The 178027-nt window shown below is 72.8% G+C and carries 142 protein-coding genes, 5 tRNA genes and 3 pseudogenes; 61 read left to right on the top strand and 89 right to left on the bottom strand.

The window, feature by feature from the left end:
- The 7 genes from ABEA15_RS09560 to dhaM all read right to left on the bottom strand — a co-directional run.
- Window positions 1–211 (bottom strand): hypothetical protein (locus tag ABEA15_RS09560; protein ID WP_345556334.1); only part of this gene is annotated, 211 nt, incomplete at its 3' end.
- A 139-nt stretch (window positions 212–350) separates the two neighbouring features.
- Window positions 351–959 carry an energy-coupling factor transporter transmembrane component T family protein gene (locus ABEA15_RS09555; RefSeq protein ID WP_344143361.1) on the bottom strand — a complete coding sequence of 203 codons (609 nt, stop codon included), beginning with the start codon at window positions 957–959 and terminating at the stop codon, window positions 351–353.
- Complete coding sequence (locus tag ABEA15_RS09550; RefSeq protein ID WP_345556333.1) at window positions 956–1729, bottom strand: energy-coupling factor ABC transporter ATP-binding protein; 774 nt, start codon at window positions 1727–1729, stop codon at window positions 956–958. The genes ABEA15_RS09555 and ABEA15_RS09550 overlap by 4 nt, the downstream gene beginning before the upstream one ends.
- Window positions 1726–2406 (bottom strand): biotin transporter BioY, encoded by a 681-nt coding sequence (locus ABEA15_RS09545; RefSeq protein WP_345556332.1) that lies wholly within the window; start codon window positions 2404–2406, stop codon window positions 1726–1728. The genes ABEA15_RS09550 and ABEA15_RS09545 overlap by 4 nt, the downstream gene beginning before the upstream one ends.
- Window positions 2407–2499: 93 nt before the next feature.
- Window positions 2500–3567 (bottom strand): lactonase family protein, encoded by a 1068-nt coding sequence (locus tag ABEA15_RS09540; protein ID WP_345556331.1) that lies wholly within the window; start codon window positions 3565–3567, stop codon window positions 2500–2502.
- 190 nt (window positions 3568–3757) lie between these two features.
- Entirely contained in the window at window positions 3758–7711 is a 3954-nt protein-coding gene (hrpA, locus tag ABEA15_RS09535) for an ATP-dependent RNA helicase HrpA (RefSeq protein ID WP_345556330.1), read from the bottom strand.
- 132 nt (window positions 7712–7843) lie between these two features.
- Window positions 7844–8251 carry a dihydroxyacetone kinase phosphoryl donor subunit DhaM gene (gene dhaM / locus ABEA15_RS09530; RefSeq protein WP_344143366.1) on the bottom strand — a complete coding sequence of 136 codons (408 nt, stop codon included), beginning with the start codon at window positions 8249–8251 and terminating at the stop codon, window positions 7844–7846.
- A gap of 74 nt (window positions 8252–8325) precedes the next feature.
- On the opposite strand from dhaM, the gene dhaK reads away from it, so the two are divergent.
- The gene (dhaK, locus tag ABEA15_RS09525; protein WP_345556329.1) at window positions 8326–9324 is read left to right on the top strand and encodes a dihydroxyacetone kinase subunit DhaK; all 999 of its coding nucleotides are present in this window, start codon (window positions 8326–8328) and stop codon (window positions 9322–9324) included.
- 190 nt (window positions 9325–9514) lie between these two features.
- Entirely contained in the window at window positions 9515–10138 is a 624-nt protein-coding gene (gene dhaL, locus ABEA15_RS09520; RefSeq protein WP_344143368.1) for a dihydroxyacetone kinase subunit DhaL, read from the top strand.
- A 75-nt stretch (window positions 10139–10213) separates the two neighbouring features.
- Here dhaL and ABEA15_RS09515 read toward each other — a convergent pair whose 3' ends face one another.
- From ABEA15_RS09515 to ABEA15_RS09505, 3 genes are all read right to left on the bottom strand, one after another.
- Window positions 10214–11230: an LCP family protein gene (locus tag ABEA15_RS09515; protein WP_345556328.1), complete on the bottom strand. Its 1017-nt coding sequence runs from the start codon at window positions 11228–11230 to the stop codon at window positions 10214–10216.
- A 241-nt stretch (window positions 11231–11471) separates the two neighbouring features.
- Window positions 11472–11798: a hypothetical protein gene (locus tag ABEA15_RS09510; protein ID WP_345556327.1), complete on the bottom strand. Its 327-nt coding sequence runs from the start codon at window positions 11796–11798 to the stop codon at window positions 11472–11474.
- 135 nt (window positions 11799–11933) lie between these two features.
- Window positions 11934–12359, bottom strand: coding sequence for an Hsp20/alpha crystallin family protein (locus tag ABEA15_RS09505; RefSeq protein WP_344143552.1), 426 nt, complete (start codon window positions 12357–12359; stop codon window positions 11934–11936).
- A gap of 119 nt (window positions 12360–12478) precedes the next feature.
- Between ABEA15_RS09505 and ABEA15_RS09500 the strand changes: the two genes are divergently transcribed.
- Window positions 12479–13279 (top strand): DnaJ C-terminal domain-containing protein, encoded by an 801-nt coding sequence (locus ABEA15_RS09500; RefSeq protein WP_345556326.1) that lies wholly within the window; start codon window positions 12479–12481, stop codon window positions 13277–13279.
- Window positions 13276–13566 (top strand): MerR family transcriptional regulator, encoded by a 291-nt coding sequence (locus tag ABEA15_RS09495; RefSeq protein ID WP_344143373.1) that lies wholly within the window; start codon window positions 13276–13278, stop codon window positions 13564–13566. Before ABEA15_RS09500 ends, ABEA15_RS09495 begins: the two co-directional genes overlap by 4 nt.
- Before the next feature lie 12 nt (window positions 13567–13578).
- Here ABEA15_RS09495 and ABEA15_RS09490 read toward each other — a convergent pair whose 3' ends face one another.
- A complete protein-coding gene (locus ABEA15_RS09490) occupies window positions 13579–14115 on the bottom strand; it encodes an NUDIX hydrolase family protein (protein WP_344143374.1) in 537 nt (178 codons plus the stop codon).
- Window positions 14116–14436: 321 nt separating this feature from the next.
- Here ABEA15_RS09490 and ABEA15_RS09485 point away from each other — a divergent pair, with 321 nt between their 5' ends.
- A complete protein-coding gene (locus tag ABEA15_RS09485) occupies window positions 14437–15522 on the top strand; it encodes an S-(hydroxymethyl)mycothiol dehydrogenase (protein ID WP_344143376.1) in 1086 nt (361 codons plus the stop codon).
- 58 nt (window positions 15523–15580) lie between these two features.
- Here the strand turns inward: ABEA15_RS09485 and ABEA15_RS09480 are convergent, their stop codons facing one another.
- The 5 genes from ABEA15_RS09480 to ABEA15_RS09460 all read right to left on the bottom strand — a co-directional run bounded on the left by ABEA15_RS09480 (window position 15581) and on the right by ABEA15_RS09460 (window position 21278).
- Window positions 15581–16765: a MalY/PatB family protein gene (locus tag ABEA15_RS09480; protein WP_345556325.1), complete on the bottom strand. Its 1185-nt coding sequence runs from the start codon at window positions 16763–16765 to the stop codon at window positions 15581–15583.
- Window positions 16766–16969: 204 nt separating this feature from the next.
- Window positions 16970–18172: a glycosyltransferase family 4 protein gene (locus ABEA15_RS09475; RefSeq protein WP_344143378.1), complete on the bottom strand. Its 1203-nt coding sequence runs from the start codon at window positions 18170–18172 to the stop codon at window positions 16970–16972.
- On the bottom strand, window positions 18169–18651 hold the full coding sequence (locus ABEA15_RS09470) for a hypothetical protein (protein WP_345556324.1): 483 nt from the start codon (window positions 18649–18651) through the stop codon (window positions 18169–18171). Before ABEA15_RS09470 ends, ABEA15_RS09475 begins: the two co-directional genes overlap by 4 nt.
- Window positions 18648–19610, bottom strand: a complete 963-nt coding sequence (locus ABEA15_RS09465) for a sulfotransferase family protein (RefSeq protein ID WP_345556323.1) — start codon at window positions 19608–19610, stop codon at window positions 18648–18650. The genes ABEA15_RS09470 and ABEA15_RS09465 overlap by 4 nt, the downstream gene beginning before the upstream one ends.
- Before the next feature lie 741 nt (window positions 19611–20351).
- On the bottom strand, window positions 20352–21278 hold the full coding sequence (locus ABEA15_RS09460; RefSeq protein ID WP_345556322.1) for a LysR family transcriptional regulator: 927 nt from the start codon (window positions 21276–21278) through the stop codon (window positions 20352–20354).
- A gap of 126 nt (window positions 21279–21404) precedes the next feature.
- Here ABEA15_RS09460 and ABEA15_RS09455 point away from each other — a divergent pair, with 126 nt between their 5' ends.
- The 4 genes from ABEA15_RS09455 (at window position 21405) to ABEA15_RS09440 (ending at window position 25479) form a co-directional block, all read left to right on the top strand.
- Window positions 21405–22811 (top strand): CitMHS family transporter, encoded by a 1407-nt coding sequence (locus ABEA15_RS09455; protein ID WP_345556321.1) that lies wholly within the window; start codon window positions 21405–21407, stop codon window positions 22809–22811.
- 46 nt (window positions 22812–22857) lie between these two features.
- Complete coding sequence (locus ABEA15_RS09450) at window positions 22858–24189, top strand: acyclic terpene utilization AtuA family protein (protein ID WP_345556320.1); 1332 nt, start codon at window positions 22858–22860, stop codon at window positions 24187–24189.
- Window positions 24186–24506 (top strand): AtuA-related protein, encoded by a 321-nt coding sequence (locus tag ABEA15_RS09445; RefSeq protein ID WP_344143387.1) that lies wholly within the window; start codon window positions 24186–24188, stop codon window positions 24504–24506. The genes ABEA15_RS09450 and ABEA15_RS09445 overlap by 4 nt, the downstream gene beginning before the upstream one ends.
- 133 nt (window positions 24507–24639) lie before the next feature.
- Window positions 24640–25479, top strand: a complete 840-nt coding sequence (locus ABEA15_RS09440; RefSeq protein WP_344143388.1) for an oxygenase MpaB family protein — start codon at window positions 24640–24642, stop codon at window positions 25477–25479.
- 64 nt (window positions 25480–25543) lie between these two features.
- Here ABEA15_RS09440 and ABEA15_RS09435 read toward each other — a convergent pair whose 3' ends face one another.
- The gene (locus ABEA15_RS09435; protein ID WP_345556319.1) at window positions 25544–26476 is read right to left on the bottom strand and encodes an oxygenase MpaB family protein; all 933 of its coding nucleotides are present in this window, start codon (window positions 26474–26476) and stop codon (window positions 25544–25546) included.
- A gap of 622 nt (window positions 26477–27098) precedes the next feature.
- On the opposite strand from ABEA15_RS09435, the gene ABEA15_RS09430 reads away from it, so the two are divergent.
- Entirely contained in the window at window positions 27099–28343 is a 1245-nt protein-coding gene (locus ABEA15_RS09430) for a cytochrome P450 (protein WP_345556318.1), read from the top strand.
- Between the two features lie 119 nt (window positions 28344–28462).
- On the opposite strand, the gene ABEA15_RS09425 is transcribed toward ABEA15_RS09430, so the two are convergent.
- The 8 genes from ABEA15_RS09425 to ABEA15_RS09390 all read right to left on the bottom strand — a co-directional run bounded on the left by ABEA15_RS09425 (window position 28463) and on the right by ABEA15_RS09390 (window position 36126).
- Complete coding sequence (locus ABEA15_RS09425) at window positions 28463–29749, bottom strand: cytochrome P450 (protein WP_386699271.1); 1287 nt, start codon at window positions 29747–29749, stop codon at window positions 28463–28465.
- Window positions 29746–30369 (bottom strand): GTP-binding protein, encoded by a 624-nt coding sequence (locus tag ABEA15_RS09420; protein ID WP_345556317.1) that lies wholly within the window; start codon window positions 30367–30369, stop codon window positions 29746–29748. The genes ABEA15_RS09425 and ABEA15_RS09420 overlap by 4 nt, the downstream gene beginning before the upstream one ends.
- A complete protein-coding gene (locus ABEA15_RS09415; RefSeq protein WP_344143393.1) occupies window positions 30350–30715 on the bottom strand; it encodes a DUF742 domain-containing protein in 366 nt (121 codons plus the stop codon). Before ABEA15_RS09415 ends, ABEA15_RS09420 begins: the two co-directional genes overlap by 20 nt.
- A complete protein-coding gene (locus ABEA15_RS09410; protein ID WP_344143394.1) occupies window positions 30712–31134 on the bottom strand; it encodes a roadblock/LC7 domain-containing protein in 423 nt (140 codons plus the stop codon). Before ABEA15_RS09410 ends, ABEA15_RS09415 begins: the two co-directional genes overlap by 4 nt.
- A 118-nt stretch (window positions 31135–31252) precedes the next feature.
- The gene (locus ABEA15_RS09405) at window positions 31253–32689 is read right to left on the bottom strand and encodes a sensor histidine kinase (RefSeq protein WP_344143395.1); all 1437 of its coding nucleotides are present in this window, start codon (window positions 32687–32689) and stop codon (window positions 31253–31255) included.
- Window positions 32690–34405: 1716 nt separating this feature from the next.
- Complete coding sequence (locus tag ABEA15_RS09400) at window positions 34406–34813, bottom strand: VOC family protein (RefSeq protein WP_345556341.1); 408 nt, start codon at window positions 34811–34813, stop codon at window positions 34406–34408.
- A 130-nt stretch (window positions 34814–34943) separates the two neighbouring features.
- Complete coding sequence (locus ABEA15_RS09395; protein WP_345556316.1) at window positions 34944–35873, bottom strand: NAD(P)H-binding protein; 930 nt, start codon at window positions 35871–35873, stop codon at window positions 34944–34946.
- A gap of 82 nt (window positions 35874–35955) precedes the next feature.
- Window positions 35956–36126: a hypothetical protein gene (locus ABEA15_RS09390; protein WP_344143398.1), complete on the bottom strand. Its 171-nt coding sequence runs from the start codon at window positions 36124–36126 to the stop codon at window positions 35956–35958.
- Between the two features lie 327 nt (window positions 36127–36453).
- Here ABEA15_RS09390 and ABEA15_RS09385 point away from each other — a divergent pair, with 327 nt between their 5' ends.
- A complete protein-coding gene (locus ABEA15_RS09385) occupies window positions 36454–37347 on the top strand; it encodes a LysR family transcriptional regulator (RefSeq protein WP_344143400.1) in 894 nt (297 codons plus the stop codon).
- A 228-nt stretch (window positions 37348–37575) separates the two neighbouring features.
- On the opposite strand, the gene ABEA15_RS09380 is transcribed toward ABEA15_RS09385, so the two are convergent.
- Complete coding sequence (locus tag ABEA15_RS09380; RefSeq protein WP_345556315.1) at window positions 37576–37827, bottom strand: hypothetical protein; 252 nt, start codon at window positions 37825–37827, stop codon at window positions 37576–37578.
- 541 nt (window positions 37828–38368) lie between these two features.
- Here ABEA15_RS09380 and ABEA15_RS09375 point away from each other — a divergent pair.
- From ABEA15_RS09375 to ABEA15_RS09330, 10 genes are all read left to right on the top strand, one after another.
- Window positions 38369–39439 carry a tartrate dehydrogenase gene (locus ABEA15_RS09375; RefSeq protein WP_345556314.1) on the top strand — a complete coding sequence of 357 codons (1071 nt, stop codon included), beginning with the start codon at window positions 38369–38371 and terminating at the stop codon, window positions 39437–39439.
- Window positions 39440–39619: 180 nt separating this feature from the next.
- Window positions 39620–40705: a tartrate dehydrogenase gene (locus tag ABEA15_RS09370; RefSeq protein ID WP_345556340.1), complete on the top strand. Its 1086-nt coding sequence runs from the start codon at window positions 39620–39622 to the stop codon at window positions 40703–40705.
- Window positions 40706–40739: 34 nt separating this feature from the next.
- Complete coding sequence (locus ABEA15_RS09365) at window positions 40740–41906, top strand: enolase C-terminal domain-like protein (RefSeq protein WP_345556313.1); 1167 nt, start codon at window positions 40740–40742, stop codon at window positions 41904–41906.
- 151 nt (window positions 41907–42057) lie between these two features.
- Window positions 42058–43059: a tripartite tricarboxylate transporter substrate binding protein gene (locus ABEA15_RS09360; protein WP_345556312.1), complete on the top strand. Its 1002-nt coding sequence runs from the start codon at window positions 42058–42060 to the stop codon at window positions 43057–43059.
- A 137-nt stretch (window positions 43060–43196) separates the two neighbouring features.
- The gene (locus tag ABEA15_RS09355; RefSeq protein ID WP_344143406.1) at window positions 43197–44780 is read left to right on the top strand and encodes a tripartite tricarboxylate transporter permease; all 1584 of its coding nucleotides are present in this window, start codon (window positions 43197–43199) and stop codon (window positions 44778–44780) included.
- On the top strand, window positions 44777–45466 hold the full coding sequence (locus ABEA15_RS09350; RefSeq protein WP_345556311.1) for a tripartite tricarboxylate transporter TctB family protein: 690 nt from the start codon (window positions 44777–44779) through the stop codon (window positions 45464–45466). The genes ABEA15_RS09355 and ABEA15_RS09350 overlap by 4 nt, the downstream gene beginning before the upstream one ends.
- Before the next feature lie 1235 nt (window positions 45467–46701).
- Entirely contained in the window at window positions 46702–48033 is a 1332-nt protein-coding gene (locus tag ABEA15_RS09345) for a cytochrome P450 family protein (RefSeq protein WP_345556310.1), read from the top strand.
- Window positions 48006–49145: a cytochrome P450 gene (locus ABEA15_RS09340; RefSeq protein WP_345556308.1), complete on the top strand. Its 1140-nt coding sequence runs from the start codon at window positions 48006–48008 to the stop codon at window positions 49143–49145. Before ABEA15_RS09345 ends, ABEA15_RS09340 begins: the two co-directional genes overlap by 28 nt.
- A 153-nt stretch (window positions 49146–49298) precedes the next feature.
- Window positions 49299–49832: a sugar O-acetyltransferase gene (locus tag ABEA15_RS09335; RefSeq protein ID WP_345556339.1), complete on the top strand. Its 534-nt coding sequence runs from the start codon at window positions 49299–49301 to the stop codon at window positions 49830–49832.
- A 400-nt stretch (window positions 49833–50232) separates the two neighbouring features.
- Window positions 50233–50940, top strand: coding sequence for a hypothetical protein (locus ABEA15_RS09330; RefSeq protein ID WP_345556307.1), 708 nt, complete (start codon window positions 50233–50235; stop codon window positions 50938–50940).
- A 30-nt stretch (window positions 50941–50970) separates the two neighbouring features.
- Here the strand turns inward: ABEA15_RS09330 and ABEA15_RS25630 are convergent.
- The 3 genes and pseudogenes from ABEA15_RS25630 to ABEA15_RS09320 form a co-directional block, all read right to left on the bottom strand.
- A pseudogene (locus ABEA15_RS25630) lies at window positions 50971–51139 on the bottom strand (IS982 family transposase); the annotation flags it as partial.
- Between the two features lie 196 nt (window positions 51140–51335).
- Window positions 51336–51788: a hypothetical protein gene (locus tag ABEA15_RS09325; protein ID WP_345556306.1), complete on the bottom strand. Its 453-nt coding sequence runs from the start codon at window positions 51786–51788 to the stop codon at window positions 51336–51338.
- 161 nt (window positions 51789–51949) lie between these two features.
- Entirely contained in the window at window positions 51950–53095 is a 1146-nt protein-coding gene (locus ABEA15_RS09320) for a UDP-N-acetylglucosamine--N-acetylmuramyl-(pentapeptide) pyrophosphoryl-undecaprenol N-acetylglucosamine transferase (RefSeq protein ID WP_345556337.1), read from the bottom strand.
- Between the two features lie 240 nt (window positions 53096–53335).
- Between ABEA15_RS09320 and ABEA15_RS09315 the strand changes: the two genes are divergently transcribed.
- The 4 genes from ABEA15_RS09315 to ABEA15_RS09300 all read left to right on the top strand — a co-directional run bounded on the left by ABEA15_RS09315 (window position 53336) and on the right by ABEA15_RS09300 (window position 55611).
- Window positions 53336–53605, top strand: coding sequence for a hypothetical protein (locus ABEA15_RS09315; protein WP_345556305.1), 270 nt, complete (start codon window positions 53336–53338; stop codon window positions 53603–53605).
- A complete protein-coding gene (locus tag ABEA15_RS09310; protein WP_345556304.1) occupies window positions 53598–54230 on the top strand; it encodes a DUF6879 family protein in 633 nt (210 codons plus the stop codon). Before ABEA15_RS09315 ends, ABEA15_RS09310 begins: the two co-directional genes overlap by 8 nt.
- Before the next feature lie 14 nt (window positions 54231–54244).
- Entirely contained in the window at window positions 54245–54988 is a 744-nt protein-coding gene (locus ABEA15_RS09305) for a DUF6082 family protein (protein WP_345556303.1), read from the top strand.
- A gap of 158 nt (window positions 54989–55146) precedes the next feature.
- A complete protein-coding gene (locus tag ABEA15_RS09300; RefSeq protein ID WP_345556302.1) occupies window positions 55147–55611 on the top strand; it encodes a hypothetical protein in 465 nt (154 codons plus the stop codon).
- A 218-nt stretch (window positions 55612–55829) separates the two neighbouring features.
- On the opposite strand, the pseudogene ABEA15_RS09295 reads toward ABEA15_RS09300, so the two are convergent.
- Window positions 55830–55982, bottom strand: a pseudogene (locus ABEA15_RS09295) (ABC transporter ATP-binding protein); the annotation flags it as partial.
- Between the two features lie 1360 nt (window positions 55983–57342).
- Here ABEA15_RS09295 and ABEA15_RS09290 point away from each other — a divergent pair.
- On the top strand, window positions 57343–57918 hold the full coding sequence (locus tag ABEA15_RS09290) for a GNAT family N-acetyltransferase (protein WP_345556301.1): 576 nt from the start codon (window positions 57343–57345) through the stop codon (window positions 57916–57918).
- A gap of 867 nt (window positions 57919–58785) precedes the next feature.
- Here ABEA15_RS09290 and ABEA15_RS09285 read toward each other — a convergent pair.
- On the bottom strand, window positions 58786–59148 hold the full coding sequence (locus ABEA15_RS09285; protein ID WP_345556300.1) for a hypothetical protein: 363 nt from the start codon (window positions 59146–59148) through the stop codon (window positions 58786–58788).
- Window positions 59149–59619: 471 nt separating this feature from the next.
- Here ABEA15_RS09285 and ABEA15_RS09280 point away from each other — a divergent pair, with 471 nt between their 5' ends.
- From ABEA15_RS09280 to ABEA15_RS09235, 11 genes are all read left to right on the top strand, one after another.
- A complete protein-coding gene (locus ABEA15_RS09280; protein WP_344143419.1) occupies window positions 59620–60867 on the top strand; it encodes an Nramp family divalent metal transporter in 1248 nt (415 codons plus the stop codon).
- Window positions 60868–61201: 334 nt separating this feature from the next.
- Window positions 61202–61426 carry a hypothetical protein gene (locus ABEA15_RS09275; protein ID WP_344143420.1) on the top strand — a complete coding sequence of 75 codons (225 nt, stop codon included), beginning with the start codon at window positions 61202–61204 and terminating at the stop codon, window positions 61424–61426.
- Between the two features lie 192 nt (window positions 61427–61618).
- On the top strand, window positions 61619–62179 hold the full coding sequence (locus ABEA15_RS09270) for a MauE/DoxX family redox-associated membrane protein (RefSeq protein ID WP_345556299.1): 561 nt from the start codon (window positions 61619–61621) through the stop codon (window positions 62177–62179).
- Between the two features lie 25 nt (window positions 62180–62204).
- A complete protein-coding gene (locus ABEA15_RS09265; protein WP_344143423.1) occupies window positions 62205–62747 on the top strand; it encodes a TlpA family protein disulfide reductase in 543 nt (180 codons plus the stop codon).
- On the top strand, window positions 62747–64657 hold the full coding sequence (locus ABEA15_RS09260; RefSeq protein WP_345556298.1) for an ABC transporter ATP-binding protein: 1911 nt from the start codon (window positions 62747–62749) through the stop codon (window positions 64655–64657). Before ABEA15_RS09265 ends, ABEA15_RS09260 begins: the two co-directional genes overlap by 1 nt.
- A 14-nt stretch (window positions 64658–64671) precedes the next feature.
- Window positions 64672–65217, top strand: a complete 546-nt coding sequence (locus ABEA15_RS09255; RefSeq protein ID WP_345556297.1) for a S26 family signal peptidase — start codon at window positions 64672–64674, stop codon at window positions 65215–65217.
- Between the two features lie 10 nt (window positions 65218–65227).
- Window positions 65228–66796: a helix-turn-helix domain-containing protein gene (locus tag ABEA15_RS09250; protein ID WP_345556296.1), complete on the top strand. Its 1569-nt coding sequence runs from the start codon at window positions 65228–65230 to the stop codon at window positions 66794–66796.
- Window positions 66797–67320: 524 nt separating this feature from the next.
- Entirely contained in the window at window positions 67321–68196 is an 876-nt protein-coding gene (locus ABEA15_RS09245) for a GlxA family transcriptional regulator (RefSeq protein ID WP_345556295.1), read from the top strand.
- Window positions 68100–68342: a helix-turn-helix domain-containing protein gene (locus tag ABEA15_RS25625; RefSeq protein ID WP_425579375.1), complete on the top strand. Its 243-nt coding sequence runs from the start codon at window positions 68100–68102 to the stop codon at window positions 68340–68342. Before ABEA15_RS09245 ends, ABEA15_RS25625 begins: the two co-directional genes overlap by 97 nt.
- Before the next feature lie 63 nt (window positions 68343–68405).
- The gene (locus ABEA15_RS09240) at window positions 68406–69284 is read left to right on the top strand and encodes an aldo/keto reductase (protein WP_345556294.1); all 879 of its coding nucleotides are present in this window, start codon (window positions 68406–68408) and stop codon (window positions 69282–69284) included.
- A gap of 1058 nt (window positions 69285–70342) precedes the next feature.
- A complete protein-coding gene (locus tag ABEA15_RS09235; protein ID WP_345556293.1) occupies window positions 70343–71818 on the top strand; it encodes an amidohydrolase family protein in 1476 nt (491 codons plus the stop codon).
- A gap of 551 nt (window positions 71819–72369) precedes the next feature.
- Here ABEA15_RS09235 and ABEA15_RS09230 read toward each other — a convergent pair.
- The gene (locus ABEA15_RS09230; RefSeq protein ID WP_345556292.1) at window positions 72370–73200 is read right to left on the bottom strand and encodes a helix-turn-helix transcriptional regulator; all 831 of its coding nucleotides are present in this window, start codon (window positions 73198–73200) and stop codon (window positions 72370–72372) included.
- A gap of 471 nt (window positions 73201–73671) precedes the next feature.
- On the opposite strand from ABEA15_RS09230, the gene ABEA15_RS09225 reads away from it, so the two are divergent.
- From ABEA15_RS09225 to ABEA15_RS09215, 3 genes are all read left to right on the top strand, one after another.
- Complete coding sequence (locus tag ABEA15_RS09225) at window positions 73672–74451, top strand: SDR family NAD(P)-dependent oxidoreductase (protein WP_345556291.1); 780 nt, start codon at window positions 73672–73674, stop codon at window positions 74449–74451.
- 408 nt (window positions 74452–74859) lie between these two features.
- Window positions 74860–75078 (top strand): hypothetical protein, encoded by a 219-nt coding sequence (locus tag ABEA15_RS09220; RefSeq protein WP_345556290.1) that lies wholly within the window; start codon window positions 74860–74862, stop codon window positions 75076–75078.
- Entirely contained in the window at window positions 75078–75302 is a 225-nt protein-coding gene (locus tag ABEA15_RS09215) for a hypothetical protein (RefSeq protein ID WP_345556289.1), read from the top strand. The genes ABEA15_RS09220 and ABEA15_RS09215 overlap by 1 nt, the downstream gene beginning before the upstream one ends.
- A gap of 191 nt (window positions 75303–75493) precedes the next feature.
- On the opposite strand, the gene ABEA15_RS09210 is transcribed toward ABEA15_RS09215, so the two are convergent.
- On the bottom strand, window positions 75494–76477 hold the full coding sequence (locus tag ABEA15_RS09210) for a LysR family transcriptional regulator (RefSeq protein WP_345556288.1): 984 nt from the start codon (window positions 76475–76477) through the stop codon (window positions 75494–75496).
- A gap of 100 nt (window positions 76478–76577) precedes the next feature.
- Here ABEA15_RS09210 and ABEA15_RS09205 point away from each other — a divergent pair, with 100 nt between their 5' ends.
- Window positions 76578–77441, top strand: coding sequence for an alpha/beta hydrolase (locus ABEA15_RS09205; RefSeq protein WP_345556287.1), 864 nt, complete (start codon window positions 76578–76580; stop codon window positions 77439–77441).
- Window positions 77438–78883: an MFS transporter gene (locus ABEA15_RS09200; RefSeq protein WP_345556285.1), complete on the top strand. Its 1446-nt coding sequence runs from the start codon at window positions 77438–77440 to the stop codon at window positions 78881–78883. The genes ABEA15_RS09205 and ABEA15_RS09200 overlap by 4 nt, the downstream gene beginning before the upstream one ends.
- Before the next feature lie 438 nt (window positions 78884–79321).
- On the opposite strand, the gene ABEA15_RS09195 is transcribed toward ABEA15_RS09200, so the two are convergent.
- The gene (locus tag ABEA15_RS09195; protein WP_345556335.1) at window positions 79322–80746 is read right to left on the bottom strand and encodes a non-reducing end alpha-L-arabinofuranosidase family hydrolase; all 1425 of its coding nucleotides are present in this window, start codon (window positions 80744–80746) and stop codon (window positions 79322–79324) included.
- A gap of 1072 nt (window positions 80747–81818) precedes the next feature.
- Here ABEA15_RS09195 and ABEA15_RS09190 point away from each other — a divergent pair.
- A complete protein-coding gene (locus ABEA15_RS09190; protein WP_345556284.1) occupies window positions 81819–82112 on the top strand; it encodes a hypothetical protein in 294 nt (97 codons plus the stop codon).
- A gap of 33 nt (window positions 82113–82145) precedes the next feature.
- On the opposite strand, the gene ABEA15_RS09185 is transcribed toward ABEA15_RS09190, so the two are convergent.
- From ABEA15_RS09185 to ABEA15_RS09140, 10 genes are all read right to left on the bottom strand, one after another.
- Window positions 82146–82218: transfer RNA gene (locus ABEA15_RS09185), tRNA-Lys, on the bottom strand.
- Between the two features lie 296 nt (window positions 82219–82514).
- Entirely contained in the window at window positions 82515–85697 is a 3183-nt protein-coding gene (locus tag ABEA15_RS09180; protein ID WP_345556283.1) for an AfsR/SARP family transcriptional regulator, read from the bottom strand.
- A 1219-nt stretch (window positions 85698–86916) separates the two neighbouring features.
- A complete protein-coding gene (locus tag ABEA15_RS09175) occupies window positions 86917–87714 on the bottom strand; it encodes a cupin domain-containing protein (RefSeq protein ID WP_345556282.1) in 798 nt (265 codons plus the stop codon).
- The gene (locus tag ABEA15_RS09170; RefSeq protein ID WP_344143445.1) at window positions 87711–88790 is read right to left on the bottom strand and encodes a DUF6807 domain-containing protein; all 1080 of its coding nucleotides are present in this window, start codon (window positions 88788–88790) and stop codon (window positions 87711–87713) included. Before ABEA15_RS09170 ends, ABEA15_RS09175 begins: the two co-directional genes overlap by 4 nt.
- Before the next feature lie 149 nt (window positions 88791–88939).
- Window positions 88940–90904 (bottom strand): ABC transporter substrate-binding protein, encoded by a 1965-nt coding sequence (locus ABEA15_RS09165; RefSeq protein ID WP_345556281.1) that lies wholly within the window; start codon window positions 90902–90904, stop codon window positions 88940–88942.
- A 52-nt stretch (window positions 90905–90956) separates the two neighbouring features.
- Window positions 90957–92036: an ABC transporter ATP-binding protein gene (locus ABEA15_RS09160; RefSeq protein WP_345556280.1), complete on the bottom strand. Its 1080-nt coding sequence runs from the start codon at window positions 92034–92036 to the stop codon at window positions 90957–90959.
- On the bottom strand, window positions 92020–93153 hold the full coding sequence (locus ABEA15_RS09155) for an ABC transporter ATP-binding protein (RefSeq protein ID WP_345556279.1): 1134 nt from the start codon (window positions 93151–93153) through the stop codon (window positions 92020–92022). The genes ABEA15_RS09160 and ABEA15_RS09155 overlap by 17 nt, the downstream gene beginning before the upstream one ends.
- A 13-nt stretch (window positions 93154–93166) precedes the next feature.
- Window positions 93167–94327: an ABC transporter permease gene (locus tag ABEA15_RS09150; protein ID WP_344143449.1), complete on the bottom strand. Its 1161-nt coding sequence runs from the start codon at window positions 94325–94327 to the stop codon at window positions 93167–93169.
- A gap of 3 nt (window positions 94328–94330) precedes the next feature.
- Window positions 94331–95332, bottom strand: a complete 1002-nt coding sequence (locus tag ABEA15_RS09145; protein WP_344143450.1) for an ABC transporter permease — start codon at window positions 95330–95332, stop codon at window positions 94331–94333.
- Between the two features lie 169 nt (window positions 95333–95501).
- A complete protein-coding gene (locus ABEA15_RS09140; protein ID WP_344143452.1) occupies window positions 95502–96620 on the bottom strand; it encodes a Gfo/Idh/MocA family protein in 1119 nt (372 codons plus the stop codon).
- Between the two features lie 1267 nt (window positions 96621–97887).
- Between ABEA15_RS09140 and ABEA15_RS09135 the strand changes: the two genes are divergently transcribed.
- From ABEA15_RS09135 to ABEA15_RS09120, 4 genes are read left to right on the top strand one after another with little or no spacing between them, the layout of a single operon-like run.
- A complete protein-coding gene (locus tag ABEA15_RS09135) occupies window positions 97888–98805 on the top strand; it encodes an ABC transporter ATP-binding protein (protein WP_345556278.1) in 918 nt (305 codons plus the stop codon).
- Between the two features lie 55 nt (window positions 98806–98860).
- Window positions 98861–99562, top strand: a complete 702-nt coding sequence (locus ABEA15_RS09130; RefSeq protein ID WP_345556277.1) for an ABC transporter permease — start codon at window positions 98861–98863, stop codon at window positions 99560–99562.
- A gap of 2 nt (window positions 99563–99564) precedes the next feature.
- Window positions 99565–100923 (top strand): sensor histidine kinase, encoded by a 1359-nt coding sequence (locus ABEA15_RS09125; protein WP_345556276.1) that lies wholly within the window; start codon window positions 99565–99567, stop codon window positions 100921–100923.
- Window positions 100916–101557, top strand: a complete 642-nt coding sequence (locus ABEA15_RS09120) for a response regulator (protein WP_344143457.1) — start codon at window positions 100916–100918, stop codon at window positions 101555–101557. The genes ABEA15_RS09125 and ABEA15_RS09120 overlap by 8 nt, the downstream gene beginning before the upstream one ends.
- 847 nt (window positions 101558–102404) lie before the next feature.
- Here the strand turns inward: ABEA15_RS09120 and ABEA15_RS09115 are convergent.
- The 3 genes from ABEA15_RS09115 to ABEA15_RS09105 all read right to left on the bottom strand — a co-directional run bounded on the left by ABEA15_RS09115 (window position 102405) and on the right by ABEA15_RS09105 (window position 103925).
- Window positions 102405–102477: transfer RNA gene (locus tag ABEA15_RS09115), tRNA-Lys, on the bottom strand.
- Window positions 102478–102650: 173 nt separating this feature from the next.
- Window positions 102651–102839 (bottom strand): hypothetical protein, encoded by a 189-nt coding sequence (locus tag ABEA15_RS09110; protein ID WP_344143458.1) that lies wholly within the window; start codon window positions 102837–102839, stop codon window positions 102651–102653.
- A gap of 138 nt (window positions 102840–102977) precedes the next feature.
- A complete protein-coding gene (locus ABEA15_RS09105; RefSeq protein ID WP_345556274.1) occupies window positions 102978–103925 on the bottom strand; it encodes a BadF/BadG/BcrA/BcrD ATPase family protein in 948 nt (315 codons plus the stop codon).
- A gap of 797 nt (window positions 103926–104722) precedes the next feature.
- Here ABEA15_RS09105 and ABEA15_RS09100 point away from each other — a divergent pair.
- From ABEA15_RS09100 to ABEA15_RS09090, 3 genes are all read left to right on the top strand, one after another.
- Window positions 104723–105781 (top strand): MurR/RpiR family transcriptional regulator, encoded by a 1059-nt coding sequence (locus ABEA15_RS09100; RefSeq protein WP_345556273.1) that lies wholly within the window; start codon window positions 104723–104725, stop codon window positions 105779–105781.
- Complete coding sequence (locus ABEA15_RS09095; protein ID WP_344143461.1) at window positions 105778–106746, top strand: N-acetylmuramic acid 6-phosphate etherase; 969 nt, start codon at window positions 105778–105780, stop codon at window positions 106744–106746. Before ABEA15_RS09100 ends, ABEA15_RS09095 begins: the two co-directional genes overlap by 4 nt.
- Window positions 106747–106919: 173 nt before the next feature.
- Entirely contained in the window at window positions 106920–107753 is an 834-nt protein-coding gene (locus tag ABEA15_RS09090) for a SanA/YdcF family protein (RefSeq protein ID WP_345556272.1), read from the top strand.
- A gap of 278 nt (window positions 107754–108031) precedes the next feature.
- Here ABEA15_RS09090 and ABEA15_RS09085 read toward each other — a convergent pair whose 3' ends face one another.
- The 3 genes from ABEA15_RS09085 to ABEA15_RS09075 all read right to left on the bottom strand — a co-directional run bounded on the left by ABEA15_RS09085 (window position 108032) and on the right by ABEA15_RS09075 (window position 114141).
- Complete coding sequence (locus tag ABEA15_RS09085; RefSeq protein WP_345556271.1) at window positions 108032–109483, bottom strand: hypothetical protein; 1452 nt, start codon at window positions 109481–109483, stop codon at window positions 108032–108034.
- Window positions 109484–109561: 78 nt separating this feature from the next.
- On the bottom strand, window positions 109562–110200 hold the full coding sequence (locus ABEA15_RS09080) for a SanA/YdcF family protein (RefSeq protein WP_344143464.1): 639 nt from the start codon (window positions 110198–110200) through the stop codon (window positions 109562–109564).
- A gap of 221 nt (window positions 110201–110421) precedes the next feature.
- The gene (locus ABEA15_RS09075; RefSeq protein WP_345556270.1) at window positions 110422–114141 is read right to left on the bottom strand and encodes an NB-ARC domain-containing protein; all 3720 of its coding nucleotides are present in this window, start codon (window positions 114139–114141) and stop codon (window positions 110422–110424) included.
- Window positions 114142–114560: 419 nt separating this feature from the next.
- On the opposite strand from ABEA15_RS09075, the gene ABEA15_RS09070 reads away from it, so the two are divergent.
- Window positions 114561–116822, top strand: coding sequence for a UvrD-helicase domain-containing protein (locus ABEA15_RS09070; RefSeq protein WP_345556269.1), 2262 nt, complete (start codon window positions 114561–114563; stop codon window positions 116820–116822).
- A gap of 127 nt (window positions 116823–116949) precedes the next feature.
- Here the strand turns inward: ABEA15_RS09070 and ABEA15_RS09065 are convergent, their stop codons facing one another.
- Both ABEA15_RS09065 and ABEA15_RS09060 read right to left on the bottom strand, forming a co-directional pair.
- Window positions 116950–117906: a type IV toxin-antitoxin system AbiEi family antitoxin domain-containing protein gene (locus ABEA15_RS09065; RefSeq protein WP_345556268.1), complete on the bottom strand. Its 957-nt coding sequence runs from the start codon at window positions 117904–117906 to the stop codon at window positions 116950–116952.
- A 424-nt stretch (window positions 117907–118330) separates the two neighbouring features.
- A complete protein-coding gene (locus tag ABEA15_RS09060; protein ID WP_345556267.1) occupies window positions 118331–118927 on the bottom strand; it encodes a YdeI/OmpD-associated family protein in 597 nt (198 codons plus the stop codon).
- 367 nt (window positions 118928–119294) lie between these two features.
- Here ABEA15_RS09060 and ABEA15_RS09055 point away from each other — a divergent pair, with 367 nt between their 5' ends.
- The 3 genes from ABEA15_RS09055 to ABEA15_RS09045 all read left to right on the top strand — a co-directional run bounded on the left by ABEA15_RS09055 (window position 119295) and on the right by ABEA15_RS09045 (window position 124293).
- Window positions 119295–121061 carry a hypothetical protein gene (locus ABEA15_RS09055; RefSeq protein WP_345556265.1) on the top strand — a complete coding sequence of 589 codons (1767 nt, stop codon included), beginning with the start codon at window positions 119295–119297 and terminating at the stop codon, window positions 121059–121061.
- 611 nt (window positions 121062–121672) lie between these two features.
- Window positions 121673–122563, top strand: a complete 891-nt coding sequence (locus ABEA15_RS09050) for an EI24 domain-containing protein (RefSeq protein WP_345556264.1) — start codon at window positions 121673–121675, stop codon at window positions 122561–122563.
- A gap of 416 nt (window positions 122564–122979) precedes the next feature.
- The gene (locus ABEA15_RS09045; RefSeq protein ID WP_345556262.1) at window positions 122980–124293 is read left to right on the top strand and encodes a lytic polysaccharide monooxygenase; all 1314 of its coding nucleotides are present in this window, start codon (window positions 122980–122982) and stop codon (window positions 124291–124293) included.
- Window positions 124294–124498: 205 nt separating this feature from the next.
- On the opposite strand, the gene ABEA15_RS09040 is transcribed toward ABEA15_RS09045, so the two are convergent.
- From ABEA15_RS09040 to ABEA15_RS09025, 4 genes are all read right to left on the bottom strand, one after another.
- Window positions 124499–125611, bottom strand: a complete 1113-nt coding sequence (locus ABEA15_RS09040; protein WP_345556261.1) for a D-alanine--D-alanine ligase family protein — start codon at window positions 125609–125611, stop codon at window positions 124499–124501.
- A gap of 126 nt (window positions 125612–125737) precedes the next feature.
- A complete protein-coding gene (locus ABEA15_RS09035) occupies window positions 125738–126946 on the bottom strand; it encodes a trans-sulfuration enzyme family protein (RefSeq protein ID WP_345556260.1) in 1209 nt (402 codons plus the stop codon).
- Window positions 126947–127057: 111 nt separating this feature from the next.
- Window positions 127058–128068 carry an NAD(P)H-dependent glycerol-3-phosphate dehydrogenase gene (locus tag ABEA15_RS09030; protein ID WP_345556259.1) on the bottom strand — a complete coding sequence of 337 codons (1011 nt, stop codon included), beginning with the start codon at window positions 128066–128068 and terminating at the stop codon, window positions 127058–127060.
- 31 nt (window positions 128069–128099) lie between these two features.
- On the bottom strand, window positions 128100–128999 hold the full coding sequence (locus ABEA15_RS09025) for a lysophospholipid acyltransferase family protein (RefSeq protein ID WP_345556258.1): 900 nt from the start codon (window positions 128997–128999) through the stop codon (window positions 128100–128102).
- Window positions 129000–129293: 294 nt separating this feature from the next.
- Here ABEA15_RS09025 and cofC point away from each other — a divergent pair, with 294 nt between their 5' ends.
- A complete protein-coding gene (gene cofC / locus ABEA15_RS09020; RefSeq protein WP_344143478.1) occupies window positions 129294–129941 on the top strand; it encodes a 2-phospho-L-lactate guanylyltransferase in 648 nt (215 codons plus the stop codon).
- Window positions 129942–130065: 124 nt separating this feature from the next.
- Here the strand turns inward: cofC and ABEA15_RS09015 are convergent, their stop codons facing one another.
- The 4 genes from ABEA15_RS09015 to leuC all read right to left on the bottom strand — a co-directional run bounded on the left by ABEA15_RS09015 (window position 130066) and on the right by leuC (window position 132668).
- Window positions 130066–130344 (bottom strand): HU family DNA-binding protein, encoded by a 279-nt coding sequence (locus tag ABEA15_RS09015; RefSeq protein WP_311544908.1) that lies wholly within the window; start codon window positions 130342–130344, stop codon window positions 130066–130068.
- A gap of 78 nt (window positions 130345–130422) precedes the next feature.
- Window positions 130423–130662: an SCO5555 family protein gene (locus ABEA15_RS25765; RefSeq protein ID WP_486387882.1), complete on the bottom strand. Its 240-nt coding sequence runs from the start codon at window positions 130660–130662 to the stop codon at window positions 130423–130425.
- Complete coding sequence (leuD, locus tag ABEA15_RS09010; protein WP_345556257.1) at window positions 130641–131231, bottom strand: 3-isopropylmalate dehydratase small subunit; 591 nt, start codon at window positions 131229–131231, stop codon at window positions 130641–130643. The genes ABEA15_RS25765 and leuD overlap by 22 nt, the downstream gene beginning before the upstream one ends.
- A gap of 39 nt (window positions 131232–131270) precedes the next feature.
- Window positions 131271–132668: a 3-isopropylmalate dehydratase large subunit gene (leuC, locus tag ABEA15_RS09005; RefSeq protein WP_344143480.1), complete on the bottom strand. Its 1398-nt coding sequence runs from the start codon at window positions 132666–132668 to the stop codon at window positions 131271–131273.
- Window positions 132669–132884: 216 nt separating this feature from the next.
- Between leuC and ABEA15_RS09000 the strand changes: the two genes are divergently transcribed.
- A complete protein-coding gene (locus tag ABEA15_RS09000; RefSeq protein WP_386699334.1) occupies window positions 132885–133574 on the top strand; it encodes an IclR family transcriptional regulator in 690 nt (229 codons plus the stop codon).
- A gap of 67 nt (window positions 133575–133641) precedes the next feature.
- On the opposite strand, the gene ABEA15_RS08995 is transcribed toward ABEA15_RS09000, so the two are convergent.
- From ABEA15_RS08995 to ABEA15_RS08985, 3 genes are all read right to left on the bottom strand, one after another.
- The gene (locus ABEA15_RS08995) at window positions 133642–134820 is read right to left on the bottom strand and encodes a PQQ-dependent sugar dehydrogenase (RefSeq protein WP_345556256.1); all 1179 of its coding nucleotides are present in this window, start codon (window positions 134818–134820) and stop codon (window positions 133642–133644) included.
- A gap of 91 nt (window positions 134821–134911) precedes the next feature.
- On the bottom strand, window positions 134912–135469 hold the full coding sequence (locus ABEA15_RS08990; RefSeq protein ID WP_344143485.1) for a DUF4188 domain-containing protein: 558 nt from the start codon (window positions 135467–135469) through the stop codon (window positions 134912–134914).
- Between the two features lie 3 nt (window positions 135470–135472).
- Window positions 135473–136540, bottom strand: coding sequence for a redoxin domain-containing protein (locus tag ABEA15_RS08985; protein WP_345556255.1), 1068 nt, complete (start codon window positions 136538–136540; stop codon window positions 135473–135475).
- A gap of 94 nt (window positions 136541–136634) precedes the next feature.
- On the opposite strand from ABEA15_RS08985, the gene ABEA15_RS08980 reads away from it, so the two are divergent.
- Complete coding sequence (locus ABEA15_RS08980) at window positions 136635–137261, top strand: MerR family transcriptional regulator (RefSeq protein ID WP_345556254.1); 627 nt, start codon at window positions 136635–136637, stop codon at window positions 137259–137261.
- A gap of 97 nt (window positions 137262–137358) precedes the next feature.
- On the opposite strand, the gene ABEA15_RS08975 is transcribed toward ABEA15_RS08980, so the two are convergent.
- From ABEA15_RS08975 to ABEA15_RS08950, 6 genes are all read right to left on the bottom strand, one after another.
- Window positions 137359–137434, bottom strand: a tRNA-Glu gene (locus ABEA15_RS08975).
- A 94-nt stretch (window positions 137435–137528) separates the two neighbouring features.
- Window positions 137529–137601: transfer RNA gene (locus ABEA15_RS08970), tRNA-Glu, on the bottom strand.
- A 64-nt stretch (window positions 137602–137665) separates the two neighbouring features.
- A tRNA-Gln gene (locus ABEA15_RS08965) sits at window positions 137666–137740 on the bottom strand.
- A gap of 275 nt (window positions 137741–138015) precedes the next feature.
- Window positions 138016–139515 carry a glutamate--tRNA ligase gene (gltX, locus tag ABEA15_RS08960; RefSeq protein WP_345556253.1) on the bottom strand — a complete coding sequence of 500 codons (1500 nt, stop codon included), beginning with the start codon at window positions 139513–139515 and terminating at the stop codon, window positions 138016–138018.
- 142 nt (window positions 139516–139657) lie between these two features.
- Complete coding sequence (locus ABEA15_RS08955; RefSeq protein ID WP_345556252.1) at window positions 139658–140185, bottom strand: hypothetical protein; 528 nt, start codon at window positions 140183–140185, stop codon at window positions 139658–139660.
- Window positions 140186–140573: 388 nt separating this feature from the next.
- Complete coding sequence (locus ABEA15_RS08950; RefSeq protein WP_344143490.1) at window positions 140574–141374, bottom strand: fumarylacetoacetate hydrolase family protein; 801 nt, start codon at window positions 141372–141374, stop codon at window positions 140574–140576.
- A gap of 269 nt (window positions 141375–141643) precedes the next feature.
- Between ABEA15_RS08950 and ABEA15_RS08945 the strand changes: the two genes are divergently transcribed.
- Window positions 141644–142576, top strand: a complete 933-nt coding sequence (locus tag ABEA15_RS08945) for a DUF3152 domain-containing protein (RefSeq protein ID WP_345556251.1) — start codon at window positions 141644–141646, stop codon at window positions 142574–142576.
- 43 nt (window positions 142577–142619) lie between these two features.
- Here the strand turns inward: ABEA15_RS08945 and cimA are convergent, their stop codons facing one another.
- From cimA to gatB, 9 genes are all read right to left on the bottom strand, one after another.
- Window positions 142620–144212: a citramalate synthase gene (gene cimA, locus ABEA15_RS08940; RefSeq protein ID WP_344143492.1), complete on the bottom strand. Its 1593-nt coding sequence runs from the start codon at window positions 144210–144212 to the stop codon at window positions 142620–142622.
- 291 nt (window positions 144213–144503) lie between these two features.
- Window positions 144504–145622: a branched-chain amino acid aminotransferase gene (locus ABEA15_RS08935; protein WP_344143493.1), complete on the bottom strand. Its 1119-nt coding sequence runs from the start codon at window positions 145620–145622 to the stop codon at window positions 144504–144506.
- Window positions 145623–145899: 277 nt separating this feature from the next.
- Entirely contained in the window at window positions 145900–146967 is a 1068-nt protein-coding gene (locus ABEA15_RS08930) for a 3-isopropylmalate dehydrogenase (RefSeq protein WP_344143495.1), read from the bottom strand.
- 689 nt (window positions 146968–147656) lie between these two features.
- Window positions 147657–149246, bottom strand: a complete 1590-nt coding sequence (gene serA, locus ABEA15_RS08925) for a phosphoglycerate dehydrogenase (RefSeq protein WP_344143497.1) — start codon at window positions 149244–149246, stop codon at window positions 147657–147659.
- A 361-nt stretch (window positions 149247–149607) separates the two neighbouring features.
- Window positions 149608–150603: a ketol-acid reductoisomerase gene (gene ilvC / locus ABEA15_RS08920; protein WP_344143498.1), complete on the bottom strand. Its 996-nt coding sequence runs from the start codon at window positions 150601–150603 to the stop codon at window positions 149608–149610.
- A gap of 130 nt (window positions 150604–150733) precedes the next feature.
- Window positions 150734–151258 carry an acetolactate synthase small subunit gene (ilvN, locus tag ABEA15_RS08915; protein WP_345556250.1) on the bottom strand — a complete coding sequence of 175 codons (525 nt, stop codon included), beginning with the start codon at window positions 151256–151258 and terminating at the stop codon, window positions 150734–150736.
- Window positions 151259–151299: 41 nt separating this feature from the next.
- Complete coding sequence (locus tag ABEA15_RS08910) at window positions 151300–153150, bottom strand: acetolactate synthase large subunit (RefSeq protein ID WP_344143561.1); 1851 nt, start codon at window positions 153148–153150, stop codon at window positions 151300–151302.
- Between the two features lie 370 nt (window positions 153151–153520).
- On the bottom strand, window positions 153521–156223 hold the full coding sequence (locus ABEA15_RS08905) for a putative bifunctional diguanylate cyclase/phosphodiesterase (RefSeq protein ID WP_344143500.1): 2703 nt from the start codon (window positions 156221–156223) through the stop codon (window positions 153521–153523).
- 958 nt (window positions 156224–157181) lie between these two features.
- On the bottom strand, window positions 157182–158732 hold the full coding sequence (gene gatB, locus ABEA15_RS08900; protein WP_345556249.1) for an Asp-tRNA(Asn)/Glu-tRNA(Gln) amidotransferase subunit GatB: 1551 nt from the start codon (window positions 158730–158732) through the stop codon (window positions 157182–157184).
- Window positions 158733–159213: 481 nt separating this feature from the next.
- On the opposite strand from gatB, the gene ABEA15_RS08895 reads away from it, so the two are divergent.
- Together ABEA15_RS08895 and ABEA15_RS08890 are read left to right on the top strand one after the other, a co-directional pair.
- Entirely contained in the window at window positions 159214–160416 is a 1203-nt protein-coding gene (locus ABEA15_RS08895; protein WP_345556248.1) for a thioester domain-containing protein, read from the top strand.
- A gap of 488 nt (window positions 160417–160904) precedes the next feature.
- Window positions 160905–162122, top strand: coding sequence for a thioester domain-containing protein (locus ABEA15_RS08890; protein WP_345556247.1), 1218 nt, complete (start codon window positions 160905–160907; stop codon window positions 162120–162122).
- 334 nt (window positions 162123–162456) lie between these two features.
- Here the strand turns inward: ABEA15_RS08890 and gatA are convergent, their stop codons facing one another.
- The 7 genes from gatA to mnmA all read right to left on the bottom strand — a co-directional run bounded on the left by gatA (window position 162457) and on the right by mnmA (window position 172232).
- Entirely contained in the window at window positions 162457–163959 is a 1503-nt protein-coding gene (gene gatA / locus ABEA15_RS08885; RefSeq protein WP_344143504.1) for an Asp-tRNA(Asn)/Glu-tRNA(Gln) amidotransferase subunit GatA, read from the bottom strand.
- Window positions 163956–164255 (bottom strand): Asp-tRNA(Asn)/Glu-tRNA(Gln) amidotransferase subunit GatC, encoded by a 300-nt coding sequence (gatC, locus tag ABEA15_RS08880; protein WP_344143505.1) that lies wholly within the window; start codon window positions 164253–164255, stop codon window positions 163956–163958. Before gatC ends, gatA begins: the two co-directional genes overlap by 4 nt.
- Window positions 164256–164434: 179 nt before the next feature.
- Entirely contained in the window at window positions 164435–166516 is a 2082-nt protein-coding gene (locus tag ABEA15_RS08875) for a putative bifunctional diguanylate cyclase/phosphodiesterase (RefSeq protein WP_345556246.1), read from the bottom strand.
- A 358-nt stretch (window positions 166517–166874) separates the two neighbouring features.
- The gene (ligA, locus tag ABEA15_RS08870; protein WP_344143507.1) at window positions 166875–169052 is read right to left on the bottom strand and encodes an NAD-dependent DNA ligase LigA; all 2178 of its coding nucleotides are present in this window, start codon (window positions 169050–169052) and stop codon (window positions 166875–166877) included.
- 21 nt (window positions 169053–169073) lie between these two features.
- Complete coding sequence (locus ABEA15_RS08865; protein WP_345556245.1) at window positions 169074–170096, bottom strand: methionine synthase; 1023 nt, start codon at window positions 170094–170096, stop codon at window positions 169074–169076.
- A gap of 329 nt (window positions 170097–170425) precedes the next feature.
- The gene (locus ABEA15_RS08860) at window positions 170426–170983 is read right to left on the bottom strand and encodes a DedA family protein (protein ID WP_345556244.1); all 558 of its coding nucleotides are present in this window, start codon (window positions 170981–170983) and stop codon (window positions 170426–170428) included.
- Between the two features lie 163 nt (window positions 170984–171146).
- Window positions 171147–172232, bottom strand: a complete 1086-nt coding sequence (mnmA, locus tag ABEA15_RS08855; protein WP_345556243.1) for a tRNA 2-thiouridine(34) synthase MnmA — start codon at window positions 172230–172232, stop codon at window positions 171147–171149.
- Window positions 172233–172368: 136 nt separating this feature from the next.
- On the opposite strand from mnmA, the gene ABEA15_RS08850 reads away from it, so the two are divergent.
- Window positions 172369–173553 carry a DUF695 domain-containing protein gene (locus ABEA15_RS08850; RefSeq protein WP_345556242.1) on the top strand — a complete coding sequence of 395 codons (1185 nt, stop codon included), beginning with the start codon at window positions 172369–172371 and terminating at the stop codon, window positions 173551–173553.
- A 45-nt stretch (window positions 173554–173598) separates the two neighbouring features.
- On the opposite strand, the gene ABEA15_RS08845 is transcribed toward ABEA15_RS08850, so the two are convergent.
- From ABEA15_RS08845 to ABEA15_RS08830, 4 genes and pseudogenes are all read right to left on the bottom strand, one after another.
- On the bottom strand, window positions 173599–174774 hold the full coding sequence (locus ABEA15_RS08845; RefSeq protein ID WP_344143512.1) for a cysteine desulfurase family protein: 1176 nt from the start codon (window positions 174772–174774) through the stop codon (window positions 173599–173601).
- A 133-nt stretch (window positions 174775–174907) separates the two neighbouring features.
- Window positions 174908–175852, bottom strand: coding sequence for an electron transfer flavoprotein subunit alpha/FixB family protein (locus ABEA15_RS08840; protein WP_345556241.1), 945 nt, complete (start codon window positions 175850–175852; stop codon window positions 174908–174910).
- Window positions 175853–175882: 30 nt separating this feature from the next.
- Entirely contained in the window at window positions 175883–176662 is a 780-nt protein-coding gene (locus tag ABEA15_RS08835) for an electron transfer flavoprotein subunit beta/FixA family protein (RefSeq protein ID WP_344143515.1), read from the bottom strand.
- Window positions 176663–176928: 266 nt separating this feature from the next.
- Window positions 176929–178027, bottom strand: a pseudogene (locus tag ABEA15_RS08830) (hypothetical protein); the annotation flags it as partial.

The raw sequence follows: 178027 nt of genomic DNA, 5'->3' as shown, positions 1-178027 counted from the left end.
GTGCCCCGCCCCGGAGCGCGGCGGGCGGCGCGGCGCCGTCCGGCTCGTCGGCGGGCGCGAGGACGCGGGTGCGGCGCCGCGGGAACGCGAGCTGCGGCAGCGCCCATGGAGTCGGCCGCCGCCCTACGGTGCCGCGCTCCGGCGGGTCGCCCGGCTCGCGCGGGACACGGGGCGGCATATGGGGCCGGCCGCCGGTCGGCTGCCGTCGCACCGCTCGTCCTCCACCGTCGCACAGGCGCCTGGCGCACCGGAGCGCCCGCGGTGGACACGGGCCTATCGCGGAGGAAGCCGCTCCGGCCGCCTGGGATGCACCGAATATGCCATTCGGGGCGGCTTCGCGCCAGGGCGGTTCAGTCGATTCCGCGAGCGGTGAGTGCTTCGCCCAGCGCGTCCGCGGAGCGCAGCAGGCCCACGATGACCGGGACCACCATCACGTGGGGGCGGCCGCGCAGGCCGCGGGCGACGTAGGCCTCGCGGGAGGTCCGCCAGGCCGAGGCGACCAGCGGGATGCAGCGGACGGTCAGCGCGAGCACCAGCGCCACCCGCCGGGGGTTGGCGCCGAAGCGGGCCAGCGGGCGCGCCAGGCGCTCGAACAGGTCGAGCATCTCGCTGACCCGCGTCGAGGCGGTCACCAGGCCCGCGAGCAGCGCCGCCGCGACCAGTTGACCGCACACCCGCGCCGCCGACGGCCAGTCCCCCGCCAGCCACTGGAACAGCGCGATCGCGGCCAGGAAGGGCGCCAGGGCGCGCAGGGTGCGCAGTGCCGGGCGCACGCCCACCCCGCACAGCGGGTGCAGCAGGGCGGCGGACGCGGCCGCCGCCAGCGCGACGGCGGCGTTCGCGGCGGCCACCACGGCGCCCACGGCCAGCACCAGGCCGAGCAGCTTGGCGCCGGCCGGCAGCCGGTGCAGCACCGCCCGGCGCGAGCGCGGCGGGACGTAGAGCCCGGCCGTGCTCATCGCCGGAGCCCGCCTCCCGGAGCCGGCGGAGGCGTGCCCGCGCCTCCCTCGGCGCCCGCAGCGCCGTCCCCGGGGCGGCTGCCGCGGGCCTCCGGCCGCATCAGCGAGGTGTAGTGGGCCACGGCCTCGGCCGGGGCGCCGTCGAACACCACGCGCCCCTCGTCCATCACCAGCACCCGGTCGAACCCGGCCAGGCTGTCGAGGTTGTGGGTGAGCAGCACGACCTGCTGCGGCAGAGCGCCGAGCGTCTCCTCGATGACCGCCGTGTTGCGCAGGTCCAGCAGCGTGGTCGGCTCGTCGCACACCAGCACCTGCGGCTCGGTGACCAGCACCGACGCGAGTGCGAGCATCTGGCGTTGGCCGCCGGAGAGCAGGTGCGCGGGGTGGTCGCGGTGGCCGGCCAGGCCGTGGCGCTGCAGGACCGCCTCCACCCGCGCGCTGCGCTCGGCCGCGCTCAGCCCGCTGCGGCGCAGGCCGATGGCGACGTCCTCGGCCACCGTGGGCATGACGATCTGCGCGGAGGCGTCGGAGAAGACGAAGCCCACCCGGCGCCGGATCTCGCGGGCGTGGCGGCGGGTGTCCAGCCCGTCGACCAGCACGCGGCCGGAGTCGGGCAGCACCAAGCCGTTGAGCGTGCGGGCCAGGGTCGACTTCCCGGAGCCGTTGGCGCCGATGACGCCGATCCGGTGCTCGCTCAGCTCCAGGTCGACGCCGCGCAGCACCGCGCGCCCGTCGTAGGCGTGGGAGACCCGCTCCAGCCGCAGTGTCATTCCGCGCGGTCCCGCGGGTCGCCGGAGTCGGGGGCGGCGGAGTCGGAGGCGTCCGCGCCACTCGCATCGGCGTCCTCGCCGGCGCCGGCCGTGACCGGCCGTCCGGCCGGCGGCACCGGGTAGGCCCGGTGCACGGCCGCGGCGATGCCCGCCGCCAGCGCGGCCTTGGCCAGGTCCCCGGGCAGGAACACGCCCGCTCCCGTGATCAGCCCCAGCAGCTCGTCGCCGAGGGCGACCGCGCTCCAGGGCACGCCGACCAGGTAGACCACGCCGATACCGCCGACGATGTTGATGCCCAGGCCGCGCCAGAACCGGTAGCGCGGCAGCATCAGGTTCACCAGCAGGCCGATGACCAGGGCGCCGAACACCCAGCCGAGCATGTAGCCGCCCGTGGGGCCCAGGAACGGCGCCGGCCCGCCGCGCCCGCCGGGCAGCAGCGGCAGCCCGGCCACGACCAGGGCCAGGAAGGTCAGCACCACCAGCGTCCCGCGCTTGGCGCCGAGCAGGCTGGGGGCGAGCATCACCCCGAGCGTCTGCAGCGTGATCGGCACCGGGCCGACCGGAATGGCCACGGGCATGCTGAGCACGGCCAGCAGCGCCGCGAACACGCCGATGAGGGCGATGTCGCGCGCGGTCAGACCGCGGTGGCGGACCCGGTTCTTCGGGGCCTCGGACATGGGGGTCCCGTCCTCTCGTGCGTGTTGGCGGGGAGCTGCCCTCCCCATTGTCGGTTATGCCGAACGATGCACGCCGCTCCGCCCGGCCCCTGGCTAGGCCGGCAGCACGCAGGCCGGGTCGCTGACGGTGAGGCGGTGGCCGGTGTCCGCCGGGATGCCCCGGGCGTCGAGGCGCAGTGTCGACAGCTCGGCCGACTTCTGGTTGGCGACGACGATGTGGCCGTCGGTGATCGCGAAGTGCCGCGGCCAGGCACCGCCGCACGGCGTCTCGGCGATGCGGCGCAGGCCCGTACCGCCCCCGGTGATCTCGAAGGTCGCGATGGTGTCGGCGCCGCGGTTGGACACGTAGACCAGTCGGCCGTCGCCCGACAGCGCGACCTCGCCCGGGTGGTTGGGGCCGTCGTGGCCGCTGGCGGCGGCGTCGGCGACGGGCACCGCCCGCGCCCGCTCCGGGTCCCAGGACAGGACGTGCACGCGCGAGTCCAGCTCCCCGGCCACGTACAGGTGCCCGTTGGGGTGGACGGCCATGTGGCGCGGCCCCGCTCCCGGCACGAGGCGGGCGGCCACCGTCAGCGGGCCCACCGGATCGGCCGCCCGCGGGTCGAAGGCGTAGCAGCGCAGCTCGTCGGTGCCGAGGTCGGCGACCAGCAGGTGCCGGCCTCCGGGCGCGATCGCCGCGGAGTGGGCGTGCGGCTGCTCCTGGCGCGCGGGGTTGGGGCCGTGTCCGGTGTGCTCCAGCACCGCGACGGCCGCCCGGGGCGCCCCCTCCTCGTCCAGCGGATGGACGCTGACGCGCCCGTCGGCGTAGTTGGCGGCCACGACGTGGCGCCCCTCGGGGTGGACCAGGACGTGGCAGGGCGAGGCCCCGCCCGTCGAGACGCTTGCGATCCCGGTCAGCGCGGGAGCGCCGCCGGTGCCGGCTTGCCCGCCGACGGCGAACGCGCCGACCGCGCCCCGGTCGCACTCGCTGACGGCGTAGAGCACGCCGCCGCCGGGGTGCGCGGCAAGGAAGGAGGGCCCGGTGGTGCGGACGGCCGCCTCGCCTCCGCTCAGCGCACCGGTGGCGGGGTCCAGCCGGGCGCGGTGGATGCCGGCCCCGGCGGCCTCGGGATCGGCGTCGGGGGTGTAGGTCCCGATCCACAGCAGGCGGGATGCGGTCATGGATGCCCTTTCGGTCGGTTCGGATGCCGGTGCGGGTCGCCGGAGGGGCGACCGGTGCGGGCGGCCGGGCTCCGGCACCCCGGTGCACGCCCGGCCGGCGCCCGCCTGGCCTTCCGCCCGATTATCCGGTTTCCACCGTCTCGGCCGAGCGCGGAGGCGCGCCGCCGGCGGCCGGAGCGCGCCCTCTCCGTCAGCTCCGGGCCGCCTCGATCGCCTTGAGGATCCGCTTCTCCGACACCGGGTAGGCGGCGCCCACCTCCTGCGCGAAGAGACTCACCCGGAACTCCTCCAGCATCCAGCCGATCTCGCGGACGTCGGCGTCCTGGCCGCGGCCCGGCGGGAGCTCGCCGAGCAGCTTGTCGCGGGCCTGGCGCATCTGCTCGACCTTGGACATGTTGACCTGGTCGCGGCGCGGGTTCTCGGGCATCTTCGCCAGCCGGTACTCGACGGCCTTGAGGTAGCGGTGCACGTGCGGCAGCCGCGCCAGCCCGGCCTCGGTGACGAAGCCGGGGCGTACGAGCCCGGCGATCTGGCCCTGGATGTCGTTCAGCGACGGCAGCACGGCCAGGCTGGTGGTGCCCTTGAGCCTGCGCCCGAGGTCGTGCGCGGTCTGCAGCACTCGCGCCGCGCCCGACACCGCTTCGTCGAGGGTGTCGGCGAGCTCGGCGCGCACGTACTCGCGCAGGGCGGCGAAGGCCGCGGGGTCCCATTCGCCGCCGTCCGCGGAGGTGAGCGCCTCCAGCCCGCCGCGGGCGGCCATCAGCGCGTCGGCCGCGCACTCCAGGCAGTCCGCGAACAGGGCGGGCACGCCGCCGTGCGGGTTGTGGCTGAGGGCCAGCTTGGTGCGGTTGTCCAGGCCGCGCTGGACCACCGCCGCCGGCGAGGGCACCTGCAGGAGGAGCAGCCGCCGCACGCCGCGCCACATGGCCTGGCGCTGCTCGGCCGCCGAGTCCAACAGGCGGACGGCGACGGTCTCGCCCTCGTCCACCAGCGCGGGATACCCCTTGACGGTGGGACCGGCCGAGCGGCGCTCGAACACCCGCTGCAGCGGGCCGAAGTCCCAGTCGTCCAGGCCGGAGCGCTCGATGTCGCGCGCCTCGGCCGAGATGGCCTTCTGCAGCCGGGGCTTGAGCCGTGCCCGCAGCGCCGCCAGGTCCTTCTCCTCGGCCAGGGTCTGCTGGCCCTCGCCGACGGCGCGGAAGGTGATGCGCAGGTGGTCGGGCACCTTCTCCCAGTCGAAGTCGCCGGGGCCGATCCGCTCGCCGCTCATCGTGCTCAGCTCGCGGGCCAGCGCCTGCGCGAGCGGCTCGGAGTAGGGCGTCAGCCGGCCCAGCACCGCGCGTGCGGTGTCGGGCACGGGCACGAAGTTGCGCCGCAGCGGCTTGGGCAGCGACCGGATCAGCGCGGTGACGAGGTCCTCGCGCAGGCCGGGGATCTGCCAGTCGAAGCCCTCCTCGGCCACCTGGTTGAGCACGGTCAGCGGCACGACCGCGGTGACGCCGTCGGCGTCGGTGCCGGGCTCGAACTGGTAGCCGAGCTCGAACGCGAGCTCGCCCTGGCGCCACCGGTCGGGGTAGTCCTGTTCGCTGACCCGGGCGGTGCCCTCGTTGATCAGCATCGACTTCTCGAAGTTGAGCAGGTCGGGCTGCCGTCGCCGGACGCGCTTCCACCAGGTGTCGAAGTGGGCGGCCGAAACGGCCTCGGCGCCCACCCGCTCGTCGTAGAACTGGAACAGCGTCTCGTCGTCGACCAGGATGTCGCGCCGGCGGGCGCGGTGCTCCAGGTCCTCGACCTCCTCCAGCAGCTTCCGGTTCTGGTGGAAGAAGCCGTGCTGGGTGTTCCAGTCGCCCTCGACCAGCGCGTTGCGGATGAACAGCTCGCGCGAGACTCCGGGGTCGATCGAGCCGTAGGCGACCTTGCGCTGGGCCACCAGCGGCACCCCGTAGAGGGTGACCCGCTCGTAGGCCATGACCGCGCCGCGGTTCTTCTCCCAGTGCGGCTCGCTGTAGCTGCGTTTGACCAGGTGGGAGCCGAGCCGCTCGGCCCACTCGGGCTCGATGCGCGCGACCATGCGCGCCCACAGCCGCGAGGTCTCGACCAGCTCGGCCGCCATGACGTAGCGGGGCTGCTTCTTGAACAGCGAGGAGCCGGGGAAGATCGCGAAGCGGGCGCCGCGCCCGCCCAGGTACTCGTGCTTGTCGGGGTCCTTGAGGCCGACGTGGGACAGCAGCCCCGCCAGCAGCGACACGTGGATCTCGCGCGGCGCGGGAGCGGAGGTGTTCAGCGTGGCGCCGTCGGCCTTGACGACCTGCTTGAGCTGGCTGTAGATGTCCTGCCATTCGCGGACGCGCAGGTAGTTCAGGTACTCGTCGCGGCACATGCGCCGGAACCGGTTGCCCGACAGCACGCGCTGCTGCTCCTGCAGGTAGTCCCACAGGTTCACGAAGGCCAGGAAGTCCGACTCCTTGTCGGCGAAGCGGGCGTGCTGCTCGTCGGCGGCCTGCTGCTTGTCGGCGGGGCGCTCGCGCGGGTCCTGGATCGACAGCGCCGCCGCGATGATCATGACCTCGCGCAGGCAGCCGTTGTCCTCGGCCTCCAGCACCATGCGGCCCAGCCGGGGGTCGACCGGCAGCTGGGAGAGGCGGCGCCCGATCGGGGTGAGGCTCTTGCCGGGGTCGGGCTCGCCGGGGTCGAGTGCGCCCAGCTCCTGCAGCAGGTGCACGCCGTCCTTGATCTGGCGGCGGTCGGGGCCGTCGACGAACGGGAAGGCGGCGACGTCGCCCAGGCCCAGCGCGGCCATCTGCAGGATGACCGAGGCGAGGTTGGTGCGCAGGATCTCGGGGTCGGTGAACTCCGGCCGGGCGAGGAAGTCGTCCTCGGAGTAGAGCCGGATGCAGATGCCCTCGGCGACGCGGCCGCAGCGGCCCTTGCGCTGGTTCGCCGAGGCCTGGGAGACCGGTTCGATCGGCAGCCGCTGCACCTTGGTGCGGTGGCTGTAGCGCGAGATGCGGGCGGTGCCCGGATCGATGACGTAGCGGATGCCCGGCACCGTCAGCGAGGTCTCGGCGACGTTGGTGGCCAGGACGATGCGGCGCCCGCTGTGCGGGGCGAAGACCCGGTGCTGCTCGGCGGCGGAGAGGCGGGCGAACAGGGGCACGATCTCGGTGTCGCGCAGCCTCCGCTTGTGCAGCGCGTCGGCGGTGTCGCGGATCTCGCGCTCGCCGCTGAGGAACACGAGGACGTCGCCGGGCCCCTCGGCCTGCAGCTCGTCGACCGCAGAGCAGATCGCCTGGGTCTGGTCCTCCTGCTCGGACTCCTCCTCGACGGGGTTGTAGCGGACCTCGACGGGATAGGTGCGCCCGGACACCTCGACGATCGGGGCGTCGCCGAAGTGGCGCGAGAAGCGCTCGGGGTCGATGGTCGCCGAGGTGATGATCACCTTCAGCTCGGGGCGGCGCGGCAGCAGCTGCTTGATGTAGCCGAGGAGGAAGTCGATGTTCAGGCTGCGCTCGTGCGCCTCGTCGATGATCAGCGTGTCGTAGCGGCGCAGCATCCGGTCCTGCTGGATCTCGGCCAGCAGGATGCCGTCGGTCATCAGCTTGACCAGCGTGTCGTCGCCGGAACGGTCGGTGAAGCGCACCTTGTAGCCCACGGCCTCGCCGAGCCGGGTGTCGAGCTCCTCGGCGATCCGCTCGGCGACGGTGCGCGCGGCCAGCCGGCGCGGCTGGGTGTGGCCGATGGCGCCGTGCACGCCGCGCCCCAGCTCCATGCAGATCTTGGGCAGCTGGGTGGTCTTTCCGGAGCCGGTCTCGCCGGCGACGATGACGACCTGGTTGTCGCGCACGGCCGCCGCGATGTCGTCGCGGCGCGCGCTGACCGGCAGCGCCTCGGGGTAGTCGATCGCGGGCACGGCGGAGGCGCGGCGGTCGACACGGGCCTGGGCGGAGTCGATCTCGGCCGCGATCTCGGCGGCGATGCCGGCGCGCTTGCTCTCGGTGCGAACCTTCTGCAGCCCGTCGATACGGCGGCGCAGGCGGTGCCGGTCGGCGAGCATCAGCGGGGCCAGGCGCCGGCGGAGATCGCGGAGCTCAGGGTGGTCGATGCCGGAACGGGAGCCGGAGGGAGCCGCAGACGACGTTTTCATACCGCAGTCCAGGATAAGCGGCCGCGCAAAAGGTTTTCCCGCCTCGCGGCCGCAGCCTGCACCGCGGCCCCTCCGCAGGCCCCCGCGCCGCCCCGGCGGCGCCCGCAGACGCGGGGCCGCCCTCCGCGGGCCTCAGGCCGGGAACTTCGCCTGCCCGCGGGCCTCGCGTGCCGCATCGGCGACCGCGGACAGCTCGCCGCCCGTCGCCGCGGTCACCGCCGCGGAGACCGCGCCTTCGACGAAGGGGGCGTCCACGACCACCACGTCCTCGCGCGGCTCGTCCTCCAGCACCAGCCGCGCCGTGAGCACGGCGCTGCCGATGTCGGGCAGCACCACCACGCCCGCGCCCGAGTCGGCCTCGGCGATGGCCGCGCTCACCCGCTCGTAGGAGGTTCCGAGCCCTCCCTCGTCCGTGCCGCCGGCGCAGAAGACACGCCCGCCCGCCGAGCCGAGCTGGTCGATCAGCTCGCGCAGTCCTTCGGCGAGTTTCCCGCTGTGCGACACGAGCACGATCCCGACAGTGGAGCCGCTGTTTTCCATGGGGATCTAGGCTACTCATCTGGAAGCGCGCTGCGGCGCATATCACCGCCGAGGCCATCGCGGGAGCGAGTCGTATGAAGAAGTTCCTCAACACCGCCGACACCTACCTGACCGACGCGCTGGCCGGATTCGCGGCCGCCCACCCCGACCTGTCCGTGAACCTGGAGTCCCGCGTGGTCACACGCGCCCGCGGCGCGGTGCCGGGCAAGGTCGGCCTCGTCTCGGGCGGGGGCTCCGGCCACGAGCCGCTGCACACCGGCTTCGTCGGCGAGGGCATGCTGGACGCCGCATGTCCCGGGGAGATCTTCACCTCACCGGTTCCCGACCAGGTCGTCGAGGCGGTGCGCGCCGCCGACAGCGGCGAGGGCACCGTGCTGATCGTCAAGAACTACACCGGCGACGTGATGAACTTCGAGATGGCCGCGGAACTGGCCGGCGAGGAGGGCCGGCGGGTCGAGACCGTGCTGGTCGACGACGACGTGGCGGTGGAGGACTCCACCTTCACCGCGGGCCGGCGCGGCACGGGGGCCACGCTGCTGGTGGAGAAGATCGCCGGAGCGGCGGCGGCGCGCGGGGACGCCCTGGAGGAGGTGGCCGCGATCGGCCGCCGCGTCGATGCCGCGTCGCGCTCCTTCGCGGTGGCGCTGACCGCCTGCACCACGCCCTCGGCGGGCCGCCCGGGCTTCGACCTGCCCGAGGACGAGGTCGAGGTGGGCGTGGGCATCCACGGTGAGCCGGGCCGGCGCCGCGAGAAGCTGCGCTCGGCGAGCGAGATCGTCTCGGACATGGTCGACGCGGTCCTCGACGACCGCCCGCTGGAGTCGGGCGCGGAGGCGATCGTCGTGGTCAACGGGATGGGCGGCACGCCGCTCAGCGAGCTGTACCTGGTCTACGGCGAGGTCGCGGCGCTGCTGGAGGAACGCGGGGTCTCCATCGTCCGCAACGCCGTCGGCGACTACGTGACCAGCCTGGACATGGCCGGCTGCTCCATCACGGTGTGCGAGGCCGAGGAGGGCTTCACGGACCTGTGGGACGCCCCCGTGAGCACACCGGGGCTGCGGTGGGGGATCTGAGGGGCCTCTCGCCGAACGCGGACGCCCCGGGCGGCGCAGGCGCGGGCCGCCGCCCGGAGTGCGCCGAGGCCCGGCCGGGGCGCGCTCCGGCGCCGCGGCCTGCGACGCCCGGCGGGTGGCACCGCCGCCGCGGCGGGGCATGCTGTGTGGGGTAGGCGACGACACACATGACGAGGGTTGGGAGACGCCGGTGGACATCGAACTCGCGCGCGCCTGGGTGCGGGCGATCGGGGCGGCCGTCGAGCGCGACCGGGAGCGGCTGGGCGAACTGGACGCCGCCATCGGGGACGGCGACCACGGGGCGAACATGCAGCGCGGCTTCGCGGCGGCCGTCGACGCCGTGGGCGCCATGAGCCCCGAGTCGGTCGGCGCCGTGCTGACCAAGACCGGCACCACCCTGGTATCGAAGGTCGGCGGCGCCTCGGGGCCGCTGTACGGCTCGGCCTTCCGCGCCGCGGGCAAGCGGCTGGCCGCCGAGCGCGCCGAAACCGAGGAGGTCGGCGCCGCGCTGTCGGCCGCACTCGAGGAGGTGCGCCGGCTGGGCGGCGCGCAGGCCGGCGACAAGACGATGGTCGACGCGTTCGCGCCGGCCGTGGACGCGTTCACGCGGGTCGCAGGCTCCGGCGGCCGGCTGGACGAGGCCGCCCGGGCGGCGGCGGACGCGGCCGACGAGGGCCTGCGCGCGACCGAGCCCCTGCAGGCGCGCAAGGGCCGCGCGTCCTACCTCGGCGAGCGCAGCGTCGGCCATCTGGACCCGGGTGCGGCCTCCACTGCACTGGTCTTCCGCGCCCTGGCCGAGGCGGCCGGGGCCTGAGCGGGGGCGCAGGCGCCTCCGTCGGGTTCCGGCGCGCTCCCGCCGGTCCCGCCCGGGCCGGGCGCGCCGCCGGTCTCAGCCCAGCCGCTCGGCGTCGTTGGCCAGGCCGTGCTTGTCGATGTAGGCCTGCAGCCGGTCCTCCTCCAGCGCTTCGAAGAGCCCGTCGTTGACGGATTCGTCCAGGCGCAGCACGTTCCGGCCGTCGATCCACGCGGGCTCGGTGACCGCCAGGGTCGCGAAGGTCATCCGCTCGGGCCCGGTGTCGAGCAGCCGCAGCGCGGCGGCCCGCAGCGTCGCGGCGTCGGCCTGGTCGTCGACGGCCATGGACTCGCTGGCGGCCGTCAGCAGGCGGTCGAGCCGCTGCGGGTCGGAGGCCAGGTCGGACTCCGCGGCCTTCTCGGCCATCGCGTTGAGGAACACCTGCTGGCGCTCGACACGGTCGATGTCGCTGCCGGAGAGGCCCTTGCGCTCGCGGACGAAGCGCAGCGCCTCCTCGCCGTCCATGTGGTTCTCGCCCGCCGGCCAGTGCCAGCCGTTGGTGGGGTCGTGGATCGCGTGCGGCAGGTCCAGCGTGACACCGCCGAGCGCGTCGACCATCCGCTCGAACCCGTGGAAGTCCAGGGCGGCGAAGTGGTCGATCGCGACGCCGCTGAGCTCCTCGACCGTGCGCACGAGCAGTCGGGGACCGCCCTGCCGATAGGCGTCGTTGATCTTGGCATTGCCGTGGCCGGGCACCTCGACCCACGCGTCGCGCGGAAAGGAGACGGCGAAGGCGCGCTCGGAGTCCTCGGGCATGTGCAGCAGGATGATCACGTCGGAGCCCGACTCGCCGCTGCGCCACTTGCCGACCGTCGCATCGCCGCGCAGGTCCGAGCCCACCAGCAGCCAGTTCTCACCGGGGTCGGCCTCGGCCGAGGCGCGGTTCGACGGCAGGGCGCCGACGATGCGCTCGATGTTGTCGTCGTAGGTCTCCGTGCGCCACAGCGCCACTCCGCCGGTGGCCGCCACCAGAACGACCACGGCCGCGAGCGCGGAGAGCGCTACACTGCGCGCGCGGTGCCGCCTGCGGTGCCTGCTGCGGGACTCGCCCATACCGCCGCCTCGATCGGATCGCTACGCAGGACCTCGATTGGCCTCGGTTGTCAGCATTCCCGGTGTTGTGCGGCTCTCACCCGATTTCACCCGTTTCAGGGGCGAGCCGGATTGCGACTTTGCGGACCGCCACTTCAGCGCTCCACCGCGCTCGCCCCGGCGCCTCGGGTGCGCCGCACCGCGCGCTCCGCGGCGGCGGCCGCGGCCGCCGCCGCGGAGCGCCAGCGCGGCCCGCACCGCTTCAGCTCGCCAATCGGGCCGGCTCGCGTCCCAGGCGGCCCCACAGGACGCGGGAGAGGTTCTCGTCGAGTTCGCGGACGGTCGCGGCGGCCGGGGCATCGACCGGTCCCCGGACGCGCGAGTCGGCCGCCACCCGGGCCACGGCGGTGCGCAGGCGCTCCAGCCGGGGGGCGATCCCGGCCGGGTCGCCGCCGAGGGCCTCCTCGTAGCCCTTCAGCGCGTGCAGCAGGTCGAGCAGCCGCAGGTGGGCGGCATCGGTCGTGGCGCCGCGCAGCGCGTACTCGACGGCGGCGCGGGTCTTTCGAAGCGTGTTCGTCGTCGCGGACACGGGTCTCCTTTCGTCGCGGCGGCACTCTTGCCGCTGCCGGAAAGCTCTCGGACGCCGCTCGGCCGGCGCGGACGCGTCAGGCGGGACCGGTCGGGCGAACCTCCGGCCCCGCCTTCGCGGTCTGCCCCGCGGGTGTCAGGCGCTGATCCGGCGCGCCTGGTCGCCTCCGCTGACGTTGATCTTGCGGGGCTTCGCCTGTTCGGCGACGGGGACGCGCAGCGTGAGCACACCGTCCGCGTAGTCGGCGGCGATGTTGTCCGCGTCCAGGGTCTCCCCGAGGAACAGCTGCCGGGAGAAGGTGCCCGACGGCCGCTCGGCCGCGACCATCTCCCGTCCCTGCTGTGCGGTGTCGGCCCGTTCGGCCCTGACGGTCAGCACGTTGCGCTCGATCTCCAGGTCGATCGAGTCGGGCCGGACTCCGGGAAGGTCGAAGTGGATCACGAAGTGGTCGCCGTCCCGGTAGGCGTCCATGGGCATCGCCGCCGGACGGGCGGTGTCGCCGAGCAGGCGCTGGGTGATGCGGTCGAAGTCGCGGAAGGGGTCCGTACGCATCAGCATCATGGTCACCTCCACTGTCGAATGCATAACCTGATGCGAAGAGACGCAGGTTTTATACCACGGCTGGTGGAGAATAAACACCTCGAACGCAAAAGAGAGTTCAACTCGGGGAGGGAAGGAACATGTCCTCTTCGGAGGACCCCTACACGGTTCTGGGGGTGGACCGCACGGCGAGCCGGGAGGAGATCTCCCGCGCCTTCCGCGCGCTGGCCCGGAGCCGCCACCCCGACTCCCCGACCGGCGACCGCGACTCCTACGCCCGTATCCGCGACGCCTACGAGGCGCTGTCCCGGGGCCGCGCGGACGCAGACGGCGAGGCCGGCGCAGGACCGGAGCGGGGCGTGTCGATCCCGGTGCGGGTGCGCCGGCCCCGTCCCCGGCGCGGGCGCGACGCACACGCCGAACTGCGCGTCGAGCTGGCGCAGGCCGTCTACGGCGGTACGGCCTCCCTGCACGCGGCCGGCGGCGCCCGCCTGGAGGTCGCCGTGCCGCCCGGCACCGGCGACGGCGCGCGACTGCGGCTGCGCGGTCGCGGATCGGCCGGCGCGCACGGCGGGCCGCCCGGCGACCTGGTGGCGACCGTGCGGGTGGCCGCGCACCCCGTGTTCCGCCGCGACGGCGACGACCTGCGTGCGCCCTTGGTGCTCGGCTACGCCGAGATGGTGCTCGGCACCGAGGCGCGGGTTGCGGCGCTGGACGGATCGGAGATCACCGTGGCCGTGTGCCCGGGTACGATGCCGGGCAGCACCGTGCGCGTACCCGGCCGGGGTGTGCCCGCCCGCGCCCCCGGCGCCTCGGCCGGCGCCCTGCTGCTGGAGGTGACCCTGGACGTGCCCGCCGGGCCCCTGACCGGTGACCAGCGTGCCGCGCTCCACCGGCTCAGCGGTCTGCTCCCCCCACCGCGAAAGGCCCCCCGCCGATGACCGCCGACGGCCGCCCCGGTCCCGACCGGGCCCTCTACACCATCTCGGTCGCCGCCGACCTCGCCGGGATCGCTCCCCAGTCGCTGCGGCTGTACGAGCAGCGCGGACTGCTCTCCCCCGCGCGCACCGACGGAGGCACGCGCCTGTACAGCGACAACGACATCGCCCGGCTCCGCCGCATCGCCGAACTGGCCGAGGAGGGGGTCAACCTCGCCGGCATCGCCCGCATCCTCGACCTGCAGGAGGAGAACACCCGCCTGCGCGGCGCCGGCGGCGGAGCCGGCTGAGCGCGCCCGCCCTCAGGGGACCAGGCCGACGTGGGCCAGCGCCTGGCGCAGCAGCACGCCCTGCCCCCCGCTCATCTCCTGCTGCACGCCCTCGCCGGCCGCCTCCTCCGGCGAGAACCACACCAGGTCGAGCGCGTCCTGGCGCGGCCGGCAGTCCCCGGTGACCGGCACGACGTAGGCGAGTGAGACCGCGTGCTGCCGGGGGTCGTGGAAGGGGGTGATACCCGGGGTGGGGAAGTACTCGGCCACGGTGAACGGCTGCGGCGAGGCGGGCACGTGCGGCAGCGCCACCGGCCCGAGGTCCTTCTCCAGGTGGCGCAGCAGGGCGTCTCTGAGCCGCTCGTGGTAGAGCACCCGGCCCGAGACCAGAGCGCGGCTGATGGAACCGTCGGGCGCTACTCCCAGGAGGAGGCCGACGCTCGCCACCGAACCGGACTCGTCGACGCGGACGGGCACCGCGTTGACGTAGACGATGGGCAGCCGTCCGCGCGCATCCTCGATATCGGTGCGGGAGAGCCAACCGGGCGAGGTGTCCGTCGTTTCTGTCATGGCAACCTTCCTACCCTGTCGGCCCCGCGGGCACCGACGGGTGCCCCGGCTCACACCCGCACCGTGGCTCCCGCCTGCAACCGGCCGGCGGGCCGCGCCCTCGGCGCGGCCGGGCGCGGCCGGCCGGAAGTCGGCGCCGGCCGGGAAAACGGACCGGGGGCGCGGATCTCCTCCTCCGCACGGGTGGTAGACGCGGTGGCGCCGACTGGCCACCATGGCCTCAGGGAGGTGCGGGGCGCGGGGTCCCGCAGCGCTCGCCCGCTGCCTCGGCGGCGAAGCACGGCATCAGGGCAAGGCGGCAACGAAAGAGGGCATGGCCGGATGACGCAGGAAGTGCGCGGAGTCGTCGCGCGGACCAAGGACGCACCCGTCGAGATGGAGACCATCCTCGTTCCCGATCCCGGCCCCGGAGAGGCCGTGGTACGCGTGCAGGCGTGCGGGGTGTGCCACACCGACCTGCACTACAAGCTGGGCGGCATCAGCGACGAGTTCCCCTTCCTGCTCGGCCACGAGGCCGCGGGCCTGGTGGAGGCGGTCGGCGACGGGGTCACCGAGGTCGCGCCGGGCGACTTCGTGGTGCTCAACTGGCGCGCGGTCTGCGGGCAGTGCCGTGCCTGCAAGCGCGGCCGCCCCTGGTACTGCTTCGACACCCACAACGCCGCCCAGCCGATGACGCTGACCGACGGTACGCCCCTCTCCCCCGCCCTCGGCATCGGCGCCTTCTGCGACAAGACGCTGGTGGCCGCGGGCCAGTGCACCAAGGTCGACCCCGAGGCCCCGCCCGGCGTCGCCGGGCTGCTCGGGTGCGGGGTGATGGCCGGCATCGGAGCGGCGATCAACACCGGTGCCGTGGGACGCGGCGACAGCGTCGCCGTCATCGGGTGCGGCGGTGTCGGCGCGGCGGCGGTCGCCGGAGCCCGCCTGGCCGGTGCCGCCCGCATCATCGCCGTCGACCTCGACCGGCGCAAGCTGGAGTCCGCCGCCGGACTCGGCGCCACCCACACCGTGGACGCCGGCGAGCAGGACCCCGTCGAGACGGTGCGCAAGCTGACCGGCGGGTTCGGCGCCGACGTGGTCATCGAGGCCGTAGGCCGCCCCGAGACCTACCGGCAGGCGTTCTACGCCCGCGACCTGGCCGGCACCCTGGTCCTGGTGGGAGTGCCCACGCCGGACATGACGCTGGAGCTGCCGATGCTGGACGTGTTCGGCCGCGGCGGCTCCCTGAAGTCGTCCTGGTACGGCGACTGCCTTCCCAGCCGCGACTTCCCGATGCTGATCGACCTCTACCTGCAGGGCCGGCTCGACCTGGACGCGTTCGTCTCCGAGACCATCCCGCTGGAGGGCGTCGAGGACGCCTTCACCCGCATGCACCACGGCGACGTGCTGCGCTCGGTCGTCCAGCTCTGAGGCGGTGCCGCGCCCCCGTCCGCGCGGGGGCGCGGCAGCGCCGCGCGGGCCCGGGCGCTCAGCCGGAGCGTTCGGCGCCCGGGCCCGCGACCGCGGCGATTTCGGACACCAGCCGACGCAGGATGGGCCGGGGCGTGGCGAAGTTGAGCCGGGCGAACCCGCGCCCGGGCGCACCGCAGTCGGGGCCGTCGACCAGTACGACCCCGGCGCGCTCGTGCAGGACGCGGCCCGGGTGGTCGCCCAGCCCGAGCCCGCGGAAGTCCAGCCAGGCCAGGTAGGTGCCCTCCGGCGGGGTGTAGTCCACCCCGGGCAGGTGCTCGGCCAGCAGATCGGCCAGTTCGCGCCGGTTTCCGTCGAGGTAGTCCACCACCCCCTCCAGCCACGGCCCGCCCGCGGTGTAAGCGGCGGTGGCGGCGGCCACGCCGAAGTTGCCCGCGCCGTGGGCGAGCACGGGTCCGATCTCCGCCATGACAGCGGCGTCGCCGGGGTTGCTCACGATCAGCTGCGCGCACTTGAGACCGGGCACGTTCCAGGCCTTGGATGCGGAGGTCGCGGTCAGCGCGTGCCGGGCGGCCGCCGGCGAGACCGACGCGTAGGGCACGTGGCGGTGCCCGGGGTAGGTCAGCGGCGCGTGGATCTCGTCGGCGAAGACGCGGCCGCCGTGCCGTTCGACGACCTCGGCCACCTCCGCGAGCTCTTCGGCGGTGAAGACCCGGCCGAGGGGGTTGTAGGGGTTGCACAGGGTGAGCAGGTGGCCGCCCGCGCGGAAGGCGCGGTCGATCGCGTCGAGGTCGAAGACGTGGCGGCGGCCGTCATGGGCCATGGGGACCTCGATGATCTCGCGGCCCAGGCTCTGCGGAACGGTGAGGAACGGCATGTAGGCCGGGGTGGGCAGGATGACGGGGCTGCCCGGGCGGGAGAACCGCTCGACGGCGGTCTCGAAGCCCTTGACCACGTCGGCGGTCGGGTGCACGTCGGCGGGGTCGACGCTCCAGCCGTAGCGGTCGTGCTGCCAGTCGGCACAGGCGGCGCGCATGGCCGCCACGGCGCGCGGCGGCAGGTAGCCGAACTCCATGCGCTCGACCGCGGCGTGCAGCGCCTCGGTGATCGGCGGCGCGGTGCCGAAGTCCATCTCGGCGATGAACGCGCCGAGCGTGTCCTCGCCGTGCAGCGTCCACTTGATGCCGCCGCGGGAGCGGAGGCCGTCGACCGTCACCGCGTCGAACTCGCTCGCCAGGGTCACAAGGCGTCCTTTCCGGCCGGGGGCTGCCCGCGGACGCCGGGGGGCGGACCCGCGAGGAGGCGGACACGGCAGAGGGCGGCCCTCAACGAGTGCCGCCCGTCGCCTCGGCCCACTGTAGGCCGCCCCAACCGAGCCGTCGCGGGCCGGTCCCGTGCCGTCTGCGCCATCCCGGTTCAGCGCAGGCGGAGCGGAGCCGCTCCGCGGTCACGCCGCGGGGGTGGCGCCCTTCCCGGAGGTGCGCACCAGGTCGGTGAACAGCTCCTCCCACATCGTGTGCACCGACTCCGGCGCGTAGTTCTGCGCCGTCTTGAGCGCCTCAGCGCCCATGCTCGCCCGCAGGTCCCGGTCGTCCATCATCTTCGAGATCGCATCGGCCAGCGCGTCGACGTCCTTGGGCGGCACGAGGATGCCGTCCTTGCCGTCGGTGATGACGTCGGCGGGGCCGGTGGGGCAGTCGAAGCTGACGACCGGCAGCGCGTGGGTCATCGCCTCGATGACCACCATCGGCAGGCCCTCGAACCGCGAACTGAGGATGTAGAACGCCGACTTGGTGAGCTCGCCCTCCATGTCGTCGGTGTGGCCCATCAGCAGGACGTGGTTGTACAGGTGGTGCTCGTCGATGAGCTCCCGCAGCTCGGCCTTCTTCTTGCCCGTGCCGAAGATCCGCAGCTGCCAGTCGGGGTGGCGTTCGGTGACCTTCTTGAACGCCGGGATCAGCATGTCGAAGCCCTTCTGCGGCGCCAGGCGGCCCGCGGCGAGGGCGATCTTGTTGCTGTGGTCGGAGAGCTCCTGATCCATCGAGTGCACCGCGTTGGGTATCCGCACGAGCCGGGTGCCCGGCATGAGCTTCTCGTAGTCCTCGCGGTCGCGGTGGGTGAGTACCGCGACGGCGTCGAAGCGCGGATAGTACTTCTTGATGGCCCGCTGCACGTCCTTGCGGTGCGTGGCCAGGTTCATGTGCTCCTGGGCGACGCGGATCAGGTTCGGGTCGGCGAACTGCGCGGAGAGAATGTTCAGCGCGGGCCGGGTGGTCACCAGAATGCCGTCGTGCACGCCCTTGATGTAGCGGACGATCTCGCGCTCGACGTAGCGGGTGAACGTGTCGGCGGCGAACTCGCCCGCGGGGACGTGCACCGCGCGGAGCCGCTTCAGGCGTTCGCGCTCCCATGCGCGAAAGCGCGCGACGGGGCCCGGCTTGGGCTCGTCCTCCTTCGCGGGGCGCTGGTCGATGATGGCGCTCAGCTTCACCCGCTCGTCGAGGTCGAAGTGCGGGTCGTCCCGGTGCCGGATGACACTGACGATCTCGACAGTGTGGCCCAGCCCGGCCATCGTTTTGGCCTGCGTGAACACGGTGCGGATGGTTCCGCCGGTGCCGTACGCGTTGAGCAGGAGGTACCGGATCCTCATGGGTTTTCCTTGTCGGAAGGGCCGGGCAGGCATTCGACCGAGAGATTGTTGTAGAGCGTGTAGAAGGGCCGCACCGACACCCCGGTCCCGCTTTCGGCGGACGTCTGGGCGGGAAAGACCATCACCTTCTTCTTGTCGGCGATGTCGTCGAGGTGGCGGCCGAGGCGCAGCCACTTCTCGGCCGGCTCCTCCAACCGGTCCTCGGGTGCGCAGTAGAGGTCCCACTTCACCCCTTCTTGGGGCAGACCGTCGCCGGCGTTACCGAACTCCTCCACGGGAACCGAGACGTCGAAGCGCCCGTCCTCCACGCGGAGCTCGTAGGACCTGCGGGTGTCGGTGTCGCGCAGCACGGCCTGCAGGAACCAGCGTCCGGAATCGGGGGCGGCGCCTCCGAGGAGGTCGCCGACGATGCGGACGGCTCCGTCACGCGGCCAGATCTCGGCGACCTCCGCCTGGGGGGTCTCGGTCTTGGCGTTCACGAGGCCGCTACCCCTTCGCGCTCGTCGGTGCCCGACTCGTCGGCGCCGCCGGACTCGTCGAGGTATCCCCACTTCCGGGTGATCCCGCGCAGCGCCTCGGGGACCTCCGAGGCCTTGGGCAGCTCGCGGCCGCGCTGGACGCTGCCGGAGCGGACCTTGTCCTTCCAGTCGCCCAGGCCCTTGGTGAAGTCGCCCTGGACGCTGTCGCCGTACTCCAGCATCGCGGGCTCGTAGTCGATGCCCAGGTACTCGCAGATGCGGCCCAGCTCGCCGGCCGGGTCGGCGGTCAGCTCCTCGTAACGCACGGTGTGGGTGTCGGACAGGCCCTCACGCGCCCGCTGGACCGCGTTCATGTAGCGCAGCGCGTCCTCGGCCGCCTCGTCGTAGGTGCGCTTGACCGGGTCGGCCTCGTGCCAGGACTTGGCGATGGAGACGGGGTGGCGCAGCAGGCAGATGAATCGGGCGTCGGGCCAGCAGGCCGCGATGCGATCCCACACGAAGGCGTTGCTCGGGGTCTTCTCGACGACGAAGTCCTTGCCGGAGCGGGCCAGCTCCCGATGGAGCACGCGGTCCCACAGCAGGTGCTCGATGTCGCCGCGCTCCAGGCCGCAGGCCTCCATCGCCCGCTCGGAGAGCTTGGTGCGGAAGTGCACCTCCAGGCGGCGGATGTGCAGCTCGTGGGGGGCGTGCAGGCGCGAGTGCGCGTTCAGCAGCAGGCGCAGCAGCGTCGATCCCGACCGCACCGGCGAGATGACGAACACCGGGCGGTCGAGCAGGCGGTCCAGCTCGGGGTTCTCCGGCGGCCGGAAGGGGACCTTCTCCTTGGGCTTCTTCGCGGCGGCGGGCTTGGGCGCGGGCTTGGCCGCCGCCGGCGCCTGCTTCTTGCGGGCCCTCCGGAGCTCGACACCCAGGGTCGCGCTGAGCGCCGAGTTGATTTTGCGTGGAAGATCCATGCTCATGGAACTTATGGCTCTTTTCGACTGGGAGCAAAGGAAACGGATAGTTGTCGTTCACACCGCGGCCGACCGCCGTCCACCGCGAAGCCGCCCGGTACCAGGAGGCTTCCCGGAGGGCGGTGCGCTCCGCGCCGACGACGCGGCGGCGAGGCCGCACACCCGAGGGGGACGCGCACGCCGATACCGCCCGGCGTCCGATCGCACGGCGGCCGAAGCCGAGGAAGGACGCGTGTACCGGACCGGCGGGAAAGCGGGGCCGCGCCGTGTCCGGCCGTATCGGCGCCCGTCGGAATCCGCCGGGCCGTGAGGCCGATGACGCGGCCAATGCCACGATAACCGCCCCCGCATAGCCGTTCGCGCATGCGCGGGCTCCCGGGCCACCGGCGGATCGGCCGATGAAGAGCTTCGGTCATGCACTTATGTCAGACTCACATAGAACTCACAGGTTCGCACGCCTCATGCCCGGCGAGTCGCGCACTCGGGCACGGGCTACCGGCCGCGGAACGGGCCGATGCCGGCCATCAGGACAACCGAACCGGAGGACAAACGTCGCAATCAGCTCGTTCTCTGCCATACAGCCACCTGAATCCCCCTCCTGCCGAAGGGTGCGCCCCCCGGCGCCCCCGGCGCCCCCCGGCGACCCTCGCGGCACCCGGGGCCGGAACGCACACCTCCGAGGGGCATGCGCCACGAACGCATCGGCGCTCCGCCCCGCTGTCGACGACACGCCGGCGCCGCGCAGGCTCAGTCCACCCAGCGCACGTCCGCCGGAAGCGGATGACCCTCCTCGCGCAGGCCGCGCAGGCAGTCCAGGAAGCTGCGGGCCGGCGGGGGCACCCGGCGGTCGCGCGGCAGGACCACGCTCAGGCGCCGGTCCAGCGCCGGGCGCACCAGGGGCACGCGGGCGTAGTCGGCGAAGCTCATCAGCACCTCGACCAGCGCCGGCATCGCTGAGACTCCCAGCCCCGCGGCCAGCAGGCCGCCCACCGTGGACACGTTTCCCGCCTCCGTGACGCCCGCCGGGCGCACGGCCGCCTCGGCGAAGGCGCGGTCGGTGCCGGCCCGCACGCTGGAGTCGGCGCCGACGGCGATGAACTGCTCGCCGCTGAAGTCGCCCCAGCCCAGCTCGGCGGCCCCCGCCAGCGGATGGGCGGGCGGCAGCACCGCGAAGAAGCGGTCCTCGGCCAGCGGTTGGGCCCGCAGGCCGTCGGGCAGTCCATCGGCGAAGGTGATGGCCAGGTCGGCCGCGCCCGAGGCGAGCCGCTCCAGCGCGGCCTCGGACATCCCGTCGAGGATGCGCACCGCGGTCTGCGGCCGCTGCTCGCGGAAGCGCGCGATGACCGGCGGCAGCAGCGCCGCGGCCACCGAGGGCAGCGTCGCGATGGTCACCACGCCGCGCTCGCCCGCGAGGTAGCGCTGCAGACCGGCCATCTCCGCGCGGTGGGCGGCCAGGACGCGTTCAGCCGCCTCCAGCAGCTCCCGGCCCTCCGGTGTCCGGCGGATCCGCCGCGTGGTGCGGTCGAACAGGCGCACGCCCAGCTGCCGCTCCAGCTCCAGGACGGTGCGGCTGAGCGACGACTGCGCCACGTGCAGCTCCGCGGCGGCGGCGGTGAAGCTCTCCGCGCGGGCCACGGCCGCGTAGACGCGGAGCTGGCGCAAAGACAAGTCCATGCAACCGAAGCATAGATCCTTGCCCGATTGATGTTGGACGCGCAACCGCCCACCTTGCAAGCATGAGTGGCCAGCCCCACGTGAGGCACATCACTCCCCCGGTCGCCTTCGCAAAGGATCGTCGACATGCTCACAGCAATGGGTTTCGCGGCCATCGCGACCGTTCTGGCACTTCTGCTGTCCAACCGGGTCTCGGCCGTCGTCGCGCTCGTCGGTGCGCCGGTGGCGGCCGCCCTGATCGCCGGGTTCTCCCCCGCCGAGATCGGCGAGTTCGCCGAAACCGGGATCTCCGACGTGGCCGGCACCACGGCGATGTTCGTCTTCGCCATCCTCTACTTCGGCGTGATGCGCGACGCGGGGCTCTTCGACCCCGTCGTCCGGCGCGTGCTGGGATTCGCGGGCCGCAACCCGGTGACCATTGCGCTGGCGACCGTGGTGCTGGCCATGCTCACCCACCTCGACGGCGCCGGAGCGACCACCTTCCTGATCACGATCCCCGCGATGCTTCCCCTCTACGACGCCCTGGGGATGCGCCGGCTGGTGCTGGCCGCCCTGACCGGGCTGGGCGCGGGGATCATGAACATGGTCCCCTGGGGCGGGCCCACCGCCCGCGCGGCGTCGGCGACCGGGATCGACGCCAACGCCCTGTGGGCTCCGCTGATCCCGGCCCAGCTCGTGGGGATCGCCGCCTGCCTGGCCATCGCCTACCTGCTGGGGCGCCGCGAGAGGGTCCGCCTTGCCGCCGCCGCGCCCGCCGCCCGGACCGCGAAGGCGCCCGCCGGCGGCCCGGCCGGGGAGGCCGCCGGCAGCCGGGGCGAGGAGGCCGCCGAGGACCCCCGGGGCGCCGAGGGGCCGGCGCCCGCCGGCGACGGCGAACTCTCCGCCGAGGAGGCGGCTCTGCGGCGCCCGCGGCTGTTCTGGCTCAACGCCGCCCTCACCGCGGCCACGGTCGCCGTGCTGATCTCCGGCCTGCTCTCGCCCGAGCTCGTGTTCATGGTCGCCCTGGTCGTCGCGCTGCCGCTGAACTACACGGGCCTCAAGGCCCAGACCGACCGCATCAACGCCCACGCGCAGGGCGCCGTGCTGATGGCCAGCACCTTGCTCGCCGCAGGGGTCTTCCTCGGCGTCATGAGCGAGAGCGGGATGATCGACGCCATGGCCGAGGCGCTCACCGGCGCCATGCCCGGCGCCGTCGGTCCGGCCCTGCCGCTGCTGGTGGGTGTGCTCGCCGTCCCGCTCAGCCTGCTATTCGGCCCCGACGCCTACTACTTCGCGGTGATGCCGGTGCTCACCGCCGTCGGCGACACGTTCGGCGTGCCCGCGAGCGCCATCGCCCAGGCCTCGATCACGGGCGAGGAGACGGTCGGCTTCCCGATCAGCCCGCTCACCGGCTCCTTCTATCTCCTCACCGGCCTGGCGGGAGTCTCGATCGGCCGCCACATCCGCTTCCTGCTGCCCTGGGCCTGGCTGGTCGGCCTCGTCGTGCTGGCCGCCGCCGCTCTCACCGGCGCGATCCCGCTGTGGACGGGGTGACGCCGGCACCCGACCACCATTGCGACCGACGGGGGATCAGAGACACGTGAGCAGCAACCAAGCCCGGATCGGCTGCGGCGCGGGCTTCGCCGCCGACCGGATCGAACCGGCCGTCGACCTGGTCGAGAAGGGGGGACTGGACGTCGTGGCCCTGGAGTGCCTGGGCGAGCGCACCGTCTCGCTGGCCGCGCTGCGCAGGCTCGCGGACCCGCGGGCCGGCTACGACCCGATGCTGCGCAAGCGCATGGCCGCACTGCTGGGACCGCTCGCCCGGACGGGAACCCGGTTGGTGACCAACGCCGGCGCCGCGGACCCGGTCGGGGCCGCGCGCATGGTGCGGGACCTGGGCGCGGAACTGGGCGCGCCGACGACGGTGGCGGCGGTCACCGGCGACGACGTCCTGGACCGCATCGACCTCTCGGCTCCTGCCTGGGAGGACGGCGCGCCGCTGGAGTCGCACGGGGAGATCGTCTCGGCCAACGCCTACATCGGCGCCGACGCACTGCTTCCGGCGCTGCGGGGGCCGGCGCCGGTGGTGATCGCCGGGCGGGCGGCGGACCCCTCCCTGTTCCTCGCGCCCCTGGCCCACCTGCTGGGCTGGGAGGCGGGGGACTGGGCGCGCATGGCCGCGGGCACGCTGGTCGGCCACCTGCTGGAGTGCGCCGGGCAGGTGACCGGCGGCTACTTCGCCGACCCGGCGCGCAAGCCGGTACCCGGCCTGGCCCGGCTGGGCTACCCGATCGCCGAGGTCGGCGCCGACGGCGACGCGGTGATCACCAAGCCGCCCGGCACCGGCGGCCGGGTCGACCGGCTGACCGTGGTCGAACAGCTCACCTACGAGGTCACCGACCCCCGCGCCTATCTGACGCCCGACGTCTCACTGGACATGTCCGGGGTGGACGTACGCGACCGCGGCGGCGACCGGGTGGCCGTGCGCGGCGCGCGCGGGCGCGCCCGCCCCGAGGAGCTGAAGGTCAGCGTCGGCTACCGGGCGGGGTTCCGCGGCGAAGGCGAGATCTCCTACGCCGGGCGCGGCGCGCTCGACCGGGCGCGGCTCGCCGCCGAGGTCGTGCGCGAGCGGCTCGCGGGCGCGCTGCCGCGGCTGCGGGCCGACGTCGTCGGGCACAGCGCGCTGCACGGCGAGGCGCTGGCCGCGGGGGCCGAGCCCTACGAGTGCCGGCTGCGGGTGGCTGGACTGGCCGGGACCCGGGAGGCGGCCGAGGCGGTGGGCGAGGAGGTCAGCGCCCTGTACACGTCCGGCCCGGCGGGGGGCGGGGGCCTGCGGGTGGGCACCTCCGAGGTCGTGGGCGTCCTGTCCACGACCGTCCCCCGCGAGCGGGTCGCGACCGAGGTCGTCGTCTTCGAGGGGGCCGAATGAGCATCCTGCTGTACGACATCGCCCACGCGCGCGCCGGGGACAAGGGCAACCTGATCACCGTCTCGGTGATCCCCTACGACCCCGCCCGGTACCCGCTGCTGTGCGCGGCGCTGACCCCGGAGCGGGTCGCCGAGCACCTGGCCGAGCGGGTCTCGGGCGACGTGGTGCGCCACCGCTTGGACAACCTGCCCGCGCTGATTTTCGTGTGCCCGCGTGCGGCCGACGACACGGTCACCACCTCGCTGTTCCTGGACTCCCACGGCAAGAGCCTGAGCTCGGCGCTGTTGGAACTGGAGCTGGACGCGCCGGGCTCGTGAAGGCGACGCGTCGTCGCAGTCGCTCCGGCACCCGACGCTCCCTCTCGCGCTGCGCGAGGGAGCCCGCGAAGCACCGGCCGTGTCCCGGCTCGCCGCGGCGGGATCGGCCGCGAATCCGTCTAGCATGGTGACCGTGGGGGACAAGCGGCGCGCGCGGGCGGGGGCTCCGGCACAGCGGGTCTACCGCGAGGCCGTCGTGCTGGGCGCGGCCGCCTACGCGATCCTGCTGCAGATCGCCCATCCGGGAGTCGGGCAGGGCGTCGCCGACCACAGCGACTTCGCCCAGCGGCCGGTGGACCGGCTGCGCGGCACGCTCGTCTTCGTCTACGGGCTGGTGTACGGCACCGAGGAGGAGGCCGACCGCGTCGCGCGGATCGTGCGTGCGATCCACAAGCGCGTCACGGGGCCCGGCTACAGCGCCCGGGACCCGGAGCTGCAGGTGTGGGTCGCGGCCACGCTCTACGCCTGCAACATGCACGTCTACGAGCTGGTCTTCGGCCCGTTGGCGCCGGAGGACAAGGACGAGGTCTACCGGCACTCCGCGGTGTTCGCCACCTCGCTGGGCTGTCCGCCCGACCGCTGGCCCGCCACCCGCGCCGACTTCGACCGCTACTGGGCCGACATGATCGGTGCCATCGAGGTGAACGACACCGCGCGCGCCATCGCGCGCGACCTGTTCCACCCGGCCAACCCGGTGGTGCGGGCACTGGTGCGGGTGCAGCGCTTCCTGGCCTCCGGGCTGCTGCCCGAACACGTCCGCGCGGGTTTCGGTCTGGAATGGGGGCCGATCCACCAGCGCCGGTTCGACCGGCTCGTCGCCGCCGTGCGCACGGTCTACCCGCGTCTACCGCTGACCGTGCGCACCCTGCCGCGCGACTACTACCTGCACGACATGCGCAGGCGGGCCGCGCGCGGCGGCCGGGACCGCACCGAACGGCGCGGCCCCGGCCGGGTTCTGCCCGGACGCCGGTAGCGGGCGGACGACCCCGCTGACGGGCCTCCGCGGGCCCGCGACCCGGCGGGTCCGCGGAGGGCGGTCAGGCCGAACTCGCCGACGCTCGCAGCCACGCCGGGTCGATTCCGGTCGGCTCCGGCGCACCCATATCCTCGACCGCATAGCCGTCGGGGTATCCGGGGTAGGTCCGGTTCCGCCGGTCCGCGGACAGCCGCGAGACGCGCCGCGGCGGCAGCTGGGTGACCACGCGCGCCCGCACCCGCAGCGCCGTACGCACGACCTTCCCCAGCCACCGCGGGGCGGGCGCGAAGCCGAACGCCTCCAGCATCGGATCGTCGAGCAGCGCCCGCACGCCCGAGTCGGCGGCGGGGCGCAGCGGGGCCGGGAACCATGCGCGGAAGACGTCCAGCGTGGCGCGGCCGACGCGGGCGTTGGTGTCGGTGTAGCGGAAGTGCTCGCGCTCGTAGCCGGTCTTGAACTCGCGGAAGGAGTCGAGGTCGGCGGGGATGTCGCGGATGTTCATGCGCCGGCCCACCTCGGTGTAGTGGCGCAGCGCCGCCTCGCGCTCGGCGGCGGTCAGCGGCCGCCACCCGTAGCGGGCGATCCAGTCGATGGGCTCGAAGACGAAGGTCGACAGCACGTAGAGCATGTCGCCGTTGGAGATCGCGTACCGGTTGTGCATCCGGTTCACCGTGCGCAGACTCGCGCGGCCGCGGTCGGAGTCGACGCCGTGCTCGACCATCTCGCCCATCAGCAGCGACGTGTCGTCGTAGCGCTTCTGGCCGCGGCGGCCGAACTCGCCGGTGGCGTCCAGCAATGCCGAGATCGAGGGCACGCAGTAGGTGCGGTACAGCGCCAGCTCCAGCGCACGGGTGTAGTCCCACGGGAACTCGTAGCCCGCGGAGATGCGGTAGATCTCGTGGAAGTCGGTCTCGGGGTCCAGTTGCGCGATGCGGCGCAGCCAGTGGAGGCGGTCGCGGCGGGGTCCGGGCGGTGCCAAGGGCGGGCGGGGCATGGTGCTGCTCCTTCGCAGGGGGGACCGGTGGGCGGCCGGGAGGCCGCCGGGACGGCGCTTTCGCGGATCGGCGGCGGCCCGGCGGCCGCCTCGGTCGCGGTCGCGCCCGACTGTAGAACGGCGCCCGCCGAGCCGCCTATCCGCAGCCCGGCGATTCCGTCCGTTCGGCACGACCGAATATAGCGGAGCCAGCCGGCGTCCGAATTACACCAGCAGCGTGTCCGGAATTCGAGACGCACCTCGGGCACGCCCCCATTCGGCCCTGCCGCCGCGGGTCCGGAAAAACCCGCGTACCTGCGGTTCTGCCCGCCCGACCGGACGCTTTCGCACCCCCGGACCCGCCGCGCTCCCGTGCGGGGGGCGGGCGCCCGCATCGCCCACTGCGTCGGGGATCCGGCGCGCCGCACCGCCCGGGGGCACCCGCGATCCCGACGGTGCCCGAGCGCGCAGGCACCCAAACGCCGATTCATCGGATTCTACGCAGGATAAACCAGTGACGGATGTGAAGCCGATCCGTCCGGGTTTCCGACACTTCAGGGACGTTGCGCCTGGCCCGTCGCGAATGACTTCCCTAGTCTGGGACGAGTCGATCTTCGTCCCCCCTCATTAGTGAGGCGCAGACATGACCAAAGTCCCGGACACTCCCGGTATCCCCGATATCCTCTCCGCGGAGTTCAACGCCGATCCGTATTCCGCCTACCGGATCATGCGCAGCGAGGCGCCCCTCATCTGGCACGAGCCGATGCAGAGCTACATCGTCTCCCGCTACGAGGACGTCCAGCGGGCGTTCAAGGACGAAGTGTTCACCACCGCCAACTACGACTGGCAGCTGGAACCGGTGCACGGGCGCACGATCCTCCAGCTCAGCGGGCGGGAACACGCTGTTCGCCGCGCCCTGGTGGCACCCGCCTTCCGCGGCAGCGAGCTGCGCGACAAGTTCCGCCCCGTGATCGAGCGCAACGCGCGCGAGCTGATCGACGAGTTCCGCGGCGCCGGCTCGGTCGACCTGGTCTCGCAGTTCGCCACGCACTTCCCCATCAACGTCATCGTGGACATGCTGGGCCTGGACAAGGGCGACCACGACCGGTTCCACAAGTGGTACACGAGCATCATCGCGTTCCTGGGCAACCTCTCCCAGGACCCCGACATCGCCGCCGACGGTCTGCGCACCCGCGAGGAGTTCGCGGAGTATATGATCCCGATCATCCGCGAGCGCCGCGACGACCAGGGCGACGACCTGCTGTCGGTGCTGTGCCGGGCCGAGATCGACGGCACCTCGATGAGCGACGAGGACATCAAGGCCTTCTGCAGCCTGCTGCTGGCCGCGGGCGGGGAGACCACGGACAAGGCGATCGCCGCGATGTTCGCCAACCTGCTGGCCCACCCCGACCAGATGGAGGCGGTGCGCGAGGACCGCTCGATGATCCCCAAGGCCTTCGCCGAGACGCTGCGCTACACCCCGCCGGTGCACATGATCATGCGCCAGCCCGCCGAGGACGTCGTCTTCAGCGGCGGCGAGGTTCCGGCGGGCAGCACGGTGACCTGCCTGATCGGTGCCGCCAACCGCGACCCCGAGCGCTACGCCGACCCCGACTCGTTCAACGTCTTCCGCGACGAGCTGGACGCCTCCACGGCGTTCACCGCCGCCGCGGGCCACCTCGCGTTCGCGCTGGGGCGGCACTTCTGCGTCGGCGCGCTGCTGGCCGAGAACGAGGTGGAGATCGCCGCCAACATGCTGCTCGACGCGATGCCCGACGCCCGGCTGGCCGACGACTACGTGGCCGAGGACAAGGGCGTGTTCACCCGCGGCCCGGCCCGGGTACCGGTGGTGTTCACGCCGCGCACCACGGTCTCCGCCGGGGCCTGAGCGCGCCCCTCCCCCGCGGCCCCGGCCGCGCGTGCGGCCGGGACCGCGCGGGGTGCGGGACCGCGCGGGGTGCGGCCCGGCGGCAGGCGAAGGTCCTGCCACCGGGACCGGAAGGGCTCCTACAGGGCCCGCTCGTCGGTGGGGATCGCCGGTGTGAACTCCACCGGCAGCGCGTACAGTCCGCGCATCCACACCGACGGCCGCCACTCCAGCTTCTCGGCCGGCAGGCTCAGCTCGACGTCGGGCAGCCGGTCCAGCAGCACCTCGACGGCGTTGCGGGCGATGACCTCGGCCAGTTCCGGTGCGGGGAACGGGCATCCGTGCTCGCCGTGGCCGAAGGACATGTGCGCGCGGTTGGCGCCGGAGTCCAGCTGCTCCTCGGGCTGCACCCGCGGGTCGGCGTTGGCCGCCGCCAGCCCCAGCACCAGCATGTCGCCGCGCTGGATGCGCCGACCGCCCAGCTCGCAGGCCTGCACGGCGAAGCGGCCGATGAAGTTCTGCGTCGGGGTGTCGCGCCACAGCACCTCGTTGAGCGCCTGCGCCGCACTGCTGCGCCCGCCCTGGAGGCTGACGGAGAAGCGGTCGTCGACGAACATGTGCCGCAGCGTGTTGGCGATCCAGTTGCCGGTCGGCGCCTGCGCGGCCGCCATGACGACGAGCAGGTCGATGACGATCTCGTCGTCGGTGAGCTTGGCGGGGTGCTCCAGCAGCCGCGTGGGCACGTCCTGGCCGGGGCGCGCGTGGGCGTCGGCGACCACCTGCTGCATGCGCTCCTGCACCCGCTGGTGGGCTTCGACGGCGTTGCCCTTGACGTCCAGGGAGTCGAGGATGTCGCGCACCAGCACGGGCACGTCGGCCGGCGGCAGCCCGAACAGCTCGGCGATGACCCGGGCCGGAATCTGGTGGGCGTACTGGGCCACGAGGTCGGCCTCGCCGTCGCCGCTGAACCCGTCGATCAGCTCGTCGGCGACGCGCTGGCAGATCAGCGCGAGCTCGGTGCGGTCCACGGCGTCGAGCGCGTCGCCCAGGGCGCCGGCGCGGCGCTGGTGCTCGTTCGCCTCGGCGAACATCACCGAAGGCGTCCAGCCCACGTAGGGCATCAGCGGCCAGTCCCCCGGGACGTGGTCCCACACGTTCCACCGGCGGCAGTCGCGCGCGAACCACTGCGGGTTGCTGGTGACGTAGTGGACCTCGCGGTATCCCATGACGAACCAGGCCGGGATGTCGCCGTCCAGCAGGATCGGTGCGACGGGGCCGTAGCGCCACCGCATGTCGCGGTAGAGGGTGCCGGGGTCCACGGCGATCTGCGGACCGTAGAAGCGCACCGCCTGGTCGTGGTCGGGGTAGCCGGCCAGCGGGGAGTCCGCCGCCGGCGCGAACCCTGCGGAGTGGTGGTCGTCGGTCACGGCGTGCCCTCCCGGGCGGGCGAGAGTGCGTACAGGTGGTTGAGGTGGCGGACGAGGGAGATCAGCACCGTCTTGCAGTCGTCCCTGCTCCGCGCGTCGCATTCGACGAGCGGTACCTCGTCGGGCAGCGAGAGCGCGTCGCGCAGGGCGGCGAGGCCCGGGCCCGGCTCGAACCGGTTGATCGCCACGACGAACGGCATGCCGTGGGCCTCCAGCCGGTCGACGGCGTACCAGGAGTCCTCCAGGCGCCGGGGGTCGACGAGCACGACGGCGCCCAGGCTGCCGGCGAAGAGCTGGTCCCACAGGAACCAGAACCGCTCCTGGCCGGGCGCGCCGAACAGGTAGAGGATCTTGTCGTCGGTGACGGTGATGCGGCCGAAGTCGAAGGCCGCGGTTGTCGTGGTCTTGCTGCGTACGGTCGACGGGTCGTCGATGCCGACCCCGGCTTCGGTCATGACCTCTTCGGTGCTGAGCGGCCGGATCTCGCTGACCGCTCCCACCATGGTCGTCTTGCCCACGCCGAACCCGCCGACGACGACGATCTTCAGCGCGTCCTGCGCGTCTGCGGACAGCGGGGCCGGGGTCTGGTACGCGGGGGCTTCAGAGGCGTTGGAGTGCATCGAGCACCTGCTTCAGGGTCTCGGAGGAGGGGGAGTGCGCGTTGGCGGCCGTGGACGCCGAGGACGGGTGGCGGACGGTGATCTGGCCGGTGTCCATCAGGTCGCGCAGCAGGATCTTCACCACGCTCACCGGCATCCCCAGGGCGGCCGAGAGCTCCACGACCGCCGTCGGCCGCTCGCACGTCCGCAGAATCCGCACGTGCTCGGACTGCATCCCCGCCTTGGGCTCGCACTCGGCGACGACGAGCGTGACGCTGTCGAAGGTGCTCTCCTCGGCGCGGCTGCGACCGCCGGTGACGGTGTAGAGGCGGTCCGGGTCCTCGCGGTCGATCCGCTTGGGGTTCATGGCGTCGGGTCACCGCTGTATTGGGGTGTCCTGGGGTCGGCGGTGAGGTAGGAGCCGAGCTGCTCGACGAGCTCGTTCATGTTGTGGCCCACGATGCCGACGTCGGTGTCCTCCTCGGCGAGCACAGCCAGGTGGGCGCCCGCACCGGCGGGCACGATCAGCAGAATCCCGCCGGCGAACTCCACCATCGCCTGGCCCGAGGTGATGCTGCCGTCGCCGAACTCGGCGGAGGCGCTCAGCGACAGGCTCTGGATGCCGGCGGCGATGGCGGCGAGCTGGTCGGCGCGGTCGCCGTCGAGCTGGGCGGAGAAGACCATCTTGAGCCCGTCCCTGGACAGGACCAGCGCGTGCTGGGCTCCGGGGGTCTTCGCGAGCAGGTTCTCAAGCAACCAGTCAAGGCCGCGGTCTGCGGTGCTCATGGGATCTGTGCCACTCCTCGTTCGAGTCATGCGGGCGGTGCGGTGCCCGGAGTATGCGCTGGGTGCCCGGCGACCACCCGGGGCCCTGCAACGGGCAGGCGTCGACCGGCACCGGATCTCACCGGGTGGTGTCGTCCGAAGCGCCGTCGCGCCCGCGGGCGGTCTTGCGGAAGGCGGCGAAGCGGGTGCCCGGGTCGCCGAATTCGCGCTTGCGCTCGGTGCGCGGCTGGGAATGCTGGCTCTCGGCCTCGGCCAGGGTCTGGCCGCGGCGCCGCTTGGGCAGAGCGTGCTCGCCGGTCTCGCCTGCGCCGCCCCCGCCGATCGCCGGAGCGGGCGCCGAGGACGCGGCGACGGGGGCGGGCTCGGCGGTGCGCGGCGGCGGGGGCGGGGCGGCGGGCGCGTCGAGCGCCTGGCGCGGGCGGGTGATGAGGTGCTGCGGTACGAGGACGACGGCGCCGGTGCCGCCGCGCGAGGACGGCCGGAAGTTGACCGTCAGCCCGTACTTGGCGGCGACGCGGCCGACGACGGCCAGGCCCATGCGGCTGCCGGGCAGGTTCGTCAGGTCGTGGGGCTGGGACACCAGCTGGTCGGCGCGGCGCCGCTCGCGCGGGCGCATGCCCAGGCCGCTGTCCTCGATCGTGACCATGACGCCGGTGTCCTCCTCCTCCACGTAGACGTGCACCTCGGTGTTGTGCGCGGAGAAGTTGGCGGCGTTGTCCATCAGCTCGGCCAGGGCCTGCATCACGCCCTCGGCGGCGTAGCCGACGACGGCCGCGCTGCTGGTGGAGTGGATGCGCACGCGGCGGAAGGCGTAGATGCGCCCCATCGCGCCGCGGAGGATGCTCTCCATGACGATGGGCTTGGTCCAGCGGCGCCCGGAGCGGCCGCCGCTGAGCAGCGCGAAGCTGTCGGCGAGCCGGCCCATCTGCGAGACCTGGTGGTCGAGCTCCAGCAGGTCGCCGAACACGCCGTCCTGGTCGCCGTAGCGGTCCTCCAGCTCGCGCAGCTGGGCGAGGAGGTTGGTGACCTGCGCCTGCACACGCGCGGCGGCGCCGGCGCAGGCCGCCATGGCCGCGGCGCCGCGCCGCTCAGCCTGCCCGAGGGTCTGGCCCAGCTGGACGAGCAGCGTGCGCAGCGCCTCCTGGTTGGGCTGGGCGGACTCGGCGATGGCGGCGTCGGTGGTGGCCCCTTGACGGATGCGGCGGCGCAGGTCGGGGACCCCGTCATGGGCGAACTGGCGCAGCTCCTGCTCAAGCCCGGCGGTCTTGTGCTCGGCTTGGGCGACGCGCTCCTCCGCCCGAGCGGCCCGCTCGCGGCTCATGGCGGCGGCAGCAGCGTGGTAGGTGGCGACGGCGATGGCGCCGGCCAGCAGCACACCCATGACCGAGCCGACCGTGATCATAAGCACACGCACGTCGCCGGGCACGGCCGAGACCACCCAGTACCAGGCCGCGGCCAGAACGACGCCCGCGGCGCAGAATGCGAGTACGGCTTGCAGGCCCGGCGAGTTCGGCGAGCGCTGCGACTGATTTCTTTCGGATACACGTGCTGACATCGATCAGGTCCTCGTCGGCGATTGGAAGCAGGCGGAACCCGGCCCGCGTCGGACCCTGATCCGTTGCACGGCTGCACGGCAGGACGATCGGGCCCGGAGACAGCCTGTGCGACGGCCAGTGGGGGTGATCCGGAACTTACCGTAGCCCACTCCAGACATGCGGGGTCAATCGAGCCTCAAATCCTCAATCGGCGCTGATTCCTTCGTTTTAAATCCGACAATCCTCGCCTTTGAGACATTGGATGCGGACATTCAGCACATCCGGGAGGTGTTGCGCTGGGCAAGGTTGCGGATCGAAAACCGGCCGAGCGGAATGCGGGTACGGGTGCCCCCGATCGCCCACGCGAGGCACAGGACGGGGCAGCGTGGGGCAGTAAGGGGAGGGGCAGGACGGGGCAGCGCGGGGAGGGGCAGGACGGGGCAGCGCGGGGCAGTAAGGGGAGGGGCACCAAGGGCGGCGAAGGCGACGAAGATGGTGGGCGGTTGAGCCTGCGGTGATCGGCCGAGGACCCTCTCGGTTGCGCATGCGACGAAGCAGCAAGGGCACCGGGCGGTCGAGCCCGCGACCAACGGTCGGGGCGCCCGCCGGTTCCCCACGCAACGAAGCAGCGAAGGCGGCGGACGGTCGAGCCCGCGACCATCGGCCGAGGCGCCCGCCGGCTGCCCACGCGACGAGGGCAGCGACGACCGCGGGCAGCCAAGCCCGCGACCACCGGTCCGGGCGCCCGCCGGTTCCCCACGCGACCCAACCAACGAGCACAGGAGCACGATTCACACAAACCGGTCATATGAGACCTGGTCGTGGCCGAGAAGGGCGACGAATCCGCCGCGAGCCGCACCGCAGCATCCCGGCGATCCGCAGTGGCCCTCAATGCAAGGCGATTGATGCACGAATGCCCGTATTGCACCCCAATAAAGCAGACCTTCCAGGCGCCAGCGGCGACGAACCACTCCTAATGCACCTCTCAGGGGCTATTGAGCGCCGGCTTGGGCACACTCGTCGCCACACGGCACCTCACAGCACCTTATAAACACGGCAAATCGGTCAAAACACTTCAATAACTTCCGCATCGCGGAATTTTGAGGTGCCGTGGATGCCGCGCCACTGGTTGAGCGCCACTCGTGGCCTTACCAACTCGATGGGCACGCCCAAATCCCGAAATGTCGCCAGCGATGGGAGGCACGGCGCCGTCCTGAACCATGACACCGGCGCGCACCCGAACCGATCCGCGCGGGCTCAACCACCCGCCGCCCTCGCCGCCCCGCCGCGCGCGCCACCACCGAACACCCGAACCGATCCGCGCAGGCTCAACCACCCACCGCCCTCGCCGCCCCGCCGCACGCGCCACCACCGAACACCCGAACCGATCCGCGCAGGCTCAACCACCCACCGCCCTCGCCGCCCCGCCGCGACAGCCACCGGCGCGCACCCGAACCGATGGGCTCGGGCTCCGCCATCCTCACTGCCCCCTGAGGCGCGACCAGCGACTACCCGAACCGGTGGGCCGGGGGCGACCGGGCGGCCGCATCCTCAAACCAGCCAACCCGGCCGCATCCTTCCGCCGACCGACCGGCCGACCGGCCCGACGCAGCCGGCCGACGGGGCGGCCGCATTCATATGAAGCGGTCGGATCCGTCAACCAGCTGGCCGATCAAGCGGCTGGCCGATCAACCGGCCGCACCCTTCCTACGAGCCGGCCCCGTCAAGCGCCCCGTTCACCCGTCATCCCTCAACCCGTCCATGGCTTCGATGTCCATATACACGACCTCCCACAAATGCCCGTCGGGGTCCTGGAAACTCCGCCCGTACATTCCAGGCCCTTCCATGGGTTCGTTGGAGGCGCTCCCACCCGAGGCCAGGGCCTTGTCCACCAGGTCGTCGACATCCTCCCGGCTGTCGGCGGAGACGGCGATGATCGTCTCCGTGGACGCCCGGGCGTCGGTGATCTCCTTCTTGGTGAAACCTTGGAAGAATCCCTTGACCAGCAGCATCACGACGGCGTTCTCTCCGACGGTAATGGCGGTGGCGTTCTCGTCGGTGAACTTCGGGTCGAACTCGAAACCGAGTGCGGTGAAGAAGTCGACGGAGGTCTTCAGGTCGGCTACCGGCAGATTCACGAACATCATTCTCGACATGCTGTGAAGCTAGCAACGCCCGACGACAATTCGGATCTAGCCGCGCCCGGGGCGCCTTCTTCCCCTTTATCTCACCTTCCATACCGCTTGCCCGTGTTTCAGGCCCGTTTCCCGGTTTTCAACCCCGAGTCCGTGTATCCCGCCCCGGCGCCACCGCCCGCTCACCGGCGACCCGCTCGGCAACCGCCCGCTCAGCGGCCACCCGGTCGGCGGCCCATTGGCGGAAGGTGCGCGGGGGCGCGCCCGTCACGCGCTCCAGGGTGTCGGTCGCGGGCTCCGGATGCGCCACCATCCGGGCGTGCGCCTCCAGGATCTGCCGGGCCATCTCCTCCGGCAGCCCGCTCTCGGTCAGCTCGCGCACGGCCTCGTCGTCGGTCATGGCCTCGACCCGGACCGGCGCCCCCAGCTCCTCGCCGATGATCCGTGCCTGCTCGGCCTGGGTGATGCCCGCGGGCCCGGTGATCTCGTAGGCCGCGCCGGCGTGTCCGCTCTCCGTCAGGGCGCGCACCGCGACCTCGGCGATGTCGGCCTCGTGGATCAGCGGGCGCGCGAGGTTCGGGTACGCCATGCGGATCACTCCCGTCTCGCGGATGCGCGGGATCCAGTCGCGCAGGTTCGCCGCGAACCCGCCGGCGCGCACGAAGGTCCAGCTCATCCCGGACTCCTTGATCAACCGCTCCAGCATCGCGTGCGAACCGAGAATCCCGCCCTCCCGCTCCGAGCGCTCGGGGTCGATGCCCATCGTCGACAGGTACGCGATCCGCTCGACGCCGGCGGCCATGGCCTGGACGGTCTCGGCCGCCGCCGCGTCGGCCTGGACGCTCGGCCACACGAGGAACGCGGTGTCGACGCCCTCCAGGGCAGGCCCCAGGCTCCCGGGATCGGCGAGGTCGCCCTGGACCGCCTCGACGCCGGCGGGCAGATCGGCCTTCGCCGGGTCGCGCGTCAGCGCGCGGACGGCACGCCCCTCGTCCGACAGTCGGCGCACCACGTGTCGACCGACGTTTCCGGTCGCTCCGGTGACCAGGATCGGGCTCTGCGCTGCCATAGGACGCCTCCGTAGTCGTCTCGCCTGCGGCGGGCACCGGCCGGCGCCCGTTCCGCACCCTCACGTCCACGACTCTGCAGCCTCAACCAAAGTTGAGGTCAACCGGCCCGGCAGGCGGTCTCGGCACGGCACCGAGGACGACACCGAGGTAGGGCTCCCGTCCGCCGGACGTGCGCACCCCGGTGACGACCAGGTCGGAGAAGCCGTCGCCGTCGCCGTCGAGCGGGGGTTCGGTTCCGGTGCCCGGCCGCATCGCCGGCGTCCAATGCCGCGGAGCAGGCGCCGCTCCGCCGCAGGCGCTGAGCCCAGCCGGTACGAGGGCCGCTGCTGCGGCGGCGGAGCGGCGGTAGGAGCCGGATCGGCGGTCGATGAGGGCCTCCTCAGTCGGTGGGACCCCGGAGCGACGTTCACCCGGCTCCTCGTCGGCACGGACGTGCCGGAGCCGCCGACGACGTCCGCTCGGCTCGGCGGAGTACGCCGCACCGGCCGCCGCGACGGGGTGGGCCACCTCCGATAGGTTGAGGCTATCGACCGGCGGCTCCCACCGGCTCTGCTTGGAATACCGAACACGGGATGTCGTATGGACACGCGCCAACTCGAGTACTTCGTCGCCATCGTCGACCACAACGGGTTCAGCAAGGCGGCGGCGCGCATGCACGTCGCTCAGCCGTCGCTCTCCCAGGCGATCCAGCGCCTGGAGCGCGAGCTGGGCACGGCGCTGTTCCACCGCGTGGGGCGGCGCGTGCAGCTCACCGCGGCGGGCCGGGCCATGGTCGAGCCCGCGCGCCAGGTGCTGCGCGGCCTCGACACCACGCGGGCCAGCGTGGAGTCGATCAAGGGCATGCTCTCCGGCCGGGTCGACATCGCGGTAATGCCCTCCCAGGCCGTCGAGCCGCTGACCACGATCGTCACGCGGTTCGCCGAGCGCTTCCCCGGCGTCACGGTGAACGTGGCGGCGGTGTTCACGCCTCCCGAGGCGATCGAGAAGGTACGGGAGGGCGCCTGCGAACTGGCCCTGGTGGGCTCGGGCGAGCCGCTGCGGCCGGTGGGCGTGCAGGAGCACCCGGTCGAAATGCAGAAGTTCATTTTGGTGGCACCGCCGGACCACCCCTTCGGCGACGCCACGCGCGCACACTGGTCCGACCTTGCCGGTCACCGGGTGATCACCTACCCGGCGGGCAGCCGCGGCCGCCACCTCGTCGACCGCATTCGCGCCGAGGGCGTGGACCTGCACATCGCCGTCGAAGCCGGCCACCGCGAGGCGATCCTGCCGCTGGTGCTCAACGGCGCCGGCGTCGCGGTCCTGACGGAGTCCTGGACCCGCACCGCCCGCAGCGGCGGCGCCCAGGTACTCGACCTGGACCCGCCCACCTGGATCCGGATCTCGCTGCTCAACCGCGACGCCCCGCTGACGCCCGCCGCGGGCGCGTTCCGCGAGATCGCCCTCTCCTCCGCGCACAACACCCACCGCTGACGGCACCCGGGCGGCTCCGGGCAGCCCGTCCCCGAACTGCGGCCCGTAAAGTTCTCGACCAGCGGTGCGGGGGCGCCGTGACCGGCGCGCCCGCACCGTTCACGACCGGCCCGGCAGGGTGCGGGCGCCGCGGCCCTCCCCCGCTCCGCCGCCCGCCGATGCCCCGGTAGAGCGCGGAGGCCGAGTGCTCCCTCGCCCGGTCCGCGCCGCCCGCGGAGCGGTCGATCCTCAGCGGGGCGGCGGCGCCGTCGCCGTCCTCGCCGCGCAGGACCCGGTGAAGACCGCGCCGTCCTCGCCCGCGCCCGGTACGGGCGGCTCCAAGTCGACCGTGGTCGTGCCGGCGGCGCACGCCGCCGAGTCCGAAGCGACCGTCACGCGCCACTCGTCCTCTCGCAGCTTGGGGCCGACGACCGCGTCGGCGTAGCCGTCGCCCTGTACATCGGCGGCCGCGACGAGGTCCCCGAAGCCGTCGTCGGCCATCGGCTCCGGCGAGCCCGGCCCGATTCGGGATGGGCGTTGACCTGCGCGGCCGGCGGGCTTGGCAGGCCCGGCACGCCGGCGGCCTACCGCCCGAGCGGTCCGCTGCGCCGCCTCCGGCCCGGTCCCGCCCGCGGCCCCTTCCTGCCCCGCCCTTTCCCCCGCACCCTTTTCCGCCCCTGCTGACCGGCCACGGCCCTGGCACCGGCCCCGCACCCGCACCCGCACCCGCATCGCCGAAGAATCCGCATCGCGGAATTGAACCCGCCGTATTCATCCCCGGACATTCGGAAGGCGATTCCCCACCCGGTTTCACCTCGGAAGCACAACCGATAGGCGGAGCCTATAGGTCACATCGCCAATGACAGTTGGACTTTCGACGCATTCCTGGAATTAGATGTCCAGCGTGTGAACCACGGCATTTTTCGGGGATGCGGGGCCGGCACGGCCGGTCCGGCCGCAGGCCCGCAGCCGCCGCGCAGGCACACCATCGTGGAATCTGTGCGCCCGGGCCCAGAGGTCCGCGGCGAGTAGGGGAGTCGGTGTGGAACGCTTCGAAATCGCGGTCATTCCCGGTGACGGGATCGGCAACGAGGTGATGCCCGAGGCCCTGCGGGTCCTTGAGGCGGCCGGATCCCGCTACGGCGTCGAATTCGCCTTCCGCGAGTTCGACTGGAGCTGCGAGCGCTACAAGCGGACCGGCCGGATGATGCCCGAGGACGGCATCGAGCAGCTGCGCGGCCACGATGCGATCCTGCTCGGCGCCGTGGGCTACCCCGGCGTGCCCGACCACGTCTCGCTGTGGGGCCTGCTGATCCCCATCCGCCGGGAGTTCGACCAGTACGTCAACCTGCGTCCGGTGCGCCTGCTGCCGGGCCTGACGCCGCCGGTGCGCGACGTCTCGCCCGGCGACATCGACTTCTGGGTGGTCCGCGAGAACAGCGAGGGCGAGTACTCCATGCTCGGCGGACGGCAGGGCGAGGGCACGCCCGGCGAGATGGTCATGCAGGCCTCCGTGTTCACCCGGCGCGGCACCGACCGCATCCTGCGCTACGCCTTCGAGTTCGCCCGCCGCAACCGGCGGTCGCTGGTCACCTCGGCGACCAAGTCCAACGGCATCTACCACTCGATGCCCTACTGGGACGAGCGTTTCCGCGCGATCGCCGAGGAGTACCCCGACCTCTCCGCCGAGCAGGAGCACATCGACATCCTCACCGCCAAGTTCGTGCTCCGGCCGCGGCACTTCGACGTCGTCGTGGGCAGCAACCTGTTCGGCGACATCCTCTCCGACCTGGGACCGGGCGTGACCGGCACGATCGGCGTGGCCCCCTCGGCCAACATCGACCCCGAGCGCCGCCACCCCTCCATGTTCGAGCCCGTGCACGGCTCGGCCCCCGACATCGCGGGCCGGGGCGTGGCCAACCCGGTCGGGCAGATCTGGTCGGCGGCGATGATGCTCGACCACCTGGGCGCCCCCGAGGCCGGCGCCGGCGTGCTCGCCGCCGTGGAATCGGTGCTCGCCTCTACCGCCGCACCGCTCACCCCCGATCTGGGCGGTACGGCCCGCACCGGGGACCTGGGCGGGGCGATCGCCGCCGCAGTGGCCGACGGGTAGCGCTCCGCCGCGCCGACCTCCCCCTCACCACCGCCCCGCACCACCGGCCCCCGCCCGCGCCCTCTGCCCCTGCCTCCCCGCGCCCGAACCGCCCGGCACCCGCCACAGCGGTCCGACGCCGCCCGAGGCCGTCTCCAATCCGCCCGTGAACGCCGTGAGAACGCGAGAAGGAGTCCCGCCATCAGCGCCCAGCACCGCTTCACCATCGCCGCCATCCCCGCCGACGGCGTGGGCACCGAGGTCGTCGACGCGACCCGCACCGCGCTGGCCGAGCTCGCCCGGCGCGGCCCCCAACCCTTCGAGATCACCTGGCGCGAGTTCGACTGGGGCTCGCACTACTACGCCGAGCACGGCCGCATGATGCCCGAGGACGGGCTGGACCGGCTGCGCGAGATGGACGCGATCTTCTTCGGCGCCGTCGGCTGGCCGACCGTGCCCGACCACGTCAGCCTCTGGGGCCTGCGCCTGGCCATCTGCCAGGGGTTCGACCAGTGGGCCAACATCCGCCCCGTACGCTTCCTGCCCGGTGTGCGCAGCCCGCTGCGCGGCACCCAGGGCGCGCAGGGCCGGGCGCTGGACTGGGTGGTGATCCGGGAGAACAGCGAGGGCGAGTACGCCGGGCTGGGCGGGCGCAACCTCTCCGGGCGCGGGCCCGGCCACGAGGTCGCCGTGCAGTCGGCGCTGTTCACCGAGACCGGCTGCGAGCGGATCGCACGCTACGCGTTCGACCTCGCCCGCACGCGCGAACGCCCGAAGGTCACCGGCGTCACGAAGTCCAACGCCCAGCAGTACGGGATGGTGCTGTGGGACGAGGTCTTCGACCGGGTCGCCGAGGAATACCCCGACGTCGAGGCCGAGCGGGTGCTGGTCGACGCGATGGCGGCGCGCTTCGTGCTCCAGCCGGAGAGCCTGTCCGTCGTGGTGGCCTCCAACCTGCACGCCGACATCCTCTCCGACCTCGGCAGCGCGCTCGCGGGCAGCCTGGGCGTGGCGGCCAGCGCCAATCTCAATCCCGAACGCCGCCACCCCTCCATGTTCGAGCCCGTGCACGGCTCGGCCCCCGACATCGCCGGGCAGGGCGTGGCCGACCCGATCGGGGCGTTCGGCAGCGCCGCGCTGATGCTGGAGCACCTCGGCCTGCCCGCGGCGGCGGCCGCGCTGGAGGCGGCCATCGCCGAGACCACCGGAGCGGGGGTGCTCACGCCCGACCTCGGCGGGACCGCGACCACCGACGAGGTGACCAAGGCGCTGCTCGACCGGCTCTGACCCCGTCTCCTCTTCGATCCGGACTGGACCACCAATGCGCATCACGAAGATCACGCACAGCGAGGCGCCGATCGCCTCGCGCATCAGCAACGCGGTCATCGACTTCTCCCGCATGACGGTGTCGGTCGTCGCGGTGCACACCGACGCCGTCGTCGACGGCGAGCCGGTGGTGGGCTACGGCTTCCACTCCAACGGCCGCTACGCCCAGACGGGCATCCTCGCCACCCGGGTCCTGCCGCGCGTGGAGGAGGCTCCGGCCGAGGCGATCACCGACCCCGCGACCGGGATCATCGACCCCGTCGCCGTGCACCGCGTGGCCATGGCCAACGAGAAGCCCGGCGGGCACGGGGACCGGGCGGTCGCGGTGGGCACGCTGGACATGGCCGTGTGGGACGCCGCCGCCAAGGCCGCGGGGCTTCCCCTGTTCCGGCTGCTGCACCGGCGCTTCGGCACCGCGCCGGAACCGGAGACCGCGGTGTGGGTCTACGCCGCCGGCGGCTACTACCACCCCGACAAGCCCCTCGACGGCCTGCGCGCCGAGATCGGCGGCTACCTGGAGACCGGCTACCGCGACGTCAAGATCAAGATCGGCGGCGCGCCGCTGGCCGAGGACATGCGCCGCATCGAGACCGTGCTGGAACTGCTGCCCGAGGGCTCGCGGCTGGCCGTGGACGCCAACGGGCGCTTCGACCTGGCGACCGCGCTCGCGTACGCGCGGGCGCTGAGCGACTACGACCTGATGTGGTACGAGGAGCCGGTCGACCCGCTGGACTACCGCGCCCACGCGGTGCTGGCCGAGGAGTACGCGGGCCCGCTGGCCACCGGGGAGAACCTGTTCTCGGCGGCGGACGTGCGCAACCTGCGCCGCTACGGCGGTCTGCGGCCGCACCGGGACGTCCTGCAGATGGACCCCTCGCTCAGCTACGGCGTCGCCGAGTACGACGCGATGCTGCGCGACCTGGCCCTGGGCGGCTGGTCGCCGCGGAACTGCTGCCCGCACGGCGGCAACCAGATCAACCTCGCGCTCGCCGCCGCCTACGGCTTCGGCGGCTGCGAGTCCTATCCGCAGGTCTTCGAGCCCTTCGGCGGCTTCGCCGAGAACACGCCGATCACCGACGGCCGGGTGGCCCTGCCCGAGGCGCCGGGGATCGGCATTGAACTCAAGCCCGCGCTGCACAGCATGCTGCGCGAGCGGCTGTGACTCCCGGTCCGCGCCTGCGGGCGCGGGCCGGCGGCCACGGCCGCCAGCTCGGCCGCGGCGGCGCCCCCGCCGCGGCCCGCCGGGCGGCGGTCGCCCGCCGCCCCTGGCCCCCCATCTCCTTTGTGCCCGCCGGGCACAGCGAGGAGGAGCGATGCACTACCCCTCACGCCGGGCTTTTCTGGGCGGTCTGACGGCGGCCGCCCTGCCCATGCCCCTCGCGTCCTGCGCCACGCAGAGCGCGCCGGCCGGAGGCGACGTCTCCGACTACCCCTCCCGCAGCGTCACCTACACGCTGCCGTTCGATCCCGGCGGCGAGTCCGACGTCACCGCACGCCTCCAGCAGCAGCCGCTGGAGGACGCGCTGGGGGTGTCGGTGGTCGTCACCAACCGCCCGGGCGGCGGCGGGGCGGTCGGCTGGTCCGAACTGGTGCACCAGACCCGGTCCGACGGCTACACGTTCATGGGAGCGAACCTGCCGCACGTGATCCTCCAGCCGCTCGCCCGCGGACGGGCCGGCTACGAGACCGACCAGATCAACTGGGCCTACATCTTCCAGAGCACGCCCAACGCGCTGGTGGTCAGCGGGGAGAGCGAGTTCCGGACCGTCGACGACTTCATCGCCGCGGCCCAGGAGGAGAAGCTGAGTCTGGGAGGCAGCGGCTCCTACAGCGCCAACCACGTGGGGGCGCTCGCGCTGGCCGAGGAGTCGCGGGGACAGTTGACCTACGTGCCCTTCAGCGGCACGGCCGCGGCCTCGCCCGCGCTGCTCGGCGGCCAGGTCGACGGTCTGATGACCTACAACACCGAGGCGCTGCAACTGCAGGACAAGGGCATGCGGGTGCTGGCCATCGCCTCCGAGGAGCGCGTACCGGAGTTCCCCGACGTCCCGACGCTGCGGGAGAGCGGATTCGACATCGTCGAGGGCGCGTGGCGCGGCGTCGCCGTGCCGCCCGACACGCCCGACCGGGTGGTCAGCGTGCTCGCCGACGCGTTCGCTCAGGTCAATCAGGACCGCGAGTTCGTGAAGAAGGCCGAGAACCTCGGCTACCACATCCTCGACATGGGACCCGAGGAGTCCAGGGAGTTCACCCGCGAGCGGACGGCCCAGGCCGAGGACCTGCTGCGGCGATTCGAACTGCTGCACGGCCAATAGCGCCCCGGCGGCCCCGCGGCCGGGGCCTCGGCTTGCCGCGGGTGCTGCGAGCACCCGCCTGAGGGCCGACGGCGGAGGGGGAGGTCCCCCACACGCCGCACCGGCCCACTCGTGACCCCCCAACGCCAGGAGCAACCATGTTCCCAGGTATCGATGAGGCTTTGGCGCAGGTCGTATCACCGACCATGCTGGCGCTGTGCCTGGTCGGCGTCATCGCCGGGATGGCGGTCGGCGCCACACCGGGGCTCAGCGCCACCGTCGGCCTCGCGCTCCTCCTCCCCATCACGTTCACCCTCGACCCCGCCCGCGGACTCGTGCTGATGGGCGCGTTCTACTCGGGCGCCATCTACGGCGGCTCCTTCACCGCCATCCTGGTGAACTCGCCGGGCACCCCCTCGTCGATCGCCACGACCTTCGACGGCTACCCCATGACTCGCAAGGGCCGCAGCGAGGTGGCCATCATCGCGGTGACCACCGGTTCGGTCGTCGGCGGCCTGGTGGGGGTCGTCGGGCTGCTGCTGCTCGGCCCGGCGATCGCCGACGTCGTGCTGGCCTTCGGCCCCCAGGAGTACTTCTGGCTGGGGATCTTCGGCCTGACGATGATCGCCGGCCTGGCCGCGAAGTCGCTGGTGAAGGGCTTCGCAGCGGGGTTCATCGGACTGCTGATCTCCACGATCGGCATCGCGCCGGTGGGCGGCGACGTCCGGTTCACCTTCGGCTTCACGCAGATGCAGGCCGGTGTGCCGCTGATCGTGGCCCTGATCGGCTTCTTCACCATCCCGGCGATGATCGACCTGATGGTGGACCCGGGCTCGCGGGCGGCAGCCATGCGGCGCGAGGCGCGCCGGCGCGAACCGGGGCTGCTCATGCGCACGGTCCGCGACGTGCTCTCGCGCCCGGTCAACCTGGCGCGCTCGGCCGTGATCGGCACCTTCGTCGGCATGCTGCCGGGCGCCGGCGGCAACGTCGCCAACCTCATCGCCTACAACGAGGCCAAGCGGGCCTCGAAGACGCCCGAGGAGTTCGGCACCGGCAAGGTCGACGGCGTGGTCGCGCCCGAGACCGCCAACAACGCGGTGGTGGGCGGCGGGCTGATCCCCCTGCTGACGCTGGGCATCCCCGGCGCGCCCGCCGACGCGGTCATCTTCGGTGTGCTGATGCTGCACGGGCTGCGACCGGGCGCCGACCTGTTCACCGAGCAGGGCTCGCTGACCTTCACGTTCATCCTGGCCCTGGGGGTCTCGGCGCTGCTGCTGGCCCCGGTGGGGCTGATCGTGGGCCGCGGCCTGCAGCGGGCCGTGGTGCGGACACCGACCACCTACCTGGTGCCCGCGATCGCGCTGCTGACGATGATCGGCGCCTACGCGGTGCGCAACAACCCGCTGGACGTGGTGATCATGGTCGCGCTGGGCCTGCTCGGCTACGGCCTGCGCCACCTGGGGCTACCGCCGCCGGCGGTGGTGCTGGGCGTGGTGCTGGGACCGATCATCGAGTCCGGCCTGGGCCAGGGGCTGCTGACGGCCAGCGGCGACGCCCAGCCGTGGCTGTCGTTCTTCACCCGCCCGATCAGCGTCGGGATCATCGCCGTCGTGCTGATCGCCCTGCTGTGGCCGGTGTTGGGCCGGTGGCGCGCGCAGCGGGCGGCGCGTCCGGCGGGCCCGCCGGACGGTCCCGAGACCGGCCGCGGCGCCGAAGGCACGGAGCGGGAGGACGCCCGATGAGTAGAGACGTGATCCGCGACCTGGTCGCCGCGGGGCTGATCCTCGCGGTCGCCGCGCTCTTCTGGACCCGGCAGGACTTCGACACGCCCTCGGACGTGATCTTCCCGCGCTTCGTGCTGGTGGTGCTGATCGTGCTGGCGACGGCCGTCGGCGGCGGGGCTCTGCTGCGCATGCGCAGGGGCGCTTCGCCGACCCGCTCCGGCACGCCGGATGCGGACGCCGCCGGGGAGCTTCCGCCGGAGGCGGCGCGGATGCGCGACCGCAACGAGAACCCGCCGACGGCGGCCGAGGGCGTCCCGGCCGGAACGGCTGCGGCCGCGGCCGAGGCGGCCGGTTCCCCGCACGCCTCCGGAGCGGCCGCAAGGACCGGCGCCGGCGCCGACGAGGCGGAGGACGGCGACGAGGAGGAGCCGGCCGACTCGCCGGGCGAGCGGCCGCGCTGGGCCCTGCCCGCCGCTGCGGCCCTCCTGCTCGCCTGGGGAGCGGCCTTCGGCCTGTTCGGCATCACGCTCAGCGGTGTGGTGGCCTTCGTCCTGGCCGCGGTGCTCATCCGCCGCGGACCGGGCGGCACGCGCCGTCTCCTGCTGGACGTGGCCGTGGCCCTGGTCGTGGTGCTGTTCTGCTGGGCGGTGTTCACGCGGCTGCTCTACGTTCCGCTACCGGTCTCCGTGATCCTCGGGGTCTGATCGGCGGCGGCGCGCGGATTCGCCGGGTACCGGCGCGGCGGCAGCGACCGAGGACGAGTCCGGGAACGGGTGCGCCGATCCCGGGGAGGAGCAACCGCACGAAGAGCGCGGGCGGTCGGCACCGGCGCGGATCGGCCGGGGCCGCCCGCCCGTCAGCGTTTACCGGGGTCAGCGGCCCATCGGGTCGTTCCAGATACCTTTGCCCCACGGCGAGGGCCAGCAGCCTTCGGTCGCCGACCGCGGCGACGGGCTGGACTTTCCGCGTTTCGTGGAGATCCGGATCGTCAGACCCTTCTTGGCCGAGCGGGGCCGCTTTCGCTTGGGAGAGATACCCCAGTTGTCCGGGTTCATCGTCAACCTCCTGGCCGGCCACCGACACGGACGACTCGGCGCATCTGGGAACTGTTCGGACTTGTCGCCCAAGGTAGCACTCGGATTCTTCCGGAGACCGGAAACGGAAGTCCCCCGCGGCGCCGCGTATCCGCCACCGCGCCCGCTCCCCGTGCTCGGCCCCGCTCCTGCGGTCCGACCCGGGCGGCAGGCGCGCCGGGCCCCCTGCGGGGCCGGCGGCCCGGCAGGCCGGAGCCCAGGCGGGCGCGACCGCCGGAGCGCACTCCACTACGCGACGCCGAATACGCAGCGCCTATCCCGGTAGGCAGCGCATCCCGGTCAACGGCGCACGGCATTCTTCGGCCGAGCGCGGCCTCCCCCTCGGCATTCCCGGTGGGCAGTCGGCTCCGGGCCGCGCCGATCGCCTGCGCACCGGCTTCTCCGCAGATTCCATGAATCCGCGATCATCGGCAAGGCGGGGTAACCCGCCACCGTGGGCGGCCGTCTCCCGACTCCTGCCGGGAACGGCCGAGGCCGCCCCCGAGTCCGGCGCACTCCCTCGTGCGCAGAGATCATGAATCCGAAGGGGCCGAACCGCCCACGCGGCGGGCCGCGGTCCCGGGATCAGCGGAAACCGCCGTACCGACACTCTTACTCAGCGCATTCATGCAGGTCGGCGGGGAATATGAATGGGAAGTCGCGGGGTTGCGCAATGGTCGCGGAATTCGACAGAATTCGCGGCGGCGCGCGGGGCGGCGATCGGCCGCCGCAGCGTGCCGGTGCCCCGTTGTCCGTTTCCGGCGCGTATTCCAGAAGTGGACGCCGCTCGCATGCCGGCCCCCGTGCGAGCGCGTCGCGGCCTGCGGCGCGCAGGTCCCCTCCCCTCCCCGCACGGAGCCGCACACATGACCTACCCGAGCCGGCATCCGACCGATGCCCTTCGCCTGCACGATCCGGAGGCGCTGGCCGACCCGCCGGAGGTGTGGGACCGGCTGCTGGAGCGCTATCCCGAGGGGCTCGCGCCCGTCTACCTCAGCGAGGGCGTGCCGGGCTGGCTCATGCTCACGCTGGACGTGCACCAGCAGGTCATGCAGGACCCGGAGACCTTCGCCCGCGACGTCGACCACTGGCGCGACTTCCACAACGGCGTCGTGCCGGAGCGCTCCCCGATGCGGGCCATCTACACCAAGCGGCGCAACGTGTGGAACGAGGACGGCCCCGCCCACAAGCGCTACCGCGAGATCGTCGTGCAGGCGCTGTCGAACATCTCCCACAGGCGGATCGTGTCCCACGTCGAGGAGGTGGTCGACCGGGTCATCGACACCTTCTGCACCGACGGTCGGGCCGACCTCGTCACCCGGTACGCCAGCGTGGTGCCGCTGCTCGTGCTGTGCCGGCTGTACGGCATGGAGCCCCAGGAGGGCGTGGCGGTGTGCTCCGCGCAGCGGCGGGTCTGGGACGGCGCCGAGGACGCGCTGCACGTCCACGCCCAGCTGCAGCGGCGGATGACGGCGCTGGCCCGGCGCCGCCGCGAGGAGCCCGGCGCCGACCTCGTCTCGGAGTTCGTCGCCGCGGGGATGGACGACGAGGAGATCCGCGACCACCTCACGTTCATCACCGCCGCCGCCCACGAGCCGGCCGCGCACACCACCGCCCACGCCCTCTGGCTCCTGCTCGACCGCAAGAGCCAGGTGGTGCAGCTGCATTCGGGCAGCACGGTGCGCGAGGCGGTCAACAGCAGCCTGTGGCACGCGCCGCCGATGCACACTCTGATCGGGCGCTTCGCCACCCGTGACACCGAGGTCGGCGGCTTCACGGTGGCCGCCGGCGACTGCCTGGTGATGGGCTTCGGCCCGGCTCAGCAGCTGCTGAGGCGCGACGAGCGTCTGGACACCGAGACGAACCGCTCCTACATGACCTTCGGACTCGGGCCGCATTCCTGCCCCAGTTCCGGACGCGACCTCGCGCTGGCCATCGCCGAGACGGCCGTGCAGCGGCTCGACCGCCGGCTTCCGGACACGGTCCTGGTCGACGAGCAGTGGCAGGGGGTGGCCGCGGGCCGCCTCAGCGGCGTGGAGTCCCTGCGCGTCGCCTTCACCCCGACCGACCGCATCTACGAAGGAGCGCCGTGGCAACTCACCGCATCGCCGTCGACCCCCGAGACCCCGACCGAGACGCCACCGCGCACGCCCTCTACGCGGCTGGGCCGGTGGCTGAGGTCGATGTGGCCGGAGTGAGGGCGCTGGCCGTCACCCGCCATGAGGAGCTGCGCAGTGTGGTGGCCGACCGCACCGGAACCTTCCTGCGGGGCGGTGCGCAGCAGAACTGGCGGGCGCTGCGCGAGGGCGAGGTCGATCCCGACAGCGCACTGGCGCGGCTGGTCGGCGGCTCCGTCGGCAGTCTGCTCACCCACAACGGCGCCGAGCACACCCGGCTGCGCAAACCGATGCAGACCCGGTTCACCCGGCGGCGGGTGGAGGCGCTGCGGCCGCGGGTGGAAGAGCTCGCCGAGGACCTGCTGGCGGATATGGACGGCGCGGAAAGCGTGGACGTCAAGGACCGGTTCGCCTGGCCGCTGACGGTAGGCGTGCTCGTGGGCCTGCTCGGCGTCGACGAAGAGGACGCCCCCGTCCTCGGCGACATCGCCCGCCGCGTGTTCGAGCTGACCGATCCCGGTGTCTACGCCGACGGGCAGCGGTTCCTGCGGGACCTGGTCGCCAAGCGGCGCGCCGACCCCGGCGACGACTTGGTGAGCGCGCTGGCCACCGCCGAGGAGGAGGAGCGCCTCACCGACGACCAGCTGATCGCCAACGTCTTCCTGCTGGTCATCGCGGGCTTTGAGACCACGATGGGCACTCTGGCCAACGGCGTCCGCGCGCTGCTGACCCATCCCGGCCAGCTGCGCCGCGTCACCGGCGGCGAGGTGGAGTGGCCGACCGCGGTCGAGGAGGTGCTGCGCCGCTACACGTCGGTGAGCCTGCTGCCGGCCGTGTTCGCGACCCGCGACACCGAGGTGGCGGGCGTGCCGGTGCCCGAGAACGAGATGGTGCTGCTGGCCTATGCCGCCGCCGCGCTCGACCCCGCCGCGTGGGAGTCGCCCGACGAGTTCGACGTCGGGCGCGACTCCCGCGGCCACCTGGCTTTCGGGCACGGCCCCCACCTGTGCCTGGGCGCCCCGCTGGCGCGCCTGGAGCTCAACGTCGCCCTCCCCCGCCTGTTCCACCGCTTCCCGGACCTCGCCCTGGACACCGCCCGCGAAGCCGACGGCTCCGCGGCCCCGGTGGAAAGCTGGATGATGACCCACCCCCGACAGCTGTGGGTCCACCCCCATGGCACCGGCGCGCAGTGACGGCCGGGCCCGTCACGCCCGACGGCCGGTAGAGTCCGGGGGCGCAGCGCCCGGTCCCGCCCCGGCGGTGTCCTGCACAGCGGGCCACCGGAGCTCCGCGACCCAGCAGGCGCCGATGTGAAGGAGGCCCGCGTGGCCGGTCAGAAGGACCGCATGCTCGCCGGCGAGCCCTACATCGCCGACGACCCGGAACTGGCCGCGGACCTCCGGCGCGCCGCGCTACTCAGCGAGCGGTTCAACACGGCTCCGGCGGACGACCCGACTGCCGGGCGGGCGGCCCTTAGCGAGCTCCTCGGCGAGCTGGGCGAAGGCGCGGAGATCCGGGCACCGCTGCGGGTGGACTACGGCTACCGGATCAGCATCGGCCCGCGGACGTTCGTCAACGTCAACGCGGTGCTGCTCGATGTCGCACCCATCGCGGTCGGTGCCGATGTGCAGATCGGCCCGAACGTCCAACTGCTGACGCCGACCCACCCGCTCGACGCGGAGCGCCGCCGGGCCAAGTGGGAGGCGGGCGAGCCCATCACCATCGGGGACAACGCCTGGCTGGGCGGCGGGGTGATCGTGTGCCCGGGCGTGGCGGTCGGCGAGAACACGGTGGTCGGCGCGGGTGCGGTCGTCACCCGTGACCTGCCCGCCGGGGTGCTGGCGGTCGGCAACCCCGCACGCGTCGTACGCGAGCTCTGACGCCCGGCCGCGGCGTCGCGCCAAGGGCGCACGAGTCGCGCGGAAGGCGCACGCCGGATGCGGCGGACTCCGGCACCCGCGCCGGCGACGGCCGGCCTCCTGTCGACGACGGCACAGCAGCGCAACTCCCGGTCGCCGAGCCGTGGCAGGGTGTCACGCACCGTTTCCGCCGCCGCTGACCGATTCCGGTCATCCGCGGGGGCGAGGACCGCGGATCCGGGCCTGTGCCCCCGTCCTTCGGACCAGGTCGCAGAAGACAGGGACGCCTCGGGGCCCTGCAGCGCCGGAGGGGCGCCGTTTTCGGGCAACTATGTCCGCGGAGGATCGTCCCCGTTGGGGGAACAATCCCCACAGCCGCCGCAGAATCGGTCATCGCCCAGTGGCAACGGAAGGCTTTGTGATGGACTCGGTACTCCCCTTGGTCCCGGTCGCGGTCGTTGCCATGATCGCGGTCTTCGTCCTCCTGGCGTTCGTTCTGCAGAGAATCCTGCGCAGCCGCAAAGCCGCGCAGTGGTCCGAATGGGCCCGCGAGAACGGGTGGGAATACGCCGAAGACCGGCCCGACATGATCGGGATCCTCGCCACCGCGCTCAACCCGCAGCGGTACAAGGTCCAGCACGTGCTCTCCCGGACCTATCGGGGGCGCTGGGTGTTCACCTACGAGCATCTGGAGAGGGTCCCGCACCGGTCGGACGGCAGCCACGGGACCCGTTATCGCAGGGCCGTGGCCGTGACGCTGCCGGCTCCGGCGCCGAAGCTGGGCATCGGGCCCGAGACCGGCGCCATCTCCATGGAGGACGTGCTCGACCTCGCCGGCTCGTCGATCCTGGATATGGGCCGTCCGAGCTTCGACGCCGCCTGCCGCGTGACAGCCGCCGACGAGGACTTCGCCCGCGCCGTGCTGACGCCCGAGGTGATGGACCGGCTGCTCGCCCGGCACGAACAGGGGCGACCGCCGGTGCGCTTCAACGGCCACTACCTCGCCGCGGCCGAGGAGGGCCGGCTGCAACCCGATGAGGCGCTCCGGGTGGCCGACGAGCTGATCGACCTGCTGGAGGCCGTCCCCGGCCAGGTCTGGCACGGCGGCGCGGCGAGGACCGACACCTAGTTCGTGGCCGGGTGTCGCTGGGGCCCGAGATCAATGGCCGTAAGCGGTCAGGGACCGCGTGACCGGGCCGCCGATCAGCCGGTTGCGCCGGATCGCGGCACTGAGCGCAGATGCGCCGGCACACCCGTGCCCACATGCCCTCGGTGGTGCGCGCGGCGTGGCGCTCCAGCCCGAGCCGGCTCTTCAGCGTCCAGATGATCCTCGATGCGCTGACGCGACCCCGGAACACCACAGCCGACCGGCGGCCCCGCACTCCCGCCGACCGCGAGTCCGGCTGCGCGGGGGAAGCAGGCCGGGGCTCGCGGCGCCGTCCAGCGGGCTCGCTCAGCCGCTCGGCCGGGGTGCGGCCGCCGCGCGGAGGCGGCACCGCCCGGACCGGCGGCGGGCGCCGGGCCTCACCCCGGGCCCCGGCCGCGCCAGTACGCCCACCAGTGCTGAATGTGGGCCGCCTCCGCGGAGAACCGAGGAGCGTCCTTTTCCCGCAGCATGACCGGTGCGACCAGATTGCGCCTGCGGCCGTCCGCCATGACCACCTCCACCACGGTGTTGGCCCGCAAGCGCCTGGTGCGGATCGCGGCCACGTCGCGCCAGGGCAGCGTCCGCAGCCGGATTTCCCTGACCACGATGCCTTGAGGGGTCAGCTTCACGTACCCGTGGGCGAGGTACAGCTGGAGCATCAGCGCCATCAGCAGGAGCGTCTGCGACGACGCGAGGATCGCGGTGGTCGGACCGGGCAGTCCGGCCGCGGCGGTGACCGCGAGCAGGACGAGGAGCAGCCCCGACAGCACGGCGTAGACGGCCGTCAGGAGCCCCCGCCTGGGGTTCGCGAACTTCGGCTGGTCGTACACGGGGACCGACTCTCGCACATCCGCCCCCGCCCCTCGCCACCCCCGAGGCTCCCGCGCCACGGCGCGGCCGCGACCACCGGCCCGGCCGCCCGGGTCCGCCCGGGGACCGCGCCCGGGTCCGGGCCCGCCTCCCCGTCAGCCCACGTCGTCTCCGCGTCGGCTCACGTCGCCTCCGCGCCGAGCACCACGTCGACCAGCCGGTCGGCGGCGTCGGGGCGGCCGTGTCCCTTCGCCCGCTCCGCGACGGCGGCGCGGCGATCCGGGTCGGTGAGCAGGGGCTCCAGCTTCTCCCGGAGCCGCTCGGCCGACACCTCGTCCAGGAGGGCGGACGCGGCTCCCGCCTCCTGGAGGTGGCGGGCGTTGTGCCGCTGCTCGTCGCCCGCCGACGACGCCAGCGGAACGAACACGGCGGCCTTGCCGAGAGCGGTCAGCTCCGCAATGGTCCCGGCGCCGCTGCGCGAGATCACGACATCGGCCATCGCCAGCACGTCGGGCAGCTCTGGGCCGACGAACGCGGTCACGTGGTGGCGGGCCGCCTGCGCGGCGTCGAGGTCGCGCGTCGCCTCGCGCAGGTCGCCGACGTTGGCCTCGCCGCACTGGTGCACCACGTTGGCCCGCTCCAGCAGCCACGGCAGCAGGGCGCGGACGGTGGAGTTGATCTGCACCGACCCCTGCGCTCCCCCGGTCACGTAGACCGTGGGCAGGTCCGGGTCGTGGCCCTCGAAGCCCAGGCCTTCCGCGCCCCGCTCGGCCCTGCCCTCCAGCACCGCCGGGCGCACCGGGTTGCCGGTGACGACCGCGCTCCCGCGGGCCGAGCCGGGCAGCAGCTTCAGCGTGGACTCGGAGGTGACCGCCATGCGGGCGCCCGCACGCGCGAGGAGCCTGTTGGCCAGGCCAAGCAGCACCGTCTGCTCGTGCACGACCAGCGGGCGGCGCGCCATCCGGGCGGCCAGACCGACCGGCACGGCGACGTAGCCGCCGGTGGCCAGCACGACGTCGGGCCGGAAGTCGGATACGACCCGGCGGGACTGCAGGACTCCGCGGAACGCGCTGCCCATGTCGCGGATGTTCTCCGGCGACACGAGCCTGAGCGGGTTCTTCGCGCGCCGGACCTTACCCGTGGCGACCGCCTGGAAGGGGATCCCGTTCGCCTCGGCCACCCGCCCCTCCAGGCTGTCCTCGGCGCCCACCCACAGCACGTCCAGCGCCCGCCCCTGGGACTCCAGCCGCGCCCGCAGCGCGTTGACGGCGGTCAGCGCGGGATAGGTATGGCCTCCCGTTCCCCCGCCGGTGACGATCAGACGCATCGCGCGCGGGGATTCGGAGTCGTTCACAGTTGTCCTCTCTCAATGGCGGCGGCGCCCCGTAGGACGCCGCCCAGCGGGCGCTGGTGCCCGGGACGACAGGGAGAGCCACATCACCCACCGGACCGCTCCGTGCCTCGTTTCGGGCCGGGCGGGTAAGGCACCCGAATCCGAGGACGCTGTGTAACGATCTGGGGAGCGGGCACGTCAATACACCCCGTCAGCCTCAAGCGAGGAGCCGGCATGGAGCGTCCGTGGGACGTCAACCCTTCTGCCAGATTCAAGCGGCGCCTCGGGAAGACGGCGGCCGAGTTGGGCGACAGCCGCATCGGCAAGGACTGCCCCGAAATCTGGGAGCTGGACGACGGCGATGTGGCCGTTATCGGGCGCGATGCTACCGCTCTTCTGGCCGACCGCATTCCGGAAGTGGTCAGCATGGCGCCCGACGAGCGCATCGTCGTCGTTCCGGGCGACCAGTTCCGCTCTACCGTCCCGGACGTCCTCGATGACTGACAGTATTTTCGATCGCATCCGTTCGGCCGAGGGTCTTCTCCTCGACCGGCCGACGTACCACGCCGACAGCGACGACGAGGAGAAGAAGCTCGACGGCGGCGTGGTCTGGAAACTCGAACGCGCCCAGTTCTTCAACGAGGTGGGCGACGAGGCCTGGGACGCCTTCGTGGCCGGCGACTGGGCGCGTGTTCTGGAGATCTTCGAGAGTGAGCGGGCGGCGATCCGCAGGGATGTGGCCCGCTACGGGAGGCAGGGAGTCCGGTTCCGACGGCTGCGGATCGTCGGGGACCCTCCGACGCCCTACCTCCAGTGGGAGTCCCACAGCCACCGGATCTTCGTCGAGTGCGGCCACGACATCCGCGCACTCGACGCCGCGGAGGTGGCCGGCCTCGAACGCGCGGCCGCGCTGCCCGAGCTGATGGTCTACGGCGATTGCGTCCTCTACCAGGTCCGCTACGACGAGGGGTGGACGCCGATCGGCGCGAAGCGTGTCGACGACCGCGACCTGGTGACCGAGGCGGCAGCGGCCGTCGCCGCACTCTGGAAGCGCAGCGAGCCCTTCCCGGACTACTTCCGCCGCTGCATCGCAGAACTTCCGGCTCCCCAGCCCGCAGGCGGGGACTGATTGAATAGGGCGCCGTGCGTAGACGAGTAGACCGAGGCGCGGTCGGGGTCAGGTACCTGACGACGATTCTGATCATCGTCCTTGCGAGTGTGGTCCTGGTCGTCGCTTCCCCGCTCGCTCTCACGCTGTTCCGCGGAGAGCGCTCGGAATGGGAGCGGCTCAGCTTCATCGGCCAGACTTACGGCGCGGTCGCGGCGCTGATCTCGGTGTTCGCGCTGGTCGGGATCGTGCTGACGCTCGTCTACCAGGCGCGCGACACGCACCGCGCCGTTGAGGAGGCCCGGCGACAGGCCATGGGCGAACTGCTGCGGATGGCTATGGACGACCCGGACCTCGACGCCTGCTGGGGGCCGGTACCGCGGGACGAGGACCCGAAGGTCCGCAAGCAGCAGCTCTACACGAACATGATCGTCTCGCAATGGTCGAGCGCCTTCGAGACCGGCGCCCTGCCGGAGGCGCGGCTGCGCGCTGTCGCCGCCGAGATGTTCGGCGGCGAGGTCGGCTACGCCTACTGGACCGAGGCGCGGGAGGCGCCGTCCATGACCGAGGGCACGCGCAGCGAGCGCCGATTCGTCGCGATCCTGGACGAGGTCTACCGGGGTACCGCTCCTCCGGCCGTGGGCGGCTCGGCGCCCGAGGACGCGTCCCGTGCCACCGGGAGGAGATGCCGTCGCGCATGGCTCGCGATCGGCGCGGCGGCCGTCGGATCCGCCGGTGCGGCGGCGGTCGGCGCTTGGATCCACAGCCGCCGCCGCTGACGCCCGCCACTCGGATTCGGCAAGGGGGCGGGTGGGCTTGGAGGGGGTTGTGGTCGGAACCGGTGCTCACCCTGATTCGCATGGCGGGCCGCCGCTGTAGCTTTTCTGGGACCGGCGGACGGCTGAGGCCGCTGTGAGACCAGGGTGGAGTGGTTCCGATGCGCGGCGCGGAGCGGGCGGTTGCGGCGGCGGCCGTTGTCGCGATGACCGCCGGCGTGGTGGCGGGCTGCGGCGGAGACGGCGGCGGCGCCGACACGCCGGCGTCGGGCCCGCCCACCGCGGACGCGGGAGGCAGCACGGCGCCGTCGCCCGAGCAGGCGTCCGAAGGCGGGATGAACGGGGTCTGGGAGTCGGCCGACGACAGCGGCATACGAACCCTCACCGTAGTCGGCGAGATGGTGCGCACGGAAGGCGACCCGGCCTGCCCCGGCACGCTGACCCCCGCGCAGTCCGGCAGCACCGCGCGCATCGAACTCGACTGCGAGCCGCCCGATCCCGGCCACGAGGCGGGCACGGCCGCGCTGAACGCCGAGGACGACCACCTCATCGTCACCTGGGACGACGCGGACGGGATGCCCCAGGCCTTCACCCGCACCGAGGAGAAGCCGGTCATCGAGGAGTGAGGCCGCTCGGCCGTCCCGCTTCCGGCCGCCCCTCCGCCTGCCCCGCCCGCTGCACCCGCTGCACCCGCTGCACCCGCACGGAGATACGCCCGTCGCCGTCCAGCAGCACCGCCTCAAACGCACGGTCCCGGTCGCCGCCGAGACCTTCAAAGCGACCGGATTCGCTCCTGCGCGGCGGCGGGGAACGGACGCCCGTCCTCGGGCAACACGACGGCGTAGTCGGCGTAGACGACCTCGGGCACCGGCAGTATGGCATGGCGACGGCGACGCGCTGCTCACCGCCGGACAGCTTGGCGGGCAGGTGGTCCAGCCGATCGGCGAGGCCGGTGACCTCGACGATGCGGTCTGAAGCGCGCGCGGTCGGCGGCGCGGCTCAGCCACGGACTGCCCCCGCCCGGCGCGCGAGCTTTCGCGAACGGCTGGAGGACCCGGTCCTGCACAGGCCTGCCGGCACGATACGGCGCAGACACGACCGCACCGCTCACCGCAGCCTCGGGCCGGTCGCCGCGGCTGCACCGGGGAGACACCGCCTCCCTCGACGGACCCACCGGAGTCTTCCCCGCGAGCGAGGCGCTGAGCGGCGGAGCGTAGAGGTCGGGGCCCGGGAACGGGTGCGCGCATCGGGGGACGCATCGGCTTCGGGTCCGCGGAGGTGGCAGCGCCCGGCGAAGGGAAGCCGAAGGAAGGCGGAGGGAAGGGAGCTGGGTACGCGCACTCAGGCGCACGCAGGTCGCGGCGGGCCTGGCCCATCGGAAACGGCGCGAGGACACGACCCCTGGACGCTTAAGGAGCAGACAATCCGGGCATTCGGGGCGCCCACGCGGTCAAGGGGCGCGACGAAACCGTCCTAATCCTTGCTACGGCGCTTCGACGCTCCGCATCAGTCCTGCAAGCACAGACGTTGATCCCCCTATGTCCGTATTGCACCCCAGGCAAGACGCCGCCCGTCAGTTTCGGCAGCGACGAGACCCGCCAAGTACACGCCTGACAGTCCTCTGAGTGCGGATTCGGGCACTCTCGTCGCCACGCGGGCGCCCTTGAACGCCAAAAATTGGACAAATGAGGCATAGTTACCTCAGCTTTTCCGGATTGCGGAATTCGTGGGTGGCGTGCCATGCCGATCGCTGGTCCGGCTGCACTCGCGCGCCCAACGGGATCGCCTGACGCGCCGATATGCACCAAATACCTCATCCGGGCGGTTTTGGAAATGATCTCACCCGGATCAGGACACTCGCCCCCGTACCGCCCACTTCGAGGGAATCTTCGCCGAGGCACGACGATCACCGGCAGCACCCGAACCGGCCACCGCAGGCCCCATCACCCACCGCCCTCGCCGCCTCGCCGGGCGCGCAACCGGCGAGCACCCGGCGCGCTGGGCTCGGGCCCCACCACCCGCCGCCTTCGCCGCCCCCGCCGGACACGCAACCGAAGGCGGGCGAAGCGGCGACTGCCCGCTCAGCTCCTGCCGACCTCACTGCCCGCGGCTTGTTTCAATGGCGAGCACCCGAACCGACAGCCGCAGGCCCCACCACCCGCCGCCCATGCTGCCGGGTCGCCTCGATCGCGCGCGAGCACTCGAACCCGCACCCGCCGGCCGCATCCCATCCCGCATCCCCGGCCCGATTCGGTGGGTGCTCCTCGTCGACCTACCGTGGGACCGTGCCAGGATCGACCGCGCCCCCATCGACCGAATGGCCCGCCGCAGTCCCCCTCTCCACCGAACGACTCCGGTTGGAGCCTCTCCGCGTGGAGCACGCGCGGGAAGCGTTCCCGCTGTTCAATGACGAGCACCTCCACGCCTGGACCGGCGGTATGCCCGCCTCTCTCGACGAGCTCACCGCCCGCTATCGCCGCCAGGCGGTCGGCCGGTCCCCCGACGGGACGCAGGGGTGGCTCAACTGGATACTGCGCCGCGATTCCGACGGACTGCTCGTCGGCACCGTGCAGGCCACGCTTCACCGCTCACCCCTTTACGGCCCCCTTCACGGCCCCCTCTACGAACGCCTCTTCGGCCGCCTCCTCGGTCCCCTCTCCGAGCCCTTCTCTGGACCCTACGGCCCCCTCCGGCGGCCAAGGTTGGAGGCGGAACTCGCATGGATGGTCGGAACCGACCACCAAGGCCTCGGCTACGCACGCGAGGGTGCGCTCGCCATGGCGCGGTGGCTGGCGACACCCGGGGTCGTGCGCCTGACCGCGCACATCCGCCCGGGGCACAGGGCGTCGGAGGGTGTCGCGCGGTCATTGGGGCTGGCGGCGACTGATGCCGTGTCGGACGGCGAGACCGTGTGGGCGTCCGCTGCACCGTGAGGTGCCGACGGCGAACCCGAGGCCCGCCCGGCTACATAGCCCTTAAAGAGGCGCCATTGGGTATGCCTTGGAGATGACCGCGATCGCCATGATGCGGTGACCTGTATCAACGCTCCGGCCAGACGACTTTGAATCGGCCCTGGCGTCTTCCGGGTGAAGCGGTAAGAGGAACCATCGCTGCTGGAGAGGGCACAGCGGCCTTCTTAACTGCGCTCGAACCGGTCCGCCGAGGAGTCGCCTCGGGTGCGATCCGGTAAAGAAAATGGCCCACAACGCGCGTTGCGACTCCAGTGCCGAGCACCTTCTACCACTGCGCAACCCACGCCCTTGGTGAACCGACGATGAATGCGAGTCGCCGATTTTTTCGCCGCAAGCACAGCGAACTGCCTGAGCGAATTGGAACTCAACCGGTTCGGACAATGCCGCGTGACCGCTCTCATACCGAGCGATTCCCTCAGGTGCGGGGCGGGGCGCCAGCGTCCGACATGCTTGCATACCCTCAGCCTAGGAGCCAAGGCGGAATCCCAGGCCCGGACAAGTGGGCCAGTCGGGAGGAAACAAGGTGTCTCACTGAATCATATGGCAGGGGATCTCGAACTCCCGACATCATCCGACACCGGCCCGCATGGCTTTAAAGCACGAGGAAACCGAGCTCTTCCCGACAGACCGCGGGAACGACAGAGCCCCTCGGGCCGATACGCTGAGTTCCAACGGCCACCGCCGAGGGCTTCGTTGTCTTCGCAGACATCGACTATCAGGCGGTGGCCGTCTGCGTGTCCGGAGAAATCCCAGGTCATGATCCTGTGGATCGGCCAGCCCCGACACAACGATCAGGGATCAGACGACCCGGACCTACAACCAGGCGCTTCAGCAGGCAGGAATCCCCGGGTAGGAGAGGTAATGGGCGCTGTACGTGTAATGCCAAGCCCCGGTGCGGTACCAGTAGTTGCCGTAGCTGTTTTGGAGTCGGCACTGAATGAAGATGGCGTTTCCGGCCTGGACGGTGCCGATCTTGTGGCTGCTCCCATAGGGCTTGGTGCGGAAGGGAGCATCCTCCGCCGCCACGATCTTAATGCTCGCCGCCTGCGCTTCCTCCGCGCCGGCTGCGGCCGAACCCGACAGTTCTCCCGCCGAAGGGGATACCGAGGCTGCCGCCGGAACCGCCGAAAGAGACAGCGCAGCAGCGAACGAAGCGATGAGCACGGACGACTTCAAGAATCCATCTTTCACAAAGCACTCCCAATAAATAGCCGTAACCACCGCACTGTGGCATCGACTCCGCGACGAATCTTCTCCCGATCGGGGAATCGAATACAACCAAGGCGCCCCCCGGGGAGTCAAGTGCAAAAACAACGAAACCCGAAAAATGAAATTTGAAAAAAATTATTCACATCCATTGGTGCAGAGGCCGTAAAGCACGTAGCGGCGCCGCGTTTGCGCAGGCAGGCGACACGGAAGGCCACGACGCAGGCTTTCTGCACCGGATACGCCGAATGACAGTGCAAGAAGAAACTCGCGCTCCTCGCCACCGGATCCCTAACGTGTCCCGGGTAATTCCGGCGGAACCAGTGGTTGCCGAGAGACGCGAGCAGGGTGGAGCGGGACCCGTGATCCGGGCTCCGCTCCAGGCAGGAACGTCAGCGATCGGCGACCACCGGCACCGGACCGGTCTCACCCACAGACCAGTCCTAAGGGGCGCACTTGCTGCGAACTGAGCAACGCACGACCAGTTGGAAGCTCATCGGGCCCGGCATCGTCGTCGCCGCCACCGGCGTCGGGGCCGGCGACATGGTCGCCAGCCTCGTGGCAGGCGAGAAGTTCGGATACGCACTGCTCTGGGCGGTCGTACTCGGCTGCATCGTGAAGATCGCCCTGGCCGAGGCCGCGGGCCGCTGGCACCTCGCAACCGAGCAGACCATCTTCGACGGCTGGCGCAGCATGGGCGTCTGGACGTTCGCCTTCTTCGGCCCCTACATCGTCATCTGGGGGTTCGTCTACGGTGCCTCGGCGATGTCCGCGACGGCTCTGCCACTCGCCGCACTGTTCCCCTCGGTCCCGCTCTGGGTGTTCGCGATCCTCGCCGGAATCTCGGGACTGGTCTTCGTCTGGTTCAACCAGTACGCCGTGTTCGAGAAGGTCATGACCGCCCTTGTCGGCGTCATGTTCGTCACCGTCGTCGGCCTGGCGGTCTACATCGGGCCCGATTTCGGGGCGCTGGCCGCCGGGCTGGTGCCGTCCAGCCCGGACGAGTCGCTGTTCAACACCCTGGGCCTCATCGGCGGCGTCGGCGGAACCATCACCATGGCGGCCTACGGTTTCTGGGTCAACGCCAAGGGGTGGCGCAACGCGGCCTGGATCAGGATGATGCGCTTGGACAACCGGGTCGCCTACATCACCACCGGCGTCTTCGTCGTCGCGATGCTCATCGTGGGCGCGGAGATGCTCAGCGCCGGCCGGGTGGCCCTGGCCGAAGGGAGCGAGGGCCTGGTCAGCCTCGCCGATGTGCTGGAGGAGAGGTTCGGCCGGATCGTCTCGGTCGTGTTCCTCATCGGCTTCTTCTCCGCCGCCTATACCTCGATCATCGGCGTGTGGCACGGGGTGAGCCTGATGTTCGCCGACTTCGTGGGCAACATCCGCGGCAAGGCCAACCGTCCGGTGGAGGAGCGGGAGACCAGCTGGGAGTTCCGGGCCTACCTGCTCTGGCTGACCTTCCCGCCGATGCTGCTGCTGGCGGTCGGCAAGCCGGTCCAGCTGGTCATCGCCTACGGCGTCCTCGGCTCCGCGTTCATGCCCTTCCTCGCCTTCACCTTGATGTGGCTGCTGAACTCCCAGCGGACGCCGCAGGAGTGGCGCAACGGGATCGTCAGCAACGTCGGGCTCACCATCGCCGGAGGACTGTTCCTCGTCCTGTGCGCCAACGAGATCCTGGGCCGGCTCGGTGTCACCTGAACGCGGCAGCCGACCGCCGGCCTGAACGCGGCGGAGGGGGCACGGCCGCGGGGAAGCGCGCGCCCTCCGCCGTCCGGACGCTCCCAACGAGCCGGGGCCTCCGAGGGAGCCGAACCCGCGCGCGAGAAATGTGCTCCAGTGGGTTCCGATGCGGTCGAGCGGTTTTCGGATAAAACTGTTTCCGCCGCTCGAGCGCGTTTGATGCATGCCTTTATCGTCGTCCCATCAGGGCTTGCGGTGATTTGAAAAAAATTCCGCCAACACCTTGATCGTGGCCGCGGGCATGTTAATTTAATTGCGCACGCCCCACCGCAATAAGAAAGGAATGTTCTGCATGAAGATCATGGATTCCGTCTCCCGGATCGGTGACCGGATGCTCGCGAGCGTCGTCCCCGAGGCCACGGCTCAGGCCGACCAGTTCGAGTGCTCCTGGGAGCAGTCGTGCCGGCTCCCCTACTGCGGGAGCAACGTCTTCCTGACCCTGTACAACCGCAAGGTCTGCGCGGGCACCTGGGAGCCCAGCTACGGCCCCTGGGAGCGTGTCGGCTGCTACTGCTAGGCGCCGGCCGAGCCTGATCCCGCTGCCGCCGGGACCGTGAACCGGCCGTCCGTCCGGCGGCGGCGTCCTCCGGATTCGGGTTCCGCACCCCCCGGAACCCGAATCCGGTATTCGAGTCCGCGTGGCCCCCGGTCCCGCAAACGCATCGCATTCACCACCGCCGGTGCACGTGAGAAAGAACGAGGTCTGCGCATGCTGCCTTACGCGGCTCTGGCATTGCAGATGGCGGTCGCCGGAGTATTCCTGGTGTCAGCGGTGGCCAAATTCCGGCCGACCGCGAATGAGGAGACATGGTCGATTCTGGCGGGCCTGCTGCCGGTGCGGCGATTTCCGGTGCGGGCCGCGTCACGGGTACACGCCGCCGCCGAACTGGCCCTGGGGCTCACGCTCCTCGGCGGCCTCGCCGCGGGTACCGTCCTGCGCGCCGCGGCGCTGTCGGCGGCCGCCCTGCTGCTCTCGGCGTTCACCGCTCTGGCCGCCTACGCGGCCCGGTCGCAGACGGCGATCCCCTGCTCGTGCTTCGGACGTTCGAGCTCCCTGCTGGGGTGGTCCCACGTCTGGCGCAACCTCGTGCTCACCGGCGTGGCGCTGTCCGGCCTGGTCTGCACGGTCGCGGCCGACCCGGGGGCGCCGGTCCGGCCGGGAGGCGCCGCCATCGCCGCCGTCGTCGCACTCGTCGTCACGGCGCTGACCGTCTTCTATGACGACATCGTCGACCTGTTCGGCACCCCGGACCGGCTGCAGCGCGTCTAGACCCGACCTGAGAGTGGAAGGCACCATGGAGATCCTCGTTGGATTCGTCGTACTGATCGGCGCCGTCGCACTGGTCAACCTGCTGCTGACCTTGGCAGTGGTCCGCCGGCTCCGCCTGATGAGCGAGCAGCCCACCACTCGGTCGGCGGCGCCGCCGGAGCTGGACGAGCTCCCCGCCGGCCGCCCGGTTCCGCCCTTCCGCGGCCGCACGCTCACCGGCGAGCCGATCGCCGCGGACGACCTGCTCGGCCACGAGACGGTCTTCGCGTTCTTCGACACCGGGTGCTCGGTGTGCAAGACGACGATCCCCAAGCTGGTCGGCCACGCCGACGCGAACGGCCTCAAGCCGGGCCAGGTCGTGGTCGTCATCGGCGACGGGGGAGGCGAGCCCGATGAGTACGCGCGGGAGCTGGACGGCGCGGCGACGGTGATCGTGGAGCCGCGGCTGGGGCCGGTCGCCCAGGAGTTCGGGATCCAGGGGGTTCCGGCCTTCGTCCGGGCCGACGCCGAGGGCGTCGTCATGCGTTCGGGGACCTCCGTCGCCGCGCTGGCGCCGGTGAGCGCCTGATGGCGGTGGCGCAGACGGCCGGGTCCGGCGGCCGCGCGGGGCTCGGCGAGTCCGTGCGGCGGATGGGGCACGCGCTCGCTCTGGCCTGGCGGGCCGGCCCCTTCACGGCATCGCTGTATCTGGTCACGACCGTGGTCCTGGGACTGTTGCCGGCCGGGGTCGCCCTGCTGACCAAATGGCTGATCGACGCCCTGCAGTTCACCGGCACAGCGGCACCGGCCCCCACTCCGTCGGGACCCGGGATCTCCCCGATGGTGCTGGTCGTGCTCATCGGCCTGATGGGCCTGGTGCAGGCGGTCGGTTCCTACCTCTCGACCTACCTGACCTCGCGGATCAAGCGCGGCGTCACACTGGTGGTCCAGTATCGGCTCTACTCGGCGGTGAACCGCTTGAAGGGCGTGCGGAGGTTCGAGGATCCTGCCTTCCGGGACCGGCTGCGCCTGGCCCAGCAGGCGGCGAGCACTGCACCCGACGCGGTGATCCAGGCGCTGTTCGGCGCTCTGCAACGACTTCTGACGATCACCGGTTTCCTGGGCGTCCTCGTGGCGATCAGCCCGGTCATCACCGTCATCACCATCATCGCGGCGCTCCCGGCCCTGTTCGTGCACCTGTCGATCAGCCGCCAGCAGGCGTCGATGATGTGGCGGATGAGTCCGCGTACCCGGCGCCGGCTGTTCTACCAGACCCTGATGCTCGACCTGGCCGCCATCAAGGAGACCCGGCTCTTCGGCGCGGGCGGCTTCCTCCTGGGGCGGATGCACGACGAGACGGTCAGCGTCAACAACGCGGAGGAGCGGCTGGACCGCAAGGTCCTGCTCACGCAGGGACCGCTGTCGGTGCTGAGCGCGCTCGTCGCCTCGGGCGGCCTGGTGTGGATGATCGCCGCGACCATGCGCGGCGAGTTCACCATCGGCGACGTCTCGGCGTTCATCGCGGCCGTCGCCGGTGTGCAGGGGGCCATGGCGATGATCGTCACCGACATCACCCGGGGGTACCAGTCCCTGCTGATGCTGGGCCACTACGTCGACGTGGTCCGGGTGGGGCCCGACCTTCCCGTCCCGGCGGATGCACGGCCCGTTGCACCGCTGCGCGGCGAGATCCGGCTCGACGACGTGTGGTTCCGCTACACCGACGACGGCCCCTGGGTGATCCGCGGCCTCTCGCTGACGATCCCGGCCGGTAGTACCCTCGCGGTCGTCGGCCTGAACGGCGCGGGCAAGAGCACCCTGGTCAAGCTCCTGTGCCGGATGTACGACCCGACCTACGGCAGCATCCGCTGGGACGGCGTGGATATCCGGGAACTGTGCGTGGACGGCCTGCGCTCCAGAATCAGCGCGGTCTTCCAGGACTACATGTCCTACGACCTCTCGGCCCGGGAGAACATCGGCATCAGCTCCCTGGAGCACATGGACGACTCCGACCGGATCGACGCGGCGGCGCGGGACGCGGGAGCCGCCGACTTCGCCGCGGCACTCCCCCGCGGTTACGACACCATGCTCTCCCGCATGTTCCATCAGGACGAGGGAGACGGATCCGACGGGGTGACGCTGTCCGGCGGGCAGTGGCAGCGGTTGGCGATCGCGCGGGCGCTGATGCGCCGGGGACGGGACCTGCTGTTCCTGGACGAGCCGATGTCCGGGTTGGACGCGGCGGCCGAGCAGGACCTCCACGACCGCCTGCGGGTGCTCCGCGCGGGCGCGACGACGGTGTTGACCTCGCATCGCCTCGGCACCCTGCGCTACGCGGACCGGATCGTCGTGGTGCAGGAGGGCCGGATCACGGAGGAGGGCGGGCACGACGCGCTGATGGCGGCCCAAGGGGAGTACGCCCGCCTCTTCTCCCTCCAGGCGGCCGACTACGCGGACGCCGACACGCCGGTGCGCGATGCGTCGAACGCGCTTGCAACGTAGGGATCGGGGTGGACATGGTGGTTGCCGCAACCGGAGCAGCGGTGGTGCTGGCGGCGCTCGCCGCGCTCTCGTGGGCGGGGCGCCGCTACGCTGCTATCACCGTCGAGGGGCACAGCATGCGGCCCGCGCTGGAATCGGGGGACCGGGTCCTCATCCGGCGCGGTGCCCGCCGCGCGGGCAGGGGCAGCATCGTGGTGGTGGTCCGCCCCAGGATCCAGTCCGGTTGGACGGAAAGCGGCCCCGTCGAGCGGAGGCTCGCCGGCGGCGAGTGGTCCATCAAGCGCGTGGTCGCCGTGGCCGGAGACCCCTACCCGGAGCCGATCGACCGCCCCGGGCTCGTTCCGGAGGGGCACATCGCCGTCCTCGGCGACGACCCGGTCAGCGTCGACTCCAAGCACCACGGGCCCTGCCCGCGAGACCGGGTCCTGGGCGTCGTGGTGCGGCGGCTCGGCTCCCGGGACGCCCGCCCTGCGGCGGCCGGCGCGGCCGCGCCGCACGGAACCGCCCCCGGCCGCGGAACCGAGCCCGACCGCGGCGGTATCCGACCGAAACACCAGTGAGCACGGGACGATGAGGACAGAGACGACGAGCGGCCCCGGTCGGCACGCCGAGGATGAGGCCGCGGACCTTCGGGAAATGCAGCGCGTGGTCAACGCGGCCGACGGCGTGCAGGGCCTTCTGCGCTGGCTGGCCCACCGGTTCGGCGGTAAGGCCGCGGTCCTGGACGCCGGCGGACTGGTCAGGTGCTCCTTCCCCGCGGAAGCGGCGGGCGCCGCCTGGGCGGAGTTCGCGCCCGCCGCTCCCGGCGGAGACGCGCGCCGGCGGCCGGGGCAGGGCGTGCAACCGGTTCTGGAGCGCCGGACGCGTTCGGCGGTGCTCGACGTGGGCGTGCACGAGACCCATGTCATCGCCTTGGACGACGACCGGCCCGGGCCGGCGCTCCTGGTGTCTGTGCCCGGTCGGCTCCCCTCCGGCGCGAGCGGCTTGCTGATCGATGCGGCCCGGCTCCTCGGCCTGCGATGGCGGTTGGACGAGGCGGAGCGGCAGCAGCGCGTTCTGGCGGTGGCCGGCAACCGCGCCAGGGAGGCGGTGGTCCAGCTCCTCATCGTGGGCGCCACCGAGGAGGCGACCCGGGTGGCGGACGTCCTCACTCCCTCCCTGCCGGAGCGGGTCTGCGTCATGGTGGTGGACTCCCCGCCGGAATGCCGCAAGGACGTCGTCGACCGCTGCGTCGCCGCGTCGAAGGGCGCAGCGTGGGTGTTGCGCTGCCGGGTGTACAAGCGGCACACGATCGTGGTCGCCCCCAACGGCGCGGCCTCCGACGGCCGCCCGACCGCCGCCGCCCGCTTCGACGGGGTCCTGCGCGACCTGATCGACGACACCTCCGGGATCAGGATCGGTGAGAGCCCCGGCCTCGCGCTTGGCGACGTCGGGATCGGCTACGAGCGGGCGTTCCAAGCCGTGGCGGCGCAGCGGGAGGCGGAACGCCACGCGGTGTTCGATGGTCGTGGGGAGCTGCCCCGCGTCCTCGGCGAGGAGGCCCACGAGTGGGCGCGAGCGCTCCTGAGCCCGCTTCTCGACTATGTGCCCGAGCGGCGCCAGGACCCGGACGGTCGGGAGCTGCTGTTCACCCTGCGCGCCTGGCTCGACTTCCGCGGCGGCGCCGCGCGACAGCTCAACCTCCACCGCAACACCGTCAACAGCCGCCTGCGGCGCGTCGAGGCGCTGCTCGGAGTCACGCTGTCCGACCTGATGGCGTCGGCCCGGTTGCACCTCGCCCTCCGCGTTATCGCCGAGCACCGCATCCCTCCTCCGGAGACGGGCGCGACCGCCCCACCCGACCTGGCGCTTCTGCTCAGCACCGAACCGGTGCACCGATGGGCCGATGAACTGCTGAAACCCATCCGCGACGGGCGGGACGACTGCCTGGAGCCCACCCTGCGCGCCTGGCTCGACTGCGACGCGAATCTGGAGAGCACCGCAGCCTCGCTCGGGGTATCGCCCACCGGCGTCCGCAAGAGGCTGGTCAAGCTCGAGAATGCACTCGGCCGGTCCTTGCTGAAGGGGCGGTCGGCGCGCTACGACCTCGCGATCGCAATGAGCGTCGCCGACAGCCATTGCAGGAGCCGCGGTCTCTGACGGCGCCCGGACGGAGCGTGTCGACCACCCGGTGCGCCTGCGTCGAAGTACGGCGCGGAACGGTGGTTCGGAAATGGACGGCTCTTCCTTCGACTGATGCGCAGGTGATGTGCGCGGTGGCGACGCGGTGCCGGGCGTTATTGCGCTGACCGGCGCCGAAAACGGTCCGTCGACCGCGGACGCGCCTATCTTCATGGGCTACGCTAAAACGTTGACGTCGAACTCCACGCCCGCGCCCGTCCGACGTCGCCCCCTCGCTGACCAGGAACGCAAGGTGCAGGCCGACGACGTCGTAGGACCGCACGGCGGCACCCGCCTTCATGCGATAGATCGCCGACGGGTCCAGGCGCAGCGGTTCGCGGCCAGCGCTGCGGCGCCTGGAATCGTTCTGCGATCGGAGAACCCGAAGAGGCCTGGCTACCAGTCCTTTCCGGCCACTGAAGGCAGCGATCCAGAAGCAGCTCCCGGCTCCTTCGGGCGCCGGAACCCGCAGTTCTTGGCACCGATACCCCTAAGGACGTCCATTGGGCACCGACGACCATTGCCACTCGGGTCCGACAGTCCGCCACCGGGTCGCCGTGCTCGGCCTCGACGGAGTCGGCACGTTCGAGGTGGCGCTGGCCGTTCAGGTCTTCGCCGCCGCGAACGACCACGCCGGCGTTGAACTGTACGAGGTTGCCGTGGTCGGCCCCGACCGGCCAGTGGTCACGCGGACCGGATACGCCACCAGCTACGCCCTGCTCCCGAATCAGGTGCTGACATGGGCGGAATCCGCACACACCGTCGTCGTTCCCGCGGTTCCGGCCCTGCTGAGCCCCCCGCCCGAGATCGCCGCCACCATCCTGCGCGCGCACGCCGGCGGCGCCCGGATCGTGGCACTCTGCCTGGGCACCTTCCTGGTGGCCGATACCGGCTTGCTGGACGGTCTCCATGCGACCACCCACTGGCACTGGGCCGATCAGCTCGCCGCGTCCCATCCCCGGATCCGGGTCCACGCCAAGCGCCTTTTCGTCGAGAGCAGCGGAATCTTCTCCTCCGGGGGCGGCACCGCCGCGCTGGACCTGCTTCTGCACCTGGTCGAAAGGGACCAGGGATCCGCACTGGCGACGGAGATCTCGCGATTCATGGTCGCCCCGCTCCGCCGTGACGGCGACCATGCGCAGGACACAGGATGGAACGTCCCCGAGCGCCCCCGTTCCGTGGTGGACACCTTGCAGTGGGCGGAAGAGCACCTCGACGAGGGGCTCACCGTCGCCGGGCTCGCGCAGCACGCCGGAATGAGTGTCCGCACCTTCTCCCGGCAGTGCCGCAACGCCCTCGGTATCCCCCGATCGAGTGGCTGCAGCGAGCTCGGGTGCGGCGCGCCCAAGAACTGCTGCAACGCACGAACTGGACCGTGAACCGCATCGCTGAAGCCAGCGGTTTCCGGTCCGAATCGGCGCTGCGCTACCACTTCACCAGACTCGCCGAGATGCCCCCGGGACAGTACCGGAGCCGGTTCGGTGCCGCCCGTGGCGAGCGGCCCACAACGGTCCGGCTGACCTGATGTTGAACGTTTGTGGCCGACATCAGGCAGCGCAGCGGACTTCGCTTGGCCGAAACTCGAGGCATGAGCGACACACGGACGACGACCGGCGCGGACTCGGTCAAGATCGCAGACAAGACGGTCTCCCGGATAGCCTTCGGCGCCATGCGACTGGCGGATTCCGCGATCTGGGGTCCCCCGGGAGACCGCGACCACTCGATCCGGTTGGCCCGGAAAGCGGTGGAACTCGGCGTCGACCACATCGACACCGCAGACAGCTACGGCCTCGGCACCGTCGAGGAGATTCTGCGGGAGGCCCTGCATCCGTATCCTGACCACCTGCTCATCGCCACGAAAATCGGCCAGGTCCAGCCCCGGCCCGGCGAGTGGGTACCTGTCGGCCACCCCGCATTTCTGCGCCACCAGTGCGAGATGAGCCTGCGTCGGCTCGATGTGGACCGGATCGACCTCCTCTACCTGCACCGCGTCGACGCGAACGTGCCCTTCGCCGACCAGGTAGGCGCGATGAAGGAGTTGCAGGACGAAGGCAAGATCGCCCACTTCGGCCTGTCCGAGGTCGGACAAAAGCAGATCGAGGACGCCCGCGCCATCGTCGACGTCGCCGCGGTGCAGAACATCTACAACCTCTCGACTCGCCTGTGGGACGACGTCGTCGAGTACTGCACGCGCGAACGCGTTCCGTTCGTCCCGTGGTTTCCGATCATGAACGGTGAGCTTGCACAATCCGGCGGTGTTGTCGCAGAGATCGCGGCTGAGACGGGGGCGACGCCGGCGCAGATCGCATTGGCCTGGCTGCTGGCCCGTGCCGACATGATCTGTCCCATTCCCGGCACGTCTTCGATCGCGCACCTCAAGGAGAACGTCGAAGCGTCTTCCCTGCGCCTGACCGATACTCAGATCAGCAGGCTCAGTGAGCCTTCCGCGGGCCTGGCGGGCCAATGACGGCACAGGACGAGCGGTTATGCCGACGGTTTCCGCAGTCGTCGCTGCTTCCCGCGGCCTACCGCTACACCGGCGAAGGCCGGTGCCGTCGGCGGTGGCGTGCCGGTGGCGATCAGTTCGTCGGTCCCAGGCCGACGGCCTGCTGCTTGCCCGTATCCGCGATCCCCGCTCTCCAAGCCGCTGGCCGCCGAGCGCCTTGTCCCCAGCAGAAACACGCGTGCACGGAACGCCATCAACTGAAGTAGTGCATACTCGAACTGACGAGCAATGTCATTGAAACAAAAAGAAGGAAACCGGTCGTGAACACCCGAGTAAAGACATCATACTGAGAATCTCTAATTTTCTCGTACTTGCGCCGCAACATAGGCACCCTCGACACTGAAAACATTTGCAAATGGTGCCAGTATCTAAAATTCGCAAACGAAGCAGCCAGAAAGATTGTGGCAACCATCAATATGGCAACATATTGCATACCGTCCATTGATCACCTTTCGTCAGAAATACACCTAGTCTGGCCTGCTCCGCTTTGCTCCGGTGATTTTCGGGCTGCTGGCCAGTGGCGGGTCGGGCGCTGATCTGGGGAATCGACACGGTGCCGATATAAGAGCACCGACGGAGCAGCGGCGCCACTGCCGCCGGTCGCCTCGCAACCCCGAAAGGGGTGATGGCGTGCGAAAAGGTGGTGCGCCATCAAGGACTCGAACCTTGAACCCACTGATCAAGAGTACGCTCCGCGGCGTCTGGTGAATGCCGGTTGATGCCGTGGCTTGGCGTTTTCTCACCTCAAGATAGCGGGACGGTTACGGCTGACACCGCCCTATGCCGGTCCGGTCCCCAACATCCGAGCACCGACGGAGCATCCGATGCGGGTATCGGCGGGTGCGGCGGGCTCCACGGTTTCGCCGCGGCTTGCACGCACGTCCCTCAGCGGGTTACCAAGGGCGCAGGAGGCAAACGGACCCGCGCAGGGGTGCCGGCCGCCGGCGCACCGGCGAAACGCCCCTCCACCGCGCGCGTCCCGAGCCCGGCCAGACCTCTCCGCGACGAGGAGCGAGCAGGTGCCCACCGGACGCACCGTCGTCCGCGACGCGGCGGTCCTCACCGCGGACCCCGCCAACACGGTCCACCAGCACGGGACGCTCGTGATCGAGGACGGCCGCCTGGCCGAGGTCCGCCCCTCCGAACCCGACGACGGCGGCCAGCCCGCGGACACGGTCATCCACGGCCGCGGCAAGCTGGCGCTGCCCGGACTGGTCAACGCGCACACCCACCTGGAGATGACCGGAGTCCAGGGCGCGTTCAGCGACCTGTCCACGCTGCGCCTGGGCATGGAGGCCACCGCGCTCTTCCGCCGCTCCGAGGCCTACGCCGAACTCGCGCGCGCCGGCTGGGCGCTGGGCCTAGTCAACATGCTCACCTCCGGAATCACGCTGTTCAACAGCATGGACCGCGATCCCCGCCCCGGCGCCGATGCGGTCGCCGAGAGCGGGATGCGGGCGGTCATGGGTCCGATGCTGGCCGACCTGATGTTGCCGGAACCCGTCGAGGCCCAGGTCGCGCAGGCCGAGGAGTTCGTTGCCGCCTACCACGGCAGCGCCGACGGGCGGGTGCGTGCCGCCGTCGCCACTCAGGGAGACCTCTGGTGCACCGGCGAACTGTGGCGCGCGGCCGCAGCGCTGGCGCGCCGGCACCCCGAGGCGCGCGTGCACACCCACGTGCTGGAGACCGGGCAGTCGCAGGCGATGGCGCGATCGCAGGGCTATGCCTCAAGCGTCGAACTGCTGGAGGAGCTGGGCCTGCTCGACGAGCGGACCATGGTGGCCCACTTCGTCAACGCCCGCGCCGCCGACGTACGCCGGGTCGCCGCAGCGGGCGCGTCGGTGCTGCACTGCCCCACGGGACTGGCCTACTACGGCACCGGCGAGCGCGCCTGGCCGCCGATGCGGGCGCTGGCCGAGCACGGCGTCGCGGTCGGGCTCGGCCTGGACGATCCGTACTGGATCGACTCCTGGGACCTGTTCCGCGAAGCCAAGCAGGCGCGCGTGATGGCCAACCACCACTTCGGCGCGCCGCAGCTGGACTCGGACCGCCTGGTGCGCATGCTCACGATCGACGGGGCGCGGGCGCTGGGCCTCGGCGACGAGGTCGGCAGCCTGGAGCCGGGCAAGCAGGCCGATGTGGTGCTCGCCGACATCGACCACCCCCGGTTCGAGCCCTACACCAACCTGCCCGCCCTCGCCGTGAACGCGCTCACGGCCGATCGTGTGGAGTCCGTGCTGGTCGAGGGGCGGGTGCTGGTCAGCGGCGGCCGCGTGCAGACCTTGGACAAAGGCGCCGCCCGCGACGACTTGCGCCGCACCGCACACGAGATCGCCGAGAAGACCGGCTGGCACCTCGGCCCCGCCTCCGCCATTCCGCCCCGGATCACCGGTACCATCCGCCGCTCGGCTGGTCCCCTCCTGGGCATCGCCGCCCGTGTAGCCACCCAGACCACGCGCGAGCGCCTGCGCCGCGGCCCGGGCGCGGATACGTAGCCGGAGGGTGGCGGCGGTGGCCGAGGCGTTGGTGGGAGCGATTCCACGGCACGTGGCCAGGGCGAGGTCCCGACTTGTGGAGCGCCCCGACCGAGGTCGGCTAGCTCCGTCTGCTTTGGCCGGGTGAGCGGTGCCGTGGGCCCGACGATGCGCAGATGCCCGTCCGGGTGGTTCCGGCCGAGGAGGAGCGTCCCTCGGACACCGACGCCCCCTATGACACCGCCGACGGTGACAGAAGAACTGGGCGCCGTATCGGAACACTGACGTATGCCGCCGCGATCGCCCGCTGAAAGCCCGCCGCTGCCGTCATCTAGTGTTGTCAAGCAAATACGCAGGTAGAGGAAAGCTCAGCGAGTTGAATCGGTAGTGGGGCCCGGTCGTCTTGTGGCCGGCCGTACGGCCCTGAGCTCGCATAGCTACGGCGAACGAACACGTAGCTCAGAGTGATGACTGCAACGCTTGGTGATCAGACGACCGTGGCCGGCTCGCCTTTCGTCGTCGGTGGCGGTCTCGAATAGTCCACAGCTGCGGACGGTGCGGCCCTCGGTCGGTCATCCGGTGAGCAGCTGCGTCCCTATCACGGAAAGGAGCGCAAGGCGGTCGGCGCCTTCGGTGCCGGGCTGAGCTGTGTAGACCATAATGCGCAGGTCGCTGCCGGCGACGCTGAGGACGTCACAGTCCAGGGTGAGGGCGCCGACCTGAGGGTGGTCGATGGTCTTGCGGCCGGCTTCGTGCTCGCCGACGGCGGCGGATTCCCACAGATTGTCGAATTGGGTGCTGCGGCCGCGTAGTTCGGCGATGAGGGAACGCAGGTGCGCGTCGTCTGGGTAGAGGCCGGCGGTGCGGCGCAGGTCGGCGACCTGCGCCGCTTGGAGTGCACCCTTCGATTCGGTGGTGTGGCGTACGCGGTTGTACGGGTTGAGGAAGTTGCGCCAGACCGCGTTGAGGTCGTTGCCGTGCCATTCCCCCATGAGTGCCGTGTAGAGGGAGTTGGCGAGCAGTTGGTTCCAGGCGGCGTCGAAGACGGCGACCGGTGTTCCGGTCAGCCGGTCCAGCATGCGGTGGACACCGGGGGTAATGTGCTGCGGGACCGTGCCGGGGCGCGGTGGGGCGAGGCCGGCCAGGCGGAAGAGGTGGTCCCGTTCGTCCTGAGTGAGTCGCAGGGCGCAGGCGAGGGCTTCAACGATCTGGCGCGAGGGGTTGGTGGCGCGTCCCTGTTCCAGCCGGATGATGTAGTCGGCGGAGATGCCGGCCAGCTGGGACAGTTCCTCGCGGCGCAGCCCGGCGGTGCGCCTGCGTCCGCCCGCGGACAGGCCGACGGCCTGGGGCAAGACGTGGTCGCGCCAGTGACGCAGGGCCGCGCCGAGTTCTGTGGTCGCCATGCCCTCGATTGTGGCAAGAGAGACGTTCACCTGTCCTGGTACCGCCGTTCCCATGAAAATGGGTGTACTACCTAATCATCCGTTTCCTGCCGACCGTGGAAGCATGACAAACCACGACCACAGGAACGGTCCGTCGTGGGGTTCATCGGGCCGGGTGACCCGGGCCTGCCCATGGCCACCGCGATCGCATAAGCGGGGCTTCCCCTGCGCGCCTGCGCCCGGCACCCTGCCTCCCTGGACGGCCTCGGTCAGCTTCCCCACCAGCAGCACGACAGGGTCGGTGAGCCAGCTGCCGACTGCGACATCGTCTGCCTGTGCGTGCGCACCGACGACGACGTTCTCCGTCGGCGACCACCACCTCGGTGACGACCAGCCCGAGGCCGTCGCCGAGCAGTACCGCGCCGAACTCACCTGGCTCCACCAGGGCCGCACCCCGGCCACTTCGGCCGACACCCGAAAGGAACAGCACTCATGAGCAAGCTCGCCCTCGTCACCGGCGCCACCTCCGGCATCGGCAAGGCATTCGCCGAACGCCTCGCCGCGGACGGTTACGAGCTGATCATCGTCGGCCGCAACAAGGAGCGCCTTGAGGAGTTCGCCGCCACCCACACCGGCGTCAAGGTCCGCACAGTCGCTGCCGACCTGTCCACCGACATCGGCGTCGACACCGTCGCCGAGCTCTGCGCCGGTGAGCCGCTGACCATGCTCGTCAACAACGCCGGCGTCGCCCACTACATGCCGCTCGCCGAGTTGCCGGCCGACAAGGCCCGCGAACTCGTCCATGTCAAGGTGGTCGCCCCCACCATGCTCACCCGCGCCGCCGTCGCGGGCATGCAGGAACGCGGCGAAGGAAAGATCATCAACGTGGCCGGGATGATCGCTTTCAGCGGTCCCGCCGGCAAGTCCGTCATGCCCCGTCGCGCCGTCTACGCCGGCGCCCTGGCCCACCTCGTCGCCATGTCCCAGACCCTCAGCGCCGAGCTGGAGGACACCGGCGTCCAGGTCCAGGCGCTGTGCCCCGGCGTCGTCGCCACCGAATTCCACACGCGCCAGGGCCTGGACATGAGCGTGGTGCCCCGCATGTCCGCCGAGGACGTCGTCACCGCCGGCCTGCGCGGCCTCGAACTCGGCGAAGTGGTCTGCGCCCCGGGCGTCGAAGACGCCGGCCTCCTCGACGCCGTCTTCCAGGCCGACCTCGCTGCCTTCGGCGGACAGAGCCCGGAACTCGCCTCCCGCTACCGGATCAACTGAATCAGCCCACCACACAGCCCCGGTCGGCTGCGCTCCTCTATCAGGGGTGATACTTGCTCGACGCGCGCGGGGACGCACTGAAGCCTGCATGGACGCCGTCGGCGACGTCGGCCGGGGCGGTTCGATCGGCGATCCGGTGCGGGCAAGGCGATGCCGGCGTGGCGCGGATGTCCGATGGTGGATCAGTGCAGGTCACGTCTTGGCTGCGGCGTACCCGGACCACGCGGGCGAAGCGTCCCGGTCACGCACCCGGCAATGTCGATGCCGGCCAGCAGGCCGGCCACGGCATCGATCTCGGCCGTAGTCCGTCGCGGCGGAATCGTTCGGGAACCGGTCGGGGCACGCGTACGTCCGCTCCCCTGGAAGCCAGTTTTACGCCCCGGACACCGACAAGGGACGGAGACTTCCGTGGACGAGTTCATGAGCGGACTGAGCGATCCGCTGACCATCTTCGCGCTGCTCTACATCGCCTGTGCGATCGCGTTGATGTTCACGCCGACGTGGCGCCTCCTTCGGTCCAGTATCTACAGTGGGACCGAACCCTCATCCGGGACGATGTGGGTCCTGCGCCTCTCCCTGCTGTCGACCAGCCTGATGGTCGCCGTGTTCGCGGTGCTGTACCGGTGATGGCGGGGATCGTCGACGCCGTGCTCGACCCGATGCACCTGTTCGTGCTGGTCGGTGTGGTCGCGCAGATAGCGGTGCTGGTCAAACCGGAGATCGTCTGGCGGCAGCGGGGCCGGAACCGCCTCGACGCCCTGCCTCCCCGCCTGGCCACGGTGTTCGTTTGGACGACCCGAGGGGCGGCACTCATGGCCATCGTGGTGCTGGTCGCCTTCCCGTTCGTCTGACACCGGTGTGCGGGGGGCGCGTGCCGAGCGCTCTTCGCACACCGACACATGCGGGCGCGGGCGGAAAGTAGCAGGAGAATCGGATCCCGGACGTGCCGGCTCGCCGGTGCGAGAGACGGTGGCCGCGCCCGAGCCGGTCGGGAAGGTGCGGATTCGGGCGGGGCGACTCGATCGGGTGCGTGCAGCCGCGCTCAGCGATCCCGCCCGGGGCCGTCTCCGCGACGGGGCGGTTCGGGGTCGGAAGCAGTGCTGCGTTCCAGCCGCTGGTCGAGCGCGCGGCCGACGTCGGGGCAGTTGTCCCGAACCGTGTTCAAGAACGAATCCAGCACGCGGGAACGGTCGCCGGCGCGAAACGACAGGGTCAGGTCGGGCAGTTGTGTGCGCGGTGCCACGTCGCACAGCCAGACGTCCGGCCGCGCGTTCAGCCGCATCCGCGAGGGGCCCAGGCCGACTCCGACTCCGCACGCGGCCAAACCGGCGATGGTGTGCACGTCTCTGGCGACCGTTGCGGCCTCCAGCGTCCACGACTCGGGGCCGAGCAGCCGGCGCAACCCGACGGCGACGGCCGGCTCGTCCTCGCCCGGCGCGACGATGAGCTGTTGGCTGCGCAGCTGTTCCGACGTGATCGTCCGCTGTCCCGCGTAGGGGTGGGTGCGGGCCACCACGGCTACCAGACGGTCTCGGCCGATGGTGACCGAAACCAGCGACTCGGCGCCCGTTCCGCGCGGCGGCCCCAGTCCGACGGCCACATCCAATTCGCCCGCGACCAGTGCAGAGGTGCTCCGGCTCGTCGACATCTCGTGCAGAACCAGGCGCACGTCCGGCCGTTGCGCTCCGAACCGGCTCAGCACGACCGGCAGCGGGTCCAGCAGCGCGGAGGCGACGAACCCCAGGCTCAGCCGCCCCGTCTCCCCGCGGTCCGCCCGCGCGGCGTCGATCGCGGCGGCCGAGGCCTCGGCCAGCGATCGGCGCGCCCTGGTGAGGAACGCGTCACCCGCGGCCGTGGGGACGACGCCCCGTGCGGTCCGGTCGAACAGGCGGGCCCCGACCTCGCGTTCCAGGGCCGCGATCTGCTTGGACAACGGCGGCTGCGCGATCCCGACGGCCGCCGCGGCCCGGCGGAAACTCCCGTGGTCGGCGAGCGCCACGGCGTAGCGCAGGTGCCGCGCCTCCATACCGACTCCTCACGGGGCGAGTGATACCTCGTGGATATCTTGGGTTCCGCTGTCGACTATACGAGGACATGGCCGATGCCCACGCGTGTGGACTGAGGACATGACATTCACAGCCGCACCGACGGATACGCTGTTCGTACTCGTGCACGGAGCCTGGCACGGCGCCGCCCACTGGGGGCCCACGCAGCGTTCCCTCGCCGCCCTCGGCGCGTCCAGCGTCGCGCTCGACCTGCCCGGCCACGGGTTCGCCGCTCCGCTGCCCAGCGGCTACCTCGCGGCGAAGCAGCCCGGGCTGCGCACGGAGAAGTCGCGGTCGGCCGCGGTGACGATGGACGAGTGTGCCGACGCGGTGCTGGAGACCCTGCGCGGGGTGCGCGAGCACGCCCGCAATGTGGTCCTCGTCGCCCACAGCGCAGGCGGAGGTCCGGCTTCTCTGGCCGCGGAGCGCGCCCCCGCACTGGTCGACCGCACCGTCTACCTGTCCGCGTTCGTCCCGGGCGGGCGTCCTCGCTTCTACGACTACCTGTCCGCCCCCGAGAACGCCGGCGCCCTCGGCGGCGGCCTGCCCGTCGCCGACCCCGACGAGGTCGGCGCACTGCGGATCAACCCCGTCTCCACCGACCCGGACTACGTCGAGGAGCTGCGCCGGACCCACTACCACGACACACCCGCCGACCGCTTCGACCGGTGGCGGACGGCCATGAGTCCCGACCTGCCGATGGCCGTCCCGTCGAGCCCGGTCGTCCTCACCCCGCAGGGCTGGGGCCGCCTCCCGCGCACATTCCTGCGCTGCGCCGACGACCGGTCACTGCCCGCCGCGGTCCAAGACCTGATGATCGCCGAGGCCGACGCCGCGTTCCCCGACAACCCGTTCACGGTCCGGACGCTGCCGGGCAGCCACAGCCCTTTCGCCGCGCGCCCCGGCGAGTTGGCCGCCGCGCTCACCTCCGTCCGGTCCTCATGAACGCCGCGAACCCGCCTGCTGCGACCGCGGCCACCGGTCCCGCCGAGTCGAAGCTCGTGCTGCCCGTGGTGCTCAGCGCCACCTTCGTGCAGCTGCTGAGCGTGACGATCGCGCAGGTGGCCGCGCCGGCGATCCAGCGCGGCCTGGCTGCGGGGCCGGGCGAGGTACAGCTCGTGCTCGCGGGCTACACCCTCACCTACGCGTGCCTGCTGATCACCGCGGCGCGGCTCGGTGACCGCTACGGCCACCGCCGCCTCTTCGCGATCGGCACGGCCCTCTTCGCGCTCGCCTCCGCAGCGTGCGCGTTCGCTCCAACCCCGGCCGTGCTGGTCGCGGCCCGCCTCGTGCAGGGCGCGGGCAGCGGGCTCGTCGCTCCCCAGGTTCTCTCGATCATCCAGACGTCCATGCACGCCCACCGGCGGGCGCACGCGCTGGGACTGTACGGGGCGACGATGGGGGTGGCCTCACTCGCCGGACCGCTGCTGGGCGGGCTGCTGATCGGTGCGGATCTGCTGGGGTCGGGCTGGCGGCCGATCTTCCTGGTGACTGTTCCGGTGGCGCTGGCGGCCCTGGCGGGGGCGCGGGCGCTCCCGAGTTCGCGTCCTGCACCCGGGCAGGGGATCGACGCGGCCGGCGCGGTTCTCGCCACCGCCGGGTTCGGGATGCTGATCCTTCCTCTCGCCCTCGGGCCGGATGCGGGATGGCCGCCGTGGGCCCTGGGCAGTCTCGCTGGCGGCGCGGTCGTGCTGGTCTGCTTCGCCGCGACCCAGCGCCGCGGCGCCAACCCGCTGGTTCATCCCGCCGCCCTGCGCGACCGGACCGCGCGATCCGGCATCCTGCTGGTGCTCGTCTTCAACGCCGGCGTGCCGTCGTTCACCTACCTGCTGTTCCTGCACCTGCAGCAGGCCGCGGGCTACTCCGCCCTGGGGGCCGCGGTGCTGTCGGCGCCGTTCGCAGCCGCTGCCGTCGTCGGCAGCCGGTGCGCCCCGCTCCTGGCCCGCCGCCACGGCCCGCGGCTGCTGACGGTGTCCGCGCTGGCGCTGGCCGCGGTGATGGCGGGGCTGGCCCCGCTGGCGGACAGTGCGCCGGATCCCTGGACGGTGACGCCGCTGCTGGTTGCGGGCGGCGCGGGGTTCGGGCTGTTCACCGCCTCGGTGTTCTCCCTGGTGCTGGCGCGCACGACCGCGGAGACCGCCGGCTCGCTTTCGGGGCTGCTGCCCACCGCCCAGCAGCTCGGCGGGTCCGTCGGCATCACGCTGGTGTCCCTCGCCTACTTCGCGCCCGCCGCGGGATCCGGCGAGGCGTTCTGGCACGCGATGCTCTACCAGACCGGGGTCTTCGCACTCACGGCCGCGATCAGCCTGCGGTTGGGCCGCGGGAGTTCCACCCCGCCCGGCCCCGCGCACGCGGGAGTGGACCGGAGCTGCAGCAGGCGGCAATGACCGCTCACTGGAAGGTCCCGCGCACGGATGAGGGCGAGGGAGGGCCTCTGCCTTCGGAGAAGAAGCAGTGTGTTCGCGCGCTCCCTGCGCACGCGGGTGGTCCCGTGCGCCGCGACGGCGACGGGCACACTCGCTCGTGCCCCCGCCCGCGCCGCCGGACCGGGGGCCGGACCGATGGCGTTCGGTCCGGGCGTGTGGGCGCACCCCGGCCCGGCGGGCCGGCTAAGCGGAGCTACCGCCTAGCGGTGTACGCGAGCGGCGGCGGCGCCGGTCGGACCGGCTGCCGGACGGCGGCTCCACCCGGGGGTGGAGCCGCCCGAGATCCTGCCTTCGCAGGGCGGCGCTCCGGATTCGACCCACGCCACCGCACCCTCTCGTGTCAGGACGCGCTCGACGCCGCCACCGGCGATGAGCCGGACCCCAGTCCGACACCGCCTGTCAGCGCTGCAGTGTCAGCAGACCCGGCCGATACGGCAGTTGCCCGTAGTCGCCGCCAGAGTCGGGCGAGCGCCCTTGGTAGAGGAACTGCATGTTGCAGGGATCGACCGTCATGGTCTGATCGGCGTTACTGCGGATCAGTTCACCGTGGCTGATGTCATCGGTCCAGGTGGCGCCGCTGTTGGCCTGGCCGGCGAACGGGTTGCTTTCGGTAGTGGCCTGCGGTGTCCACGTGCCGTCCAGCCTGTCGGCTGTGAACGAGCGGAAGTAGCGGTCTCCTTGCGCGCCGATCGCTTCGACGATCATGAGGTACTGGTCCTGGCCCTCGACGTTGTAGACCTGGACCCCTTCGAACAGGTCGTTGGTGCTGTCGGACATGACGGTCGTCTCGGTCGAGCCGAAGCTGCCCGGGAAGTCGCCGATCGGCATACTGTCCCGGTAGATCCTGCCGTTGTCCCCGGCGAAGAACAGGTACATGTCCGTGCTGTCACCGATCAGCGCCTGATCGATGGGGCCTGTGGGGGAGTCGCCGATGCTTCCGTCGAAGAGGGTCTGCGCCTGCGACCAGCTGTTCACGTCGGTGGGATCGGTCGACGTCCGGTAGGAGAAGGCGGGTCCGCCCCACTGGTAGGCGAGCACCCAGATGTCCTCTGGGGCGAAGTAGAAGAGAGTCGGCGCGACGGCGGCGAAGGGCATCGGGTTCTGGGCGGCCGAGCCCATGCCGGCCCAGTCGTCGAAGAGGTCGAAGTTCATCGAGCCCCACGACGATCCCGTGTCGTGGTTCGTCGCGTAGACGAGATGCCGGCCGTTGTAGGGGGCGTGGGTGAAGTCCTTGAGCGAAACCCATCCCTGCCTCGGCTGCGCCAGCGGGCCGATCGACGACCAGTTGTACGCCGAGGGAAGAGCGCACGTGTCGTCCGCCCCCTCGTCGTCGACCCGGACGAGTCGCCACTGCTGGTGGTCGCCACCCGAGTCGTCGGCCTGCACGATGTCGGCACCGTCGGCGTGCGATGCGCCCTGTACCTCCACGGCTTTGCCGCTGTGCCGGTTGATCAACCGGACGTAGCCGCCGGGCGAGTCTTCCAACCGGAACTGCTGGTTGGCCTGGTCGTAGTCGGTCCACTGGACGATATCGGCACCGTTGGCGGTCGACCAGTTGTAGACGTCGAGCACCTTGTCCGAAAGCCGTGATTGCAAACGGTAGTAACCGTCGCCGGATTCGACGAACCGCCACTGCTGCTGGTGCTGGTCGTTCCGGGCCCACTGGGTGATCCGCGCCCCGTTGTCGGTGGCCCGGTTGTACACATCCAACGCTTTGCCGCTCTCGCGGTTCACCAGCACGTATGACGCGTTCGTGTCGACCGTCGCGGCTGCTGCCGCTGTCGGTCCGACCAAGGTGCCGGCGCTGCCGACCAGCATGACCATCGCGCCGGCGATGACGGCTCGCAGAAGCCCTCGCAGTCGCAAGGGCGGCGCGATCGGAAACCTACTCAACGTAGACACGGTCCTTCCTCTCGAAGCCTGGGCTGCACGGTCCGCCCGGAGGGGCCGGTGCGAGTCCTAGGCCTGAATTGGGGGATGTTAGCGCTCACATTTCTCCGTGTGGTCTGACGCGTATCTGGACGTGACTCCGACGCGACAGACCCGCCCGGAAGGTCGGGGGCATCGCTGCCCTTGCCGCCGAATGTGAGCGATAACGCTCTCGACGTCAAGCAAGTTCCGGAAACATTCCGCAATATCCGATTCCGTGATTCGGAAGTTCGTCGTAACTCCTGATAGGGCGGGTCGCCGGTGCAGGGAGGTGATCCCGTGTCTCCTGAAGGCAGAGGAGTGCTGCTGAGAACAGCGCCCTCGGGAAGCGTGCTGCGTCGAGGATGGGGGTTCCCGCGTCGTCCGGCGGAGGGCGGCACGGCTGTTTCATAGTCGCGGCTGGAGGGCGCCCGCACCACCTGCGCGGCTCTGGGACTGCGCCAGACTCCCAGCTCCGCCACAGTCCGCCGCGTCATCACCGCCCTGGACCCGGCCGTACTCGGCCGGCTCAGCGCCGCCGAGCAGGCCGCCGTGCTGATCGTCGACGGCAAAGCCCTACGCGGCTCGCACACCGCTACCTCTCCGGCCGCCCAAATGCTGGCCGCGATGACCCCGGCCGGGCACACCCCCGCGCCCAGGTGCGGGTGGGCGACAAGACCAGCGAGATCGCCGCCTTGGCCGAGGTGCCGGCGCCCTTGGACACCGCGGGGTGGGTGGTCACGGCCGACGCGCTCCGCACCCAGCGATCCCCCGCCCGCTACCTGGTCGCCCAGCGCGAGGCCGGCTACCTCTTCACCGCGAAGGCCAACCAGCCCACGCTTTTCTCGCAGGTGAAGGCCCTTCCGTGGGCGCAGGCTCCGGTGCTGGAGGCCACCCGCGAGCGGGCGCACGACCGCGAGGAGGTGCGCACGATCACAGTGCTCAGCGCGCCGCGCATCGCTTTTCCCACATCGCGCAGGTGGCGCGGGTGCGTCGGTGGGTGCGCGAGGTGGCCACCGGGAAGGTCGCCCGCACCTACGCCTACCTGGTCACGAGCCTGCCGGCCGAGCGCATCGGGGCTGCGGCGCTGGCGGGGCTGGTGCGGAGGCACTGGCGGATCGAGGCGCGCCACCACGTCCGCGACGTGAGCTTCGGCGAGGACGCCTCGCGGACGCGCACCGGGCACGCTCCGCAGAACACGGCGATGCCGAAGGCAACGGACTCGGTCAGTCGATGGTGGTCGCGGGTCTGCTCGGCGCCCGTGGCGTCGGGCGCCTCCTGACCCCAAAAGGGCCACTGACCTGCGAAGAAGGGGTGCGCCATCAAGGACTCGAACCTTGAACCCACTGATTAAGAGTCAGTTGCTCTGCCACTTGAGCTAATGGCGCTGAAGAGGCGGCGGAATCGCCGCCTGGCAGGAGATTCGTCCTCCCCCTGCGCCTTCCAGTTTACCGGATGTTCCCGGTGGCTCGGCCCCGAGGGATGCAGTGTGCATCACATGCGGAGCGGATGCGCCCGCTTCCGCGACCGTCGACTCGATGGGCCGACGCCCCGCTGCACCGCCGGCCCGCCGCACCCCGTGCACCCCGTCGCAACCAGGCACCCCCCGCGCCCAGACAGCCCGCGCACCTCGCGCACCCCGGCGCACCGCGCACGCCGCCGAGCCGACCGCACCGCCTACTCGCTACTCGGCGCACGCCGCGCCCGCCGAACCCGTCGAGAGCTCGCCGGCCTCCTGCTCGGCCCGGGCTGCGGCATCGCGGTTCCCGGTGGCGTCGTAGGCGCGGGCGAGACTACGCAGGCTCTCGGCGAGGAACGCGAGCCAGCCGCGGGTGCGCCATACGGCCACGGACTCCTCCAGGGCCTGCACCGCCTCGTCCGCGCGCCCGGCCTCCAGCAGCGCGCGGCCGAGCAGTCCCAGGGCGTCGGCCAGGTGGTGGTTGATCCCGTAGCGGCGGCTCAGGTCCGCCGCCTCGGTGGCCGTGGCCAGCGCCTGCGGGTCGCCGATGGCCAGGTGCAGCCGTGTCAGGTAGAGCAGGGAGAACGCCTCCGCGTAGCGGTCGCTGAGCGCGCGTGTCATGGCCAGGGACGCTTCGAGGTTGGCCCTGCCCTGCTCCAGGTCCCCCGCCTCGCACTGCGCGGCGCCGAGGAACTGCAGCGCGGTGGCCTCGAACCGCGAGTTGCCCAGCAGCCGCGCCAGCTCCAGCGCCCGCTGGAGGTACTCGACCGCCTGCACGGGCCGCCCCATGCCGTGCGCGGCCACGGCCATCACCTGGTAGGAGCGAGCGCGGCCGCCGGTGTAGTCCTCCCCCTCCGCCAGCTCCAGCGCCGCCTCGGCCGTGCGCAGCGCCTGCTCGGGCGTGCCCCGCGAGACCTCCGCCCAGGTGCGCATGACCAGGGCGTCGGACATCCCGCGCCGGTCTCCCAACTGCTGGAAGAGGTCCCACACCTGCTCGGCCAGGCCCAGCAGCGTACCCATGGCGCCGCCACCGCCCTCGCCGTCGCCTCCCGCCTCTCCGCTCTGCCAGGTGACCAGGTCGGCGAGGCCGCGGCGGAGCACGGCCTCGCCGCGCACGTCGCCCGCAGCCCGGCATGCCGCTATGGCCGGCTCGTGGGTGCGGCGCCAGTCGTCGAAGCGGCCGCGCACGTCGAAGTACTTCTCCATGCACCCGGCGAGGTCCCAGGCGACCTCGTGCCAGCCCAGGCCGCAGGCCTGCTCCACTGCCTTCACCATCGCCGCCGACTCCGCGTCGAACCAGGCCATCGGCTCGCTGAGCAGCAGCGTCGCCTCGGCTGCGGGCAGCGGCCAGCGCGGCGCCGGACCGTGCATCGTGGCGTAGCAGACACCGGGGATGTACTCGGTGGCCTGCTCCGCCAGCCACAGCCACGCGCCCAGTGCCCGCTGCACCGCCGCCTCGCGCTGCTCGGGGGCGTCCTCCTCCTCGCCGCGCTCGCGGGCGAACAGGCGGACCAGGTCGTGCATGCGGTAGCGCGGCTGCCCCGTACCGTCGGTGCCGACCACCGACAGCAGCTGGGCGTCGACCAGGTCCTCGACGGCGGCCTCGCCCTCGTCCAGGCCGATGCCGGCCAGCGCGGCGGCGGTCCACGCGGCCACGTCCTCGGCCTCCAGCGCGCCCAGCAGCCGGAAGACGCGGCGGGTGCGGTCGTCCAGCCCCGCGTAGCTGAGTGCGAAGCTCGCCCGCACGCCGAGGTCGCCGACAGCGAGTTCGTCGAGCCTGCGCCGCTCGTCGCCCAGCAGCCGCACCATCCGCGTCAGCGGCCACTGCGGGCGGCCCTTCAGTCGCGCGCCGGCGATGCGGACGGCCAGCGGGCTCTGCCCGCACAGACTCGCGATCTCCGCCGCGGCCCCGGGTTCGGCGGCCACCCGCTGCTCCCCGGCGATGCGCGCGAGCAGTTCCACCGACTGCCCCGGCCGCAAAACGTCCAGGTCGACGAGGTCGGCCCCTTCCAACCCGGTCAGCCGGGCGCGGCTGGTCACCAGCACCGCGCAGCCCGGCGTGCCCGGCAGGAGCGGGCGGATCTGCCGTTCGCACTCCGCGTCGTCCAGGAGCACCAGCATGCGGCGTCCGGCCAGCATGCTCCGGAACAGCGCCGAGCGCTCCTCCAGCGGCTCCGGCAGCGCCGCGCCCTCCACGCCCACGGCGTGCAGGAAGCCGGCGAGCACCTGAGCGGGGTCGGCGGGCGCCTCCTGGGCGCCGCGCAGGTCGGCGAAGAGCTGCCCGTCGGGGAAGTCGGCCGCGCCGGCATGGGCCACGCGCAGGGCCAGTGCGGTCTTGCCGATCCCGCCCATGCCGGAGACAGCCGAGACCGCGACGGGGCGGCGCACGTCCTCGGACCCGGCGGGCGCGCCCATGGCGGCGCGCAGCTGGGCGACCTGCTCGTCACGTCCGGTGAAGTCGGCGACGGCGGGCGGGAGCTGGGCCGGCACCGGTCGGGGTGCGGGCTCGGCGGCCGCCGCCTCCCGCCGCGGCTCGGGCCCGTCCGGGGCGGCCTCCCCCTGCTGCCGCAGGGCGCCGGACGTGTCCGGACCGCGGTCGGCCGGTTCCTTGTCGGCGGCGGGAACGTCCGGAATCCAACGGGTGCCCGGGCTCCGCGCGCCGGCCGGCTCGTCCAGCCCCGGATCGTTGCGCAGGATGGCCTGCTCCAGCGCCGCCAGCTCCCGGCCCGGCTCCATGCCCAACTCCTCGACGAGAAGCTCGCGCCCCTCGCGGAAGACCTCCAGCGCCTCGCTCGCGCGGCCCGTCCGGTAATAGGCGAGCATGAGCTGGGCGCGCAGCCGCTCGCGGAAGGGGTGCTCGGCCACGAGCGCGCTGAGCTCGGCCGCGATCGCACTGTGGCGGCCGAGCGCGAGCTCGGTGTCGAACCGCGTCTCGGCGACCCGCTGGCGCAGCTCGTCCAGGCGCGCCGCCTCCTCGCGGATCAACGGGAGCGTCTCGTGCCCGGCGAACGCGGTACCGCGCCACAGCCCCATCGCTTCGGCGAACATCCGGGCGGCCTCGCGCGACCGCCCGCTCTCCAGTTCGCGCTCGGCCTGCTCGGCCAGGTCCAGGAAGCGCAGCGCGTCGACACGCACGCGGTCCACCGCGAGCCGGTAGCCCGCTCCCGCGCGCTCGATCACGGCCTCGTCGCCGAGCCCCTGGCGCAGATGGTGGATGTAGATCTGCAGGCTCTTGCCGGCCGAGCGCGGAGGGTTGTCGGGCCACAGGGCGTCGATCAGCCGGTCGTCGGCGACCACCACGCCGGGCCGGCTCAGCAGCGCGGCGAGCAGGGCGGCGGGTTTGGGCGGCAGACGCACGTATCCGCCGTCCACCCGGATCTGCAGCGGGCCGAGGACCTCGAAGTCCATGTCAACTCCTCGGAGGCGGTGCGGCCGCTGCGTGCGCGGCCCGCCCCGCCGGGGTCGGGTGGTCGCACGCCCCACCGTGTGGCTGTCCCACCCGTCCGGGCCGGGTCCGAGGACCGCCTTCGGCATCCTGAGACCAGGCGACCGGCGACCTCAACCGCGTCCCAACCGTTTCGCAGCCGCCGACCGCCAGGCTGGTGGCAGTCAGCGCGGAGTCGGGCGTTCTTCGCGCGGCGGCTCCGGCCTCACGGTCGAGGAGCGAAAGGCGCAGACTGGGCACCGACCGGCGGTCCTCCCGCGAGGGGAGCCGCCGGGCCTTCCGAGGACGGCGGCCGGGCGAGAGTCCGGTCGGGAGGGCACAGGTGTCGGGACGGGCGGCCGTCTCATGATCACCGGGGCGTGAACATGATCATGAGGCGGCCAGCCCCCGGGTTCAGAGGTCGGCTCGCCGCCGCGGTCTGCCGCGGCCACCGCCCGGCTCGTCGGGGGCGCCGGGCGGTCGGGGCCCGGCGGCGGGCGGCGCATGCGCGGGAACCGCGGAGCGGTTCGGCAACGTGCAACAAAGGTTCACATCGGCTGCCTCCTCGGCTCCGAGCGCGTCTCGGCGCCGCCTCGCGAGAGGTTCCTCGGTCGATGGCAACACTAGCGCCTCGGTCACCGTGGAGAGTCGCGCGGTTGGCCCAGTGTCATCATTGCCGCACGCCCGAATCCCGCGTTCCGCGGGGATGCCGATGCCCAGCGGTGGAACGCGCCGTTCCGGTTCCGCGTTCCCGGTGGACCGGCCGCACGCCGACAGCACCGCCGCACGCGATAAGCCCGCCGGCCGACAGGCCACCGCACCGGCCCAAGAGCAGCCGGCTCCCTAAGCGAAGACTGGCGCCGCACCCGCCACCGGCGCCTGCGCTTCAGTGGATCACGCCCGCACGGCCGGATCCGGCACCCGCGGACCACGCGCGGCCCGAAATCCCGCCTGGGCGCGCGTCCGCAGGTCGCGGCGACGGGGGCGCTCCGCCGGGCCGCCCTCGCCGAACCCGCGGGCACCCCCGCCACGCTTGCTTCCCCCGTCCGGTCCTTCCACGACCGCGTCGGCGCCCGCTCCGGGGCACCCCGGCGACGGGGCGCGGCGCTTCGTGCCCCCGTGCCCCGTCGCCGCATCCCTCGCGAGCGCCCGCTCCGGCCGGTCGGCCGGAGGCCTCTGCGGCGCGGCCCCGATCCGCGCCGGTCAGCCCACCGGGTGGGCTCCGTCGAGGTCCCACACCTTGAGCAGGCCGCACATGCCGGTACGGCGGGGCCCCGGCGGCGAGTCGGCGGTGTAGACGGCGGACTCGCGCAGGTGCGCGCCGTCGCCTTCGGCGAGTCCGCCGATGTGGCGGCGGGTGGTCTCGGCCTGGAGGCGGGGGCCGCGCTCCCAGTGGTGGTGCCAGCCGGCCGCCTTGTCGCGCACCAGGTCCACCGCCGCCCCGTACAGCTCGTCCAGCGTGCCGGGGCCCTGCTTGCGCACCCGCTCGCGCAACCGCACGTACCCCTCGACGGCCAGGTCCCGGCGCTGCCGGGCTGCGGACGCCATGGCGGCGTGGGCCGAGGCCGCGTCAGCGAAGCCGGTCCAAGCGGGGATGGCCGTGGCGCGCGTGTAGGCGTCGGGGTCGGCGAGGACGTCGGGCGGGTAGGTCAGCACGGCGTCGCCGGCTTCGGGCAGCCCGGCGTTCTGCATGACCACCAGCAGTTCCAGCTCGCCGTCCACGTTGACGAGCCGGTGCACGGTGCCCGGCGTGAACCACAGCAGTGTGCCCGGCCCCAGCGGGGTGCGGGTGTAGCCGGCGCCGCTGAGGGTCTCCAGCACCCCCTCGCCGCGCACCACCACGTACCCCTCGGTGGAGGCGGTGTGCAGGTGCGGGGAACCCCCGGACAGGCCGTCGGGAGCGGGCCAGTCGTAGACGTGCAGGTGCGAGACCGCCGTACCGCCGGGGAACCCGGGTATCGCGCCGGCGTGCCCCGCGGCGGCCGCTTCCGGCGCCGTCATCGCGCGCCCGCCTCAGCCGCGCCGGCGGTCCCGGCGGCGGCGCCACCGCCTCCCGCGCCTTCGCCCGCCTCCGCGCGGGCGTGCAGCCCGGGCCGTCCGAGCTCGGCCAGGCCCAGCTCGGCCAGCTCCGCGCTGCCGCCGCGCTCGCGGTCGCCGTCGGCGATCACCACGGCGTAGCGGTAGGACAGCGGGACGCCGGGTGCCGCCTCGACCTCCTCGTCGAAGAACGGCGCCGGGCACACGGTCGCGAAGATCCCCGAGCGCACGAACCACTTCACCGGGTGGCCGGAGTTGTCGGGCGCGTCCACGAACACGAGGGTGGAGGCCCCGTCGTGCCCGTCGTGGCGTCCAGCGAAGCCCATCCACGGCGCGCGCACGCCCATCAGGTCGTCGCCGCCCTCCTGCTCGGGCGTGTAGACGCGCCCGCCGCTGAAGGAGCGGGGGCCGCGCCAGAACAGCCCGCCGTAGCCGGCGTTCTCGCGGCCCTGGGTGGTGGGGCTGCCGATCGGCACCGGCTCGCCCGTGAGGTTGGTGAACTCGGTCTCGAACACCAGGGTCCAGCTCGACCGCGCGGGGTCGGCGCTGACGCGGAAGCCGCGCCGCTCGGAGAACCAGGTCCGGCCCTGCTCGGTGACCCACTCCAGCCGCTCTCCCACGGCGATCTCACCGCCGGCGGTGCTGACCAGGTCGAACCCGGCGTGGCGCATCGAGCCGTCGTTGGGCAGCTGCTGGTAGCCGCGGTCGCGCACGTAGGTGGGCCCGCCCCAGAAGTTGGCGGGGCCGACGTTGGGCAGCGACCACGCCATGCCCTTGTGCCAGACGTGGTCGTGGGGCCGGTACAGGCTGACGGCGTCGCCGCCGAGGGTGCGGATGGGGTGGAAGTAGGGGCGCGGCGACTCGAACTGGGCGTCCCAGGGCTTGTAGACGTAGCGCACCAGCTCGGTCGGGCCGTAGGTCACGCGCAGGGAGCGGTCGTGCTCGTGCACCAGGCCCAGGCCGTGTGCGGGGGGCTCGGCCCCGCCCGCGGCCGCCTGCTGCGCCGGGGTCTGGGCGTCGTCGGGCTGCTCGGTGGTCATCGCGCCTCCTGGGGCGGTCCAAAACTCGTGGGCTGCGGTCGGGCCGCGGCGCGGGCGGGCCGGCTCCCGTGGGCGGTCCGCCCGCGCCGCGGCGCGCACGGGCGGGGCCTGCCGGGCCCGCCCGTGCGCGCGGAGGGGGTGGTGCGGGGTTATTCCTCGATGAAGAACTGCTCGGGGTTGGCCGGTGCGGGGGTGTTGTAGACGGAGGAGTACGGCAGGGAGTCGGGGACGTTGCGGAAGTTGTCCGCGACGATGCCGTAACCGGGCTGGGGCGTGCTGATCCCGAGCGCGTAGAACTGGTCCTGGGTTTCGGCCAGGAAGTCCTTCATCAGCTCGGTGCGCTTCTTGCTGTCGGTCTCGGCGATGACCTCGCGGTACATGTCGATGTGCGCCTTGACGTCCTTGGGCGGCTCCTGCGCGCGCGGGTCGGTGCCGTCGGAGGCGTACCACTGGGCCCACGGGATGGCGAAGTTGGACTCGCCGCTGTGCAGGGGCGCGTACCAGCGCGGGTCGTACATGGCGTCGAGCAGGCCCGAGTCGCCCGACCACACGTTGATCTGGTGCTCGTTGTTCTCACGGCGGTCCTGCCAGCGCGTGCGCTCCTCGACCTGCAGCTCGACGTCGACGTCGAGCTCCTTCCACATGTCGACCACCATCTCCATGGAGTCGATGATGTCGGGACGGAAGTCCCCCGGCGCGGAGAGCGTGAAACTCAGGGGCGTGCCGTTGGGGGCGACCCGGACGCCGTCCCCGTTGCGCTCGTCGTAGCCGGCCTCGTCGAGGAGCCGGTTGGCCTCGTCGACGTCGAACCCGGTGTACTGCTTGGCGAGCTCCTTGTTGAAGAACGGGGACTTCCGCAAAGGCGCGCCCTGCCACGGCTCACCCTGGCCCTGGTAGACGACGTCGATGATGTCCTTGCGGTTGATGCCCTGCGACATCGCGATCCGGAAGTCCTTGTCCCGGAAGATTTCCCTGATGTCCTCGTCCTTGTGGGTGAGGTTGAAGGAGATCATGTTGGTGTTCATCTCCGAGGGGCGCTGCTCCATGAAGTGGTAGCCGTTCGCCTCCCGGTTCTCGGCCAGCACCGGCCGGTTCTCGGGGGTGTTGAAGTGGCGGGAGTGGAAGTCGAACTCGCCGTTGAGAGCGCGGGTGAGCATGACCTCCTCGTCCTTGACGATGTCGAAGACGACGCGGTCTATGTAGGGCAGCTGGTTGCCCTCGGTGTCCACCTTCCAGTAATAGGGGTTGCGCTTGAGCACGATCCGGCCGGAGTCCGCCAGCGGCTGCTCGACCTTCCAGGCGTACATGGTCGGGATGTCGGGGTTCTGCCAGGTCAGGGCCGAGTCGTTGACACCGGCCTTGACCTCGAACAGCTCGGTCCAGCCGGAGTAGCCCTGCTCCTTGGCGAGCTTGTTGGCGTCCTCGTTGTACTTGATGTGGAACTTCTTGAGGTAGTGCTTGGGCTTGTTGACGATCTGGTACTGCAGCAGGTCGTGGGCGGCCCACAGCGCGTTGGGGTCGCTGAGCTTGATCGTGAACTCGGTGTCGCCGGCCACCTCGACCCGCCCGGGGTCGGTCGCGGCGACCGGGGTGAGGTCCTCGTTGTTGAAGACGTCGTTCAGCGCGAACTCGATGTCCTCGGAGGTGAAGTCGTCGCCGTCGGACCACTTCAGGCCCTTGCGCAGGGTGTAGGTGATCTCGGTGGCGTCGTCGTTGTACTCGACGCTCTCGGCGAGGTTGGGGATCGCCTTGGTCCACTCCGTGTTCCAGCGCATGAGGTTCTCATAGCCCACGGTGCGGCCCAGCCACGGCCAGTCGCCGATCCCCAGGGTGGCGCTGTTCCAGGTGCCGCCGTAGCTGCCGATCTCCTGGTGGGGCTCGACCACCATGGGTTCCTCGGGCAGGCGCTCCTCCAGCGGCGGCAGGTCGCCGGCCTCCACCTTCTCGGCGAGCTCGGGCGCCTGGCCGTTGGCCTTCGCCTGGCTCTCACCGCCCTCCTCGGGGTCGAGGCTGAAGAAGCCGCATCCGGTGAGGGCGAGCGCGAGGGCTGTGGCTGCGCTCGGCACGGCCAATGCGCGCCGGCGCGGTAGTCGCCGGTCGTCTCGTACGTTCATATGGGGTTCTCCGTTTCTGTGCGGGGGGTAACCGGAGCGAGGCGCGGATCGGTCAGCCGGCGCCCGAAAGCGTCAGCTCCTCGGCGTAGTGGCAGGCGGCCATGCGGCCGGGGGCGACCTCGCGCAGCGGGGGGACCTCGCTCGCGCACCGATCGGTGGCATAGGCGCAGCGGGTGTGGAAGGGGCACCCGCCGGGGGCGTCCGCCGGGTCGGGCAGCTCGCCGCGCAGGCGGATGCGCTCGCGGCCGCCGCGCACCCGCGGGTCGGGGACCGGCACCGCGGAGATCAGCGCCTCGGTGTAGGGGTGGCGCGGGGCGGCGTAGAGCTCGGCGGTGCGGCCGAGCTCCACGATCCGGCCCAGGTACATCACCGCGACCCGGTCGCACACGTGCTCGACCACGGACAGGTCGTGGGAGACGAACAGGTAGGTCAGGCCCATCTCGTCCTGCAGGTCCTGCATCAGGTTGAGGATCTGGGAGCGCACCGACACGTCCAGCGCGCTCACGGCCTCGTCGGCGACCACCACCCGCGGCTGCGGAGCCAGGGCGCGGGCGATGCTCACGCGCTGGCGCTGGCCGCCGGAGAAGGCGTGGGGGTAGCGGTTGAGGTGCTCGCGCCGCAGCCCCACACGCTGCAGGAGGTCGGTGACGCGGTCCTCCAGCTCGGAACCGGTGACGCCGTGGAGGACCCGCAGCGGCTCGCCGACGATCTCCATGAGGGTCAGGCGCGGGTTGAGGGAGGCGAAGGGGTCCTGGAAGACCATGCGCACCTCGCGGCGGTAGGCCTTCGCGTCATCGCCCGCCAGGCGCGCGGCGTCGATCACCGGTCCCTCGGCCAGGCGGTAGCGGACCTCGCCCCGCGCCTCGGGGCGCAGCCCCAGCACCGCCGAGCCGAGCGTGGACTTGCCGCACCCCGACTCCCCCACGATTCCCAAGGTCTCGCCGGCGCCGACGGCGAGGTTCACGCCGTCGACGGCCTTCACCCAGGTCGTGGAGCGGCGCAGCCCCTTCGTGCGGCGCAGCGGGAAGTGCACTTTCAGGTCGCGGGTCTCCAGCAGGGGCGCGGTCGCGGCGCCGGCGGCGCCTCCGGCCGCGGCAGCGGCGGCCGGGTCGGCGTCAGTCGGCGTCGACATCGGCGGCCTCCTTTCGGGGGCGGGGATCGGGGTCGGCGCGGTCGGCGGCGCCGGCCCGCGGAGCGGTCGGAGCCTGCTCCGCGCCGCCGTACAGCAGGCAGCGCACCTGGCTGCCTCCGGTCTCGACGGTCGGCGGCTCGACGGTGTCGCACAGCCCCGGCATGAACGAGTCGCACCGGTCGCGGAAGACGCATCCGGAGGGGCGGTCGGCGGGGTCGGGGACCGACCCGCGGATGGCGGGCAGCCGATCGCGGCGTGGGCCGCCCATGCGCGGGACCGACTCCAGCAGCGCGCGCGTGTAGGGGTGCTTGGGCGCGTGGAAGACGTCGTCGACGCTGCCGCGCTCGACGACCTTGCCCAGGTACATCACCGCGACGTCGTCGGCGATCTCGGCGACCACGCCCATGTCGTGGGTGATGAACATGATCGCCATGCCGTGGTCGCGCTGCAGGCCGGCGAGCAGGTCGAGGATCTGGGCCTGGGTGGTGACGTCCAGCGCGGTGGTGGGCTCGTCGGCGATGAGCAGGCGCGGCTCGCAGGAGAGCGCCATGGCGATCATGACGCGCTGGCGCATGCCGCCGGAGAGCTGGAAGGGGTAGACGTCGACGAGCCGCTCGGGGTTGGGGATGCCGACCTGGCCGAGCAGCCGGACGGTGATGCGCCGGGCCTCCTTCTTGCTGACGGGGTTGTGTACGCGGATCGCCTCGCCGATCTGGTTGCCGACACGGTGCACCAGCGAGAGGGACGCCATCGGCTCCTGGAAGATCATGGAGACGTCGCGGCCGCGCACCCGCCGGATGTCCCCGCCCTTGGGGTCGAGCGCGGCCAGGTCCAGCGGCTCGGCGGACGGGGGCGCCGCTGCGGCGCCGGAGGAGCCTCCGGCGTGCAGCAGCACCTGACCGCCGGTGACGCGCCCGGGCGGTTCGACGAGCTGCAGGATCGAGCGCGCCGTGACGCTCTTGCCGCAGCCGGACTCGCCGACCACGCACAGCGTGCGTCCGCTGCGGATGGTCAGGTCCACCCCGTCGACGGCGGGGATCTCGCCCCCGTCGGTGCGGAACCGCGTGTGCAGCCCCCGCACCTCCAAAAGCACGTCCGGGTCAGTACCGGTCGCCATCTGTCGCACCTGCTTACTGGTAGGGATCGGCGGAGTCGCGGATACCGTCGCCGACGAAGTTCAGCACCAGCACGGCCACCGTCACGGCGACCCCGGGCAGCAGCGTCCAGGGGGCGCCGGCGATCGAGTGGATGTTCTGGGCCTCCTGCATCAGCACGCCCCAGCTGACGACCGGCGGCTGCAGCCCCAGTCCGAGGAAGGACAGCGCACTCTCGGCCAGGATCATCATCGGGATCGCCAGCGTGAGCGAGGCCACGATGTGGCTGGTGAAGGAGGGCAGCATGTGCCGGCGGATGATGCGCGAGCGGCCGCAGCCGTCCAGCCGGGCGGCCGTCACGAAGTCCTCCTCGCGCAGCGACAGGAAGCGGCCGCGCACCACCCGGGCCAGGTCGGTCCAGCCGATCAGGGAGAGGATCACCGTGATCGCGAAGTAGGTGGTCAGCGGCCCCCAGTCGCGCGGCACCGCGGCTGACAGGCCCATCCACAGCGGGATGGTGGGGATCGACATGGTGAACTCGATGACGCGCTGGATGCCGGTGTCGAGCCGGCCGCCGAAGTAGCCGGAGACGCCGCCGAGAACGACGCCCAGCACGAACGACAGGGCCACGCCGACCAGGCCGATCGACAGCGACACCCGGGTGCCGTAGACGATGCGCGAGAGCATGTCGCGGCCGTTGCGGTCGGCGCCGAGCAGGTAGACCCGCTCGTCGGGGTCGGTGGGCCCGAACAGGTGGGTGTCGGCCGGGATCACGCCCCACATCCGGTAGGGGGTGCCCTCGACGAAGAACCCGAGCTCGATCTTCTCGGACTCGTCGACGGTGTACTCGCGGGCGAGGGTCTCCTGGTTGCGCGTGGAGTCGTAGCCGTGGACGTAGAAGCCCAGGTCGACGCCGCCGCCGGAGGTGTCGACGACGTGCGGCCGCTGCGGCGGCGCGTAGGTGTGCTCGGCGCTGTACTCGCCGGTGGAGGTGGGCGCCACGAACTCGGCGAAGACGCCCACGAGGGCCATGAGGCACACGATGGCGAGGCTGAACATGGCCAGCCGGTGCCGGCGGAAGCGCCGGCCGATCAGCCGCCACTGCGACTCCGCGCCCGCGTCCGCCTTGGCGGAGGCGGCGGCGCCGGGCCCGCCGGTCGCGGCGGCGCGCCGCCGCTGGGGAAGGTTGAGTCCCATGGGTCAGGCCTCCTCGGCCTGTGCGTGGCGGATGCGCGGATCCCACCAGGCCAGGAGTAAGTCCGACAGCAGTGTCCCGACGAGCGTCAGCGCGCCGAGCACGAGGATGAACGCGCCGGCCAGGTACATGTCCTGGTTCTGCAGCGCCTGCATCAGCAGCGGACCGGTCGTGTCCAGGCTCAGCACGATGGAGACCATCACCTCGCCGCCGACGATGGTGGGCAGCACCCAGCCCACGGTGCTGATGAACGGGCTCAGCGACATGCGCACCGGGTACTTGAGCAGGACCCGCCACTCGGGCAGCCCCTTGGCCCGGGCGGTGGTGACGTAGGGCTTGCGCAGCTCGTCGAGCAGGTTGGCGCGCAGCACGCGGATCAGCGCCGCCGTCCCCGCGGTACCGATGATCAGCACCGGGATCCACAGGTTGGAGACCACGTCGAGGACCTTGCCGAGGTTCCACGCGGAGTCGGCGTACTCGGGCGAGATGATGCCTCCCATGCTTTCGCCGAAGTAGGCGAAGGCGATCCAGACGCAGAGCAGGGCGAGCATGAAGTTGGGGGTGGCCAGGCCGACGAACCCGATGAAGGTGAAGGCGTAGTCGCCCAGCGAGTGCTGGCGCACGGCCGAGTAGACGCCGATCGGGAAGGCCAGGACCCAGCTCAGCAGGATGGTGGCGACGGCCAGCGCGACGCTGATGCCGATGCGGTCCCAGATGAGTGAGGAGACGTCGCGCTGGTAGAGGAAGGACTGGCCGAAGTCGCCGTTCAGCAGGATTCCGCCGATCCAGCGGAAGTACTGCACGGCGAGGGGATCGTTGAGGCCGTAGCGCTCCTCCAGCGCCCGGATCTGGCTCTGGTCGACCGACTGGCCGCGTGCCGCCAGGTCGGCGATGTAGGTGGTGAGGAAGTTCCCCGGGGGCAACTGGATGATCATGAACGCCACCAGGGAGATGGCGAACAGGGTCGGCACCATGTAGAGGAGCCGGCGGATCACGAGTGCGCGCATGCCGCCTCCCTTCCGGGACGGGCGGCGCCGCTGAGGGCGGAGTGCGGCCGACACTCTTGGAGAGCGCTTACCGCACATGTGAGCGGAAATCCGCCGGTGTGTTGTTCCGCCCGCGCCCACAGGCAGGGCACAGCGGTCCGCCGGGGGCGGCGACCAGCACGGATAGCGCTTACCATGGTGAGCCGCCTCCGTGCATGCGTTCGTAGTACCGGGTCCCCCGGCGCAGTTCGCCGACGGTGACCGTCCGGTGCTGGGCCGCCGAGGCGTAGATGCCGGCGACCAGCCGCATGGTGCGCAGCGCGTCGGTGGCGGAGACCGGCGGAGCCTCCTTGGCCCGCAGCGCCGAGAGCACGTGGGCGACCTGGGCCGCGTGGCCGCTGTTCACCCCCGACTCGCCGGCCTCCCAGGCCGCCTTCACCCGCTCCTCGAACCCGGGAGCGGGGGTGATCGTCCAGTCGTCGTCGCCGTAGCCGTAGAGGTGGCGCAGCTCGACGGTTGCCCGCTCGAAGTCGATGCGGATGTAGCTCTCCTCGCGCGGCGACAGCACGCTGTTGACCACGGCCGCCACAGCGCCGTTGGCAAAGCAGATGTGGCCGATGGAGACGTCCTCGGTCTCCATCACCCTGGCCTGGCGCCGGGCGGTGGCCGACACCTCCGTCCAGTCGCCCAGCAGCGCCAGCAGCAGGTCCATCTGGTGGATGCCGTGGCCCATGGTCGGACCGCCGCCCTCGGTGTCCCAGCGGCCGCGCCAGGGCACGTCGAAGTAGGCCTGGTCGCGGAACCAGTGGGTGTGGCAGACGGCGACCAGCGGCCGCCCCAGCTCCCCGGACTCGGCCAGCGCGCGCACGCGCCGCGCGCCCGAGCCGAACCGGTGCTGGAACACCGTCGCGACCCAGGGACCCTGCCCGATCGGGCCTTCGGCGGCGGCCATCTCCTCCATCTCGGCGAGGCTGAGCGCCGGCGGCTTCTCCACCACCGCGCTCGCGCCGCTGCGGAGGCAGGCCAGGACCTGGCCGTGGTGCATTCCGGGGGGTGTGCACAGGTGGACCAGGTCGGGCCGGACCTCGCACAGCATCCGGTCCAGGTCGCCGTAGCGCTGCGGGATGCCGTAGCGGTCGGTGAACAACGCGAGGTTGTCCGGATCGACGTCGACGGCCGCCACGAGCGACGCCGACTCCGGCATCGACTGCAGCGCCTCGACATGGAACCGGGCGATGTTGCCCGTACCGACGACGGCCACGCGCAGGCGGTCGGGCGCCTCGGGGGCCGTCTGGTCGGGTTCGTGCATGGCTCTCCTCCAGGGTGGGGACCGAGGGGGAACGGTCCGCCGCTGCGGGTCACCGCGGCCGGCGGGGCGACCGGGGGGTTCGGCGGCTCATGAGGGCTCTGGACAGGGGGTCTGCGGCACGTCAGCGGAAAAACGCCGACCGAAACTATCGGCCAGAATCTCGCAATCTCTGGCGGTCGAATCTACGCACGCGGTATGACTTGGTCAATACCCTGATGAGACCTGCCTCACGCCGGGACCTGCAAGTGAGCGCAAACATGCAGGTTCGTCCATTACTCACCGAAACCGGTCCGAACGGCAGGTCGGCCTCTCATTACCGGCCGACGCCAAGTAGTCCGAAACTATCGATACACAACGCGTAATCATGGGTGCAACCGCGCTGCGTGGGCCGGAACCGCGGTCCGCCCTCGGTATCGGCGGGAAGCCGCCGCGGATCGGACGTGCCCTCCCGCTCGCCGAGCGCGCGCGGCACGTCGGCATTCGAACACGCGGATCCGCGTGAAGGGTGTAGCGCGCGCAGCGAGCGAAGTCGCGGGCCGGAGGAAAAGGAGTCTCGCGGACCGGCGCCGGGCGCGCAAGAACGACCGACCGCTACTCAACGAGAGCACCACTGGTGCCCCCGTAGGACGGTCGGCCGTTACGAAACGTGAAGGGTGGTGCGCCATCAAGGACTCGAACCTTGAACCACTGATCAAGAGTATTCCTGAGCGTCCAGGTCACAACAGCCCCGTACCGGCCCTGCGAATCCGCTCCGGACACAAAGAAGTCCCTGGTAAGTGAGTTAACGACCAAGAAAACCCGAACCAGGGACTCCGATGCTGTTCTACCGTGCCTGCCTGCCGTTGTCACACCGGTCGCTGAACCTCACCGCGCGCACCATCCGCACCCACCGCCGCGCCAACGGATCGCGATGGCGCCGACTGGACGCGGCCCAGCAGGCCCTCCTCCCGCGCCGCCCGCATCTGGCGCATCGGCGACCGTATCGCCGCCGCCGGCCCGCTCGGACTGGGCGACAAAGGCGACGCGGGCTACTCGCCTGCGGTGCTTGCGCGACTGGTGAACGGGCTGCCCGCCCGTTGAACCGACCGTCTGCGGTCGCCGGTCGGGTTAAAGACGGGCCGCCTCCGGGTCGGCGCATCGGCCGCCGATACGGAGGCGGCAGGGGCGGTATCCACCGTTCGGTGGATACCGGGGGTCGGCCGGATCCGCGGAGACCGAGGCCGGAAGGGCGATTCGCCGCAGGCAGCGACCGGCCAGGCTTGAGGCCATGGCAGTCATCGAGGTCCAGGAGATCAGCAAGAGGTACGGCGACCAGACGGCCCTGAGGCGGGTCTCCTTCTCCGTGGAGGAGGGGGAGGTCTTCGGAATCCTCGGTCCCAACGGGGCGGGCAAGACGACAGCGGTGGAATGTGTGGAGGGCCTGCGGCGTCCTGACTCCGGGGCGGTGCGGGTGCTCGGGTCCGATCCGCTCCGGCAGGGTTCAAAGCTGCGGGAGCACATCGGCGTCCAGCTGCAGAACACACAGCTGCCCGAGAACATCAAGGTGTGGGAGGCACTCGACCTCTACGCCTCGTTCTACGCCAGGCCCCGCGACTGGCGGGAGCTGCTGGAGCGGTGGGGACTCGCGGACAAGCGCGGCGCGCGGTTCGCGAAGCTGTCCGGGGGGCAGAAGCAGCGCCTGTTCATCGCTCTGGCCCTGGTCGGAAACCCGAAGGTCGCGTTCCTCGACGAGCTCACCACCGGGCTCGACCCCCAGGCCCGCCAGACCACCTGGGATCTGGTCAAGCGCGTACGCGCCGAGGGTGTGACCGTAATCCTGGTCAGCCACTTCATGGACGAGGTCGAAGAGCTGTGCGACCGGGCCGCGGTCCTCGACAAGGGCGCCGTCGTCGCCCTCGACACCCCTCAGGGACTGATCGAGGGCACAGACGCGGAGTACCGGATGAGCTTCCGGCTCGTCAACGGCAGCGCCGCCGAGCCGAGCCGCCCGCTGGAAAGCCTCGACGGCGTGACCTCGGTGTCCCGCACCGGCGACCTGGTCGTCGTGGCCGGGCGGGGCGACTTCGCCGCCCTCGTCACCGCCCACCTGGCCCGCGAACGCGTTCTCGTGCGCGACCTGCGCGTCGACAAGCGCACCCTGGACGACGCGTTCATCGCGCTGACCGGCCGCTCCAGCGACGCCTGACCGGCCCCGGCCCGGACCCGGACGCCCCTGCACACCCACGTACGGAAGAACCGCCGTGAAGATCCTCGCCAAGCTCACCGCCGTCGAGACCAAGCTGCTGGTACGCGAACCCGGAGCCGCGTTCACGCTGCTCATTCCGCTCTTCATCCTCGTGGTCTTCGGTGGTGAGATCACGGAGGGGGACACCGTCCTCCTGCCGATGGCGGTCACCATTGCCATCGGCCTGGTCGGGTTGTACCTGCTGCCCACCACCCTGGCCACCTACCGGGAGAGGGGGATCCTGCGCAGGCTCTCGGTGACCCCGGTCCGCCCCGGCAACCTCCTCACCGTGCAACTCCTGCTCCAACTGGTGCTGACCGCGGCCGCGGTAGCCCTGCTGCTCTTCGTTGGCATCGGCGTCCTCGGTGCGCACGCCCCCGGACCCGCGGGGTTCCTGGCGGCCTCCGCGCTCGGCACGGCGGCGATGTTCTCCGTCGGCCTGCTCATCGCGGCGCTCGCCTCCAACGGGCGATCCGCCAACGGATTCGGCGTCCTGCTCTATTTCCCGCTGGCCTACCTGGGCGGACTCATGCAGCCCGCCGACCGGATGCCCGATATCCTGGCCTCCATCGGCCGGTACACCCCGATGGGCGCTCTGCGGCAGAGCCTCCACGGCGTCTGGAGCGGCGGGGTCCTCGCTCCCCTGCCCCTGGTCACCATGGCCGTGTACGCCGTGGTCCTCAGCTTCGTCGCGGCCAGGTACTTCCGCTGGGAGTGAGCATGGAGACGACGCCGCAACGCGACCTCGACCTGCGGGAAGAGCGGGTGCGCAGCCTGGTGGGCGCCGTGCCCTACGTCCTCCTGGCGGCCTCCACCGTCCTGACCCTGGCCACCCATGACCTTCCCTGGGCGCGGATGCCGGTGACGCTGGGCCTCGTGGCCCTCACGGCGGCTCTCATCTGGACGATGACCGGCCTGAACGCCGACTGGACCGCCCGCCCGCGGGTGATGGCCGCCTTCGTCGCCACCCTGGTCGTGATGATCGCCGTGCTCAGCATCCGCTCCGTCTGGTTTGCGGGCTTCTTCGGCTTCACGGGCTACCTGTACTCCTGGCAGCTCCTCCAAGGCCGGTGGAGGTTCGTGGGAGTCACCGCCACCGCCGCCATCACCGTCACCGCCTACATGGGCGGGCTTCCCGCCCCCACCCCCTCGTCGGTCCTGCTGTACCTGTTCTTCGTCGCCGCTCTGGTCGCCCTGGTCGCGGTGTTCAGCCACCTCGGCGAGACCACCGCGGAGCGCAGCGACGAGCGCAGGCGGATGGTGGAGCGGCTGCGCGAGACCATCCGCGAGAACGACGGCCTCCACGCCCAACTGCTGGTCCAAGCGCGCGAAGCCGGGGCGCACGACGAGCGGGAGCGCATGGCTCGGGAGATCCACGACACCCTGGCACAAGGGCTCGTCGGAATCATCACCCAACTCCAGGCGGCCGAACGAGCCGCGGGGACCGCCACGGGAGCTTCGGCGGGCTCCGAAACCGCCGACGGCGCCGCCGATGTCGCTGAGGCGGCGGAGCGCAACCGTGCCGAGTGGCGGCTCAGGGTCGCCGACGCCATCCGGCTGGCCCGCGAGAACCTGGCCGAGGCACGCAGGTCCGTGCACGCCTTAGGGCCGGCGCCCCTGGAGACCGCCCGACTGCCCGACGCCCTGGCCGACCTCACCGCCGAGTGGTCCCGGCTCAACGGGCCCCGCGTGGAATTCACGGCCACCGGACCGGTCCGCCCCTTGAACGCGGAGGTCGAGGCGGTCCTGCTCCGCGCCGTCCAGGAGGCCTTGGCCAACGTGGCCAGGCACGCCGGGGCCGGCCGCGTCGGGGTGACCCTGTCGTACATGGAGGACCTGGTCGTGCTGGACGTGCGCGACGACGGTATAGGCTTCGAGACGGCCGCGGGTCCGGAGGCGGTGCTCAGCCCCGCGAGCGCGCGCGGTGACGACGGCGCAACCGGCGGGTTCGGCCTGACGTCGATGAGGCAGCGGGTGACCCGGCTGGGAGGCACCCTCGACATCGAGTCCGAACCCGGTACCGGGACGGCGGTCTCCGCCGCCCTTCCGGCCGTTTCGAGGGAGACCGCCGGTGAATGAAGCTCCCGTCCGCGTGCTGATCGCCGACGATCACCCCGTCGTCCGGGACGGCATCCGAGGCATGTTCGCCGGTGACCCGGGTTTCGAAGTGGTGGGGGAGGCCGGTGACGGCGCCCGCGCCGTCGAGCTGGCGCGGACCTCGAAGCCCGACGTGGTCCTCATGGACCTGCGCATGCCGGGCACGGGAGGTGTGGACGCCATCCGCGATCTGGCCCGACTGGGGCTGCCCGCCCGCGTTCTGGTCCTGACCACCTACGCGACCGACAGCGACGTGGGCCCCGCTATCGAGGCCGGGGCCACCGGCTACCTCCTCAAGGACGCCCTGCCCGAAGACCTGGCGCGCGCCGTCCGGCTGGCCGCGCGCGGCGAGACCGTGCTCTCCCCGCTGGTTGCGAGTCGCCTCGTGGGCAGGGTCCGCGAGCCGGCCGTGTCACTGAGCGACCGGGAACTGGAGATCCTCCGGCTCATCGCCGCCGGCTCCACCAACCGAGAGGCCGCGGCCCGCCTGTTCATCAGCGAAGCCACGGTCAAGACCCACGTCCTGCACATCTACACCAAACTCGGCGTCAACGACCGAGCCGCCGCCGTCGCAGCGGGCTTCCGCCGCGGCCTGCTGGACGCGGGCGAGAGGTGATCCCGGCGCCTTGGCGCGACCCGGCGCGCAAGTCCGGGGCACCCGCACATCAGCCCCGCTTCTTGATGCCGTCCGCGCTATGCTGACCACTTCCCTCGCTGGGCGTCGCCCGCGAGTCTCGATCCGCTGATCCTTTTGATCATGAGGCGTACCTCCTCGAAGCCGACGTCGCTGCGAGCCTGCCCGGGTCAAGCGCTATCTTCCTTCTCCTGAACGCACGTCGAGGGCCCCAGCGCCGCACTGCGCTGGGGCCCGAGAGTTCAATACCACCTACCGGCCGCTGCCGGTCTTCCGCTTTCCGAGGACAGGCCGGGACGGGATCGCGGGGATCGCGGTTGTATGACTGAACTGCTGTGACCTCCGGTGAGCCTCCCCCGCGTGTGCGGACGCCGTCGGCGAGGTCAGCCGCGGGGGCCTGAGCGCGAGTCGGGCCCTTCGAAGACCCGCCCATGCCGGGTGCGTATGCGCAGCATCACTGGCGCCCCGACTCCCGCTGGGGAGCGCATCGGCGGAGACGGCCCGATCAGCACCCGGTGCGTCCACCGCGATAGGCGGCGCGGATCGACTCCGATGGTGGATCAAGGCAGGTCGGGGCTCGGCCGCGGCGTGCCCGGTCCAGCCGGGCAGGGCGCCGTGGATCGGAGGATCGGGACGGCTCGGCCGGAGCGTGCCGCGCGCTCCGGTTCACTCCAGTGGGGACGGCGCTGCCAACCGTCGTCAGGTGGCCGGATGGGCGCTGGCCTGGGGGATCAACGCGGTGGCGACATAAGAGCACCCGCGGAGCATCGGCGCCCACGACATCGGGCGTCTCATAGCCCTACAAGGGGCGATGACCTGCGGAAGAGGGTGCGCCATCAAGGACTCGAACCTTGAACCCACTGATTAAGAGTCAGTTGCTCTGCCACTTGAGCTAATGGCGCTTGTCGGAACGCCCGCGAGGCGCTGCTGCGCCGGTCCGGGCTCGCGACGCGTTAAACGATAGCAGCCTCCGGGATCGCCCGCGAACCGAATACGCCGCGCACGATCGCGCGGCCCCCACTCCGCCGCGCCCGGTGGGTGAGGGCCGCGGATCCGCTTTCCGCGGCCGCCCCGCTCAGGACCACGTGACGACCACGGCCACGATGATGCCGATGGCGAGGACCGCACCCACGCCCGCGAGGACGTAGGGGGTGATCGGCCGCTTCGGAGCCGCGTCGGGCTCGTTGTTGTCCGCCACGAAGCGGCGGAACATCATGGTCGAGCCGGCGGGGTCGCCCTGCTCTTTCTCGTTCTTGTCAGACATGCAGACGACGATAGCGACTCGCGGACCCCGATGACGCCCCCCGCGAACGATATTTGCCATTTTGAGCAGATCGAGTTTTACACCGGGTGATCGGGCCACCGCCCGCGAGTCAAGCGGGGCCCCAGGACCGGGCCCGCGCTAGCGGACGGCGTGGCGCAGCAGCGCCGCGTGCGCCTGCGGCGGCGACCCGCGGTCCCGCAGGGCCAGCCGGCCCGCGCCCAGCGCGCCGTCCGCCGCCCGCAGGGGCTCGGCGCAGCCGCGCTCACGCAGTCCGTCGCGGACGGCGTCGGCGACCGGCCCCTCCTCCAGTACGCCGCCGGCCAGCACGACCGGTTCGCCGCCCACGTCGGGCTCGACCGCGGCGAGGGAGGCCAGCAGGTGCCGGGCGGCATCGGCGACGACCCGCACCGCGGCCGGGTCGCCCGCGGCCGCCGCCGCGCCGACCTCCGGAGCGAGCCCGCCCAGTTCGGCCGGGGCGCGGGCGTGCGCGGCGCGCACCAGCGCCCCCGGGTCGTGCGCGGGCACCTTCAGCCGCGCGGCCAGCCGCTCGCACAGCGACGTGGGGCCGCCGCGTCCGTCGAGTGCCGCCAGCGCCGCACGCAGGCCCGCGAGGGCCAGCCACACCGCTGAGCCCTCGTCGCCCAGCAGCCAGCCGTTGCCGTCGCTGCGGCGCACCACAGCGCCGCTGCGCACGCGCGCCGCGACCGCTCCGGTTCCCGCGATGAGTACGGCGCCGACGTCGGCTGCGCTGCCGGCGGCGAAGGCGACGGCGATGTCGTCGGTGACACGCGGCGCCCCCGGCAGGCCGAGGCCGTCCCAGGCTTCCTGCGCGACCTCGGCCGACCGCTCGCGCCCGGCCGTGGCGGCGCCCGCCAGGCCGAAGACGGCGTGGGAGACCTCGGCGCCGGGGATTCCCGACAGGGCGCCGCGCAGCGCCTGGGCGAGGGCGGCCGCCGGGTCGCCGCCGGAGAGGTTGTTGGCACCCGGCGCCCGTCCGTAGCCCAGGAGCCCGCCCTCGGGTGAGACCGCCGCGCACCGGGTGGAGGTGCCGCCGGCGTCGAGTCCGACCACGACTTGCTGCGCCATGCCGACGAGCCTATTCCGCGCGGGCCGACTGCGGGCGGCGGCCCGCTCGGCGCGGCGGGCGGAGCCGGAAGCGGCCGCACCACGGCCGCGACGCCGCGGCTTCCACGTGGCGCGCCGCGCCAGGGCGCGGTGGGGCCGCGGCGCGGCTGAAAGCGCACGGCACACGGGTGAAAGTGAATCGCCAGCGCGATGTAAGCCCGTGGCGCCAAGGTGGGATACCAGGCGGTCCCGGCTGGTACTTCCCCGCTGCCGGGTACACGCCGTCGATGCGGGCCGGGACCGCTGGGGGGCGTCTCGGCTCCCAGGGGCCGGAGGACGGCCGGCTCGTGGGGGAACGCGGCTCCCCGGAGCCGCGCCGTGCCTGGCGGGACGAACCGGGGAGGGTCAACCCCCGCCAGGCACGCCCCGCACGCGGGACCGGCTCGATACGGCCTCTGAGTCCGGTCCCGGTGCGGGGACTCCCACAGCGGCCGTCCCGAACGGCGCCGGCATTCCCCGCGGCCCGGCTCGTGTCCCTTCCTTTCCTTCCCCCTACGCCGCCTGCGTCCCGGGCCCGCCGCGCAGGCGGCGCGGCGCGCCCTGCGGCAGCGCCCCCGCCCCGTTTCGCGCCCGTGATCGTCCACACCCGGGAGTGACCCCTGCCCACCCGGGCGCGCGTAAGCGATCATGGATACCAGCGGCCCGCACGGGTGACTCTCCGGGTGCCCGCTCGCACGTCGGGCGCACACGGCCGAGAGAGGCCGCGGGTATCCAGCCACGCATTGACTGCACATGCCGACCGAAAGAAACTTTCCAACATGGCGAAGACGGCGAAGCCGACCGGCCCGGGCGACGGCGGGGAACCGCGGGACGACACCCCCGCGGGGGCGGCGGCGCGCGGCGACTCCCCGGCGCCCACCACGGTGCTGCACATCCGCTCCCTCCTCCCCTCGCTCGCACCCGCCGAGCAGCGGGTCGCCCAGCGGATCGTCGACGACCCCGAGCGCGTCGCGGCCTCGTCCATCACCCAGCTGGCCAAGGACTGCGACACCTCCGAGGCCACGGTCATCCGGTTCTGCCGCACCATCGACTTCACCGGCTACCGCGAGCTCCGCCTCGCGCTCGCCACGGAGGCCGGGCAGGCGCGCGGCGCCGGAATCAGCGCGCGCGAGGTCGCCGGCGACATCAACCCCGACGACACGCTGGTGACCGTCGTCGAGAAGATCGCCTACACCGACGCCCGGGCCGTCGAGGACACCGCCGCCCAGCTGGACACCGAGGTGCTCCAGGCGGTCGTCGACCGCATGGCGGCGGCGCGCCGCATCGACATCTACGGCGTGGGGGCCAGCGCGTTCGTGGCCGCCGACCTCCAGCAGAAGCTGCACCGCATCGGCGTCACCTCCTTCGCCTGGTCCGACAACCACGTGATGCTCACCAGCGCCGCCCTGCTGAACGAGCACGACGTCGCCCTGGCGGTCTCGCACACCGGAACGACCATCGACACCATCAACGCCCTCGCCGAGGCCCGGCGCCGCGGCGCCGCCACCGTCGCCGTCACCAACTTCCCCCGCTCGCCCATCAGCGAGGCGGCCGACTACATCCTGACCACCGCGGCGCGCGAGACCACCTTCCGCTCGGGCGCCACGGCCAGCAGGCTGGCCCAGCTGACCGTGATCGACTGCTTGTTCGTAGGGCTCGCCCAGTCCCGCTACACCGACAGCCGCAGTGCCCTGGCCACCACCTACGACGCGGTGCGGGGCCTGCGCGTCGGCGAGCAGCGCAGGCGTCCCGGTCCGCGCGCCGACGAAGCCGCGACTGCGGACGCCCCGGCGACCGAGGATTCTGACCAGCGCGCGAACGGAGATGGAGCGGTATGACGCCGCAGCAGGACGCCGGCCGGGACGGCGCCACCGCCGCCGTCCCGGCACCCCTGGAGATCGTGCGGGTGCCCACCGAGCGCCGCAACCAGGCCACCTACGACATCGACCGGCTGACCACACTGGGCATCCTGCGCGAGATCAACGCAGAGGACGCCACAGTGCCGCGCGCCGTCGCCGCCGTCCTGCCCGACCTCGCCCGCGCGGTCGACCTGGGTGTCGAGGCGCTGCGGGGCGGGGGGCGCATCCACTACTTCGGCGCCGGCACGCCCGGGCGCATCGCCACCACCGACGCCGCCGAACTTCCGCCCACCTTCGGCACCGCGCCCGAGACGGTCCTGGCCCACCACGCCGGAGGCGCCACGACACTGGAGCGGGCGGCCGAGGGGATCGAGGACGACGAGGACCTGGGCCGCGACGACGCCGGCGCCGTCGGCGCGGGCGACCTCGCGGTGGGCCTGACCGCCAGCGGGCGCACCCCCTACGTCGCGGGCGCCCTGCGCGCCGCGCGGCGAGCGGGGGCGGCGACCGTGCTGGTCACCGCGAACCCGGCGGCGCCGCTGGCCGACGCCGCCGACGTGCACGTGGGCGTCGACACCGGCGCCGAGGTGATCGCGGGCTCCACCCGGATGAAGGCGGGCACGGCCCAGAAGCTCGTGCTCAACGCGTTCTCCACGGCGGTGATGGTGCGCCTGGGCCGCACTTACTCCAACCTGATGGTCGGGGTCAACGCCACCAACGCCAAGCTGCGCGGCCGGGCGGTCACCATCCTCGCCGAGGCCAGCGGCATGGACGAGGACTCCTGCGCCACCGCCCTGACACAGGCCGACGGCGACACCCGCGTGGCGCTGGTGACCCTGCTCACCGGAGCGGGCACCGACCGCGCCGCCGCCGCACTCACCGCCTGCGGCGGCCGGGTGCGCGACGCTCTGCAGCACATCGAGGACGCGCCGGAGCCCCGGTAACACCCGCCCGCAACGGCGGCGCCCGCGCGCGGCGCGCCTGGCGCCCCCGGTGCGCACCCGCGCGCAAGCGGGCGGGCGCGACGTAAAGAGTCCCCGCACGGCCGCGGTACGCCCGGCGAGACGTCGCCACCCGCGGGTCGGGCGGGAACCCGATCCGTCTCCGGATCGTCGGTGTGACTGTGAGCAACGAGCCCTCGGAGTACGCGGAGCCCTCCCGCCGCCCGGACGCCGCCGTCGCCCCTGAGGAGGCGCCCGTCCCGGACACGGGCTCCGACACCCCGACGGTGCCGACTGCAGTGCCGCCGCACCCGCCCGCAGCGGCGAGCCGCAGGCGTCCCGCCGGGCGGTGGCGCCCGCCGGGTGTGCGCGCCTGGTCGCTCCTGCTCCTGGTCGCGGCGGTGGCCGGGCTGGTGCCCTACGCGTGGCTGAACGCGACGACGCTGGACCAGCGGACGGGCGCGGCCGAGGCACGGCACAGGCCGGTGGCGATCGTGCTCGGCGCGGGCCTGCGCGACGACGGCACGCCGACCACGCTGCTGGCCCGCCGCCTCGACATCGCCGCCCGGCTGTACCGGGCCAAGCTCGTCGACGCCGTGCTGGTGAGCGGGGACAACAGCGTCGCCGCCTACAACGAGCCCGACGCCATGCGCGACTACCTCGCCGCCGCCGGGGTACCGCGCCGCAAGGTGGTCGCCGACTATGCGGGGTTCAGCACCTGGGAGACCTGCACGCGTGCGCGGCGGATCTTCGGGGTCGAGGCGGCGTCGGTCGTCACCCAGAACTTCCACCTGCCGCGCGCGGTGGCGCTGTGCTCCCGCGCCGGGATCGACACCCGGGGCGTCGGCGACTCCAGCTACTCCGTGCGGACCACGGCGACGGTCTACGGCTACGTGCGCGAGGTGCCGGCGGCGTTCCCGGCCCTCTACCAGGCCCTCCTCCGGCCGGACCCGCAGTTCCTCGGGCCCGGCGAACCCGACGTCCGCGAGGCGCTGGCGGCGCCCCGGTAGCCGTTCTCCTCCGTGAGGCTGAAAATTCGGGAGGCGGGTGGGCGCAGGGGCCGACCGTCCTCGACGCAGCGGGCCGGGGCCAGGCGGCCGGTGGTGTCCGGGTGGCGTTGGCGCGGGCGACGCGGGCCGTGGAAGGCCTCCCGGCTGCCGGTGCTGATCTCGGTCGATGCACGCCGATGTCGGAGGCCCCTTTCCGCTGTCACGACACGGCCGGGCGCGGACCCGCGCGCCGACAGGCCGGGGCGGGGCCCACCCGCCCCTCGGCCGCCCCGCGGGGCTCAGCGGCCTCCGCCGAAGAGCCGGCCGAGCAGTCCGCCCGGCTGCGGCGCCTGCCGGGGACCCGCGGACCCCGGTGCGGCGGTCCCCTGCGCGCCCTCGGCGGCGTCGGTCCCGCCGTCGTCGCCGTCCTCGGAGCCGGAGCCGTCGACCCCGGCGAACGCGCGGAACTCGTCGCGGCCCTCGGGAAGGCCCCAGGCGGCGACCGTCTCGCCGAGCCCGGCGCTCTCCCACGTCCGCTCCGGCAGCTCGGCCAGCTCCCACAGCACCTTGAGCGTGTCCTCGTCGAGGTCCGCTGAGGGGTCGACGGCGTCCTCGACCGCGCTGCGCGGACCGAGGACCATCTCCAGTGCGGCACCGGCGACCGCCGCGAGCGTGGCGCCCTCCGCCTCGGCGAGCGCGGCGGGCAGCACACCGAGGCGCTCGCTGACGCCCCGGCCGCCCGCGCGCCCCAGCGCCAGGAAGCCGAGCGACTCGGGCGGGGTCTCGCCGCAGTGCGGCCAGGCGTCGCCGAAGAGGCCGCGGTAGCCCGGCCTGGCGCGGCGGCCGTTGGCGATGCGGGTGAAGCACTCCTGGGGCGCCTTCTCGCCGTGGATCTGCACCATGGCCACGGCCGCGGTGAAGGAGTTGTACAGGTGTCCCGCGGCCATCTCGTGTGCGAGCGCCACCGTGGCGGCGGGGTCGTCGGCCGGGGCGAGCATGCCCAGGGCGAACACCTCGGCGGAGACCGGGTCGTCCGAGGAGCCGGACGAGCCTCCGGAAAGGTCGGCGGGCCTGCCGATCCGCCGCAGCAGGGCGGGGTAGACCTCGGCCGCGGCGCCGGGCAGGAACGCGAGGACGTAGCAGGCCCACTCGGCCGGAGGGTCGATGCCGCGCCGGTTGTCGCGGCCGTCGAGGAGCGTCAGCAGGTCGGCGGCGCGGGCCAGCACGGTGTCGTAGACGGCCAGCTCGGCCTGGAGCAGCTCGGGCCCGCCGTCGCGGGCGGCGGTGTCGAGCCGGACGCGCATTCTTCGGTAGTGCTGCTCGTCGGGGGCCTCCTGCACCCACGTGCGGTACTGGTCGCGGACCTTGTCGACGTCGGAGCCCGCGGCCCATGCGGCCTCGTCGCGCCAGAGGGCGTCGTCGAGGCGCTGGGGCACCAGCGTGGTCGCGGCGGGAGCCAGCAGCTCCAGCAGCAGGCTCAGCGGGCGCGAGCGCCAGTCGGCGGGGGTGTCGGGGTGGCAGGCGATGGAGACGAGGAAGTCGGCGACCCGCGGCGCGGCCGTGTAAGCGGGAGCGGGGAAGCGGACGAGGTCGAACAGTGCGGCGACCGCATCGTCGACCCCGCGCTCGGCGGTACCGCCCCCGGCGATGTCGCGCAGGAGGCCGGGGATCTCGCCGCCGCGCGGAGCGAGCCCGCTCCAGTCGATGTCGTCCAGTCCGTGCAGGGGTCCGGAACCCGTCGTCGCGTCCATATCCCGCATTATCGCCGTGCCGACGCCCTCACCGCCAACCCGGCGCTTTCGGATGTGGACGGGCGCGGCGCGGGGGCGTCAGGACAGCGCGGTCCGCAGCTCGCCGCGCGGCGGCTCGACGACGGCGGGCGCGGGCTGCAGTACGGCGTCGCCCAGCGCCTTGGTGTTGGCGCCGATCTCGCGCAGGTAGCCCACCGCGGTCGAACGCGGCCGCCGCCGGAAGCTGGGGTCGCCGACACCGTAGGCGTCCACGCCCGCCGCCCGGCACAGGGCGACCGCGCGGGGCAGGTGGAAGACCTGGGTGACGACGATCGCCCGGTCCACGCCGTAGGTCTCGCGCGCCCGGACCGCGGTGTCCCACGTGCGGTAGCCGTGCGGATCGGCCACGACCGCGTCCTCGGGCACGCCGCGCTCGACCAGCTCGGCGGCCATGGTGTCGGTCTCGCGGTTGGCCACGGGCCGGTTGTCCCCGGACACGAGCACCGCCCGCACGGTGCCCTCGCGGAACAGCCGGGCGGCGATGTCGATGCGGCCCTCCAGCAGCGGGGAGGGGCCGGTCGGCCACACCGCCGCCCCGAGCACGATCGCGACCGGCCGGATGGGCACCCGCCCGAGCCGCGTACGGCGCCCGCCGCTGGCCAGGTAGCTCCACGCGGTGGGCCCCAGCGCCGCCGCCGCACCCGCCACGCCGGCGGCCGCCCACATTCCCGGTCTCATATGCTCTCCCGTCACCGCCGCCCCGCCCGGGGGCGCTGTGCGCCACGAACCGACTTCCGCCTCCCGCGTCGACCGCCTGCGTAGGGGGCACCGCGGGGCGGGAACACCCGACTGCCGTCCGGCCCGCCCGACCCTAGCGCTTCAGCGGGCCCGCAACGGCCCGGACCTCGCTCGCCGCGGGGGCGAAGCGCGCAGGCGGTCGGCCGTGCGGGCGCCGGCGGTCACGGCGACGGCGGCGGGCAGCCCGGGCCCGAGCCGCTGTCGGCGCCGGATACGGCGTCGGCGGAGGAGCCCGAGGACGGTTCGCCGGCATCGGGCGCCTCCGCGGCGCTCCCGGGCCGGCGCTGACGCGGCGCGTGCAGCGCGCGCTCCGCCGAGTCCTCCCGGTCGTCCCCTGGACCCTGACCCTCCGCGCTCGGGTGCTCCGCCGCCTCCGCGTGCGGGGCCGACTCGGGCACGCCCGCTCCCGGCGCATCGGGCCCGGCCGTCGCGGGTTCGGCCGCGGACGGCGGACCGCCCGCGTCGGAGGCGCCGCCTGCGGGGACGGAAAGGCCGTCCGCGCGCGGCTCCTCCGCATCCGCAGGGCCGTCCCGGCCTTCCGGCCCGGCGCCTCCGCCGGCCGGCGCGGCACCGCCCGGCTGCGCCTCTGCGGTGCCGACTCCCCAGCGGAACTGCTCGGGCGGCGCCGCAGGGCCGTTCTGTATGCGGGTGAGGCGGTGGTGGGCCTCGCGGTCGCGCCACTCCAGACCCACCGCGCGGGCCTCCTCACGGGCGGCGGTGAGGTGGCGGATCGCCGCCTCGGTGTTGCCGGTCTCGTCGAGCAGGCGGCCGAAGAGCTCCTCGGCGCCGATGCGGCCGACGCGGTCCCCCAGCCGCTGGAACGCCTCGTAGGCGTACTCCGCGTCGACCAGCGCGTGGCGGGAGCAGCCGGCGTCCGTCAGCGCCTCGGCCGCGGTGCGGTGGGCGCGGGCGTGCCAGAGCTGGTCGCCGAGCTCGGCGAAGCCCTCGGCGGCGGCGCGCATCGTGGCGGCGCACTCGTCGACGCTCACCTTGGCGGTCAGCCGCACGCTGCCCAGGGCCAGGTCCGTGCGGTGCCTGCCCCACGTGTCGCCCATCTCGGCCAGCGTCGCGGCGGCCTCCTCCAGCATCCGGATCCGCTGCTCGACCGACCACCGGCGCTGCTTCTCGGCCACGGCCCGCTGGCCCGCGCGCCCGGCCCGGGGCAGCCGGTCGAACCACTCCTGGGTCTGGTCGAAGTACTCGCCGAGGAACCCGCGCGCGGTGTTGCGCAGCTCGTTCTCGTAGTGCCGGTAGCTGCGCAGGTGCTCCTGCGTCGTCGCGAGCCGGAACCGGCGGCCCTCGCGGGCCACCTTGCCCTCGATGCGGTCGCGCTTGTACTCGGCCCGGGCGGGGTCGAGCGCCAGGCGGACCTCGCGCCACTGCTCGTCCAGGCGGCCGGTGTCCAGCTCGGCCATGGCGCGCTGGCAGCGGGCGGTGTACCAGCGCTCCTCGGCCCGCCGGTAGTACTCGCGCACCTCGTCGAGCATGAACCACGCGTTCAGCTCCCGCCCGCGGGCGGCCATGATCTCGGCGAGGGCGATCCGCGCGTTGCTGTGCTCGTCCCAGTCCTGCTCGTCGCGGAAGATCCGGCAGGCCGACTGGAGCAGCTTCTGCGCGCGGAGGTGCTCGGCGCCGTCGGACGCGGAGCCCGACCGGTACTCGGCGTCGCGGCGCCTCCCCCGCTGGGCGTGCACCTCGGCGAGGTCGCACAGCACCCGGGCCCTCCACCAGTGGTCGCCCTCCTCGCCGAAGATCCGCTCGGCCGTGTTCAGGGCCTCGGCTCCGCCGTCCAGGTGTCCGCGGCGCTGGAGGTTGACGCCGAGGGAGCGCCGGGCGCGCGCCCGCCAGTGCGGGGATGCGGCGTCGGACGCTTCGCCGGACCGGGCGGCGCCCCGGTCGCCGGCCTGCTCGAAGACCCGCCGCGCCGTCTCGGCGTCGTCGATGCCGGCCTGGTAGTCGCCCATCTTGCCCGCGATCTCGGCGCGGTCCAGCCGCGCGAGCCCTCCGGCCAGGCGGTCGCCCAGCCGGTAGGCGGTGCGCAGCTGGACCAGGGTCGCCTGCTCCCAGTCGGCCCAGTACACCCGCCACACCTGGCACAGCGCCGCGAAGGCGTGCGCCAGCCGCCATCCCAGCTCCGGCAGGTCGTGGGTCTCGGCGAGCCGCATGCACATCAGCAGCGACTCCCGCTCCTGGGTGAGCCACTGCCGCGGGCTTCCGGTGGGCGCCAGCCGCAGTCCCGGCGCGGGGGTGATGTCGGTGCGCTGGCCCAGCACACCGGGGTCGTGGGTGCGGGTGACCTCGGCCGCGGCCTGTTCGACCAGCCAGGTGTAGGCCGAGACGAGGCGGCGGGCGGCGCCGCGGCCGCCGGCGCCCTCCCAGTTGTCGCGCTCCCACTGCGTGAGGCGCAACTCGCGGGCGTCGATCATCCGCAGCGTCTCGCGCACCAGGTCGTGGATGCGGAAGGTGTTCTCGCGGGTCTCGTTGCGCTCGGTGGCCAGGACGAGGTAGCGGCGGACCAGGCCGTCGATGAGCGCGCCCGCGGTGTCGCGGGGCACGTCCAGCAGCACCGCCGCCGACCAGTCGCTGAACTTGCGCAGGTCGGAGTCGGCGATGTGCTTGAGCAGCAGCCGCTCCTGGGGTTCGCACAGCTGGAGGCTGAACGCGAAGGAGGCGGCGAAGCCGTGCGGGCCGTCCAGCAGCGGGCTGCGCACGAAGTCGTCGAGCTCCTCCAGGACCTCGCGCGGGCTCGGGTCGGACTGCTCGACGAGCCGGCCGCCGCACAGCCGTATGGCCAGCGGCAGCCCGTGGCAGCGCCGCACGATCTCGGCGCGGTCGCACCGGACCCGGTCGAGCTCGTGCGAGCCCGGGCCCAGTTGCACCGGCGCGATGCGGTCGAGCAGCTCCTCGCCTTCGCGCTGGCCGAGCTCGTCCAGTTCGCAGGACTCGAACTCGAACTCGGCGTGGCCGAAGGCGCGCCGGGAGGTGATCAGCACGGCGCAGCGCGACCCGCTGGGCACCAGCGGCCACACCTGGTCGGCGTCCTTGGCGTTGTCCAGGACGACGAGCATCCGCCGGCTGTAGGTCAGCGCCCGCCAGGTGTTGGACAGCTTCTCGACGGTGGCGCCGGAGGGGATGCGGCCCTGCATCGACTGGACCAGCGCTTCCAGGACCTTCGCGGTCGAACGGGGCTCGCGCTGGGGCAGGGTGGGCCCGGGCACGTCGATGGTGAGGGTGTCGGAGTCGCGGCGCGCACCGCGGTCGAACATGCGCCGCATCCGCCGGCCGATGCCCCGGGTGAGGCCGCCACCGGAGTCCTCGCCGGTATCGGTCTCGTCGGGCTCCCGGTCGCCGGAGAGCTCCACCCACCGCACGCCGTCGGGGAAGCGGTCCAGCACCTCGTGCGCGATCTGGGTCGCGACCTGCGTCTTGCCCGTGCCCGGGGCTCCGCTGATCACGACCACGAGCGGGGATCGGCGGGAGTCGCGCAGCTTGGCCCGCAGGTCGAGGAAGCCGCGCACGCCCGCGCGGGGGAAGATGCGGAAGTGGCGGCGCAGCCGAGCCATCAGGGCCGCATGGCCGGTGAAGCGCTCGCTGTAGGGCGGCAGCTCGATCTGCGGCTGCCTGGGGGCGAGCGGCGGCGGCTTGGCCCCCGCATCCCGGTTCGAGTCGAAGCCCACGGTGACCGCGGCGGTGGCCACCGCGCCGGTGACGGAGAGCCCCCAGACGACGGTGCGGGGAAAGTCGTCGAGCAGGTCCGGGGCCATCTGCAGGAGCAGCGCGCAGGAGATGAAGGCGACGGGGGCGACCACTCCGCCGGTGAGTCTGCGCAGCAGCGGCCGACGGGCCGGCCCGCGCTGCTGGCTCGACCTCTCCTGCGGCATTGGCACGCCCACCTCTGCAGTTCTGCCGGCTGCGCCCTCTCGACCGCAAACTCCGGCCGACGGAGGATGTCCGAAGGCAACACGGTACCCCTCCGTCCCTTTCGCGGCCCGGGTTGTGTCCGGATTCCGCCGCGGCCGGCCGCGTATTCGCTGTCCGGCGATACCGCGGCGGCGGGCGCCCGATCGGGAGGCGGTACGAGCGGGCGACGCGGCCGGCGCGGGGACTCGGCCCCGCTGGTGAACCCCCCGTATGCGGCCGATCGCCGCCCGGAGCGGGGCCGGTGGACTGCGCGGCCGCGCATCGGGCGGAATATCGGCCAAATGCGGCCGTAATGTCATAAGCGTCGGATACAACAACAAGGGAATGGCAGTGAACGTGCGGGATTCACCGCGCTGATGCGCCCGCGAAAGGGAGGCCCATGCCGCAGTTGGCGATCGACGCGACGTGTCTTCCGCAGTACGACAAACTCGACAGGCCCACGCGCGAGCGCCTGCTCGCGGCCACGCGCAAATTCCGCGAACTCTCGCTCGACGCCCTGCTCGCCCACCCCGACCTGCGGATCCGCTCGCTTCCCAAAGGACAGGATCCGCGTATTCGCACTTTCCGCATCAGCGACTCCTGGACCGGGGTGATGCTGGCGCCGGAGTCCGGAGAGACCTTCCTCCTCGTCCATCTGCTCCCCCGCGACTCCGCCGCGGACTGGGCCGGCGACCAGCGCCACGACGTCAACCCCGTCATGGGCACGCTGGAACGCCGCGACGCCTCGGCCCTGGGACAGTCCGACATGGGTCCGGCCGGCCCCGCGGCCGCAGCGCCGCCGCGGCCCGAGGCCGCGCCGGCACCCGCCGCCGCGGCGCGCCCCACCGCCCGGGCAGACCCCGGCTCGGCGCCGCAGGCGGCACCCCCACCGCTCCCCGCCGCCTCCACCCCCTCCCCCGACGACACCACCGGCCTCCTCTTCGACCGGATCACCGACCGCGACCTCCAGCGGCTCGGCATCGACCCCGAGATCCTCGACTTCTGCCGCAGCGTGGCCACCGCCGACGAACTGCACGGCTGGGCGCCCGCCCTGCCCCAGGACCAGTACGAGGTGCTGCGCGCCCTGGCCGAGGGCCACTCGGTGCAGCGGGTGCGCGACGAGGTCGTCGTGCCGCGCCGCCCCGCCGTCGGCGCCGTGGCGCCCGACGACTACGACACCGCCATCCGGCACACCCGCGAGCGGGTCATCGTCGTCAACGACAACCAGGAGATCGAGGACGTCCTCGCGGGCGAGTTCAACGCCTGGCGGATCTACCTGCACCCCATGCAGCGCGAACTGGCCTACCGCCCCCGGTTCAACGGACCCGCGAAGGTCTCGGGCGGCCCCGGAACCGGCAAGACCGTCGTCGCACTGCACCGGGTCAAGCACCTGGCCGAGCACCTGCCGCTGGGCGGCCGGGTGCTGCTGACCAGCTTCACCAACGCCCTGGTGGAGTCGCTCAAGCGCAACCTCGCGCTGCTGCTGCCGCCCGAGCTCGTCGAGGACGTCGACGTGGTCACCACCGACAAGCTCGCGCTGGACGTGGTCAAGGAGGTCCACCCCGACGTCCGGCTGCGCACCGACACCCGCGGGATCTTCGCCAACTACACCCGGCAGCACCGCCTGCCCTGGCCGGTCGACTTCCTGTTCTCGGAGTACCGGCACGTGGTCACCGCGCACGGGATCACCACCCTGGAGGGCTACCTCGACCCCGACGCGCGGGTCGGGCGCACCACGCCGCTCGACGCCGACCAGCGCCGCGAGGTCTGGCACGCCATCAGCAGCGTCCGGGCGATGATGCGCACCAGCCGCCGGGTGCCGGCAGAGGACCTGCACGCCGAGGCCGCCCGCATCCTCGACGAGCGCTCCGAGCTGCCCTACACCAACCTGGTCGTCGACGAGGCCCAGGACCTGCACCCGGCGCAGTGGCGCACCCTGCGCGCCGCGGTCCCCCGCGGGCCCAACGACATGTTCATCGCCGGCGACAACCGGCAGCGCATCTACGACAACACCGTCTCCTTCCGCCGGCTCGGCATCGAGATCGTCGGCCGCTCCTTCCCGCTGCGGGTGAACTACCGCACCACCGAGCAGATTCTGACCTGGGCGGACGGCATCCTGCGCGGGCGGCCGGTGACCGAGCTGGGCGACTCCTCGGCCACCGAGCCCGGTGGGGCCGCACGCTGCGTTCTCAGCGGCCCCGAGCCCGAGCTGTTCGGTGCGCCCGACGAGCCCGCCGAGCTGGACGCGCTGGCCGAGCGGGTGCGGGCCTGGCTGGCCGAGGGGATCGCGCCCGCCGACGTCTGCGTGACGGCGCGCACCAACAAGCTGCGCGACTCGGTGGCGGCCCATCTGCGGGCGCGCTCCCTTCCGGCGGGGATATTCCATCCGCGCGAGCACTCGATCACCGACCCCGCGCACGGTGTGCGGGTGACCACCATGCACGGGGTCAAGGGGCTGGAGTTCCGGGCCGTCGCGGTGTTCGCCGCGACGGCCGACGCGCTGCCCCAGCTGGACCGGGTCACCAGCGCCGACCTCGACGAGAACCAGCACCGGGCCGATCTCGACGCGCAGCGCTCCCTGCTGTACGTGGCCTGCACGCGCGCACGGGAGCGCCTGTACGTGAGCTGGCACGGCACGCCGAGTCCGTTCCTGCCGCTCTGAGGCGCGGGCCCCGGGGGTCTCGGGCCCGCGGGGGCGGGCCGCACTCGGTGCGCACCGCTACCGGCGCGCCGCCGGCACGCGCGACTCGGGGCCGGGCGCGGGCGGTGCCCCGGACGGATGCACGACGTCATCCGCGTCCTCTGTCGGAGGTGCGGCAGGCGTCGCGGACGGCCGCTGCGATCTCGTCCGGGCGCTGGAGGTCGCGCCAGGTGAACCTGAGCATGACCAGGCGCTCCGGTGTGCTGACCATGCTGTTCTGCCGCCGGCGGTCGACGTAGAGGGCCTCGGGCAGGGCGTGGGGTCCCCGTCCGTCCGCCTCGGCGATCACGCCCCGGCTCGGCCACGCGAGGTCGGCGCGCCCCGCGAGCGTGCCGTCGGCCCGATAAACGGGGTACTGCAGGGTCTCGGGCGGCACTCCGGCGTCGTGGCACACGAGCCGGATCCGCGACTCCAGGCTGCTCTGCGCGCGCCCGTCGGCGAGCGACCACCACGCCCCGGTGCGGACCGCCCCGGGCCGGCCGGCGTTGGCGGTGCGCAGGCCGGGCAGCTGATCGGCGGCGACCGCGCCGCGCTGCACCGCGGAGTCGAGAATGCTGACGGCGGTGAGGCGGTCGGAGACGAGGACCGCGTCGCGCAGCGTGCGCCCGGGCGTGGTCAGCCGGATGCCGCCGCGCACCGCGACCTCTCCGACGGGCGGGCGCCAGGCGTACCGGCGCAGCGTACCCGCGGCCGGGGACGACCCGCCGCCGGGGACGGCGACGTGCACACGCTCGGGCGCGCCGCCGGGCGGCAGGCCGTGCAGGCCCCACAGCCGTACGGCGGTGGGGCCGACCGCGACCGCACTCGGGCCGAGCGCCAACTGCACGGCCATCACCCGGGCGGCGAGCGGCGGATCGCCTCCGCCGGAGGGGTGGACGAGATAGACGCCGGTATGCACCCGCTGCCACCTGCCCCGGCGCACCAGGCCGTCGATCCGGGCGCGCGAAAGCCCGCACGCCAGCGCCTGGGCCCGGGTCACCACCCCGTGCTGACCTGCGGCGAGCCCGCGGAGGCCGGGCAGGCGCGAGCGTTCGGATTCCGACATGACACCAGCACACCGGAGCGCGACCGGGCGCACAACACCGGCTTCGCCGCCTGTGGACAAGCGGGCCGGGAGGCGGTGCCGCCGTGGTGACGGGTGGTACCCCGCCGGCGGCCGTCGTTCTCGGCGCTGCGCCTGTCGCACCGCTTCGCGCCGGTGCGGTTGCGGGTGCGGATGTCGGTGGTTGCGGCCCGGCAGGCCGCGGCGTTGCTGTGGCCCTGCTGCACGCGCTGTGCGTCCGCCGCTCGTCAGCGGAACCCTGCCTTGCGCCGGGCGCCGCCCATCGTGATCTCGGCAGTGCGTCACACGCCGTTGCACCGCGATGGCGGCGACGGCGGCCGACCGGTAGGGGCGGGAACGCGGTCGGCGGAGCCGCTCCGCGTACCCGCGGCCGTGCGCCGCGCCCTCGTGAGGACGGCCCGGAGCCCTACCGGGGCTTCCTGCGCTGAGGCGGACGCGGAGGGTCGCCGGCCGCCAGCCGCGCCACGTAGTCGGCCACTCGGCGCGCCCGGGTCTCGGGGCGCTTCGCCTCCTGCAGCGAGTACAGGATGGTGAACCTGCTGCTCCTGTTCAGGGCGGCGAAGGCCTCCGCTGCCGCCGGAACGGCGTCCAACGCCTCGCGCAGGTCGTCCGGTACCGACGCCGTGCTCGGCGGGTCGTAGGCGGCGTCCCACCGCCCGTCGGCCTTGGCGCGCTCGACCTCCTCCAGTCCGGCGGGCCGCATCCGGCCGGCACTGATCAGCTCCTCGGCCTTCGCGCAGTTGATCTTCGACCACGGGCTGCGGGGCCTGCGCGGGGAGTACCGCTGCGCCCACCACCCCTCCGGGGTACCGGCCGAGCTCGCCTGGCCGTCGATCCAGCCGTAGCACAGCGCGAGGTCCAGAACCTCGGAACGGGTGAGGGCGCGTGCGTCCGTCCCCTTCTTCGGGAAGGCCACCCAGATGTGGCCGACGGTGCGATGGTGCTCTTCGAACCATTCCGCGAGCTGCTGCGCGGTGGCGAACACGAGCGGTTGATCGGCCATGGTGCCGGTGTTCCTTCCGGGAAATCCGAACGGTCTCGGATACCGCCGATTCTGCCGGACGGCGACGACATTCCGGCAGCCCCCACCTCCGGCGTTCCCGGTGGCCGGGGCGGCGAAAGGCTCCGGATTGCGGTGCGGCGAGCCGCGGTTCCGCAACCGCCGGAGGGAACCGGCTTTCGGCGATCCACGGGATATCGGCGACTTTCCCACCGCGCAGCGTCCCCGCTGCCACACTGTTGGTGAGGTGGCGGCGGACAGCGGGCGGGCCGCCGTGACCCGGGCGGAGCCGACTCCGCCGGCGCAGGCCGTCCGGCGCCCCGGTGCGGCCCGGCCCCAGGACGGCCTGGGCGAGAAACGTGGAGTGGCGATGCGCCTGGTTTTCAGCAACGCCGACGAGGAGACCCTCGACCGCTACCGCGACCTGCTGCCGCGCGCGGCGGCCTCCTGGGCGGCCGGGCAGCCCGTGCCCCCGGTCTCGCGGCGCGCTCTGGGCGCGGTGACCGGCTACAAGCTCGGCGAGCCCGGCTGCGGCGGCGACGGCCTGGTCGCGCGGTGGACGGCGGCCGACGTCTTCACCCTGCTGCGGCACTGGGTGCCCACCCGGGAGGCGCTGCCCGCCACCGACGTGCGGGCGGTCCCCGGCGCGCTGCGCACCTGGTGGGCGTTCCTGGACCGGCACGGCTGGCTCGACCCGCGCTCGGCACGCCTGGCCAACCTCGAACAGGCCGTCGAGGACGCCGCGCCCCGCCTCTCCGGCGCGAGCGGCACGGACGGGCGGGGACACGACGCCGCCCGACCGCACGCAGGAGCCTCCCCGGGCGCGGCGCCCCCGGCCGAGGACGCCGCGCCCGGGCTGGGCTTCGCCGCCTTCGCGGCGGCGGCGCGCGGCGAGGGGGACGGCGCGCTGCCGACCCGCCCGCGGGGCGGGTGGGGCCGGCTGGGCTACTCGCTGCCACCCGCGGCTCTTCCGACGGCGGAGGAACTGGTCGCGGCGGTCGCAGCCGCTCCGGTGTGCGCCGACCCGCGCACGGCGAACGGGTCCCCGGCCTCCGGGGAGCTGCTGGAACGCTGGTGGTCCGGCTTCGCCGCGGTCCGCGGCGCCGCAGCGGAGCGGCTGCGCCGCGTCGGCGCGGCGGACGGCGCCGACCAGGACGCGGCGGACGCGCTGATCGGCGCCGTGCTGACCGCGCTGAGCCTGGGCAGGGAACGGGGAGCGCCGACGCCGCTGGCCCCGCGCATGGCAGCCGACCTGGCCGCCGACGCGCGGTTGAGCGGCGCTCCCGCGGCCGTGCGGCGGCCGACCGGCCCGTCCCACGGCCCGCCGGATGCGGCCGGCCCCGCCGAGGCCGCCGAACCGCTCCTGGCGGAGCTGGAGCACCTCGGCGCCGTCGCACACGAGGCCTCCGATACCGGCGGCGTCCGGCGAACCACCGCCGGCCGACACACGAGCACCGTGCTGACTCCGCTGGGCCGGTGGCTGTGGTTCGCCCTACTCGTGTGCAACGGGGTGCGCCCGCTCACCCGCGCCGAGCTGATGGCCGAGGACGCCGAGGTGCTGATCGACCGGGCCGCCTCCGGCGACCCCTTCGCCGAGCGGGAGCTGCAGGAGTGGATCGCCGCGCGCGGCCCGGCGAGGGCGCTGCCCGAGCTGGTGGAGGTCTACCGGCGCAGCGACGACTGCGTGCACCGCTCCCTGGCCAACCGCCTGACGTCGGCATACGCGCTGCAGGCGCGCAGCTGCTACGAGCGCCTGCGCGGCGACCCCGACTTCGGCGGCCGGGCGCGCTGCTGGCTGTTCGACGCCGGGTTCGCCAAGCTCGACTCCCTGCAGCCGCACGACCACCTCGGTCCGCTGCTCGACGGACTCGCGGCGAGCCTGCGCACCGGAACCTACGGGCACGACGACGGCGCAGGCGGCATCGGCGCGTTTCCCGGTGTCAGCGACCCCGAACTGCCGACCGTCTTCGACTCCGCGGCCGGGTTCGGCCACCCCGAGGCGCGCTTCGTACTGCGCTGGTTCGCCCGCCACCACCCCGACCCCCGCATACGCGCGGCGGCGCGAGCAACCCTCGCCCGCACCGGCCCGGCCCCCGCCGGGAGACCGGCGGGCCCGCAGGGCCCGCGGCACCGCTGACCCCGCCGCCGCGACGGCCCGCACCCGCCCCCGCCGCACGGCCCCTCCCCCTCGACCCGCGGCCGCGGCTCCGGCCGGGCCCCACACCTCCGTGTGGCCTCCGGCGAAGGACCGCGCCCGCCCGCCCCGGGCAGCGGTCGGCAGCCCGAACCCGACCTCCCACAGCACGCACCGCACCCCGCCGGGCTCAGCGCGGTGAGTACGGCGCCGATCAGCACATCCGCCGCGTCCTGGCCGACGCCGTCCGCCGCGCCGACACGCCGAGCAGCCACTCCACTGCGGCGCCGCGGACCGCGGCGGAGGGGCTCTCCGCCGCCGAGGTGCGGACGGTCCCGCTGCGCACCTGGTGGGCGTTCCTGGACCGGCACGGCTGCGCCCGCCCCGCCGGGAACCCGCGACACGCACACGCCCCTGGGAGCGCACAGGAGGCCCCAGAACCGACACGGGCGCGGTCGGCAGGCACCGCACTCCGCCCCCGGACGGACCGGGACCACGGCAGCGGCGCCGGCGAGCTGGCGGGGCGAGTGGACGTGCCGCCGAACCGGGGGCGGGTGGGCGCGGGGGCGGCTGAAGGTGCGGGGACGGGGGAGGACGCACTATCGTCGTCCGGCGTGAGCACTCCCCTCCGCGACTTCTTCTCCGGTGTCGGCGTCCTGTTCAAGGGCGCGGCCCTGGTCATCCGCAACCCCCGCCTGTTCATGCTGGGCATGATCCCGCCGTTGGCCACGTCGCTGCTGTTCGTGGCCGCCCTGGCGGCGCTGCTGCTCAACATCGACGACTTGACCGCGTGGCTGACCCCATTCGCCGACGGCTGGTCGTCGGGGATGCAGACGACGCTGCGCGTCGCCGCCGGGGTGATGCTGGTGGCCGGCGCCGTGCTGATCATGGTCGTGGCCTTCACCGGTCTGACGCTCGCGCTGGGGTTCCCGCTCTACGACAAGATCGCCGAGATGGTCGACGACGACCTGGGCGACGCCCCTGCCGACTCCGACGAGCCGGTGGTGCGGTCGGTCATCCGGGCGGTCCGGCAGTCGCTGGGCCTGATCTCCGTCTCGGCACTGGTCGCGATCCCGCTGTTCGCGAGCGGGTTCATCCCGGTGGTCGGCCAGACGGTGGTCCCCGTCGTGGCCGCCTTCTTCGGCGGGTGGATGCTCACCATCGAGCTGCTCGGCGCGGCCTTCGACCGGCGCGGGATGCGCCGCATCAAGGACCGCCGCGGGGCGATGAAGCAGCGGCGGATGCTCGTGTTCGGCTTCGGCATCCCCAGCTACCTGCTGCTGGCCATCCCGTTCCTGGCCGTCGTGGTGTTCCCCGCCGCTACGGCTGGCGGCACGATCCTCGCGCGCCGCCTGCTGCCCTCATCGCCCCCGCAGGCGCCGGCCGCGCCCGGTCAGCTCCCGCCCGACGCCGCACCGCCCGCCTTCCCCGGGCCGCCGCCTTCCGGCGCCGGCCCGGTGGCCGGCCCCCACCAGGGCCCGCCGCCTCCGCCGCCCGCGCGCTAGAACCCGCCCGCCGACCGCGCCCGAACGCCTCCGGTACCCGCCTGCGTACCGGCGCGTCCGGCGGCGGTCGGCGGGCCCGCGGCCGCCGCCGGACGCCTCGGGAGCGCTGCGCGCCCGCCTCGCCGCAAACCGGACGTCCGCCACCTGCGACGCCGCCGAATCCGATGTGGCTTCGGAGTTACGTCTCTATTACCCGTGGTTGCGGAATCCTGTGATGCGGGACACGCTAGGAACGCCTCTGGGGTAGTTCGGCACAACCTGGGAGCGCTCCCAAACCTGGGAGCGCTCCCTGCGGCCGTGCTCCGCTGAGGTGCTCCCCATCCCGAACCCGTCCCCCGCTCCCATCCTCGGATCCCCCATCCATCTCCCGCTGACATCGCCCAGGTCACGGGAGTGCGACTCAGAGGAGTGCAACGGTGAACCTTGCACGCAGAATCACCCTCATCGGCGGCGCAGCCGTACTCGCCTCCGGATTCGCCGTGGCCCTGCCCGCCGAGCCGGCGGCCGCGCACGGCGGCTTCACCTTCCCCGCCACCCGCACCTACGCCTGCTACCAGGACGGCCTCGAAGGGGGCAACGGCGGCTCCCTGAACCCGCAGAACCCGATGTGCCAAGAGGCCCTCGAATACAGCTCCTACCCCTTCTGGAACTGGTTCGGGAACCTGATCAGCGACGCCGGCGACCGGCACCGCGAGATCATCCCCAACGGCAAGCTCTGCGGCCCCACCGAGGAGTTCGACGCCTTCAACCGCCCCGGCGACTGGCCCGCCACCCAGGTTCAGTCCGGCGACACGGTCACCTTCGAGCACAACGCGTGGGCGCGCCACCCCGGCACCTTCACGCAGTACATCACCAAGGACGGCTGGGACCCGAACCAGCCGCTGGGCTGGGACGACCTGGAGCCCGCCCCGTTCGACGAGGTCACCGACCCGCCGCTGCGCGAAGGCGGCGTCGAGGGCGCCGAGTACTACTGGCAGGCCACGCTGCCCGAAAAGAGCGGCCGCCACGTCATCTACTCGATCTGGGAGCGCTCGGACAGCCCCGAGGCCTTCTACAACTGCTCCGACGTGGTCTTCGACGGCAGCGGCGGTGGCGGCGGCGAGGAAGACACGCAGGTGCCCACGGCGCCCGGCGCGCCGAGCGCCGGAGCCGTCACGGACGGCTCCGCCGAGCTGAGCTGGGGCGCCGCATCCGACGACGTGGGCGTGACCGGATACGAGGTCCACGACGCCGCGACCGGCGAGGTGGTGGCCACCACCTCCGGAGGCACGTCGGCGACCGTGAGCGGGCTGCAGGCCGAGACCTCCTACAGCTTCTACGTGGTCGCCCTGGACGCCGCGGGCAACGCGTCCTCGCCCTCGCCCGAGGTGTCGGTGACCACCGGCGGCGGCGGCAGCGGCGGCGGCCCGGCCGAGTGCACCGTGGACTACAGCATCGCCAACGAGTGGTCCGGCGGCTACACGGCCAACGTCTCGATGACCAACGAGGGCGACTCGGCGCTGCAGGACTGGTCGGTCGCCTGGGACTTCGCCGACGGATCGACCGTCACCAACGGCTGGTCGGCGCAGTTCGCACAGGAGGGCACACGCGTGACCGCCTCCAACACCGACTGGAACGGCGACGTCGCGGCCGGGGCGTCGGTGTCCTTCGGATTCAACGCCGAGAACGGCGGATCGGCCGCGGAGCCGACCGCGTTCGAGGTGAACGGCGAGACCTGCACGGCATCGTGAGGGACCGCCGGCGAACGGACCAACCCCGATAATCCCGCGGCCGGGGGCGGCAGGGCCCGGCCGCGGGGTTTGCGAGGGCGGGAGGCGGAATGCGTCGGGGCACCGCCTCCCGCCCTCCACATGCGCTGGGGCCGCGTCCCGGCCGGGCGGGCGGGACGCGGCCCCGGAAGGGTCGCGAAGAGGCGTGCTCGGCGGGCGGCGCGCGCTAGCGCAGGCCGGGCGCGCGGCGCAGGGCCGTCTGGATCATCCGGTCGACGAGGGACGTGTAGTCCAGCCCCGACTCGGCCCACATCTGCGGGAACGCCGAGGACGGAGTGAACCCGGGCATCGTGTTGATCTCGTTGACGTAGACGCGCCCGTCGTCGCCGTAGAAGAAGTCCACCCGGGCGAGCCCTTCGCAGCCCAGCGCCTCGAAGGTGCGGGCGGCCTCGCGGCGGATCTCGGCGACGACCTCGACGGGCAGCTCGGCCGGGATGGTCAGGCCGCTCGTGGACAGGTACTTCGCCTCGAAGTCGTAGAAGTCGAACCCGTCGGCCACGTGGATCTCGGCGGGCTGGGAGACGTCCGGCGCACCGCCTTCGAGCGACTCCAGCACACCGCACTCGACCTCGCGGCCCGGCACGGCCGCCTCGACGATGACCTTGGGGTCGTGCCGGCGCGCCGCCTCGACGGCCGCGGTGACGGCGTCGGTGTCCGAGGCGTCGGGCACCTTGCTGATGCCGACGCTGCTGCCGCCGCGCGCGGGCTTGACGAACACCGTCCCGCCCAGATCGGCGATGTCGTCCAGGACGCGCTTGCGCTCGCCCCGCCACATCCGGTCGGGCACCGCGACGTAGTCGCCGGTGGGGATGCCGTGCCCGGTGAACAGGGCCTTCATGAAGACCTTGTCCATCGACGCGGCGCTGGCGAACACGCCTGCGCCCGCGTATCGGGCGTCCATCATCTCGAACAGGCCCTGGATGGTGCCGTCCTCGCCGAGCGGGCCGTGCAGCAGCGGCAGTACCGCGTCGAAGCCGCCCAGCCTGCGCGAGGAGTCGCCTTCGAGGACGATCAGGTCGGTGGCGCCGCTGAAGGGGACCGCCAGCTCGGGCCCGGACGTGTGGACCTCGGGCAGTCGGCCGTCGACGATCGCCAGCTGACCCGGGTCGGCCGAGTACAGCACCCAGGAGCCGTCGCGGGCGATGCCGATGGGCACGACCTCGTAGCGGTCGGTGTCGATCGCCGAGATCACCCCGCCCGCGGTGACGCAGGAGATCTCGTGCTCGGGACTGCGTCCGCCGAAGATCACGGCGACCCGGATTTTACGCTGCTCGGCCATGCTGCCCGACTCTATCCTCCGCTCACCGGGCTCCGGAACCGATCCGCACCCGTTGCGCCCATTCGTTCTTCCGTCGTGTCCCCGCGGCCCGCGCCGCCGAAGCGCCGCCGGCTGCGGGCGCGCCGGTCACCGTCCACCGCACGCCGCGTCCAGCGCGGCACGGGCGTCGGCCGCGAGGTCGTCCGCGTCCTCCAGGCCGATGGAGAACCGTACCGCCGCGGGCCCGATCCCGGCCTCGCGCAGCGCCGTGTCGCTCATCTGGCGGTGGGTGGTCGAGCCGACGTGGCCCGCCAGGGTGTGCGTGCCGCCCAGCGACGCGCCGATGGTGGCCGTGCGCAGGGCGTCGGCGAAGGCCATGCCCGCTTCCCGGCCGCCGCGCGGGGTCACGGTGACGACGGCGCCCCGGCGGCCGGCGTCGAACAGCCGCTCGGCGAGCCCGTGGCCGGGGTGGCCGGGCAGTCCCGGGTAGTCGACCCGCTCGACCGCGGGGTGCCCGGCCACTGCGGCGGCGAAGGCGGCCGCGCTCTCGCACTGGCGGGCGACGCGCAGCGGCAGCGTCTCCAGGCCGCGGTGCAGGAGGAACGCCTCGTCGGGGGCCAGGCAGGGACCGAGGTCGATGCGGGCCGCGCGCACCCGGGCCATGGGATCCGCGCCGCCGACCGCCACTCCCCCGGTGGCGTCGCTGTGCCCGCCGATGTACTTGGTCGCCGAGTGGAGGACGACGCCGGCGCCGTGCTCCAGCGGGCGGCACACGGCCGGCGTGGCGAAGGTGGAGTCGACGACCAGGACGGCGCCGGCCTCGTCGGCGATCCCGCCCAGGGCGGGCAGATCGGAGACGGTCATGGTCGGGTTGGACAGGGTCTCGGTGAAGACCACCGCGGTCTCGGGCCGCACCGCGGCGCGCACGGCGGCCGTGTCCGTGATGTCGACGAAGTCGGTGTGCACGCCGAACCTGCGCAGCAGGCCGTCGAGCAGCGAATAGGTGTTGCCGTAGATGGACCGCGAGGCGACGACGTGCGCGCCGGCGCCGGTGAGCGCGAGCAGCGTGCTGCTCACCGCGCCCATCCCCGAGGCGAAGGCCTCGCCGCGCACCTCGCGGTCGCAGCCGGCTCCCTCCATCGCGGCCACCGCCGCGGCGAAGGCGCTCGCGGTGGGGGTGTCGATGCGCGCGTAGGAGTAGCCGGGCGCCTCGCCGGCCAGGACGTCGGCGTACTCCCGGGAAGAGCCGAACGCGTAGGTGGTGCTGCGGTGGACCGGGGCCCGCAGCGGACGCTGGGGCGGCGCGGGCGCTGCGGGCAGGCCCAGGGCGCGGGTGTTCTCCCCCTGCTGGTGCATGGTGCGGCGGATCTCCGTTGCTCGGTGGTCGTGGCGGGTCGGGGCGGGCCGGGCGTGCACGCGTCCGGCCCGCCCCGGCGCGGCGGCGCGCACGCGCGGCGCTGCGCCGGGTCAGAACCCGTAGCGCTCCGGCTTGGCCGTACGCGACATGAACGCCGCGAGGGCCTCGGCAGGCGAGAGGTCGTGGTGCATCATCGCCACGACCGCCTCGGTGATGGGCATCTCCACGCCCGTGCGGCGGGCCAGCTCCAGCACCGACTCCGAGGACTTCACGCCCTCGGCGGTCTGCGAGGTCGCGGCGACGACCTCCTCCAGCGTCATGCCGGAGCCGAGCTTCTCACCGAAGGTCCGGTTGCGCGAAAGCGGCGACCCGCAGGTGGCGACGAGGTCGCCGAGCCCGGCCAGGCCGGCCAGCGTGTGCTCGCCGGCGCCCAGCGAGACCGCCAAGCGCACCGTCTCGGCCAGGCCGCGGGTGATCAGTGAGGCCTTGGCGTTGTCGCCGAAGCCCATCCCCACGGCGACGCCGACGGCCAGGGCGATGACGTTCTTGACGGCTCCGCCCAGCTCAACGCCGACCACGTCGGTGACGGTGTAGGGCCGGAAGTACGCCGACTTGCAGATGTGCTGCAGCCGCACGGCAGTGGGCTCGTGGCGGCAGGCCATCACGGCGGTGGCGGGCTGGCGCTCGGCGATCTCGCGGGCCAGGTTGGGGCCCGAGACGACCGCGACCCGGTCCTCGGGCACGCCCGACACCTCGGTGGCGACCTCGCTCATCCGGCGGCAGGTGCCGAGCTCGATGCCCTTCATCAGGCTCACGAGGACGGCCTGCCCGCCGATGTGCTCGCGCCATGCGGAGAGGTTGCCGCGCAGCGTCTGCGAGGGCACGGCGAGGACGACGAAGTCCGCTTCGTGCAGCGCCTTGGCTGCGTCGGCGGTGGCGGTCAGGGCGGGGTTCAGCGCCATACCCGGGAAGTAGGCGGGGTTCTCGTGGCGCTGGTTGATCGCGTCGACGACCTCGGACCGCCGCCCGTGCACGACCACCTCGGCGGCGCCCGCGTCGGCGACCATGTTGGCGAACGCGGTCCCCCAGGAACCGCTGCCCATCACCGCGACCTTGGTCATGTGCTCCTCCCCCGTGCTCGCGCGCCGCCGCTCACCCGCGGGGCTTCCGCTCGCCGTCGGAGTCCTGCTCGCCGGCGCCGTTGGCGGCGGCCGGCGCCCGGCCTCCGTCGGCGCTCGCGGCCGGCTGCACGCCGGCGCCGCCCGCCGCGCCCGCCTCGGGGACCTCGGGAGCGGCCTCGGCGGCCTCCGGCGTCCCGGAGTCGCCGGAGGAGGCCTGGCGGACCCTCTTCATGTCGTAGGGCTCGGCCGGCGGCACCTCGCCGCGCAGATCCGCCTGCAGCTCGGTGATGCGCCGCATGATCTCGGCGGTGGCGTCGCGGAGCACGGTGGCCGTCATCGGCTTGCCGCGGTAGGCCGAGAGGTCCACCGGCGGCCCGGCGACGATCTGCACGCGCTTGCGCGGGAAGGGGCGCAGCTTGGCGGTGCCGTAGCGCAGCAGGTGCTGTTCGCCCCAGTGCGCCAGCGGGACGACGGGCGCGCCGGTGCTCAGCGCGAGCCGGGCGACACCGGTGCGCGCGGCCATCGGCCACAGGTCGGGGTCGCGGGTGCAGGTGCCCTCGGGGTAGAAGATCACCGAGGAGCCGTCGCGGGTGAGGGCGGCCTCGGCCTCCTTGAGTGCCTTGACGGCGTCGGTGCTGCCGCGCTTCACGGGGATCTGGCCGGTGCTGCGGGCCACCGCGCCGACCAGGGGGATGCGGAAGACGCCCTCCTTGGCGGTGAAGGTGGGCCAGCGCCGCCCGGCGACGTAGAGGTAGTGCGAGATGGTCAGTGGGTCGGCCATCGACAGGTGGTTGGCGGCGATGATCACGCCGCCCTCGCGCGGGACGTTCTCCTGCCCCTGCCACTCCGCCTTGGTGACGGCTCCCAGGACCGGGCGGACGATGGCGGCCACGACCGCCTTGACCCACCGCGATTCGCGTTGCTGTGCCACGGACTCCTCCGATTCGACCTGCCTCGCCGCTTGCGCGCCGGCCTTTCCGCGTCGCGGCCCCGGCGGTGGCCGGCGGCCGCCTGCGGCCGGTCCAGTCTAGGCCGCCGGGAAGATCCCCCATGTCGCGCCCGTTGCAACCGGCGAGCGGACGGGGCGCGGTACGCCCCGCTCCACTCCGGCGGGGCGGTGCGCGCGGCGTGCCGTGCCGCCTGCGGTCGGCCGGCGCGGCGCCCTGGCCTGCCCGCGCGGCCGCCCGGGGGCGCGGTGCGCCGATCAGCGAGTCGAGGAGGGGCGATGCCGCCGCAGGATCAGGACCGGCCCTGGTCGCTGGTGGTCCCGGTGAAAGGGCTGGAGCGCGCCAAGTCCCGGCTGTCGGGGGCGGCGGGCCTGCCGCGCGCCGACCTGGCGCTGGCGGTGGCCTGCGACACGGTGATGGCGGCCGTCGCCGCCGAGCGGGTGGGCGCGGTGTTCGCGGTCACGCAGGACGAGCGGGCCGCCGCGGCGCTGGAGGCGCTGGGAGCCGCCGTCGTGGGCGGCGAGCCGGGGACCGGCCTCAACCCCGCGCTGGAGCACGGAGCCGCCGCAGCCGGGCGCACACACCCGTTGTGGGGGCGCTGTGCGCTGTCGGCGGACCTCCCGGCGCTGCGTCCGGGCGAACTGGACGATGTGCTCGCGCAGGCGCGGGGCCACGAGCGCTCTTTCCTGGCCGATGCGCCGGGCGTCGGCACCACGCTGTACGCCGTGCGGGCGGGGGCCCGCTTCGCCCCGGCGTTCGAGGGCGGCTCGCGGCGCCGGCACCTGGCCGGCGGGGCCGCGGAGCTCGACGGCTCGCGGGCGCCGAGCGTGCGGCGCGACGTGGACACCGCGGCCGACCTCCGTGAGGCCGCCCGGCTGGGTGTGGGGCCGCATACGGCCAAGCTGCTGGCGCGCTTCGCGTGGTGAGGTGCGGCGCCGGCCGTGTCGGCGGTCCACCCGGGGCGTGCCGCACGCGGGCGCGCGCATGAAGAACGCCCGGGCCCTCTCGGGGGACCCGGGCGCGCACTTCAGCCCTCGGCTTCGCCGGGGGTCACTTCTCGCCGTTCACCAGGGCCTTGAAGTCGGAGCCCGGGCGGAACTTCGGCACGTAGCTCGCCGGGACGTTGATAGTCGCCCCGGTAGCAGGGTTGCGGGCCTCACGAGCGGCCCGTTCGCCCCTCTCGAAGACGCCGAAGCCGGTCACGGCGACCTTTTCGCCGGAAGCGACGGCCGACTGGATGGTCTCCAGCACCGCGTTGACGGCTTCGGTGGCGGTCTTCTTGTCGCCCATACGGTCAGAGATCGCGTCGATCAGGTCACGCTTGTTCATTGGTTCCTCCGGTTCCCCCTTGCTCGCACGAAATTAGGGGACAGCATGCCCTGGACACAAACACAAACGCCCGTGAATTCAGCGTGTCGGAGGGTCTTCGACCTGCGGAGGGAGCGTGAGGAGCGTCAGATCGACCCGCTCGGAGGCACGAACGGGATCCCTTTTGACCGCTTCCGTGATGCCCAAAAGCCTACGTACGGCGGGAATCCGGGCATCCGGCGGCAGTGCGTTGGCGCGGCGGTGCGCCTCCCGCGGCCGCCGCGCCAAATCAAGGTAAAATTCCGGGGATTCGCCGTCTACTGGGTGACCGGAAGCCATGCGTGGCGCTGGTTCTCGAACGCGTCGACGTCATCGGTGTGACGCAGAGTGAGTGCGATGTCGTCCAGACCCTCCATCAGCCGCCAGCGCGTGTAGTCGTCGAGCTCGAACGGCTGGACGATGTCGGCCGCGCGCACCTCGCGCGCCTCCAGGTCGACCGTCACCTGCGTCGCGGGGTCGGCCTCCACGGCCGCCCACAGCCGCTCGATGACGTCGTAGGGCAGCACGACCGCCAGCAGCCCGCCCTTGAGCGCGTTGCCGCGGAAGATGTCGCCGAAGCGCGGCGCCAGCACCGCCTTGAACCCGTAGTCCTGCAGCGCCCACACCGCGTGCTCACGCGAGGAGCCGGTGCCGAAGTCGGTGCCGGAGACGAGGACGCTGCCGCCGGCGTACTCGGGCTTGTTCAGCACGAACTCGGGGTCGCTGGCGCGCCAGGCCGCGAACAGGCCGTCCTCGAAGCCGGTGCGGGCGACCCGCTTGAGGTAGACGGCGGGGATGATCTGGTCGGTGTCCACGTTGCTGTAGCGCAGCGGCACGGCGCTGCCGGTGTGAACGGTGAACTTCTCCATGTCGGTGTCAGCTCTTTCGTGCCTGTCGTGGGCGGTCGGCTACAGGTCGGCGGGCGAGGAGAGGGTGCCCCGCACCGCGGTCGCGGCGGCGACCAGCGGCGAGACGAGGTGGGTCCGGCCGCCCTTGCCCTGCCGCCCCTCGAAGTTGCGGTTGGACGTGGAGGCGCTGCGCTCGCCCGGCTTGAGCTGGTCGGGGTTCATGCCCAGGCACATCGAGCAGCCGGCCTCGCGCCACTCGGCGCCCGCGGCGGTGAAGACCTCGCCCAGCCCCTCGGCGTTGGCCTGCTCCTTGACCCGCATGGAACCCGGTACGACCAGCATCCGCACGCCGTCGGCCACCGTGCGGCCCTTGATGATCTCCGCGGCGGCGCGCAGGTCCTCGATGCGCCCGTTGGTGCAGGAGCCCAGGAAGACGGTGTCGACCCGGACGTCGCGCAGCGGGGTGCCCGCGGTGAGGTCCATGTAGTCCAGGGCCTTCTCGGCGGCGGCGCGCTCGGCGGGGTCCTCATAGCCCTCGGGGTCGGGCACCGCGCTGTCCAGCGGCGCGCCCTGGCCGGGATTGGTGCCCCAGGTGACGAACGGGCTGAGCTGCGCGGCGTCGAGGACGACCTCGCGGTCGAAGGCCGCGCCGTCGTCGGTGCGCAGGCTCTTCCAGTGCTCGACGGCGGCGTCCCAGTCGGCGCCCTGCGGCGCGTGCGGGCGGCCCCGGACGTAGTCGAAGGTGGTCTCGTCGGGGGCGATCATCCCCGCGCGGGCGCCCGCCTCGATGGACATGTTGCAGATGGTCATCCGGGCCTCCATGGACAGCTCCCGGACGGCCTGGCCGCGGTACTCGATGACGTAGCCCTGGCCGCCGCCGGTGCCGATCTCGGCGATGACGGCGAGGATGATGTCCTTGGCGGTCACCCCGGGCGGCAGCGAGCCCTCGACGGTGACGGCCATGGTCTTGAACGGAGCCATCGGCAGGGTCTGGGTGGCCAGCACGTGCTCGACCTGGCTGGTGCCGATGCCGAAGGCCAGCGCACCGAAGGCGCCGTGGGTGCTGGTGTGGCTGTCGCCGCACACCACGGTCATACCCGGCTGGGTCAGGCCCAGCTGCGGGCCCACGACGTGCACGATCCCCTGGTCGAGGTCGCCCATCGGGAACAGGCGGACCCCGAAGTCGGAGGCGTTCTTGCGCAGCGTCTCGATCTGGGTGCGCGAGACCTTGTCGGCTATGGGACCGAGGATGTTCTCGGTCGGCACGTTGTGGTCCTCGGTCGCGATGGTCAGGTCCGGGCGGCGCACGGGACGGCCGGCCAGCCGAAGCCCTTCGAACGCCTGCGGGCTGGTGACCTCGTGCACGAGGTGCAGGTCGATGTAGAGCAGGTCGGGTTCTCCGTCGGCACGCCTGACGACGTGCTCCTCCCAGACCTTCTCGGCCATCGTGCGAGCCATGTGCGACGCCTCCTCGCGTCTCGTCACTTTCCGGACTTTCCAGGAGAGGATTCTCTCGCCGCCGCGGCGGCCGCAACGGAGCCGGCGGCCGCCTGCATCGCGCCGAGCGGCGGAACGCAGCACGTCGAACGATTTGCATTCCAAATGGCGAGACGTCAATATCAAGCCATGGACAACTCTAGCTCATCCAGCGGTGTCGGTGTGCTCGACAAGACGATGTCGGTGCTCGACGCGCTGGAGTCGGGGCCCGCGTCCCTGGCCCAGCTCGTGCGGGTCACCGGTCTCGCCCGCCCCACCGCCCACCGGCTGGCCGTCGCGCTGGAGCGCCACCGCATGGTCACCCGCGACAGCCAGGGCAGGTTCGTGCTGGGGCCGCGGCTGGGCGAGTTGTCCATCTCCACCGGCGAGGACCGGCTGCTGGCCGTCGCCTCGCCCGTGCTGGTGCAGCTGCGCGACCTCACCGGCGAGAGCGCCCAGCTCTACCGGCGCCAGGGCGACGTCCGCGTGTGCGTGGCCGCCGCCGAGCGCACCAGCGGGCTGCGCGACACCGTGCCGGTGGGCAGCGAGCTGCCCATGAGCGCGGGATCGGCGGCCCAGGTGCTGCTGGCCTGGGAGGACGGCGAGCGCATCCGCCGGGTCCTCGCCGACGCCAAGTTCAGCGGCAACAGCCTGGCCCAGGTGCGCCGCCGCCGCTGGGCCCAGAGCGTGGGAGAGCGCGAGCAGGGCGTGGCCTCGGTGTCGGCGCCCATCTCCGGACCCGGCGGCCGCGTCATCGCCGCCGTGTCGGTCTCGGGGCCGCTGGAGCGCCTCTCGCGCGCGCCCGGGCGCCTGCACGCCCAGGCGGTCACCTCGGCCGCGGAGAAGATCAACGAGGCCCTGCACAGCCAGGACGCGCCGGGGCACTGAGGCGGGAAGGGCGCACGGGCGGCGCCGGGGCCGCTCGGTGCGCCGGAGGCCCCGCTGAGCGGGGCCCTCAGTCCTCCAGCGGTATGCGCAGGATGCGGTCGTCCTCCTCGACGGGGTCGCCGCGGGAGTCGCGGTTGCTGGTGGCGACCAGCAGGTCGCCGCCGGGGACCGCGGTGATCGTGCGCAGCCTGCCGTAGTCGCCGGCGAACAGGGACTCCGGCTCGCCGACCGGGTCGTCGTCCTGCCCGGTCAGCGGCACCCGCCACACCCGTTCGCCGCGCAGCGCGGCGACCCACAGCGAGTTGCCGGCGATCGCCGCACCGCTGGGCGAGGCTTCGTCGGTGGTCCAGGTGACGACCGGGTCGATGTAGTCGCCGGAGGCGTCCTCGCCGCCGGTGCCCTCGACCTCGGGCCAGCCGTAGTTGCCGCCCGCCTCGATGACGTTGACCTCGTCGAAGCGGTCCTGGCCGAACTCCGTCGCGAAGAGGGTGCCGTCGGAGTCCCAGGCCAGGCCCTGGACGTTGCGGTGGCCGTAGCTGAAGACGAGGTTGCCGAAGGGGTTGCCCTCCGCGGGCTCGCCCTCGGGCGTCATGCGCAGGATCTTGCCGCCGAGGCTGCCGGTGTCCTGCGAGCGCGAGCCGTCGCCCGCGTCGCCGGTGGCGGCGTAAAGCAGGCCGTCGGGGCCGAACGCGATCCTGCCGCCGTTGTGGAAGGCGGCGCTGGGGATGCCCTCGACCAGCACCTCGGAGTCGCCGAGGGAAGGCGGCCCGTCGCCGGAGCGGTCCAGCTCGAAGCGCGCTATGCGGTTGCCGGAGGCGGTGGTGAAGTAGGCGAAGAGCGCGTCGGGGCGCGGCTCGTCCGGCCGGACGGCGATGCCCAGCAGCCCGCCCTCGCCCTGGGCCCGCGCCGGCTCGACGGTGCCGACCTCGCGGATGCGCCCTTCAGGGGTCATCAGCAGGATGCGGCCGGAGTCGCGCTCGGAGACCAGCGCCCCGCCGCCGGGCAGCGCCGCGACTCCCCAAGGGACCTCCAGACCGGTGGCCGCGACCTCGGGATCGCCCGGCGGCACCAGGCGCGCGGCCGTTGCGGAGTCCGCGGCCCCGGGTGACGGCGACCGCCCGGAGCCGCCGCCCTCCGCACCGCCGTCGGTGCAGGCGACGGCGGCGAGCACGGCGGCGGCGACGCCGGCCCCGACGCGGCGGCGCCGCAGACGCGCCCGGCTCGGGTACTGGCGCGGGTGCTCCATGGTCGGTTCGTGCCCGCTGCGCGCCGGGGCCGAACGTGGCGCAGGGGCGCGGGCCCGCGAGAGGCCCGGGCTGTCCTCGCCGCCCGGCGGTTCACTCGCCCGCACGCTCGTTCGCCCGGACGCGGGCGCGTGCGCGCCGCAGGGCGAGGCGGTCGAGGGCCCGACGCGTCTCGCGGTCGACGGGCCGGGTGCCCAGCGCCCGGCCCAGCCCCATGGGGGGCACGTTGGCGTAGATCGCCTCGTAGCCGCGCGCGGGCTCCGTACCCTCGCGTTCGGCCTCCGCACCGCCGCCGCTCTGCGGCAGCCCGACCTCGTAGGTCTCGTGCCACAGGCCCGCGGCGTCGCCGCCCTGGCGGTAATAGCGGCGCCAGGCGGCGCTGTGGGTCGCGTCGTGGGCGTAGCGCAGCAGCGCCTCGGTGGACTCCCAGTACTGGATGACGGTGACCCCGCGCATGCTCGGCAGCGTGCGCGAGTGCAGCAGCCCGCGGTCGGGGGCGGCCGCGAGCTCGGCGTCCATCCGGCGGAACGCGCGAGCGACCCAGACCCAGCGGTGCGGCTGGAGCAGCGCGTTGACGCGGGCTCCCAGCAGGAAGACGGTCAGGCCGTCGCGGGGCTCGGTGGTGGTTCGGCCGGTCTGCACCTCGGGCATCCGTCACACCTCCGCTTCGGCGGCCGGTTCGGGCCGGATGGGGCGGTAGACCGGGATTCCCGCGGCGCCGAGCTCCTCGCGCAGCGCGAAGTACGCGTCGCCGAAGGGGTCCTCTCCGCGCAGGCCCATCAGGCCGCGGCGGACCGTGACGTCGTGCGGCGCGAGGTCGGCGGCGCGGCTGTAGTGGCGGTCGGCGGCTCCGGTCTCGCCGCGCCTGTGCAGTTCGACGGCGATGCGCGCGTGGGCGCGGGCGCGCTGTCCCTCGGCGGTGGGCGTGCGGAACCCGGGGGCCCGGTCTCCACCGCCGAGGCCCGCGTCGCCCTCGTGCACCCACCGGCGCAGCGCGCGCAGGGACGCCTCGGAGCTGAGGCCGTTCATCGACTGGAAAAGGTCGGTGGCGACCTGGGTGTCCTGCGGCCGGGCGATGTCACCGCGCTCGTCGATCCACACCGCGGTGGGGACGTTGACGACGTCGTACAGGGCGGCCACCTGACCCTCAGTGTCGATCAGGGCGGGATGGGAGGGTGCGGCCTCCGCGATCCAGGGAAGGGCGTCCTCGGCGCTGCGGTCCATCGCGACGCTGACGACGGTCAGGCCGTGCGGGGACAGCTCGCGGTGCCGCTCCTCCCAGGCGGGCAGGTCGTAGCGGCAGCCGCACCAGGACGCCCACATCACCAGCGCCACCTTGCGGCCGCGCAGGCCGCTGAGGCGGTGGAGCGCCCCGTCGGCGCCGCGCAGCGCGAAGTCGGGCGCCGCACCGCCGCGCGGGCCGGTGTCGGGCGCCGGGACCGCGGCCAGCAGCCCGTGGTCGTGGTCGGCGACCGCGAGGCTCCCGTGGAGCTCGGCGAACGCGCCCACGTCGATCCGGCCGGCGTGCTCGATGCCGGAGACGGCCGACGCGGGGATGCAGGAGTCGCCGCGGCACCAGCCGTAGGAGCGGCGCTCCCAGCCGAGCACAGGCGCCTCCAGCGGCGCGAGCAGGCGCCGCTCGCCCGCTCCGTCGGGGCCCGCCGGCTCCGGCTCGGCGTCCAGCACGCCCGCGCCCTGCTCGGTAAGGACCGTGTAGCGCATACCGCCTCCCGTTTCACGATCGATTGGATAGTGCAACTCTCTAATATTGGAGAGTAGTACTATCCAATGGAGTAGGCAAGAGGGAGCGAAGCGGATGCGGATCTCGGAGCTGAGCAGGCGCAGCGGCGTACCCGTGGCGACGATCAAGTACTACCTGCGCGAGAACCTGCTGCCCCGGGGCGAGGCGGTCTCGGCGACGCAGTCGGACTACACCGAGGACCACCTCAAGCGCCTGCGGCTGGTGCGTGCGCTGGTGGAGGTGGCCGAGGTCCCGCTCGGCCGCATCCGCGCCGTGCTGGCCGCGGTCGACGACCCCGGACTGGAGCTGCACACGCTCCTCGGAATCGCCCAGTACGCCGTGACGCCGCAGTTCGAGGCTCCGGCCGACGACCCCCTGTGGCAGCGCGCCGAACGCCGCACCGACGAGCTGCTGGCGGAGCTGGGCTGGAAGGTCGACGCGGCCTCGCCGGCGCGCGGCGGCCTCGTCCGGGCGGTGGCGACGCTGGACCGGCTGGGCACTCCCCCGGCGCCGGAGATGCTGTGCGGCTACGCCGAAGCCGCGCACCGGGCGGCCGAATGGGACATCTCCTGCATCGACCCCGGGGCCGCGCGCGCGGACACCGTGCAGGAGGTGGTGGTGACGTCGGCGCTGATGGGCCAGGCGCTGACGGCACTGCGCCTGCTCGCCCAGGAGGACGAGTCGGCCCGCAGGTTCGGCTAGGCGCCGCCGCGCGGGCGGCGCGACCGCTCGCCCGTGCCGCGCACCAGGGCCCAAAGACGCCAGCGGCCTCCGCCCGCGGGCGGAGGCCGCTGCTCGCTGGTACCCCTGAGCGGATTCGAACCGCCGTTACCGCCTTGAGAGGGCGGCGTCCTAGGCCACTAGACGACAGGGGCGCCGGTGCGGGACCGAAGCCCCGCGGATGCGGACGAATCGCCCGCCGTTCGCAGTAAAAAAGCCCCCGCATGGCGGGAGCCTCTCCCTGCTGCGTACCCCCGAGCGGATTCGAACCGCCGTTACCGCCTTGAGAGGGCGGCGTCCTAGGCCACTAGACGACGGGGGCCTGGATCGCGTTCTGCGAGAGGACCGAACCTCGGTCCGTCACGGCTTCCGCTTCGCGGACGCCATGGCTGGGGTACCAGGACTCGAACCTAGACTAACTGAACCAGAATCAGTCGTGCTGCCGATTACACCATACCCCAGTGCTTTCGGCGGGCGGGGGTCCGTTCGCCGGTCCCGCTCCCCCTCGGCGCAGGCAATACTCTAGCGGACTTCCGGAGTGCTCGCGAACCGGTTGCCGAGCGGGCACCCGGAGGCGGATCGGGCCCTCCGGGGAGCCCGGCAGCGGCCCCGGGGCCCGCGGAAGGCGGGCGACCGCGCCGGCTCGGGTGCGGGCCCGCGCGCACCGCCGCCGCGGTCCGCGCGGCCCCGTGTGACCGCTGTCGCACCCACGCGGTGGCACCGACCGGGCCGCGCGCTACTCGACCGCCGCGGTGCCCTCGGCGGTGCTGTCGGGCACGGCGTCGGCGCCCGCCGGCGCCACACCCGCCTCCTCCGCCCGCAGGCGCTCCTGCGCCGCCTCGATGCGCAGCAGCGTGCGCTCGCGGCCGAGCAGCTCCAGCGACTCGAACAGGGGCAGCCCCACGGTGCGCCCGGTGACCGCGACCCGCACGGGGGCCTGCGCCTTGCCGAGCTTGAGGCCCAGGCCTCCCCCGGCCGCCTCCAGTTCGGCGCGCAGCGCCTCGGGCTCCCAGGCGAGCGCGGGGTCGGCCAGCCGCTCGCGGGCGGCGGCCAGCATGGGCCCGGCGGTCTCCGGCTTCATCGCCTTGGACCAGCTCTTGGGGTCGTCGACGGGCTCGTCGAGGAACAAAAAGTCGACGTTGGGCACGATCTCGCTCAGCACCGCCACCCGGCTCTGCGCCAGCGGAGCGACGGCGCGGAAGGCGTCCTCGTCGAAGTTCTCCTCCGGCCACGGCGCGACCTCGGGCGACAGCCACGGGCGGCAGCGCTCCGCGAACTCGCCGGCCTCCAGCGCACGGATGTACTCGCCGTTGAACGCGCGCAGCTTCTTCTCGTCGAAGAACGCGCCGGCGCTGTTGACGTCGCCGATCCGGAACAGAGGCTCCATCTCGGCCCACGGCATGATCTCCCGGTCGCCGCCGGGCGCCCAGCCCAGCAGCATCAGGTAGTTGACCATCGCCTCGGGCAGGAAGCCCTCCTCCTGGTAGGACTCCAGTGCCACCTTGTCGCGGCGCTTGGACAGCTTCTGCCGCTTCTCGTTCACGATCACCGGCAGGTGCGCCCACACCGGCGGCGCCTGGTCCAGCGCCTGCCACAGCAGCTGCTGCTTGGGGGTGTTGGACAGGTGCTCCTCGCCGCGGATCACCGCGGTGATGCCCATCTCGACGTCGTCGACGACGTTGGCCAGCACGAACAGCGGCGAGCCGTCGGCTCGGGCGACGACGAAGTCCTCGATGGAGGCGTGGTCGAACTCGACCCGGCCGCGGATGGCGTCCTCCACCACGGTCGGCCCGCCCTCGGGCACCCGGAACCGCAGCGCGCGCCCCGGGCCGGGCTCCAGGCCGCGGTCGCGGCAGAAGCCGTCGTAGCCGAGGTTGGGGTTGTCGCGCCGGGCCTGTACCTGCTCGCGGGTGCAGTCGCAGTAGTAGGCGCGCCCCTGGCCGTAGAGCCGCTCGGCACTCTCGCGGTGCTTTCCGGCGTAGTCCGACTGGAAATAGGGCCCCTCGAAGTGCGGGTCGGACTCGCCGATGCCCAGCCAGGCCAGCGCCTGGATGATCCCCTCGGTCCACTCCGGCTTGTTGCGCGCGGCATCGGTGTCCTCGATGCGCAGCACGAACCGGCCCTCGTCCTGCTGCCGGGCCAGCGCCCAGTTGTACAGCGCAGAGCGCGCGCCGCCGACGTGGAACATGCCGGTCGGCGACGGCGCGAAGCGCACGCGAATCGGATTCTCAGTCACGTGCCCCAGCCTATCGGCGGGAGCGGTGCCCGACCGGCGCGACGCAGCAGGGCCCGGCGGCCGCCGGGCGGGCGCCCGCGTCAGCGGCGGCGGAGCCGGCCGCGCGGCGCCCGCGCGTTCACCGCGGCCGCCTCGGGGCGCATCAGAGGAACCCGACGTCGAAGCGCTCGCCCGGCCAGTCCGCATCGATCAGGGGGCGGCAGGAGATTTCCCGCGTCAGCAGTTTGTAGGTGAATTCGTCGGGTTCCATCCGGTAGACGAAGTACTCGAGGTAGTCGGTGACCACGATCCGCGTCGCCGGGTCGCTGTACTCCCAGAAGACGCGCCAACCGGAATCGCGGGCCACCTCCGCCCACAACTGCATTCGGTCGTGGTCGACGTGCTCGTCGCCCGTTCTCTCGCCCAGCTTCACGGCGTAGCCGCCGTCGATGTCGACGCGCTTGTCCGTCCCGGCGAGGCGGGCGTCGTGGCTGCGTTCGTAGTGCAGCACACCCTCGGGAGGCAGGACGGTCAGCACTCCGTCCACGGTGAAGCCGCCGAGTTCCTCGACGAGCCTGCTGTACCCGGCGGGAAAACCGCCTGCGGGCCGCGTGCGCGGCTCGCGGTCCCGGACGGGGCCGTCCCTGCCTTCCACACCCAGAAGGGACACGATCCCTTTGACATAATCCACAGATCCACCCAAATCCGTTTCGTGAAGCGAGCCCTGGAGGATTCCGCCCGCCCCTCGCACGAATGCTGCACGCGTGGAGGGCCCGCGAATCCGTGGCGCCGACCGTCGGGGGATTCGGGGAAGCTACCCCGGAGGCGCCCGCCTGAACAAACCCACAAAACAGACAAAAGAACAGAAAACTCGCGAAAGCCCGGCGCCGCACCGCGCCCCGCGCGGCCGTGTGCTCGGCGGACTCCCGGTGGTGCGGATTCCGCGGGACGGCGGCCGGCGGATCGGCGGGGGCGCGGGCCCGGGCGAGTCTGTGCGTCGGCTGGGAGTCCGGGGCGCGGCGCCGGCCGGCCGCCCCGGGAGGCCCGGCGGCGCCGGGCGCCCTCCGGCCGCAGGCCCGTCAGTCGCGGGTGATGACGCGGTTGGTCAGGTCGCCGATGCGTTCGACCGCGACCGTCATCTCGGCGCCGACCTCGACCGGTCCGACCCCCGCCGGGGTTCCGGTCAGCAACACGTCGCCGGGCAGCAGCGTCATGAACGAGCTGACGTAGGAGATCACCGCGGGGATGTCGTGGATGAACTGCGAGGTGCGCCCGTCCTGGCGGACCTCGCCGTCGACGGTGGTGGTCACCCGCAGGTCGGCGGCCTCCTCGATGGTCAGGCCCGTCTCGATCCAGGGCCCGATCGGGCAGAAGGAGTCGAAGCCCTTGCCGCGGGTCCACTGCTTGTCGGACTTCTGCAGGTCGCGCGCCGTCACGTCGTTGGCGACGGTGTAGCCGAAGACGACCTCCTTGGCGCGCTCGCGCGGGACCTCGCGGCAGGGGCGGGAGATCACCACGGCGAGCTCGCCCTCGAAGTCCACACGGTGGGAGATCGGCGGGTAGAACACCGGGTCCCCGGGGCCGGTCACCGCGGTCGAGGGCTTGAGGAAGACCACCGGCTCCTCGGTGCTCTCGCCGGTGATGTCGCTCATCTCGGCGACGTGGTCGGCGTAGTTCTTCCCGATGCACACGACCTTGCTGGGCAGCACCGGCGACAGCAGCCGCACGTCCTCGATCTTGGCGCGCTCGCCGGTGAGCTGGATCTGGCCCATCAGCGGATGCCCGCTGATGCGCGACACGTACTCCTGGCCGCCGTCCTCGTCGGTATCGATCAAGCCGTACCCGACATCGTCGCCCACGGAGAATCTTGCGATGCGCACGTCTGCTGCCTGCCTGTTCTCGCCGCTGTACCGTCTCGTCGTCCGCGAACCAGCCTACCCAGGCGCGGTGCCGCGGAGCGGCGGCGCGCGGATCGGTGAATTACGGGCGGCACGCGCTTTTCGGACACAATGGACGACGCGCGATTTCCTTGCCGTTTCTGCGATGCTAGGACCGATCCCGAAGGCGTTTCGCGCCTGCGGTTGCGGTCGTCCCGCGCAGGCCCCGGGACCGCCTCGGCCCCGACTCCGAGCCGCAGAAAGGCCACCGCTTGTCGCATCCCTCGCCGCGCCCGTACCGCCGCGGCTCGCACCGCCGGCGGCGCTACGGTCTCGAACTCCTGCTGGGCCTGCTCGTGCTCGCCGCCGGCACCGGCCTGCTCATCCTCGACCAGCGCGCGCCGGAGCTGACCGGAGAGGAGGCCGGCGGCGTCGGCAGTGCCGGACCGGGACGGGGCGGCGGCTCCGCATCGGCCTCGGCCGCGGCGCCGCAGGGCGCCGGTAGCCCCGGCTCGGGCGGATCCGCGGACTCCGGCGGCGGTGCCCGGGGAGACGGCGGCGCCTCCGGCGACGCGCAGCAGAACGGGCCTTCCGGCGGCCCGTCGGCGGGCTCGGCCCCGCCGACGCCCCAGGGCGAGGGATCCGCCGAGCTGCCCGCCGTGATGAAGTCCGTGGAGGACGAGGTCACGAAGGCCGGCGGCGAACTGGAGGTCGTCCCCGGCCGAAGCGAGCCCGCGGGCGAGGGGCCCCGGATGCGCTACATCGTCGAGGTCGAGAAGGGCCTGCCCGGCAGGGCCGCCGACTTCGCCGCCGCCGTCGAGCAGATCCTCGCCGACGAACGCAGCTGGCGCGGCGAGGACGGCGTATCGATGCAGCGGGTGGAGGGAGGCGACGCCGACTTCCGGGTCGCTCTGGCCGCGCCGGAGACCGTCGACCGGATGTGCGCGCCGCTGCAGACGATGGGCCGCGTCTCCTGCACCAACGGCGGCCGGGCGATCATCAACCAGAACCGGTGGGTCTCGGGCGTCGAGCACTTCGACGGCGACCTGCGCACCTACCGCATCTATGTGATCAACCACGAGGTCGGCCACGCGCTGGGCCGCGGGCACGTCTCCTGCCCGGGTAAGGGGGAGCCCGCGCCGGTCATGCAGCAGCAGACGTTCGGCCTGCAGGGCTGCGAGCCCAACGGGTGGGTGCAGGACTGATCCGGCCCGGGCCGGCGGTCGCACGGCGGCCGGGGCCGCGGTGTCAGTTCTGGGGGTAGCCCTGGCGGAGCAGGCCGTAGGCCATCGCGTCCTTCAGCGCGATCCAGGACGCGTCGATGACGTTCTCGCCCACGCCGACGGTCGTCCACTCGCCGCGGCCGTCGCCGAACGTCACCAGGATGCGCGTGACGGCGCCGGTGCCGGAGTTGCCCTCCAGGATGCGCACCTTGTAGTCGGTCAGCTCCAGACCCGCCAGCGCGGTGTAGACGCCCTCCATCGCGCTGCGCAGCGCACGGTCGAGGGCGTTGACCGGGCCGTTGCCCTCGGCGGTGGCGATCACCCGCTCACCCTTGACCTCGAGCTTGACGGTGGCCTCGCTGGACGCCCCCTGGCCGCCGCCCGCACCGCGCCGCTCGGCGATCACGCGCCAGGACTCGGTGTCGAAGTAGCGCACCGGGCTGCCCAGCTCCTCGCGCACCAGCAGCTCCAGCGACGCGTCGGCCGCCTCGAAGCTGTAGCCGCTCAGTTCCAGCTCCTTGACCCGGTCGACGAGCCGGCCCAGCAGCTCGCGGTCGCCGGAGAGGTCGAAGCCCAACTCCTTGGCCTTGAGCTCGATGGAGGCGCGCCCGGCCATGTCCGAGACCAGCATCCGCATGTCATTGCCCACGAGGACGGGGTCGATGTGCTGGTAGAGGTCGGGGTCGACCTTGATCGCCGAGGCGTGCAGCCCGGCCTTGTGCGCGAACGCGGAGACCCCCACGTAGGGCTGGTGGGTGGCGGGCGAGATGTTCACGATCTCGGCGACGGCCTGGGAGACGCGCGTCATCCGGGGCAGGCAGCCTTCGGGGAGCACGTCGCGGCCCTGTTTGAGCGCGAGCGCCCCCACCACCGTGAACAGGTTGGCGTTGCCCACCCGCTCGCCGTACCCGTTGGCGGTGCACTGCACGTGGGTGGCGCCGGCGTCGACGGCGGCCAGCGTGTTGGCGACGGCGCAGCCGGTGTCGTCCTGGGCGTGGATGCCCAGCCGCGCGCCGGTGGCGGCGCCGACCTCGCCGACGATGCGGGTGACGTCGGCGGGCAGCATGCCCCCGTTGGTGTCGCAGAGTACGACGACGTCGGCGCCGGCACCGGCGGCGGCGCGCACGACGCTGAGCGCGTACTCGGGGTCGTGGACGTAGCCGTCGAAGAAGTGCTCGCAGTCGAGGAAGACGCGCCGGCCGTGCTCGCACAGGTGGGCGACGGTGTCGGCGATCATCGCGAGGTTCTCCTCGCCGGTGGTGCGCAGGGCGCGCTCGACGTGGCGGACGTCGCTCTTGGCCACCAGGGTGACGACCGGGGCCCCCGAGTCGCGCAGCGCGGCGACCTGCGGGTCGTCGGCAGCCCGCACGCCCGCCCGGCGGGTCGCGCCGAACGCGCTCAGCTGCGCGTGCTCCAGCGTGAGCTCCCGCGCGGCGCGCTGGAAGAACTCGGTGTCCTTGGGGTTCGCCCCCGGCCAGCCGCCCTCGATGAAGCGCACGCCGAACTCGTCGAGGAGCTTGGCGACGGCGAGCTTGTCGGCCACGGTCAGGTTGACGCCTTCGCGCTGCGCCCCGTCGCGCAGCGTCGTGTCGAAGACGTGGAAACTGTCGTCAGGCATGGGTGCGGACTCCCGGATGTGAGCTGTCGTGGTCGCGGCCCCGCCGGCAATAAAAAAGACCCCTCGTGGACACGAGAGGTCAGCGCGCTGGCGAGGTCCGTTTTCAGCCAGCGCGCCTCACGATAATGATCACCTGAGACGGCACGTCTATCAGTGTGCCACACGAGCGCGCCGCGGTCCGAATAATCGACACGTCCATCTCGGATGCCGAGACGCACCGCGTGGCGGCGATCCCGCGGCTGCCGCAGGGGCACGGGGCCGCAAGCGCGGCAGCCGCAGGACCGGCGGTGCTCAGTCGAAGGTGCGGACCCAGCCGTGGGTGTCGGGACGGGTGCCGTACTGCAGGGCGACCAGCTCCTCGCGCAGCCCCATGGTGACGGGCCCGGCGCCGCCGTCGCCGACGGTGAACTCGCCGTCGGTGCCCTTGACGTGGCCGACCGGGGTGACCACCGCCGCCGTGCCGCACGCGAAGACCTCGGTGAGCTCGCCGCTCCGGGCGGCCCGGCGCCACTCGTCGGTGGAGATGGCGCCCTCCTCCGTGGGGAAGCCGAGCTCGGGTGCCAGGGTCAGCAGAGAGTCGCGGGTGATTCCGGGCAGCAGGGTGCCGGTGAGCGCGGGAGTGAGCAGCCGCGCCTCGTCGCCCGAGCCGAAGACGAAGAACAGGTTCATCCCGCCCATCTCCTCGACCCAGCGGTGCTCCTTGGCGTCGAGCCAGACGACCTGGTCGCACCCCTGCTGCACCGCCTGGGACTGCGCGACGAAGCTGGAGGCGTAGTTGCCCGCGAACTTCGCCTCGCCGGTGCCGCCCGGCGCCGCCCGGGTGTAGTCCTCGCTCAGCCACACCGTGACCGGCTTGATCCCTCCGGAGAAGTAGGGCCCCGACGGCGAGGCGATGAGCACGAACCGGTAGCTGCGCGAGGGGTGGTTGACCCCCAGTCCGACATCGGTGGCGAACATGAAGGGGCGCAGGTACAGGCTGCTGTTGGGCTGGGTCGGGATCCACTCGGAGTCGTGGCGCAGCAGGGTCTCGATGGCACCGAGGAACAGCTCCTCGGGGAGCTCGGGCATGGCCATGCGCCGTGCGCTGCGGTTGAGCCGCGCGGCGTTGGCCTCGGGCCGGAAGCAGGCGACCTCGCCCTCCGGGTGGCGGTAGGCCTTCAGGCCCTCGAAGATCTCCTGGGCGTAGTGCAGGGCCGCCGTCGCCGGGTCGAGCGTCAGCGGACCGTAGGGCTGCAGGCGGGGCTCGTACCAGCCCTTGCCCTCCGTGTAGTCGATGGTGACCATGTGATCGGTGAACACGGTCCCGAACCCCGGATCGTCCAGCAGTTGCGCGCGCTCCTGCGGGGTCTTCCGCTGAGCCGACAGCTGGACGTCGAACGTCAACCCGCTTGTGGTGGTGCTGGTGTTCATGGGTGTCAGGTCCTCTCCGTACATCAGGGCGGCAGCGCTGCCGCCCCTTCGATTCCAGTGTGACGGAAACGACGCACCCGGGGCCATAGTCCTCCACAGGCCGCGGACCGGCCGCGTCCGGCGCCTGCGGGCGCGGACGCACGGGCCGGGGACGGCGGCGGGAACAGCGCAACGGGCGCGCCGACTGATCGGCACGCCCGTTGCGGGCGGGGCCGCGGAGCCTCCGGCGGCCCGGCCGTGCCGATCGTCGAATCAGCAGGGCCGGGACGCGGCGCGCTCAGCCCTGCCCGGCTACTCGCTTGGCGATCTCGTCGCCGATGGCGGAGGTGGTGCGCTCGTCGGCGCCCAGTTCGGCGCGCGCGCGCAGGTCCTCGGACACGGCCCGCTCGACCCGGCTCGCGGCGGCGTCCAGGCCGAGGTGGTCGAGCATGATCGCCGTCGACAGCAGAGTGGCGGTGGGGTCGGCCTTGCCCTGGCCGGCGATGTCGGGCGCCGACCCGTGAACGGGCTCGAACATGCTCGGGAAGTCGTTCTCGGGGTTGATGTTGCCGCTGGCGGCCAGCCCGATCCCGCCGGCGACGGCGGCGCCGAGGTCGGTGATGATGTCGCCGAACAGGTTGTCGGTGACCACGACGTCGAAGCGCTGCGGCTGGGACACGAAGAACATGGCGGCGGCGTCGACGTGCGAGTAGTCGACCGAGACCCCGGGGAACTCCGCGCCGACCTCGCGCACGACGCGCTGCCAGAGCTCGCCGGCGAAGGTCAGGACGTTGTCCTTGTGCACCAGGGTGAGCTGCTTGCGCGGGCGCTGGGCGGCCTTGGCGAACGCGTAGCGCACCACGCGCTCCACGCCCAGGCGGGTGTTCACGCTGTCCTGGGTCGCGATCTCGTCCGGCGTGCCCTTGCGCAGGACGCCGCCCATGCCGGCGTAGGGGCCCTCGGTGCCCTCGCGCACGACGAGGATGTCCATGTCCTCGGGGCGCACTCCCGCCAGGGGCGTGCCCACGCCGGGGTAGAGGCGCACCGGGCGCAGGTTGACGTAGTGCGAGAACGCGAAGCGCAGCCGCAGCAGCAGGCCGCGCTCCAGCACGCCGCTGGGCACGCTGGGGTCGCCCACGGCGCCCAGGAGGATGGCGTCGTGGCCGCGCAGCTCCTCCTCGACCGAGTCCGGGAGCGTCTCGCCGGTCGCGTGCCACCGGCTCGCGCCGAGCTCGTACTCGGTGGTCTCGAAGGAGATCCCGTGCCCGGAAGCGGCGGCGTCGAGGACCTTGAGTCCTTCGGCCACCACCTCGGGGCCGATCCCGTCTCCGGGGATGACGGCCAACTTCACGGTCCGCGCAGCCATTAGCAGCCCAGCCTCTACTCAGCTATCGGTCTTCGCCACCGGTCTCGGCGCGGGCGCCCGCGGTCCGCGCGGACCGGCGCCGCTCACATGCTGAGACCGGGGAAACGGTCAGTGAGACAAGACTAGCGTCCCGCGGCGCCCCCGTTGTCGCGGCGGTCCAGCGCGACCTGGACCGCCTCGGTCGCTTCGGCGGTTTCGGCGGGTGCGGAGGTGGTGTCGTACACGGCGGTCCTTACGATTCCGGCGCAGCCCCTGCGGGCGGCGCGGCGGTTCCTGGATGCGGCGTGGGACCGGGCGGATCCGCGGGCGCCGCCGGTGAAGGCGGAGCCGCGGCGCGGCGGGGTCGCTGGAATCGGGTGGAGCGGCGCCGGCCCGGACCGGTGGCCGACCGCGCCTGCGAGGGCGCGGGCGGCAAGCGCATCTCACCGGCAAGGATGGTGCCGGGCGGCCGCGGACCCCGGTGTGCCGGGCGGGCCGTGCGCGAGGCGGGGACAGGGCCGCCAGTAGGCGCCGCTGTCCGCCGATCTTCTCGGACGACAGACTATCGGACGTCCGAATAAATCACCAGCCCGGCCTCTTCGGCGCAACCGGTGCGCAACACGCTGAGGGCCGTCCGCGACCGGCGCGGACGGCCCTCAGCGCATGTGCGGAGCCCGGGAGGGGCGCCGCGGAGGCTGCCGGTGCTCCGGCTAGTCCTCCAGGTCGACCTGGCGGGTCTGGGAGGCGGTGATCCCGGTGGAGATCTCCTCCAGGGTGTCGTCGGGGATCGCGGAGTCGACGGTCAGCGTGATCAGCGCCGTGCCGCCCTCGGTGTCCCGGCTGACCTGCATGCCGGCGATGTTGATCCCGGCCTCGCCCAGCAGCGCGCCGACCTTGCCGACGATGCCGGGGCGGTCGTGGTACGACAGGAACGCCATGTGCGCGCTGACCGCGATCTCCATGGTGTAGCCGTTGATCTCCACCAGCTTCTCGTGGTGGCGCGGCCCCGACAGCGTGCCCGATACCGACACCCGCTGGCCGTCGGGCAGCATGCCGCGCACGGTGATCAGGTTGCGCCAGTCGGAGTGGTCGTCGCTGGTGACCAGGTTGACCTCGACGCCGCGCTCCTTGGCGAGCAGCGGCGCGTTGACGAAGGTCACCGCCTCCTCGACGACGTCGCCGAAGACGCCCTTGAGCGCCGCCAGCTCCAGCACCTTGACGTCGTAGGCGGCGATCTCGCCGCGCACCTCGATGTCGATGCGGTCGGCCACGCCCCGGGCCAGCGCGGTGAAGATCCGGCCGAGCTTCTCGGTCAGCGGCAGCCCCGGCTTGACGTCCTCGGCGACCGCGCCGCCCTGCACGTTGACCGCGTCGGGCACGAACTCGCCGGAGAGGGCCAGCTTCACCGAGCGCGCCACCTGCGTGCCGGCCTTCTCCTGGGCCTCCTCGGTGCTCGCGCCGAGGTGGGGGGCCACGACCACGCTCTCGAACTCGAACAGGGGGCTGTCGGTGCAGGGCTCGGAGGCCCACACGTCGATGCCCGCTCCGGCGACGCGCCCCTCCTTGAGGGCGCGGTAGAGCGCGGCCTCGTCGAGGATGCCGCCGCGCGCGGCGTTGATGACGCGCACGCTCGGCTTCACCTTGGACAGCGCGTCGTCGCCGATGAGGCCGAGGGTGTCCTTGTTCTTGGGCAGGTGGATGCTGATGTAGTCGCTGCGCCGCAGCAGCTCGTCGAGGCTGACCATCTCGACGCCGATCTGGGCGGCGCGCGTGGGCTGCACGAAGGGGTCGTAGGCGATGATCTCGGTGCCGAAGGCCGCGAGCCGCTGGGCGACGAGCTGGCCGATCCGGCCCAGTCCGACGATGCCCACGGTCTTGTCGTAGAGCTCGACGCCGGTGTACTTGGAGCGCTTCCACTCGCCGTTGATCAGGGCGTTGTGGGCGGGCGCGGTGTTGCGGGAGGTGGCCAGCAGCAGGTTGATGGCCTGCTCGGCCGCGCTGATGATGTTGGATGTGGGGGCGTTGACGACGAGGACGCCGGCCTTGGTCGCCGCGTCGACGTCGACGTTGTCCAGCCCCACCCCGGCGCGCGCCACGACCTTGAGCCGGGGGGCGGCGGCCAGCGCCTCGGCGTCGACCTTGGTCGCGCTGCGGACGATCAGGGCGTCGACGTCGGCGAGGGCGGGCAGCAGCTCGGACCGGTCGGCGCCGTTTGCGTGGCGTACCTCGAAGTCGCCTTCCAGCAGCGCGAGACCGGCAGGGGAGAGTTCTTCCGCGACGAGAACGGAGGGCTTAGGCACAGCTTGCTTCCTTATTCGGGTTGCGGCGTGGCCGCGCGTTCGCGGCTGGTCCTTTCCCACATCGGTGGGGCTCGTTCGGTTGTGACGGCCACGAAAAGTCTAGTGCGCGGGTGGGTTTCGCTCGGGGCTGGGGGTCCCACAACACCGAACGGCAACGCTGTGGCCAGGGGATTCTCGACTCGTCGCACGCTCGGCCGCCGCCAGCGGCGGCCGATGAGCGCCCGGACCGGGCCACCGGATCCGCCGCACGCCCCCGCCCGACCCCCGACACACGCGGGCCGCCCCGCGCGGGCCCGCCCGTGCGGGGCGGGGGCGCGGGGCGGCCGGTCGAGGCAGCTCGGGCGGCGGACCGCCGGGGGCCTCAGCCCTGCAGCCAGCTCATCAGCGGGCGCAGCTCGGCGCCCACCTTCTCGATCGGCTCGCCCTGCTCGGCCTCGCGGCGCTTGAGGAAGTTGGGCCGGCCGGCGTCGAACTCGGCGACCATCTCGCGGGCGTAGGTGCCGTCCTGAATCTCCGAGAGAACGCGGCGCATCTCCTCGCGCGTCTGCTCGGTGACGATGCGCGGACCGCGGGTGTAGCCGCCGTACTCCGCGTTGTCGGAGACCGACCAGTTCATCTTGGAGATGCCGCCCTCGTACATGAGGTCGACGATCAGCTTGACCTCGTGCAGGCACTCGAAGTAGGCCACCTCGGGCTGGTAGCCGGCCTCGGTCAGGGTGGAGAACCCGGCCTTGATCAGCTCGGACAGTCCGCCGCAGAGCACGGTCTGCTCGCCGAAGAGGTCGGTCTCGGTCTCCTCGGTGAAGGTGGTCTTCAAGGCGCCGGCGCGGGTGCCGCCGATGCCCTTGGCGTAGGACAGGGCGAGCTCCCAGGCCGAGCCGGAGGCGTCCTGCTCCACCGCCACCAGCACCGGTACGCCGCGGCCCTCCTCGAACTGGCGGCGGACCAGGTGGCCCGGGCCCTTGGGGGCGATCATCGCGACGTCGACGTCGGCCGGGGGCTGGACCAGGCCGTAGCGGATGCTGAAGCCGTGGCCGAAGACCAGGGTGTCGCCGCTGTCGAGGTTGGGCGCGATCTCCTCGTTGTAGAGGTCGCGGTGGATGTGGTCGGGCACCAGCACCACGATCAGGTCGGCCTCACGGGCGGCCTCGGCGGGGGTGACCACGCGCAGCCCGGCCTCCTCGGCCTTCTGCCGGCTCTTGGAGCCCTCGGCGAGGCCGATGCGCACGTCCACGCCGGAGTCCCGCAGCGACAGCGCGTGCGCATGCCCCTGGCTGCCGTAACCGATCACGGCGACGGTGCGCCCCTGGACGATGCTGAGGTCAGCGGCGTCGTCGTAGTACATCTCTGCTGCCACTTCGGCCTACTCCTTGCGTGTGTGAAAAGCGTGTCGGAACGGACTGGGCTGGCCGCCGCGCCAAGGGCCGCGCGGCGGGGCGGAACCTCGTCCGGCCGGCCGCGCCTTGTGGGCGCGGGCCGGACCGGGCTCACGCGCTGCGCTCTACCGCGCGCAGTGAGCGGTCGGTGATGGACCGGGGGCCGCGGCCCAGCGCGACCAGGCCCGATTTCACCAGTTCCTTGATGCCGAACGGTTCGAGGTTGCGCACCAGCGCGTCGAGCTTCTCGGGCTTTCCGGTCGCCTCGACCACCACGACGTGGGGTCCGACGTCGACGATGTTGGCGCGGAACAGCTCGGCCGTCTGGATGACGGCGGCGCGGCTGCCGGTGTCGGCCTTGACCTTGGCCAGCAGGAGCTCCCTGCGGACCGAGGCGTCGTTGTCCATCTCGACGATCTTGATGACGTTGACCAGCTTGTTGAGCTGCTTGGTCACCTGCTCCAAGGGGTGGCGGTCGCAGTTGACCACGATCGTCATGCGGGACAGGCCCTCGTATTCGGTGGTGCTGACGCTGAGCGAGTGGATGTTGAACCCGCGCCGCGAGAACAGCGCCGACGTCCGGGCGAGGATGCCGGGGGTGTCTTCCACGAGGACGGAAAGGGTGTGCTGGCTCATTGTGACGTCGTCGCCTCTTTCGTGAACCCGGTGGTGGTCCTCTAGTCCTCGTCGTCCCAGTCGGGCGCCATGTCGCGCGCGTACTGGATGTTGTCGTTGCTGATGCCGGGTCCGACCATCGGCCAGACCATGGCGTCGTGGTTGACGGAGAAGTCCACGACCACCGGCGCGTCGTCGACCGCCATCGCCTTCTCGATCGTGGCGTCGACGTCCTCGGCGCGTTCGCAGCGCAGCCCGACACAACCGTACGCCTCCGCCAGGCGCGGGAAGTCGGGCACGCGCACCTTGGCGTCGCGCGGCGCGGTCTGCAGGTCGGTGTTGGAGTAGCGCCCCTCGTAGAAGAGGGTCTGCCACTGGCGGACCATGCCGAGGTTGCCGTTGTTGACGACCGCGACCTTGATCGGGATGCCCTCGATCGCGGCGGTGGCCAGCTCCTGGTTGGTCATCTGGAAGCAGCCGTCGCCGTCGACGGCCCACACCGTGCGGGAGGGGTCGCCCACCTTGGCGCCGAGCGCGGCGGGCACGGAGAAGCCCATGGTGCCCAGGCCGCCGGAGTTGATGAAGGTTCCGGGCTTTTCGTAGCCGATGAACTGCGCGGCCCACATCTGGTGCTGGCCGACGCCGGCGACGTAGGCGGCGTCGGGACCGACGATCTCGCCGAGGCGCTGGATGACCTTCTGCGGAGACAGGGTGCCGTCGTCGGCGTCCTCGTAGCCGGTCGGGTAGACGTCGCGCAGCCGGTCCAGCTGGGCCCACCATGCTGCGTAGTCGCCCTGGCGGCCGGCCGACTGGTCGTTGCGCACCGCCACCACCAGGTCGGCGATGACCTCGCGGCAGTCGCCGACGATCGGCACGTCGGCGTGGCGGTTCTTGGAGATCTCGGCCGGGTCGATGTCGGCGTGGACGATCTTGGCGCCGGGCGCGAAGCTGTCGAGGCGCCCGGTGACGCGGTCGTCGAAGCGGGCGCCCAGCGCCACGATCAGGTCGGCCTTCTGCAGCGAGCCGACCGCCGCGACCGTGCCGTGCATCCCGGGCATGCCCAGGTTCTGCGGGTGGCTGTCGGGAAAGACGCCGCGCGCCATCAGCGTGGTCGTCACCGGCACCCCGGTCAGCTCGGCCAAGACGCGCAGCTCCTGGTGAGCGCCCGAGCGCAGCACGCCGCCGCCGACGTAGAACACGGGCCGGCGCGCCTCGGCGATCATCCGGGCGGCCTCGCGGACCTGCTTGCCGTGCGGCTTGGTGACGGGCCGGTAGCCGGGCATGTCCAGGCGCTGGGGCCAGGCGAACTCGGTGGCGGCCTGCAGCGCGTCCTTGGCTATGTCGACGAGGACGGGGCCGGGGCGCCCGGAGGAGGCGATGTGGAAGGCCTCGGCGATGGTGCGCGGGATGTCCTCGGCGTTCTTGACCAGGTAGTTGTGCTTGGTGATGGGCATGGTGATGCCGCAGATGTCGGCTTCCTGGAAGCCGTCGGTGCCGATCAGCGGGGTTGCCACCTGCCCGGTGATGGCGACCATGGGCACCGAGTCCATGTGGGCGTCGGTGAGGGGGGTCACGAGGTTGGTGGCCCCGGGGCCGCTGGTGGCCATGCAGACACCGGGGCGGCCGGTGGCGTAGGCGTAGCCCTCGGCGGCGTGGCCCGCTCCCTGCTCGTGGCGCATCAGGATGTGCCGGACGCTCGCCGAGTCGTAGAGGGGATCGTAAGCGGGGAGGATCGCCCCGCCGGGGATCCCGAAAACCACGTCGGCACCGGCATGCTCCAGTGACCTGATGAGCGATTGCGCTCCGGTCATCCGCTCGGTCATCACAAGATCCTTCGGAGAGGGCTCGTCGTCGGGAGGTGCTTGAGCAACAAAAAACCCCCCACCGCGGGTGCGGTTGGAGGGAGCGCGCAGCGAGAGACCCGGTCAGCTGGCTGCGCGCCGACCAAGTACGAGAATGAGGAAGTTGCTCTGCACGGTCACAACAATGGCCGAGCGGGCGCGAGCCCGTCAACTGGAACGCGTATTTGTCTCACTATTTGAGACGCCAGGATCAGTATCCGGGTGCGACGCAGGTCACAGTACCGCCCGTGCGCAGCCGGAATCCAGCAGGAATCACCGAAATTGTCTCGGTATGCGCCGACCGCGGGCTTTCCCTGGGCATTCCACGGCGATTCCGCCCGCCGCCCGTTGTTTCCGGCTACGGGCGCGCGGAAGGGGCGGGCCGGTGCGCCTGCCGGGCCGCGCGCGGGCGCTCCCGCACGCGGCCCCACCGCCGGCGCGCCTACAGCGGTATCCCGGCCTCGCCGCCCACGAGGGCTTCCACGCCCTCGGCCACCATGGGCCGGGCCACCAGGAAGCCCTGGCCGTACCCGCAGCCCATCGACCGCAGCTGCTCCAACTGCTCGCTGCGCTCGATGCCCTCGGCCACCACCTGCACGCCCAGGTCCTGGCCGAGCCGGATGATGGTGTGGGTCAGCAGGGTCACGGTGCCGTCCGTGCCCAGGTCGCGGATGAACGAGGGGTCGACCTTGATGGTGTCCACCCGCAGCTCGCGCAGGTGCGCCAGCGACGCGTAGCCCATACCGAAGTCGTCGATGGCCAGGCGCACGCCCAGCCGCCGCAGCTGGGCCAGGCGCTCCACGGCCTCGCCCTGGTTCTCCAGCAGGACGTCCTCGTCGACCTCCATGGTCAGCACCTCGGCGGGCAGCCCGCTGTCGGCCAGCGCGCCGGCCACCGTCTCGACGAACCGGGGCGCCAGGATCTGCTTGACCGACAGGTTCACCGACAGCGCGATGTCCCACTCCGAGGCCCGCCAGATCGCGACCTTCTCGCAGGCCTCGCGCAGGATCCACTCCCCCAGCGGAATGATCAGCCCCGACTCCTCGGCCGGGCCGATGAAGCCCTCCGGCAGCACCCGCTCGTCGCCGTGCTGCCAGCGCACCAGCGCCTCGACCGCGGTCACCTGCGAGCTCTCCAGGTCCACGACCGGCTGGTACTCAAGCACGAACTCGCCGTTGGCCAGCGCCTGGCGCAGCTCGGTCTGCAGCTCCAGCCGGCCCACCACCTTGGCGTGCATGTGCGCCGCGTAGATCTCCAGGCGCCCCCCGCCGCCCAGCTCCTTCGCTCGCGCCAGGGCCATGTCGGCGTTGCGCAGCAGCTCGCCGCTCTCCATGCCCGTCTCCGCGAAGGCCAGCCCGGCGCTGGCCGAGAGCACGACCTCGCGGTCGGCCACCTGGAACGGCTCGGCGCTGATCGCCCGTACCAGCCGCTGGGCCAGGTCCACCACCTGCTGGGCGTTGGCGCTCTGCTCGATCAGCACGGCGAACTCGTCGCCTCCCCAGCGCGCCAGTGTGAACCCGGAGTCGGTGGTGCCGCGCAGCCGCCGGCCCGCCTGGGCGAGCAGGTAGTCGCCGAAGGTGTGCCCGGCGGAGTCGTTGACCGCGGTGAAGCCGTCGAGGTCCAGAAAGATCGCGGCGATCTCGCCGCTCGCCTGGCCGCGCTCGCGGCGCACCAGGACCTCGCGCGCGCGCTCCTCCAGGTAGGCGCGGTTGGGCAGGCCGGTGATCCCGTCGTGGAACGTGAGGTGGTTGACCTGCTCCTCCAGCGCCACCTGGGCGCTGACGTCGCGCGCGGTGACCAGCAGCCGGTCGGGCTCGCCGGGCTGCTCGTACAGCGAGGCGGTGGACTCGGTGTGGCGCCAGGTGCCGTCGGCCGCGCGCACCCGCAGGCGCAGGTGGATGCCCTCGCCGCCGCTGCGGTCGAACCGCGCCATCGCCTGCCGGACCCGCAGCATGTCCTCGGGGTGCACGATCGCGGTGACGGGCTCGGTGAGCAGGTCGTCGAGCCGGTAGCCGAACGCCTCGGCCGCCCCCGGGCTGACGTAGAAGATGCGGGCGTCGAAGTCCAGGATGAGGATGACGTCGCCGCTGTTCTTGGCGAGCTCGTGGAAGTGCTGCTCGCGGGTGTGCACCATCCGCGACAGCGTCGCGTTCTCCTCCAGCAGCCCGCTCATCCGCACGAGCAGCACGATCACCGCCGAACCGGCCGCCAGCGGCAGCACCGGCGCCACCCCGTCGACCCGCAGACCGGCGAGGGTGAGCACCACGGCGGCGACGAACAGCGCGCCGCAGGCGGCGATCTCGGGGGCGAAGCGGTAGAGCCCGCGCCCGGTGATCCTGCGCGGGCGGGTGCCCGCGCGGTCGCGGATCAGCCACGGCAGGCTGCCCAGCAGGGCGAAGCCCAAGAAGCGCACGGGGTACTCGATCCCGCCCGCGGGCAGCGCCCCGGTCAGCCGGGTGACCGCGCCGATGAGGTCGGCGCCGCAGATGATCACGAACGCGCCGATGGCCAGCAGCACACCGCGCCGCGTGCTGTGCGGCGAGGTGAACACCAGCGGGGCCAGCAGGCACAGCACGACGATGTCGGCGACCGGATAGACCAGCGCGAACGCGAGGAACCCGCCGCCTTCGCCCAGCGCGCTGTACAGGGGCGCGAACAGCAGCAGCCACACCATGGAGAACAGCGCCGCCGCGCACACGTAGCTGTCGGTGACGTGCCGCATGACCGGACGGAACCCGCTCGGCAGCGGCGCGAAGCGGGTGAACCCGAGCACCAGGAGCGGCAGCGCCACCAGCGAGAACAGGTCGCCGAAGCTCAGCGAGACCGCGGCGTTGGTGCTGATCAGGCCGGTCACGGCGTAGACCAGGGCGCCGGCGCTCCAGGCGAGCGCGGCGAAGCCGAGCAGGCGCAGCGCCCCGGCGCCGTCGGCGCCCTCGGCGTTGGCCTCGCTGTCCGCGGCGGTGGCGGAGCGGCGGCGGGAGGCGTAGAGCAGCGACGCGGCGGCGGCCGCCGCGGCGACGGCGGGCGGCCACGACCCCAGCCATGCGGTCAGGGTGGTCTCGCCGACATCGACGAGCGAGCCCAGCGCGTAGACGAGCGCGAGGGCGACGATGGCTCCGAGCCAGATGCGCGAGTCGGCCTTCATCGCGACGCTTCCGAACGTGCGTCGAAGGCCGGGTGGGCGACGGGTCCCACCGAGGCGACCGTGATCATCACTGGTAGGGCGCGTCCCCTGCGGCCTCCGGGCCGCAGCGAAGGCACCCGCCTCCTTCCGGAATGCGTGCCCCGTACGGATCGTGCGGGCCGGTGCGGCCCTGCGGGGCGGATCTGGGGGATGGCCGGGGGCTGTGCGCCGCGGACCGCGGCACGCTCGCCCCGGTCCGGGGCCGCGCACCGCGCGAAACCGCAGCGCGTGCCCCCGCTGTCTGCCGGCGGCCGGGCGAGCGCTGCCGGCCCGGTCCGCGCACGGTCGGCCACGGGGTCCCGCGGGCCGGGTGTGCGGGAATCGCGATCACCGGGGCGGCGGGCGAAGCGGTCAACGAAGGGGTCCTCCTCCCGCACGACCGGCGAGCGGCGGCCGGGTCGCCCCTGTGGGGCGCGGCCGCGGCATCGGGACCGCGCCCCGGCTGTTCCGGGGCGTCGACGGCGGGCACCGGCGCTGCGGCCGGTCCCCCGCAGCGCCCGCTCCGCACCGTGGAGCGGCTCGGGGGCGCCGCCGGGCAGCCGTATCGCGTGGACGCATGCCGCCGGTTCCCGCCTGACCATGCTAGTCACCCAAGGTCACGCTGAGATAGAGATGCAGCAGAGACACGGCGACGGAGTGGTCACTGCGGGTGATGTGCCCATGGCAGCGCCGCCCGTGCCGCATACCGCGGTGAGACTCCCCGTGTGCAACGACTCCCCCGTTCCCCGCCGCCGCCACCGTGTACGGCCGAGCGGCGCCCCCGCGCCGCGTGTACCGCCCCGCGCCGCGCGACTCCGCCCGCTGTACACCGGGTCGCGCCGCTGCGGACTCTTCGCGCCGGACGGTATCGCGCTCCCGATGCGGACGCGACCCGCGCGCCGCGCAGAGCGCGGGCGTCCCGCTCCGGCCGCCGCGCGGGTCACCGGGCCCCGAGGCGCTCCAGGATCAGCTCGCGCGCCCGGCCGGCGTCGGCCTGCCCGCGGGTGGCCTTCATCACCGCGCCGACGAGGGCGCCGGCGGCGGCCACCTTGCCGCCGCGCACCTTGTCGGCGGCGTCGGGGTTGTCGGCGATGGCCCGGTCGACGGCCGCGCCCAGCGCGGAGTCGTCGCTGACGACCTTCAGGCCGCGCGCCTCGACCACCTCGTCGGGGCCGCCCTCGCCGGCCAGCACGCCCTCGACGACCTGGCGGGCCAGCTTGTTGGTGAGCGTGCCCTCCGACACCAGCGCGATCACGCGCGCCACCTGCTCGGGGGTGATCGCGAGCGCGGCCAGCTCCACCTCGGACTCGGTGGCGCGGCGCGACAGCTCGTTGAGCCACCACTTGCGGGCGTCGTCAGGAGAGGAGCCGGCCTCGACCGTGGCGGCGACGAGGTCGATCGCCTCGGCGTTGGCCAGGTCGCGCAGCTCCTCGTCGGAGAGGTTCCATTCGGCCTTGATGCGCGCGCGCCTGGCGGCGGGCAGCTCGGGCAGGCCGGCGCGCAGCCGCTCGACCCACTCGGCGCCGGGCGCGACGGGGACGAGGTCGGGGTCGGGGAAGTAGCGGTAGTCCTGCGCCTCCTCCTTGCTGCGGCCCGAGACGGAGCGGCCGGTGTTCTCCTGGAAGTGCCGGGTCTCCTGGACCACGCGCTCCCCCGCGCCGAGCACGCCGGCCTGGCGCTCGATCTCCGAGCGCACCGCGCGCTCCACCGAGCGCAGGGAGTTGACGTTCTTGGTCTCGCTGCGGGTGCCCCACTCGTCGGCGCCGCGCGGCATCAGCGAGACGTTGACGTCGCAGCGCAGCGACCCCTCCTCCATGCGCACGTCGGAGATGCCCAGGGACCGCACCAGGTCGCGCAGCTCGGTGACGTAGGCGCGGGCCACCTGCGGCGCGAGGTCGCCGGTGTGCTCGATGGGCTTGGTGACGATCTCCAGCAGGGGGATCCCGGCGCGGTTGTAGTCGACGATGGAGTACTCGGCGCCGTGGATGCGGCCGGTGGCGCCGCCGACGTGGGCGGTCTTGCCGGTGTCCTCCTCCATGTGCACCCGCTCGATCTCCACCCGGATCTCGCGCGGGCCCTCGGGCGTGTCGACGGTGACGTCGAGGTAGCCGTCGGTGCACAGGGGCTCGTCGTACTGGGAGATCTGGTAGTTCTTCGGCATGTCGGGGTAGTAGTAGTTCTTCCGCGCGAAGCGGCACCACGACGCCACCGAGCAGTTCAGCGCCAGGCCCAGCCGGATCGCGCTCTCGACCGCGGTCGCGTTGACCACGGGCAGCGAGCCGGGCAGCGCCAGGCACACCGGGCAGACCTGGGTGTTGGGGTCGGCGCCGAAGGCCGTGGCGCAGGAGCAGAACATCTTCGAGTCCGTGCCCAGCTCGACGTGGGTCTCCAGCCCGAGCACCGGCTCATAGGAGCGCATGGCGTCGTCGAAGGCCACGGGGGCCGGACCGTCACCGCTCGTGGCAGGGCTACTCGTTACCGCGCCAACCATCGCCGCAACCCGTTTCCTTATCCGAAGTCCGTATCCGAAAAGGCCCGGCCCCCCGCTGCGCAAGCGGCGGCGGGGCCGTCCTGAGCCCGTCGCAGCGGTCCCGCGGGCGGAACCGGCGAGGGCGTGCCGCGCCCCGCTGGTCAGCGTGGGCCGCGGGCCGCCACTGCAGCCTACCGATGCCCGGCCCGCGGCGGGGACGGCGCCGGCCGCCGCCGCAGCGCCCGGTGCGCTGCGCGCCGCCGCAGCGCCGTGGGCCGTCCCACCTGGGCGCGCGGCAGGGCGACTACTCGCCAGACCCGGTATGTCACAGCATGCGCACGATTCGACGTCACCTCGTGGCATACGCGCCGCCGCCGGGCGGCCGCGAGGTTAACCTGATGCTCCTGAGCAGGAGCGCCGGTCTTCCCGGCGCACGCCGTCCGCCCGCGCCCGCCCCGGTCCAGCACCGGCCCGCCCGCACCTCGGGGAGGCAAAGCGACCCATGTCCGGACTCATGCGGCGATGCCTCGCGGCGGCCGCCGCGGCGCTCGCCTTCGCCGGGGGCTCGGCGGTACCGGCCGCGGCCGAGGACCTCTCGCGCGTCGCTCCCGAAACGGAGCAGGGCGCCACGATCCGGCTGGCGGGCGGCGGCGCCGCCGAGACCGCGCTGTACCGGCTGATGGTGGGCGACGACGCCGCGGTCGAGGCGTACTGCGCCGACATCAGCACCAGCGTCGACCCGCAGGCCGCCTACGCCGAAGCCGCGTGGGAGGCCGGCGCCGCGCCGAACGCCGCACCCACCGCACCCGGCGCCGTGAGCTGGATCACCGCGCACTCCTACCCCCACGTCGGGCTGGATCGGCTGCGTGAGGCGAGCGGCGTGGCCGCGGCGAGCCGGGCGCAGGCGATCGCCGCGACCCAGGCGGCGGTCTGGCACCACACCAACGGCGTGGACCTCGAACGCGAGCGGCCCCAGGGCTCCGATCGGCTTCCGCCGACGGTGCGGCTCTACGACTACCTGCTGGAGGGCGCCCGCCGGGAGGCCGACTCCGATCCCGGTGCGACTCTGGAGCTGACACCCGACCGCGTGGAAGGCGCCGACCCGGCCGGACCGATCGGCCCGCTGACCGTGCACACCACCTCCCCGGGCCCGGTGCGCGTCTGGGTGAGCGGAACGCGGGAGGGGCGGCTCACCGACGCCGAGGGCGATGCGGCCGAGCAGGTCGGCGACGGCGACGAGTTCTTCCTGCGGCTGCCCCCGGAGACCCCGGCGGGGGTGGCGACCGTCTACGCCGAGGTGACCGACGCGCGGGTGCGTCCCGGCCGGCTGTTCGTGGGCAAGGACGGGGTGCAGACCCAGCCCCTGGTGGTCGCCGACACGGCCGTGACCGGCGCGACCGCGTCGGTGAAGGTCGACTGGGTGGCCGAGGCCCCCTCCTCCGAGGCGCCGCCGCGGCCCGAGCCCTCGGCGTCCCAAGCCGCCGAGGCCGACGCCGCGGCGCCTCCCTCGCCGTCCTCCTCGGCCCTTTCGGCGGCGTCGCCGAGCGCGTCTTCCGCGGGCGTCGTCGTGGCCGAGGACCGCCGCCCCGACGACAACCTGGCGCACACCGGCACCTGGCTGGGCAGCCTCCTCATCCTCGGACTGGCGCTCGTGGCCGTCGGCGCCGCCGTGCTGTACCTGACCCGGCACCGCCGCTCGATGTGACGCGGGACGTCGTTTCAGGAGTGACTCGGGTTGTCCGAGTGGCCGCTTGCGGCCAGATGTTCTGCTGACGAGAGCGACCGGATTCCCGTGTTCCGACGGTTCCCGGGTGTACCGGACACCCGACGCCGGGTGTGAACGCACAGCTCCGGCGCGGTCTACACCCGCATAAGACCCCCATCCACCCCCGAGGTTCCGGATAACGGACAGCACAGAACAGAACCCATAAATTCGGCGAAGGCGGTTGGAAGCCCGGAACCGGGTCGCTAGGATCTGGCGGTGCGGTAGACGAGAAATCGCCGTCGCGGCCCCCGCTACCGTGCTCGGCGATCCGAGCACCACGCCCCCCGGGGGCGTCTGATCAACCTTCGGTCGAGCACCGCACCAGCAGCCGGCGCCCCACGCGCCCCTGGTCGGCCGAATTGCCGTTCGCACCCGAAACAGCGAACACTGCACTGTCCGGTTTCCCCTATTTCTCACCGGGACACGATTTGAGCGTAACGAGTCACCCCCTGCCCGCCACGCGCCGCAGTCGCGCGGTCACCAAGGTCGCCGCCACCGCGGCGGCCGCCACCCTGGCCCTCGGCCTCGCCGCCGCCCCCGCCGCCGCTGAAGGCGCGACGGGCGAGTACGTCGGCAACGCCGAGCAGGGCTACAAGGTCCACACGACCGATGGCACTGTCGGCACCACGCTGTTCAACCTGAAGCTCGACGACGGCACGGTCCTGCGGACCTACTGCATCGACTTCGAGACCAATATCCGCGGCGGTGCGAAGTACCAGGAAGACGCCTGGGACAACTACCCCGGAAAGGGCGACTTCGCCGAACCCGCCAAGGTCCACTGGGTGCTGCAGAACGGCTACCCGCAGGTCGACACCTCTACCCTGCGCGAGAAGACCGGCTACGACAACATCAACCGCAAGACCGCGCTCTCGGGCACCCAGGCCGCCATCTGGCACTTCAGCAACGGCATCGAGCTCGACGGCGAGGACCGCCGAGGCGTCACCGAGGTCTACGACTACCTCGTCGAGAACGCCGTCGAGGAGCCGCAGAGCCAGGAGCCCGACACCTCGCTGAGCATCACCCCGGCCTCGGCCGAGGGCAAGGCCGGCGAGACCATCGGCGAGTTCCTGCTCGAGACCAGCGCCGACAGCGTGCCGGTGAAGCTCTCCGGCCCCGAGGGCGCGAAGCTGGTCGACCTGGGCAGCGGCGATGAGATCGCCGGCGAGGTCGCCAACGGCACGAAGTTCGGCGTGCAGATCCCCAAGGGGACCGCCGCCGGCGAGGCCGGCGTCTCCGCCTCCATCTCCACCAAGCTGCACATGGGCCGCCTGTTCAAGGGCGTCGACGACGACAAGCCGACCCAGACGCTGATCGCCGCGGAGTCCCAGGAGATCTCCACCGACGCCGGCGCCAAGGTCAGCTGGACCGAGGCCAGCGAGCCCACCCCGAGCCCGACGCCCAGCGACACGCCCAGCGAGACCCCGAGCGAAAGCCCGAGCCCCTCGCCGAGCGAGACGCCGGACACCAAGCCCACCCCGAGCGAGAGCCCTGAGGCCCCGGCCGAGGACGAGGACGACGAAGGCGGTCTGCCGGTCACCGGTGCCGCTCTGGGCGGCCTGGTCGCCGCCGCCGTCGCCGCTCTGGGAGCCGGTGCCGCGGTCATGTACCTGAGCCGCAAGCGCCGCAGCAGCTCGTCCATCAGCTAGCACCGCCTAGCACCGGCGAGCGCCGGACAGCGGGAGCGCCCGTCGCCGCGATCGAGCGGTGGCGGGCGCTTTCGCGTGTGCGGGGTCTTCGGGCCCGCCGGCGGTGGGGGGCGGCCGCTCCGGTGCCGAGCCGCTGTGCGGCGGCACACGGGCCCGCAGCGCGCCTCGTGCCCGGACCCCGCCGCCGCGTCCGAGCCCGTACCCGGAGCCGGGTCCGCGCACAGGGGCCCGCGCACAGCGAAGGGCGCCCGGTCCCCGTCGGGATCCGGGCGCCCTTCGCCCCGCGCCTCGCGGGCGCGGCCTGCGCCGATGCGGACGCCGCGCGCGACCGGCGCTAGACCGCGTACGCGTTCTCGGACAGCAGCGGACCGCCCCGTCGTTCGGCGAGCGCGGCCTCGACCGCCGCACCCACCCGGTAGGTGCGGTCGTCGGCCAGCGCCGGCGCCATGATCTGCAGACCGACCGGCAGGCCGTCCTCCGGCGCCAGGCCGCACGGCACCGACAGCGCCGCGTTGCCCGCCAGGTTCGACGGGATGGTGCACAGGTCGGCCAGGTACATCGACATCGGGTCGCCGGTGCGCTCGCCGATGGGGAAGGCGGTGGTCGGCGTCGTGGGCGACACCAGCACGTCGACGTTCTCGAAGGCGGCGTCGAAGTCCCGCTTGACCAGCGTGCGCACCTGCTGAGCCGAGCCGTAGTAGGCGTCGTAGTAGCCGCTGGAGAGCGCGTAGGTGCCCAGGATGATGCGCCGCTTGACCTCGGGGCCGAACCCCTCGGCGCGGGTCAGCGACATGACCTCCTCGGCGCTGCGGCCGCCGTCGTCGCCCACGCGCAGCCCGTAGCGCATGGCGTCGAAGCGGGCCAGGTTCGAGGAGCACTCGCTGGGCGCGATCAGGTAGTAGGCGGCCAGCGCGGCGTCGAAGCTCGGGCAGGAGACCTCGACCACCTTGGCGCCCAGGGACTCCAGCAGCTCCACGGACTCCTGGAAGCGCTGCTGGACGCCGGGCTGGTAGCCCTCGCCGCCGAGCTCGCGGACGACGCCGACGCGCAGGCCGGCGACGTCGGCGCGGCGCGCCGCCTCGACCACCGGCGGCACCGGCGCGTCCACCGAGGTGGAGTCGCGCGGGTCGTGGCCGGAGAAGGCCTCGTGCAGCAGTGCGGCGTCGAGCACGTTGCGCGCGATGGGGCCCGGGGTGTCCAGGGAGGAGGCGAAGGCGATCAGCCCGTAGCGGGACGAGCCGCCGTAGGTGGGCTTGGCGCCGACCAGGCCGCACACCGCCGCCGGCTGGCGGATGGAGCCGCCGGTGTCGGTGCCGGTGGCCAGCGGCGCCTCGAACGCGGCCACGGCCGCCGAGGAGCCGCCCGACGAGCCCCCCGGGATGCGGTCGGGGTTCCAGGGGTTGCGGGTGGCGCCGAAGGCGGAGTTCTCCGTGGAGGAGCCCATGGCGAACTCGTCCATGTTGGTCTTGCCCAGGATCACCGTGCCCGCCCGGCGCAGCCGCGCGGTGACCGTGGCGTCGTAGGGCGGCCGCCAGTCGGCGAGGATCTTGGACGCGGCGGTGGTGGGCATGTCCTCGGTGGTGAAGACGTCCTTGTGGGCCACCGGGACGCCGGCGAGCGGCCCGGGGTCCTCGCCGGCCGCGATGCGCTCGTCGACGGCGCGGGCCTGGGCCAGCGCGGTCTCGCGGTCGAGGTGCAGGTAGGCGTGGATGTCGCCCTCGACCTCGGCGATGCGGTCGAGGTAGGCGCCGGCGGCCTCGACCGAGGTGGTCTCCCCGGCGCGGACCTTCTCGCCCAGTTCCGCGGCGCTGAGCCGCAGCAGGTCGGTGGCGCTCACTGGTCCTCCCCCAGGATCTGCGGGACGCGGAAGCGCTGGTCCTCCACCGCGGGCGCGCCCGCCAGCGCCTGGTCGGGCGTCAGCCCGGGGAGGGACTCGTCGGGGCGGTAGACGTTGGTGAGCGGCAGGGCGTGCGAGGTCGGCGGGATGTCGCCCTGGGCGACCTCCTGCACCTTGGCCACAGCCGAGATGATCTCGTCGAGCTGGGCGGCGAGCTGGTCCAGCTCGTCCTCGTGCAGCGCCAGCCGCGACAACCGGGCGAGGTGCGCGACCTCATCGCGGGTGATGGCGGACATGTAGGCAAACCGTTTCTTCGGCGGAATCGGACGTGCCCCCTCCGTTGAGCCGCCGGCGCGGGGCCGCGCACCGCGGGCCGGGCGGCGGGGCGGCTCGGTGGATCGGGACAGCTCAATCCTATTGCCGCACAGGCGGCGGCGGGCGCGCCCGTTCACAGGGCCGGTGCCGCCAGGCGGGGTCAGGCCGAGCGGCTGTGCTCCTCGCTGGCGCCGCGGCCCCTGTAGCCGGCCGGCGGCTGCTGGCCGCCGTGCTCGACCAGCCAGGGGATGACGGCCTCGGCCTGCAGCGGGGCGGCGAAGTAGCGGCCCTGGGCGGCGTAGCAGCCCATCGAGCGCATGTCGGCGGCCACCCCCTCGGACTCGACGCCTTCAGCGACGGCGCGCATGCCGAGCGTGCCGACCAGGTCCACCGCCGACTGCACGATCAGGTGGCCGTCCGGGTCGGCGAGGCTGCGCCGGACGAAGGACTCGTCGATCTTGATCTCCTCCACGGGCAGGCCGTTGAGCCGCGCGAGAGTGAAGTAGCCGGTGCCGAAGTCGTCCAGGGCCAGCGAGACCCCCAGGTCGGCCAGCGCCAGCATGGTGGGGGTGATCGCATCGGCCTCGGCGACCATGACCCGTTCGCTGATCTCCAGCCGCAGCGCCTGGGGCGCGACGCCGTGGCGGCGCAGCGCCGCGGCGAGGATGTCGGGCAGAGTGGGGTCGAGCAGCTCGCGCGCGGAGAGGTTGACCGCCACGGGCAGCCGGACGCCCGCCTCCCACCAGCGGGCGATCTGGGGCAGAGTGCGCTCCAGGACCTCGTGGGTGAAGCTGCGCATCAGGTAGGACTGCTCGACCAGCGGGACGAAGTCCTCGGGCGGCAGCACGCCGCGCTGCGGGTGGCGCCAGCGCACCAGCGCCTCCAGCCCGACGGCGCGGTGGTCGGCCAGGCCGACCTTGGGCTGGTAGTACATCAGCAGCTCGTCGTCGACCAGGGCGCGGCGCAGCTCGCCGAAGAGGCTGAGGCGGGCGGTGGAGTTGCGGTCCTTGTCGGGCTCGTAGAGCTCCACACCGGTCCGGCGCTCCTTGGCCACGTACATCGCGACGTCGGCGCGCTGCATGAGCAGCTCGAAGTCGGGGGCGTGGTTGGGGTAGAGCGCGATACCCACGCTTGCCTCCAGGTCGAAGTCCATGCCGTCCAGGCGCATGGGCTCGGCCAGGGATACGCGCAGCCGGGCGGCGACCTCGCGGGCGGAGGCGGCGTCGCGCACCTGCGGCAGCAGCACCGCGAACTCGTCGCCGCCGAGGCGGGCGACCAGGTCGCCGGGGCGCACGCTGTGGGTCAGCCGCCGCGCGACGGTCTGCAGCAGGCGGTCGCCGGTGGGGTGCCCCAGGGTGTCGTTGACCTCCTTGAAGCGGTCGAGGTCGAGCAGCAGCAGGCCCACGCGGCTCTTGCGCTGCTGGGCTTCGGCCAGCGCCTCCTGGGTGCGCAGAATCAGCAGCTTGCGGTTGGCCAGCCCGGTCAGCTCGTCGTGGTTGGCCTGGTGCTCGCGCTTCACCGACAGTGTGGCGCTGGTGTAGAGGGCGGCCAGGGGGAAGAAGAACAGCGGCACGAGCCAGATCTCGTGGGTCATGGCCACCGACACCAGCGGCGCGAGGCTGAGCAGGACGCCGTGGACGAACAGGCGCTGGCCGATGTCCTTGCGCAGGGTGGCGCCCAGCGGCGCGCGCTCGTGGATCGCGACGGCGGCGTCGACCAGCACCACGTTGCAGCCGAAGTAGACCGCGCCGGCGAGGGCGAGCCCGGCGAGGTCGGGCCCCGTCACCGAGTGGGGCGGCTCGGAGCCCCGGGTGAGCAGCAGGGTCAGCACCAGGTCGGCGGCGCCGAAGCTGAGGATGTACTGGGCGATGTTGAAGGCGACGCGGTGCGGGGAGTGCCCGCGGGCGACCCCGGCGATGACCGAGGCCACGGCCTGCACGAGCCCGGCCACGGGCAGGCCCAGGGAGATCAGCAGCGCGAAGGAGAACGGCAGGGACGTGGGGGCGCCCTGGTCGGGCGACGTCCGCGGCGAGGCGATGGGGCGCAGCTCACCGATGATCACCATGCACAGCATCAGCCAGACCAGGGGCATGGCGCCCAGTTGCTGCAGTCGTTCGAGCCCGTAGAAGGAGAGCGCGACGCCCAGCACCGCGCCGCCCGCGACCGTGACGCCGGCGAGGTAGAGCCACAGCGGCGTCCCGGTCCGGGGGCCGATGTCCCGGGTGCTGGTGGGATCCAACATAGACGTCCTCAGGGGGATTCACGGTGCCCGGCGCCGAACTTGCTCCCCCCGCGGCGCCGGGGCTACGAAACCTGTCACGTTCTCCCGTTCCGGTCCCCCCATGACCGGTCCGGTCCTTGCGTCTGCAATGAGCAGCTACATCCGATCAGTTCCTTTTTCAGCTTACGACCCTTCATAACCAGGTGTCGCCGACCGGGAACTTTCGGTGAATCGGGCGCAAGCTGGGATGATCGCCTGATTCGTCCTGAAATGCTGCGAGAGGTAGCCTAATGATCGCGCATCGTAGACGCCACTGCCAGCACGGACACCGTCGACCGGGACTGACGACCGAATCCGCTGGAAACCGCGCTGAACACGCTCAATCCGTGTTCAGTCGGCGTTCTATGGCCGCATCCGGCCCTTTTTCGAGCAGCACGCGGAACCCGTCCTCGTCGAGGATCGGAACCCCGGCCTGTACCGCTTTGTCGTACTTGGTGCCCGGGCTGTCGCCCACCACGACGAACCCGGTCTTCTTGGACACCGAGCCGGTCACGCGACCGCCGCGGTCGGCGATGGCCTCCTTGGCCTCGTCGCGGCTGAAGCCGGTCAGCGACCCGGTGACGACCACGGTGGCGCCGTCCAGCAGGCGGGGCCCGCCGGCGCCCTCCTCCTCCATGACCACGCCGGCGGCGCGCCACTTGCGGACGATCTCGCGATGCCAGTCGACGTCGAACCACTCGCGCAGCGAGGCGACGATCGTGGGGCCGATCCCCTCGACGGCCGACAGCTCCTCCTCGGACGCCTCGGCGATCGCCTCGATCGAGCGGAAATGGCGGGCCAGGTCCTCGGCCGCGCGCGGGCCCACGTGGCGGATGGACAGCGCGACCAGCACCCGCCACAGCGGCCGCCGCTTGGCCTGCTCCAGCTCCTCGAAGAGCTTCTCGACGGTCTTCTTCGGCTCACCCTTCTGGTTGGCGAAGAAGGTGACGACCTTGGGCTCGCCGGTCTTGGGGTCGCGCTTGGGCTCGGTGGTGTCGGGGTCGAGCACCAGCGACTTGATGGGCAGCAGGTCGTCGACGGTGAGGTCGAACAGGTCGCCCTCGTCGCGCAGCGGCGGCGTCTCGGGCTCCAGCGGCTGGGTGAGGGCGGTGGCCGCCACATAGCCCAGCGCCTCGATGTCGAGGGCCTTTCGGCTGGCGATGTAGGCCAGGCGCTCGCGCCGCTGGCCCGGGCAGTCGCGCGTGTTGGGGCAGCGGAGGTCGACGTCGCCCTCCTTCTGCCGGCCCAGCGGGGTGCCGCACTCCGGGCACGTCTCGGGCATGGCGAACGCGGTCTCGGAGCCGTCGCGGCGGTCGGTCACGGGGCCCACGATCTCGGGGATGACGTCGCCGGCCTTGCGCAGGACCACGGTGTCGCCGATGAGCACGCCCTTGCGCTCGACCTCCTGGGCGTTGTGCAGGGTGGCGAGCTCGACCTCGGAGCCGGCCACCCGCACCGGCTCCATCACGCCGTAGGGGGTGACGCGGCCGGTGCGCCCGACGTTGACCCTGATGTCCACGAGCCGGGTGGTGACCTCCTCCGGCGGGTACTTGTAGGCGATCGCCCAGCGGGGCGCGCGGCTGGTGGAGCCGAGCCGGCGCTGCAGCGAGACGTCGTCGACCTTGATGACCACGCCGTCGATCTCGTAGGAGGGCTCGTGGCGGTTCTCGGTGTAGTGGTCGATGTAGTCGCGGACCGCCTCGCGGGTGGTCAGCACCCGGTAGCGGTCGCTGACCGGCAGCCCCCACTCGCGCAGCAGGTCGTAGACGTGGGACTGGTGGGTGAACTCGACCCCGGTGTGGGCCCCGACGCCGTGCACGAGCATGTGCAGCGGGCGGGTGGCGGTGACGCGCGGGTCCTTCTGGCGCAGCGAGCCGGCGGCGCCGTTGCGCGGGTTGGCGAAGGGGGTCTTGCCCTCGTCGGCGAGCCGGGAGTTGAGCTTGTCGAACTCCTCGCCGGGCAGGAACACCTCGCCGCGGACCTCCAGCAGCTCCGGCGCCGGGCGCGCGGAGTCGTCGAGCCGCTCGGGGACGTCGGCGATGGTGCGGACGTTGAGGGTGATGTCCTCGCCCACGCGGCCGTCGCCGCGCGTGGCCGCGCGCACCAGGCGGCCGTTCTCGTAGACGAGGTCGACGGCCAGGCCGTCGATCTTGAGCTCGCACAGGTAGGCGTCGATGGGCGCCTCGGCCTCGACCCGGTGCACCCAGGCGTCGAGCTCCTCGGTGGAGAACGCGTTGTCGAGGCTCTGCATGCGCTCCAGGTGCTCGACCGGGGAGAAGTCGACGCTGACGGGTGCGCCGACCTTCTGCGTGGGCGAGTCCTGGGTGACGAGCGTGGGGTGGCGCTCCTCGATCCCGCTGAGCTCGCGCATGAGCGTGTCGTACTCGGCGTCTGAGACGATCGGCCTGCCCATGTAGTAGCGGTAGCTGTGGTCGTCCAGCTCCTGGCACAGTTGGGCGTGGCGCTCGCGCACCTCGGCGGGGACCCTGTCGTCAGCCGTAGGCTGTTGTGCGCTCACCCTCAGCCGTCCTTTCCGCAATCACCGGCGCCGCGGGTCCTCGCGCAGCACCCGGGCGGCCCGGCGGCAGGCGTCGAGCGCCGCGCGGGCGTGGTCGGGCGCGGCGCTCCCGAGCCCGCACGTGGGCGTGACGACCACGGCGCGGGCCAGTTGTTCGGGGGCGAGTCCGACGCGGCTCCACAGTTCACGTACAGGGTCGACGTTAGCGGCCGGGTCCGACACAACCCCGCCCGTACTCGCCACGACACCGGTAAAAAGACCGACTCCGGCCTCGACGGCGGTGCCGACGTCCTCGTCCAGCGCGCGTCCGATGAGCGTGGCGTCCAGGCTGACCGCGCGGGCACCCGACCGCCGCAGCAGGTCCAGCGGGACGCCGGCGGCGCAGCAGTGGGCGGCCGGCACCGCCTCCGCCGCGGCCAGGGCGGCGAACAGCTCGCGCAGCCGGGCCTCCACGGCGACGATGTCGGGGGCCGGCAGCCGCCCGTAACCGCTGGCGGTGGGCACGGCCCCCTGCAGCACCGCGGGCAGGGAGGGCTCGTCGACCTGCACCAGCAGCTCGGTGCCGGGCACGCGCTTGCGCACCTCGGCGACGTGGGCCAGCACGCCCTCCAGATGCGAGGCCGCCAGGTCGGCGACGGCGCCGTGGTCGGCCAGCAGCTTCTCGCCCGAGCGCAGCTCGATGGCGGCGGCCAGCGTCCAGAGCCCGGCCACCTGGATCTTCAGCGCCCCCGACAGGCCCTGGGAGTGCTCCTCCAGCGCGTCCAGGTCGCGGGAGAGGAAGCCGCGCGCCCGCTCGGCGTCGCGGCCGGGACGCTGGGCCACGCGCCATCCCGCGGGCTGCACCTCCACCGGCAGGTCCACCAGCATCCCGGCCGTGCGCCCGACGACGTCGGCGCCCGCGCCGCGCTCGGGCAGCTCCGGCAGGTGCGGCAGTTCGGGCAGTTCGCCGAGGACGGTGCGCACCGCCTCGTCGGGGTCGGTGCCGGGAAAGGAGCCGACTCCGGTGGAGCTCGCCTCCGGCCAGGGGTATCGCTGCTCAGTCACGACATCAAGGCTAGTCCAGACGCTGCGCGGGGATCGGCGGCCCGGGGCCCCGCCGCGGCCGCCGGGACCGGTGCGGGCAGCGGGAACGGGGCGCGGTCGGCCCTCGCTGATCCCGAACCGCCGGCGGCTCCGGCGGAGGAGTCGACGCCCACGGGTCGGGGCGCCCGGTCATCGCCATCGCGGCAGGCGGCGCACGACGGACGCGTCGACGGGCCACGGCCGGCCCGAAGGCGACGCGGAACATGAGCCCGGGAGCGGAGGCGTCGACGAACCGGGCGGGGGTGCAGCCGGGCGGCCCGCTGAGCCGCCCGTCCTCAAAGGCCGAGCGGTCAGGAGGAGCGGGAGTCCTCGGCGCGTTCGGGCTCCGCCTCTGCGGCGGACTCGGGAGCCGCCCGCACCTCGTCGGGGCGGTCGCCGCGCAGGCGCATGCGCCTGCGGCGCAGCAGGACCACCGCGGTGGCGGCGGCCGCGACGAGGACGCCGACCGCCGCGGCCAGGGCGGGCGAGTGCAGGAAAAGGTCCCACCACACGGCGAGGACCGCGAGACCGCCGAGGCTGTAGATGGCCGCCCAGCCGGCGCAGCCGGGCAGCATGGCCGCGAGATAGCGCCAGTAGGACATGCGCATGGCGCCGGCGGAGAGGTGGATCGCCGACTGGATGCCCACAGTGGCGTAGGACACGGTGACCACGGGCGGACCGAAGCGGTTGATCAGGCGCTCCGCCCGGGCGAGACGCTCGCCGATGCGCTCGGCCATCCGGGAGCGGTGCAGGCCCGCGCCAACGCCGCGGCCGATCCAGTAGATGGTCTGCGTGCGCGCGAAGGCGATGGCGAAGAGTGCCGCGTAGACGATCCAGAAGGGTTGGCCGTCCAGGAACCCGTAGTCCATCGCACCCCCTCCGCACTGCCGCGCCGGGGCGGGACCGGCGCGCGAACTATGTTATGCCTAACCTAACCTCAGGGGACAGGGAGGCGCCGCGGATGCGAGCTTGCCCACCCGCTGCGGGCGAGGCGCGCCGCGCCGCCGCGGGCCGGGCCCGGGCCGGCCCGGCCTAACCGGCGGCGACGGGTTCGCCGCTGCGGGCGGTCGCGGCGATGGTGCCCGAACCCAGCACCGTGTCGCCGTCGTAGAGGACCGCCGCCTGGCCGGCGGCCACGCCCGTTGCGGGCTCGTCGAGGCGGAGGAACAGCTCGCCGTCGCGCTGGACCGCTGTGCAGGAGTACACCTCGCCGTGGGCGCGCAGCTGCACGGTGCAGGCCGTGGGCTCGGCGAAGGGGGCGCCGCCGCTCCACACCGGGCGCTCGGCGGTGATCTCGTCGACGCGCAGCGACTCGCGCGGCCCGACCGTCACGGTGTTGTCCACCGGCTCGATGGAGAGCACATAGCGGCGCTCGGCCGCGCCGCCCAGGTTGAGCCCCTTGCGCTGGCCGACGGTGTAGGTGTGCGCACCCTGATGCGTGCCCAGGACCTCGCCGGACTCGTCCTTGATCGGGCCCGGCCCGCCCTCCAGCCGCGTGTTCAAAAACCCGGCGGTGTCGCCGTCGGCGATGAAGCAGATGTCGTGGCTGTCGGGCTTGTCGGCCACCGCCAGCCCGCGGCGCTCGGCCTCGGCGCGGACCTCGTCCTTGGTGCAGTCGCCCAGCGGGAACATGGCGTGGGCCACCTGGTCGCGGTCGAGCACGCCCAGCACGTAGGACTGGTCCTTGTCGGCGTCGACGCTGCGCCGCAGCCGGCCGCCGGCCTTGCGCACGTGGTGGCCGGTGCACACGGCGTCGAAGCCGAGCGCGACCGCGCGGTCCAGCACCGCCTCGAACTTGATCTTCTCGTTGCAGCGCAGGCACGGGTTGGGCGTGCGCCCCGCCGCGTACTCGGCGACGAAGTCCTGCACGACGTCGCGGTCGAACTCCTCGGCCATGTCCCAGACGTAGAACGGGATGCCGATGACGTCGGCGGCCCGCCGCGCGTCGCGGGAGTCCTCGGCCGTGCAGCAGCCGCGGGCGCCGGTGCGATAGGACTGGGGGTTCTTGGAAAGGGCCAGGTGCACGCCGGTGACGTCGTGGCCGGCCTCGGCGGCCCGGGCCGCGGCGACGGCGGAGTCGACGCCGCCGGACATGGCGGCCAGTACACGCAAAGTCATAGCGCCTTCCAGACTATGCGCACGCGCGGCCCCCTCTCGACCGGGTTTCGCACACGCCGCCGAACCCCCGCCCCCGCGGGGCGCCGCGCCCCGTGGTGTGGCGCGGCGGTCTCCCGGCTCTGCAAAAATCATGACCATGGCTCTGTTCCGTCGCCGCCGCTCAACGCAGTCCGACTCCGCCGTCGCCGTCGACGCGTTCTGGCGCCAGTGGCCCGAGTTCCGGGCTCCCCTGGCGGCTCTGGCCGAGAGCGGCACCCAACTGCCCCAGGACGTCGCCGACCGGCTGAAGGAGGCGGTCCGGCGCATCCACCCCGACGTGACGTGGCAGGTCGGCACGGCGCCCCGGGCGTCCGGCGGCGGGCCGGGCGACACGGGCGACCTGGATCTGGACGAGGACAGCGACCCCGGTCGGCTGCTGGAGCGCCTGGCGGCCCTCGACGACCCGCTGGCCTCCCTGGAGAACGCCGGCGACTACGCCCTGACACTCAGCGCGGGGTCCGACGACCAGGCGCGGGTGCTCACCGAGCGCTGGGCGCGGGCGGCGCCGCAGGAGCCGGGCTGGCGGTTCTTCCCCGCGTTCCCGCGCGACCACGACCGGCTGGGCAAGACCCTCGCATGGGAGGGCCACGAACTGGACCTGTCCCACTGCACCGTCGCGATGCGCGTCGACCAGCAGAGCAGCAGGATGGAGATCGGCGTCTACCACCCCGACTTCATGTTCCTGGCCGACGACCTCCGCGGCGGCGTGAGCGAGCGGGTGGTGCTGCTCGCGCTCGGCGAGGACGACTACGTGCGCTGGATCTCCAAGGTCGAGCCGCTGGTGGAGAAGCCGCTGGACCCGCTGCCGCCGGCGTCCATGCCGTCGGTGGTCGAGCAGCTGGCGAGCACCATGGGCAGCGGCGGCTGGGTGACCCTGCAGGGGCGGGTGCCGCTGCGCGGCATCATCGAGATCGCGGTGCGCCACCCGCTGCACCGCCGCGACTTCCCGGCGCTGACCCTGTACGTGCACGTCGCGCTGCCCTACACCAACAGCGACAGCGACCGGCTGCCGGCCGAGCCCTCCGCGACCGCGCTGGCGGAGTTCACCGAGGGCCTGCGCACCCTGCTGGGCGACAACGGCGCGCTGCTGGCGCAGCAGACCTCGGGCGGCCAGCGCCAGTTCTACTTCTACCTCGACCCCGACTCCGGCGTGCTGAGCGACTTCGAGCCCGCGGTGCGCGCGTGGACCGAGGGCCAGCCGACGCTGCAGAGCCGCCTCGACCCGGAGTGGCAGACCATCGACCAGCTGATGCGCCCGATCCGCCGCCAACTGGGCGGCTGACGGCCGCGGGCGGCCTGCCGAGGACCGGCCGGGGCGTGGCCGGCCTCAGGCCGCGCGGCGCTTGCGCCGGGCGGCGCGGGCGCGCTCCACGGCGGGGCCGATGGCCTCGCCCAACGCGTCGACGTCGGCGCGGGTCGAGCCCCGGCCCAGCGAGAACCGCAGAGAGCTGCGGGCGGTCTCGGGGTCGGCACCCATGGCCAGCAGCACGTGACTGGCCTGCGCCACGCCCGCAGAGCAGGCGGAGCCGGTCGAGCACGCGATGCCGCGGGCGTCCAGCAGCATCAGCAGCGCGTCGCCCTCGCAGCCGGGGAAGGACAGGTGGGCGTTGCCGGGCAGCCGGAGTTCGGGGTGCCCGTTCAGTTCGGCGTCGGGCACCCGCTCGCGCACGGCCGCGACCAGGTCGTCGCGCATCCGCGCGAGATCGCGCGCGTGCTCCTCGCGCTCGTCGACGGCGAGACGCAGTGCGGTGGCGAACCCGCGCAGCAGCGGGGTCATCAGCGTGCCCGAGCGGACCTCGCGCTCCTGGCCGCCGCCGTGCAGCACGGGCACCGGGTCGGTGCCGCGCGCCAGGAGCAGCGCTCCGGCGCCGGTGGGGCCGCCGAGCTTGTGCCCGGTGACGGTCAGCGCCGAGACGCCGCTGGCGGCGAAGTCGACCGGTTCGGCGCCCACCGCCTGCACGGCGTCGGTGTGGAAGGGGATGCCGTGCTCACGGGCGACGGCGGCCAGCTCGGACACCGGCTGCACGGTGCCGACCTCGTTGTTGGCCCACATGACCGACACGACGGCGACGTCGCCGGGGTTGCGGGCGATGGCGGCGCGGAGTCCCTCGGGCGAGACCCGGCCGAAGGAGTCGACGGGCAACTCCTCGAAGACCGCGTTCTGCTGTTCGGCCAGCCAGTGCACGGGGTCGAGCACGGCGTGGTGCTCGACCGCGCTGGCGAGGATGCGCCGGCGGGCGGGGTCGGCCCGGTTGCGCGCCCAGAACAGCCCTTTGAGGGCGAGGTTGTCGGCCTCGGTGCCGCCGCCGGTGAAGACGACCTCGTTGGGGGTGCAGCCGAGGGAGTCGGCGACGCTTTCGCGGGCCTCCTCGACGGTGCGCCGGGCCCGGCGGCCGGCCCCGTGCAGGGACGAGGGGTTGCCGAGGAGGCCGAACTCCTCGGTCATGTCCGCGACGGCTTCGGGCCGGACGGCGGTCGTGGCGGCGTGATCCAGGTACACCATGGCGTTTCCAGGATACGGCGGTGCGGTCTCCCGCGGTCCCCCGGCCCCGCCGGCGGGCGCCGCCCCGCGCACGGGCGCGCGGCCCCGGCCGTGCCCGGACCGCGCGCGCTGCCGTGCCCTGCCGGCCCGGCGCCTACTTGCGCTTGTCGATCTCCTCGGTGAGCTGCGGCGCCACAGTGTGCAGGTCGCCGACCACACCGAAGTCCGCCAGCTCGAAGATCGGTGCCTCGGGGTCCTTGTTGACCGCGACGATGTTCTTCGAGGTCTGCATGCCGGCGCGGTGCTGGATCGCGCCGGAGATCCCCAGGGCCACATAGAGGTTGGGGCTCACCGTCTTTCCGGTCTGGCCCACCTGGAACTGGTTGGGGTACCAACCGGAGTCGACCGCCGCGCGGGAGGCGCCCACGGCCGCGCCCAGCGAGTCGGCCAGCGCCTCGACCACCGAGAAGTCGTCGGAGCCCACACCGCGCCCGCCGGAGACCACGATGGCCGCCTCGGTCAGCTCGGGGCGCGCGCCCTTCTCCTGCACGACGCGCTCGACGACCTTGGCGCCGGTGGCGGCCTCGGAGAGCTCGACCTCGGCTTCCTCCAGCTCGGCGGCGCCCGGGGCGGGCTCGGCCGGAACCGAGTTGGGGCGCACCGCCACGACCGGAACGCCCGAGCGCACCCGGGCGTGGGTGATGGTCGCGCCGCCGAAGACGCTGTGCTCGGCGACCAGGTCGCCGGTGATGTCGACGACGTCGGTCAGCACGCCCGAGCCGAGCTTGACGGCGGTCCGCCCGGCGATCTCCTTGTTCTCGGGGGTGGCCGAGACGAGCACGGCCGCGGCCGACTTCTCGCCGGCCAGCTTCGCCAGCAGCTCGGCCTTGGGCGCGACCACGAAGTCGTTCAGCTCGGCCGCGGCCGTGTAGACCTTCTCCGCGCCGAACTCGGCCAGCTTGGCCTTGCCGGACTCGGCGCCGCCGCCGACCCACACGGCCGCGGGCTCGCCGATGCGGCGGGCGGCGGTCAGCAGCTCGGTGGTGACCTTCTTGACCTCTCCGTCGACGTGGTCGACGAGGACGAGGACCTCAGCCATCTGTCAATCCTTCCTTCGTCTCCGCCGGACCTATACGAACTTCTTCTCGGCGAGGAACTCCGCGGCCTTGGCGCCGCCGTCGCCCTCGTCCTTGACGACGGTGCCGGCGGCCCGGGGCGGGGCCGGCGCGAAGTCGGTGGTCTCGGTGCCGGCGTCGGCCACCCCGACCTGCGCGGTGTCGATGCCGGCGTCGGCGGTCGAAAGCTTCTCCACCGGCTTCTTCTTCGCCTGCATGATCAGCTTGAACGAGGGGTACCGCGGCTCGTTGATCTTCTCGATCACGGAGACGACCGCGGGCAGCTGCGCCTCGACGACGTCGTAGCCGTAGTCGGTGGCGCGCTGGATGCGGATGGCCGAGCCGTCGACGTCGACCTTGCCCGCGAGGGTGAGCTGCGGCAGGCCCAGGTACTCGGCCAGAGCCGCGCCGACCACGCCGGTGCGGGCGTCGGTGGACTCCGAGCCGAGCACCACGAGGTCGAACTCGACGGTGCCCAGCGCCTTGGACAGCGCGTAGGCCGTCTGCAGCGCGTCGGAGCCGTGCAGCGCGTCGTCCACGAGGTGGACGGCCTTGTCGGCGCCCATGGACAGCGCCTTGCGGATGGAGTCGGTGGCCTGGTCGGGTCCCATCGTCAAGACGGTGACCTCGCCGCCGTGCTTCTCCTTGAGGAGCAGCGCCTCTTCGATGGCGTACTCGTCGAGTTCGTTGATGACGCCGTCGGACGCCGCGCGGTCCAGCGTGTTGTCGTCCGACGAGAGTTTGCGCTCGGTCGCCGTGTCCGGGACCTGCTTGACCAATACGACAATATTCATGGCCGGTGGCCGACCTCCCTGCACTCCCATGCGTCGCCCACTCGGACGGCGCGGGCGCTGGCGCGCCCGTGGCCCCTTACGGTGCCAGATGCACTGCTGCCATCGGGTGGCGGGGGCGTTCCCGTCACGCCTCCCGCCTGCGGTTTCCGCTCTGCCATCCCGATGTTACTGGCTAGTAGCCCCTGGGGCGAACGCGCCCCCGCCCGGACGGGCCGGGCAAGGGCGCCGAAGCGGTCGGCCCGGCTCGCGGACGCGGGCGGGCGGGGTCAGCCGCCGAAGAGCGCCCAGCCCGAAGGACCGTTGCCCATCAGCCACCACGACGGCGCCGCGCCGATCCCGTAGGAGCACACCAGCATCGCGAGCAGCACCGATACGACGATCACGCCCCAGTAGACGTAGGGGCTGCGGACGGTGACGGAGTCGATGGCCGAGCGCGCCTGGCGCACGGCGCCGCGTCCGTTGGGCCCCAGGAAGCTGAGCACCACGACGATGGCGAACGCGTAGGAGCCCACGAAGTTCGGCGTATTGGTGCCGTCGCTGGTCAGCAGCGTGATCACGATGCCGACCACGATTCCGGCGAGCAGGTAGCCCAACCCGTAGAGCAGGTTGCGGCCGAGCGTGCGCAGCAGGGCCCAGGGCATGCTCAGCACGATGACCGCGTTGTCGGAGCTGCGCGGGCCGCGCGTCTGCAGGCGCCGCGCGTGCTCGCTCTTGACCGTCTCCAGCGCGCCGAGGACGCTCGCTGTGAGCAGTCCCACGATCAGGCCCAGGACCGGAACGGTCAGGCAGAGGCCGGCCAGGAACGCCAGCGCAGGGATGAGCAGCAGCCACGGCAGCGGGCGGGCGTCGTGTCCGCGGTCGTAGCCGCTGTCGTGGTCGTCCTCGCCGCTGGTGTCGATGTAGTCGCCGAGGCTGTCGCCGCCCGAGCGGCGGAACCTGTCGAAGAGCCCTCCGCGCTCCTCGGTCTCGCCGCGGTCCGCCCCGCGAGCGACGGGGCGCTCGTCGACCGGCGTGAGGATGTCGCGGAAGTCCTCGGGACGCAGCGTCGAGTTGAAGTACTGCGTGCTCGGGCCCGCCGCCGCGGAGTCGTCGGCCCCGTAGGTGCCGAGCATGCCGGCCTGCTGCGGTGAGGGGGCCTCGTCGGGGGCGCCGCCGACCCGGGTCTGGTCCGCGCCGCCCGCACCGGCGCGCATCGTCTGGTCGGCCCCGCCGACGCGTGTCTGGTCCGCACCGCCGACCCGGGTCTGGTCGGGGCCTGCGCCCATCGTGCTCCCGGCCGCGCCGGCCTCGGGTGCGGAGGTCCAGCCGCCCGGTGCCGCGCCCGGCGCCGCGGCGCCCGCTCCGGCGCCCGCGGCACCGGCGGCC

The sequence above is a fragment of the Streptomonospora halophila genome (genome assembly GCF_039542725.1).
GTDB lineage: Bacteria > Actinomycetota > Actinomycetes > Streptosporangiales > Streptosporangiaceae > Streptomonospora > Streptomonospora halophila.
The sequence above is the reverse complement of the archived record's forward strand: the minus strand, read 5'-3'. Positions and strand labels throughout refer to the sequence as shown.

Bases quoted from the DNA above. Each gene is read 5' to 3' on its own strand.
- ABEA15_RS09515 (WP_345556328.1), bottom strand. From the start codon at position 11,230: ATGGGCGAGTCCCGCAGCAGGCACCGCAGGCGGCACCGCGCGCGCAGT.
- ABEA15_RS09195 (WP_345556335.1), bottom strand. From the start codon at position 80,746: ATGGTCATGCTGGTCGGCAGCGCCGGCACCTTGGTCGGACCGACAGCG.
- ABEA15_RS09365 (WP_345556313.1), top strand. From the start codon at position 40,740: ATGCGCATCACGAAGATCACGCACAGCGAGGCGCCGATCGCCTCGCGC.
- ABEA15_RS09550 (WP_345556333.1), bottom strand. From the start codon at position 1,729: ATGACACTGCGGCTGGAGCGGGTCTCCCACGCCTACGACGGGCGCGCG.
- ABEA15_RS09170 (WP_344143445.1), bottom strand. From the start codon at position 88,790: ATGACCACCGAGCAGCCCGACGACGCCCAGACCCCGGCGCAGCAGGCG.
- ABEA15_RS09055 (WP_345556265.1), top strand. From the start codon at position 119,295: ATGCGCCTGGTTTTCAGCAACGCCGACGAGGAGACCCTCGACCGCTAC.
- ABEA15_RS09485 (WP_344143376.1), top strand. From the start codon at position 14,437: ATGACGCAGGAAGTGCGCGGAGTCGTCGCGCGGACCAAGGACGCACCC.
- ABEA15_RS09385 (WP_344143400.1), top strand. From the start codon at position 36,454: ATGGACACGCGCCAACTCGAGTACTTCGTCGCCATCGTCGACCACAAC.
- ABEA15_RS09465 (WP_345556323.1), bottom strand. From the start codon at position 19,610: ATGAGCATGGATCTTCCACGCAAAATCAACTCGGCGCTCAGCGCGACC.
- ABEA15_RS08935 (WP_344143493.1), bottom strand. From the start codon at position 145,622: ATGAACACCAGCACCACCACAAGCGGGTTGACGTTCGACGTCCAGCTG.
- ABEA15_RS09140 (WP_344143452.1), bottom strand. From the start codon at position 96,620: ATGCACGAACCCGACCAGACGGCCCCCGAGGCGCCCGACCGCCTGCGC.
- ilvN (WP_345556250.1), bottom strand. From the start codon at position 151,258: ATGAGCCAGCACACCCTTTCCGTCCTCGTGGAAGACACCCCCGGCATC.
- ABEA15_RS09300 (WP_345556302.1), top strand. From the start codon at position 55,147: ATGCGCGGCGCGGAGCGGGCGGTTGCGGCGGCGGCCGTTGTCGCGATG.
- ABEA15_RS09100 (WP_345556273.1), top strand. From the start codon at position 104,723: ATGGCGAAGACGGCGAAGCCGACCGGCCCGGGCGACGGCGGGGAACCG.
- ABEA15_RS09000 (WP_386699334.1), top strand. From the start codon at position 132,885: ATGTCGGTGCTCGACGCGCTGGAGTCGGGGCCCGCGTCCCTGGCCCAG.
- ABEA15_RS09330 (WP_345556307.1), top strand. From the start codon at position 50,233: ATGGACTCGGTACTCCCCTTGGTCCCGGTCGCGGTCGTTGCCATGATC.
- leuC (WP_344143480.1), bottom strand. From the start codon at position 132,668: ATGGCTCGCACGATGGCCGAGAAGGTCTGGGAGGAGCACGTCGTCAGG.
- gatB (WP_345556249.1), bottom strand. From the start codon at position 158,732: ATGGTTGGCGCGGTAACGAGTAGCCCTGCCACGAGCGGTGACGGTCCG.
- ABEA15_RS09175 (WP_345556282.1), bottom strand. From the start codon at position 87,714: ATGACGGCGCCGGAAGCGGCCGCCGCGGGGCACGCCGGCGCGATACCC.
- ABEA15_RS09460 (WP_345556322.1), bottom strand. From the start codon at position 21,278: ATGGACTTGTCTTTGCGCCAGCTCCGCGTCTACGCGGCCGTGGCCCGC.
- ABEA15_RS09065 (WP_345556268.1), bottom strand. From the start codon at position 117,906: ATGTCGGAATCCGAACGCTCGCGCCTGCCCGGCCTCCGCGGGCTCGCC.
- ABEA15_RS09545 (WP_345556332.1), bottom strand. From the start codon at position 2,406: ATGTCCGAGGCCCCGAAGAACCGGGTCCGCCACCGCGGTCTGACCGCG.
- ABEA15_RS09085 (WP_345556271.1), bottom strand. From the start codon at position 109,483: ATGGACGCGACGACGGGTTCCGGACCCCTGCACGGACTGGACGACATC.
- ABEA15_RS09040 (WP_345556261.1), bottom strand. From the start codon at position 125,611: ATGGCCGAGCAGCGTAAAATCCGGGTCGCCGTGATCTTCGGCGGACGC.
- ABEA15_RS08895 (WP_345556248.1), top strand. From the start codon at position 159,214: ATGTCCGGACTCATGCGGCGATGCCTCGCGGCGGCCGCCGCGGCGCTC.
- ABEA15_RS09205 (WP_345556287.1), top strand. From the start codon at position 76,578: ATGACATTCACAGCCGCACCGACGGATACGCTGTTCGTACTCGTGCAC.
- cofC (WP_344143478.1), top strand. From the start codon at position 129,294: ATGCCGCCGCAGGATCAGGACCGGCCCTGGTCGCTGGTGGTCCCGGTG.
- ABEA15_RS09345 (WP_345556310.1), top strand. From the start codon at position 46,702: ATGACCTACCCGAGCCGGCATCCGACCGATGCCCTTCGCCTGCACGAT.
- ABEA15_RS09210 (WP_345556288.1), bottom strand. From the start codon at position 76,477: ATGGAGGCGCGGCACCTGCGCTACGCCGTGGCGCTCGCCGACCACGGG.
- ABEA15_RS09315 (WP_345556305.1), top strand. From the start codon at position 53,336: ATGGAGCGTCCGTGGGACGTCAACCCTTCTGCCAGATTCAAGCGGCGC.
- ABEA15_RS09230 (WP_345556292.1), bottom strand. From the start codon at position 73,200: ATGGCGACCACAGAACTCGGCGCGGCCCTGCGTCACTGGCGCGACCAC.
- ABEA15_RS09500 (WP_345556326.1), top strand. From the start codon at position 12,479: ATGTCCTCTTCGGAGGACCCCTACACGGTTCTGGGGGTGGACCGCACG.
- ABEA15_RS09225 (WP_345556291.1), top strand. From the start codon at position 73,672: ATGAGCAAGCTCGCCCTCGTCACCGGCGCCACCTCCGGCATCGGCAAG.
- ABEA15_RS09265 (WP_344143423.1), top strand. From the start codon at position 62,205: ATGGAGATCCTCGTTGGATTCGTCGTACTGATCGGCGCCGTCGCACTG.
- ABEA15_RS09260 (WP_345556298.1), top strand. From the start codon at position 62,747: ATGGCGGTGGCGCAGACGGCCGGGTCCGGCGGCCGCGCGGGGCTCGGC.
- ABEA15_RS09240 (WP_345556294.1), top strand. From the start codon at position 68,406: ATGAGCGACACACGGACGACGACCGGCGCGGACTCGGTCAAGATCGCA.
- leuD (WP_345556257.1), bottom strand. From the start codon at position 131,231: ATGGAGAAGTTCACCGTTCACACCGGCAGCGCCGTGCCGCTGCGCTAC.
- ABEA15_RS09405 (WP_344143395.1), bottom strand. From the start codon at position 32,689: ATGTCAGCACGTGTATCCGAAAGAAATCAGTCGCAGCGCTCGCCGAAC.
- ABEA15_RS09060 (WP_345556267.1), bottom strand. From the start codon at position 118,927: ATGGCCGATCAACCGCTCGTGTTCGCCACCGCGCAGCAGCTCGCGGAA.
- ABEA15_RS09160 (WP_345556280.1), bottom strand. From the start codon at position 92,036: ATGTCGACGCCGACTGACGCCGACCCGGCCGCCGCTGCCGCGGCCGGA.
- ABEA15_RS08930 (WP_344143495.1), bottom strand. From the start codon at position 146,967: ATGGCTGCGCGGACCGTGAAGTTGGCCGTCATCCCCGGAGACGGGATC.
- ABEA15_RS09110 (WP_344143458.1), bottom strand. From the start codon at position 102,839: ATGTCTGACAAGAACGAGAAAGAGCAGGGCGACCCCGCCGGCTCGACC.
- ABEA15_RS08850 (WP_345556242.1), top strand. From the start codon at position 172,369: ATGGCTCTGTTCCGTCGCCGCCGCTCAACGCAGTCCGACTCCGCCGTC.
- cimA (WP_344143492.1), bottom strand. From the start codon at position 144,212: ATGCCTGACGACAGTTTCCACGTCTTCGACACGACGCTGCGCGACGGG.
- ABEA15_RS09360 (WP_345556312.1), top strand. From the start codon at position 42,058: ATGCACTACCCCTCACGCCGGGCTTTTCTGGGCGGTCTGACGGCGGCC.
- ABEA15_RS09275 (WP_344143420.1), top strand. From the start codon at position 61,202: ATGAAGATCATGGATTCCGTCTCCCGGATCGGTGACCGGATGCTCGCG.
- ABEA15_RS09200 (WP_345556285.1), top strand. From the start codon at position 77,438: ATGAACGCCGCGAACCCGCCTGCTGCGACCGCGGCCACCGGTCCCGCC.
- ABEA15_RS09015 (WP_311544908.1), bottom strand. From the start codon at position 130,344: ATGAACAAGCGTGACCTGATCGACGCGATCTCTGACCGTATGGGCGAC.
- ABEA15_RS09555 (WP_344143361.1), bottom strand. From the start codon at position 959: ATGAGCACGGCCGGGCTCTACGTCCCGCCGCGCTCGCGCCGGGCGGTG.
- ABEA15_RS09355 (WP_344143406.1), top strand. From the start codon at position 43,197: ATGTTCCCAGGTATCGATGAGGCTTTGGCGCAGGTCGTATCACCGACC.
- ABEA15_RS09335 (WP_345556339.1), top strand. From the start codon at position 49,299: ATGCTCGCCGGCGAGCCCTACATCGCCGACGACCCGGAACTGGCCGCG.
- ABEA15_RS08905 (WP_344143500.1), bottom strand. From the start codon at position 156,223: ATGAAGGCCGACTCGCGCATCTGGCTCGGAGCCATCGTCGCCCTCGCG.
- ABEA15_RS09380 (WP_345556315.1), bottom strand. From the start codon at position 37,827: ATGGCCGACGACGGCTTCGGGGACCTCGTCGCGGCCGCCGATGTACAG.
- hrpA (WP_345556330.1), bottom strand. From the start codon at position 7,711: ATGAAAACGTCGTCTGCGGCTCCCTCCGGCTCCCGTTCCGGCATCGAC.
- ABEA15_RS08990 (WP_344143485.1), bottom strand. From the start codon at position 135,469: ATGCCCGAGGTGCAGACCGGCCGAACCACCACCGAGCCCCGCGACGGC.
- ABEA15_RS09080 (WP_344143464.1), bottom strand. From the start codon at position 110,200: ATGAGACCGGGAATGTGGGCGGCCGCCGGCGTGGCGGGTGCGGCGGCG.
- dhaM (WP_344143366.1), bottom strand. From the start codon at position 8,251: ATGGAAAACAGCGGCTCCACTGTCGGGATCGTGCTCGTGTCGCACAGC.
- ABEA15_RS09105 (WP_345556274.1), bottom strand. From the start codon at position 103,925: ATGGCGCAGCAAGTCGTGGTCGGACTCGACGCCGGCGGCACCTCCACC.
- ABEA15_RS09395 (WP_345556316.1), bottom strand. From the start codon at position 35,873: ATGGCAGCGCAGAGCCCGATCCTGGTCACCGGAGCGACCGGAAACGTC.
- ABEA15_RS09165 (WP_345556281.1), bottom strand. From the start codon at position 90,904: ATGAACGTACGAGACGACCGGCGACTACCGCGCCGGCGCGCATTGGCC.
- ABEA15_RS09215 (WP_345556289.1), top strand. From the start codon at position 75,078: ATGGCGGGGATCGTCGACGCCGTGCTCGACCCGATGCACCTGTTCGTG.
- ABEA15_RS09390 (WP_344143398.1), bottom strand. From the start codon at position 36,126: ATGCGGCCGGGCACCGGAACCGAACCCCCGCTCGACGGCGACGGCGAC.
- ABEA15_RS09255 (WP_345556297.1), top strand. From the start codon at position 64,672: ATGGTGGTTGCCGCAACCGGAGCAGCGGTGGTGCTGGCGGCGCTCGCC.
- ABEA15_RS09125 (WP_345556276.1), top strand. From the start codon at position 99,565: ATGGAGACGACGCCGCAACGCGACCTCGACCTGCGGGAAGAGCGGGTG.
- ABEA15_RS09445 (WP_344143387.1), top strand. From the start codon at position 24,186: ATGAGCATCCTGCTGTACGACATCGCCCACGCGCGCGCCGGGGACAAG.
- ABEA15_RS09420 (WP_345556317.1), bottom strand. From the start codon at position 30,369: ATGCACTCCAACGCCTCTGAAGCCCCCGCGTACCAGACCCCGGCCCCG.
- ABEA15_RS09455 (WP_345556321.1), top strand. From the start codon at position 21,405: ATGCTCACAGCAATGGGTTTCGCGGCCATCGCGACCGTTCTGGCACTT.
- ABEA15_RS09490 (WP_344143374.1), bottom strand. From the start codon at position 14,115: ATGACAGAAACGACGGACACCTCGCCCGGTTGGCTCTCCCGCACCGAT.
- ABEA15_RS09400 (WP_345556341.1), bottom strand. From the start codon at position 34,813: ATGTTCGTGAATCTGCCGGTAGCCGACCTGAAGACCTCCGTCGACTTC.
- ABEA15_RS09150 (WP_344143449.1), bottom strand. From the start codon at position 94,327: ATGGGACTCAACCTTCCCCAGCGGCGGCGCGCCGCCGCGACCGGCGGG.
- ABEA15_RS09430 (WP_345556318.1), top strand. From the start codon at position 27,099: ATGACCAAAGTCCCGGACACTCCCGGTATCCCCGATATCCTCTCCGCG.
- ABEA15_RS08860 (WP_345556244.1), bottom strand. From the start codon at position 170,983: ATGGACTACGGGTTCCTGGACGGCCAACCCTTCTGGATCGTCTACGCG.
- mnmA (WP_345556243.1), bottom strand. From the start codon at position 172,232: ATGACTTTGCGTGTACTGGCCGCCATGTCCGGCGGCGTCGACTCCGCC.
- ABEA15_RS09135 (WP_345556278.1), top strand. From the start codon at position 97,888: ATGGCAGTCATCGAGGTCCAGGAGATCAGCAAGAGGTACGGCGACCAG.
- ABEA15_RS08995 (WP_345556256.1), bottom strand. From the start codon at position 134,820: ATGGAGCACCCGCGCCAGTACCCGAGCCGGGCGCGTCTGCGGCGCCGC.
- ABEA15_RS09030 (WP_345556259.1), bottom strand. From the start codon at position 128,068: ATGACCAAGGTCGCGGTGATGGGCAGCGGTTCCTGGGGGACCGCGTTC.
- ABEA15_RS09070 (WP_345556269.1), top strand. From the start codon at position 114,561: ATGCCGCAGTTGGCGATCGACGCGACGTGTCTTCCGCAGTACGACAAA.
- ABEA15_RS08985 (WP_345556255.1), bottom strand. From the start codon at position 136,540: ATGCGCTACACGGTCCTTACCGAGCAGGGCGCGGGCGTGCTGGACGCC.
- ABEA15_RS25765 (WP_486387882.1), bottom strand. From the start codon at position 130,662: ATGGCTTCCGGTCACCCAGTAGACGGCGAATCCCCGGAATTTTACCTT.
- ABEA15_RS09540 (WP_345556331.1), bottom strand. From the start codon at position 3,567: ATGACCGCATCCCGCCTGCTGTGGATCGGGACCTACACCCCCGACGCC.
- ABEA15_RS09410 (WP_344143394.1), bottom strand. From the start codon at position 31,134: ATGAGCACCGCAGACCGCGGCCTTGACTGGTTGCTTGAGAACCTGCTC.
- ABEA15_RS09270 (WP_345556299.1), top strand. From the start codon at position 61,619: ATGCTGCCTTACGCGGCTCTGGCATTGCAGATGGCGGTCGCCGGAGTA.
- ABEA15_RS09310 (WP_345556304.1), top strand. From the start codon at position 53,598: ATGACTGACAGTATTTTCGATCGCATCCGTTCGGCCGAGGGTCTTCTC.
- ABEA15_RS08875 (WP_345556246.1), bottom strand. From the start codon at position 166,516: ATGTTGGATCCCACCAGCACCCGGGACATCGGCCCCCGGACCGGGACG.
- ABEA15_RS09145 (WP_344143450.1), bottom strand. From the start codon at position 95,332: ATGCGCGCACTCGTGATCCGCCGGCTCCTCTACATGGTGCCGACCCTG.
- ABEA15_RS08835 (WP_344143515.1), bottom strand. From the start codon at position 176,662: ATGAATATTGTCGTATTGGTCAAGCAGGTCCCGGACACGGCGACCGAG.
- ABEA15_RS09075 (WP_345556270.1), bottom strand. From the start codon at position 114,141: ATGCCGCAGGAGAGGTCGAGCCAGCAGCGCGGGCCGGCCCGTCGGCCG.
- ABEA15_RS09435 (WP_345556319.1), bottom strand. From the start codon at position 26,476: ATGCCCCGCCCGCCCTTGGCACCGCCCGGACCCCGCCGCGACCGCCTC.
- dhaK (WP_345556329.1), top strand. From the start codon at position 8,326: ATGAAGAAGTTCCTCAACACCGCCGACACCTACCTGACCGACGCGCTG.
- ABEA15_RS09350 (WP_345556311.1), top strand. From the start codon at position 44,777: ATGAGTAGAGACGTGATCCGCGACCTGGTCGCCGCGGGGCTGATCCTC.
- ABEA15_RS09250 (WP_345556296.1), top strand. From the start codon at position 65,228: ATGAGGACAGAGACGACGAGCGGCCCCGGTCGGCACGCCGAGGATGAG.
- ABEA15_RS09095 (WP_344143461.1), top strand. From the start codon at position 105,778: ATGACGCCGCAGCAGGACGCCGGCCGGGACGGCGCCACCGCCGCCGTC.
- ABEA15_RS09180 (WP_345556283.1), bottom strand. From the start codon at position 85,697: ATGGACTTCGAGGTCCTCGGCCCGCTGCAGATCCGGGTGGACGGCGGA.
- ABEA15_RS09415 (WP_344143393.1), bottom strand. From the start codon at position 30,715: ATGAACCCCAAGCGGATCGACCGCGAGGACCCGGACCGCCTCTACACC.
- ABEA15_RS09475 (WP_344143378.1), bottom strand. From the start codon at position 18,172: ATGAGGATCCGGTACCTCCTGCTCAACGCGTACGGCACCGGCGGAACC.
- ABEA15_RS09035 (WP_345556260.1), bottom strand. From the start codon at position 126,946: ATGCACCAGCAGGGGGAGAACACCCGCGCCCTGGGCCTGCCCGCAGCG.
- gatC (WP_344143505.1), bottom strand. From the start codon at position 164,255: ATGTCCGCCATCACCCGCGATGAGGTCGCGCACCTCGCCCGGTTGTCG.
- ABEA15_RS08845 (WP_344143512.1), bottom strand. From the start codon at position 174,774: ATGGTGTACCTGGATCACGCCGCCACGACCGCCGTCCGGCCCGAAGCC.
- ABEA15_RS08840 (WP_345556241.1), bottom strand. From the start codon at position 175,852: ATGGCTGAGGTCCTCGTCCTCGTCGACCACGTCGACGGAGAGGTCAAG.
- ABEA15_RS09155 (WP_345556279.1), bottom strand. From the start codon at position 93,153: ATGGCGACCGGTACTGACCCGGACGTGCTTTTGGAGGTGCGGGGGCTG.
- ABEA15_RS09495 (WP_344143373.1), top strand. From the start codon at position 13,276: ATGACCGCCGACGGCCGCCCCGGTCCCGACCGGGCCCTCTACACCATC.
- ABEA15_RS09320 (WP_345556337.1), bottom strand. From the start codon at position 53,095: ATGCGTCTGATCGTCACCGGCGGGGGAACGGGAGGCCATACCTATCCC.
- ABEA15_RS09505 (WP_344143552.1), bottom strand. From the start codon at position 12,359: ATGATGCTGATGCGTACGGACCCCTTCCGCGACTTCGACCGCATCACC.
- ABEA15_RS08980 (WP_345556254.1), top strand. From the start codon at position 136,635: ATGCGGATCTCGGAGCTGAGCAGGCGCAGCGGCGTACCCGTGGCGACG.